Raw genomic sequence first — 226,383 nt, forward strand, 5'->3', positions numbered from 1 at the left:
CAAGTGGCGGTGAGTGACAGTGGCATTGGCATCAGCGCCGAACACCTGCAGGTGATTTTCGAAGGTTTCCGTCAGGCCGAGGCGTCAACCACCCGGCGTTTTGGCGGCACCGGCCTGGGGCTGGCGATCTGCAAGCACCTGGTACAGCTGATGGGCGGGGAATTGCAGGTGCACAGCCAGCTCGGTAGCGGCAGTTGTTTCAGCTTCGAACTGGAACTGGGGCTGGACGGCGCCTGTGTCGCCGAAGCCCTGCCTCTGGGAGGCAAGGCCTTGCGGGTGCTGGTGGTGGATGACCACCCTCAGGCGCTGGCGCTGAATGTGCGCACCTTGCGCAGTTTTGGCTGGCGCGTCGAACACGCCGCCAGTGGCGGCCAGGCCCTGTTGGCCGTGGACACCGCCGTGGCCCGGGGCGAGGCGTTCGACCTGGTCTTGCTGGATTGGCTGATGCCGGGCATGGACGGCCTGCACGCCGCCCAACTGATCAAGGACATGGGGCTTGCAACGCCGCCGACGGTGGTGATGTTGAGTCATCACGACGCCATTGCGCTGTTGGCCAGGCTGGACAGCGCCGAGGCACCTTTCGCGCGCTACCTGAGCAAGCCCTTTACCCCTCGGCAACTGGCGCAGCTGCTGCTGGCCGAAGGCTCCGCTGCCGTTCAGCGCCCGCCGTCCACGCCGTCCACGCCGCCTGCGCGGCTCACGGCGCTCACCGGCCTGCGGCTGCTGGTGGTGGAGGACAACGCCCTGAACCGCCAGATCGCCCGCGAACTGCTGACGCTGGAAGGGGCCCAGGTGCAGCTGGCAGAGGGCGGGCTGCAGGGGGTGAACATGACCCTCGAAGCCGAGGAACCCTTTGCCGCGGTGCTGATGGACATCCAGATGCCCGATATCGACGGCTATGAAGCCACTCGGCGCATCCGTGCCGATCCCCGTTTTGCCCGCCTGCCGATCATTGCCATGACCGCCAACGCCTCCCAGGCCGACCGCCAGAGCTGCCTGGAAGCGGGCATGGACGACCATGTCGGCAAACCGATCAACCTGCCGGAGCTGATCAACAGCCTGTTGTTCTGGACCGCTGCTGGTACGCGGGAGCCGGAGCGGGCCAGCGCGCCCCTGGAGGGCGGCTTGATCGAGGACCCGGCACGGATCGTCGAGCGTTTCGGCGGCAACCGCGACCTGCTCAATCAGGTGCTCCAGGGCTCGGAGTCGGCGCTGGGGGAGCTGCTTGAACGCCTGCGTCAGAGCCTGGCAGAGAACAACCCGAAGGAGGCCTGCTATGTGCTGCACACCCTCAAAGGCGCGGCGGGCAACCTTGGCGGCAGCGCTTTTGCGCTGCGCTGCGACGAGCTGGAGCAGGCCCTGCGCAACGGCGCCGCGCTGGTGCAAACCCTCGCCCCGGGTGAGCTGGATGAACTGCAGCAGTTGCTGGCCAGGACCGTGGCCAGCCTGCAGCTGGAGCTGGCCACTGCCGGGGTGGAGCCGACCCACGCCTTTCAGGAAACCCTGGATCTGGACGGTTTCCACAGCGCCTTGCAGGAGATTCTGCCGCTGTTGCGCCAGAGCAATCTGCAAGCCTTGAACCTCACCGATGCCTTGGCACAAAAGCGCTTGCCTTGCCCAGCGCAAGACTTCGACGAGTTTGTCCGTCATGTGCGGAAGATGGAGTTTTCGGCGGCGTTGGAAGTTTTGCAAAGAATGCTTCTCAACAACTAGTAAGCAAGCTTTCTATCCTGGCTTCAATTGTTGATGTACATCAGAAAATCTTTGATTTTTTGCCGTTCAAGTTGAATGGCTTGATGAAATTTTCACACTTTTTTTGACGCCGGAATCTAGACTTGCGTCGACTGGATCGATAATGGCCATTTGCAATAATTCACTTGGCTCAGAAAAGTTCTGCACGTTAGCAGAGGAAGTCTTCGAGTCATCGCAGGATGCGGAAATCTTTATTTGATACCGAATGGAAAATGAACACTTTCCTGCGAGGCGCTCTAGATGAGAAACAACCTTCCTGTAACCCAGCGCGAACTGGTGTTTCCCGCAGAACAACGGCTTATTTCCGCCACCGATGTTCACGGCAAGATTACTTACTGCAATGACGAATTTGTCGCGGTCAGTGGTTTCAGCCGCGAACAACTGATTGGCAGCCCGCACAACATCGTGCGCCATCCGGACATGCCCGAAGCGGTGTTCGCGCACATGTGGTCCTACCTCAAGGACGGCAAGAGCTGGATGGGCATCGTCAAGAACCGCAGCAGCAACGGCGACCACTACTGGGTCAACGCCTACGTCACGCCGATCTTCAACAAGGGTGTGATTGCCGGCTACGAGTCGGTGCGGGTCAAGCCCGAGCGTGAACAGGTGGAACGCGCCAGCGGCCTCTATCAACGCATGCGCAGCGATAACCTGGCCTTGCCCTGGCGCTACCGGGTGGCCAGCGCCTGCGCTTTCGCCTTGCCGCCACTGCTGGCCCTGGCGGCCACGGTTGGCGCCTACTCGCTGGGTGGCGCCTGGGCCGGGCTGGGAGCGGCGGTTCCCGGGTATTTCGCGGTGCAGGGCTATGCCCTGTATCGCGCGCGGCAGATGCTCGGGCGTATCAGCGCGGTGTCGCTGGGCAGCTTCGACAGTGAGCTGATCGCCCGCACCTACACCGACGAACACGGCCCGGTGGCGCAGTTGCAGATGATCCTGATCAGCGAGTCGGCGAAAATCCGCACCGCCCTCAGCCGGCTTGGCGACTACGCCAACCAGGCGGCGTCCCTGGCCTCGACCAGCCAGAGCCTGTCCAAGCAGGCGGAAGCGGCGCTGGGCAAGCAGCGCGACGAAGCCGACATGGCGGCCACCGCGATGAACCAGATGGCTTCGTCGATTTCCGAGGTCTCGGTGCATATCCATGACACCGCCTCGGCCGCCGACCAGGTCAACAACCTGACCCAGGTGGGTTCCCAGGAAGCGCAGAAGACCCGGGTGGTGATCGAGAAGCTGGCCGACACCGTGGACGCGGTCAGCCAGTCCGTGGAAGGCCTGGCCGAGGAAACCCAATCCATCCAGCAGGCGGCGAACATGATCCGCTCCATTGCCGAGCAGACCAACCTGCTGGCCCTCAACGCGGCGATCGAGGCGGCTCGGGCGGGCGAGCAGGGCCGTGGTTTCGCGGTGGTGGCCGACGAGGTACGGGCCCTGGCGTCGAAGACCCAGGAGTCGACCCAGAGCATCCAGCGCATCATCGTCACCTTGCAGGAAGTCGCCACCCAGGCGGTGGAGGTGGCGCGCCAGGGCAGCCTTGAGGCGCGCTCCGGGGTGGCCCAGGTGATCAGCACCCAGGAAGCCCTGAATGGCATCAACTCGGCAGTGGAGCGGATTCACCAGATGAGCCAGCAAATGGCTGCCGCCTCGGAGCAACAAGCCCATGTGGCCGAGGAAATATCCGAGCAGATCACCAGTATTGCGAGGGTTTCGGACCAGAACGCCGACATTGCCGTGCACTCTTCGACGGTGGGTGGCGACCTGGAGTCCACCGCTCATGAACTAAACGCCTTGGTTACCCGTTTCAATAGTTGATCGCCAGCGGCCTTAGGAAACGTTCATCTAATCGCTCATTGATCAAGTTGATCAGGGCAAGGGGTTGTTATGTCCAGTGTGATGGAAGCGGTTAACAGCCGGACTCAGTTGGCCGGGCAGAATCGTCTGGAATTACTGTTATTTCGTTTTAATCAGTCGCAGTTGTATGGCATCAACGTTTTTAAAGTAAGAGAAGTTCTCAAGTGCCCGAAGTTGAATGTATTGCCCTTGTCACATTCGGTGGTGTGTGGTGTGGCCAATATTCGCGGTGTATCAATTCCGATACTTGATCTGGCACTGGCCACTGGCTTGCCCGGGGTCGAGGACATTGATAACGCCTACGTGATCATTACCGAGTACAACAACAAGACCCAGGGCTTTCTGGTGAGCGCGGTGGAACACATCGTCAACCTGAACTGGGAAGAAATTCATCCGCCGCCCCAAGGCAGTGGCCTGGACAACTACCTGACGGCGGTGACCCGGGTTGGCCAGCAGTTGGTGGAGATCATCGATGTGGAGAAGGTCCTGGCCGAGGTGTCGCCGGTCTGCGAGGACATCTCCCAGGGCGTGATCCCGCCCCAGACCCAGGCTGCCGCGGCGCACTGGCGGGTGCTGACGGTGGATGACTCGTCGGTGGCGCGCAAGCAGGTGACCCGCTGCCTGGAGAGTGTCGGGGTGGAAGTGGTGTCCTTGAAGGACGGCCGTGAAGCGCTGGAGTACCTGCACCATCTGCTCGACGCCGGCAAGCGCCCCGACGAGGAGTTCCTGATGATGATTTCGGACATCGAGATGCCGGAAATGGACGGCTACACCCTCACCGCGCAAGTGCGCAACGACCCACGGATGCGGCAACTGTACATCGTGCTCCATACCTCGCTGTCCGGGGCCTTCAACCAGGCCATGGTGAAGAAGGTGGGGGCCGACGACTTCCTTGCCAAGTTCCGCCCGGACGATCTGGCCGGGCGCGTGGTGGATCGCATCGCCAGCCTGATGCCGGCATGACTTGAGCAACGCGCAGGCCCAGCACGCCAGCCGCGTGCTTGACGAAGAGCCCCGGTTGCGGGGCCCGGGAGCTGGCGCCGTATGGCGCGTTGAATCATTTGCACTGCTAGCCGGGCACGAGGGCAGTTTTCTTCAATACCCGCTGTGTGCCTTGGCCTAACTTGTCCGGCGATTGTTCCCACCCAGACAAGAGAGGCCGGTAATGAGCTTAGTGTTTTCCATGGCGGCGTTTGCCCTGGCCGCATCCATCACCCCGGGGCCGGTGAATATCGTCGCCCTGGGCAGCGGCGCGCAGTTCGGTTTCAGGGCCAGCCTGCGGCATGTGGCCGGGGCGACCCTGGGGTTTGTCCTGTTGCTGGTGCTGATCGGCCTGGGCCTGCATGAGCTGCTGCGCCAGTGGCCAGTGCTGACCCAGGGCATTCGCCTGTTTGGCGTGGCCTTCCTGTTGTACATGGCCTGGAAACTGGCCAGCGACGATGGCCGGCTGAACACCCAGGGCCAGGCGCGCGCGCCTTCGGCCTGGTATGGCGCGCTGATGCAGTGGCTCAACCCCAAGGCCTGGCTGGCCTGCGTGGCCGGCATGGGGGCCTTTGCCGCCGACGGCGAGGCGCGCCTGGTGTGGCTGTTCGCCGCGGTGTACCTGGTGATCTGTTACCTGTCGATTGCCTGTTGGGCCTACGCCGGGAGCTTTCTGCGGCACTACCTGGGCAACCCGGCACGCATGCGCCTGTTCAATCGCAGCATGGCGGCCTTGCTGGCCGCCAGCGCGGCTTACCTGCTGCTTTAGCGCTGGCCGCGATATTGGCCGGGAGTGGCCGCCAGGTGCTGTTTGAAGGCGCGCTGGAAATGCGCCTGATCGGCAAAGCCGGCCTCCAGCGCCACCTCGGCGAGCGGCGCGCCATGGCGCAGGCGGGCCTGGGCAAACTGCACCCGCTGGTTCACCAGGTACGCGTGAGGCGGCATGCCGAATTGCTGCTTGAAGGCACGGATCAGGTAGGACGGTGAAAGCTGCGCCGCCTGGCAGATGTCCTCCAGGCTCAGGCCCTGGGTGCAGTGTTCGCGGATGTAGTCGGCGGCTTCCTGCAGTTTCCGGTTGTCGCCCCGGGGCGGCGTTTCGGCGGGGTTCAGGCGCTGCTGCAGGTCGCTGAAAAAACTCACCACGGCGCTGTGCTTGAGCAGGGGCTCGGCCTCGGCGGCGACCAGGGTCCGGTACACCTGCTCCAGCTCGGCGAACAGCTGCGGGTCGTGGCTGTGAGTCTCGCGAAACGGACGAAAGCCCAGCTCGGCGCAAAAGCCCAGGTCGTGCTGCAAGGCGGTCAGCCAGGGCGTGTCGACATACAGCATGCGATAGGACCAGGGCTGATCGTCGATCGGGTTGCAGGCATGCACCACCCCCGGGTTCATCAGCACCACGGTGCCGCGGCTGACCCGCCATTGCGAATGCCCACTGAGGTAGGTGCTGACGCCCGCGGTGATGCTGCCGATGGAGAACTGGGCATGGGCATGGCGGCTGTAGCAGACCTTGCGGCCATCGGCGATGGAACGGGCCTCGATGAACGGCAGGGCAGGGTCGCGCCAGAACTGCGGTTCCTGATCGGAGGTGAGGGCAGGCTTCATTGCGGTTGTCCGTCGGCGAAAGCTGGCGCGATTGTATTAGCTCTGGCGGTCGAAGGCGCGCTGCAGCGTCGCGATATCGAGTTTTTTCATTCCCAGCAGGGCCTGCATCACCCGTTGCGAACGGGCCGGATCGGGGTCGCAGATCATCGGCGTGAGGCACTGCGGCACGATCTGCCAGGACAGCCCGAAGCGGTCCTTGAGCCAGCCGCACTGCTGCGCCTCTGGCGGGCCGCCAAAGCCCAGGGCGTTCCAGTAGTGATCCAGCTCGGCCTGCCCCCGGCAATGCACTTGCAGGGAGACGGCTTCATTGAAGGTGAACAGCGGGCCACCGTTGAGGGCGGTGAAACCCTGGCCGTCGAGCTCGAACACCACGCTCATCACCGAGCCCTCGGGGCGCCCGTGAATGTCGAAGCCGGCCTTGCCGTAGTGGCTGACGTGGGTGATGTGCGACTGCTCGAAGACCGAACAGTAGAACTGCGCCGCCTCGTGCGCCTGATGGTCGAACCACAGGCACGGGGTGATGGTCTGGATGCGGGGCATGGCGTCGCTCCTGTGCGGGTTGATCACGCTTGCTCAAGCGTAGCCAACCCGCCGCCGGGCAACGCGACCGTGGATCGGCGCGTGCCTAGAAGTCCCAGCGGGTCGCCAGTTGCAGGCGGCGCGGGCGCGGCTCGCCGCAATGGCCGTCAAGTCTGGCGCGGGCAGGGCGATATAAAGTCTTGAAACCGAGCCATTCAGTGCTTGCTGAATGGGGTTTCTTCAATGGTATCTTCGCGACTATCCGCGGGTGATGGCGTGTCTGCATGACGCCGTGGCCACACACCGAGCGGCCATGTCCGCGGGGTGGGCGGGGCGCGCGAAGGCAGAGAGGCGGCTCTTATGCGGCAACTGGGGTTCAAGCTGTTCTTCACCCATCGCCTGGCGCTCCTGGCGGGCGCCGAGTCGTTACGTTCCATTCGCGAAGGCCTGCTCTGGCTGCTGCCGTGCCTTCTGGTCTCGGCGATGCTGCTGATTCTCGGGCAATGCGCCCAGGCCCTGGGCGCGCCCCCGGAGCTGGTGCAATTGCTGACCGGCCTGCACGCGCGGATCAGCTCGATCATTCCCCTGCTGGTGGCGGCGTCGATCGGCTACATGCTGGCGATCAAGTACCGCTTGCCGCAGTTGCCGGTGGCGTTCCTGTGCCTGTCGCATGTGGTGATCGCCATCTACCTGCTGCGCGACTACCCGCTGGCGGCGGCGACCTTCGTACTGTTCATCGCCATCGCCTCGCCGCTGGTCAATGTGCCGTTGATGGCGCGCTTGCACCGCCTGCGCTGGACCCGGCTGGTGGACGAGGGGCTGGTGGGCCACAACCTCAAGGGCACCATCAACATGGTGCTGCCGGGCATGCTGACATCGCTGGTGCTGGTGGGGGTGTTGCAACTGCTGCTGCACGTGCATGACTTTGCGTCCATCGCGCAGCCGATCGCCATCGACCGCCTGGACAACCCCTACGTCAACGCGATCCTGTTGACCTCGACCAATTCGCTGCTGTGGTTCTTCGGCATCCATGGCACCTATGCCATGCAACCGCTGATGGACCTGATGGACCAGGCGGTGACGCTCAATGCCGCCGACCTGGCCGCCGGGCGCCCGCTGCGTTATGCCCTCAACAGCGGCCTGCTGGGCTGCTTCGCCTTTATCGGTGGCTCCGGCGGCTCGCTGGCGCTGGTGCTGGCGATCCTCGGGTTCTCGCGCAATCGCTCGATGCGCCTGCTGGCGCTGGCGAGCCTGGCGCTGTCGTTGTTCAACGTCAACGAACTGCTGCTGTTCGGCCTGCCGATCATCCTCAACCCACGCCTGCTGGTGCCGTTCATGCTGGTGCCGATGGTCAATGTCAGCCTGGCGCTGGCAACTGTGCAGTTGGGCTGGGTCAGCCCGGCGGTGGTCAGCCTGCCCTTTACTTCGCCGGTGCTGCTCAACGCCTACCTGAGCACCCAGGGTGACTGGGGCGCGGTGTTCCTGCAGGTGCTGCTGCTGGGCGTCGGCACCCTGATCTACCTGCCGTACGTGCGCAGCATCCAGCGCCAGAGCGAGCAGCACGCACAGGTCTACCTGAAAACCTTCGACGCCACCTTTCATGGCCTGGAGGAACGTGGCCGGCTGTTTGAGCTGGACCCCATGGTGGCGTCCTACCAGCAGGCGGCCCGGAACGCCTTGCAGCTGGCGCGCATCCAGCAGTTGAGCGATTACGAGTTCCACCTCGAGTACCAGCCGCAGATCGCCAAGGGCAGCGGCCTGTGCAGCGGTTGCGAGGCGTTGATCCGGGCCCGTGACCGCGAGGGCAAGGTGCGCGCGCCCTGGGAGCTGTTGCAGTGGCTGGGGCAAGCCAAGCTGATGCCCGAGGTGGACTTCTGGGTCGCCTCCCAGGCGGTGCGCCAGCATCTGGCGTGGCGCAAGGTCGGCTTCGAGTTGCCGATCACCATCAATATTTCCAGCGCCACCCTGGCCTCGCGCGAACATGGCCAGCGCCTGCTGGAGATCCTGGCCCGGGCCGAGGGCAAGGTCTCGGTGGAGATCACCGAGGACGCCCTGGTCGGCGATGCGCTGCTGACCCAGCAGTGGATCGGCCAACTGCATGCGCTGGGTGCCCAGGTGTATATCGACGACTTCGGCACTGGCTTTTCCGCCCTGAGTTACCTGCACCAGTTCCCGGTGGACGGGATCAAGATCGACCGCAGCTTTGTCCTCGCCCAGCGCGAGCCCAAGGGCGCCCAGGTGTTGAATGGCCTGCTGCGCTTTTGCGAGACCCTCAAGCTCAAGGTGGTGGTCGAAGGCGTGGAAACCCGCGAGCAGCTGGATTTCCTGCAATCGAGTTCGGAGCTGATCATCCAGGGCTGGTACTACAGCAAATCCCTGCCGGGGGAGCAGATCCCCGGTTTTGTCAGCCAGCGCGCCAGGGAGGCGCGGGTGGTCAGCCGCGACTGATCCGGCGTTTGGGCTGAGCGTTAAGGGGTAAGTGCTAAGGGCTGAAGGCCGGGTGATCGGGGCGGCGCAGCGCCTGCCAGGCCTGGGCCTGAGGCCAGTCGGCGGCGCTCAGCCACAGCCCCTGGTATTCACGCAGCGGTTCCCCGGGCAGGCGCAGCAGGTCAACCAGCGCCAGGTCCAGGCGCTGCCCCGGGTCGGGGTCGTCCGGCGCCTGCCAATCGCGCTCGAACAGCCGTACCCCAAGGCCTTGGGTATCGAAATGCTCGAACAGCGGGCGATGCCGCAGCCCATCGGGGGCGATGCGCAGCGTGCGTTCCTGCACATCGAGCAACAGCAGTTGCCAGGCGCGGTAGCCGTGCTGTGGGGTATCGGCGCCGAGCCGGAGCCGGGTCAGGGCGAGGTAGCGGGCATCGGCGGACCAGATCATCGACGGCGCCAGATCGCTGAGCGCACACCCGGACCCGGTGAGCAGGTGGCCGGCGCAGCGGGGGCTGGATTCGCGCAGCCAGCTGTCGGCGTATTCGGTCTCGCTGCCGAACAGCCAGGCGGCGTCGCGGCCGACGGGGGCGGGCTGAATGAAGTCGCCCTCGGCCACTGCGGCCTGGGGCTGGTCAACCAGGCGCCAGGGCGCCACGGGCTGCAACCGCGTCTCCAGCACCTGCCAGGTCTGGCGTTGGTAGCAGGGTTGCGAGGCCTCGTCCCGGGCGCAGAAAGCCGCCGCCTGTTCAGGTGCGGGGGCAGGGCGGTTGAAGCGTTGCAAGGGGCTGCTGGCGTGGCCCTGGTCGAGGCGCCCGACCAGCACCGTCAGGCTCAGGCAGCCCTGGCGAAAGTCCAGCAGGCGCGCCGCCAGCAACGGTGGGCTGTGCAGCAGGCGCTGCTGTTGCAGGTCGGCCACCACCACCTGGTTGGCCAGGTTCAGGGTTTCGCAGAACGGCAGCAGCGCCAGGTAGCGCTGGCAGTCGGAAACCCGGTGATCCAGCAGCCAGCGCCCGGGCAGTTGCCAGGCGCCAATCTGGCAGCTGTAGGCGCCCAGGCCCTGGGCGTTGTCCGCGAGCCAGCTGAACAGCGCAGGTTGCTGCCCCAGCAGCGGCTGGGACTGGATCCGGCTTGCGCCGCGCGCGCTTTGGCCGTCCAGGGGTTGCAGCAGGCGGGTGCGGGTCAGGCGTAGCGGGGCCACGCGCAGGTGTCCCTGACGGTCGTGGCCGAGTGCGGTTTCGCTGTCGCTGTGGGTGCTGTGCAAGCGATAGCCGTAGCTGCCGTGGTCGGCCTCGGCCAGGTCCAGATAGGCGTCGTAGCCCAGCCAGTGGTGGTCCAGGCTCAGCAGCGGGCCTGGGTAGAAAGACGGCTCCGCGTGGCTGGCGACCCAGGGCGCCGGCAACGCCCGCCAGCCCTGGTCGGCTTGCCACAGCCAGCAGGATTCGGCCTGTGGCTGGGTTGGCTCGCGGGCGATGCAGGCCAGGGCCCGGCCGTCTTCACGCCAGACCCTGGATGCATCGGCCCGCACCAGCAAGCCGCTGGGCTGGCCGTCAATGCTCAGGCGGTACGGCGGGGCTCGCAAGGGTTCCAGGGGCTGGTCCAGTCCCCTGAGGCTGGTCGGCAGCGCCAGGCTGGCGTGCAACCGGTGCGCGCCCTGCGGCGCGGCTTCCTCGAATGCCTGCCGGGCCAGGGCGTGCAGCCACTCGCCGGGCTCCAGCCAGAGATCGGCCACGGCCACCAGCTCGACGCTGTGGGCGTCCTGCAACAGGTCCGCCAGGTTGGCCTGGCGCTGGCCGTTGTCCACCAACGGGCTGTAGCGGCCGCTGAGGGTGTCGGGGGTAAAGGCATCCAGCTCCCAGAACTGGCCCGAGTCACAGCGGTACAGGCGCCGCTGGGTACGGTCGAGAATGGCCAGCCCCCAGTCTTGCCTTGAGGGCAGTGGCGCGGCGAAGTAACGCCCGTCGCTGGAGAACCGCGCCGAGGCGCCCAACCCTTGCAGCAGCACGCCATCGGGGAACAGGTAGTCGCAATAGGTCGGCCCGCCCATGGCGATCTCGCCGTGGTTGAACACGCGGATCGGCAGGCCTTCCGGCGTCTCTTGCGGTTCGTTGCCTCCCCAGGCACTGACCGGCGCCTGGGCGGGCGGCACCAGGCCCAGGCGGCGTTCCAGGTGGCTGACCGCTGCCAGCCCGGCAACGATGCTGATGAAGGCGGCGGCCATGTCCCAGTACGCCGGCAGCGCCCGGCCAAGGCTGAAGCCCAGGCCGAACGCGGCGCTGATCATCAGTCGGGCCAGGCCGCGGGCGGTGCCTGGCCAGCCCAGGCGCGCCGTCAGGGCCATGGCCGCCGCGCAGCCCAGCAACACCGTCAGCGCGGCCAGGGGTGGCAGCAGGGTGATGAAGAACATCGGCAGCAACAGCGCGGCCAGTTGCCAGAGCAACTCCAGCAGCAGGCGCGACAGGCTTTTTTCGGGCGCGGGGGAAGAGGCTTCGGGCACCGACGGCATCCTTGTGTGGGAGCGGGCAAGGGGTGCCAATCTACCCTTGGCGAAGGAAAAACGCAGCTTGAAAATGTGTAGTCATATTGACTTTAAAGAGGGTCTTTATGACTGCTTGTTGTTGTGGTCATAAAGACTCTTGAGGGCTCAGGGCCGCGGTTTTTCGGGGCCTGCGGGCTGGCATGAAAAATGAAAGGTCAGTCCTGCCATTGTGTGTTCGAGGAGTCACCGGAATGAGCCGTTATTTCGATTCGCCGCTGCAGGTGCTGCAGATTGGCTATGTCATGCGCTTGCTGGCCCAGCGCCGGGTGGCGGTTTGCAAGGGGAGGGCTGCCTATGTCTTTGCCTGATGCGTGGCAACGCTGGGCCGGCCAGCCTTTGTGGAGCCTGGGGTTTCGTCCGTTCTTCCTCGCGGGGGCCGGCTTTGCCTGCCTCGCCCTGGTGGGCTGGGGCCTGTGGCTGCACGGCGCCCTGAGCGGCTTGCAACCGGTGGCCGGGATGCTGGCATGGCACCGTCACGAAATGCTTTTCGGCTTTGCCGTGGCGATCGTTGCCGGGTTCCTGCTGACCGCGGTGGCCAACTGGACCGGCCGGCCGGGCCTGAGCCGCACGCCGCTGCTGCTGTTGTGGCTGGTGTGGCTGGCGGGGCGCCTGGCCTGGTGGTTGCCGCTGCCGAGCCCGGTGTTCCTGGGGGTGCAGCTGGCCTTCATGCCCCTGCTGGCCGCGCTCATCGGGCGCGAATTGTGGTGTGCCGGCAAGCGCGAGAACTACCCCATGGTTCTGGTGCTCGGGCTGCTGGCGCTGTTCCAGGGGCTGACCCTGTGGGGGTTGCTGGAGCACCAGGACAGTTGGCAGCGCCGGGGCGAGCTGGGGGCGCTGTGGCTGGTGGCGACCCTGATGACGGTGATCGGCGGCCGGGTCATCCCGTTCTTCATCCAGCGCGGCCTGCAACTGGCGCCCACGGCGCCGGGCTCGCCCTGGCCGACCCGGGTGCTGCTGGTGGGCAGCCTGCTGGTGGCGTTGTCCATGGCGCTGGGCGGTGGCGAGGCCCCGCGTGTCTGGCTGGCCCCCTTGTTCGCCCTGCTGGCGGGGTTGCAGGGCTGGCGGTTGTGGCGTTGGCACCGGCCGGGCCTGTGGCGCGTGCCGTTGCTCTGGTCGCTGTACCTGGCCTACCTGTGGCTGGCCCTGGCGACCCTGGGCATGGCGCTCTGGCACCTGGGCTGGGCGGTGCCGCAGAGCCTGGTGACCCATGCCCTGGCGGTAGGCGGCCTGGGCGGGCTGGTGCTGGGCATGGTGGCGCGGGTCAGCCTCGGTCACAGCGGTCGGCCGCTGCAGGTCTCGCGGGCCATGGCCGGTGGCTTTGCGCTGCTGTTCCTGGCGGCCGTGTGCCGGGTCCTGCTGGTGCCGTTCAACAGCCTGGGGCTGGGCCTGTCGGCGCTGTTGGCGGGGCTGGCATTTGCCGTATTCGTGGTCGGTTACGGGCGGATTCTGCTGACCCCCCGGCGCTGAGTCGCCGCCAGCCGCCAGTCGCGGGCTCCTGCCGCGCGGTTTTAGAGGATAAGTGGTTGTCAGTCTGGACTACGCTTTGATTCTTAACCGCGAATGGAGTCAGCGATGTTGTACCCGAGCAAGCCCAACAACGAGGCCCTGAGAGTTCAGACTCTGCATGAACTGAATGTTCTCGATACGTCGCCGGAGGAGCGCTTCGACCGCCTGACCCGGTTGGCCAAGCGCCTGTTCAATGTGCCCATTGCCCTGGTCAGCCTGGTGGACAGCGACCGGCAATGGTTCAAGTCCTGCGTGGGGCTGAGCGTCAGTGAAACCCCACGGGACATTTCCTTCTGCGGTCACGCGATCCTCGGCGACCAGATTCTCACCGTGCGCGACGCCGGGCTCGACGAGCGTTTCCACGATAATCCGCTGGTGGTGGGGGAGCCGGGCATCCGTTTCTACGCCGGTTGCCCGTTGGCGGTGGCCAATGGCAGCAGGCTCGGCACCTTGTGCCTGATCGATATCAAGCCCCGTGACCTGGACGACGAGGACCGCGCCCTGCTGCGCGACCTGGCGCGCATGGCCGAGCAGGAGCTGGCGGCGGTGCAGATGGCCAGCATGGACGAGCTGACCCTGCTGTCCAACCGCCGTGGTTTCGAGGCCCTGGCGCGGCATGCCCTGGAGGCCTGCAAGCGCCTGGAAAAACCGGCGACCCTGTTGTTCTTCGACCTCAACGACTTCAAGCAGGTCAACGACACCTACGGCCATGCCGAAGGCGACAGCGCCTTGAAAACCTTCGCGGATGTGCTGCGTATCGCCTTTCGCGAGAGCGATGTGATCGGCCGCCTGGGGGGCGATGAGTTCGTGGCGCTGCTGACGGCTGCCGATCATGTCGAGACCTCGGCGATCATGGCGCGCCTGCGGGAGATCCTCGATGAGCGCAATGCCAGCTTGAAGCGGGGTTATGACATCCGTTTCAGCGTCGGCCAGATCGAATATGACCCCGAGCGCCACCCCGATATCGAGGCGTTGCTGGCGGACGCCGACAAGGCCATGTATGTGCACAAGCAGGCGGGCAAGCGGGCCCACTGAGGGCCGGCTCGATCCGTGGAGCGCGGCGGTGCCATGCCGTTATGGGCGGCGCTCCATGAGCGGTGGGGTATACCCTTGCTCGATGTTCACCCCGGCGGCCCTGGCTCGGGTTTCCGCTTGCGAGCGACGTTGCCGCAGCTCTTGCAACTGAGCCGGCAGCCGGGCTTTCCAGTGTGCTCTTTGTTTCTCGGCAAAATGGCTGGCCCAGAATGTGTCCAGCGACATGAGGTTGATGCTGATCAGGTAGACACCGGTTTCCAGGGGGGCGTCTTTTGAGTCGTGGCGCAGGGCTCGAACATGCGCAATATAGTCGCCGTGGTAGAGATACCAGTCATAGAACGTAGGGATGCCGAGCCATTCTTCAAGGCTCATTTCGCGGTTGGCATCGAACAGCGGGTGGCTGAGCGGGGTCACGCCAAAGAGGCTCTGTTGCCCGTCCAGCTTGTTCAATTCGGTGCCGGGTATTCGTGGGTCCGAAGGGAAGTAGTACTTTTGCCACCCCGCCTTCTTCAGGTCGCTGATAAGGCGATAGATGAGCGCCTTGTTTTGCTTGTGCGTGCTGTTGTCCGGCAGGCCGCGAAGGTCGATGTTCAATGCCTGGATGCTTCTCGATGCATGGCCGTCAACGGTCATCGTCAGCCCGGCCACCTGATCGAGCTCAAGGCCGCCCTCAGGCTGGGAGAGGCTCAGGTCGAGCAAGGCTCCTTGCCGATTCGCCTCATACCAGCACAGGTCGACCGCCTCCAGGCAGTCGGCGCTAAAGCGCACCGGGCTGTTTTCAAGGAAGTCATCAACCGGTGCACCGAGTGGGATGTGAAGGCTGGCGACCTTGCCCTGGGTTGTGGCCGGGGCTTGATCGTGAGCGTTGTCGCAGCCGGCCAGAAAGAGCAGTGGCAACAGATAGCGCCACTTCATGTTGTGCTTTGCCAACGGGCGAACGTGCTGATGTCATTGTCCATATGAATGGCTGATCGATCCTGGGTGAGGGGGCGGTTGCTGCGCCGCTGTGGCGAGTGCGTGCGGGCCCTCGCCACAACCAGCGGTCATTCGTCGAGGTTGCCCATGGCGGTGGTGTTGAAGCCGCCGTCGACGTACATGATCTCGCCGCTGATGCCTGAGGCCAGGTCCGAGCAGAGGAAGGCGCCGGCATTGCCGACTTCCTCGATGGTGACGTTGCGCCGCAACGGGGTCTGGGCTTCGTTGGCCGCCAGCATCTTGCGGAAGTTCTTGATGCCCGAGGCGGCCAGGGTGCGGATCGGTCCGGCGGAGACCGCGTTGACCCGGGTGCCTTCCGGGCCCAGGGAACCGGCCAGGTAGCGCACGCCGGCTTCCAGCGAGGCCTTGGCCATGCCCATCACGTTGTAGTTGGGCATGGTGCGCTCGGCGCCCAGGTAGGACAGGGTCAGCAGGCTGCCGTTGCGGCCCTTCATCATGTCGCGGCCAGCCTTGGCCAGGGCCACGAAGCTGTAGGCGCTGATGTCGTGGGCGATGCGAAAGCCCTCGCGGGTGGTGGCGTCGGTGAAGTCGCCTTCGAGCTGGTCGCCGGGGGCGAAGCCCACGGAGTGGACGATGCAGTCCAGGCCGTCCCAGTGCTTGCCCAGCTCGCTGAACACCTGGGCGATCTGCTCGTCACTGGCCACGTCGCAGGGGAAGCACAGCTCGGCGCTGGAACCCCAGCCGGCGGCGAACTCCTCGACCCGGCCCTTGAGTTTTTCATTCTGATACGTGAAGGCCAGCTCGGCGCCTTCACGGTGCATGGCGGCGGCAATGCCGGAGGCGATCGACAACTTGCTGGCGACACCGACGATCAGGACACGCTTCCCAGCGAGAAAACCCATAAATTGCTACTCCTGTTGCAGGTTATTCGGCGCTTGCCGGAGCCAGGAAGGCGGCTTCCAGCAATTGCCGTGTGTAAGGGTGTTGCGGGGCGCCGAAGATTGCCTGGGCGTCCCCTTGTTCCACCACCTGGCCGTGCTTGATCACCATCAGCTGGTGGCTCAGGGCCTTGACCACCGCCAGGTCGTGGCTGATGAACAGGTAGGTCAGGTTGTACTTGCTTTGCAGGTTGCGCAGCAGCTCCACCACCTGGCGCTGCACGGTGCGGTCCAGGGCCGAGGTCGGCTCGTCCAGCAGGATCAGCCGCGGCTTGAGCACCAGGGCCCGGGCGATGGCGATGCGCTGGCGTTGCCCGCCGGAAAACTCATGGGGGTAGCGGTGCCGGGTGTCCGGGTCCAGGCCCACTTCCTTGAGCGCTTCGATGATCGCCTGTTCCTGCTCCTGCTCGCTGCCGATCTTGTGGATGCGCAAGCCTTCGCCAACGATCTGGCTCACGCTCATGCGCGGGCTGAGGCTGCCGAAGGGGTCCTGGAACACCACCTGCATTTCCCGCCGCAGCGGCCGTACCTGTTGCTGGCTCAGGGCGTCGAGCTGCTGGCCTTCGAAACGAATGCCGCCCTGGCTGGCGATCAACCGCAGGATCGCCAGGCCCAGGGTCGACTTGCCCGAGCCGCTCTCGCCGACGATGCCCAGGGTCTGGCCCTGGGGCAGGCTGAAGTGGATGCCGTCCACCGCCTTGACGTGATCCACGGTGCGGCGCAGCAGGCCCTTCTTGATCGGGAACCAGACCTTGAGGTTGTCCACTTGCAGCAGCGGCGGACCGATTTCATTGCTCGCCGGCAGGCCGCTGGGCTCCGCGGCCAGCAGTTCCCGGGTGTAGGGATGCTGCGGCGCGCGGAACAGCTCCTCGCAGGACGCCTGCTCGACGATGCACCCCTTCTGCATGACACAGACCCGGTGGGCAATGCGCCGCACCAGGTTCAAGTCGTGGCTGATCAGCAGCAGCGCCATGCCCAGGCGCGCCTGCAATTCCTTGAGCAGTTCGAGGATCTTCAACTGCACGGTGACGTCGAGCGCGGTGGTCGGCTCGTCGGCGATCAGCAATTCCGGCTCGTTGGCCAGGGCCATGGCGATCATCACCCGTTGCCGCTGGCCGCCGGACAGTTCGTGGGGCAGGGCCTTGAGGCGCTTGTGCGGTTCGGGAATGCCCACCAGCTCCAGCAGCTCCAGGGTGCGCCGGGTGGCGACCTTGCCGGTCAGGCCCTTGTGGATGCCCAGCACTTCGTTGATCTGCTTCTCGATCGAGTGCAGTGGGTTCAGCGAGGTCATGGGTTCCTGGAAGATCATCGCGATGCGGTTGCCGCGAATGTGGCGAATGGTCTTTTCCTTCAGGGTCAGCAGGTCGTGCCCGGAGTACTGGATGCTGCCGGACGGGTGCTGGGCCAGGGGGTAGGGCAGCAGCCGCAGGATCGAATGGGCGGTGACCGATTTGCCCGAGCCGCTTTCACCCACCAGGGCCAGGGTTTCGCCGCGCTTGATGTCGAAGCTGACCCCTTGCACCACGCGCTGGCACTGTTGGCCGGCGACGAATTCCACCGCTAGGTCGCGAACTTCGATCAGGTTGTCCTGGGTCATGTCATTTCCTCGGGTCGAAGGCGTCGCGGGCGGATTCACCGATAAACACCAGCAGGCTGAGCATGATTGCCAGCACGGCAAAGGCGCTGATGCCCAACCAGGGCGCTTGCAGGTTGGACTTGCCCTGGGCCACCAGCTCGCCGAGCGACGGCGCGCCCGGCGGCAGGCCGAAGCCGAGGAAGTCCAGGGCGGTGAGGGTGCCGATGGCGCCCGTGAGGATGAAGGGCATGAAGGTCATGGTGGAGACCATGGCGTTGGGCAGGATGTGACGGAACATGATCGCGCCGTTCTGCATGCCCAGGGCCCGGGCCGCGCGCACGTACTCCAGGTTGCGCCCGCGCAGGAACTCGGCGCGCACCACGTCCACCAGGCTCATCCAGGAGAACAGCAGCATGATCCCCAGCAGCCACCAGAAGTTCGGTTGCACGAAGCTGGCGAGGATGATCAGCAGGTAGAGCACCGGCAGCCCGGACCAGATTTCCAGGAAGCGCTGGCCGATCAGGTCCACCCAGCCGCCGTAGAAGCCCTGTAGCGCACCGGCGATGACCCCGATGATGGAACTGAGGACGGTCAGGGTCAGGGCGAACAGCACCGAGACCCGAAAGCCATAGATGACCCGGGCCAGCACGTCGCGGCCCTGGTCGTCGGTGCCCAGCAGGTTGTCCGCCGACGGTGGCGCTGGCGCCGGCACACGCAGGTCGTAGTTGATGCTCTGGTAGCTGAAGGGGATCGGCGCCCACAGCACCCAGGCGTCTTTCTGCGCCAGCAGCTCGCGGATGTACGGGCTCTTGTAGTTGGCTTCCAGCGGGAATTCGCCGCCGAAGGTGGTTTCCGGGTAGCGCTTGAGCGCCGGGAAGTACCAGCCGCCTTCGTAGTGCACCACCAGCGGCTTGTCGTTGGCGATCAGCTCGGCGCCCAGGCTGAGGATGAACAGCACCAGGAACAGCCACAGCGACCACCAGCCGCGCTTGTTGGCCTTGAAACGCTCGAAACGCCGGCGATTGAGGGGGGACAGGTTCATCTCAATGCTCCCGGCTGTCGAAGTCGATGCGTGGGTCGACCAGGGTGTAGGTCAGGTCGCCGATCAGTTTCACCACCAGCCCCAGCAGGGTGAAGATGAACAGGGTGCCGAACACCACCGGGTAGTCACGGTTGATCGCCGCCTCGAAGCTCATCAGGCCCAGGCCGTCGAGGGAGAAGATCACTTCCACCAGCAAGGAGCCGGTGAAGAAGATACCGATGAAGGCCGACGGGAAGCCGGCGATCACCAGCAGCATGGCGTTGCGGAACACGTGGCCGTAGATCACTCGGCGCTGGGTCAGGCCCTTGGCCTTGGCGGTGACCACGTACTGCTTGTTGATCTCGTCGAGGAAGCTGTTCTTGGTCAGCAGGGTCATGGTGGCGAAGTGGCCGATCACCAGCGCGGTGACCGGCAGCGCCAGGTGCCAGAAGTAGTCGAGGACCTTGCCGCCCCAGCTCAGTTGGTCGAAGTCGTTGGAGGTCAGGCCGCGCAACGGGAACCAGTTGAAGTAGCTGCCGCCGGCAAACACCACGATCAGCAGGATGGCGAACAGGAAGGCCGGGATGGCGTAGCCGACGATGATCGCCGAGCTGGTCCAGACATCGAAGTGGCTGCCGTGGCGGGTGGCCTTGGCGATCCCCAGGGGGATCGACACCAGGTACATGATCAGGGTGCTCCACAGCCCGAGGGAGATGGACACCGGCATCTTTTCCTTGATCAGGTCCACCACCTTGGCATCGCGGAAGAAGCTGTTGCCGAAATCCAGGGTGGCGTAGTTCTTGATCATGATCCACAAGCGTTCCGGCGCCGATTTGTCGAAGCCGTACATGTGCTCGATTTCCTTGATCAGCGCCGGGTCCAGGCCCTGGGCGCCGCGGTAGCTGGAACCGGCCACCGAGACCTCGGCACCGCCGCCGGCGATGCGGCTGGTGGCGCCGTCGAAGCCTTCGAGCTTGGCGATCATCTGCTCCACCGGGCCGCCGGGCGCGGCCTGGATGATCACGAAGTTGATCAGCAGGATGCCCAGCAGGGTCGGGATGATCAGCAGCAGGCGGCGAAAGATATAGGCCAGCATCGTCAGTGCACCGCTTCGGCCGCAGCCGCCTGGTTGTCCGGGGTCGGTTCAACGGCCGGCTTGGCGCCGGGCTTGATCCACCAGGTGTTGATGCCGATGTCGTACTTGGGCGCGACTTTCGGGTGGCCGATGTGATCCCAGTAGGCCACGCGCCAGGTCTTGATGTGCCAGTTGGGAATCACGTAGTAGCCCCATTGCAGGACCCGGTCCAGGGCCTTGGCGTGAGCCACCAGGCTGGCACGCGAGTCGGCGTTGATCAGGCTTTCGACCAGGCTGTCGATGGCCGGGTCCTTGAGGCCGATGTAGTTGCGGCTGCCGGGCTTGTCGGCGCTGGAGGACATCCAGAACTCGCGCTGCTCGTTACCCGGGGAGTTGGACTGGGGGAAGCTGCCGACGATCATGTCGAAGTCCCGCGAGCGCACCCGGGTGATGTACTGGGACACGTCGACCCGGCGGATCACCAGGTCGATGCCCAGGTCGGCCAGGTTGCGCTTGAACGGCAGCAGCACCCGTTCGAACTCGGTCTGGGCCAGCAGGAACTCGATCACCACCGGCTTGCCCTGGGCGTCGACCATCTTGTCGTCGACGATGCGCCAGCCGGCCTCCTGCAGCAGTTGGTAGGCCTGGCGCTGCTGGGCGCGGATCATGCCGCTGCCGTCGCACACCGAAGGCGAGAAGGCCTGGTCGAACACCTGCGGCGGGATTTTGCCCCGCAGCGGTTCGAGAATCGTCAGTTCCTCCGGGCCCGGCAGGCCGGTGGCGGCCATTTCCGAGTTTTCGAAGTAGCTGCGGGTGCGGGTGTAGGCACCGTTGAACAGCTGCTTGTTGCTCCACTCGAAGTCCAGCAGCAGGCTCAGCGCGTGACGCACCCGCACATCCTGGAACATCGGCCGGCGGGTGTTGAAGACAAAGCCCTGCATGCCGGTGGGGTTGCCGTTGGCGATCTGTTCCTTGATCAGCCGGCCCTGGGCCACGGCCGGGATGTTGTAGGCGTTGGCCCAGTTCTTCGCGCTCATTTCCAGCCAGTAGTCGAACTGCCCGGCCTTGAGCGCTTCCAGGGCCACGGTGTTGTCGCGGTAGTAGTCGCTGGTGATCACGTCGAAGTTGTAGAAACCGCGGTTGAGCGGCAGGTCCTTGCCCCAGTAGTCCTTGACCCGCTCATAGCGGATCGAGCGCCCGGCCTTGACCTCGGCGACCCGGTAGGGGCCGCTGCCCAGGGGGATCTCCAGGTTGCTCTTGGCAAAGTCGCGGTGTTCCCACCAGTGCTTGGGCAGGATCGTCAGCTGGCCGAGGATCAGCGGCAGTTCGCGGTTGTTGTTGTGCTTGAACTTGAACAGCACCCGTTGCGGGTCTTCGGCGAGCACCTGGTCGACATCGGCGTAGTAGCCGCGGTACAGCGGCGAGCCGGCGCTCATCAGGGTCTGGAAGCTGAACACCACGTCTTCGGCGTGGATCGGCTGGCCGTCGTTGAAGCGTGCCTCGGGGCGCAGGTAGAAACGCACCCAGCTGTTGTCCGGGGCTTTTTCGATCTTGCTGGCCACCAGGCCGTACTCGGTGAAGGGCTCGTCCAGGCTCTGGGCCATCAGGGTGTCGTAGATCAGGCCGATGTTCTGCTCGGGCACGCCCTTGCTGATGAACGGGTTGAGGCTGTCGAAGCTGCCGAAGCCGGCCATGCGGAAGGTGCCGCCCTTGGGCGCGTCGGGGTTGACGAAGTCGAAGTGCTGGAAGTTCGCCGGGTATTTCGGTGCTTCGTTGTACAGGGTCACGGCATGTTGCGGCGCAGCCTGGGCATAGCAGGCGATGGCGCTGAACAGCAGGCCGCTGGTGCGCAGGAGCAGGGCTCGCAGGGGCATCATTGGGCGTTCTCCATGGACTTCAGCCACCAGGCGCCAAGGCCCAGGGTGTAGGGCGGCGTGGTGACGAAGGCGAACCGGTTGCGGTAGGCCAGGCGGTGATAGTTCAGGTACCAGTTGGGAATCATGTAGTGCTGCCACAGCAGCACCCGGTCCAGGGCCCGGCCCGCGGCCAACTGGTCGTCGCGGGTCTGGGCGGCCAGCAGCTGTTCCAGCAGGTGATCGACAACCGGGTTGTTGATGCCTGCGTAGTTCTTGCTGCCCTTGACCGAAACCTGGCTGGAGTGGAAGTACTGCCATTGCTCCAGGCCCGGGCTCAGGGTCTGGTTGAGGGTCATGAGGATCATGTCGTAGTCGAACTGGTCCAGGCGCTGTTTGTATTGCGCGCGGTCCACGGTGCGCAGGCGCGCCTCGACGCCGATGCTCGCCAGGTTCTCCACGTAGGGCTGGAGAATCCGTTCCAGGTTGGGGTTGACCAGCATCAGTTCGAAGCGCAGCGGCTGCCCGGCGTTGTTCTGCAGGCGTTGGCCGTTGAGCTTCCAGCCGGCCTCGCCGAGCAGCCCCAGGGCGCGGCGCAGGGTTTCGCGGGGTATGCCGCGGCCTTCGGTGCGCGGCAGGCTGAAAGCCTGGCTGAACAGGCTGGCGGGCAACTGCTCGCGGTAGGGCGAGAGCAGCAGCCATTCATGGCCCTGGGGCACCCCGGTGGCGGAGAACTCGCTGTTGGGGTAGTAGCTCAGGGCGCGCTGGTAGGCGCCGCTGAACAGGGTGCGGTTGGTCCACTCGAAGTCGAACATCATGCCTAGCGCCTCGCGCACCCGCACATCGGCGAACGCCGCGCGACGGGTGTTCATGAACAGGCCTTGGGTCTGGGTCGGGATCTGGTGCGCCACCTGGGCCTTGATCACCTCGCCGCGGTTGACCGCGGGAAAGTCGTAGCCGTTGGCCCAGTTCTTCGCCTGGTGCTCGATGTAGATATCGAACTCGCCGGCCTTGAAGGCTTCGAAGGCCACGTCGCTGTCGCGGTAGAACTCCACCTCGACCCGGTCGAAGTTGTTGAAGCCGCGGTTGACCGCCAGGTCCTTGCCCCAATAGTCGTTGACCCGTTCGAACACCAGCTGGCGCCCCGGCTGCACTTGAGTGACGCGGTACGGGCCGCTGCCCAGCGGCGGGGTGAAGGTGGTGGCCTTGAAGTCGCGGTCCTTCCAGTAGTGCTGGGGCAGCACCGGCAGCTCGCCCAGGCGCAGGATCAGCAGGGGATTGCCGGCACGCTTGAACACGAAGCGGATGCGCTGCGGGCCGAGGATGTCCACGCGCTGCACTTCCTGCAGGTTGGTGCGGTATTGCGGATGGCCTTCCTTGAGCAACAGGCGGTAGGAAAACGCCACATCGTAGGCGGTGATCGGTCTGCCATCGTGAAAGCGCGCTTCGGGGCGCAGGTTGAACACCACCCAGCTGCGGTCCTCGCTGTATTCCACGGAGCGGGCGATCAGGCCGTAGCTGGAGGTCGGTTCATCGCCGGACGGCGCATACAGGCCGGTGCCGACCATCAGCGGTTCGTTGAGCTCGTTGACCCCGTATTGCAGGAAGTTCGGCGTGGCGACCGGGCTGGTGCCCTTGAAGGTGTAGGGGTTGAGCGTATCGAAGGTGCCAAAGGCCATGACCCGCAAGGTGCCGCCTTTGGGCGCCGCGGGGTTGACCCAGTCGAAGTGGGTGAACTTTGCCGGGTACTTGAGCGTGCCAAACTGCGCATAACCATGACTTTCGGTGATCGTCGCGCTTGCGGGAAAGCTCAAGGCCAGGCTGATGAAGAGCAGAAGGAGGGGACGCATCGAGGCAGAGATCCGATCCAGGCGGCTTGGGCTTTGTGCTCCGTACAGTAACAGCTTGTATCAGCAGGAAAAAGTACGCTGGTGCAAGCGTTGTGCAATTGAAATCTCCTGTAGGAGCCGGCTCCTACAGGGGAGATTTTAGTGCGGCAGGTAGACCGTCAGCATCTGGCCGGGCTTGAGCGCCTGGGCCGCGCGTGGGTTCCAGCGCTTGAGGTGCTGCATCTCGACGTTGAAGCGCTTGGCCACCATGTACAGCGAGTCGCCTTGCTTGACCTTGTACTGGGTCGACTTCTTCTTGTCGCTGCTGGCGACGCTGGTTTTCTTGCTGGCCACCTTGCGGGTGTCCTGCATCACCAGGGTCTGGCCGACCTTGAGGTTCTTGCCGCTGAGTTTGTTCCAGCGTTGCAGGTCCTCGACGTCGACCTTGTTGGCCTTGGCGATCAGGGTCAGGTTGTCGCCATTCTTGACCCGGTACAGGCGCTTGGAGCGCAGCGAGTCGCGCCCTTCATCGCGGTCGAAGACCGGCTTGAGGGAGCGCTTGCTGATCAGCTCTTCGGGTTTCATGGTCGACAGGCTGGTGGTCAGCAACTGCGCCTTGGATGTCGGCACCAGCAGGTGCTGCGGGCCGTCGATGGTGGTGCGCTGCTTGAACGCCGGGTTGAGCTGGAACAGCTCGTCCTCGTCGATGTTGGCCACCGCCGCGACCTTGGACAGGTCCATGCGCTGGTTGATCTCGACCACCTGGAAGTAGGGTTCGTTGGCGATCGGGTTGAGGTTCACGCCGTAGGCCTGCGGGGCCAGTACCACTTGGGACAGGGCCAGCAGCTTGGGTACATAGGCCTGGGTCTCGGCCGGCAGTGGCAGGTTCCAGTAGTCGGTGGGCAGGCCGAGCTTTTCATTGCGCTCGATGGCCCGGCTGACCGTGCCTTCGCCGGCGTTGTAGGCGGCCAGTGCCAGCAGCCAGTCACCGTTGAACATGTCGTGCAGACGGGTCAGGTAGTCCATGGCCGCGGTGGTGGAGGCGGTGATGTCGCGGCGGCCATCGTAGAAGCGGGTCTGGCGCAGGTTGAAGTAACGCCCGGTGGCCGGAACGAACTGCCACAGCCCCACCGCATCGGCCCGGGAATAGGCCAGCGGGTTGTAGGCGCTTTCGATGACCGGCAGCAGCGCCAGTTCCAGCGGCATGTTGCGCTCTTCGAGACGCTCGACGATGTAGTGGATATAGAGGCTGCCGCGCTCGCCGGCATTTTCCAGGAAGGAAGGGTTGCTGGCGAACCACAGGCGCTGTTGTTCAATACGCGGGTTGACGCCCAGGCCTTCTTGCAATTGGAACCCCTGACGCATGCGTTCCCAGACGTCCTGGGGCACTTGCGGGCTGGGCTGGTTGCTCAGCCAGATGGGTTTCTGCTTGATGCGGGCGTTGAAATTCTGAGTGTGCGTCGCGTCGCTCTGCGGGGCATGGCCGGTGCTTTGGCAGCCCGCAAGAGTCGCTGACACAGCTACCGCGATGGCCTGGGCCAAGCGCGTCAATGCGTCTGAACTGATGGAATAACGAATAGATGACGACATTGGCTGGAAGTAAGTTCCGGGCAAAAATGTCGGGCGATTCTAGAAAGCACCCGGGGTGCGGTCAACCATTCAGAATTTTTGTACCAATCGATAACCTGCTTAGAACTTATCTTTCCATGCCCTCAGGGCCGCAAAGACCGCACTCTGCGACGGGTTATCCTGCCCGGCCCGTTCGTCCGCTTTTTGTTTAACGGATGTTTCACCGGTACGCAGGAACGGGTTGGTCAGCTTCTCCAGGGCCAGGGTCGAAGGCAGGGTCATGCGCCCGTGCTCGCGCAGTTGCGTGACCTTTTCCAGGCGCTCGGCGATGTCCGGGTTGGCCGGTTCTACCGCCTGGGCGAAGCGCAGGTTGCTCAGGGTGTATTCGTGGGTGCAGTAGACCAGGGTGTCGTCCGGCAATGCGGCGAGGCGGCCGAGGGAATGATGCATCTGTTCCGGGGTGCCTTCGAACAGCCGGCCACAACCGGCGGCGAACAGGGTGTCGCCACAGAACAGCAGGCCGTGGTGGTAGTAGGCGATGTGCCCCAGGGTATGGCCGGGAACGGCGAGCACTTCGAACTCGCAGCCCAGGATGCTGACGCGCTGGTGGTCGTCGAGGGCGATATCGCGGGCCGGGATCTTCTCCCGCGCCGGGCCGTAGACCGTGGCGCCACTGTGCTGCTTCAGGCGTTCGACGCCGCCGACGTGATCGTGGTGGTGATGGGTGATCAGGATGTCGCCGAGCACCCAGCCCGGGTGCTGTTCCAGCCAGGCCAGTACCGGCGCCGCATCCCCTGGATCGACGACTGCACAGCGCTGGCTGCGATGGTCTTGTAACAACCAGATGTAGTTATCGGTGAAGGCGGGCAGGGCACTGATCTGTATCATCTTCGGATTCGCCAAGCGGAAAACAATGGCGCATCTTAGAGCTTCTTGGCGTGTTGGAGAATGCAATGACCGATAAAGCCTTCGCTCAGGCAGATCCCGACTGGCTGGCCCTGATCAGTGCGGCGCGGGACTGGTTGTCCGGCCCCCTGGGGCAATTTCTGCTGGATGAAGAACGGCGCATGCTCGAAGAGGAACTGGGGCGTTTCTTCGGCGGCTACCTGGTGCATTACGGGCCCTCGGCGCAAACCCCGCCGGTGGCGCCGCAGGTGCAGCGCAACGTGCGCCTTGGCGCGCCCTTGCCGGGGGTGGAGATCGTCTGTGAAGAACAGGCCTGGCCGCTGAGCGAGCACGCCGCCGACGTGGTGGTGCTGCAACATGGCCTGGATTTCTGCCTGTCGCCCCATGGCCTGTTGCGCGAGGCGGCCAGCAGCGTGCGCCCTGGCGGGCATCTGCTGATTGTCGGCATCAACCCCTGGAGCACCTGGGGCTTGCGCCATGTGTTCGCCCATGACGCCCTGCGCCTGGCCCGCTGCATCTCTCCGTCGCGAGTCGGCGACTGGCTCAACCTGCTGGGCTTCGCGCTGGAGAAACGCCGCTTCGGGTGCTATCGTCCGCCGCTTGCTTCAACGGCATGGCAGGCTCGACTCGCCGGCTGGGAGCGCAGGGCCGGGCGCTGGCAACTGTCCGGCGGCGGCTTCTATCTATTGGTGGCACGCAAGATCGCCGTGGGCCTGCGTCCGGTGCGCCAGGTGCGGCGCGAGCCGATGGGCAAGCTGGTGCCGCTGCCCATGGCCAAGGTCAATCGCCGTAACAGCGAACCTTGATGACCTGTTGAAACCTTCTTTTTATACACTCCCGGCCGGCATAGCCCGGCCTTGGGCCTCGCCGATCGCGGTCGGCGGGCCAATGGCAATTTTCTGATGGAAGGCGTGGATGAGCGATAGCGTAGAAATCTTTACCGACGGTGCCTGCAAGGGCAATCCCGGCCCGGGCGGCTGGGGCGCGTTGCTGGTGTGCAAGGGGGTCGAGAAGGAGCTCTGGGGCGGCGAAGCCAACACCACCAACAACCGCATGGAACTGATGGCGGCCATTCGCGGCCTGGAAGAGCTCAAGCGCCAGTGCGAGGTGCTGCTGGTCACCGACTCGCAGTACGTGATGAAGGGCATCAACGAGTGGATGGCCAACTGGAAGAAGCGTGGCTGGAAGACCGCCGCCAAGGAACCGGTGAAGAACGCCGACCTGTGGCAGCAGCTCGACGAGCAGGTCAACCGGCACAACGTCACCTGGAAATGGGTGCGCGGCCATACCGGTCACCACGGCAACGAGCGCGCCGACCAGTTGGCCAACCGTGGCGTGGATGAGGTTCGCGGCTACAAGGGCTGAGGGCGTTACAGGGTGAGAATCGCCGCTGCCAGTTGTTCGTCGCTGTAGGGCGGGTTGTGCAGCGTTCGGCGAATGTACTGCAACGCCGATTCCAGTCGCGCCCCGCGAATCGCGCCGTCGCTGGCGACAAAGGCTGCGGCGTCGCTGCGGGCCTCCAGGACAAGCTTGTCATCCTTGAACGAACTGCTGATCTTGGCCGTGCCTTCGCTGCTGGTCAGCAGCCCGCTCATGCTCAGGTCGGTGCTGATCACCAGGCTGGTGGCATGGCTGGAACTGCTGAACATTGCGATGAACAGGGCGATGAACAGCAGGCTTTGCAGACGGCGCCGGAGAGTCTTCATGACCGCGAGTTTCCCTGGAAAAGATCGGCGGCACCCTAGCAGCCGGGCCTTGGGCGAACCTCATCAGCTTTGCGAATAACTGTAAAAAAGTGCGTGGCAGCGGCCTGTTCCCTGCGGCGCGCAGACCCTGGGCCGGGCATGCTAAAATCCCGCCCTTTGCCAGATTGAGAACGGACCACTGATGGCCAACAGATCTGTTGTACTCGATACCGAAACCACCGGTATGCCGGTGACCGACGGCCACCGGATCATTGAAATCGGTTGCGTCGAGTTGATCGGTCGGCGCCTGACCGGGCGGCATTTTCACGTTTACCTGCAACCTGATCGCGAAAGCGATGAGGGCGCGATTGGCGTCCACGGCATCACCAACGAATTCCTGGTGGGCAAGCCGCGTTTCGCCGAAGTTGCCGACGAGTTCTTCGACTTCATCCAGGGCGCGCAGCTGATCATCCACAACGCGGCGTTCGACGTTGGCTTCATCAACAACGAATTCGCCTTGATGGGCCAGCATGAGCGGGCCGACATCACCCAGCACTGCACCATCCTCGACACCCTGATGATGGCCCGTGAGCGGCACCCCGGGCAGCGCAACAGCCTCGACGCACTGTGCAAACGCTACGGTGTCGACAACTCCGGCCGTGAACTGCACGGCGCCTTGCTCGACTCGGAGATTCTCGCCGACGTCTACCTGACCATGACCGGCGGCCAGACCAGCCTGTCCCTGGCGGGCAACGCCTCGGACGGCAACGGCTCCGGCGAGGGGGCGGGGCGGGCCTCGGAAATCCGTCGGCTGTCGGCCGATCGTCCGCGTGGGCGGATCATCCAGGCCAGCGAAGCCGAACTGGCCGAGCACCAGGCACGCCTGGAAATCATCGCCAAGTCCGCCGGCGCCCCGGCGCTCTGGACCCAGCTGCTCGAAGCCCAGCAGTAAGCCTTTGTTACCTGCGGCCCTGTAGCCGCTGCCGCAGGCTGCGAACGGCTCCGTAGGAGACGTAGCGATTTAGCGGGCGGCAGAGCTCTCCAGGCAAGGCCCTGCGGGCCTTTTCGCAGCTTCGCGGGCTCAGCGGCGGCTACAGGCGTGGTTGGGTGTGGCTGTGAATGAGCCGGCAATTGTTCCAGTGCGACGTTTTGTTACACCCGGTTCCTGCCCGGGGTGACACAAGGCGCCCGGAGCTTCTACCCTGAGTTGATTGGCGGGGCCGGCCCGCCGTCTCAGGACATCCAGCCTCCATGTACAAAGACCTGCAGTTTCCGATCCTGATTGTGCATCGCGATATCAAGGCCGATACGGTCGCGGGGGACCGGGTAAGAGGCATCGCCCGGGAGTTGGAAAAGGACGGGTTCAGTATCTTTTCCGCGGTGGATTACGCGGAAGGGCGGCTGGTGGCCTCGACTCATCATGGCCTGGCCTGCATGTTGATCGCTGCCGAAGGCGCCGGGGAAAACAAGCACCTGCTGCAGAACATGGTGGACCTGATTCGCCTGGCGCGAGTGCGTGCGCCGCTGTTGCCGATCTTCGCCCTGGGCGAGCAGGTGACCCTGGAAAACGCTCCCGCCGACGCCATGAGCGAGCTCAACCAATTGCGCGGCATTCTCTACCTGTTCGAGGACACGGTGCCGTTTCTGGCCCGGCAAGTGGCCCGGGCCGCGCGCGGCTACCTCGACGGCCTGCTGCCGCCCTTCTTCAAAGCCCTGGTACAGCACACCGCCGATTCCAACTATTCCTGGCACACCCCGGGGCACGGCGGTGGCGTGGCCTATCGCAAGAGCCCGGTGGGGCAGGCGTTCCACCAGTTCTTTGGCGAGAACACCTTGCGCTCGGACCTGTCGGTGTCGGTTCCGGAGCTGGGTTCGCTGCTGGATCACACCGGGCCGCTGGCGGAAGCCGAGGCTCGCGCCGCGCGCAATTTCGGCGCCGATCACACATTTTTCGTGATCAATGGCACCTCCACCGCCAACAAGATCGTCTGGCATTCGATGGTCGGCCGCGACGACCTGGTGCTGGTCGACCGCAACTGCCACAAGTCGGTCTTGCACTCGATCATCATGACCGGGGCCATTCCCCTGTACCTGTGCCCGGAGCGCAATGAGCTGGGGATCATCGGACCGATTCCCCTGAGCGAGTTCAGCCCCGAGTCGATCCAGGCCAAGATCGACGCCAGCCCACTGACCCGTGGCCGCCCGCCCAGGGTCAAGTTGGCGGTGATCACTAACTCCACCTATGACGGGCTGTGCTACAACGCCGAGCTGATCAAGCAGCGCCTGGGCAACAGTGTCGAGGTGCTGCACTTCGACGAGGCCTGGTACGCCTACGCTGCTTTCCACGAATTCTTTGCCGGGCGTTATGGCATGGGCACGTCGCGCAGTGCCGACAGCCCGCTGGTGTTCACCACCCACTCGACCCACAAACTGCTGGCGGCCTTTAGCCAGGCATCGATGATCCACGTGCAGGACGGTGGTGCCCGGCAGTTGGACCGCGACCGTTTCAATGAAGCCTTCATGATGCACATCTCCACCTCGCCGCAGTACAGCATCATCGCTTCGCTGGATGTGGCGTCGGCGATGATGGAAGGGCCGGCGGGGCGCTCGTTGTTGCAGGAAATGTTCGATGAGGCCCTGAGTTTTCGCCGGGCCCTGGCCAATCTGCGGCAGAACATCGCCGCTGATGACTGGTGGTTTTCGGTGTGGCAGCCGGAGCGGGTCGAGGGCATCGACCAGGTACGCACCGAAGATTGGCTGCTGGAGCCGGAAGGCGAATGGCATGGTTTTGCCGGGGTGACCGACGACTATGTGCTGCTTGACCCGATCAAGGTCACCCTGGTGATGCCCGGGCTGACCGCCGGCGGCGCCCTGAGCGAGCACGGGATTCCGGCGGCGGTGGTCAGCAAGTTTCTCTGGGAGCGTGGGCTGGTGGTGGAGAAGACCGGGCTCTATTCGTTCCTGGTGCTGTTCTCCATGGGCATTACCAAGGGCAAATGGAGCACGCTGCTCACCGAGTTGCTGGAGTTCAAGCGCAGCTACGATGCCAATATCAGCCTGGCCAACTGCCTGCCCAGTGTCGCCAGCCAGGATCCGCAGCGCTATCAGGGCATGGGCCTGCAGGACCTGTGCGACCAGTTGCACGCCTGCTACCGCAGCAACGCCACCGCCAAGCACCTCAAGCGCATGTACACGGTGCTGCCGGAGGTGGCGATGAAACCCGCCGATGCCTACGACCAACTGGTGCGGGGCGAGGTCGAGGCGGTCTCCATCGATCAGCTGCAGGGGCGTATCGCCGCGGTGATGCTGGTGCCGTACCCGCCGGGCATTCCGTTGATCATGCCCGGTGAGCGCTTCACCGAATCCACGCGCTCGATCATCGACTACCTGGCTTTCGCCCGGGCCTTCGACAGCAGCTTCCCGGGATTTGTCGCCGATGTGCACGGCTTGCAGCATGACGATCTGGGCGACGGGCGCCAGTACACCGTCGATTGCATCAAGGCATGAGGAGTTATCCGGCCATGCAGCCTGTTGTGAACCCCCGTTATCCGGGCCTGGCCATTCGGGTTGCCGATGAGGGCTTTGCCGCCTACATCTGGGGCAGCGACTTCAGCTTCGAGGTCAGCGCCTATGCGCAGGCCGAGCGCGAGGTGCCGGTGGCCGAGTGGGCCTTGCGCAAGATCGTGCCCTATCGCAAATGCTATGGCATCGACCCGGAGGAGTTCAGCAGCTACCGCAACGCCGCGGACAGCGAGATCTTCATGGCCTTCCTGGATGACCAGCCGGTGGGTCATATCGTGGTCAGTACCAACTGGAACGGTTACGGCCACATCGACGAGCTGGCAGTGCATGCGCCCGCGCGCCGCCATGGGGTGGCCAGGGCCTTGCTGGACGTGGCGCAGTTCTGGAGCCGCAAGAAGGGCCTGCCGGGGGTGATGCTGGAAACCCAGAACAACAACCTGGGAGCCTGTCGCCTCTACGAGCGTTGCGGCTATGTGGTGGGGGGCGTGGATCACCTGCGCTACCGCGGCATCGACCCGCAGACCGCCGAGGTGGCGATCTTCTGGTATCGATTGTTTGCCAGTGAGCTTGGGGGCGAGCCGCTTTAACCCGCCAGCAGGGCTTCGGCCTGTTCCGTCAGCAGCTCCAGCAAGGCAGTGACCCAGGGGGAGTTGTCGCTGCCGTGGCGGCGCAAGGCGTACAGCGTCACGCTGATGGGGGGCGACAGCGGGCACACGTCGAGCCCGGCGCTGCGGGCTCCGACGGCGGTGAAGGGGTCGACGATGGCCAGGCCTTCGCCGGCTTCCACCAGGCTGCGCATCATCTGATAGGTCTGCACCCGAGTCTGGATCACCGGGCTGGGGCGCAGGTTCTGCAACTTGCTGGCGAGCATCACGCTCAGTGGGTCCTGGCCCTCCAGGCCCACCATGGCCTGGCCGGCCAGGTCCTGCAGGGCCACGTATTTCTGCTTGGCCTGCAGCCAGCCGTGGGGCGCCAGGAGGAACAGCTTGCCCTGCGCCAGGGCCTGGCTATGGATATCCGGGTGCTCGGGGTCATGCAGGCTCAGGCCCAGGTCGCAGTCACGCAGCAACAGGCTGTCGACCATGTCCCGGGTGCCCTGGCTGAGCAGGCTGCAAGGGGTGTCGGCGAAGCGTCGGCGCAGGGCGGCGATGCAGTGTGGCAGCAGTTGTTGCACCAGCGGCGGGGTGCCGACGATGCGCAGTGGCGGCGCCTGGTGGAACCTCAGGCTGTCGGCCAGGCGCTGCAGCGGTTCGAAGGCGTCATACACCCGGGTGATTGCCGGTTGCAGTTCGCGGGCTTCACGGGTGGCCTGCAAGCGTCCGCGGACGCTGGCGAACAGCATGAAGCCCAACTGGCTTTCGGCATCACGCAGCAGGGCCTCGACCTCGGCCACCGAGAGTTGCAGCAGCTCGGCGGCGGTGCCCAGGTGCGCGGTTTGCAGGAGCGCCTGAATCACTTCGATATGACGTAAACGCATGCTTGAAGTCCATCTCCAGCCGTCGAGGGGGCAAGCATCGAATCCTAACCCAAGTGTGGCGACACAACAGCTGGCGATGATGCTCGCGCAGAATCACTGAGCTACATATGTCTCGGGCTCGCGCACGATGGTGACATCCGACTGCACCAGCAGGAACTGGTTGTCGTCGAGCTTCTTGACCCGGTCGCCGATCGCCAGGCGGTAGGTGGTCACGGGCTCCGCGCCGGCTGCGCCGTCCTCCGGGGGCATGGATTCCTGGAACTCGTGCACTGAGTACACCCGTCCCTCGGCATCTCTTGCATGGAATTGTCCGACAAGTACTGCTGCCATTCTTTAGAGCCTCTGGAGATAAAACACGCAAATTCGCTGGTGTAGACCCGGTGTCCCCTGGGGAAGTTTTACCCCGGGGAAAAAATAATCCGTTGCGGGTGCCGGTGCTGCCTTGGCGACCACCGGCCGCCCGCGGCTGTGTTGGGAAATATCTGAATGGGGTAGCAGATATCACCTCGGGTCATCTATAACTAACACCTTCTTCACGCCGATGGTTGGAAACTCCAATGAGCAATGTCTACAAGGTCGCAGTACTGGTCGGTAGCCTGAGAAAGCAATCCCTGAACCGCAAGGTCGCGTTGGCGTTGGCCGAGCTGGCGCCTGCCAGCCTGCAGCTGAATATCGTCGAGATTGGCGATTTGCCGCTGTACAACGAAGATATCGACGTCGCGCCGCCGGCCGCCTACACGCGCTTTCGCGAGCAGATCAGTGGTGCCGACGCGGTGCTGTTCGTCACCCCGGAATACAACCGTTCGGTACCGGCGCCGCTGAAAAACGCCATCGACGTCGGCTCGCGTCCTTACGGCAAGAGCGCCTGGAGCGGCAAGCCGGGGGCGGTAATCAGCGTGTCCCCGGGGGCCATTGGCGGCTTTGGCGCCAACCACCACCTGCGCCAATCCCTGGTGTTTCTCAATGTGCCGTGCATGCAGCAGCCCGAAGCCTACCTGGGCGGCGCCGGCTCGGCGTTCGACGAAGCCGGCAAGCTGACGGATGCTACCCGGCCATTCCTGCAAGGCTTTATCACCGCCTACGGGCAGTGGGTCGAGCAGCAAAGCAAAGCCTGATTCCCCCAACATCCCCCGCTGTCGTAGGAGCCGGCTTGCCGGCGAAGAGCCCCTCGAGCCTTGGCGCCCGGTAGGGCGCCTTTGCCCGCAAGCCGGCTCCTGCATTACCCAAGACCCATTCTCATGTTGATTGCCGTATCGATTTTCCTGCTGACCATTACCCTGGTGATCTGGCAGCCCAGAGGCCTGGGCGTTGGCTGGAGCGCTGTATTCGGGGCCGTCCTGGCCCTGTTGTGCAATGTGGTGCACCTGACGGACATCCCGGTGGTCTGGCAGATCATCTGGAACGCCACCGGGACCTTCGTCGCCCTGATCATCATCAGCCTGCTGCTGGACGAGGCCGGGTTCTTCGCCTGGGCCGCGCTGCATGTGGCGCGTTGGGGCCGCGGGCGTGGCCGGCGGCTGTTTGCCTTCATGGTGCTGCTGGGGGCCCTGGTCTCGGCGCTGTTCGCCAATGACGGCGCGGCGCTGATCCTCACGCCCATTGTCATTTCCATGCTCCTGGCCCTGCGTTTCTCGCCGGCAACCACCCTGGCCTTCGTCATGGGCGCGGGGTTCATTGCCGACACCGCCAGCCTGCCGCTGGTGGTCTCGAACCTGGTGAACATCGTTTCCGCGGATTTTTTCAAGATCGGTTTCAACCGCTACGCGGCGGTGATGCTGCCGGTCAACCTGGTCAGCGTGGCCGCGACCCTGGCGGTGCTGCTGTGGTTTTTCCGCCGTGACATCCCCGAGGCATACGACCCGCGGCAGCTGGCCGAACCCGCCAGTGCCATCCATGACCGGGCGACCTTCATGGCTGGCTGGTGGGTGTTGCTGATCCTGTTGCTGGGCTGCTTCGCCCTGGAACCACTGGGCATTCCCATCAGCGCGATCTCCGCCGTGTGCGCGGCGCTGTTGCTGGCGATTGCCGCCCGTGGGCACAAGATCTCCACGCGCAAGGTGCTCAAGGAAGCGCCGTGGCAGATCGTGATTTTCTCCCTGGGCATGTACCTGGTGGTGTACGGCTTGCGCAATGCCGGGCTGACCGCGCACCTGGCCGGCTGGCTCGACGCCTTTGCCAGTGCCGGGATCTGGGGCGCGGCCCTGGGCACCGGGCTGCTCACGGCGGGGCTGTCGTCGTTGATGAACAATCTGCCGACGGTGCTGATCGGCGCCTTGTCCATTGATGCCAGCCAGGCCACGGGGGCGGTCAAGGAAGCGATGATCTACGCCAACGTCATCGGCAGCGACCTGGGGCCCAAGATCACCCCGATCGGCAGCCTGGCGACCCTGCTCTGGTTGCATGTGCTGGAGCGCAAGGGCATTCACATCGGCTGGGGTTACTACTTCCGGGTCGGCATCGTGCTGACGCTACCGGTGCTGCTGGTGACCCTCGCGGCGCTGGCGCTGCGCTTGTCCCTGTAGCGACCGGCTTGCCGGCGAACGGGCTCCTCAGTCGTGTGCTGCCCTTAAGCGGCGCCTGCGCTGGCAAGCCGGCTGCCGCGGTCGGTTGTCAGGGCTGCTGCGCGGGGACATGGGGCCAGAGATCGGCCACCAGGAACAGCCGCTCGGCTTCTTCCCAGGCACCTTCGGCGCTCTGCTCAAGCCGAACCAGCAGTTGCGCCGGGGCGTGAGGGTCAAGCTCGGCCAGCCATTGCTGCAACTGCGCGGTGGTCCAGGCTTGTTCGGCCGGGTAGTGCGCCGGCGCCAGCCAGGCTTGGCGGGGCAGGGGCTGCCAGCGCCCCGCGGCGCTCTGGGCGATAAAGGCCGGCCAGTCGCGCTGGTGCAGCCAACGGCCGCGCAGGTGTTGCGGGTGCGCGCCGTGGGGCGGTTCGGCGCGACCCGGCCAGGGATACAGCAGGTAGCCGCCCAGCCACAGGTGGGCGCTGAACTGGTCGATATCCAGCGCCGCCAGCGCTTCGCGGCTTTCATCCCGGGCGGAAATCGGCAGTTGGTGCTCATCCAGGTGCGCCAGCTTGCGGTCCAGGCGGTCATGGCAGCCGGGGCCCAGCCATTGTGCGGTGTCCGCGCCATTGCCAGCTTGCGGGCCGAGGTACAGCTTGATCGCCAGTTCCAGGTGATGCACGCCATCGCGGTCGCGCAGCAGCATGTCCAGTTCGCCCAGGGTGTGGCCGCCGCGGCGGATCGGCAGGTTGGCCGCCAGCAACTCGACCCCGGGGGCGTGGCGTACGGCAAATTGCCAGAGCCGTTCGTAGTACAGGCCCAGGCGCCGGGTCGGTCCCTGGGTCAGCCACAGGCGCAGGGCGCGGCTGTCCAGGTCCAGGCAGCGCAGCCAGTGGGCCAGCAGTTGCGGCGCCTGTACCCAGTCGCTGGCGGCGAGCGGGTGGCGCTGGGGCCAGGGCGTATGGCTGAGCATCGGCGGCGCGAGGATGACCCAGGCGAGGTCGCGGACTTCAGGTTGACGCAACTGGCGAGGAAGGCCGAGCAGATCGGGGAACAGGAGCATCTTGCGAGCATAGACGCAAACCCGGAGCGATCGCGATAAATGCGTGCCACTCGCAGTTGTGGCAAGGCTGGCTAAGCCCGTGTGGCTGAAAGGATTTTGTCTAACGCCGGGTTTCGCCCATAATCCTCCGTTTCGCCCGTACCCGAACCCCGCAGGAGCCCCATGGAGCAGTTTCGCAATATCGGCATTATCGGTCGCCTGGGCAGTTCCCAGGTGCTGGACACAGTTCGCCGACTGAAAAAGTTTCTGCTGGCGCGCCATCTGCATGTGATCCTCGAAGACACCATCGCCGAAGTGCTGCCGGGCCACGGCCTGCAGACGTCTTCGCGCAAGCTCCTGGGCGAGGTCTGCGACATGGTCATCGTGGTCGGCGGCGACGGCAGCCTGCTGGGCGCCGCCCGGGCCCTGGCGCGGCATAACATCCCGGTGCTGGGGATCAACCGTGGCAGCCTGGGTTTTCTCACCGACATCCGTCCCGATGAACTGGAGGTCAAGGTCGCCGAGGTGCTCGACGGCCACTACCTGGTGGAAAACCGCTTCCTGTTGCAGGCCGAGGTTCGCCGCCATGCCGAGGCCATTGGCCAGGGCGACGCGCTGAACGATGTGGTGCTGCACCCGGGCAAGTCGACGCGGATGATCGAGTTCGAGATCTACATCGACGGCCAGTTCGTCTGCAGCCAGAAGGCCGACGGCCTGATCGTCGCCACGCCCACCGGTTCCACGGCCTACGCGCTGTCCGCCGGCGGGCCGATCATGCACCCCAAGCTGGATGCCATTGTGATCGTGCCGATGTACCCCCATACCTTGTCCGGAAGGCCGATCGTGGTCGATGGCAACAGTGAGCTGAAAATCGTCGTGTCCAAAGATATGCAGATCTATCCGCAAGTCTCCTGTGACGGGCAGAACCATTTCACCTGCGCGCCGGGCGACACCATCACGGTCAGCAAGAAGGCCCAGAAGCTGCGGCTGATCCACCCGCTGGACCACAATTATTACGAAGTCTGCAGGACCAAACTCGGCTGGGGCAGCCGGCTGGGCGGTGGAGGCGACTGATGCTCGATCCCGCGCGTAGCTACGACCTGATCGGTGACGTGCACGGTTGCGCCCTGACCCTGGAGCACTTGCTGGATCGGCTCGGTTATCACAAGCAGGGCGGCGTCTGGCGGCACCCGTCGCGCATGGCGGTGTTCCTTGGCGATATCATCGACCGCGGTCCGCGCATCCGTGAATCCCTGCACATCGTCCACGACATGGTCGAGGCCGGCCAGGCGCTGTGCATCATGGGCAACCATGAGTTCAACGCCCTGGGCTGGAGCACCCCGGCGGCCGAAGGCAGTGGCAAGCAGTTCGTGCGCGAACACACGCCACGCCACGCCCGGCTGATCCAGGAAACCCTGACCCAGTTCGAACACCACCCGGGCGACTGGCACGACTTCCTCGAGTGGTTCTATGAGCTGCCGCTGTTTGTCGACGCTGGGCGCTTTCGCGTGGTGCACGCCTGCTGGGATGCCGGCCTGATCGCGCCGTTGCGCCAGCAGTACCCCAACGGCTGCATCGACCGCCAATTCCTCCAGGCCGCGGCCGTCCCCGACAGCTTTGCCTGCACCGCCTTCGACCGCCTGCTGCGCGGCACCGACATGCGCCTGCCCCACGGCCTGACCATGACCAGCGGTGACGGCCTGACCCGCGCGTTCTTCCGCACCAAGTTCTGGGAAGACGACCCGCAGACCTACGGCGACATCGTCTTCCAGCCTGATGCCTTGCCCGATCCGGTGGCGCGCACGCCGCTGTCCCCGGCGGAGAAGAACAGCCTGCTGCGCTATGGCGCCGAGGAACCGATGCTGTTCGTCGGGCACTACTGGCGCAGCGGCAAACCGGCGCCGATCCGTCCCAACCTGGCGTGCCTGGACTACAGCGCGGTGCTCTACGGCAAGCTTGCCGCCTATCGCCTGGACCAGGAAACCCGCCTGGATCCGAATAAATTTGTCTGGGTCGACGTTGAGCGGCCGGAGGTGGTGCGATGAGTGCGGTAGCGGTGTTGCGCCTGCCCCTGGCGACGGACCTGAGCGGCTTCGTCAAGCTGCTGCAGCGCATGCAGGTGCCTCACCGGGTCAGCGAGGAGGCGGGCGAGCAGGTGCTCTGGGTGCCGGAGTCGATCAGCGAGGACGTGCGCGGGCTGTACCAGCGGTTTCCCCTGGGCGATCCCGATCAGCAGCTGGACATCCCGCAAGCCGCGGCGCCGGCGCGCGCCGGCCTGTTCGAGCAGTTGCGCCGCAGCCCGGTCACCGCGCTGATCCTGCTGTTGAGCCTGGCGGTGTGCGGCATCACCTTGCTCGGTGACAACCTGCAGACCCTCGGCTGGTTCACCTTCCTCGAGTTCCGCGTGGTGGGCGACTACATCCAGTTCAGCTCCCTGGCCGACAGCCTGGCGGCGGGGCAGTGGTGGCGCCTAGTAACCCCGATGCTGATTCACTTCGGCATCCTGCACATTGCCATGAACGGCATGTGGTACTGGGAACTGGGGCGGCGCATCGAATTGCGCCAGGGCAGCATCAACTTGCTGGGCCTGACCCTGCTGTTCAGCCTGGTTTCCAACTACGCGCAATACTATTTCAGCGGCCCGACCCTGTTCGGCGGCCTGTCCGGGGTGCTCTACGGCCTGCTCGGGCATTGCTGGATCTATCAATGGCTGGACCCCAACCCCATCTACCGCCTGCCCCGGGGCGTGCTGGTGATGATGCTGGTGTGGCTGCTGCTGTGCCTGTCCGGGCTGGTCTCGATGATCGGCTTCGGTGAAATCGCCAACGCCGCCCACGTCGGCGGGTTGCTTATCGGATGCCTCACCGGCTTGTTGGGCGGCTTGTACAGCCGCCGCAAACGTGCCCTTTAAACGCTGGAGTCATGTATGTCGTCCTTTGTCGAAATGATCGAAAACATCACCCCCGAGATCTACCAGAGCCTGAAGCTGGCGGTAGAGATCGGCAAATGGTCCGATGGTCGCAAGCTCACCGCCGAGCAGCGTGAACTGTCCCTGCAGGCGGTCATCGCCTGGGAAATGCAGAACCTGCCCGAGGAGCAGCGCACTGGCTACATGGGCCCGCAGGAATGCGCCTCGAAGTCGGCGCCGGTGCCGAACATCCTGTTCAAGTCGGATGCCATCCATTGATCGAGATTGGCCGCGGCTCCATCAGTAAAATGTCGGCGCGCCTTGACGGGCCGAACGTTCAGTACGCTTTTCGCCTGGGCGACAGCGAGGTGCCGGTCAACCCGTTGATTGGCAAGACGCTGCGCCTGGAATACCTGGGGGCGATCCACTGCAGCCATTGCGGGCGCAAGACCAAGACCAGCTTCAGCCAGGGCTACTGTTATCCGTGCATGACCAAGCTGGCCCAGTGCGATATCTGCATCATGAGCCCGGAACGCTGCCACTACGATGCCGGCACCTGCCGCGAGCCGTCCTGGGGCGAACAGTTCTGCATGACCGATCACGTGGTCTACCTGGCCAACTCGTCGGGGATCAAGGTCGGCATCACCCGTGCCACCCAGCTGCCGACCCGCTGGCTGGACCAGGGTGCCAGCCAGGCGCTGCCGATCATGCGCGTGGCGACCCGCCAGCAGTCGGGTTTCGTCGAGGACCTGTTCCGTTCCCAGGTGGCCGACAAGACCAACTGGCGCGCGCTGCTCAAGGGCGATGCCGAGGCCGTGGACCTGGTGGCGGTGCGCGAGCAGTTGTTCGAGTCCTGCGCCGAGGGCCTGCTCGGCCTGCAACAGCGTTTCGGCCTGCAGGCGATCCAGCCGGTGAGCGGTATCGAGCCCCTGGAAATCCGTTATCCGGTCGAGCAGTACCCGACCAAGATCGTCAGTTTCAACCTGGACAAGAATCCGATCGCCGAAGGCACGCTGCTGGGCATCAAGGGCCAGTACCTGATCTTTGATACCGGCGTGATCAACATTCGCAAATACACGGCCTATCAGCTCGCCGTGCATCAGTAGAAGGAATTCGCCATGCGCACCGAACAACCGAAGATGATCTACCTGAAGGACTATCAGGCCCCCGAGTACCTGATCGACGAGACCCACCTGACCTTCGAGTTGTTCGAGGACCACAGCCTGGTCCATGCGCAGCTGGTGATGCGTCGCAACCCCGCGCGCGGCGCCGGCCTGCCACCTTTGGTGCTGGACGGCCAGCAGCTGGAGCTGTTGTCGGTCAGCCTGTCCGACCAGTTGCTGAGCGCCAGCGACTACCAGCTCGATGACAGCCACCTGACCCTGCACCCGGCCAGCGCCAGCTTCACCGTGGACACCAGCGTGAAGATCCACCCGGAAAGCAACACCGCCCTGGAAGGCCTGTACAAGTCCAGCGGCATGTTCTGCACCCAGTGCGAGGCCGAGGGCTTTCGCAAGATCACCTATTACCTCGATCGCCCGGATGTGATGAGCAGGTTCACCACCACCGTGGTGGCCGAGCAGCACCGCTACCCGGTATTGCTCTCCAACGGCAACCCGATCGCCAGTGGTCCTGGTGAAGACGGCCGGCACTGGGCGACCTGGGAAGACCCGTTCATGAAGCCGGCCTACCTGTTCGCCCTGGTAGCGGGGGATCTGTGGTGCGTGGAAGACAGCTTCCGCACCCAGAGCGGTCGCGACGTGGCGCTGCGCATCTATGTCGAGCCGGAAAACATCGACAAGTGCCAGCACGCGATGAACAGCCTGAAGAAGTCCATGCGCTGGGACGAAGAAACCTACGGCCGTGAGTACGACCTGGACATCTTCATGATCGTCGCGGTCAACGACTTCAACATGGGCGCCATGGAAAACAAGGGCCTGAACATCTTCAACTCCAGCGCGGTGCTGGCCCGCGCCGAAACCGCCACCGACGCCGCGCACCAGCGGGTCGAGGCGATCGTCGCCCACGAATACTTCCACAACTGGTCGGGCAACCGGGTGACCTGCCGCGACTGGTTCCAGCTGTCGCTCAAGGAAGGCTTCACGGTGTTTCGCGACGCCGGTTTCTCCGCGGACATGAACTCGCGCACCGTCAAGCGCATCCAGGACGTGGCTTACCTGCGCACCCATCAGTTCGCCGAAGACGCCGGTCCGATGGCCCACGCCGTGCGCCCGGAAAGCTTTATCGAGATTTCCAACTTCTACACCTTGACCGTGTACGAAAAGGGCTCGGAAGTGGTGGGCATGATCCACACCTTGCTCGGTGCCGAAGGCTTCCGTAAGGGCAGCGACCTGTACTTCGAACGCCATGACGGCCAGGCCGTGACCTGCGACGACTTCGTCAAGGCCATGGAAGACGCCAACGGCGTCGACCTGAGCCAGTTCAAGCGCTGGTACAGCCAGGCCGGTACGCCACGGCTGGCGGTCAGCGCGGCCTATGACGCGGCGGCGAAAACCTACAGCCTGACCTTCCGCCAGAGCTGCCCGCAAACCCCGGACAAGGTGGAAAAACTGCCGTTCGTGATCCCGGTGGAACTGGGCCTGCTGGATTCCAAAGGGGCGGACATGGCCTTGCGCCTGTCCGGCGAAAGCGCTGCCCAGGGCGCTTCCCGGGTGATTTCGGTGACCGAGGCCGAGCAGACCTTCACCTTCGTCGACATCGCCGAACAGCCGCTGCCCTCGCTGCTGCGGGGTTTCTCGGCGCCAGTGAAGCTGAGCTTCCCCTACAACCGCGACCAGCTGATGTTCCTCATGCAGCACGACAGCGACGGCTTCAACCGTTGGGATGCCGGCCAGCAGTTGGCGGTGCAGGTGTTGCAGGAGCTGATCGCCCAGCACCAGCAGGGCCAGGCCCTGGTACTGGATCAGCGCCTGGTCAGCGCCCTGGGCACCGTGCTGGCGGATGACCGCCTGGACCCGGCCATGGTCGCCGAAATGCTCTCCCTGCCGGGCGAGGCCTACCTCACCGAAATCAGTGAAGTGGCGGATGTCGAGGCGATCCACGTGGCTCGCGAGTTTGCCCGCCAGCAACTGTCTGAGCACCTGTTCGACGCGCTGTGGAAGCGTTATCAGGCCAACCGTGCGCTGTCCAAGGCCACCGCCTATGTGGCCGAGTCCGAGCATTTCGCCCGTCGCGCACTGCAGAACATTGCCCTGTCGTACCTGATGCTGACCCGCAAACCCGAGGTGCTGGCCGCGGCCATCGAGCAGTTCGACAGCGCCGACAACATGACCGAGCGCCTGACCGCCCTGGCGGTGCTGGTCAACTCGCCGTTCGAGGCCGAGAAGGCCAAGGCCCTGGCGGTGTTTGCCGAGCACTTCAAGGACAACGCCCTGGTCATGGACCAGTGGTTCAGCGTGCAGGCCGGCAGCCCGTTGCCGGGCGGCCTGGAGCGGGTCAAGACGCTGATGCAGCACCCGGCGTTCAACCTCAAGAACCCGAACAAGGTGCGGGCGTTGGTGGGGGCTTTTGCCGGGCAGAACCTGATCAACTTCCACGCGGCCGACGGTTCCGGTTATCGCTTCCTCGCGGACCTGGTGATCGAGCTCAACGCCTTCAACCCGCAGATCGCCTCGCGCCAGCTGGCGCCACTGACCCGCTGGCGCAAGTACGACAGCGCTCGCCAGGCGCTGATGAAAGGCGAGCTGGAACGCATCCGCGCTTCCGGCGAGCTGTCCAGCGACGTATTCGAGGTGGTGAGCAAAAGCCTCGCCTGAGTGCTGTAGCCGCTGCCGCGCCTGCGGCCGCGGCTACAGGGTGGTTGTCAGTGCGGCGCTGAGGTCGTGGTGGTAGTTCTGCATGCCGATGGCATGCAGGATGCCGACCCGCTCCAGCTTGCCGTGCACCTTGAGGTTGGCCTCGCACAGCTTCACCACAATCCCGCGTTTTTGTAGCTGGCCGATCACTTCCTCCAGGGTCTGCAGGCCCGTAATGTCCATGAACGGCACATGCTTGAGGCGGATGATCAGCACCTGCGGGTCGCTGTGAGTCTGCGCCAGGGCCCGTTCGAAGGTCTCGGCTGCGCCAAAGAACAACGGCCCTTCGATGGTGTAGATCAGCACGCCCGGCGGCAGGCACAGCTGGCCACTGGCATGCAGCTCCTGTTGCAGGTCCTGTTCCACGACCTGTTGCACCTCCACCGAGGAGGCCATGCGCCGCAGAAAATGCAGCATCGCCAGGACCACGCCGATGTTCACCGCAATCACCAGGTCGCTGAACACCGTGAGCACGAAGGTGCACAACAGGATCGCCACATCGGCCCGCGGTGCCCGTTGCAGCATGCGCTTGAAGTGGTGCAGTTCGCTCATGTTGTAGGCCACGACGAACAGGATCGCCGCCAGCGCGCACAGGGGGATGTTCGCCGCCAGTGGCGCCAGAAACAGGATGATCAATACCAGCAGCAAGGCATGGGTAATGCCCGCCAGCGGGCTGCTGCCGCCATTGCGGATATTGGTGGCGGTACGGGCGATGGCGCCGGTGGCGGCGAATCCGCCGAACAGCGGTGTCGCCAGATTGGCGATGCCCTGGCCGATCAGTTCCTGGTTGGAGTCGTGGCGGGTGCCGGCCATGCCGTCGGCCACCACCGCCGACAGCAGCGACTCGATGGCGCCAAGCATGGCGATGGCAAAGGCCGGGCCGATCAGGTCCAGTATCCGCGGCAGGCTGATCTGTGGCAGTTGCAGGCTCGGCAGCCCCTGGGGAATACCGCCAAAGGCGCTGCCGATGGTGGCCACGCCGTCGAACTGGAACAGCGCCTGCAGGGCGGTGGCCAGGGTCATGGCGACCAGTGGCGCGGGCAGGCGCTTGAGCCGGGCAACCCGTGGTACGCCCAACAGCAGCGCCAGGCTGAACAGGGCCAGCAGGGTGGTTGCCAGGTGCAGTTGGGGCAGGGCTTGCAGCAGGTGCCAGAGCTTTTGATGAAAGTGTTCGCCGCTGACCGCCGGCAGGCCAAAGAAGTCTTTCCACTGGCTGACCCAGATGATCACCCCGATGCCCGCGGTGAAGCCGAGGATCACCGGGTCCGGGATGAACTTGATCAGCGCGCCCAGGCGGCTGATGCCCAGCAGGAACAGCATCAGCCCGGCCATCATGGTCGCCAGTTGCAGGCCGTCGACCCCGTACTGGGCGGTGACCCCGGCCAGAATCACGATAAAGGCCCCGGTAGGCCCGGCGATCTGTACCCGGCTGCCGCCAAACAGCGACACCAGCACGCCGCCGACGATGGCGGTGTAGATCCCCTGTTCGGGCTTGACCCCGGAGGCAATGGCGAAGGCCATGGCCAGGGGCAGCGCCACCACGCCGACGATTACCCCGGACAGCAGATTGCGGGTCCAGTGCGCGCGGCCCAACAACCCGGCTTTCCATGCTTCGCGTATGGCAATCATGCTGCACTCCTCAAGGTCTTCTGGCGGGTGACCCATGCCGCTCATCATAGCCAACAGTGGGTTGAGGGGATTGATGCCGTGGATCAATCTTTGGTCGCATCTGTGTCGTACGGCTGCACAGCCAGCGGTGTCTGGCGACTTGCCGGGCGCCCTCCAGGGGGACCGATCAACCCAGCGAATGCCCGAGTATTCAGGGGCGCGGTCAGGCGGGGTGGTTAACAAAAGATAACGTGGCGTCGATTGTCAGACCTTTCCAAAGCCCGATAGGATAGCCCGCAGCCGAAGGGGCTCTAGATTGCAGGTTTCAGGACGATTGTCATGATCGGCCCGACCTTCGCAGACCCTGGAAGGCGCCCTGAGAGGTTGAATGACCTGACAATAATAATGGGGGAATGGTCTATGAGTGAGCCTGTCATGGGTGTGGTTGTTGGCCGCCCGCCGGCGCTGCGCACGTTCGCACTGCTGGCTACAGCGCTCTCGCTGTTGGGTGTCGTGACGCTGTCGACACCGGCCCTGGCCGCTGCCACTGCAGCGGATACTGTCTATTCCATCGAATCGCCCAAGGCGGCGAAAAGCCTGATGCTCGATGTGGTCCACGCCGGCAAGCGCCTGGTCGCGGTGGGCGATCGCGGGCACATTCTCTATTCCGACGACCAGGGCGTGACCTGGGTTCAGGCTAAGGTGCCGACCCGGCAGTTGCTCACGGCGGTGTATTTCGTCGATGACCAGCACGGCTGGGCGGTGGGCCACGATGCCCAGGTCCTGGCCAGCGTCGATGGCGGTGCCACCTGGACTCAGCAGTTCCAGGACCTCAAGCGTGAGGCGCCGTTGCTCGATGTGTGGTTCAAGGACACCCAGACCGGCTACGCCGTCGGCGCCTACGGGGCCTTGCTGGAAACCAGTGATGGCGGCCAGCACTGGGAAGACGTCAGCGACCGCTTGGACAACGAGGATCAGTACCACCTCAACGCCATTGCCGAGGTCAAGGAGGCCGGGCTGTTCATTGTCGGCGAGCAGGGCAGCATGTTCCGCTCCGCCGATGGCGGGCAGACCTGGGAACGCCTCGAAGGCCCCTATGAAGGCTCGCTGTTCGGCGTGATCGGCACCGGCCAGCCGGCCACTCTGCTGGTCTACGGCCTGCGCGGCAACCTCTACCGCTCCACGGATTTTGGCAGCACCTGGGAGCAGGTGGAGTTGAACGCCGCCCGTGGCGCCCTGGAGTTCGGGCTCTCGGGCGCGACCCTCTTGGACGACGGCTCCCTGGTCATCGTCGGCAACGGTGGCAGCGTGATCCGCAGCACCGACCACGGCCAGACCTTCAGCGTGTTCAACCGTGCGGACCGCATTTCGCTGTCGGCGGTCACCGCCGCCGGCAGCGGCAACCTGATTCTGGCCGGGCAGGGCGGTGTACGGGTTTCTACAGCAACGGGCGCTGAACTCGGCCAGTAAGCCGGGCACATAATAAGAAGGTGGGGAATTCCATGAGCAGTCATCACCAGGACAAGGCGAACTTTCTTGAGCGCCTGATTTTCAACAACCGCCCGGCAGTGATCTTCATCTGCTTGCTGGTCAGCGCTTTCCTGTTCTGGCAAGCGACCCTGATCCGGCCGTCCACCAGTTTCGAGAAGATGATTCCGCTCAAGCACCCGTTCATCGAACGGATGATGGAGCACCGCAACGACCTGGCCAACCTGGGCAACACCGTGCGCATCTCGGTGGAAGCCCGCGATGGCGACATCTTCACCAAGGACTACATGGAGACGTTGCGGCAGATCCACGACGAGGTGTTCTACATCTCTGGTGTCGACCGCTCCGGGCTCAAGTCGCTGTGGAGCCCCAGCGTGCGCTGGACTGAAGTGACCGAGGAAGGTTTTGCCGGCGGCGAGGTGATTCCCCAGAGCTACAACGGTTCGGCCGACAGCCTCGAACAACTGCGCAACAACGTGCTCAAGTCCGGCCAGGTCGGGCGCCTGGTGGCCAACGACTTCAAGTCCAGCATCGTCGACATTCCGCTGCTGGAGTCCTACCCCGACCCGCAGGACCAGGGCAAGCTGCTGGCCCTGGACTACCAGAAGTTCTCCCACCAGCTGGAAGAAAAGATCCGCGACAAGTTCGAGGCGCAGAACCCCAATGTGAAGATCCACATCGTCGGCTTCGCCAAGAAGGTCGGTGACCTGATCGACGGCCTGATCATGGTGGTGATGTTCTTCGGCGTGGCCTTCATCATCACCCTGGTGCTGCTGTACTGGTTCACCTGGTGCATCCGCAGCACCATCGCGGTGTTGATCACCACCCTGGTGGCGGTGGTCTGGCAACTGGGCCTGATGCACGCTTTCGGCTTCGGCCTGGACCCGTACTCGATGCTGGTGCCGTTCCTGATCTTCGCCATTGGCATTTCCCACGGGGTGCAGAAGATCAACGGCATCGCCCTGCAGTCCAGTGATGCCGACAACGCCCTGACCGCCGCGCGGCGCACCTTCCGCCAGCTGTTCCTGCCGGGAATGATCGCGATCCTCGCCGATGCCGTGGGCTTCATCACCCTGTTGATCATCGACATCGGGGTGATCCGCGAGCTGGCCATCGGCGCCTCCATCGGTGTGGCGGTGATCGTGTTCACCAACCTGATCCTGTTGCCGGTGGCGATTTCCTACGTCGGCATCAGCAAGCGTGCCATCGAACGCAGCAAGAAGGACGCCTCCCGCGAGCACCCGTTCTGGCGCCTGCTGTCGAATTTCGCCAGCCCGAAAGTCGCGCCGATCTCGGTCGCCCTGGCCCTGGTGGCCTTCGGCGGCGGCCTCTGGTACAGCCAGAACCTGAAGATCGGCGACCTCGACCAAGGCGCTCCGGAGCTGCGTCCAGACTCGCGCTACAACAAGGACAACAACTTCATCATCAGCAACTACTCCACCAGTTCCGACGTGCTGGTGGTGATGGTCAAGACCGCGGCCGAAGGCTGTTCGCGCTATGAGGCCATGGCGCCGATCGACGAGCTGATGTGGAAGATGCAGAACACCGAGGGCGTGCAGTCGGCGATCTCCCTGGTGACCGTGTCCAAGCAGATGATCAAGGGCATGAACGAGGGCAACCTGAAATGGGAAACCCTGTCGCGCAACCCTGACGTGCTGAACAACTCCATTGCCCGGGCCGATGGCCTGTACAACAACAACTGCTCCCTGGCGCCGGTGCTGGTGTTCCTCAACGACCACAAGGCCGCGACCCTGGACCGCGCCGTGCATGCGGTGCAGGCGTTTGCCGCGGAGCACAACAAGGACGGCCTGGAGTTCATCCTCGCCGCCGGCAACGCCGGGATCGAGGCCGCCACCAACGAAGTGATCAAGGAATCCGAGCTGACCATCCTGATCCTGGTGTACATCTGCGTGGCCGGCATGTGCATGATCACCTTCCGCTCCTGGGCGGCGACCCTGTGCATCGTCCTGCCGCTGGTGTTGACCTCGGTGCTGGGCAACGCGCTGATGGCCTTTATGGGCATCGGGGTCAAGGTGGCGACCCTGCCGGTGGTGGCGCTCGGAGTGGGCATTGGCGTGGACTACGGGATCTATATCTACAGCCGCCTGGAAAGCTTCCTGCGCGCCGGCCTGCCATTGCAGGAGGCCTACTACCAGACCCTGCGTTCCACCGGCAAGGCGGTGCTGTTCACCGGCCTGTGCCTGGCCATCGGCGTGTGCACCTGGATCTTCTCGGCCATCAAGTTCCAGGCCGACATGGGCTTGATGCTGACCTTCATGCTGCTGTGGAACATGTTCGGCGCCCTGTGGCTGCTGCCGGCCCTGGCGCGGTTCCTGATCAAGCCGGAAAAGCTCGCCGGGCAGAAGGGCAACTCGCTGTTCGCTCACTGACCCAGGCGTTTTGAACAGCAAGCCGCACCCTCGGGTGCGGCTTTTTCATGCCTGTTCTCCAGCGTGAAATCCTCGGCGCGGCAAGGCATTGCGAGGTTCCTTGGGCGGCGCGCGTAGGCCGCATCGGCGGCGGGTGATGACAGGGCGCAATACTGGCCCGATCCTTGGGCGCCGATCAGCTATGATTGCGCCTTTCCATCTGATGATTGATCGCTATGACCGCTGCTACCGACACCTTGCTCACCGCCCTTGAAGCCTGCGACATGCTGGAAATCGACGGCTTGCATGCCTTCGACTTCACGCTCGATGAGCAGCGCCTGCTGATCGAGTGCATGGACGGCCGCGCCGCCAAGCGCTGGAGCTTCACCCTGGCCCAGATACAGGCCGCGACGTTCGACCAGGGCCTGCAGAGCTGGACCCTGGCCGGCGACTCCGGTGAGCACCGGCTGGTGTGCATGAGCGCGTTCAGTGCCCGTGACGAAGAGGAGGGTGAACATGAAGATGCGTAATTTCTGGCCCCTGTTGATGGCCGGCAGCGTCGGCGCCATGGCGGTCCAGGCCGCGCCGGCCAACGACATTCATGAGTTGCTGGTGGGGTCCTACACCCAGGGGCAGAGCCAGGGCCTGTATCGCCTGCATTTCAACGAGCGCACCGGGCAGATCGACCCCAAGCCGCTGCAAGTGGTCAAGAGCAGCAACCCGTCCTGGCTGACCCTGTCCAAGGACTTGAAGTTCGTCTTCGCGGTGAATGAGAACAGCCCGGGGCAGGCCGACCCCATCGGTCGTGTCAGCAGCTACAGCCTGGCGCCGAAAACCCATCAGCTGAGCCTGATCAACCAGGTGCAGAGCCAGGGCAACGAGCCGACCCATTCCAGCCTGAGCGCCGACGGCAGCTATCTGTTTGTCAGCAACTACTCGGTGGATGTGGACCCGGGCGGCAGCCTGGCGGTGATCCCGGTCAGCGCCGACGGTCACCTGTCGCCGGTGGTGCAGCTCACCAGCCATCCGGCCAGCCGGGTCGACCCCGAGCGCCAGCAGTCGGCCCACGTGCATTCCTCGGTGTCATCCCCGGATGGCCAGTTTGTGTTCGCCAACGACCTTGGCGCGGACAAAATCTTCGTCTACCGCTACGACCCCAAGGCCAACCCCGAGCATCCACTGAGCCCGGCCACCCCGGCCTTCGTCCAGCTGCCACCGGGCAGCGGCCCGCGCCATCTGCTGTTCAGCGCTGATGGCAAGCACGCCTACCTGACCATGGAAATGAGTGCCCAACTGGCGGTGTTCGACTACCAGGATGGCAAGCTGACCCAGCGCCAGATACTCGATCTGGCGGCCAGTGGTTCCAAGGAGAAGAAGGCCGCCGCGGCCTTGCACGCCTCCAAGGATGGCCAGTACCTGTATGTCAGCAACCGTGGCACCGCCAACCAGCTGCTGGTGTTCGCCATCGACCCGAGCAATGGTCAGCTCAAGGAAATCCAGCGGCGTTCGGTGGAGGGCGATCACCCACGGGAGTTCAGCCTCGATCCAAGCAACCGCTACGTGCTGATCGGCAACCAGAAGAGCAACGAGATTGTCGTGATCGAGCGTGACGCCAAGACCGGTTTCCTGGGCAAGACCGTGCAGAAACTGCCGTTCGATGCACCCAGCGATATCAAGTTCCTGGTGCGTCAATAGGCCGCAGGCCCCGGTATCCGGGGCCTGACTCCTTCTATTAATGACGCTGATAGTGGCTACTGCCGCAAAGAATTTTTTCCCGCCAACCCTCGGGAGTAAGTTTGCTTCACCGCCCACACGGGCAAGCAAGCCAACTGAATCCGAGGGTTACCAGCATGAACTTCAACCTCTTCTCCGTGATTGCAGCGTCCGCCATTTCCGCCACCGTGGCCCTGCCTGCCAGCGCCAGCGTGGAAATCAGCCAGAAGAAATCCAGCACCAACACCTACACCCAGAAGTACCTGCAACAAAGCGCCAACTTCTACGCCGCCCTGGATCACAAGGTGCAGAACTGAGCGTTGCCTTGCCACCCCCCACCGTTCGATCCCAGGTATGCAGGAGCGAAGTCACTGAAGCAGTGATGTCGCTCCTGCATCATCTGTTTGCGACTCATTCCACACGCCAGGCAAATTTTGCTTGGTAGTATCACATAGCCATATGTTTAAATTTGACGCTGAATTATTGACTCTTTCCCGAGCAAGGATCGATAGCATGGTAATGCGTCTGGCCGTGGTTCTGCTGTTGCTCTATTCCACCCCCATCCTGTCCTCCGCGCAGCCTGTCGAAGGCGAGCCGGAGACGTCCCGCGAACGTCTCAACAGCCTGTTGCAGGACTGACGCGCCGCGTTTTAGTTATCAAGAAAACTGATGATGGCTATGGATATAAACGTCTTTTTATCGGCGTTTTATTGATGGATCCTCTGGGCACGCAATCGCCTCAGGAGATCACCATGGCCCGTTCAATCCTCAGTTCCGCCAAGCATGGCGCCTATCTGGCGCTGGGTCTGTACCTGCTCGTGGTGCTCTGGGCCAGCCTTGCTTCGGGCTTGCCAAGCGCGGCGGCGCCACGGCAGGGCGGGGGCGGCAGCCCGGCGCTTCAAGCCGAGGCGGCGGTGCACTCATGAAAGGACACCGGCTGCTGATCACCGCCTTCCTGGCAGTGTTCACCAATGGCGCCAGCCTGCTGGGCGTCGGCCAGGGCTCCGCTGGAGCCTTGGCGCGCACGATCGAATGCAATCACCTGATCGCCCATCACAGCCAGGCGGCGAAGCCCCCGGCCTTGTTGGCGGGTAATCCGCCGATGAAGTCCCGGGCAGCCTTTCCCGGGCCTTTCGCGCTGGATTGCCCGCCGCCACGGGCGTGCCCGGCCATGGTGGCCTGAGAGGGGCGGGCGACAAAGAGAAGACGGGCCCCGGAACCGGGGCCCGTGTAACGGCGGATCAGTCCTTGGACGGACTGCGCTTGACCAGTTTCATCACCACCACGAAGAACACCGGCACGAAGATCACTGCCAGGGTCGCGGTGATCATGCCGCCGATCACCCCGGTGCCGATGGCCTGCTGGCTGGCCGAGCTGGCACCGGTGGCGATGGCCAGAGGCACCACGCCGAGGATGAAGGCCAGGGACGTCATGACGATCGGCCGCAGGCGCAGGCGCGCAGCCTGCACCGTGGCGTCGATCAGGTCATGGCCTTCGTCGTACAGGCTCTTGGCGAACTCGATGATCAGGATCGCGTTCTTCGCCGACAGGCCGATGATGGTGATCAGGCCCACCTTGAAGAACACGTCGTTGGGCATCCCGCGCAAGCTCACCGCCAGCACCGCACCCAGCACCCCAAGGGGCACCACCAGCAGCACCGAGGTGGGAATCGACCAGCTCTCGTAGAGCGCCGCCAGGCACAGGAACACGATCAGCAGCGACAACCCCAGGAGCATCGGTGCCTGGCTGCCGGACAGCCGTTCCTGCAGCGACAGGCCGGTCCACTCCAGGCCCAGCCCGGTGGGCAGTTGCGCCACCAGGCGTTCGATTTCCTGCATGGCCTCACCGGTACTGTGGCCAGGCGCCGGTTCGCCGGAGACGGCAATGGCCGGGTAGCCGTTGTAGCGGGTCAGCTGCGCCGGGCCCAGGGTCCAGCTGGCGCGGACGAAGGCCGACAGCGGCACCATCTTGCCGGCGCTGTTGCGCACGTTCAGGCGCAGCAGGTCTTCGACCTGGCTGCGCTGGTCGCCTTCGGCCTGGATCACCACCCGCTGCATCCGCCCCTGGTTGGGGAAGTCGTTGATGTAGGACGACCCCAGGGCGGTGGACAGCAGGCTGCCGATATCGGCGAAGGACACGCCGAGGGCGTTGGCCTGCTTGCGATCGACCTCCAGTTGCACCTGCGGGGCTTCGGCCAGGGCGCTTTCCCGGACGTTGGCCAGGATCGGGCTCTTTTCCGTGGCCTTGAGCAACTCGTCGCGGGCCTTCATCAGCGCGCCATGGCCGACACCACCACGGTCCTGCAGGCGGAACTCGAAGCCGCTGGAGGTGCCCAGGCCGTCGATCGGCGGCGGCAGCACGGCATACACCACGGCATCCTTGATTCCGCTGAGGGCGGCGTTGGCACGGTCGGCGATGGCCATCGCCGAGTCCTTGCCGCTGCGTTGCGACCAGTCCTTGAGCGTGGTGAAGGCCAGCGCCGCGTTCTGCCCGTTACCCGAGAAGCTGAAGCCGAGAATGATGGTGCTGTCGCCGACTCCGGGTTCGCCGGCGTTATGCGCTTCGATCTGTTCCACCACCTTGACCGTACGGTTCTGGCTGGCGCCGGGCGGCAGCTGGATGTCGGTGATGGTGTAGCCCTGGTCTTCCACTGGCAGGAACGAGGAGGGCAGGCGGCTGAACAGCAGCGCCATGATCGCCAGCAGCGCCAGGTAGATCAGCAGGTAGCGACCGGTGCGCTTGAGCGCATAGCTCACGCCGCCCTGATAGCGGTCGCTGAGGCGTTCGAAGCGCCGGTTGAACCAGCCGAAGAACCCCGTGCGCTCGTGGTGCTCGCCAGCGGCAATCGGCTTGAGCAGGGTCGCGCATAGGGCTGGGGTCAGGGTCAGGGCGAGGAATGCCGAGAACAGGATCGAGGTGGCCATGGACAACGAGAACTGCTGGTAGATCACCCCCACCGAGCCGGGCATGAAGGCCATGGGAATGAACACCGCCACCAGCACCAGGGTGATGCCGATGATTGCCCCGGTGATCTGCTTCATGGCCTTGCGCGTGGCTTCCTTGGGCGACAGGCCCTCGCTGGCCATGATCCGCTCGACGTTCTCCACCACCACGATGGCGTCATCCACCAGGATGCCGATCGCCAGCACCATGCCGAACATGGTCAGCACGTTGATCGAGAAACCCAGGGCCAGCATGGTGGCGAAGGTGCCCATCAGCGCCACTGGCACCACCAGCGTCGGGATCAGCGTGTAGCGGATGTTCTGCAGGAACAGGAACATCACCAGGAACACCAGCACCATGGCCTCGGCCAGGGTGTAGAGCACCTTGGTGATCGAGACCTTGACGAAAGGCGAGGTGTCGTAGGGGATCTTGTATTCCACGCCGGCCGGGAAGTAGCGCGACAGCTCGTCCATCTTGGCGCGGATCAGGGTCGCGGTATTCAACGCGTTGGCCCCGGGGGACAGCTGCACGCCAACCGCGGTGGACGGCTTGCCGTTCAGGCGGGTGCCGTACTGGTACTCCTGGCTGCCGACTTCGACCCGCGCCACATCGCCGATGCGCACCGTGGACCCGTCGGGGTTGGCGCGCAGGACGATATCGGCAAATTCTTCGGGGCTGGACAGCTGGCCCTTGACCAGAATGGTCGCAGTGATTTCCTGGCTGCCGGGGTTGGGCAGGTCGCCGATGCTGCCGGCCGGGACCTGGGCGTTCTGCGCCGCCACCGCGGCGTTGACGTCGGCCGGGGTCAGGTTGAAGCCGATCAGCTTCTGCGGGTCGAGCCAGATCCGCATGGCCCGCTCGGCGCCGTACAGCTGGGCCTTGCCGACACCGTCGACGCGGCGGATCTCGTTCATCACGTTGCGCGCCAGGTAGTCGCTGAGGGCGACATCGTTGAGGCGGCCGTCATTGGAGGTCAGGGTGATCAGCAGCAGGAAGCCGGCGGAGACTTTTTCCACCTGCAGGCCCTGCTGGGTCACTGCCTGGGGCAGGCGCGGTTCCACCGCCTTGAGGCGGTTCTGCACGTCCACCTGAGCCAACTCCGGGTTGGTGCCCGGCTGGAAGGTGGCAGTGATGGTGGCGCTGCCAAGGCTGCTCTGGGAGGAGAAGTACAGCAGGTGGTCGGCACCGTTGAGCTCCTGCTCGATCAGGCTGACCACCGACTCGTCCAGGGTCTGTGCCGAGGCGCCAGGGTAGGCCGCGTAGATCTCGATCTGCGGCGGCGCCACCGTGGGGTATTGCGCCACTGGCAACTGGGGGATCGCCAGGGCGCCGGCCAACAGGATGAAAAAAGCGACCACCCAGGCGAATACCGGACGGTCAATAAAGAATTGCGGCATGGGTACTACCTACTGGCCAGGGTTCTGGACGTGCGCAAGGGGGCTGGCGTCGATTTCCACCGGCTCGCCGGGACGGGCGTGTTGCAGGCCTTCGACAATCACTTGGTCACCGGGCTTGAGGCCGTCGGTGACGATCCACCGGTCGTTCTGTACTCCGCCCAGCTGTACCGGGTGTTGCACCACGCGGCTTTCGGTATCCACCAGCAGCACCTGGGCAATACCGGCGCTGTCACGCTGGATGGCCCGCTGCGGCACGCTGATGCCTTGCTGGTTGACCGCCTGTTCCAGGCGCACACGCACAAAGCTGCCGGGCAGCAGGTCGAGGTCCGGGTTGGGGAACTCGCTGCGCAGGATGATCTGCCCGGTGCCCGGGTCGACGCTGATATCGGCGAACAGCAACTTGCCCGGCAACGGGTAGAGGCTGCCGTCATCCTGAATCAGGGTGGCCTTGGCCTGGTCCTTGCCCACTTGCTGCAACTGACCGGCACGAAATGCCCGGCGCAGCTCGTTGAGTTCGCGGGTGGACTGGGTCAGGTCGGCGTGGATCGGGTCCAGCTGCTGGATCAGTGCCAGCGGCGTGGTTTCGTTCTGGCCGACAAGGGCGCCCTCGGTGACCAGGGCCCGGCCGACCCGGCCGGAGATCGGCGCGGTGACGGTGGCATAGCCGAGGTTGAGCTTGGCCCGCTGCACCGCGGCCTGGTTGGCGGCAACTTCGGCTGCGGCCTGGCGCGCGGTGGCCCGGGCATTGTCGTATTCCTGGCCGCTGATGGCCTGGTCGGCGATCAGCTTGGAATAACGCTGCTCCTGCAACTGCGCCTGGAAGGCCGTGGCCTCGGCCTTGCGCAGGCTGGCCTGGGCACTGTCCAGGTCGGCCTTGAACGGGGCCGGGTCGATGCGGAACAACACCTCGCCCTGCTTGACATCGGAGCCTTCGCGGAAGGTCCGTTGCAGCACCACCCCGGCGACTCGCGCGCGGACTTCGGCGATGCGCGGCGCGGCGATGCGCCCGCTGAGCTCGCTGGTGATGGACAGGGCCTGGCTCTGGACCGTCTCGACTCGCACCTTGGCCGGTGGTGGCGTTTGCTCGCCTTCGGTCTTGCCACACGCGCTCAGCGCCGCTGCCAGAACGACCAGGCAGAACGGCGCAAAGAGTTTATTCGACATGCTGATACCCCAATAATGACCTCGGCATGCTAAGGGCATGGGTCAAGGCCCGCTGTGAAGCTGTGTAGGTGCTGTGTGAAAAAGTGTGAAGCGGGCGCACTGGCGTGGCCCGGGTTGTATATCCTTGGCGCCTTGCTGGTTTTGCCCGGTGCCTTATAAAGAACGCCGGTATTCTGTACTTCTTCAATAAAGATCGCTCTCCATGCCCAATATTCTTCTTGTCGAAGACGACACCGCGCTGTCCGAACTGATCGCCAGCTACCTGGAACGCAATGGCTATCAGGTCAGCGTGATCAGCCGCGGCGATCAGGTGCGGGAGCGGGCCAAGGCCAGCCCGCCGGACCTGGTGATTCTCGACCTGATGCTGCCGGGCCTGGATGGCCTGCAAGTCTGCCGCTTGTTGCGCGCCGATTCAGCCACCTTGCCGATCCTGATGCTGACGGCTCGCGATGATAGCCATGACCAGGTGCTGGGTCTGGAAATGGGCGCCGACGACTATGTGACAAAACCTTGCGAACCACGGGTGCTGCTGGCCCGGGTTCGTACCCTGTTGCGCCGCAGCAGCCTCAGCGAGCCGCAGACCGCCAGCGACCAGATCCTCATGGGCAACCTGTGCATCGACCTGTCGGAGCGCACCGTGACCTGGCGCGAGCAGTTGGTGGAGCTGTCCAGTGGCGAGTACAACCTGCTGGTGGTGCTGGCCCGGCATGCCGGCGAAGTGCTGAGCCGCGACCAGATCCTGCAGCGGTTGCGGGGCATCGAATTCAACGGCACCGACCGTTCGGTGGACGTGGCGATCTCCAAGCTGCGCCGCAAGTTCGACGACCACGCCGGCGAGGCGCGCAAGATCAAGACCGTGTGGGGCAAGGGCTACCTGTTCAGCCGTTCCGAGTGGGAATGCTGATTCCATGCTGCGTATCCTGGTTCGCCTGTACCTGATCACCATCGTCGCCTTCAGCGCGGCGATCTACCTGATCCCGGACCTGGTGATCAAGGTCTTCCACGAGCGTTTCCTGGACTACAACCTGGAGCAGTCCCGGGGCCTGCAGGGCCTGATCGTCAAACAGTTCCGCGCGCTGCCGGCGGAGCAGTGGCCGACCCTGGTCAAGGAGATGGACGAGGAATTCCATCCGCTGCAGGTGGCCCTGGTGCGCATCGACGACCCGGACTTCAGCGACTACGAACGCGAGCGCCTGCAGCGCGGCGAGAAGGTGGTGCGCCTGGGCGACTGGGGCTGGCGGACCCTGGCGGTGTCGCCGCTCAATGAGCAATTGGCGGTGAAACTGGTGGTGCCGCCGGACCCGCTGGACGTCAACCTGCTGTACTGGAGCATCAACGTCCTGATCGTCGCCGTGCTGCTGGCCTGCCTGCTGCTCTGGGTGCGCCCGCACTGGCGCGACCTGGAACGCCTCAAGCGCACCGCCGAGCGTTTCGGCAAGGGCCACCTGGGCGAGCGCACGCAATTGCCTGCCAGCTCCAACATCGGCAGCCTGGCGAATGTCTTCGACACCATGGCCGGGGACATCGAAAAGCTCCTGAATCAGCAGCGTGATCTGCTCAACGCGGTGTCCCACGAGCTGCGCACGCCCCTGACCCGGCTGGACTTCGGCCTGGCCCTGGTGCTCTCCGACGACCTGCCGGCGGCCAGTCGCGAGCGCCTGCAAGGGCTGGTGGCGCACATCCGCGAGCTGGACGAGCTGGTGCTGGAGTTGCTGTCCTACAGCCGCCTGCAGAACCCCGCGAGTTTGCCGGAGCAGATCGAGGTGTCGCTGGACGAGTTCATCGACAGCATCCTCGGCAGCGTCGATGACGAGCTGGAATCGGACATCGTCATCGACGTCCTGCTGCACGGTGCCCTGGAGCGTTTCACCCTGGACCCGCGGCTGACCGCCCGCGCCTTGCAGAACCTGCTGCGCAACGCCACGCGCTATTGCGAGAAGCGTATCCAGGTGGGTGTGCTGGTCAGCGACGAGGGTTGCGAGATCTGGGTCGACGACGACGGCATCGGCATTCCCGACGACGAGCGCGAACGGGTGTTCGAACCCTTCTACCGCCTGGACCGCAGCCGCGATCGCGCCACCGGCGGTTTTGGCCTGGGCCTGGCCATCAGCCGCCGGGCCCTGGAAGCCCAGGACGGCACCCTGACCGTTGAAGCCTCGCCCCTGGGGGGCGCGCGTTTTCGCCTGAGCCTGCCACCTCCGAGCCTCCGCTGAAGGCCGCCATTACCCCACGTCGTGGAAGCGTTCGTGGCCCTGTAGCCGTTGCCGCAGGCTGCGAACACCGCGACTGCGGCGCGGCTCTGCAGTCACCCGCGCACTTCAAGAAAACGCACCAGCCCGGAGCCAGTCCCGTTTTTGGCCAATGCGCTGCCTTACGGCCCGTCACCGTCGCTTGCTATAGTTCGGCCCTCATTTTCCGCCCAGTAAAGGATCACTGCCATGTCCGAATACCAAGCCTTTCGCGTCGAACTCGCTGACAACATCGCCCATGTGCAGATCAATCGTCCGGAAAAGATCAACGCCATGAACGCCGCGTTCTGGAGCGAGATCGTCGAGATCTTCCGTTGGATCGACGACACCGACGCGGTGCGCGTGGTGGTGCTCAGCGGCGCCGGCAAGCACTTCTCCTCGGGCATCGACCTGATGCTGCTGGCCGGGGTGGCCAACGAGCTGGGCAAGGACGTGGGGCGCAATGCGCGCTTGCTGCGACGCAAGATTCTCCAGCTGCAAGGCTCCTTCAACGCCGTGGACAACTGCCGCAAGCCAGTGCTGGCTGCAATCCAGGGTTACTGCCTGGGCGGCGCGATCGACCTGATCAGCGCCTGCGACATGCGTTACGCCGCCGAGGATGCGCAGTTCTCGATCAAGGAAATCGACATTGGCATGGCCGCGGATGTCGGCACACTGCAACGTTTGCCGCGTATCATCGGCGACGGCATGCTGCGCGAGCTGGCCTACACTGGGCGCACCTTCGGTGCCGAGGAAGCGCGCCGCATCGGCCTGGTCAACCGCACCTACAGCGATGCCGCAAGCCTGCTGGACGGGGTCATGGAGATTGCCCGGGAGATTGCCGCCAAGTCGCCGATCGCGGTCAGCGGTACCAAGGAAATGCTCAGCTACATGCGTGACCACCGGATCGATGACGGCCTGGAATACGTCGCCACCTGGAACGCCGCGATGTTGCAGTCCAACGACTTGCGTGTGGCCATTGCCGCCCACATGAGCAAACAGAAACCCGAATTTCTGGATTGATTGACGATGATTGAACGCTGGACCACCGCAGTACTCGACACCGACCTTCCTGGCGGCTGGGCCGTGGCCCGCGGCCCGGAAGGCTTTCTTTATGACGACAACGGCGCGCTGTTCCCGCGGCACTGGCTCAAGGGCCAGGACCTGCCGCTGCTGGCGGAACACGGCATCGGCCACCTCGATGGCGAGCCGGTGTACCTGCTGGAGCTCAGTGGCCGCGCCGAGGTGCCGGGCTGCGGCTGGAAAAGCCTGCGAGCCTTCATGCTGGAAGGCGACCACACCCTGTACAAGGTCCTGGGCTATGCTGCGCAGATCGGCACCTGGGCTCGCGAGCATCGTTTCTGCGGCAGTTGCGGGCGGCCCAAGGTGCAGGTCCCCGGGGAGCGGGCGATGTATTGCCAGCCCTGCGATCTGCGGGCTTATCCGCGCATTTCACCGAGCATGATCGTGCTGATCACCCGCGGCGACGAGATTCTCCTGGCTCGCTCGCCACGCTTCGTCACCGGGGTCTACAGCACCCTGGCGGGCTTTGCCGAGCCCGGCGAGTCGGCGGAGGACTGCCTGATCCGCGAGGTGCGCGAAGAGGTGAGCATCGAGGTCAGGAACATCCAGTACGTGGGCAGCCAGTGCTGGCCGTTCCCGCATTCGATGATGCTGGGGTTTCACGCCGAATACGCTGGCGGCGACATCATCCCCCAGGAAGATGAGATCGAGGACGCCCAGTGGTTCAACGTCCATGCGTTGCCGCCGTTACCGGCCTCGCGCTCGATTGCCCGCTACCTGATCGACCTCTATGTGGCGCGTCGCCTAGGCCACGCTGAACCAGTGCTGCCAGGCTAGGCGCACGGTCAGCCCGAGGACCACGGTGATGAACACCGGGCGAATGAACTTGGCACCACCGCTGATCGCGGTGCGTGCCCCGAAGAAGGCCCCGACCATCACCGACAGGCCCATGCACAGGCCGATGATCCAGTCCACTTGCCCGGAAAACACGAACACCGACAGCGCCGCAATGTTGCTGACGAAGTTCATGCTGCGGGCCACGCCGCTGGCCTTGACCAGGTCGATGGGGTAGAGCAGCAGGCTGCTCACGGTCCAGAACGCCCCGGTGCCGGGCCCGGCCACGCCGTCATAGAAGCCCAGGCTGAAGCCCTGGCTCGATTGCCACTTCTTCTTGATCGGTGCGTCGCTGTCCAGCGGCGCCTTGGGCGTGCCGCCGAACAGCAGGTACAGGCCGCAGGCGAAGACGATCACTGGCAGCATCTTGTTCAGCCACTCGGCCGGCAGGTAATGGGCGACGATGGCCCCGGTCAGCGCGCCGACCAGGGTGCCGACAATGGCGTGCACCCACTGCCGGGGGTGGAACAGCTTGCGCCGATAGAAGGTGAAGCTCGCGGTCGCTGAACCGAACGTCGAACTGAGCTTGTTGGTGCCCAGCACCAGGTGCGGCGGCAAGCCCGCGGTGAGCAGGGCGGGCGTGGTCAGCAGGCCACCACCGCCGGCAATGGCGTCGATGAAGCCGGCGATGAAGGCCACAAGGGCGAGAATGGCGAGGGTGGTCAGGTCTACGCTGAGTTCGAAGGGCATGGGCTCGGCTTATTTCGGCGAGAAGCGCAAAGGGGGCTGCGCGAAAGTCCGCCATCTTAAAGCTGCAAGCCGTCAGCTCCAAGCACCAAGTGGCAGAGCACGGCGGCGATGGAAAATATCGCCGCCAGCGCCGAAGCCTGCTTGCCGCTTGCTACTTGCTGCTGCTCTTCTTCGGGCCGTTGCCGATCTGCCAGACAAAGGGCGGCTCGTTGCCGTTGATCTGCCAGTCGCCGACGATCCGCGCCTTGTAGATCACCGGGTTGTGCGAGGACACGGTGCGCGCATTGCGCCAGTGCCGGTCCAGGGCCTTGCCCTGGCGAATGTCCGAGGCGCCCAGGGCATTGAACAGTTCGCTGGTGGCGCGCTGGATCAGTTCGGTGACCACCACCTGGGCGGTGGCCGATTCGATTTCCGCCGCCACGTTGGCCTCGCGTTCCTCGTCCGGGTTGCCGGCAAAGCGTGCCAGGTAAGCCCGTTGCGCCGGTGCCGAGGCGCGCAGGGCGGCGGCTTCGGCGGCGTAGACCAGGGCCGCGATCTCGCCGACCACCTGCTGCACCTGGGCGTCGGCGCTGACCTGAGGGGCGTTGCCGTGGCTGTAGATGCGCTTGCGCAGCCGCACTTCATGGGCCACGTCACGCAGCGCTGCGCGGCCGATACCGGCCAGCGTGGCCAGCAGCACCAGTTGGTAGAAGGCGGTCTGGTATTTGAAGCGGGTGGCGAAGTCGATGATGTTCTCGGGGTCCACCTCGGCGTCCTGGAAACGTGACGTGCCGCTGCCGGTGGTGCGCTGGCCGAAGCCGTCCCAGTCGTCGCTCTGCTGGATGCCCGGCTGGCGGGTGCGCACCGCGGCGATCACATCGCCGCCGGTGTCCGTGCGCTGGGCGTAGACATCGATCCAGTCGGAGAAAATGCTTCCGGTGCTGTAGAACTTTTCGCCGTTGAGGCGCCATTTTTCGCCCGCCGGGGAAACCTTGGTGATGACCTGGCCGATCTCCACGGCACCGATTTCGGTCCAGGCGCAGCCGACGATGTCGCCCTCGACAAAGCGTTTGAACCACAGGTCCCGCGCCGGCCCGGGCGTGGCGTTGAGCCGGTCCTCGACAAAGGCAAAGTGCCCGCGCAATGCCTGGGGCACATTGGCATCAGCCTCGGCCAACTCGATCAGCAGCTGGAACAGCTGGGGCAGGGAAGCACCACCGCCGCCGTACTCCAGCGGCACCCGTACCGCGCCGAAGCCGGACTCCTTGAGCCATTGGATCGGCTCATAGGGCAGGCTGCGCTGCTGTTCACGCTGCACCGCGCCGCTGGCGATGCGCTGGAAGATCGGGCGAAAGCCCGCGGCCAGGGTCTCGTAGTCGACCCCCACGGACAGCGGATTGATTACCTGGTGTTCAGTCATGGTCTAGCTCCTGGGTTCGGCAGAACAAGCGCTGCATGGCCGAAGCCGATTGCACACTTCATGCCGAAGGCAAAGGTGCCGATTTGCCTGGGCCCAGCCGCAAGCGGCCCTTCGACAGCTGTTGCCCTGGCAACAGTTGATCAACAAAACCGCCCATTTCTCTGCCCCGGCCAGCCGCTGCAGCGGCGGCTGCAGGCTACGACCGGCGGCGCCGCAGTCAAGGCCGCGCAAGGCTTTCACGCCCCCGGCCAGCGCCCCCGCGAGCGCTGGCACGCTTGCTGCTCTATTGCCGTTACCTTCCCAAGTCCCGAGGACCGAACCATGAGTCAGCAAGCCGTGAAATTTGCCTACTGGGTGCCCAACGTCAGCGGTGGGCTGGTGGTGAGCAAGATCGAGCAACGCACCCACTGGGGCATCGACTACAACCGTAAGCTGGCGCAGATCGCCGAGCAGGCCGGTTTCGAATACGCCTTGACCCAGATCCGCTTCACCGCCGGCTACGGCGCCGAATACCAGCACGAGTCAGTGGCTTTCAGCCACGCGCTGCTGGCCGCCACCGACAAGCTCAAGGTGATCGCCGCGATCCTCCCCGGGCCCTGGCAGCCGGCGCTGGCGGCCAAGCAGCTGGCCACCATCGATCAGCTGACCAACGGCCGGATCGCGGTGAACATCGTCAGCGGCTGGTTCAAGGGCGAGTTCCAGGCGATTGGCGAGCACTGGCTGGAGCACGACGAGCGCTATCGCCGGTCCGAAGAGTTCATTCGTTCCTTGCGCGGCATCTGGAGCCAGGATTCCTTCACGTTCAGGGGCGACTTCTACCGTTTCGACAACTACAGCCTCAAGCCCAAGCCCCTGGGCCATCCGGAAATCTTCCAGGGGGGCAGCTCGCGGGCCGCGCGGGACATGGCCGCGCGGGTTTCGGACTGGTATTTCACCAATGGCAACAGCGTCGAGGGGATCAAGGCCCAGGTCGACGACATCCGCGCCAAGGCCGCGGCCAACCAGCACTCGGTGAAGATCGGAGTCAACGCCTTCGTGATCGCCCGGGATACCGAACAGGAAGCGCAGGCGGTGTTGCAGGCGATCATCGACCAGGCCGACCCCGAGGCGGTGAATGCCTTCGGCGACGCTGCGAAGCAGGCGGGCAAGGCTTCGCCCGAAGGCGAGGGTAACTGGGCCAAGTCGAGCTTCGAGGACCTGGTGCAGTACAACGACGGTTTCAAGACCAACCTGATTGGCACACCGCAGCAGATAGCCCAGCGCATCGTCGCCTTGAAGGCGGTGGGCGTGGACCTGGTGCTGGCGGGGTTCCTGCATTTTCAGGAGGAAGTGGAGTATTTCGGCAAGCGCGTCCTGCCGCTGGTGCGCGAGCTGGAGGCCCAGGCACTGCTCAAGCAACAAGAAGCCGCCGCCTGATCCGGCGGCCTTGAACCGTGCGCCCGGTTGGCTGACGCCTTCGCTGGCCGGCCAGCGAAGGTCAGGGGAGGGGCGCTGGCTGGGGGGTTACAGGCCCAGTTCACTGAGGCCCGGGTGATCGTCGGGGCGCCGGCCCAGGGGCCAGTGGAACTTGCGTTCGCTGGCCTTGATCGGCAGGTCATTGATGCAGGCGAAGCGCCGGGCCATCAGGCCTTGTTCGTCGAATTCCCAGTTCTCGTTGCCGTAGGAACGGAACCAGTTGCCCGAGTCGTCGCGCCATTCATAGGCGTAGCGCACGGCAATGCGGTTGTCGGTAAAGGCCCAGAGCTCCTTGATCAGGCGGTATTCCAGCTCTTTGGCCCATTTGCGGCTGAGGAAGGCCTTGGCTTGCTCGCGGTTGTGGGCGAACTCGGCGCGGTTGCGCCATTGGGTATCCAGGGTATAGGCCAGGGCCACGCGTTCCGGATCGCGGGAGTTCCAGCCGTCTTCGGCCAAGCGGATCTTTTCAATGGCCGATTCGCGGGTGAACGGCGGCAGGGGCGGGCGCGGTTGAGGGGTAGATGACATGACCGGTCTCCAAGCTAAGTTGCTGTTCAGACAAACGAGTTGCTCCGGGTCTGCGTTATCAGAGGCCCAATAACTGGCGTGCGATGCACTGCGCATTATCAGCGGCCCGCTGATTGCCCATGACCAGGGCAACGGTGATGGCGCCATCGATCAGGATCAGCAGTTGCGCTGCCAGTTCCTGCGGATGTTGCGCGCCATGTTCCTGGCAAAGCTCGGCCACGTAGTCGAGCAGGTTCTGTTTGTGCCGTTTTGCCACTTGGCGCACCGGGTCTTGTGCATCGCCGGTCTCGCCGCTGGTGTTGATGAAGGCGCAGCCGCGAAAGCCCGGGGAGCCGAACCATTCCTTGAGCACGTCGAACAGGGCCAGCAGGCGCAGGGCCGGGGTGGCGGCCTGGTTCACCGCGCTTTTGTACCACTGCATCCAGCGCTGGTCGCGGCGCTCCAGCGCGGCCACCACCAAGTCGTCCTTGTTGGTGAAATAGCGATAGACGCTCTTGCGCGAGACGCCGGCGGTTTTCACCAGAAGGTCCATGCCGGTGGCGGCAATGCCGTTCTTGTAGATCAGTTTCTCGGCGACATCGAGGATGATGTCGCGAGTTTCGCAAGCAGTGATTTCATTCATGTTGCGCACAGTAGAACGATCGTTCTCCTTGGTCAAATGCTTTTTCTTTTTTTCATCGATGTTCTCCTGGCGATGTAGAAACTGGCTTGCCCGCGAAGGCGTCAGCGGGTCTTGTGCAGCATCCGAGGGCTCCTTCGCCGTACAGGGCGAGGGAATGGCCTTGTACATGTCTGGCAGGGGACTCAGCCTGTTGCATGGTGTAAGCTCTTGCGCTCTTTGGATTTGAGCCACTGCGAGCCCTATGCCGTCGCTTTTCAAACGTTCCCTGCTGCCCAAGCTGCGCAGCTTTCCGCTGGCTGCCGAGGCCTTCACCACGCTCACCGGTGCTGCACAATTTCGTTGCACGCTGCTGGAGCAAATCGCCCAGGCCCGACGGCGCATCTATATCGTCGCGCTGTACCTGCAACAGGACGAAGCCGGCCAGGAAATCCTCGATGCCCTGCACGCCGCCAAGGCCGCCCGCCCAGAGCTGGAAGTGGTGGTTGTGGTGGACTGGCTGCGGGCCCAGCGCGGCCTGATCGGTGCCGGCAAGCAGCCGGGCAACTCGGCCTGGTACCAGCAGATGACCCGCACCCATGCCAGCGAAGTGCCGATCTACGGCGTGCCGGTGCAGACCCGGGAGCTGTTCGGGGTGCTGCACCTCAAGGGTTTCATCATCGATGATTGCGTGCTCTACAGCGGCGCCAGCCTGAACAACGTGTACCTGCACAAGTTCGACAAGTACCGCTTCGACCGTTACCACCTGCTGCACAACCCCGCCCTGGCCGACTCCATGCACCATCTGGTGCAGCACGGCCTGGTGGAGTCGCGGGCGGTCCACCGTCTGGACCTGCCGAACCTGCCGACCACGCGCAGCCTGCGCAACGATATCGGTGATTTGCGCAGCCGCCTCAAGCACGCGACCTACGACACCGCCGCCGGTGGCCTGGACAAGAGCGGGCTCACGGTCAGCCCGCTGCTCGGGGTCGGCAAGGGCAACCCGCTGAACCGGGTGATTTGCGAGCTGATTGCCGGTGCCCAGCGCCAGCTGACCATCTGCACCCCGTATTTCAACCTGCCGCTGCCGGTGACCCGGGAAATCAACCGGGCCCTGGAGCGCGGGGTGAAGATCGACATCATCGTCGGCGACAAGACCGCCAACGACTTCTATATCCCGCCCAGCGAGCCGTTCAAGGTCATCGCGGCGCTGCCTTATCTGTACGAGATCAGCCTGCGACGCTTCGCCAAGCGGCATCAGAAAGTGATCGACAGTGGCCAGTTGAACCTGCACCTGTGGCGTGACGGCGACAACACCTACCACCTCAAGGGCATGTGGGTCGATGAGCGCTACACCTTGCTCACCGGCAACAACCTCAATCCGCGAGCGTTTCGCCTGGACCTGGAAAACGCCCTGTTGCTGGATGACCCCAAGGGCGAATTGCTGGAGGCGCGCGGCGCCGAGCAGGCGCAGATCTATCGCCACACAACGCGCATCGAGCATTTCCAGTACCTGGACAGCCTGGTGGACTACCCCGAGGCCGTGGGCAAGTTTCTGCGCCGGGTCAGCCGTGTGCGCATCGAGCGCTTGCTCTACCGCATGCTGTAGCTTGTCGCCACCGCCGAGCCTGCGCAACGCTGCGCAGGACCTTCAGCGGTCTCAAGAACGGCGCATCCTGCGGGCCGTTCGCAGCCTGCGGCAGCGGCTACAGGGATCGGGGTTGTGGCCAGATGGCGATCAGCACCAGCAGGATCGCCGCCAACAGGTAGGGCAGGCGCGGCTCGACGGCGTAGCTCAGGCTACCGGCCAGCGGCCCGATGACCACGCCCAGGCCCTGGGCCGCGCCGATGCTGCCAGCGGTCGCGCCCTGTTCCGAGGCCTCCACGGCATTCGCCGCCAGGGCCGAGAACGACGGAAACACCCCGCCCATGCCCGCCGCCGAAACAAAGAACGCCAGCCACAGGCCCCAGGCACTGTCCACCAGCATGCTGCCGGCATACCCCAGCGCCGACAGCAGCGCGCCGTAGCGGATCATCCGCAATGGCGGCCATTCCAGCTTGCGCACCACCAGCTGCGCGCAGATCAACGCCACGCCGACCATGGCCAGGGCCACCCCGGCGGTCTGCGCCGCATCGGCCGGGCTCATGTGCAGTCGATCCAGGGCATAGAAGCTGACGGTGATCTGGGCGATGGACACGCACAGCATGGCGACAAAGGCCACGGTCATCGGCCGCAGCAGCCGTGGGTCATTCAACCGGACCCGGGTCGGTGCATGCTTGAGGTGCAGTTCCTGGCGCGGCAGCTTGTAGCGCAGCACCAGGAGCGCCAGCAACGGCAACACCGCCATGGCGTAGAACGGCAGGCTCAGGCTGTAGCGCGCCAGCAGCGCGGCGACTGCCGGGCCGACCACCAGGCCCACGGCGTTGGCCGCGCCGAGGGTGGCCATGGCCCGGGCACGATGCTCGGGTTCGACGTTGTCGGCGATCAGGGCGAAGCCGCCCACCGGAATCGCCGCGTAGAAGGCACCGATCAGGCCGCGCCCGAGCATCAGGCCGACAAAGGCCATGGCGACGCTGGGCAGGCTTTGCAGCGACAGGTCGATGAACAGGCATAGGCCCCAGTAGGCGAGGGTGAAGCCGGCGGTGCCCAGCAGCAGTATCCGGCGCCGGCCAAAGCGGTCGCTGGCCTGGCCCCAGGGGCGCGCCAGGAGCATCCAGATCACTCCGGAAACGGTCACCGCGGCGCCGGCATGCCAGGTCTCCAGGCGCAGCGCCCGGGAGATTGGGCCGATCAGCGAGACGAACGCCATCATCGACATGGTGCAGGCCATGTAGGCGGCCATCAGCGGCAGCAGTGAGAAGGGGGTAGCGGTCAGTGGCGGGCTGGTGGCCGTGGAGCGGGACATGCAGGGTCTTCCATGAAAACGATGGGCCGTGAACGTTAACGGGATAACGCGTCACCGCCCAGCCTTATCTGCATCGGTGATGATGCCGTTGGCGCGGGCTGGCTGGCGAAGAGGGCCTTGAGGCGGGTGTTGAACTCAAGGTCGCCTTCGCTGGCAAGCCAAGCTCCTGCAAGGGCGGCGCGGGGCGACCGGTGTAGGAGCCTGGGCGTCGGGCTCAGTTCAGGCCCAGTTTGCCGCGCAGGGTCGAGAGGTCTTCGGCCAGGGTGTTGACCGGGCCCACCAGGGCCTTGCGGTCGTTGTCCTTGACCTTGTCGTAGGTCATGAAGCCGCCGTCGGCGGTTTTGTACTTGGCGAGGATGCTGTTCACCGTGGCGAAGTTCTTGTCCACCTTGGCGACAAACGCCTTGTCCTGTTTCTCGATCTGGCCGCGGAACAGGTCGACGATTTTCTTCGCGCCGTCGATGTTGCCCTGGAAGTCGTAGAGGTCGGTGTGGCTGTAGCGGTCTTCCTCGCCGGAGATCTTGGTCGCGGCCACTTCTTCCAGCAGCGCGGCGGCGCCTCCCACGACTTTTTCCGGCGGGAAGGTCAGGCCGGCAACGCGGGTCTGCAGGTCCTTGACGTCCTTGTTCAGGCGCTCGGCCAGCTCACCCAGGCCTGTGGTGCTGTTTTCCGAGAACAGCGAGTATTCCAGGCGGTGGAAGCCGGTGAAGTCTTCGGCCTTGACACCTTGCTCGTGGTCGTTGACCCGCGAGTCGATGGACGCGTCGAGGTCGCTGAAGAGTTCAGCGATCGGTTCGATCGACTCGTAGTAGACCCGGGTCGGCGCGTAGAGCTTCCTGGCGGTGGCCAGGTCGCCCTGTTTCACCGCGTCGGTGAACTGCTGGGTATGGCTGGCCAGTTCGTCAAGCTGTTCGGTGACGTAGATCTTGTAGTCGGAGATCGGCCCCACCAGTTCCAGGGGCGCGGTGGCGGCGAACGCCGACAGTGGAGCGTGGAGCAGGCCAAGGGTCAGCAACACAGCGAGAGGCGACTTTTTCATGGGGCGTTTCCGTGGGGGTTGTTGTGTGGGGGTCAAGCCGTGGTTTTCGTTCGGGTGGCGGCAAGCAGCGAGCGGCCGATGAAATCTTCTGCGCCGGTGACCCCCGGCAAGGTGAAGAAGTAACCGCCGCCAGTGGGCTTGAGGTATTCCTCCAGGGGTTCGCCGTTGAGGCGGGTCTGTACCGCGATGAAGCCTTTTTCCAGGTCGGCCTGGTAGCAGATGAACAGCAAGCCCATGTCCAGCTGGCCGTTCTTGTTGACGCCGTTGGAGTAGTTGAACGGCCGGCGCAGGATCAGGTTCTGCTGGCTCTGGGCAGTGCGCGGGTTGGCCAGGCGGATGTGGGCGTCGAGCTTGGTCAGCTTGCCGTGGGGGTCCTTGCTGTAGTCGGGAACCTGGGTTTCCTTCTGGCCATCCATGGGCGCGCCGCTGGTCTTGACCCGGCCGATGATGCTCTGCTGCTCTTGCAGTGGGGTGCGGTCCCAGCGTTCGACGAAGTTGCGGATGATCCGCACCGCCTGGTAGCTGCCGTGCGCCGCCCAGGCCGGTTCGTCGCTGCCGGGCTGGACCCAGACGATCTGCTGCATGGCTTTCTGGTCATTGGAGTCGGGGTTGGCCGAACCATCGCGAAAGCCCAGGAAGTTGCGCGCGCTCTGCGCCGGTTCGCCGGGCTTGGCCGGGGCCTGGGGTGGTACGCTGCCTTCCTGTTTCCAGCGCACCAGCAGCAGGTCGGGCAGGTTCTTCACGATGTCGCGCAGGGCGTGGATGTTGGTGTCGGCGGTGTTGGCGCAGAATTGCAGGCTCAGGTCGCCGTGGCAGCAGGCAGGCTCCAGGGCGTCATTGGGGAAACCCACCATGCGCATCAGGCGCTTGGGCTTGGCGGCGGCCAGGCCGAAGCGTTCGTCGAACAACGATTCGCCCACCGAGACGGTGATGGTCAGGTTGTCCGGGGTCACCACCGGGCCGAGGATGCCGGAGTCCAGCGGCGGCAGTTTCGGGTCGACCTGGGTGACCGGGCCGCCACTCATGAGAAAGGCGATGCGCTCGTTGAGGGTGCGGAACAGCCGCTCCAGGTCGTCGCGGTCGCTGGCCAGCACATCGAAGGACACCAGCATGCCCGAGGTCGGGCGCGGGGTGACGATGCCGCTCTGGTGCTGGCCGTGGAAGTCGTGACGGTCCTGAGTCTTGTCGCTGCTCGGGGCCTCGGTGACCTGGGCCGGAGCGGCGGCCATGGCCGGACCGCCCAGGCTGCTGCCGGCCAGCGCCACGCCGGCGGCGCCCATGCCCAGCAGCACGCGCCGGCGTTGGGCGCTGAAAGACGGATTGGATTGATCTGAATCGTTCATGGAAGGCTCGTCGGGTTACAGGCCGGAAAGGCCGAGTGCGGGATCAATACCGTCGAGGGCGTCGGCCAGGGCCTTGGCCTTGTCGGCGATTTCTGTGCGTTGTTCGGCGCTGACCTTGTCGTAGCTCACATAGCCGAAGCCGTCGCGCAGGCTGTCCAGGCGCGCCGCCAGGGCCTGGGCCGCGCTGTCCACCTGGGGCAGCAGCGGGGCGGCGGACTTGGCCAGCAACGGCCGCAGCAGGTCGATGACCTTGCGCGTGGTTTCCAGGTTGGCGGCAAAACCGTTGAGGTCGCTGTGGCTGTAGCGTTCCTCTTCACCGCTGTTGGCCCGCTGCTCGGCCAGGCTGCGGATGTTGCGCGCCACCACGCTGACCAGCTGTTCCGGCGCCAGGGTCTGGGCCAGCAACTGTTGCTTGAGGCTGGCCACGTCGCTGGACAAGCGTTGCGCCACCGGGGCCAGGCCGCTCAGGTCGCGTTGCTCGAACAGGCCGTACTCCAGGCGATGGAAGCCGGCAAAGCCCGGGTCCTGTTCGCGTTGCTCGAAGTAGTCGGCGCGGGCATTGATGCCGTTGTCCAGCTCGGCCAGGCGCTGGGCCGCCGGGGCCAGGCGCTGATAGGCGGCGCGGGCCGGCAGGTACAGGGCCTGGGCCTGTTTCAGGTCGCCGGCTTCAACCGCTTGCTGCAAGTTGGCCACGGCCTTGATCAGGGCGCTGCCCTGGGTGCTCAGGTAGACCCGGAACTCCGACAGCGGGCCGATAAAGGCCACCATCGAGGGCCGCGCCTTGGCCTGGGCATCGGACTGTGCGGTGGGGGTCACGTGCAGGGTGCCGCGCGGGTTGCTCAACAGCCCGCAGGTAATGGCGTAGTCGCCCGGTTGCAGGTTGGCGTTGATCACCTGGCTCAGGCCCGGGGCGATGTTCTCCCGTTCCTCGACCACCAGCACGCCGTCGAGGATTTCCCATTCCACGGCGCGATCGGAGCGGTTGACGATGCGAAAGCTGGCGTGCCCGGCCGCGACGGTCAGCGCATTGGGCTCGCAGCGCTTGGGGTGGATGGTCACGGTGATCTCGCCCTGGTGGGCCTGGCGCTTGCTGGCGGCCAGTTGCGAGGCGTAGTAGAACAGCCCGCCGGCGGCGATCATCACGATCACCGAGCCGGCCACCGCCCAGCGCAAGGCGCGGGGCGGCGAGGCCTGGGGAGAGGCTTGCTGGGTCATGGGGAGCCTTACTGACTGGAAACGGAAGACGTTGAGCCGGGGGCCTTGGCGGGGGCGCCTCCGGGCAGGAAGAACAGCACCAGGGTCACCGCCAGGTACAACCCATAGGCGCCGAGGGTGCTGAGGGTGGGCGCGTCCTGGTAGCCGAACATGCCGGCCAGCACCGAGCCCAGCGGGCCGTCCATGGGCAGGCTGGCGCTGAAGTCGAAGAGCACCGTCTGCCAGTGGTTCCAGATCCCGGCTTCATGCAGGGCCTGTACCGAGTTGGCGAGGATGCCGGCGGCCACCACCAGGATGAACAGCCCGGTCCAGCGGAAGAACGCCCCGAGGTTCAGGCGCATGCTGCCGGTGTAGATCAGGAAACCGACGACGATTGCCACGCTCAGGCCGAGCAGGGCGCCGATGGGCGCGCCGGGGCCTTCGCTCTGCTGAAACACCGCCAGCAGGAAGAACACGGTTTCCAGGCCTTCCCGGGCAACGGCGAAGAACACCATGGCGATCAGCGCGATGAGCTGGTGCCGGGAGCCTGCCAGGGCGTGGTCCAGCGACTGGTGCAGGGAGTGCTTGATCGAACGCGCCACCTTGCGCATCCAGAACACCATGGAGCTGAGGATGCCCACGGCCACCAGGCCGACGATGCCTTCGAACAGCTCCTGTTGTTTCTGCGGGAACTCGGCGCTCATCAGTTCCAGGCCGCCGCCGACCAGCAGGGCCAGGGCCGCCGCCAGGAACACGCCGATCCATACGGCGGGCATCCACTGGCCACGGCCCGTCTGTTTCAGGTAGCTGGCGATGATGCCAACGATGAGCGCGGCTTCAATCCCTTCGCGCAACATGATCAGAAATGGAACGAGCATTCAGCACCGGTGGGGTCAATTTGGCTGGGAAGCAATTTGTAACATAATGATACTCATTGCCAAATGAAGATTATTGACAACGGCTGAACGTAAGCTGAACGGGATTCGTTTACCGTTGCGAACGGTTCCGGCGCCCTGAGCAACCCTGGTGGAGCCGGCTTGCCGGCAAGGGGATTCGAGAGGCATGTGGCTAAGGGCCCCGAACGGCCAGCTGCCAACCTGCGGGAAGCTGGCGCATGGACCCGGCTCAGCCGCGGTTCTGTCCGGTCAGCCGTTGCACCGCCAGGCGGCGGTAATGGGAGGGGGGCATGCCCTTGAGCGGCTGGCAGCCTGGTTCAAAGCATAGGTCGGTCGCCGGTTCGTCGCCGGCAAGCCGATTGTTCCTACGGGGAGGGGGGCGGGGTCAGGGGGCCGGGCGGTTCTTCGCCTCGATCCACTGCGCCATGTATTGGGTGCTCTTGTGATGGTGGTGGCGCAGCATGGCGCCGGTGAAGTTGTCGCGGCGCAGTTGCTCCAGGTGCTGGCGGCAGTGGTGCAGGCGCTGGATCAGCGCCGGGCCGTGGACCTGCTGGCGGTAGCGGGCTTCCAGCAGGCGGGCGCCATCGGCCTGGGCCTGGCTCCACAGCGCTTGATCCTGATACAGGCGCACCGCGGCCGCCGCCAGGGCGCTGGCGGATTCAGCCACCGCGCCCGGCCACGGCAGGTCGTCCTGGGACATGGATTCGCTGCCCACCGGGGTGGTCACGCTCGGCGTGCCGCAGAGCATGGCATCGAGCAGCTTGCCCTTGATACCAGCGCCGAAACGCAAGGGCGCCAGGCAGACCCGCGCCGCGCTCATGACCTGCAGCGCGTCTTCGGCCCAGTTCATGATGTGAAAGCCCTGGGCCGGGTTGTGCAGCGCCGCGGCCTTGGGCGGGGTGTAGGCGCCGTACAGGTGCAGTTGCGCGCCGGGCAGTTGCTGGCGGATCAGCGGCCACACGCGGTTCTTCATCCACAGCACGGCGTCCCAGTTCGGCGCGTGGCGAAAATTGCCGATGCTGAGGAAATGCGCCCGTTGCTCGAAGGGTGGGAATTCGTCCGGCAAGTGGTCCAGCATCAGTGGGCACCAGTGCAGCAGCGCCGGCGGCAGGCGGAACTGCTGCTCCAGCAGCTGGATTTCCACCTCGGAGATCATCAGGCTCAGGTCGCAGCGATAGATGGCGGCAATTTCGCGCTTGGCCAGGTCGGTCTCGGCCATGTGCTGGAACTCTTGCGCTGGTGCCTGGGCGAACAGCGGGCTGAAGTCGTCCTCGTCGGTGTCGCCCTTGAGAAAATCCTTGAGGCGCTGGTGCCGGGCATGGCGCAGGCATTGCAGGTCCGAGGTTTCCAGGACTCGCAGGGCGTTCGGGCAGTGCTGTTCCACGCGCCAGCCGAATTGCTCTTCCATCATGAACTGGTCGAACAGCACGATATCCGGCGCCAGCTCGGCGACGAAGCGGTCAAAGCTGCTGTTGTTCAGTTCGATCGGGCATTCGCGGATGCCCAGGGCGGCCAGGTCTTCCTTGTGCTCGCCCTCGTTGGCCGGGCTGCTGAAGGTCAGGTCCCAGCCCTGGTCGAGAAAGCTCTGGAGGATCTGCATCATGTGCCCGCCGGCGGCGGAGGAGCGGGGTTCGGGCCAGACGTAACCAATGATCAGGACTTTGGTTGCGGCGGTGGGACTCATGAGCGGGCATTCCTGGCAGGCGGGGGCAAAAAAAGGTCGCCATTAAACCACAGCCCGCCCGTGCCCGAGCAGGCCGCCGGCGGGGTCAGCCGAGAATGCCGCGGACCTTGTCGCGCAACTGGTCGATGGAGAAGGGCTTGCCGATCACCGCCATGCCCGCCGGCACGTCGATGGATTCGGCATAGCCGCTGGCGAACAGCACCGGCAGCTGTGGGCGCAGTTGCCGGGCACGCTCGGCCAGTTCACGGCCGTTCATGCCGGGCAGGCCGACATCGGTCATCAACAGGTCGATGGTTTGCCCCAGGTCTTCCAGCAGGTTCAGCGCGGCGTCACTGCTATCCGCCTCCAGGACGCTGAATTCGAGCTCTTCGAGAACATCGACAATCAACATGCGCACGATGGCATCGTCTTCGACGACTAAGATGGTGGAAGCGCTGGCGGGCATAGGAACTCTCTCAAGAAATGAAGGGTGCGGGGCGCTGCGACAGGCGGCCCTGTGCATCAGTAAGTGGCGGTTGGCCACAAGTTCCCGAAGCTGTACAAAAAAAAGCGGTTGTACAAGCGCCAGCAAGAATAACCGCTTCCTTTGCCCTGGGGCAGGTCAAATCGCAGTTGTGAATCCGTGGGTTATAAAAAATAGCTGCGATGGCTGAATGTGGGGCAAACTTCGTTTTTTTCACCAGCGCCAAGGTCCATCAAATGATCCGTCCGTCCTCGGTTGATGAACAGAGTTTCCGCAAGCTGCTGACCCGCAACGTCAGCCTGCCGCTAGGTGTCGGCGTGCTCAGCGCGGTTTTTTTCGTGTCCCTGATCACCTACCTGCTCTCGGTTATCCAGTGGGTGCAGCACACTGACCGGGTGATCAACAATCTCAACGAGGCGGCGCGCCTGACCATCGACCTGGAAACCGGCATGCGCGGTTTCCTGATCACCGGCGACGAGCACTTCCTGGACCCCTATGAAGTGGCCAAGCCGCGGATCGTCAGTGAATTGCGCGGCCTGCAGGAACTGGTGGCGGACAACCCGCAGCAGGTCGACCGGCTCAAGCGCCTGGAAGCCCTGCAAGTGGAATGGAACACCTTTGCCCAGGGCATGATCGAGTTGCGCCGGCAGAGTGGCGACTACCGCGCCGCGGTGCAGGCCGGACGGGGCAAGCGCCTGACTGACGAGATCCGCAAGGAATACGACGACGCGGTGAGCCTGGAGCAGCAGTTGCGCCTGGAGCGCAGCGAGAGTGTCACCCGCAGCACCCTGTTCAGCGTGGCGCTGTACCTGCTGTTCGTGGTGGGCATCAGCGGGTTGTTGGCGTACGTCGGGCGCCGTGACCTGCTGACCCTGTCCAAGAGCTACAGCGACAACCTCGAGGCCCAGCAAAAGAGTGCCCAGCGCCTGGAACAGCAGGCCTGGTTGCGCAATGGGCAGACCGAGCTGGCCGAACAGATGCTCGGCCAGCTCAGCCTGAACCTGCTGGGGCGCAATATCCTGCAGTTCTGCGCCCAGTACCTGGGGACGCCGGTGGCGGCGCTGTATGTGCGCGAGGAGCACGGCGGCCTCAAGCGCGTGGCCTCCTATGGCTTCTCTCGGGAGCAGGAAGCCCAGGATCAGTCGCTGTACGGTGACGAAGGGCTGGTGGGGCAGGCTGCGCAGCACCAGCGCCTGATCCGCCTGGACGAGGTGCCGGCGGATTATTTCAAGGTCAGTTCCGGCCTGGGCGATGGCTCGCCACGCAGCGTGCTGGTGGTGCCGACCCGTGACGATGAACGGGTCAACGGGGTAATCGAGCTGGGTTTCCTGCGCGCCCTGAGCGATCGCGACGTCGAGTTGCTGGAGCTGATCGCCGGCAATATCGGCACGTCCATCGAGGCCGCGCGCTACCGCCAGCGCCTGCAGGAAGTGCTGGCCGAAACCCAGCAGCTCAATGAAGAGCTGCAAGTGCAGCAGGAAGAGCTCAAGACCGCCAACGAAGAGTTGGAAGAGCAGTCGCGCATCCTCAAGGAATCCCAGGTGCACCTGGAAACCCAGCAGGTGGAACTGGAGCAGACCAACGAACAATTGGCCGAGCAGGCGCAGATACTGGCCGAGCAGCGCGACGCCATGGACCGCAAGAACAGCGAGCTCAACGACGCGCAGACCCAGCTCGAGGAGCGTGCCGAAGAGTTGCAGCGCTCCAGCAAGTACAAGTCCGAGTTCCTCGCCAACATGTCCCACGAGCTGCGCACGCCGCTCAACAGTTCGCTGATCCTGGCCAAGCTGCTGGCGGAAAACCCCCAGGACAACCTCAGCGCCGAGCAGGTCAAGTTCGCCGAGTCGATCTATTCCGCCGGCAATGACCTGCTGAACCTGATCAACGACATCCTGGACATTTCCAAGGTCGAGGCCGGCAAACTCGAGGTGCGCCCGGAGAGCGCCAGCGTGCCGCGCCTGGTGGATGGCCTGCGCAGCCTGTTCCAGCCGCTGACCCAGGACAAGGGCCTGCAATTCCAGGTGGAGCTGCAACCGGGAGCGCCGCAGAAGCTGTTCACCGATCGCCAGCGGGTCGAGCAGATTCTCAAGAACCTGCTGTCCAACGCGGTCAAGTTCACCGAGAAGGGCCAGGTCAGCCTGACCGTTTCCGCCCAGCCGGGGGCCGGCATTGCCTTCGCCGTGCAGGATTCGGGGATCGGCATCGCCGAGGACCAGCAGGAAAGCATTTTCGAGGCTTTCCGCCAGGCTGACGGCACCACCAACCGGCGCTATGGCGGCACCGGCCTGGGCTTGTCGATCTCGCGCGATCTGGCGACCCTGCTCGGTGGCTCCATCAGCGTCAGCAGCGAGCCGGGGCGCGGCAGCATCTTCACCCTGGTGCTGCCGGAACACTATCAAGAGGCGGCCGAGCCGCTGATCATCGCCGCAGCCCCGGCAATGCCAGCGGCCAAGCCGCAGTTGCCGAGCCCGGAACAACCGGTGGTCGAAGCCGCGGTGGCGCAGATTCCGCGTTTCGCCGATGACCGCGACAAGGCGCCGTTCAGCGGCCGCTGCATCCTGGTGGTGGAAGACGAGGCGAACTTTGCGCGCATCCTCTTCGATCTGGCCCACGAGCTGGGTTACCACTGCCTGGTGGCCCACGGCGCCGATGAGGGCTACAGCCTGGCGGAGCAGTTCATCCCCGATGCGATCCTGCTGGACATGCGCCTGCCCGATCACTCCGGCCTGACCGTGTTGCAGCGGCTCAAGGAGCTGCCGCAGACCCGGCACATTCCGGTGCACGTGATCTCGGTCGAAGACCGGGTGGAGGCGGCGATGCACATGGGCGCGGTGGGTTACGCGGTCAAGCCCACCACCCGCGAGGAGCTCAAGGATGTCTTCGCGCGCCTGGAAGCCAAGCTGACGCAGAAGGTCAAGCGCGTGCTGCTGGTGGAGGACGACGACCTGCAACGCGACAGCATCGCCCGGCTGATCGGCGACGACGACATCGAGATCACCGCCGTGGGCCTGGCCCAGGATGCCCTGGACCTGCTGCGCGAGAACGTCTACGACTGCATGATCATCGACCTCAAGCTGCCGGACATGCTCGGCAACGACCTGCTCAAGCGCATGTCCACCGAAGACATCTGTTCCTTCCCGCCGGTCATCGTCTACACCGGGCGCAACCTGACCCGCGACGAAGAGGCCGAACTGCGCAAGTACTCCCGTTCGATCATCATCAAGGGCGCGCGCTCGCCGGAGCGCCTGCTGGACGAAGTGACACTTTTTCTGCACAAAGTCGAATCCCAGCTGTCCCATGAGCGGCAGAAGATGCTCAAGACCGCCCGCAGCCGCGACAAGGTCTTCGAGGGCCGCAAGATCCTCCTGGTGGATGACGATGTGCGCAACATCTTCGCCCTGACCAGCGCCCTGGAACACAAGGGCGCGGTGGTGGTGATCGGGCGTAACGGCCATGAAGCGATTGCCAGGCTCAATGAAGTGGAAGACATCGACCTGGTGCTGATGGACGTGATGATGCCGGAGATGGACGGTTTCGAAGCCACGGTGCAGATCCGCAAGGACCCGCGCTGGCGCAAGCTGCCGATCATTGCGGTCACCGCCAAGGCCATGAAGGACGACCAGGAGCGCTGCCTGCAGGCCGGCTCCAACGACTACCTGGCCAAGCCGATCGATCTGGACCGGCTGTTTTCCCTTATCCGTGTGTGGCTACCGAAGATGGAAAGAATTTAGTGGAGCGTAATACCGAGATCGAACTGCGTTTGCTGATCGAAGCGATCTACCTGAAATACAGCTACGACTTCCGTGACTACTCCGGCGCTTCGATCAAGCGCCGGGTCAACCACGCCTTGCGCCAGTTCGAATGCAAGACCATTTCCGCGCTGCAGGAGCGGGTGCTGTACGACCCGACCGCGTTCATGCAACTGCTGCAGTTCCTGACCATTCCCGTGAGCGAGATGTTTCGCGACCCGTCGCATTTCCTGGCGATCCGCCAGGAGGTGGTACCGCTGCTCAAGACCTACCCGTCGATCAAGATCTGGATCGCCGGCTGCAGCACCGGCGAGGAGGTCTATTCCATGGCCATCCTGCTGCGCGAAGAGGGGCTGCTGGAACGCACCATCATCTACGCCACCGACATCAACCCCAGTTCCCTGGAAAAGGCCAAGCAAGGCATCTTTTCCCTGGAGAACGTGCGGGCCTACACCCATAACTATCAGCAGGCCGGCGGCCAGCGCTCGTTTGCCGACTACTACACCGCGGCCTACGACTACGCGATCTTCGACAAGAGCCTGCGAGAGAACGTGACGTTTGCCGATCACAGCCTGGCCACCGACAGCGTATTCTCCGAAACACAATTAATATCCTGTCGTAACGTATTGATTTACTTCAATAAAAAATTGCAGGATCGGGCCTTTGGGCTGTTTCATGAGTCCCTCTGCCATCGTGGTTTCCTGGTGCTGGGCAGCAAGGAAACCCTGGATTTCTCCGCTTATGGCAAGCACTTCGAGCCCTTGGTCAAACAAGAACGGATCTATCGCAAGACATGAACCAGGAGATTGTCAGCCGGGGTCCCTGGTCGCGGGTCGAGGCCGTCGTGGTGGGGGCTTCCGCCGGTGGCGTCGAGGCCTTGCTGAACCTGTTCGGCGGCTTTCCCCGGGGGTTCGGCCTGCCGGTGATCGTGGTCCTGCACTTGCCCGACGAGCGACGCAGCCAGCTGGCCGAGGTCTTCGACCGGCGCCTGGCGCTGTCGGTGAAGGAAGCCGACGACAAGGAACCGATCGTGCCCGGCACGGTGTATTTCGCCGCGCCCGGTTATCACCTGTCGGTGGAGCAGGACCGTAGCCTGTCGCTGAGCCAGGAGGAGCGACTGCATCATTCGCGTCCGGCCATCGACTACCTGTTCGAGTCCGCCGCCGATGCCTATGGCGAAAACCTTGCCGCCGTGCTGTTGACCGGGGCCAACCACGACGGAGCCCGCGGTTTGGCCGAGGTCAAGCGCCAGGGTGGCCTGACCATCGTCCAGGACCCCCGCGAGGCGCATGTCTCGACCATGCCGGAGGCGGCCCTGGCCCTGCATCAACCGGACTACATTCTCCCCTTGCGCGGCATCAGCCGTCTGCTTGTCGAGCTGGAAGGAACCCATGTTAAGTAAGATTCAAGCCAAGCTGCTGATCGTCGACGATCTGCCGGAGAACCTGCTGGCCCTGGAGGCGCTGATCAAGCGCGAGGACCGTCTGGTGTACAAGGCGCTGTCGGCCGACGAAGCCTTGTCGCTGCTGCTCCAGCATGAGTTCGCCATGGCCATCCTCGATGTGCAGATGCCCGGCATGAACGGCTTCGAACTGGCCGAGCTGATGCGCGGCACCGAGAAGACCAAGAACATCCCCATCGTCTTCGTCAGCGCTGCTGGCCGCGAGCTCAACTACGCCTTCAAGGGCTACGAGAGCGGGGCGGTGGACTTTTTGCACAAGCCGCTGGATATCCACGCGGTGAAGAGCAAGGTCAACGTGTTCGTCGACCTGTATCGCCAGAGCAAGGCGATGAAACAGCAGGTCGAGGCCCTGGAACAGAGCCGACGCGAGCAGGAGGCGCTGCTGAAAAAGCTCCAGGCCACCCAGAACGAGCTGGAGCAGGCGGTGCGCATGCGCGATGACTTCATGTCGATCGTCGCCCACGAGGTACGCACGCCGCTCAACGGCCTGATCCTGGAGACCCAACTGCGCAAGATGCACCTGGCCCGGGAGAACGCTGCGGCCTTCAGCCTGGACAAGATGCACGCCATGGTCGACCGCGATGAGCGGCAGATCAAAAGCCTGATCCGCCTGATCGAGGACATGCTGGACATCTCGCGGATTCGTACCGGCAAGCTGTCGATCCGGCCCACCCGCTTCGACCTGGCGCAACTGGTGCGCGGGCTGGTGGAAAATTTCGCCCCCCAGGTGGAGGCGGCGCAGTCGTCCCTGACGCTGCAGGCCGAGCAGCCCCTGGAAGGCCAATGGGATGAGTTCCGTATCGAGCAGGTGATTTCCAACCTGCTGACCAACGCCCTGCGCTACGGGGCCAAGAGCCCCATCGAGGTCAGGGTCTATGCTGAGGGCGGCGAGGCCTGGGTCGAGGTGCAGGACCATGGCATTGGCATCAGTGAAGACAACCAGAAACGCATTTTTCAGCAGTTCGAGCGGGTCAGCGCCAGCCATGTGGCGGCGGGGCTTGGGCTTGGGCTGTTCATTTCCGAACAGATCGTCACCGCCCACGGCGGCAGCATCAGTGTTGAAAGCCGGATCGGCGAGGGCGCGCTGTTTCGCGTCAGCCTGCCCCTGTGAGGCCTGTTGGCCGGTGAATCATTAAAAGCGTCACGCAGACGCAACCTCTGCGTGACCCAATGGTCGTAACAGCAGCAATTGGCTTAGCAAAGGTTTTCCATGAGTGAAGATGCACAAGACGTCGTACTGATCGTCGAAGATGAACCGGTGATCCTGATGCTTCTGGCCGACTACCTGTCGGGCCTGGGCTATCGGGTGCTGCAGGCCGAGAATGGCGAGCAGGCGTTCGAGATCCTGGCCAGCAAGCCGCACCTGGACGTGATGATCACCGATTACCGCCTGCCGGGCGGGATTACCGGGGTGATGATCGCCGAGCCGGCGGTGAAGCTGCGCCCCGACCTCAAGGTGATCTTCATCAGTGGCTACCCCAACGAGATCCTCGAATGCGGCAGCCCCATCACCCGCAAGGCGCCGATCCTGGCCAAGCCCTTCGACCTCAATAGCCTGCAGGAACAGATCCAGAAGCTGCTGGCTTGATCCGCGCCCTCAGTCGCGGATCATTTCCCGCACCTTGGCGGTCAGCAGGTCGAAGGTGAATGGCTTGGTGATCAGCTGCATGCCGGGCTCGAGAAAACCGCCACGGGCCGCTGCGTGCTCGGCGTAGCCGGTGATGAACAGGACTTTCAGTTGCGGGCGGATCTGCCGCCCGATCTCCGCCAGTTGCCGGCCGTTCATGCCCGGCAGCCCGACGTCGCTGATCAGCAGGTCGATGCGTTGCGCCGAGTCGAGGATCGGCATGGCGCTGCGGGCGTCGCCCGCTTCGAGAAAGGCGTAGCCCAGTTCGCCGAGCACCGCGCTGACCAGCACCCGCACGGCCGGGTCGTCCTCGACGATCAGCACGGTTTCACCGTTTTGCGCGCTGGGCGGCTGATGCGCCAGGGGCTGTTCGGCCTGTTCCAGGTCCCCGGCAAAACGCGGCAGGTACAGGCTGACTTCGGTGCCCCGGCCCAGGGTGCTGCTGAGGTTCACATGGCCACGGGACTGCTTGCTGAAGCCATAGATCATCGATAACCCGAGCCCGGTGCCCTGGCCGATGGGCTTGGTGGTGAAGAACGGGTCGAACACCCGGTTGATGATCGCCTCGGGCATGCCGCAGCCATTGTCACTGACCCGCAACAGCACGTAGTCGCCAGGCACGAGGTTGTCGTGGGCCTGGACGAACGCCGGCTCCAGGCGCTGGTTGAGGGTTTCCACCAGCAGCCGGCCGCCATTGGGCATGGCATCGCGGGCGTTGAGCACCAGGTTGAGCAGGGCGCTTTCCAGTTGGTTGGGGTCGGCTTCGGCCACCCACAGCTGCGGGTCCAGGCGCATGTCCAGCTGGATGCTTTCGCTCAGGCTGCGTTGCAGCAATTCGCCCATGGACGTCACCAGGGCATTCATCTCCACGGGCTTGGAATCCAGCGACTGGCGCCGGGAAAAGGCCAGCAGGCGGTGGGTCAGGCCGGCGGCCCGGTTGGCCGAGGTCACCCCGAGGTCGATCAGGCTGTCCAGGTCTTCGGTGCGGCCCCGGGCCAGGCGTCGGCGCAGCAGCTCCAGGCTGCCGATGATGCCGGTGAGCATGTTGTTGAAGTCGTGGGCGATACCGCCGGTGAGCTGGCCCACGGCCTCCATTTTCTGCGACTGGCGCAGCGCCTCTTCGTTGTGCCTCAACTGTGCGGTGCGCTCTTCCACCTGCTGCTCCAGGGTTTCCAGGGTGCGTTGCAGGCGCAGTTCGCTCTGGCTCAGGTCGATCAGGCGGTCGCGGGCGTCGTATTGCCGGCGCCGGCCGCGCAGGGCGGCGCTGACCAGGCTGATCAGGGTCGCCGGGTGGAACGGTCGTTCGAGAAAGCTGACGTTGCCCAGCGGGTTGCTGAAGCGCGACGCCGGGTTCTGCTCGGGGCCGCCGTGTTGGGTCAGCAGCACGATGGGCAGGTCCGACCAGGCCGGTTGCTGCTCCAGATGCCGCAGCAGGGGGGCCAGGTCGACCCCGCGCAGGGCCTCGGCGGCGATGATCGCCAGCCCGGCGCCGTGCTCCAGTTCGGCGCACAGTGCCGGCAGGTGCGGGGTGATCAGGCTGCTGAAACCGGCTTCCTTGAGCATCATCTGCGCCAGTTGGCTGTCACGGCCGTGGGGCGTGAGCAGCAGCGCTCGCTCGGAAAATTCCAGCTCGGGGCTCATGGCCCCTCGTCCCGCAGCAATGGTTTGCTCTCGCCCAGGTAGGTGGGCACGCCGCGCAAGACGCCCTGGAAGGCTTCCAGCGGTGCGCCGATGGTCAGGCCACGGCTGCTGATGCGGTACTCGCGAATGGTCGACTCGTGGCTGCCGGTGCGCTTCTTGATGATCGAGATGGCCCGGCGCACCTTGCCCAGGGCCTCGAAGTAGCGCAGCAGGACCACGGTATCGGCCAGGTAGGTGATGTCCACCGGGGCCTGCATGTCGCCCACCAGGCCGTGCTGGGCCACGGTCATGAAGGTCGCGGCGCCCTTGCGGTTGAGGTACAGCAGCAGCTCGTGCATGTGCAGCACCAGGGCGTTTTCCTCGGGCATCGCGGCCTGGTAGCCGTTGATGCTGTCGATCACCACGGTCTTGATCCGCCCCTGGTCGACGCAGCGCCGCACCCGGTAGGACAGTTCCCCCGGCGACAGCTCGGCGGCGTCCACCTGTTCGATCACCAGGTTGCCGCTGGCCTGCAGGGCCGCCAGGTCGATGCCCATGTGGCGCATGCGTTCGAACAGCAGGCCCAGTTCTTCATCGAAGATGAACAGCGCGGCCTTCTCGCCCCGGGCCACCGCGGCGGCGGCGAAGATCATCGAGATCAGCGACTTGCCGGTCCCGGCGGGGCCGAGGATCAGGGTGCTGGAACCGCTTTCGATGCCGCCGCCGAGCAACGCGTCCATCTCGCTGATGCCGCTGGTCAGCGTCAGGCGCTCGTACTGGCCACGGTGCTCGGCCGCCACCAGGCGCGGGAACACCTGCACCCCGTCGCCCATGATGGTGAAGTCATGGAAGCCGCCGCGGTACTTCTGGCCACGGTATTTCACCACGCGGATGCGCCGCCGCTCGGCGCCGTAGCTGGGGGTCAGCTCTTCCAGGCGGACCACGCCGTGGGCCACGCTGTGCACGGTCTTGTCCAGGGATTCGGTGGTCAGGTCGTCGAGCAGCAGGACGGTGGCGTCGTAGCGCACGAAGTAGTGCTTGATCGCCAGGATCTGCCGCCGGTAGCGCAGGGAGCTTTGCGCCAGCAGGCGGATTTCCGAAAGGCTGTCGAGCACCACCCGGGTCGGCTTGACCCGTTCCACCACTTCGAAGATCTGCCGCGTGGCTTCCCCCAGCTCCAGGTCCGAGGAATACAGCAGGCTCTGCTGATGCTCGGCGTTGAGCAGGCTTTCCGGCGGGATCAGCTCGAAGATATGGATGTTGTGGTCCAGCTGCCAACCATGGGACTGGGCGCCCTGGCGCAGCTCGCGCTCGGTTTCCGAGAGGGTGATGTACAGGCAGCGCTCACCGGCGGCCGCGCCGGCACGCAGGAAATGCAAGGCCACGGTGGTCTTGCCGGTGCCGGGTTCGCCTTCCAGCAGGAATACGTGGCCGCGTGACAATCCGCCAGAGAGGATGTCGTCCAGGCCTTCGACGCCAGTGGCGGCTTTTTCGCTGAGCAACGCAGATGAGGTCGACAAACAATGCCCTCGCACAATTGGTCCAGGTGATCGGCGATGGCGACGGGCGCCTTGATATCGCTGATAAGTCACTTGACCGCCTGCTACTGGCGCGGTTCAACCTTTTTGTGTGGCCGCTGCCGCGGGCTGCGAACGGCTGCGCAGGAGACGCCGCGAGCTCAGGGGCGCCAGAGGGGTGTTGGGCGATCGCCAAGCAAGGCCCTGCGGGCTTTTTCGCAGCTTCGCCCAGGTGGAGGGTTACAGGCCTTGCTGCAGGGCCGGGTCGTCGGGGTTCTGCTGTTCCAGCTGGGCCAGCAGGACCTGGACGTTCTGCAACTGGCCGCTCTCTTTCCAGTAGCTGATCAGCAGCACCCGGGCTTTGCGGTTGTAGGGCTGGCGCTGGACGATTTCTTCCAGTTGCTTTTGCGCCGCCTCCAGCTCCTGCTCGCTGTGCAGGGTGGTGGCCAGGTCGTAGCGGTAGGCGGCGTTGTTGGGTTCCAGTTCCACCGCCCGGGACAGGCCGAGCAGGGCGAATTCACCCTGGCCGTGGTGCAGCAGCCAGAGCCCCAGGGCATGTTGCAGGTAGGCCGAATCCTGTTGTGCCTGCAGTTGCTTGGCGAGCAATTGCCGGGCGGCGTCGCTTTGCCCCTGCTTGTCCAGCACCTCGATCTGCAGCACCACCGCCTGCAGATTGTCCGGGGCCAGGCGCAGGGCCTGTTCCAGGGTTTGCTGGGCCTTGGGCAGATCGGCGTTGTGCAGGTACAGGCGGGCCAGCTGGTACTGCGCCTCGACGTCGTCGCCCCGGGTCTTGAGCACCTGGGTGTATTCGTCGATCACCTGTTGCAGCGGCCCGAAGTACAGGCCCTGGTCATCCGGGCTCAGGCCCAGCAGGGCGTCCACGGCGGCAAAACGCACGCTTTGCTCGTGGTCGTCGAGCAACGGCCCCAGCAGCAGGCTGCGCTGGCCGCTGGGCACCAGGCCGAGGACGCTCTTGATCGCGGCTTTGCGCACCTCGGCGGAGGGGTGGTAGAGGTCGGCGTCCGCCAGTTTCAGCGCCTGCGGGCTGGGGTAGTTGGCCAGCACCGCCAGCAGGCGAATGCGTTGCTGATCGTTGAGGTCGGGCCGTCCCAGTTGCTGGTAAAGCACCCGCGCCGCGCCGGGCTGGCCATTGCGGGCCTTTTCCAGGGCCGCGCCGTAGCCATGCTTGATGGCTTCGGGCACCGCCGGCGGGCTGCTGCGCAGAAAGCTCCAGGCCAGGGCCAGAACGATGACGATGAGCAGGCTGATCAGCAGGTAGCGACGGGGCAGGGGCATGCAGGAATCCGGAAGCTGGCGACTTTGGGAAGGCGCAAGCTTCGGTCAGGAACCGGCTTGAGTCAAACCTGGGTTCAGGTCAGCACGTATTCCCGGGGTTCCAGCAGCGGCGGCAGCTCGGTTTGCCCCAGCGCTGCCAGGACTTCACGTTCCAGGCCGCGTAATAGAGCGCTGCAGGGCAGGTCGTTGTCGTCATAGCCGAAGGGGTCTTCGAGGTCGTCGCCGATCTCGTCGAGGCCGAGGAAGGTGTAGCTGACGATGGCGGTGAAGATCGGCGTCAGCCAGCCCAGTGGTTCGGCCATGGCGAACGGCAGCAGGATGCAGAACAGGTAGATGGTGCGGTGCAGCAGCAAGGTGTAGGGGAAGGGCAGCGGGGTGTTCTGGATCCGCTCGCAGGCGGCTTGCACCAGGCTCAGGCTGACCAGCCGGGTTTCCATCTGGGTGTAGCGCCACTCGCTGATCAACCCCGCTTGGGCCCACTGCGAGCAGCGCTGGCCAATGCGTTGCAACTGCGCGTCGGTGAGGTTCGGATGCCTTGAGTCGACAGGGGCCTGGGCCCAGGGTTGCAGGGCGGCGGCTTCGTCTTCATGGCGCAGGCGGGCGATCAGGCTGTGGGCGAAGCCGCACAGGTCGCGCAGCAGGCCCTCGCGCTCGGGATTACCGTCGATGACCAGGCTTTCGCGGATCAGCGAGCGCACCTCGATGATCAACTGGCCCAACTGCTTGCGGCCTTCCCACCAGCGGTCGTAGCAGGCGTTGTTGCGAAAGCTCATGAAGATCGACAGCGACAGCCCCAGCAGGGTGAAGGGGGTGGCGTTGACCTTGGAAAAGTAGGTCGGTTGCAGGGTTTCCACCAGCACGATGACCGAAGCCAGCAGGGTGATCAGCATGCAGCGCAAGGCAATGCGCTTGGCGATCGAGCCCTTGAGGGCGAAGAGGATGCTGATCAGGTTCGGCTTGGGGCGGACAATCATGGGCTTGAGGCCAGGGCGACTACGCGGCGAGTGAAGAGTAGGAGCGTGCCGTTGGGCTGTCCAATCGCTATCGCCGACTGCGTGATCGACGGCCTCTATCACGGTGCTTCAGGCCGTGCGACGTTCCTGCGAGGTGGTGCGCGGACTGTTACAGGAGCCGGCGTGCCGGCGAAGGGGCGTTGTGCCAGGCAAAAAAAAAGCCCCGCGACCGAATGATCCACGGGGCCAAACATTGGTTGGTTGCGGCCAACCAAAGGAGCTCGTTGCAAATCCTTACTTGCTGGCTACCGTCTCCGGTTGCCAGCCACCGCCGAGGGCCTTGTAGATAGCGACGATGCCGCGGTACAGGTCGACTTCGGCCTGGGCCTGGGCATCTTCGGCCGCCAGGCGTTCACGCTGGGCGTCCAGCAGCACCAAAAAATCCACGGTGCCTTCGCGGTAGCGGATGTCGGCCAGGTCCGCGGCGGCGCGGCTGGACTCGCTCTGGCGGATCAAGGAGATCAGCCGTTGCTGGCGCTTGCCGTAATCGCTGAAGGCGTTTTCCGATTCTTCCAGGGCCAGCAGCACCTGCTGTTCGTAATTGGCCAGGGCGCCATCGGCGTTGGCATTGGCACCCCGCAGCCGGGCGCGCACGCTGCCCAGGTCAAAGGCGGCCCAGGTGATGCTCGGGCCCAGGGCCCAGGCGTTGGCCGCCGAGGAGCCGATCTGCGAGCCGCGCCCGGCGGTGAAGCCGAGGAAGCCGCTGAGGCTGACCTTGGGAAACAGGTCGGCCTTGGCCACGCCGATGCGCGCGGTGGCCGCCGCCAGTTGGCGTTCGGCGCTGAGAATGTCCGGACGGCGCTGCAGCAGCTCGCCCGGGTCGCCAATCGGCAGGGCCTTGGCAATGGCTGGCAGTTGTGCCGGCGACAGGTCGACGCTGAGCTTGTCCGGCCGTTCCCCCAGCAGGGTGGCGATGCGGTTGCGCTGGCGGGTCTGCTCGGCCTGCAGTTGCGGCACGCTGGCTTCCACCGAGGCCAGGCGGGCATCGGCACGGACCACGTCGAGCTGGTCGCCGACCCCGGCGTCGCGCAGGCTTTCGGTGATCTTGCGCGAGGTCTGCTGGTTGTCCAGGTTGGCCAGGGCGATCTTTTCCCGCAGTTGCGCGCCGCGCAGCTGGCCGTAGGCGTCCACCAGCTCGGCGACCAGGGTCACCTGCAGTTGGTAGAGGTCGGCCTCGGCGGCCTGCTGGTCGGCGTCGGTGGCTTCCAGGTTGCGCTGGATGCGCCCGAACAGGTCCAGCTCCCAGGCCATGTCCAGGCCCAGGTCGTAGCGCTCGCTCTTGACCCGTTTGGTGGTCTGGCCGGGGATCTGGCCCTTGCCCAGGTCGCTGCTGGCGCGGCTGGTGATGGTCGGCATGGCGTCATTGCTGGCGTCATCGCGGATCGCCCGGGCGGCCCGCAAGCGGGCGAAGGCCACCCGCAGCTCACGGTTGCCCTGCAAGGATTGGCTCACCAACTGGTTGAGGGTCGGGTCATCGAACTGCTGCCACCAGATGCCTTCGAAGCGTGCGCGGTCGAAGTTCTTCTGGCCCGCGGCGCCATCGGTGGCGGCGCTGATGTGCGCCGCCTCGGTGGTTGGAGTCTGGTAGTCCGGGCCGACGGCGCAGGCACTCAGGGCCAGTACCAGCAGGCTCGGCAGGAAGACTTTGGCACTCATTGTTGCGCCTCCAGTTGCAGCGCGCGGGCGGCCTTGCGCGCCTCGCTGCGCTCCACGTAATTGCGGATCAGGACATAGAACACCGGGGTCAGCAGCAGGCCGAAGAAGGTCACCCCGAGCATCCCGGAGAACACCGCGACACCCATGGCATGACGCATTTCCGCACCGGCACCGCTGGAGATCACCAGGGGCACCACGCCCATGATGAAGGCGAAGGAGGTCATCAGGATCGGCCGCAGACGCAGGCGGCAGGCTTCCAGCACCGCGGCCAGCGGGTCGAGGCCTTCCTCTTGCTTGTCCTTGGCGAACTCGACGATCAGGATCGCGTTCTTGCAGGCCAGGCCCACCAGTACGATCAGGCCGATCTGGGTGAAGATGTTGTTGTCGCCACCGGAGACGATCACCCCGGTAATCGCCGACAGCAGGGTCATGGGCACGATCAGGATCACCGCCAGCGGCAGGCTCCAGCTCTCGTATTGCGCGGCCAGCACCAGGAAGGCCAGCAGCACGCAGAGCGGGAAGACGAACAGCGCGGTGTTACCAGCCAGGATCTGCTGGTAGGTCAGCTCGGTCCATTCGTAGGTCATGCCGTTGGGCAGTTCTTCCTTGAGCAGTTTCTCGATCGCCGCTTCCGCCTGCCCGGAGCTGTAGCCCGGGGCCGCTGCGCCGTTGATTTCCGCGGTGACGAAGCCGTTGTAGTGCATCACGCGGTCGGGACCGGCGGTGTCGCTGACCTTGATGAAGGTCGCCAGGGGGATCATCTCGCCCTTGTTGTTGCGCACTTTCAGCTGGCCGATCTGCTCGGGCTCGAGACGGAACTGCTGCTCGGCCTGGACGTTGACCTGGTAGGTGCGGCCAAAGCGGTTGAAGTCGTTGGCATACAGCGAACCCAGGTAGATCTGCAGGGTGTCGAAGATGTCGGAGATCGCCACGCCGTGGGTCTTGGCCTTTTCCCGGTCGATGGCGGCATCGACCTGGGGCACGTTGACCTGGTAGCTGGTGAACAGCCCGGCCAGTTCCGGCACGCTGCGGCTCTTGGTGATGACGTTCTGCACTTCTTTATACAGCTCGTCGTAACCCAGCCCGCTGCGGTCCTCCACCTGCAGGCGGAACCCGCCAATGGTGCCCAGGCCCTGTACCGGCGGCGGTGGGAAGATCGCCATGTAGGCGTCCTGGATGTCCGCGTACTTGCCGTTCAGGGCCCCGGCGATGGCGCCGGCGGACATGCTCGGGTCCTTGCGCTCATCGAAGGGCTTCAAGGTGACGAAGACGATGCCGTTGTTCGGGCTGTTGGTGAAGCCGTTGATCGACAGGCCAGGGAAGGCCACCGCGCTTTCCACGCCGGGCTGCTTGAGGGCGATGTCGGACATGCGCTTGATCACGTCTTCGGTGCGGTCCAGGCTGGCGGCGTCCGGCAGTTGGGCGAAGGCCACCAGGTACTGCTTGTCCTGGGCCGGAACGAAACCGGTCGGGGTGTGGGCGAAGCCGAACCAGGTCAGCACCATCAGGCCCGCATAGAGGAACAGGGCGATGCCGCTGCCGCGGATGACCCGGCGCACGGTGCCGACGTAGCCGTGGCTGGCACGATCGAAGAAGCGGTTGAACGGCTTGAACAGCCAGCCCCCCAGCAGCGTGTCGAGGATCTTCGAGAAGCGGTCCTTGGGTGCATGGTGTTCCTTGAGCAGTACCGCGGCCAGGGCCGGCGACAGGGTCAGGGAGTTGAAGGCCGAGATCACAGTGGAAATGGCGATGGTCAGGGCGAACTGCTTATAGAACTGCCCGGTCAGGCCGCTGATGAAGGCCGCCGGTACGAACACCGCGCACAGCACCAGGGCGGTGGCGATGATCGGGCCGGTCACTTCACGCATGGCGCGCTTGGTGGCTTCCACCGGGTTCAGGCCCAGGCCAATGTTACGTTCGACGTTCTCCACCACCACGATGGCGTCGTCCACTACGATGCCGATGGCCAGCACCAGGCCGAACAGCGACAGGGCGTTGAGCGAGAAGCCGAACAGGTGCATCACCGCGAAGGTGCCGATCAGCGACACCGGTACCGCGACCAGCGGGATGATCGAGGCGCGCCAGGTCTGCAGGAACAGGATCACCACCAGCACCACCAGGATCAGCGCTTCGAACAGGGTGTGCACCACCGCTTCGATGGAGCCGCGGACGAAGATGGTCGGGTCGTAGACGATGCTGAAGTCCATGCCCTGCGGGAAGCTCTGCTTGAGTTCGGCCATCTTGGCCCGCACTTCGTTGGAGATCTCGATGGCGTTGGAGCCCGGGCGCTGGAAGATCGGGATCGCCACCGCCGGCTGGTTGTTGAGCAGCGAACGCAGGGCGTACTGGCTCGACCCCAGCTCGATGCGGGCGATGTCCTTCAGGCGAGTGATTTCACCGTCACTACCGGAACGAATGATGATGTTCTCGAACTCTTCCTCGGTGACCAGGCGGCCCTGGGTGTTGACCGACAGCTGGAAGCTGGTGGCGGTCGGCGCAGGCGGCGCGCCCAGGGCACCGGCGGCGACCTGGCGGTTCTGTTCACGGATGGCGGTGACCACGTCGGTGGCGGTCAGGTTGCGCGAGGCAGTCTTGTTCGGATCCAGCCATACCCGCAGCGAGTAGTCGCCCATGCCGAACAGCTGCACATCGCCCACGCCGCCCAGGCGCGCCAGCTCATCCTTGATGTTGAGCAGGGCGTAGTTGGACAGGTAGAGCATGTCGTAGCGTTTGTCCGGCGAGGTCAGGTGGACCACCATGGTCAGGTCGGGGGAGGCCTTGTCCACGGTGATGCCGATGCGCGTCACTTCTTCCGGCAGCTTGGGCTGGGTGCGGGTCACGCGGTTCTGCACCTGCACCTGGGCGTTGTCCAGGTCGGTGCCCAGGGCGAAGGTGATGGTCAGGGTGATCTTGCCGTCAGCGGTGGATTGCGAGGACATGTAGAGCATGTTCTCGACCCCGGTGATCGCCTGTTCCAGTGGCGCGGCCACGGTTTCACCGATGACTTTCGGGTTGGCCCCCGGGAAGTTGGCGCGCACCACCACGGTCGGCGGCACCACTTCCGGGTATTCGCTGATGGGCAGCTGGAACAGCGAGATGGCGCCGGCGATCAGGATCAGCAGCGACAGCACCGCGGCGAAGATCGGCCTTGAAATAAAGAACTGGGAAAAATTCATCTTGAGAGTCGTCCCTTAACCGCGCGGAGTCGCAGCGGCGAGTTTCACAGCCGGAGCCGCCTTGGCAGGGGTGACCTGCGGCAGGTTGCTGGCTTCCAGTGCTTGGCGTTGTTGGGCCAGGGCGGCGAGGGTTTCCTGGCTGGCCATGGGGATCACTTCAGGCGTGACCGGTGCACCGGGACGCGCCCGCTGCAAGCCCTTGACGATGATCGTGTCGTCCTTGCTCAGGCCGTTGCGCACAATGCGCAGGCCTTCGATCTTCGGCCCCAGTTCCACGGCGCGGTAAGCCGGCTTGTTGTCGGCGTCCATCACCAGCACGAACTTCTTGCCCAGGTCGGTGCCCACGGCCTCGTCGTTGATCAGCATCGCCGAGTAGGTGCCGCTGCCCACCAGTTTCAGGCGCGCATACAGGCCCGGGGTGTAGCTGCCGTCACGGTTGTCGAACACCGCGCGGCCGCGGATGGTGCCGGTCTTGGGGTTGACCTGGTTGTCGACGAAGTTCATCTGGCCCAGGTGCGGGTGGCCTTCTTCATTGGACAGGCCCAGGTACACCGGGGTGGCCTGGCCGCGCTGGCCCTGGCGAGCGAGCTGGGTGTACTTGAGGTAGACGCGCTCGTCGGCGTCGAAGTAGGCGTAGACCTTGTCGGTGGAGACCAGGCTGGTGAGCGGGGTGACATCGGCGGTCACCAGGTTGCCGGCGGTGATCTGCGCGCGGCTGACGCGACCGCTGATGGGCGCCACCACCCGGGTGAAGCTCAGGTTGAGCTTGGCCACGTCCAACTGGGCCTGGATCGCATCGACCCCGGCCCGGGCTTCCTGGGCGGCGCTGGTGCGGGTATCGGCCAGCTCGGCGGAAATCGCATTGCTGGTCAACAGGCGCTGGCCACGCTGGGCTTCGTTGGCGCTGCGGGTGGCGGTGGCGCGGGCTTGCTGCAGTTGGGCTTCGAGGCGCCGCACTTCAGCCTGGAACGGGCGCGGGTCGATCTGGAACAGCAGGTCGCCTTTCTTCACCAGGGCGCCTTCGGTGAAGGCCACCTGATCGATCTGGCCCGAGACCCGTGGACGGATCTCCACGGTTTCCGGGGCTTCCAGGCGCCCGGTGAATTCGTCCCATTCGTTGACCGGCTGTTCCAGCACCTTGGCCACGCTGACTTTGGCGGCGGGTGGCGCGGAGGCGGTTTCCGGGGCCTTGCCGCAGGCGCTCATGACCAGTACGGCGAGGGCGGCTAAGGGGTAACGCAAGAATTTGACTGACTGGTCCATGGTTCATCCGCCAAGGTAATTTGAGATGGGCGGATGATGCTCGGCAGGGTGGTATCTCACGAATCGAATGAAGCGAAGGTAACTATCATTCGGAATGATATAAGCAGCAGGCAAGCCCTCTAGCCTGCGCCTTTCGTTAGGCTGCTATCAATCCCCGTGGGGGTAATGAGTCATTGCAGCTGACGCAACATTCACGGGTGCTGCAGGAGCCGGCTTGCCGGCGAAAAGGGCGTTGAGTCCTGGATGCGGCTGGAGGGCGCTTTCGCTGGCAAGCCAGTTCCTACAAGGCGTGCGGGGGCAGGCTGGTTTCGCCGGCTTCTTCCTGCAGCAAGGCCAGGGCGCCCACGATCAGCGCGCGCATGCCTTGAATCAGTTCGGCCTCCATCTCGGCTTCTTCCGCCGCGCGATCGGCGTCCAGCAGCGGCTCCCGGCCGGTCACCGAATACACCGTGTCGGCCACGGCGATGCCGTGAAAGGCCACCGTCGCCAGCAGCCAGCGTGCCTGTTCCTTGGTAATGCCATAGGCCTGGGCGATATGGCTCTGGTGTTCGTCGATCTTGATGAGCATGGGCTGGGTCGCCGCCAGCCGGCGGATGACGTAGGGCGTGAGCCCGGGGTGGGCCTTGACGAACACCCGTACCGATGTGGCGAACTCGGTCATGTACTCCCTCAAACCGCCACGCTGGCCGGCCTCGGCCCGGGGTATCTGCCAGCGGGTGAAGATTTCCTCGGCGACCATGCTTTTCAGCGCCTCCAGGTTGGCCACGTGCTTGTACAGCGCCATGTGGCTGATCCCCAGCGCAGCGGCAACGCCGACGAAAGTGATGTTCGGCAGGCCGATCTCGATGCCGGCATCGACGATGCGTTCGCGGGTAATGGTCCGTGGGCGCCCGCGGGTCGCCGGCTGTTGTGGCGCTTTCATGGTGGTTCCTTGAACGGTGGTGACAGCCTTTTAGCTGTGTTGTCAGCATTTCGCAAATTAGTTTATATTCATGCAACTAATTGAGATTCTGATTTCCAAGGCCGCTTCATGTTGATCCTGCGTTCCTTTGCACCCCCCGCAGAAAGACTCAATCACCGTTACCCAAGCCCTTGCGGCCAGTGCCTGCGCTAGCCACTCCATCCTTCTGAATGTGCGGATGTTCGATTCCCATGGACGCTCAACCCTCGGCCTCGGCCAAACCCGCGGTGCCCGGCTCGATCAGCCAGGTGCTGCAACCTGTTCGCGGGCGGCTGATCGCCGCTGCCTTGCTGGCCGCCGCCGGGGCCATGCTGACGCTGGTGCCGCTGGCCGGCATTGCCCATGTCGCCAGGAGCGCGCTGGTCGAGGGCGGGGTCGCACCGGCCGATCTGTGCTGGGCGCTGGGCATTGGGGTGGCTTGCCTGTTTGCCGGGATGCTGCTGATTTCCGCGGGCGAGTTGCTGGCGCACCTGGCCGACAACCGCATCACCCATCATCTGCGGGTGGCGATCGTCCAGCGGCTGAGCCGGGTGCCCCTGGGCTGGTTCAGCAGCCGGGCCTCGGGCGAGGTCAAGCAGGCGATCCAGGACGACATCAACACCCTGCACAGCCTGACCGCGCATTTCTACACCACGCTGGGGCGGGCGGGCGGGGCGATCCTGATCTCGCTGATCTACCTGTTCGCCATGGACTGGCGCATGGCAATCGTTTCGCTGCTGCCATTCCCCGGGTTCTTCCTGTTCTTCGCCCGGGCCATGAAGGCCAGCGAGACCAACATGCAGGCGTTTGCCGCCGGGATGGGGCGCATCGATAACGCCGTGGTCGAGTTCGTCAACGGCATCGCCGTGGTCAAGGCCTTCGGCAGCAGCGGCCAGGCCCACAGCCGCTACCGCCAGGCGATCGACGAGTTCGCCCAGGCGTTCATCGGCTTCACCCGGCCGCTGGTGGCCTCGATGGCCAATGCCAACGCGATGATCGCTCCGGTCGCGGTGCTGGGGGTGGTGCTGCTGTTTGGCACCTTGTTCGTGGCGCTGGGCTGGATCGCCGCGCCGGATGTGCTGCCGTTTGTCCTGGTCACCCCGGGCCTGTGCGGCCCCTTGCTGCTGTTGCACTACATCACGCATGACCTGCACCACGCGACCGGCGCCGCCCGGCGCGTGCAGGCTTTGCTCGAAACACCGGTGCTGGAGCCGCCGGCGCCCGGTACGCAGCAGGTGCCCAAGGGAGGGGCGATCCGTTTCGAGGGCGTCGGTTTTGCCTATGACGCCGAGCGCCAGGTGCTCGCGGATGTCAGCTTCAGCCTGGAACCTGGCACCACCACGGCGATTGTCGGCCGCTCCGGGGCCGGCAAGTCGACCCTGGCCCGGCTGCTGCTGCGTTTCTTCGACCCGAGCACAGGACGCATCACCCTGGGCGGCGCGGACCTGCGCCAGATCGAAAGCGCCAACCTGTACCGGCACATCGGCTTCGTGTTGCAGGACGTGCGCCTGATCCACGCCAGCGTGCGCGACAACATTGCCCTGGGCCGGCCCTCGGCCAGCCAGCAGCAGATCGAGGCGGCGGCCCAGGCCGCGAACATTCACCAGCGCATTCTGGCGCTGCCGCGGGGCTACGACTCGGTGATCGGCGAGGACGCGCAGTTGTCCGGTGGCGAGCAGCAACGGCTGAGCATTGCCCGCGCCGTGCTGCTCGATCCGCCAGTGCTGGTGCTCGATGAAGCCACGGCGGCGGCCGACGCCGAAAGCGAAGTGGCGATCCAGGATGCGCTGTCGCGCTTTGCCGAAGGCCGCACGCTGATGGTCATTGCGCATCGGCTGGACACGGTGATGCACGCCGACCGGATCATCGTGATCGATCAGGGCGGCATTCATGAACAGGGCAGCCACGCCGAGTTGCTGGCCCGTCGCGGCCTCTATGCGCAGCTGTGGGCGCAAGGTGGCTATCCGCAATCCGTAGAACAGGCGGTGCCGTCATGCTGAAGCCCTTTGTGCAACTTCTTGGCCCGGATGTGCCGGTGTTGCGTCGCTACCTGTGGCAGGCGGTGGCGTATGGCCTGCTCAGCGGCCTGACCCTGGTCAGCCTGGTGCCGGTGCTGAGCCGCTTGCTGGGCAACGATGCGCGCGCTGCGGCGCCATGGCTGGTGCTGACCCTGGCCGGCATGCTTGCCTGCTGGGTGGCCCGGCGCCAGGTGGAAAGGGCCGGAGTGGCCGTGGGCGTGGCCATTTTGCAGGGCGCGCGCCAACGCATCGGCGACCACGTGACGCGCTTGCCGCTGGGCTGGTTCAGCGCGGACAACACCAGCCGCCTGGGGCATGTGATCACCCAGGGCATGATGGCGGTGGCGCAGTTGCCGGCCCACGTGTTCACCCCGGTGATCAGCGGTGCGGTGACGCCGCTGGTGATCGTCGTCGCGCTGTTTTTCCTGCAGGGCTCGATGGGCCTGATCGCACTGCTGGCGCTGCCGGTTCTGGGTGTTGGGCTGTGGCTGACCGCGCGCCTGGGGCGCCGCGCCGACCAGGCCTTCCAGCGCCACTTTGCCGACGCCAGCCAGCGCATGCTCGAATTTGCCCAGGCCCAGTCGGTGCTGCGGGCTTTCAACGGCGAGGGCGGCGGCACTCAACGGCTGGAGCAGGCCATCGGCCGGCAGCGTTCGGCGGGCACCCGGCTGATCTACCAGACCTCGCTGTCGGTGGTGCTCAATGCCTGGCTGGTGCAGGCGATCTTCGCCGCCTTGCTGATTGCCGCGGCCCTGTGGCTCAACACTTACCTGGACCGCGCTGTGGCGCCGGGCTCGGTGGTGGCGGTGATCGTCGCGCTGTCGTTGGCCAGTCGCTACATCGATTCATTGCTGGATGTGGCCAGCTACGCCGAGATCCTGCGGGGCGCCTACGGTCAGCTCGAAACCGTGCAGGCCATCTTCGCGGTCAAGCCCCTGGCCGAACCCGAGCGGCCCCAGGCGCCGCTGGACGGTTCGATCCAGTTGCGCGACGTGAGCCTGCGCTATGGGCCCGAGCAGCCCGATGTGCTGCGCGAGGTGAGCCTGCACATTGCCCCCGGCAGCATGACCGCGTTGATCGGCGCCTCGGGCTCGGGCAAGACCACGCTGCTAAGGCTGATCGCGCGGTTCTTCGAGGCGAGCCGGGGCAGCGTGCTGGTGGGCGGGGTGGATGTGCGGCAGATGTCCAGCGAGCAACTGGCCGGGCAGATCAGCCAGATCTTCCAGGGCAGCTACCTGTTCCAGGGCAGCATTGCCGACAACATTCGCATCGGTAAACCCGAGGCCAGCGATGCTCAGGTGCTGGATGCGGCGCAGCAGGCCGGCGTCGGCGAGTTGCTCCAGCGCTTGCCCCAGGGTTTGCAGACGTCGGTGGGCGAGGGGGGGGCGCGGCTGTCGGGGGGCGAACGCCAGCGCATCGCCATTGCCCGGGCACTGATCAAGGACGCACCGATCCTGCTGGTGGATGAAGCCACCGCGGCCCTGGATGCGGAAAACCAGCAGATCATCGCCCAGACGCTGGCCAGGCTGCGTGGCCGGCGCACGCTGGTGGTGATTGCGCACCAGCTGTCCACGGTCGCCATGGCTGACCAGATCCTGGTGCTGGAGGATGGCCAACTGGTCGAGCAGGGCACGCCGCAGGCATTGCGCGCCAGCGCCGGTCGCTATGCGCATTTTCTGCAGCAGCGCCGTACCGCCAAGGGCTGGCGGATCAACGCGCCCTCCAGCAGTGAAGACGCCTGATGCGGGGTCCATGGTGTGCCTTGCTGCTGGTGCTGTGCGTTGCCTCGTTGTCGGTGGGGGCCCGGCAGTTGGCCTGGTCGCAGCTGTTCTCGCTGTCGGGGGATGCCTGGCTGACCTTGACCGCCAGCCGCCTGCCGCGCCTGGCGGCGCTGGTGCTGACCGGGGTTGGCCTGTCGGTGTGCGGGGTGATTTTGCAGCACATCGTGCGCAACAAGTTCGTCGAGCCCGGCACCACGGGCGGGCTCGACGCGGCCAAGCTCGGCATCCTGGTGTCGCTGGCCGTGGCGCCCGCCGCCGGGAACCTGGCGCGGATGCTGTTCGCGCTGGTGTTCTGCTTTGCCGCGGGCCTGCTGTTCGTGCTGGTGATCCGGCGCATCCGCTTCAAGGGCTCGGTGCTGGTGCCGGTCATCGGCCTGATGTACGGCGGCGTGCTGAGCGCCATCGCCGAGTTCTACGCCTATCGCCACAACATCATGCAAAGCATGCAGGGTTGGCTGCTGGGTGATTTTTCCAGGGTGGTCCAGGGCAACTACGAAATCATCTACCTGATTCTGCCGATCGTTGCGCTGACCTACCTGTATGCGCAGCGGTTCACCGTGGTGGGCATGGGCGAGGGCATGGCCACCAGCCTGGGCCTGAACTATGGGGCGACAGTGACGTTGGGCCTGCTGCTGGTGGCGGTGACCGTGGCGGCCACGGTGATCACTGTCGGCTCGATTCCCTTCGTCGGCCTGGTCATTCCCAACCTGGTGGCGCTGCGCTATGGCGACAACCTGAGCCGCACGCTGCCCATCGTGGCCCTGGGCGGTGCCTCGCTGCTGTTGGCCTGCGACATTCTCGGGCGCCTGCTGATCTACCCGTTCGAAGTGCCCATCGGCCTGACGGCCGGCAGTGTGGGCGGGGTGCTGTTCCTGGCGCTGATCTGCTGGAGGCAGCGATGAGGCGCCTGCATTCGCGCGCCCTGGCGTGGGGCCTGGTGCTGGTGCTGGCACTGGTCTTCGTGTTGGCCGGTTCGGGGCTGGATTTCGCCTACGTGATCCCCAAGCGGCTCGCCAGGTTGACCGCGATGCTGATCGGCGGGGTCTGTATCGCCTGGTCATCGATCGCCTTCCAGACCCTCACCGGCAACCGGATTCTGACCCCGGCGATCATGGGCTACGAGGCGGTCTACCTGCTGTTGCAGGCCTTGCTGATGCTGTTTCTGGGCACCTACAGCCTGGTGCTGCTGGGCATCAACGGCAACTTCCTGTTGTCGGTGCTGGTGATGTTGGCCTATTCGTGGCTGATCCACCGCTGGCTGTTCCAGAACGGCAAGAACAACCTGTATTTCCTGCTGTTGCTCGGGCTGGTGCTGAGCATGGTGATCGGCACCTTCACCCAGTTTGTCCAGCTCAAGGTCAGCCCGGGCGAGTTTTCCGTGCTGCTGGGCTACAGCCAGGCCTCATTCAATCGAGTGCAACCGCAGCAGTTGCTGTACTCGGGGCTGCTGGTCACGGCGGTGTGCCTGGTGGGGCTCAAGACCCTGCCGACCCTGGACGTGTTGTCCCTGGGCCGCGACCAGGCGATTTCCCTGGGGGTCGACTACCGCCGCAGCGTACGCCTGCACCTGGCGCTGATCGCCGCCCTGGTGGCGGTTTCCACCAGCCTGTTGGGCCCCACGGCCTTCATGGGCGTGTTCGTGGCGAACATCACCTATGCGCTGGCCCGGACCTTTCGTCACCGGGTCACGCTGCCCCTGGCCAGCGCGGTGGCCATTGGCATGTTCATCGTCGGCCAGCTGCTGGTCGAGCATGTTTTCAACTACAAGACCACCGTCGGCATTCTCGTCAACCTGGTGTGCGGCGGGTATTTCCTGGTGCTGATGGTGCGTACCCGAGGAGCTCCATGATCACTGTCCACGACCTGCACAAGGCCTACGGCGCCAAGACCGTTGTCGGCGGCGTTGACGCCTGCTTTCCGGCGCAGCGGCTGACCTCGCTGATCGGCCCCAACGGCGCCGGCAAGACCACGCTGCTGATGATGATCGCGCGGTTGATGGCGCCCACCCGGGGCGAGATCCGCATCGAAGGGCGTTCGGTGGCGGGCATTGCGGTGGGCGAATACGCCAGGCGTGTCGCGACCTTGCGCCAGGCACCGGATTTCAACCTGCGCCTGACGGTCGACGAGCTGGTGGCTTTCGGGCGCTTCCCCTACAGCCGTGGCGTGCTGACCGGAGAAGACCTGCGGGTGATCGACGAGGCCATTGCCTTTCTGTCCCTGGAGCCCTTGCGCCACGCCTACCTCGACGAACTCAGCGGCGGCCAGCGGCAGATGGCGTTCCTGGCCATGACCATCGCCCAGCAGACCGACTACCTGCTGCTGGACGAGCCGCTGAACAACCTCGATATCAAGCACGCGGTGCAGATCATGCGCGCGCTGCGCCGCCTGTGCGACGAGCACGGGCGCACGGTGATCCTGGTGGTGCACGACATCAACTTCGCTGCCAGTTACTCCGACCACATCGTGGCGATGAAGGCCGGGGCGGTGCATTGCGCCGGCAGCGTCGAGGAGGTGGTGACCGAGGCCCGGCTGGGCGAGCTGTACGGCCTGGATTTCGAGATCAGCCATGGCCAGCGCGGGCGCCTGTGCAATTACTTCAACCCGTAGAGAGAGCAGCAATGACCTTCAATCACACATACCGGCGCTGGCCTCTGGCCTTGCTGATCGCTGCGGCTGTCGCGGTGCAGGGGTGCAACGAGAAACCTGCCGGACCACCCGCGGCGGCTGCGTCGCAACCGGCACCGGCGGCCCAGGCCGCGATCACCGTGCAGCACCAGTTGGGTTCCACATTGATCGAGCAGGTGCCCCGGCGCGTGGTGGCGCTGGACATGAACGAGGTCGATTTCCTCGACCTGCTGGGCGTGCCCGTGGTGGGCATGCCGAAGGATTTCGTCCCGCACTTTCTCGCCCGCTACCAGGACGCGGCGAACGTCGAGGACCTGGGGGCGATTGTCCAGCCCAACCTGGAGCGGATCCACGGGCTCAAGCCGGACCTGATACTGATCACCTCGCTGCAGGCCAACCACTACCGGGAGCTGAGCGAGCTGGCCCCGACCCTGCATTTCGACGTCGACTACCGCGACAGCGAGACCCGGCACATCGAGGTCATCAGGGATCACTTGCTGACCCTGGGGCAGATCTTCGGCAAGCAGGCGCTGGCCCGCGAGCAGGCCGCGGCGCTCGAGGCCAAGGTGGAGGAGGTCCGGCGCACCACCCAGGGACGCCCGGAGAAGGCCCTGGTGGTGCTGCACAACAACGGCGCCTTCAGTTCGTTCGGCGTGCAGTCGCGCTACGGCTTCATCTTCAACGCCCTGGGGGTGAAACCCGCCAGCCCGACGGCCGAGGCCGGCCTGCACGGCCAGCCGATTTCCAGCGAGTTCATCCAGCAGGCCAACCCCGACATCATCTATGTGGTGGACCGCACGGCGGTCATGGAGCGTCGCCCGGTGATGGATGCCCAGGGCATGGGCAACCCGTTGCTGCGCCAGACCACTGCCTGGAAAAACGGCCGGGTGATCTTTGTCGACGCCCAGGCCTGGTACGTCACCGGTGCCAGCCCGACGTCGCTCAAGCTGATGATCGATGACGTGCTCAAGGGCTACCGCAGCTGATCGCCGCAGGGCTTGCCCCGGCTTGTTTGGCGTAATGAGTGATTCTCATTAAATCCATTTCTTAGATTCAGATTAAAAACATAACAACCACTGCCCACTTACCCGCAAGGAGTTAAAGCGTGAGTAAACGCCAGTACCACACCCGCAATACGCCATCCTCAACCGCCGCCTTTGCCCTCAAGCCCAGCGTTGCTGCCGTGCAGCGAGTCCTGCTGGGCCTGGGCCTGGCGGTGATCGGCTTGCCGGCACAGGCCGAGGGCCAGAGTGCCGAGGAGCAAGCGCGTGCCATGACGCTGCCGGTGGCCACGGTGCAGGGGCAAATGCAGGGGCCCGCCGAGCTGCCGCCGAGCTACGCCGGGGGGCAGGTGGCCACGGGTAGCCGGGTTGGCCTGCTGGGCAACAAGGACTTCATGGACACCCCGTTCAGCACCATCAGCTACACGGAAAAATACATTGCCGACCGCCAGGCCAAGAACATCACCCAGGTGATTGCCGCCACCGACCCCGCGGTGTTCAGCAACGGCCTGACCGGCACCTTCAGCGAGAATTACTCGATTCGCGGCTTTGCCAGCAGCATCAGCGATGTGACCGTCGGCGGCCTGTACGGCATGGCGCCGTTCTATCGGATCTCGCCGGAAATGTACGAGCGCATCGAAGTGCTCAAGGGCCCGTCGGCGCTGCTCAATGGCATGCCGCCGGGCGGCTCGGTGGGGGGCACCGTCAACCTGGTGCCCAAGCGTGCCGGGGAGCAGCCCCTGACCCGGCTGACGGGTACTTACATGTCCGATGCGCAGTTCGGCGGGCACCTGGATCTGGGGCGGCGCTTTGGCCAGGAGCAGCAGTTCGGCGTGCGTTTCAACAGTGTCTACCGCGATGGCGATAGCGCCATCAACCATCAGCAGCAGAAGGCCCAGCTCAACTCCCTGGGGCTGGACTGGCGCGGCGAGCGGCTGCGGCTCTCCGCCGATCTGTATGAGAGCGAAGACCGGGTGCGCGGGCAGAACCGTGGCATCAGCCTGGCTTCCGGGGTGGCGGTGCCCAAGCCGCCAAAGTCCGACACCTTGCTCAACCCCGGCTGGGGCCATGTGCAGACCAAGGACCAGGGGGCGATCCTGCGGGGTGAGTTCGACCTCAGCGACAGCCTGACGGCCTATGCCGCCTATGGCGCCAGCCAGACCCGCTACACCTACAACGGCACCATGATGGCCTACGTGTTCAATGCCGCGGGCGACATGCGCACCAGCATGGGGCAACTGAAACAGGACCTGGACAAGACCTCCGGCGAGGCGGGCCTGCGGGGCGAGTTCCGGACCGCGGCGATCCAGCATAAATGGACGCTGAACGGCACCCACTACGGCGACAAGGAAAAGGACTATGGACGCCGCTCGGTGCCCGGGGCGGACTGGGTCACCAACATCTACCACCCGGCCTGGGGCCCGGCCGCGCCCACCAGCTGGCCGCAGATTTCCCACGTTGAAAACCGCATCAGCAGCTATGGCCTGGCCGATACCCTGTCGATCCTCGATGAGCGGGTGCAACTGACCCTGGGCGTGCGCCGCCAGCAGGTGATCACCAACCCCTTCGATGTCAAAACCGGCGAGCGTGGCCAGGGCTACAACGAAAGCGCCACCACCCCGGCAGCGGCCTTGCTGGTCAAGGTCACTGACGATGTGTCGCTGTATGCCAACTACATCGAGGGCCTGAGCAAGGGGGCCACCGCGCCGGCCGACTCGAGCAATCCGAACGATGTGTTCGCACCCTACAAGTCCAAGCAGAAGGAAGTGGGGGTCAAGCTCGACCTCGGCGATTTCACCCACACCCTGAGCCTGTACGAGATCACCCGGCCCAGCAGCTACCTCGACCCTGATACGCGGATCTTTTCCTTTGGTGGCGAGCAACGTAACCGTGGCATCGAGTGGGGCTTCTTCGGCGCGCCGCTGGCCAATGTGCGCCTGATGGGCGGCGTGGCCCATGTCGACCCGAAGATCACCAAGACCGATGAAGCGGGCATCGAGGGCAAGACCGCCACCGGCCTGCCCAAGCTGCAAGGCAAGCTGGGGGTGGAATGGGACACGCCGTTGGTCGAAGGCCTGACCCTGACCGCCAATGCGACCTCGGTGTCCAAGCAATACATCAGCGAGGACAACACACAGTCGATTCCCGGCCACACGATCTTCGATGTGGGCAGCCGCTACGCCTTGCAGGTGGCCAGCCGTCCGGTGACCTTGCGCGGCAGCGTCACCAACCTCACCAACAAGGCCTATTGGGGCACGCCGTTGCTGTCCAGCCTGGGGCTGGGGGCGCCGCGGACCTTTGAGCTGTCGGCCACGGTGGATTTCTAAGGGCGCTGCAACGCTGGCGGCGCAGGCCGCCAGACGTCATGCCTGGCCGGGAAACAGGAAGGGGCTGATGCTGCTGCGCGCGAAGCCTTCCGCCTCAAGCCCGGCATCCAGGGCCAACGACGCAAGGTCGTCGGCCACCGGCTCCAGCCCCTGATCGTGTGGGTAATAGAACACCTTCAGGTAGCTCTGGCAGTCTCCACAACTCTCGGCCTTGACCGCGCTGTCCTGGTGCTCCAGCGACCAGTAGTGCAACTGGCCGGTGCCTTCGCAGTTGCTGCATTTGGCCCGCACCATGTGCCAGCGGCTTTCGCACAATCCGCAGTGCAGGTAACGCAGGCCGGCGCGCTTGCCGCTGAGAATCACGCTGGCCACCGGCGCGCTGCAGCACACCGGGCAATGCTGGCGCTGTTCTCCCACCTGGGCCCGGGCGCTTACCGGCAGCGCACTGGCCAGTTGGCTGAAATACAGGCTCAGGGCCGCCCAGAAAAACAGCGCCTGGCCGCTGTCGACCTGAAGGTAGTGCCCCAGTAGCAACTGCTCGGCACAGGCTTCACGCTGCTCGGCGGGCATGCCGCTGATGGCGTCCAGGGCCGTGGCCAGCGGGGCGCTGGCGTCCGTGCGCAGCTGCTCGATCAGTTGCTCAAGGGCCGCTTGCCAATAGGCCGAGCGCGGCAGGCGCTGCACATCCAGCGGCGCGCCATCACCGACCCGCGCCGCCAGAGCCTGCAACTCCTCGGCCGCCACCGGCGAACGCTCGAGTATCGCCTGCTGCGCCTCGGCCACCCGCGCGGCAAACCTCAGGTAGTCGGCCTGCTCGTGACCTTCGGCCAGCTGGCGCAGGCGCGCTGCGCGCTGGCTGAAGTGCTGGCGCAGGCCCGGCAGCAACAAGGCGCTGATTTCTTCCACGCCGCCACTGGTGGGCTCCAGCGGGGTTAGCTTGATGCTGCTCATTTCTTCTCACTCTTGGAAATCTGCTGGTACCAGCGGTCATGGTGTGAGCGGGCCCAACTGCGCGATACGTAGCCGGTGACCATGCCACGGATCGAACCCTTGACCCAGAACGCCAGGTAGGCGTGACCGATGATCAGCAGCATCAGCGAGATCCCGGCCAGGGCATGGGTGAGCAGGGCGATGCGAATCAGGGGAATGCTGAAGTACTGGGCGAACCACGGCCGCCAGATCACCACGCCGCTGAGCAGCAACAGGCTGATCAGGCCCATGATTCCCCAGAACAGGATCTTCTGCCCGGCGTTGTACTTGCCAATTTGCAGCGGTTGGCGGTGGTCCCCCGAGAGCACCGTCTTGAGGTTGCGAAACCAGATCGCGTCCTGGCGTTCCGGCAGGTTGTACTTCACAAAACGCACGAACAGGAACATCAGTAGCAGGAACACCACCGTTCCCAGAAACGGGTGCAGGATGCGCGCCAGCTGCGGCGTGCCGAACACGCCGTTGAGCCAGTTCAGCGACGGGAAGAACCACGACAGCCCGGACAACGCCACCATGAAGAAGCAGATGACCATGAACCAGTGGCTGGCGCGTTCGATAAAGCGGGTCCGCAGGATCAGCTTGTCCTTGTTCATCATGGGTTCTCCTTGAGGTCTTCTTCGACTTCGTTGGGGCCGACGCCGATGTAGTGGAATACCGTACCGGCCAGGGTGGCGAAGAAGGCGGCGGCGGCCACCGGCTTGAGCCAGCCTTTCCAGCCTTCGATCGCGCTGCTGATGCGCGGGTCGGGGTTGAGCTTGTGGTACAGCTGCGGCTGGTCGGCGTGTTGCAGCACGTAGAACACATGGGTGCCGCCCACCGCTTGCGGGTCGTAGATCCCGGCACCGGCAAAGCCACGGCCCTGCAGTTCGGTAACCCGGTCCGCGGCCTGCACCAGCATGTCGGCCTTGCTGCCGAAGTTGATCGCCCCGGTCGGGCAGGTCTTCACGCAGGCCGGCTCCTGGCCGACCGTGACCCGGTCGACGCACAGGGTGCACTTGTAGGCCTTGTTGTCCTTCTTGCTGATGCGCGGCACGTCGAACGGGCAGCCGGCGACGCAGTAGCCGCAGCCGATGCAATGCTCGGACTGGAAGTCGACGATGCCGTTGGCGTACTGGATGATCGCCCCCGGTTGCGGGCAGGCTTTTAGGCAGCCAGGGTCGGCGCAGTGCATGCAGCCGTCCTTGCGGATCAGCCATTCGAGCTTGCCGGCTTCGTTCTCATGCTCGTCGAAACGCATCAGGGTCCAGGTGTCGGCGCTGAGGTCGGCGGGGTTGTCGTAGACGCCGACGTTGTGGCCGACCTCGTCGCGCAGGTCGTTCCATTCGTTGCACGCCACCTGGCACGCCTTGCAGCCGATGCAGATGCTGACGTCGATCAGCTTGGCCACTTCGGCCTGGTGATCGCGGGCCCGCGGTGCCGGGGTGAAGGCGTTGGTGGCCGAACGGCGGATGATGTCTTGGGATTGCATGGACATGTCAGTTGCTCCGTCAGGCCTTTTCCACGTTCACCAGGAACGCTTTGTATTCCGGGGTATTGGTGTTGGAATCACCGATGCCCGGGGTCAGGGTGTTGGCCAGGAAGCCCTTGCGGGTGGCGCCTTCGTAGCCCCAGTGGCAAGGGATGCCGATGGTGTCGACCGGTTGGCCGTCGACCTCCAGGCGACGGATGCGCTTGGTCACCACCGCCTTGGCCTTGATGTAGCCGCGCTTGGTGCTGACGCGCACCAGGTCGCCCTGGACGATGCCCTTTTCCTTGGCCAGCACTTCGCCGATCTCGATGAACTGTTCCGGCTGGATAATCGCGTTGAGCCTGGAGTGCTTGGTCCAGTGGCGGAACAGTTCAGTGATCGAATAGGTGGTGGCCACGTAGGGGAATTCCTCGCGGCTGCCCATGCGCGCCCGGTCACTGTCGTACAGTCGCGCCGTGGGGCTCTTGCTGACGTTGGGGTGCAGCGGGTTGTGCGCCAGCGGGCTTTCGGTGGGCTCGTAGTGCTCGGGAAACGGGCCGTCGTTCATGGCGCCCACCGAGAACAGCCGGCCCAGGCCCTCGGGCAGCATGATGAACGGGTTGGCCTGGGTGCCCGGCGCCAGGTTGACCGGGAAGTCCGGCACATCGATGCCGCTCCAGCGATTGCCGTCCCAGCCGATGATCTTGCGTTGCGCATCCCAGGGTTTGCCCTGCGGGTCGGCCGAGGCGCGGTTGTAGAGAATCCGCCGGTTCTGCGGCCAGGCCCAGGCCCAGCCCGGGGTGCAGCCCAGGCCACTGTCGGCGTTGTCGCGACGGGCCATCTGGTTACCGGCCTCGGTCCAGGAGCCGGCGAATATCCAGTTGAAGCAGGCGGTGCTGCCGTCGTCGCGCAGTTGGCCGAAGTTGTCCAGCAACTGGCCCTTGCGCAGGATCAGGTTGCCCTGGTCATCACGCACGTCGGCCAGGGCGTAGCCGTTGGATTCCTTGGCCACTTCCTCGGGCTCGGGGTCGTAGGGGTTGCGGTAGTCCCAGGCCATGTTCAGCACCTGCTCGGGGCAGGCGCCGCCTTCGTTGCGGTACAGCTCGCGCAGTTTCATGAACAGGTGGCCGAGGATCTTGCCGTCATGCCAGGCCTCGCCGGGCGGCGCGGCGCCTGCCCAGTGCCATTGCAGCCAGCGCCCGGAGTTGACGATCGAACCGTTTTCCTCGGCAAAGCAGCTTGAGGGCAGGCGGAACACTTCGGTCTGGATCTGCGCCGGGTCGACATCGTTGGATTCGCCGTGGTTCTGCCAGAAGCTCGAGGTCTCGGTGGCCAGCGGGTCGATGATCACCAGGAACTTGAGCTTGGCCAGCGCCGCGGCAGCCTTGTTCTTGTCCGGGAACGCGGCAATCGGGTTGAAGCCCTGGGCGATGTAGCCGTTGACCTTGCCTTCATACATGCGGTTGGAGAAGTTCAGTACGTCGTAGCTCTCGTCCCACTTGGGCAGCCAGTCGAAGCCCCACTGGTTGTCGCGGGTGGCCTTGTCGCCGTACAGGCTCTTCATCAGGCTGATGAAGAACTTGGGGGTGTTCTGGTAGTAGTTGACCTGGCCGGGCAGCTGGGCGCTTGGGGTCGTTTCCTTGAGGTAGGTGGCCAGGCTGTCCTGATTATCGGACGGCAGGTTCATGTAGCCCGGCAGGCGTTGCGAGAGCAGGCCAAGGTCGGTGTAGCCCTGGATATTGGAGTGCCCGCGCAGGGCATTGACGCCGCCGCCGGCCATGCCGATGTTGCCCAGCAGCAGTTGGATCATCCCCGAGCCGCGGATCATCTGCGCGCCGGTGGTGTGGTGGGTCCAGCCCAGGGCATAGAGGAAGGTTGCGGTCTTGTCCGGCACGCTGGTGCTGGCCATGATCTCGCAGATCTCCAGGAAGTCGGCCTGGGGCGTGCCGCAGATCTGGCTGACCCGCTCCGGGGTGTAGCGGCTGACATGCTGCTTGAGCAGGTTGAGCACGCAGCGCGGGTGGCTCAGGCTCGGGTCGCGGCGGGCGTGGCCTTGCTCGTCCAGCTCATAGGCCCAGGAGCTGCGGTCGTAGCGCCGGGTCTTGGCGTCGTAGCCGCTGAACAAGCCGTCATCGAAGCGGTAGTCGCTGCGCACGATCAACGAGGCGTTGGTGTAGGCGCGCACGTATTCATGCTGGATGCGGTCGTTGCTGAGCAGGTAGTTGACCATGCCCATCAGGAAGGTCACGTCGGAACCGGCGCGTACCGGCGAGTAGATATCTGCCACCGCTGCGCTGCGGTTGAAGCGCGGGTCGACCACTATGACCTTGGCGCCATTGCGGATCTTGGCCTCGATCACCCACTTGAACCCCACCGGATGCGCCTCGGCCGGGTTACCGCCCATGATCAGCACCACGTTGGCGTTCTTGATGTCGACCCAGTTATTGGTCATGGCGCCACGGCCGAAGGTCGGGGCCAGCGCCGAGACCGTCGGCGCGTGGCAGACCCGGGCCTGGCTGTCGGTGCCGAGGATGCCCAGGGCGCGGGTGAAGCGCTGGTCCAGCGAGCCGGTCTCGCTGCTGGCGGCCGAAGAGCAGAGCATGCCGGTGGACAACCAGCGATTGACCGTGACGCCCTTGGCGTTTTTCTCGATGAAGTTGGCGTCGCGGTCGTCCTTCATCAACCGCGCGATGCGTTCGATGGCGTAATCCCAGCTGACCCGCTGCCATTTATCCGAGCCCGCGGCGCGGTACTCGGGGTACAGCAGGCGCTGTTCACTGTGGATGTAGTCCACCAGCCCGGCGCCCTTGGGGCACAACGAACCGCGGCTGACCGGATGGTCCGGGTCGCCTTCGATATGGAAGATCCGCGCCTTGGCGTTCTTCGCGCCATCGCCCAGGCTGTACATCAGGATGCCGCAACCGACCGAGCAGTAGGTGCAGTTGTTGCGGGTTTCCCTGGCGCGCAGCAGTTTGTACTGGCGCGACTGGCTGGCGTTGGCCGTGGTGGGAGCAAAGCCCAGGGAAACGGCGGTGGTGGCCACGGCACCGGCTGTGCAAAGTTTAAAGAACTGTCTTCTGCCAAGTGTCATGACGCACTCCTTATGCAGGCATCTTTCAATCACGGGTGATCAGGCAAGGTGGCAAGGGCCACTCTTCTAATGGGGGGGCACAACGCGTGTGGAATGGATCGGCAGTGGCCGGGGTCCGCGCGGCGGCGATAAGTCTTGTGCGGGTGCTGCTGTGTGCCGGCGATTTTATGGGCCGCTTGCGCAGGCGGCTAATAGGCTGGGTCGATGGTCCGATAAGCCTTGTCGATGAAGGTGCTGAACGCTTCGAATAACCCGTCGAAGTATTGATCTGGATCAAGAAATGGCCGCCAAAACAGACTGTTGGCGTTACGCAATACGACCAAAGTCACTGCCGGGCACGACTAAAGTTTTCTCGGGGCGGGTGGCGAAAGGGCTCAAGGCGTGGGGTGGGGTTGGCCGTCTGCTCGACGGGGTCGCCGGCAGGCCGCTTGAGGGGCAGGGCAGGTGCGGTCATGACCCTGCTGGGCAGGACAGTGCAATGGCTGAGCATCTGTCCAAAGGTTTCCTATGTGGTATAGGGCCTGGCCGGATTGAGCGCGGAGTCTGGGGGGCGTTTCGGTAGATCAGTGAGCCGTTGGGGAAGGCTCAGAGGCTGTCGGGGTCGCCAAAGAACATCTGAATCCGCGAACGCAACCAGCGTTCCCCTGGATCGTTGTCCTGTGAACCACGCCAGGCCATGTGCAATTCGAAGCTGCGCACCGGCAATGGCGGGTCTTCGGCGCGTACGCCACCGGCGGCAGTCAGGGCCTCGGCGGTGTAGTCCGGAACGGTGGCGAGAATGTCGGTGCCGGCCAGCAGGGTGCTCAGGCCGTTGAACTGCGGTACGGCGAGCACTACGTGGCGTTTGCGTCCGAGTTTTTCCAGTTCTTCATCGATAAAGCCGCTCAGGTCCCCGGCGAACGACACCAGGGCGTGGGGACGGGCGCAGAAGTCGTCCAGGCTGAGGGCGCCGGGCACGGTGTCGGCCCGCAGCAGTTTCGGCAGGCTGCGGCGCAGGACCTTGCGCTTGGCGTTGGCCGGCAGGTCGGCGGTGTAGCTGACGCCGATGGAGATTTCGCCGGAGGCCAGCAGCGACGGCATCAACAGGTAGTTGGCCCGGCGCACCACCAGCACGATGCCCGGGGCTTCGGCGCGCAAGCGCTTGAGCAGCATCGGCAGCAGGGCAAATTCCACGTCGTCGGAAAGGCCGATGCGAAATACGGTGGTGCTGGTGGCTGGGTCGAACTCGGCGGCGCGGCTGACAGCGGTGGAGATCGAATCCAGGGCCGGCGAGAGCAAGGCGAAGATTTCCACCGCGCGGGCGGAGGGTTCCATGCTGCGTCCAGTGCGCACGAACAGCGGGTCGTCGAACAGGTTGCGCAGGCGCGACAGGGCCGCGCTGATGGCCGGCTGGCCGAGAAACAGCTTCTCGGCGGCGCGGGTCACGCTGCGTTCGTGCATCAGTGTTTCGAACACGATCAACAGATTCAGGTCGACACGACGCAGGTCATTACGATTCATCTGGAGTCCTGGCAGAGTCAGCGAACTTGACGGGAGCGACCCTCGGGGTAAAAAGGTCGGCGTGAATCTTACGGGTAAAGGCTGGTACTCTGCATCGGCTAAATGTTGTTTGTTTGTAGCCGGGCGGCGTTCAGGCATGCTGTACGCCCTGATTTACAAGGGCACGAAATCAATGACAGACATGTCGACTATTAATAGGCACTGATAGTCTTGCTTTCAAAGCCCGGATAAAGTTCGCGGCATTAGAGGTTAATTTGACGAGGTTTGCGATGTCCCGCACGATTCGTTTTCACAAGTTTGGACCGGCCGAGGTGCTCAAATGCGAAGAGCATGCGGCCTCGTTGCCTGCGCCAGGCGAAGTGCAGGTACGAGTCGAAGCCATTGGTATCAGTTGGTACGACGTGCTCTGGCGGCAGAACCTGGCGTCGTCCCATGCGCGCCTGCCTTCTGGCCTCGGGCATGAGATGGCCGGTGTGGTCACGGCGCTGGGCGAGGGCGTCGACGACTTGGCGGTCGGGGACAAGGTGGCGAGCTTTCCCGCTGAAAGCCCCAATGACTACCCGGTGTATGGCGAGCAGATCGTTCTGCCGCGTTCGGCCCTGACCCGTTATCCCGAAGTGCTCAGCCCGATCGAGGCCGCGGTGCATTACACCCCGCTGTTGATCGCTTATTTCGCCTACGCCGACCTGGCGCGGGTCAAGCCCGGGCAGTTTGCCCTGGTCACCGATGCCAGCCACTGCGCCGGGCCGTCCTTTGTGCAGTTGGGCAAGGCCCTGGGCGTGCGGGTGATTGCCGCCACCAAGACCGCTGAAGAGCGTGAATACCTGCTGTCTCTTGGCGCCGAGAAGGTGATTGTCACCGAGGAGCAGGACCTGCTGATGCAGATCAACAAGCTCACCGACAACCGTGGCGTCGATGTGGTGTTCGACGGCCTGGGCGGCCCGCAGATGTCGATGCTCGGTGATGTCCTGGCGCCCCGTGGCAGCCTGGTGCTGTATGGCCTGCAAGGCGGTAACCAGACGCCGTTCCCGGCTTGCGCGGCGTTCCAGAAGAACATCCAGTTCTTCGTCCACTGCATTGGCAACTTCACCGGCAAGCCTGAACTGGGGATCCTCCAGGATCAGGTGGCACTGCAGCGTGCGCTGCGTGACATCAACCAGCTGACCGCCGACCGGGTGCTGGTGCCCTTGAAGACCCGGGTGTTTCCTTTCAGCGAGTTTGTCGAAGCGCACCGTTACATGGACGAATGTCCGTGTCGCGAGCGGGTTGCACTCCAGGTCGAACCGGCCTGATGACTCCAACGCCAGGCCTAGCCTGGCGTTTTTGTATCTGTGCTTTCAGCTGCCGGTAGGCGAAGGCGTTCTCAATCATGTGCACAGGGCTCGCGGGCTCTTTCACCGGCACGCCGGCTCCTGCAGAAAAGCGATGTGGGCGGGGATAGATTCCATCGCCTTGTGGTCAAACTGCCAGTAAACTGCGGCCCATTTCCGAACCATCCTTTTCCAGAGGTTTTGCATGACTCTCAGTCCTTTTGCGGGCAAACCGGCACCGGCTGAATTGTTGGTCGACATCCCGCGACTGGTTACGGCTTATTACACCGGTCAGCCTGATGCATCGGTGCCTACCCAGCGTGTGGCCTTCGGTACTTCCGGGCACCGTGGCAGCTCGTTCGATCTGAGTTTCAACGAATGGCACGTTCTGGCAATCAGCCAGGCCATCTGCCTGTACCGCGAATCCCAGGGTATCGACGGCCCACTGTTTGTCGGCATCGACACCCACGCCCTGTCGACCCCGGCCGGGGCCAGCGCCCTGGAAGTGCTGGCGGCCAACGGCGTGACCGTGATGATCGCCGCCGGCGACGAATACACCCCCACACCTGCGGTGTCTCACGCCATCCTCTGCTACAACCGTGGGCGCACCTCGGGCCTGGCGGATGGCATCGTCATTACACCGTCCCACAACCCGCCACAGAGCGGCGGCTACAAGTACAACCCCACCAATGGCGGCCCGGCCGACACCCACATCACCAAGTGGATCGAAGCCAAGGCCAACGAACTGCTGGCGGCCAAGCTGGCCGGGGTCAAGCGCATCAGCTATGAGCAGGCGTTGAAGGCCGACACCACTCATCGCCACGACTACCTCAACACCTACGTCGCCGACCTGATCAACGTCATCGACCTGGATGCCATCCGCAACGCCAAGCTGCGCCTGGGTGTGGACCCGCTGGGTGGAGCAGGGGTGCGCTACTGGTCGGCGATCGCCGAGCACTATCGCCTGGACCTGGATGTGGTGAACAAGCAAGTGGACCCCACGTTCCGCTTCATGTCGGTGGACTGGGACGGGCAGATCCGCATGGACCCGTCCTCCAGCCATGCCATGCAAGGGCTGATCGGCCTGAAGGAGCGTTTTGACGTGGCCTTCGCCTGCGACCCCGATCACGATCGTCACGGCATCGTCACGCCGAGCGGCGGCCTGTTGGCGCCGAACAACTACCTGGCAGTGTCCATCGACTACCTGTTCCAGAACCGCCCGCAATGGCGCGCCGATGCCGCGGTGGGCAAAACCGTGGTCAGCAGCGGCCTGATCGATCGGGTGGCAGCACGCCTGGGCCGTCGTCTGTATGAAGTGCCAGTCGGTTTCAAATGGTTTGCCGACGGTCTGTTCGATGGCTCGCTGGGCTTTGGCGGCGAAGAAAGCGCCGGCGCCTCGTTCCTGCGCCGCGACGGTGGTGTCTGGAGCACCGACAAGGATGGCCTGATCCCGTCCTTGTTGGCCGCGGAAATGACCGCTCGCACCGGTCGCGACCCAAGCCAGGCCTATCGTGCGCTGTGCGATGAGCTGGGCGAACCGTTCTCGGTCCGCGTCGATGCCAAGGCCAACCCGCAGCAGAAGGCCTTGCTCAGCAAGCTGTCGCCACAACAGGTGACTTCGACCCAGCTGGCGGGCGAGCCGATCCAGCAGATCCTCAGCCACGCCCCGGGCAACGACCAGGCCATTGGCGGCCTGAAGGTCATGACCGAGAACGGCTGGTTCGCCGCGCGTCCGTCCGGCACCGAGGACATCTACAAGATCTACGCCGAAAGCTTCATCGGCGACGATCACCTCAAGCAACTGGTGCAGGAAGCGCAAACCCTGGTGGACACCGCCATCAGCGGCAACTGACCGGCGCTGCTGGCCTGTCAGGCAAATAAAGAAGGGGCGACCATCACGGTCGCCCCTTTTCGTTGGTGGCCGCGCTTCAGGCCAGATCCACCAGTACGATCTCGCTGTCCTGCAACGCGGTGACCTGCAGCACCTGCTCATCTTCCACTGCAATGCCGTCTCGAGCGTTGGCGCGCAAGCCGTTGACTTCAATCGCTCCCGTTGCGGGTACCAGGTACGCCCGGCGCCCACTGTCCAAGCGATACTCGGCGGTTTCACCGGCCTTCAGGTTGGCCGCCACCAGTCGCGCATCGGCACGAATCCGCAGGCTTTCCTCGTCGCCATCCTTGCCACTGGCCAGGGTCACGAAGCCCTCGCGCAGGCCTTTGGGAAAAGGCTTGGCGCCCCAGGAAGGCGCGGAGCCGGCCTGGTTGGGGATGATCCAGATCTGGAAGATCTTGGTTGGCGTGGCTTCCAGGTTGTACTCGCTGTGGGCGATCCCGGTGCCGGCGCTCATCACCTGTACATCGCCGGCTTCGGTGCGGCCCTTGTTGCCCAGGTTGTCCTGGTGGCTGATGGCACCCTCGCGAACGTAGGTGATGATTTCCATGTCGCGGTGCGGGTGCTGGGGGAAGCCGGTGCCGGGAGCGATCACGTCGTCGTTCCAGACCCGCAGGTTGCCCCAGTGCATGCGCTTGGGGTCGTAGTACTCGGCGAAGGAAAAGTGATGATGGGCATCCAGCCAGCCGTGGTGAGCGCCGCCCAGGGAGCTGAAAGGTCTGAGTTCAAGCATGATCTTCTCCTCATTAAGGGCTCGTCATGGCTCGTGGTAGCCGGGCCAGAAAACGATAACCGTTGGTTGATGGCGTGCATCTTCTATCAGTTATAGATCGATAAAAAGCGCAAAAAATGCCGTAATTCAATCGTAAAATTAGATAATTATTTTGCCGCAAAGCTGGTGTTAAACCTTCGGTTCATCGCTTAAGTTAATGACCTGCAAGCAATTGGCTGGATACCGTGAAAAAATCCGGCGACCATTACCGCTCAGCCTCATACCCTGGAGTCCGCGTGTCGCAACACACCCCCGATCTGCCCCCCGAGCTTTTGCCCCTGGCCCAGATGCCGCTGCTGAAACGCCTGGCGGCGCGCTTCTTCGGCCATGGCCTGAATCGCCTGCGGGCCCAGCATCGGGCGTCCTGGCTGCATGGCCAGGCCGATGGCTTTCGCAGTGGTCACACCGCAGGCGTGGAATACGGCTATCAGGAAGGCCGGCTTGAGGGGCTTGAGGAAGGTCGCCAGGTGTTGTTGATTCGCGACAGCCGCAACACCGAGCACCGCCCACCCGGGGTGGACGACCGTCTGTTCGATGACTGGCGCCTGCCGTTGAGTGGCGAGCTGAAGAAGCGCTTCAAGGCGGATGTTGCCCGCCTGCTGCCTGCCGGGGCGCAACCCAGCGCCGCGCAGTGGAAGATGATTTTCAGCGAAACCCCGGCCACCGCGGTGATTGCCGGGGCGGGCGCCGGCAAGTCGACCTCGCTGGTGCTGCGCCTGTTGCTGCTGCACCACTATCTGGGTTTCGAGCTGGATGCCATGACCGTGGTGACCTTCACCCGGGAGTCGCGCAAGGATTTCATCGGCAAGTTGACCCAGGTGTTTGCCTTGTGGGGGCGGCAGCTCGGCGCCAGGGAAGCCCGGGAGCTGGTGCGGACCTTTCACTCGCGGATCCTGCCGATGGTACGCAGCCTGCCGGGGTTCGAGCGCTTGCAGGCCTTTGAAAACCTCAGTGATCGGCTCCAGGGGGCCGAGGACGAGGTGGACAGCAACCCGTTCGACTTGCGCATCAATGATGCCCAGCGCAAGCACCTGAATGCCTGTTACCAGGCGTTGTATCGCAGTGACGAGCGTTTTCGCCTGGCCTTGCAGCCTTTGCTGCGCCACGCCCTGCAACTCAAGGAACTGGAGCGCGACCACCCGGACGTGCAGAAGCGCATGGCGGTGACGGAGCTGGCGGCTAAGCGCGATGAAGAACTGTGCGACACCGTGGAAGACCTGTGGTTGCGTGCTGGCGCCTGGCCGATCAAGGGCGTCGAGCCTCAGCGCCAGCGCTTCGAAATCAACGGCTCGACCTTTTACAGTCACGGCTACTGCGCGGAGCTGGATGCCTGGGTGGTGCTGGGCTTCGATCCACGCGAGAGCCCGCAGCTCAGCCGGCCAGGGGCCAAGCTTTCGGTGCGCGCGGAGTGGGCTGTAAAACGCACCCTGTTTCAAGCTTTCTGCCGTAAGCCATTGATATGGCTAGATAGTTATGAGTCATCGAAACGTTCTGCTGGTGCCTTTTCGGCCCAGGTCAGTGCCGGCCCGGGCTTCGATTACAAGGTCAAGGGCGAACTGGCGTCGGCACCGCTGCTCGATTGTTTTGTCGCCGCCGCCGGCTTTATCGAGAACCTGGGGCTGGACGTGGGCGATGCGGTCGGGCGCATGAGCTTTGCCCAGGACGACCCCGATCGGTTTTTCTTCGAGGCCCTGAGCCTGTTCTGGCGAGCCCTGGAAGACCACTTGCTGGACCAGTCGCCGCCGATCATGAGCTACAACCGCATGTTCGCCTTGTTCAGCGAGCGCTCGCCGGAGAACTTCAAATTGCTGAGCGACGCCTGCCTGAGGCCGATGTCGCACCTGATGATCGACGAGTTCCAGGATGTTTCGCCGCAGATCGTCTCCTGGATCAGGGCCAGCCTCGCCGCGATCCGCAGCCGTGGTGCCGCCATGCACATCGGGCGCGCGGCCCAGCATTCCTCGCTGCTCTGCGTCGGCGATGATTGGCAATCGATCTACGGCTGGCGGGGCAGTTCGCCCCAGTACTTCATCGAGTTCAACAAGGAGTTCCCGTCTCCGGGCACCACCCGGGTCATGCTCAGCGAGAACTACCGCAGCCATCAGCATGTGATCGATGCGGCGGAGCATATTGTCCGGGCCGCGCCGGCCATTGCCGGGAAGAAGGCCAAGGCCGCCGGCGAGCCGGGGGCGCTGTGGCCGGTGCAGGTGCTGGATCGTGATGACCAGGGCTTGGCCCAGCGTCTGGCAGAGCACTACAGGCAGGGTGATTCAATCTTGATGTTGTTTCGAAAAAGTAGCGATAAGTTATTGATAGAAGAGAGTATTTCGCAAATAGTTAATGTTGATTCTAGCTTGCCGCCCGCGGCGCGCAGGCTGAAGCAGCTGACCTATCACAGTGCCAAGGGCCTGCAGGCGGATGCGGTATTCCTGCTGGGCGATTGTCAGCACCTGAGCAGTTCACCCTATAAAAACCAGGTCTATCGCATGGCCGGGCTGGGCAAGGACGGTGACGCCGAACCCTACGACAGCGCGCAGAAGGACGAGATCCTGCGGCTGGCCTATGTCGGCATCACCCGGGCGGCCAAGCATTGCTACTGGTATGTCGACCGCCAGGAAGGGGCTTCGGGCAATGCACCCAAGGCCTCGGACCGGGTGCCGCGGGACAAGCCGTATTTTCAGGACTTGCGCCAGGCCACCTGAAAAAAAGCCCGCTGGCGAGGCGGGCTTCACATGGCTGGCCGGTGTTTCAGGCCTTGAATGCCAGGGATGGAGCAAAGGCTTCCAGCTCATCTTCCACGGCTTCGATTATTCGCTCGACATCCGCGGCGCTCATCACCGTGGCGCAGGGAATGCCGGCGATGGCGATCATGGTTTCGCCGCTGGCACGGTCGAAGAGTCGGGCGATCATGCTGCCCGGCGCATCCATGCTGGCTTCGAAGCCCATGGGGTGAAAATGCCAGCGCATCAACTGGCAGGCGTTGGGAAAGGTGACTTTACTGGCCCAGGCTCTGTTCATCGGTGGCCCACCTTGATTCATTGAGCGCTTCCTTGTGCTCGCGGTAGGAACGACCGGATCGTCAATGACCCGATCGGTTGAGGTTTTAAAAATAGCACCGGCGTGTGACGGTTCGCAGTTTTTTTGCCGCCGTCCGGCGGTTCACTGGTCGGTTATTGATGCCGCTCATGCCATCCGGGCGGCTGCCTCCCAAACCGTTCGAGCCAGCTTCGCGGCCGATCGTTGAAGCGTTGGGCGAAGTTCGGCAAGCTGCGCTTTTTCCTGTTCGAGAAGCTTATGTCTGCCGCCGATGACGGGCCCCTGCACACCCAGGCCACCGGTGAAACCGTGATGCGCTACCACCTGTGCTGGAAGCACCGGGACCTGGATGGCGTCATGGCGCTGTACCACCCGGACATCCAGTACAACGATTTTTTCCAGAACCGCACCCTGGGGCTGGACGAGTTGCGCGACTATGTGCAGGCCAGCATGCCCCGGGCCCCCGACGAGGCCCTGGAGCACTGCGACCGTATCCGCCTGGACGGCAACACCGCCTTCATCCAGTACCAGGTGACCCTGCGCGGCGGCCAGGGCCTGGTGTCGTTTCGTTCCAGTGAAGCGATTACCGTGCGCGACGGGCTGATCTGGCGGGTCAATGAGTACGCTTCCCTGGTGCGCGAACCCGCGCCGAGCAAGTCCTGCGCCAGCCTGCGCCCGGCCGCCAGCCGCCTGGGGTTGTCGCCGCGCCAGTTGAGTTTCATGGCCGAGGACCTGCAGCAGTATTTCCAGCGCCATCAACCGTACCTGGACCCGGAGCTGGACCTGCAGCGGGTGGCCCGGGAATGCGGCTACAGCCGCAACCAGATTTCCTACCTGCTCAACCAGGTGCTGGGGCAGAGCTTCTACCGCTACGTCAACCAGGCGCGCCTGCAGCATCTGCTGGCCGCGCTGGACCAGGCCACGCCCCCACTGCGCATTGACGAACTGGCATTTGCCGCCGGGTTCAACTCACTGTCGGCGTTCTACAGCTGTTTCCGCCAGCACACCGGGCAATCGCCCAAGGCCTACGCCAAGCAAATTTCTTTGCGTGCACGCGCGCAAGACAGCCCCTGAGGCCAGGCACTAGGATCGCCGCATTCGAAATTCGGGTTGCGGAGTGCTTGCATGCCGGCGTGGCGCAGTATCAGTTTGTGGATGGACCAACTCGACGAGCCGCTATTGCCGCGGCCGTCGCTTGCGCAGGATCTGGATCTGGACGTGGCGATCATTGGCGCCGGTTATACCGGGCTGTGGACCGCCTATTACCTCAAGCGCCAGGCGCCGCAGCTGAATATCGCGCTGATCGAGGCGCAGACTGCCGGTTTTGGCGCCTCGGGTCGCAACGGCGGCTGGCTGATGGGCAACCTGCTGGGCGAGGACCGGCTGCTGGCCGGTCTTTCGCCAGAGCAGCGCCGCGCCAGCTTCGACCTGTTGCACGGCATTCCCGATGAAGTGGCCCAGGTCCTCGAACGGGAAGGCATCGACTGTGATTATCGCAAGGGCGGGGTGCTGTACTGCGCCGCGCGCTACCCCGAGCAGGAAGCCAACCTGCGCCAGTACCTGGACAAACTCTATGCCCAGGGCCTGAACCAGGACGACTACCGCTGGCTCGACCCTGCGCAACTGGCCCAGCAGATCCGCTTGGCCAGGCCCTATGGCGGAATCTACGCGCCGCATTGCGCCACCATCCAGCCTGCCAAGCTGGTCCGCGGGCTGGCCCGGGCCGTCGAGCGCCTGGGGGTGCCCATCTATGAAAACAGCCCGGTGAGCCATTGGCAGTCCGGCAGCCTGCAGACCGCCAAGGCCTCGGTGCGCAGCCGCTGGATCGTGCCGGCGGTGGAGGGCTACTCGGTGACCCTGCCGCCGTTGGGGCGTTACCAGTTGCCGGTACAAAGCCTGTTGGTGGCCACTGAGCCGCTGGCGGAATCCACCTGGGATGAAATCGGCCTGAGCCAGGGCCAGGCGTTCAGTGAGAGCAGCCGGCAAGTCACCTACGGCCAGCGCTCGATGGACAACCGACTGGTGTTCGGCGCCCGCGGCGGCTATCAGTTCGCCAGCAAATTGCGCCATGACTTCGACCTGACCCGGGACGAGGTGGAGCTGCGCCGCTACCTGTTCGGCGAGCTGTTCCCGCAACTCAAGAACGTGCGCATCAGCCACTCCTGGGGCGGCAACCTGGGCATGTCCCGGCACTTCAAGCCGCACATGCTCTGCGACCGACGCAAGGGCATTGCCCTGTCCGGCGGCTACGGCGGCGAGGGGGTCGGGGCCAGCAACCTCGGCGGCCGGACCCTGGCCGACCTGATCCTGGAGCGCGACACCCCCTTGGTGCACCAGCCCTGGGTGCTGTCCGAACGCGGCCTGGAAGCGCTGCGCGCCTGGGAGCCCGAACCGTGCCGCTGGCTGGGCTACAACGCGATCATTCGCAGCTTCGTCCACGAAGACCAGACCCTGGCCAACCCGGCCTCGGCCCCATGGCGGCGCAGGATGGCCAGCCGTATCGCCGGCTTCATGGAAGGTTTCATGCACTGAGCCGGCTCTATGAACCGAACACCGTCCGTTCGGATTTTCCGTCGAAAGGTAGAACCATGAGCATCACCCAATTCAAGCAAACCGCGACGCTCACCCTGGCCGAGTCGGCCCCAGTGGCGGTGCCCCTGGGCACCCCGGTGGCCGTGACCTCGGTGACCGCCGTCGAGCGCAGCGACGGGGTCGAGACCGGCATCTGGGAATGCACCCCCGGGCGCTGGCGGCGCCAGATCGTCGCCCAGGAGTTCTGCCACTTCATCCAGGGGCGTTGCACCTTCACCCCGGACAGCGGCGAAACCCTGCACATCGAAGCCGGTGACGCACTGATGTTGCCGGCCAACAGCACCGGGACCTGGGATATCCAGGAGACGGTGCGCAAGACCTACGTATTGATTTTCTGATCCCTTGATTGCCTGCCAACAACAAAACCAGCCACAGGTATCGACTCATGATCCGCAAGACTTGCGCGTTGCTATTGCTCAGCCCGCTGTTCCTGGCCGCGTCCCTGGCCCAGGCCGCCGACACGGTGAAAATCTACAACTGGTCGGATTACATTGCCCCGGACACCACCAAGGCGTTCCAGAAGGACACCGGGATCGGCTTCACCTACGACGTCTATGACAGCAACGAGACCCTGGACGGCAAGCTGATGACCGGCAAATCCGGTTACGACATTGTGTTTCCCTCCAACCACTTCATGGCCCGGCAGATCCAGGGCGGGGCGCTGAAGAAACTCGACAAGCGCCAGTTGCCCAACTGGAAGAACCTCAACCCGGTGCTGCTCAAGGCCCTGGAAGTCAACGACCCGGGCAACCAGCACGGCTTTCCCTACCTGTGGGGCAGCACCGGCATCGGCTACAACGTGGCCAAGATCAAGGAAGTGCTGGGCAACGATGCGCCGCTGGATTCCTGGGACCTGATCTTCAAGCCCGAATACATGCAGAAGCTGCAGAAATGCGGCGTGGCGATCCTCGACAACGGCCCGGAGCTGATTCCCACGGCGCTCAACTACCTGGGCTTGCCACACCACAGCAAGAACCCGGCCGACTACAAGCAGGCCGAGGCCCTGCTGATGAAGGTCCGGCCTTATGTCAGCTACTTCCATTCGTCGAAGTACACCAGCGACCTGGCCAACGGCAATATCTGCGTGGCGGTGGGTTTCTCCGGCGACATCCTGCAAGCGGAAAGCCGTGCCAGGGAAGCGAAGAACGGGGTAGAGATCGGCTACTCGATACCCCGGGAAGGTTCGCCGATCTGGTTCGACATGGTGGCCATGCCGGTGGACGCGCCGGATGAGCAGGCCGGCTATGCCTTCATGAACTACCTGCTGCGCCCCGAGGTGATGGCCGGTGTCAGCAACTACGTGCACTACGCCAACGGCAACCTGCAGGCCGACAGCCTGATCGATCCGGCCATCAAGCAGGACACCAAGGTCTACCCGAGCCCGGAGATGATGAGCCAGCTGTTTGCCCTGGAAGCCATGCCGCTGGACATCGACCGCATCCGCACCCGCCTGTGGAACAAGATCCGCAGCGGCAACTGACCCGACAACCCGCTGTAGGGGCGAGCGTGTTCGCGATGGCCGTTACGCCGCGTTCACTGGGGGCGCGCGGCGTTCTTGAGTGCATCGCGAGCACGCTCGCTCCCACGGTGTGAGGTTCTGCGATCAAATGGGCCTCAACCGATCCAGCCCAGGGTCAGCCACACCAGCACGGCGTAGCGCGCGCCCTTGGCCAGGGTGACCAGCAGCAGGAAGCGCTTCAGGGGTTCGCCCATGACGCCTGCCACCAGGGTCAGCGGGTCGCCGATCAGCGGCATCCAGCTCAGCAGCAGCGCCCCGTGGCCATAACGCTGGTAATGCACTCGCGCGCGCTCCAGGTGGCGCGGGCCGACCGGGAACCAGCGGCGGTCTCTGTAGTGCTCAAGGCGCCGGCCCAGCCACCAGTTGAGCAGTGAGCCCAGGACGTTGCCCAGGGTCGCCACCAGCCACAGCCCGAGCACGGCCAGCTGGTTGTTGTGCAACAGGCCGACCAGCAGGGCTTCCGATTGCAGGGGCAGCAACGTGGCGGCGGCGAACGCCGCCAGGAACAGGCCCAGGTAAGCGCCGAAGATCAACGGGCCGGGTAGTCCGCAACCACCACGTCCTTGCCCTCGCGGGTCAGGCCGATGACCTGGAAGGCCTCGGCCCCCATGCCGTCCATTTCCATTCCCGGGGAGCCCATGGGCATGCCCGGGGCGGCGATGCCCAGCAGGTCGTCACGTTTGCGCAGGGCCAGCACCTGTTCGGCCGGTACGTGGCCTTCGACGAACTTGCCGTCGATCACCGCGGTATGGCAGGAACCCAGGCGCGGAGCGACGCCAAGCCGCTGCTTGACCGCGCTCATGTTGCTTTCCACGTGGTCGTTCACGGCAAAGCCGTTGTCTTGCAGGTGCTCGATCCACTTCTTGCAGCAGCCGCAGTTGGCGTCGCGGTGCACGTCGATGGGAATCAGTTCGCCAGCCTGGGCCAGGGAGCTGATCAACAGGGCGCAGAGGGCCGCCAGACGCAGTGAAGTTTTCATTGAAAGTCTCTTTGTCGCCGGTGAATAGGGAAGGGTGGCAAGGCCGGCCACCTGCGGTGCACGCTCGGGGTGGTGCATTTTGCGGTTTTTTTGCGTTTTCGCTGCCGGCTTTTGTTTCAAGGTGATACCGAAGTCGCGCGTCGATGGCGACCTTCAGAACCACAGGCGCAGCCCCAGCACCAGGCGCGGCTGGTGCTCCGGCGCGTCTGCCTCGCGGGCGTAGTCGGCGCTGCGGCCATAGCTGCGGCTCCAGGTCACCCCTATATAAGGTGCGAACTCCCGGCGTAGCTCGTAGCGCAGGCGCAAGCCCAGCTCGCTGTCCGCCAGCCCGGCGCCCTGGTCTCGCTCGCGGTCGTTGCGGCTGTACAGGTTGACCTCGGCGGAAGGCTGGAGGATCAGGCGCTGGGTCAGCAGCAGGTCGTAGTCGCCCTTGAGGCGCAAGGCGGCCTGGCCGCCTTCTCCCAGGTAGGCGGTGACCTGGCTCTCGAAGTTGTACAGGGCCATGCCTTGCACGCCCAGGGCGGCCCAGGTCTGCGGCGCACCGGGCTTGAAGTCCTGGCGCACACCGCCCACCAGGTCCCACCAGGGGCTGATGGCGTGGCCCCACAAGGCTTGCAGTTCGGCGTGCTCGGTCACGCCCCGGGTGCGCTGGCCTTCGCTGCGCAGCCAGAGCCGGTCGCGATCGCCGCCGACCCAGCCTTCGAGCTCCCAGGCGAGGCTGGCGCCGCGCTCGGCGTCTTGCCATTCCAGCTGGTCCACCAGCAGGAAGCTGTTCAGCGACGGGCCATGGATATGGCCGCTGGGCCCCTGGTAGACGGCCGCCCGGTCGGCTTCGCTGAGCACCGGGATCGGTGTCCGGCTTTGTGTCGGCGCTGGCGCCTGCATGCCGGGCTTCTGTGAGGGCGGCATGGCGTCCATGCTGTGCCCGGGCATGGCCGAATGGTCCATTCCCGGCATCGATTGGCCCTGTGCCGGGGCCCAGGGCCAGGCCAGCAGGAGCATGCCCAGGCCGCCGATCCCGGCGCGCAACGCCAATGGCGAGTATTCAAGCTTCATCGTGGCGCTCCTCCTCGACCCGGACTTCACGGAACATACCGCTCTCCATGTGGTACAGCAGGTGGCAGTGATAGGCCCAGCGCCCCAGGGCATCAGCGGTCACCCGGTAGCTGCGGCGGGTGCCCGGTGGCATGTCGATGGTGTGCTTGCGCACCTGGAAACGCCCGTGCTGGTCCTCCAGGTCACTCCACAGGCCGTGCAGGTGAATGGGGTGGGCCATCATGCTGTCGTTCACCAGTTCGATACGCAGCCGCTCGCCGTAGCGCAGGCGCAAGGGCTCGGCCTCGGCGAAGGGCAGGCCGTCGAAGGACCAGGCGAATTTTTCCATGTGCCCGGTCAGGTGCAGGGTCAGGGTGCGGCTCGGCTCACGGCCGTCGGGGTCGGCGAAGGTGCTTTTCAGGTCGGCGTAGCTCAGTACCCGGCGGCCATTGCCGCGCAGGCCAATGCCCGGGTCGTCCAGCCGCGGGCTGGGGTTGACGGCCTGCATGTCCACCAGTGGGTTGCCGCGTTCGCTGGCCGGATGGCTGATTGGCGCGCCCTGCGCCTGGTGTTCCATGCCGGGCATGGCCTGGGCGCCGTGGTCCATGCCCGGCATCGCCGCGTGATCCATGCCGCCCATGGCCATGTCGGCCATGCCCAGCAGGGGGCGCGGGTCCAGGCTCGGCACCGCGGACCTGAGCCCCGGGGCGCTGGCCAGGGTGCCCAGGGCATAGCCACTGCGATCCATGGCCTGGGCGAACAGGCTGTGGGCACCGGCAGCGGGCTGTACCAGCACGTCGTAAGTCTCCGCCACGGCGATGCGCAGCTCATCCACGGTCACCGGCACCACGTGCTGGCCGTCAGCGGCAACCACGGTCATCTGCACACCGGGGATGCGCAGGTCGAAGTAGCTCATGGCCGAGGCATTGATCAGCCGCAGGCGCAGGCGTTCCCCGGGCTGAAACAGCCCGCACCAGGGCTGGCCGGGAGGCTGGCCGTTGAGCAGGAAGGTGTAGGTGGCGCCGCTGACATCGGCGAGGTCGGTGGGGGTCATGTTCATCTGCGCCCACATCTTGCGCTCGGCCACCGTGGCCGCCCAGCCGTCGCGGCTGACGTCCTCGATGAAGTCGCCCAGGGTGCGCTTGTGCTGGTTGTAGTAGTCGGACTGTTTCTTCAGGGTGCGCAGGATCTGTTCCGGGGCCTGGTCGCTCCAGTCCGAGAGCAGCACCACGTAGTCGCGTTCGTAGCTGAAGGGCTCCGGCTCGCGAGCGTCGATCACCAGCGGGCCGTAGACCCCCAGCTGTTCCTGGAGCCCGGAATGGCTGTGGTACCAGTAGGTGCCGTGCTGCTTGACCGGGAATGAATAGCGGTACAGGCCGCCGGGCTCGATGCCTTCGAAGCTCAGGCCGGGGACGCCGTCCATGTTCGCCGGCAGGATGATCCCGTGCCAGTGAATCGAGGTGGGGTGCTCCAGGCGGTTGCGCACCCGCAAGGTCACTCGGTCACCTTCGCGCCAGCGCAGCAAGGGCCCGGGCAGGCTGCCGTTGATGGCCATGGCCTGGCGTGGGCGGCCGCTGAAGTTCACCGCCAATGGCTCGATGCACAGGTCGAAATCGTTGCCGGCCAGGACCTCGGGCTGGCCCGGGCTGCTGACGGCCCAGGCCGGGCTGCGCCACAGGCCGAAACCGGCCAGGACGCTGCCGGCGGCCAGGGCCTTGACGAAGGTGCGTCGGGAGGAGCTATGCAGTGCGAAGGGGTGGGGCATCGGCGGCTTCCAGTCAGTCAGCGGATTGGAGCGGACTCTAATCGGCACTGGCTGTCAGGAAACTGAGGCGGGCATTACAGATTTGTCAGTCGTGGGGGTGTTCCAGGCGCCGCTTGAGGTTGCCCAGGGCCTGGTTCGACAGCTGCTCCATGCGCGTGCGCAAACCGCCCAGTTGCAGGTCGGTGGCGTACTCCAGGGTGCGCCGGAACAGCGTGCCGTCGCCTTGCTTGCTCAACTGGTAGCGGATCGAACCGTCCAGCGCCGCAGAGCTGAACAGGGCCTTGAACTCCTTGGGAAACACCGCCACCAGCACCCGGTAGCTCATGGGCATCTGCACCCCCAGCAAGTCCATGATTTCACTGAAACGGTGGCCGGCGGGCAACGAGCCGCAAAGCCCGGTGTCGGCGCGCAGGCTGCAAGGGTGCCACTCCGGCCAGCGGTCCGGTTGGGTCACGTAGTAGTAGACGGTGTCGATGCTGGCCTGGATAAACAGTTCCTGGCAGATCTGTTCATGCAACAGGTGTGTCTGGCGCTGCCCCATGAGGCACCCCACTTCCTTGTGACCGGAGCCTGCAATATAGCCCCGCCATGGCGTGTCGCCAGCGGCGGGGGCTGACCGTTCAGCGGACTTTGAAGCGGCTCATCAACTGGCTGACCCGGGCATTGGCCAGCAGCAGGCTCTGGGTGTTGCTTTCCCCGGCCCGGGCGCTGTCCACCAGTTCCTCGACCATGTGTCGGATGCTCACCATGCTGCGGTTGATCTCCTCGGTCACCGCGCTCTGTTGCTCGGCTGCGGTAGCGATCTGGGTGCTCAGGCTGTTGATCTGGCCCACCGAGTCGGCCATTTCATCCAGCCCGCTGTTGACCCGCGCCGTGGCGTCCGCGGCCGACTGGCAGCTGGCCTGGGTGTTTTCCATGGCGCTGACCGAAGAACTCACGCCCTGGGTCAGGCGCGTGAGCATTTCATTGATCTGCGACGTGCTGTCCTGGGTGCGTGCCGCCAGGGCCCGCACTTCATCGGCGACCACGGCGAAGCCTCGGCCCTGTTCCCCGGCGCGGGCGGCCTCGATGGCGGCGTTCAGGGCCAGCAGGTTGGTCTGCCCGGCAATCGCGCCGATCACCCCGAGGATTTCAGTGATGCGCTGTGCGTCGGCCTGCATGGCTTCGACCTTGTGCGTGGCGTCGGCGACCTCGTCGATCAGCGCGATGACGCTGCCGGAGGCTTGGCCGACCACCACCCGCGAGCGCTCCGCGTGTTCGTTGGCGCGGCGGGTAAAGTCCGCGGTCTGCGCGGCGTTGGCGGCGACGCTGTCGGCGGTGCTGCTCATTTCGGTGATCGCGGTCACGGTCTGGTCGGTTTCCGAGGCATGACGCAGCAGGATCTGCTGGCTGTGGGCCGAGCTCTGCTGCAACTGCCCCAGGCTGCCGGCCATGGCCTCGGTGGCCTGGGTGACTTCGCCGATCATGTTCTGCAGGTACTGGATGAAGTGGTTGACCGAGTGGCCGATGGCCCCCAGCTCATCCTCGGCACGGATCACGATGCGCCGGGTCAGGTCGGCGTCACCGGTGGCCAGGGCGTCGATATTGCCCTTGAGGATCTTCATCCGCTGCACCAGTTGGCGGATCGCATAGATCTGCAGCAGCACCAGCAGGATCACCATGGGGATCTGCAACAGGCTCAGGGTGCTCAGCACGTCATCGCGCTGGGCGGTAATCAGCTGGGTCGGCAGGGCGCTGGCGAGGAACCACGGAGTGCCTTCGATGGCGCGCATGAAGAAGGTGCTGGGCACCCCGGCGTTATCGAACTCGACCCGCCGCGCCCCCTGGTCGCGTTGCTGCAGGGCGGCCTGGACCTGGGCGGCGAAGGGCGAGCCGGCACTCAGGTCGCGAATGTTCTTGAGCACGATCTGGCCGTTGATCCGCGAGCTGTTGCTGATGATCTTGCCGTCGGCCTCGACGATCAGCATCTCGGCCTTGAGCGCCTGCTCCTGGCGCGCCACCAGGTCATTGAAGAAGCCCAGGGTCACGTCGATGGTGGCCACGCCCCACGGCTGCCCGTCGCGGCGGATGGCCATGGCGCAGTTGGTCCGTGGTTCGGCACTGGCGTCGTCCTTGTAGGCTGCGGCCCAGGCGCACTGGCCGGGCGCGGTCTGCATGCCGCCCTTGTACCAGGGCTGCTCGTAGTAGTTGGGCGCCGGGTCGCTGTTCCAGAAGGTATTGACCACCAGCGTGCCGGAGGCGTCGCGGTGCCAGAAGGTGCTGTGCTTGTTGCGCCCCGGGGTGCGCTGGCCGGGCAGCGGCCAGATGCCACCGCCAAAGACTTTCTGTTCCCCGTACTGGTCCACCAGGCCCGGCAGGACCTTGTCGATGCTGTCGCTGTCGAGCAGGGGAATGGTCTGGGTGATGCTGCGTTGCTGGGCCTGGACCTTGTTCAGCTCGCCCTGGATGCGTTGCGCGACCTCGGCGATGCGGTTGAGGGCCACCTGTTCTTCGGTATGGCGCAGCTTGGGCGCCACCAGTTGGCTGATGCCCACCACCGTGAGTACCAGCATCAAGACAATGAACAGGACCAGAAACAGCGTGTAGCGGGCTTGAATCGTGCGCAAAGCGGGCATGGGACCTGTCCTTACCGGGCGATTTTTATTGTTCGGGAATGCGCTGTGTTGTCAGGGCATCCACAGGATGTCGGCGCGGCTCAAGGGCTCTTTAGTACGATCGTGCAAAAAAGTCCTGTGGCTGCCGGGAAAAATCCGATGAGGGGCTGGAACGCTGGAAAAGGAGGCGAGGAAGGGGCCGAATCAGGCACAAAAAGATGACGTCTTGAGGGGCATGAAAAGCGCCGGCGCCCTTTAAACAAAGGCTCTGCGGCAATTGTGTCGAGTTTGTACAAAAATTGTAAATTGTGGAAATAAAGCGTTGTTGCTGGCTGGCTCGGCGTTGATACTTGCGCCCAATCAGATGTTTCAACACGGCTTACATCCTTTTCCAGATGCATCGTCAGATCATTCATGACGCTGAAAAGGAGCGTGGAAGGTCGGACTACAGGAGTTTTAGCATGGCAATCGGATACGTTGGCGGCTGGACCAGCAAGGCAGGCCTGCTGGTGCAGGAAAACGGCGGCAGCTCGGCCAAACCGGTTTCGCAGAGCGCCAAGGTGCGGCAGATGTTGAGCCTGGTGGGAAGCAACCCCACGGTGCTGGATATCCGCAAGATGGACCAGTTGAAGCTGCACAAGCAGATCAAGGGCTTCGATCCAACCAACGTCACCGCCAAGTCCCTGGGTGGCATGAGCACCTTTCTGAAGAACAATGGCCTGATTTCTGACGTCACCGCCTTGAACCTGATCAACGCGGGCGACCAGTTCGACCGTTTCGGCATTCCGAAGAACCCTGAGCAGCCGTTCAATGCCCTCGAATACTTCGCGATGAAGCTCGATGACATCCAGAACAACAACCTCAAGGGCAACAAGTACGCCAACTACCTGATCCCCGAGTACAAGAAAGCCATCTATGTACTCCAGGGCTTGCAGAACTACGGCAAGGGCAACGGCACCACGGTGACCGACAAGAACGTCTCCACCAAGGCCTGACCCGCTTGCACCCGCGCCCCCACAGCGGGGCGCGGTGCAGGTCGTGCTTCAACGATCCAGCATGGCCATGACGGCCTCGTCATAGCGTGTTCCAGCGGTGGTCTGCGGGCTGAAGATCTGCTCCAGTGACGCCAGCTCCTCGGCGCTCAGTTTCACCTCCAGCGCCGCCACGTTCTCTTCCAGATAACGCCGTTGCTTGGTTCCGGGAATCGGAATCAGGTAGTCGCCCTGTGCCAGCACCCAAGCCAGGGCCAGTTGCCCAGCGCTGACGCCTTTATCCGCCGCCAGTTGTTGCACCTGTTCCACTAGGCGCAGGTTGCGCTGGAAGTTCTCCCCCTTAAAACGCGGATTGAAACGCCGGTAGTCATCGGCGGCAAAGTCGTCCGGGCTTTTCAGGGCACCGGTGAGAAAGCCCCGGCCCAGCGGGCTGTAGGGCACGAAGGCGATGCCCAGGCGCTGGCAGGCGGCAAGGCAGCCGTTGTGCTCCTGGTCACGACTCCACAGCGAATACTCACTTTGCAGGGCGCTGATCGGATGCACCTTGTGCGCGCGCTCCAGGGTTGCCGCCGACGCTTCGCTGAGGCCCAGGTAACGAACCTTGCCCGCCTTGACCAGCTCGGCCATGGCACCGACGGTTTCCTCGATGGCCACGTCCGGGTCGACCCGGTGCTGGTAGTACAGGTCCAGGGTTTCGACCCCCAGGCGGCGCAGGCTGCCGTCGATGGCGGCGCGGATGTATTCCGGCCGGCCGTCGACCCCGCGTGCCGTCGGGTTGGCCGAGTCGCGGACAATGCCGAACTTGCTGGCCAGGAACACCTGCTCACGCTTGCCGCGAATCGCCTGGCCGATCAGTTCCTCGTTGCTGTGGGGGCCGTAGATGTCGGCGGTATCGAGCAGGTTGATCCCCAGTTCCAGGGCCCGGTGCAGGGTGGCGACGGATTCCCGGGGATCGCTGCCGGTGGTGTAGAAATCGCTCATGCCCATGCAGCCAAGGCCAATGGCGGAAACCTGCGGACCGTTGTGACCCAGTTGTCGTGTGTGCATCGATGAAGACTCCGGTAAGGGGAAAGAGGGGCCATTGTGCTGCTCGACAAAACACCGATAAACAGGCTAAAAGCGCTATCACTATTATGATTTTCTAAATAATTGGCGAAATTTTCATGGACCGTTTCAATGCCATGCGGGTCTTCACCCGGATCGTCGAGCTGGGCGGCTTTGCCCGCGCGGCCGAGAGCCTGCAGATGCCGCCAGCCTCGGTGACCATCCTGATCAAGCAACTGGAGGCCCACCTGGGGGTGCAGTTGCTGCACCGCACCACGCGCCAGGTCAGCCCGACCCTGGACGGCGCCGCCTATTACCAGCGGTGCGTGCGCCTGCTGGCGGACCTGGAGGAAAGCGAGGCGGCGTTCTCCCTGGCCCGGCTCAACCCCCGGGGAATGCTGCGGGTGGACATGCCGGTGGGCATCGGCCGCTTGATCGTGATTCCGGCGCTGCCGGAGTTTTCCGCGCGCTATCCGCTGATCGAGCTGGAGATCGGCCTCAACGACCGCCCGGTGGACCTGATCCGCGAAGGCGTGGACTGTGCCTTGCGCGGCGGCCCGGCGCTGGACGAGAGCCTGGTGGCGCGGCCGCTGGCGCAGTTGCAGCAGGTCACCTGCGCCAGCCCCGGCTACCTGCGCCAGCGCGGGGTGCCCGATACCCCGGAAGACCTGCAGGGGCATCAGATGGTCGAGTATTTCTCCAACGTCAGCGGCAAGCGCTATGGCCTGGAATTCTTCTTCGCCGGGCAACTGCGGCCGGTGCAGTTGCCCAAGCAGGTGGCGGTCAACAGCGCCGACGGTTACCTGGCGGCCTGCGAGGCCGGCTACGGGCTGATACAGACGCCGTACTACCACGTTGCCCGGCAGCTGCAGGAGGGCAGCTTGCAGCGGGTGCTGGAGGCGTTTGCTTTGCCGGCGTTGCCGTTGACCGCGCTGTACCCGCCCCAGCGGCACCTGTCGACCCGCCTGCGGGTATTCGTCGATTGGCTGGTGGAGCTGTTTGCTCGCCCGGGCAATCACATTGCCTGCCCCTAGGGGCCCAGGGCCAGGCAGCAAAACGCCCGCGACAGGGCGGGCGTTGTGGAGGGGTGGGGCAGTGGCCGATGGATTGGCCGGATGACTCAGCGGCGATAGTGGTAGTAGCCCGGGCCGCCGCCATCATAGTAACGGTGGTGCCCGCCGTCACGGGGCATGATGATGCAGCCCGACAGGGTCAGCAGGGCCAGCAGGGGAATCAGCAGTGTGATTCGACGAAACATGGATCAATCCTCAAAGGGCTCGGGGAACACGGCAGGACGACAAGGAAGAAAAAACTCCTTCGCGCCTGTACCATGTGACCCCGATTTGCCCCGTCCATCCCCGAATCCGGGTATGAGCTTGGCATCGGCCTTGATACACAGTGGATACAATTACAGCTTCAGGACCCGGCAATGACTCAGAAACAACGCTTGATCTATTCGATTCTGATTTCCCTGGTGGTACTGGGAATCATGCTTGGCCTTTCCTACCTGCAGAACAACGGCACCATCAGCGAAAAACTGTTCCAGTACATCGCCATCGGCGTGGCGGTGGTCGTGGTGGTGATCAACGGGGTGATGCGCCGCAAGGTCAAGCCCTGAGCCAGGGCTCGACGGTCTCAGGCGAGACCGTCGAGGACCTCGGCGGCCTGCTGGTGCAGGCTGTAGCTCTTGTCTGCATTGAGGGTCAGCACGCCCTCGCTGCACAGCCGCTTGAGCACTTCCCGCACACTGAGAAACGACAGCGGAATGTCCAGCTCCAGCAGCTGGCTGTGGATGCCGCGCACCCCCAGGGAGCGATCGCTCTGGGCGGCGGTGAGCAGCGCATCGATGACTTTCAGGCGAATCAGGCTGGTGCGCAGGCCGAAGCTTTTCAGCAGGTGCTTGATCCGTTCGTTGCTGTTGCGCTCGGCGTTCTTGCCGAAGACACCGGCACCGGCGTTCAGGGAAGGCGTGCTATTCACGGTGTTGCCGTCCATTGGCAGTTGCGGGTTGTACATGCAAAAACTCCTTTTCAGAGCCTGATCAGGAAAAGAATGATGGGCGCTCTAGTCACTAGACGAACGAGCCCGACAAATCATGAAGTCTTCAATGTAGAAAATTTGTCGGTATCAAGTCGCTGACATGTCATGGCGACGCCTGGATCGCATCAGGATTAAATTTTTCTCGGCCATTTCGTCTCTATCGGCAGGCAGGCGTCGGTTGAACCGTGCGCGGCTGGATTTCCAGACTGGCGGCGTTGCCTTTGCTTCCTGCACTCCAGTCCTGGTTCTGAATGTTTGCATCAGGAGTCGGCGTGATCATTTCCAGGCAGTTACCGAATTTTTGCCTTGCAGCCCTGTTTCTCAGCCTCAGCTGTGGCGCTCATGCGCTGGCACAGCCCGAGCAGACCCGCGCCGAAATTCGCCGCACCAGCTTTGGCGTGCCGCATATCCGCGCCGACGACGAACGTGGCCTGGGTTACGGCATCGGCTACGCCTACGCCCAGGACAACCTGTGCCTGATGGCCAATGAAGTGTTGACGGTCAACGCCGAGCGCTCGAAGTATTTCGGCGCCCAGGCACAGACCCTGGAACAGCGCGACAACCTCACCAGCGATGTGTTTTTCAGCTGGCTGAACACGCCCCAGGCCGTGGCCGCTTTCTGGCAGGCGCAGACCCCGGCGGTGCGCGAGCGCATGCAGGGGTACGTCGAGGGTTACAACCGCCAACTGGCGGAGCGCAAGAACCAGGGCCTGCCCGAGCAATGCCGGGGCGATTGGGTGCGGCCGCTGGCCACCTCGGACCTGGTGAAACTGACCCGGCGCTTGCTGGTGGAAGGTGGCGCCGGGCAGTTCGCCGAGGCCCTGGCCGGCGCCACGCCACCCGGCGCTACGGCCCAGGCCGCGGTAGCCGGCGCCGCGTGGCAGCTGGCCGCTGCCCGTCAGCAGCGGTTCGCCCTGGACCGTGGCAGCAACGCCGTGGCCATCGGCAGCGAGCGCTCGTTCAACGGTCGCGGGCTGTTGCTGGCCAACCCGCACTTTCCCTGGGTCGGCGCGATGCGCTTCTACCAGATGCACCTGACCATTCCCGGGCAGTTGGATGTGATGGGCGCGGCCTTGCCCGGCCTGCCGCTGATCAACATCGGTTTCAACCAGCACCTGGCCTGGACCCACACCGTGGATGCCTCCAAGCACTTCACCCTGTACCGCTTGCAACTGGACCCCAAGGACCCGACCCGATACCTGCTGGACGGCCGTTCATTGCCGTTGCAGCGCCAGACAGTCACGGTGCAGGACAAAGGACCGGACGGCCAGTTGCAGGCGCGTTCGCGCACCCTCTACAGCTCGGTCTTCGGCCCGATCGTGCAGTGGCCGGGGGAGCTGGACTGGGACCGTGGCCATGCCTACAGCCTGCGCGATGCCAACCTGGACAACACCCGGGTGCTGGCTCAGTGGTACGCCATGAACCAGGCCAGCAGCGTGGCAGGGCTGCAAGACAGCGTGCACCGGTTGCAGGGCATTCCCTGGGTCAACACCGTGGCGGTGGATGATCAGGGGCGCGCGCTGTACATGAACCAGTCGGTGGTGCCCAACGTCACCGAGGCCAAGCTGGCGCAGTGCAGCGACCCGCGGATCGGCACCCGGGTCATCGTTCTCGACGGCTCGCGCAGTGCCTGCGCCTGGGACATCGATCCGGCGGCCGCGCAGCCGGGGATCTTCGCCGCGAGCCGGCTGCCGCAGCTGGCGCGCAACGACTACCTGCAGCACTCCAACGACTCGGCCTGGATGGTCAACCCGGCGGCGCCACTGCAGGGGTTCTCGCCCGTGATCAGCCAACAGGACGTGCCGTTGAAGATGCGCGCGCGTTTCGCCCTGGAACGCCTGAGCCGGATGCACAAGGCCCAGGTCAGCGACCTGCAGCACATGGTCACGGATGACCAGGTGTACCTGGCCGGCCAGGTGATGCCGGACCTGCTGCAGTTCTGCGAGCAGGACCTGGGCGCGGATGTCCAGCGGCTTGCTCCCCTGTGTGCCAGCCTGAAAGCCTGGGACCGTAGCGCGGGGCTGCAGGCGGGCCTGGGCTTCGTGCACTTCCAGGGCATCATGCAGCCGCTGCTGCAGGACCCCGGGGTATGGCGCGTGGCGTTTGATCCCAAGGACCCCCAGCACACTCCGCGCGGCCTGGCGATCTCCCGTGCACCAGTGGCCCAGGCACTGCGCGAGGCGATGCTGGCTTCGGCGCAACAGGTGGCCGCAGCCGGGTTGGGCGAGGCGGTTCGCTGGGGCGATATCCAGCAAGTGAGCCAGGGCGGGCAGCCGACCCCGGTGCCCGGCGGCCCGGAAAGCCTGGGGGTGTACAACGCGATCCAGAGCGTGCCGGCGGCCGCTGGCAAGCGTGAGGTGGTGAGCGGCACCAGCTACCTGAACGTGGTCAGTTTCGATGAGCAGGGGCCGCGCGCCCTGGGGCTGCTGGCGTTCTCCCTGTCCAGTGACCCGGCGTCGGCGCACTTTCGCGATCAGACCGCCGCCTTTGCCCGCAACCAGTGGAGTGTGCTGCCCTTTACCGAAGCGCAGATCCGCGCCGACGGCCAGTACTCGTTGCAGGTCATTCAGCAGCCGCGCCAGGAGGCCGTCCTGGCGCGTCAGTGATGGTGGGTGTTGAGCGAGGGAAGGAGGCCGCCCCGGCAAGGGGGCGGCTTTCAGCTTTCGGGTGGGGACTGTGGCAGGGAGTTGATCACCGGGTTGCCATCGCGATTGCGGGTCAGGTAGACCGGCAGCACCTTGGGCAGCGAGGTCAGCAGGCTCTTGATTTCCCGGGTGTTGTAGATGCCGCCGACGCGGATCTTGCCGGTGCTGCTGTCGGCGACCTGCACCGGGCTGTCCAGGTAGCGGTTGATCAGCGGCAAGGCGTCGCTCAACGCCAGGTTGTTCAGCACCAGCTTGCCGTTGCGCCAGGCCAGGGAGCTGTCCTGGCTGTAGGTCTGGCTGATCTGCGGCTGGAAATCGCCGCCCTTGTAGCTGGCCTGCATGCCAGGCTCCAGGCGGAAACCCTCGCCGGGCAGCGCGGTGTTGCTGCTGACCAGCACCGAGCCCTGGAGCAGGGTGACGCGGACCTGGTCTTCATACATCCACACATTGAACTGGGTGCCGGTGACCTTGACCTGGCCGTCGGCGGCCTTGACCACAAATGGATGGCTGGCGTCGTGGCTGACCTTGAAGAAGGCCTCGCCTTTTTTCAGGTTGACCCGACGCTGGTCCTTGTAGTCGCTGTAGCTCAGGGCGCTGCCCAGGTTCAGCTCCACCTCGGTGCCGTCGGCCAGGGTGACCTTGCGCAGGCTGTCGCTGGCTTCGAAGCGCTGGTAGGAGGACGGCAGCCAGCCCAGTTCCCAACCGCTGTAGGCCGCCAGGGGCAGGGCGCACAAGGCGATGGCTGCCGCCATGCCGTACTGCTGCCAGCCACGCCGGGGCACCGGCTTGACCGGGGCAGGGGCAGGCGCAGGCGCCGGTGCGGTAGTGAGCGCGGAGTGGGGCAGATGATCGGCCACTTCCCATATCTCCCGCATCGCCTCGTACTCGAAGGCGTGCAGGGGGTCGGCATCATGCCATTGCTGAAAGGCCAGACGCTCCGCGTCGCTGCAGTCGGGTTCATGCAGGCGCATGCACCACTGGGCTGCCGCTTGGGTAATGGCGTCGTATTCGGCTTCTGAGAGGATCTGTTCGCTCATTGACTCTTCCTGATTTCGCGCATTCTACCCTCCGCGGCAAGCCTTGTAGAACAGCCGTCATGGCGAATGAGTATCAAAGTGAACTTATTTTCACCGAAGGCGCCCTGAAAACAGGTTTTGTATCGAGCTGATGCACAGCCTTCAACCCAGGCTTCGGCAACGGTTGGGGGCTTGCTTCACCGGCATTTCTGGCACCTTGCCTGCAAGCCTCCGGGAGTGGTTGACAGGGCTGGCGTATGGCGTTGTTTAATCGCCAGGTTCACACGCTGTCGCCCCCTCCAATAATGATTCTGGAGCTTCAGATGTCTGCATCGTCCCTGGTCGTCGAAACACCCCCCCAATACCTCTCTTTACCAGCCCTGGTGCAGTTGCTGGAGACGATTTTCCAGCGTCACGGCTGCCGCGCCGAAGTGGCCCGCTGCCTGGCCGAGAACTGCGCCGGCGCCGAGCGCGACGGCGCCCACAGCCACGGCGTGTTCCGCATACCCGGTTATGTTTCTACCCTGGCCAGTGGCTGGGTCGACGGCCAGGCCGTGCCGCGGGTGGAAGACGTGGCGGCGGCCTTTGTCCGGGTCGATGCCGCCAACGGCTTCGCCCAGCCGGCCCTGGCCGCCGCCCGTGAATTGCTGGTGAGCAAGGCCCGCAACGCCGGTATTGCGCTGCTGGCGATCCGCAATTCGCACCATTTCGCGGCGCTCTGGCCAGATGTTGAACCCTTTGCCGAAGAGGGGCTGGTGGCCCTGAGTGTGGTCAACAGCATGACCTGCGTGGTGCCCCATGGTGCCGACCGGCCCTTGTTCGGCACCAACCCGATCGCCTTTGCCGCCCCCCAGGCCCAGGGCCAGCCGATTGTCTTCGACCTGGCCACCAGCGCCATTGCCCATGGCGATGTGCAGATTGCTGCGCGCAAGGGCGAGCGCCTGCCCCTGGGCATTGGTGTCGACAGCCTGGGCCAGCCGACCCAGGACCCCAAGGCGATTCTCGAAGGCGGCGCCTTGCTGCCGTTTGGCGGGCACAAGGGCTCGGCGCTGTCGATGATGGTGGAATTGCTGGCCGCGGCGCTGACCGGGGGCAACTTCTCGTTCGAGTTCGACTGGTCCAACCATCCCGGGGCCAAGACCCCCTGGACCGGCCAGTTGCTGATCGTCATCGATCCGAGCAAGGGCGCCGGGCAGAGTTTTGCCGAGCGCAGCCAGGAACTGGTGCGGCAGATGCACGCGGTGGGGCTCAAGCGCCTGCCGGGCGATCGCCGGCATCAGCAGCGTGATCGTTCACAACAGCAGGGCATTGCCATCGCCGCCGAGCAGTTGCAGCAGCTGCGGGCGCTGGCGCAAGGCTGAAAGCATGAAAAAGGCCAGGTCGCGGTGCGCGTACCTGGCCGGGGAAGGGCTGTCGCCGCTTACGAGCGACGGCCCAGCAACAGGCCCACCACCAGGCCCAAACCGGCGGAAATCGCCACGGTCTGCCACGGGTGGCCACCGATGTATTGCTCGGTGGCGTCCACCACCGGCTTGCTGCGCTCGCGCACATGGCTCACCGAATCCAGCGCCTGCTTGAGCTTGAGGCTGACTTGCCGGCGCAGGCTTTCGCCTTCTTCGCCCACCAGGCTGGCGCTGCCCTTGAGCAGTTTTTCCGATTCTTCGATCAGCGCCTGCAGTTCGCTGAAAGCCTGGTCCTTGATTTGATCGTTTTCCGCTTGCGCGGCAGATTTACGAGCCATGAAGTTTTTCCTTGGAAAGATCGCCGCTGGTGCCAGAGCAGCTTCTGCTGCTGCGCTGATTGCTGCCCGCGCCAGCGGCTACAGGTGAATGGATGGCAAGCAATGGAGTCTGCGAGGAGGGCAAAAGTTGCAGCTGTTTTGCGCCTGGTTCACGACCCCGGGGTAAAACCCTCAGCCCCTACAGTGTAAGATGGCGCCTATTTTACGCAGCAGGAATTTCCCATGAGCTTCAATCTGGCTAACAAGACCCTGGCCGAGCGCGCCGCCATCGAGGACGAGAAGTCCCGTCTCTTCGACTTGTGGCAGAGCAACCTGGGCAAGGCCAAGGGCGAGGCGGCGCGGCTGTTCGGCGAGCGCGGCAAGCGCAAGGGCAAATGGGCCGAGTGGGTCCGCGCCGAGCTCGACGGCATGTCGCCGCCGGAGTACTCGAACATGGTGCGCAGTGAAGTCAATCGCCTGATGGCGGCGAACAAGTAAGGGCAAAACTCTCGACAATCGCCTCGCGCACCTTCACCAGCAGCGGGTCGGTCTGCGGGCTGGTCCGCCAGCCCAGCTCGATCGGATAACGCGGCAGTACAAGGGGGCAGGGCAGCAGCCGCAGGCCGGTGAACTCGGCGATCCGCCGCGCGGCATGCGCTGGAATGGTCGCCACCGCCTGGCTGCCCTTGAGCAGAAACGGCAAGGCGGCAAAGTGCGTGGTCGAGGCGCAGACCTGACGGCTCAGGCCCAGGTTGGCCAGGCCTTCATCGGTAATCCCGATAAACCCCTGGGACGACACCAGCAGGTGTTCGCGCTCGACGAACTCTTCAAGGCTGATCTGTTGCTGCCCTGGGGCCAGGCTGGCGGGGTCGGCCAGGCACAGGTAGTGGCCTTCCCCCAGCACCTGACGGCTGAGCAGGCGCTCGGCAAACCCTCCTGCACTGATGGCCAGGTCGACGCTGCGCTGCAACAGCGCCTCGGCGACGATCTGGCTGTGGCTCTGGCGGAAAATCAGCCGCAGCTTCGGCGCGCGCCGGGCCACGGCCTCGATCATCTGCCGGCCGTAGGCAATCTCGAAATCATCCGACAGCCCGAGCGTCACCGAACGGCCCTGATAGTCGGCGGCGTCCGGGGCGACCATGGCCAGGCTCTGGCGGCATTTGTTCAGGGCTTCGCTGACCACTGGCTTCAACTGATTGGCCTTGAGGGTGGGGGCCAGCCCGCGTCCGGTGCGCACGAACAGCGGGTCGCCATACAGTTCCCGCAGCCGGCGCAAGGCCGCGCTCATGGCCGACTGGGTGACGCCCAGGCGCAGCGCGGCATGGCTGGCACTGGACTCGTCATGCAGGGCTTCGAAGGCCTTGAGCAGGTTGAGGTCGACACTGGCGATATTCATCTGGTTCATATCATTAAGCACTGGCATGGGGTTTATCGATGATCAGGGGCCGCTGCAAAATGGGCAACACCTGATTGCCACGGAGACATCCCATGCCCAAGTCCGTTGTCGCTGCCCTGCAGATCGGTGCCTTGCCCGAAGGCAAGGCCGCCACCCTGGAACAGATCCTGTCCTACGAAACCGCGATCATCGAAGCCGGCGCGCAGTTGGTGGTGATGCCCGAAGCGCTGCTGGGGGGCTACCCCAAGGGCGAAGGCTTCGGCACCCAGCTGGGGTATCGCCTGCCGGAGGGGCGCGAGGCCTTCGCCCGCTATTTCGCCAATGCCATCGATGTCCCCGGGGTGGAAACCGAAGCCCTGGCCGGGCTGTCGGCGCGTACCGGGGCCAACCTGGTGCTGGGGGTGATCGAGCGCAGCGGCAGCACCCTGTATTGCACGGCGCTGTACTTCGACCCGCAGCAGGGGCTCACGGGCAAGCACCGCAAACTGATGCCCACCGGCACTGAGCGGCTGATCTGGGGCAAGGGCGATGGCTCGACCCTGCCGGTGCTGGACACCCAGGTCGGCCGGGTCGGCGCGGTGATCTGCTGGGAGAACATGATGCCGCTGCTGCGCACCGCGATGTATGCCCAGGGCATCGAGGTCTGGTGCGCGCCGACGGTGGACGAGCGGGAAATGTGGCAAGTGAGCATGCGCCATATCGCCCACGAGGGGCGCTGCTTCGTGGTCAGCGCCTGCCAGGTGCAGGCTTCCCCCGAAGAGCTGGGCCTGGAGATTGCCCATTGGCCGGCGCAACGGCCGCTGATTGCCGGCGGCAGCGTGATTGTCGGGCCGATGGGCGATGTCCTGGCCGGGCCGCTGGTGGGGCGCGCCGGGCTGATCAGCGCGCAGATCGATACCGCTGACCTGGTGCGGGCGCGCTATGACTACGACGTGGTTGGCCACTACGCGCGCCCGGATGTATTCGAACTGACGGTGGACCAGCGCGCCCGCCCCGGGGTGCGCTTTACCTGAGCTGGCGCCATTCCTCGCGGGTGATTTCCCAGAGGTCCACGGGAAACCGCCCGCTGACGAACTCGCCTTCCTCGGAACGGATCAAGCGCATGCCGCCGCGCTCGGAAATCCGCCGCGAAGCCTGGTTCGGCGCCGCCTTGGGCACGCGCATCAACGGCCGTTGCAGCACCTCGAACCAGTAGTGGTCCGCCGCCTCGCAGGCCTCGCTCATGTAGCCCTGGCCCTGCCATGGCGGGGCCAGCCAGAAGCCGCGGTTGTCGTCAGCCTGGTCCATCAGGCTGATGCAGCCGATCATCTGCCCCGGGTCGCTGCGCAGGCGCAGGGTCCAGTGCCATTCCGCGCCCCGGGCCATGGCCGGCAGGGCCAGGTCGCGCACGTAGCGCAAGGCGCCGTCGGCCGGGTAGGGCCAGGGCACCAGGGCGTTGAGGTAGCGCACCACCTGCCACTGCGGGAACAACTGCTGGATGGCGTCGGCATCCGCCAGCTCCAGAGGCTGCAGGAGCAATCGCGAGGTGGACAGCGGCGTTAGGTTGCCGTTCATGGCCTGGGTTCCTTGTGGGGGTTGCCGAGCATCAGTCGCTGGCTGAGAAAATCGACGAAGACTCGCAATTTTGGCAGCAGGTGTCGACTGCTGGGCCAGAGAATGGAGAATTTGCCGCGTTCCTGCTGGTAGTCGTCCAGCACCGACACCAGGCTGCCATCGGCCAGGGCACCACACACCACGAACTCTGGCACGTAGGCAATGCCCAGGCCCTGGGTCGCGGCATGAATCAGCGATTCCAGGTTGTTGCTGGTCAGGGCACTGCCCAGCTCCAGCGGCGGCGCGCCGCTGGCCTGGCGCAGGTTCCACTGCTGCAGCACGCTGCCGCCGGGGAACTTGTAGCGCAGGCAGGCATGCCGCTCCAGGTCCTGGGGCGTCTGCGGAGTGCCGCGCCGGGCAAAATAGCCGGGTGCGCCGATCAGCACGAAGCCGAAGGGCCCCAGGTTTCTCGACTTGAGCTGCGAGTCCGGCAGCTCGCCGCTGCGGATCACCGCGTCCACCCCTTCGGCGATCACGTCGATCAGCCGGTCGTTGAAATCCAGGTCCAGCTCGATGTCCGGGTAGCGCGCGGAAAACTCCGGGAGGATCGGCAGCAGCATGCGGTAGCCGATGGCCGGCAGGCTGACCCGCAGCCGGCCCCGGGGCGTGTCGCTGAGCCGCGCCAGTTCGGCCTCGGCTTCCTGGACCTGATCGACGATGCGCTGGCCGCGCTCGTAGAACAGCGCGCCTTCGTCGGTCAGGCTGATGCGCCGGGTACTGCGGTTCAGCAGGCGCACGCCGAGGCGCTGCTCCAGGCGCGCCAAGGCTTTGCCCACCGCCGAGGCGGACAGCCCCAGGCGCTCGCCGGCACCCACCAGGCTGCCGCTCTGGACCACGCAGACAAACACCTGCAGGCCGTTAAGGTTGTCCATCGTTCACCTCGATTGCAGCGTTTTTGTCCGTAAAGAGCGGAAGAATGCCCTGTTTTTTGCCGATTGCGGCCTGCCTACCATGGTTTTTCTTTAAACGGACCCTGGCTAGCAGGGCTGAGAGGTGTGTGTGAACCCTGAACTCGAACTATCCCTCGGGCAGTCGGCCCGGAGTCGCCCGCAGTCCGCCTCTGGCGTGCTCGCCGCGGTGTGCCTGGCGGCCCTGATGCTGCCGCTGACCTTTGTCGGGGTGGCCGTGGCGACCCCGGCCATTGGTCATGAACTGGGTGGCAGCCCGCTGGCCCTGAGCTGGACCACCAATGCCTTCATGCTGACCTTTGGCAGTGTGCTGATGGCAGCCGGCACCCTGGCCGACGAATTTGGCCGCAAGCGCCTGTTCAGCCTGGGCGTGGCGCTGTTCGGCCTGAGCTCCCTGGCCCTGGTGTTCGTGCCGACGCTGCTGTGGCTGAACCTGTTGCGCGGGGTCCAGGGGCTGGCCGGCGCCGCAGCCCTGGCCGGTGGTTCGGCGGCCTTGGCCCAGGCGTTCGAGGGGCCGGCGCGCACGCGGGCCTTCAGCCTGCTGGGCACCACCTTTGGCGTCGGCCTGGCCTTCGGCCCGATCCTCGCCGGAGCACTGGTGGAGCACGTCGGCTGGCGCGGGATCTTTGTCTCCGGGGCGCTGATCGGCGGCCTGTCCCTGGGGTTTGGCGTGCCACGCATGGCAGAGTCCCGGGACCCCGAAGCCCAGGGCGTGGACTGGCCCGGCACCTTGAGTTTCACCCTGGCCCTGGTGCTGCTCACCTGGGGCATCCTGCAGGCCCCGCAAAGCGGCTGGAGCAGCCCCTGGGTCCTGTCGTTGCTGGCGGGGTCGATGCTGGCGCTGTGGCTGTTCATTGTCGTCGAGGGGCGGGCGGCGCGGCCGATGCTGGACCTGTCGTTGTTCCGTTACCCGCGCTTTGTCGGGGTGCAGGTACTGCCCATCGCCACCTGTTACTGCTATGTGGTGCTGCTGATTTTGCTGCCGATCCGCTTTATCGGCGTTGAAGGCTACAGCGCCATCGATGCCGGGCTGCTGATGCTTGCGTTGTCGGCGCCGATGCTGGTGGTGCCGTTCGCGGCGGGCTGGCTCAGCCGCTGGTTCAGCGCCGGCAACCTGTCGAGCCTGGGCCTGCTGGTGGCCGCCGCCGGTTTGTGCTGGCTGAGCCTGGTCGGCCCGGCACAGGCGCCAATCGAACGGGTCTGGCCGTTGCTGCTGATCGGCCTGGGCAGCGGGCTGCCCTGGGGATTGATGGACGGGTTGTCGGTGAGCGTGGTGCCCAAGGAGCGCGCGGGCATGGCCAGCGGCATTTTCAGCACCACTCGGGTGGCCGGCGAGGGCATTGCCCTGGCTCTGGTGGTGGCGCTGCTGGCGGGGCTGTTGCAGCAGTCCCTGGCCGGCCGGGCATTGCCCGGCGAGACGCTGATGCTGGCGGCTCGGCAACTGGCCGGAGGCGACCTGCCCGGTACGCTGGCGACCGTGCCGGAGCTGGGCCGGGAAGCGTGGCTGACGCTGTATGGGCAAGCGTTCAGCCGGCTGTTGCAGGTGCTGGCGCTGATTACCCTGCTGGCGGCGCTGGTGGTGCGAGTGACGCTGCATGAGCCGCGCCACCCGAGGCCGGCGACGGCCTGATCAGCGGAACTCGAAGAACTCGTAGTGCAGATTGCTTTCGGGAATCTCGCACTCGTTCATCAACTGGCGAACCTGACCGAGCAGGCCCTTGGGGCCACAGAAGCTGACCTGGATCTGCTGCGGGTCGGTTTCTGCCGCCGTGCGTCTCAGGGTCTGCGCCAGGGGTTCGCTGCCGCCGCTGTTGGCGACGAAATTCACCCCGCGAGCCTGGGCCATGCCTTGCAGGGTGTCGGCGCTGGGGAACGCCCGCGACGGGTTGTAGCAATACACCAGGGTGGCCTTGTCGAATTGCCCGGCGGCGTCATCCTGCAGCCAGGAAATGAACGGCGAGATGCCCACGCCGCCACCGATCCAGATCTCCCGGGCGGCTGCCTGCGGTCGCTTGAAGCGCCCGTAAGGCGCGTAGATGTCGGCGCGCATGCCAACCTTGACCCGCTGGCGCAGGCGCTGGGTGTAGTCGCCCAGGGCCCGGATCACGAACTCGATGCGCCCGTCATGCTGGTGGGCACTGGCGATAGTGAACGGGTGCGGTTCGCGCAGGCCCTTTTCCTGCATCGCCAGAAAAGCGAACTGCCCGGCCTTGAAGGGGAACCCCTTGCCCAGGGGAATCAGTTCCAGGTGCAGGGAGTTCTTCTCCACCTTGACCGCCGTCACCTGGTATTCACCGGCCTTGGCCAGTAGCGGGTAGAGCAGCAGCTTGTACAGGGCACCAAGCACCCCGAGCACGCAGAGCAGGCCCAGCCAGATGCCCGAGGGCGAGTCGAGGGTGATCGGCGACTTGAAGCTCAACCCGTGCAGGATGACGATCAGGAACAGCGGGCCGGAGAGCTTGTGCCACCAGCGCCACTGGCTGTAGGGAATGTTGCGGTTCAGTGCCAGGAGCACGATCAGGCCCAGGGCCACGTAGCTCAACTGGCGCACCAGGCGCGTCCAGTACTTGGACAGTTCGAGGATCGGCACACTGTTCCATTCATCCAGGTTGGCCTTGAACACCAGGTGATAACTGGCGAACGCCAGCGCCCAGATGCCCAGCCATTTGTGCGCCTCGTAGACCCGGTCAAGGCCACCGAACAGCCGCTCGACCCAGCCCCATCGGCTGGCCAGCAGGCAGGACAGGGCCATGTAGGCCAAGGCGGTGCTGCCGAGAATCATGCTCAGGGTGGCCGAGGTCAGCCAGGTGGCGGAAGGAATCTCCAGCAGGAGGGTGAAGGTGGTGATCAGCAGAGTGCCGACAAGCGTGTGCCAGGTTTTCAAAAGTGCATGACTCCAATGAGGAAATGCCGTCATGGCGCGGCAAAGGGCGCGAAGCATAAAGCGGTTATGACAGGCTTTTTGCCGCCAAAACCTCGGGGATTTTAACCGATTGGCCAGTGGGTGCAGTGATCTGAATCATCGATCTTTGGTCTATAAAGTGTTGAAAATGATCGAATATCACTCGCATTCCGATTCCGTGCAGGAACGCTGTCCGGGCAGGCGCGGGCGGGTGTTTGTGTGTCGATTGTGCTGCACCGGTGTTCGCGTGCGTCTAGCAGCCATAGCCCCGCCCATAGCCCCGCAGCCGTATTGGTAATGAGTCAGAACATGCAAGACCTGTTGAACCAGATTCTCGATGAAGTCCGCCCCCTGATCGGCCAAGGCCGGGTGGCCAATTACATTCCGGCCCTGGCGGATGTGCCGGCCAACCAGTTGGGCATTGCCGTGTATGGCAACGACGGCCAGGTGTTCAGTGCCGGGGACGCCGACACGCCGTTTTCGGTGCAGAGCATTTCCAAGGTCTTCAGCCTGGTGCAAGCCATTGGCCATTCCGGCGAGGCGATCTGGCAGCGCCTGGGCCACGAGCCCTCGGGGCAGCCCTTCAACTCCCTGGTGCAGTTGGAATTCGAGCGCGGCCGGCCGCGCAATCCGTTCATCAACGCCGGGGCGCTGGTGATCTGCGACATCAACCAGTCACGCTTCGCCGCGCCGGCCTTGTCGATGCGCGACTTTGTCCGGCGCCTGTCGGGCAACAGTCAGGTGATGGTGGATGGCCGGGTGGCGGAGTCGGAATACCAGCACCGCGCCCGTAACGCGGCCATGGCCTACCTGATGCAGTCCTTCGGCAACTTCCATAACGATGTCGAGGCGGTGCTGCGCAGCTACTTCAGCCATTGCGCCTTGCGCATGAGTTGCGTCGACCTGGCCCGGGCTTTCTGTTTCCTGGCCAACGACGGTTTCTGCAAGCACAGCGGCGAGCAGATGCTCAGCCGGCGCCAGACCCAACAGGTCAACTCGATCATGGCCACCAGCGGCCTGTACGACGAAGCCGGCAACTTCGCCTATCGGGTCGGCCTGCCGGGCAAGAGTGGCGTGGGCGGGGGGATTGTCGCGGTGGTGCCGGGGCAGTTCACGGTGTGCGTGTGGTCGCCGGAACTCAACGGCGCCGGCAACTCGCTGGTGGGCATGGCGGCCCTGGAACTGCTCAGCCAGCGCATCGGCTGGTCAGTGTTCTAGTGCTTACCAGGCGTCCGGGTTGCTCAGGCTGAGCTGCCCGCGCTCGATGAAGCGCTGGGTGCCGAACACGCCGCCGGCCAGCTTGCCGCGCAGCACGTAGGGCAGGTTGTCGAGGCTTTGGGTCTGGCCCAGGCCCAGGGTCTGGCGCAGCACCGAGAAGGCCGAGACGCTGACCGGAATCACCAGGATGTCTTCCGAGTAACGGCCGATATGCCCTTGCTGGTCGCTGACCCCGGAGGCCAGCGGGCGGCCGTTGACTTCCAGGTCCAGGGCCACGCCGTTGTAGTCGATGGGGCTTTCGTTGGGGTTCTGCAGGCGCAGTTTCACCGCAAAGCGCATTTCCAGGTCCTGGCTCGGCAGCGGCTCGATACCCACCACGTTGATCGCCAGCGGGTCGCGGTTGGGCATCAGCGCGCAGGCGCTCAGGCTCAGGAACACCAGGGTCAGTACGATGAATCTGCGCATGGAAAACCTGCTGGCAAGGAATGGACACAGTGGCGAACGATGGGCGCCGCGCACGCAGCATAGACGCCCGCGAGCCTCAGGAGTTCGCTTGGCCGCTCATGTCCGGGTCCTGCATGACCTTGAGGGTTGCCGCTTCCGGATCGAACTCGTCCTCTTCCAGCTCAAGGAACTCCTCCGGCAGGAAGATGTTGAGGAAGATCGCGCAGAAGGCGCCCACGGTGATCGGCGACTCGAAGATGTTGTGCAGCGCCTTGGGCAGCTCGCGCAGCACTTCCGGCACCGCCGCCACGCCCAGGCCCATGCCTAGGGAAATGGCCACGATCAGCACGTTGCGCCGGTGCAGCCCGGCTTCGGCGAGGATCTTGATCCCGGCCACGGCCACGGTGCCGAACATGATCAGGGTGGCGCCGCCCAGCACCGGCTTGGGCATCAGTTGCAGCACCGCGCCGATCACCGGGAACAACCCCAGCAGCACCAGCAGCCCGGCAATGAAGTAGGCCACGTAGCGGCTGGCCACGCCGGTCAGCTGGATCACCCCGTTGTTCTGGGCAAAGGTCACCATCGGCAGGCTGTTGAACACTGCTGCCACCGCCGAGTTGAAGCCATCCGCCAGCAGCCCGGACTTGATGCGCTTGATGTACAGCGGGCCCTTGACCGGCTGCTGGGAAATCATCGAGTTGGCGGTCAGGTCGCCGGCCGCTTCCAGGGGCGAGATCAGGAAGATCACCGCCAGCGGAATGAAGGCGATCAGGTCGAAGGAGAAGCCGTACTTGAACGGCACCGGCACGCTCACCAGCGGCACCTCGGGCAGGGCCGCCATGTCCACCCGGCCGAGCATCCAGGCCACCACGAAGCCCAGGGTCAGGCCGATGACGATCGAGCCCAGGCGCAGCATCGGGTGGTTGAAGCGGTTGAGTATCACGATGGTCAGCAGCACCAATGCCGCCAGGCCCAGGTTGCTCGCCGCGCCCAGGTCGCTGGCGCCGTAGCCGCCGGCCATGTCGGTGACCGCCACCTTGATCAGCGACAGGCCCATCAGGGTGATGATGGTGCCGGTCACCACCGGGGTGATCAGCTTGCGCAGCTTGCCGATGAACTGGCTGAGGAACATCTCGATAAAGGCCGCGACAAAACAGATGCCGAAGATGGTGGAGAGGATGTCGTCGGTGCTGCCGCCCCGGCCCTTGACCATGAAGCCTGCGCTGAGCAGCACGCTGATAAAGGAAAAGCTGGTGCCCTGCACGCACAGCAGGCCGGAACCGATCGGCCCCAGGCGCCGGGCCTGGACGAAGGTGCCCAGGCCGGAGACGAACAGCGCCATGCTGATCAGGTACGGCAGCTCGCTTTCCAGGCCCAGCACGCCGCCGAAGATCAGGGTCGGGCTGATGATGCCGACGAAGCTGGCCAGCACGTGCTGCAGGGCGGCGAAGATGGCCGCGCTGAAATGCGGACGGTCGTTCAGGCCGTAGATCAGGTCTGACTTGTAGCGGGGAGGGGAGCGATCAGGTGCGGTCATGGGAGAAGGCCTGCCAGTGGCGTGTGAAAACAGCGGGGGCACACGTCGGAAAGTGGACGGGACTTGGGTCGCACAGCCATGGCATGGACAAGGCGTGCGCACCCGGTCAGAAAAAAGGAGGCGCAGGATGCCAGAAAGGCGCCGCTGTCAGAAGGGCAGGCCGGTGGAAAAAGCCAATTTGCAAAGGATACGAAAGATACTGTTTCTCATTTGCCTTTATGGAATAATCCGCCTCCCCGATCCGCGGACCGCCTTCCGATGCTGCCCACCCCCAGCCTGCTGCGCAGCTTTCAAGAGCATTACGACGACCTGCTGAAGTTTCTCACCCGGCGCATGAGCGATCGCCAGCGGGCGGCGGACGTGGCCCAGGAGACCTACCTCAAGCTGCTCAAGGTCGACCAGCAGACGCTGGAGGTGCATGACGATCGCCGCTTCATCTTCCGCGTGGCCGGCAACCTGGCCATCGACACCCTGCGCCGCGAGCAGCGCCTGGCGGCCAACCACAGCGACGGCGAGCAACACAACGAAGCGGTGGACCCGGCCCCGGCGCCGGAAACGGTGCTGTTGGCCAAGGAGCGCCTGGCGGTGCTCGACCAGGCCCTGGCGCAGCTGTCGGACAACGCCCGCCAGGCCTTGCTGCTCAATCGCCTGGAAGGCCTGACCCAGGCGCAGATCGCCGCGCGCCTGGGTGTTTCCGAAAGCATGGTGGCAAAATACATCGGCCAGGCCCTGCGCCACTGCCGCGACTGGCTGAAGGTCCACCATGAATAACTCCTTGCCGCCTGCTGCCGACGCCATGACCGACCACCCCGAAAACCTTGAAGACGCCGCCATCGACTGGCTGGTGCTGCTGCATTCCGGCCACGCCACGCCGGCCCAGCGCATGGCGTTCCAGCAATGGCGCCAGCGCAGCCCGGCGCATGCCGCGGCCGCCGCCGAGGCCCAGCAGTTGTGGGGCGATCTGGGGCACACCGAGGCCGCGCAGCAGCATCAGGCGCCGGTGGCGCTCCGGCCGCGGCGCTTCTGGCCGGCCCTGGCGGCTTCACTGCTGCTGGCAGTGGGTGCTGGCATCGGTTGGCAGCAGTGGCCGGCCTTGAGCTCGGACTACCACACCGGGGTCGGCCAGCAACAGCGCCTGACCCTGGCGGATGGCTCCCGGGTCACCCTCAACAGTGGCAGCGCGTTGTCGGTGGCCTATTCGGCGCACGAGCGCCGGGTGATCCTGCGCGCTGGCGAGGCGCTGTTCGAACCGCTGGCCGACCCGCAGCGGCCGTTCGTGGTCCAGGCCCAGGCCCAGCAACTGCAAAGCGCCGCCAGTGCCTTCAGCGTGCGCCGTGATGGCGAGCAACTGACGGTGGTGGTGCGCGAGGGCCAGGTGCAGTTCAGCGGCGACCACGCGCCGGTGCTGCTCCAGGCCGACCAGCGCCTGCAATACCAGCCCGGCCAGCCGCTGCTGGCCCAGCAGAGCGTGGACGCTGCCAGCCTGACCGCCTGGCAGCGCGGCAAGCTGATCTTCAACGGCCGCCCGCTGGGCGAGGTGATCGCTGAACTGGAGCGCTACCAGCACGGGCGCATCCTGATTTCCGACACTCAATTGGCGGCGCTGGCGATCAGCGGGGTGTTCGACCTGCACGACCCGCAAGGCTCGCTCAACGCCTTGCAGCAGCGCTATCCGCTGCAAGTGACCTACCTGCCCTGGCTGGCGCTGTTGCACTGAGGCGAATTTTTTTGCCCGACGCACTGCAAGTTCCTTTGCGGGAAATCGTCGTAGTGAGGCTGAGAAGAAAATCATTCTCATTGACGTCATTTCAACCGGCTGGGAAGGAACACGTGAAAGCAATGTTCAAGCTGTCGACACTGGGGCGCGGTCAACACATCATGCGCCGCACATTACTGGCCCAGGCGCTGTTCGCCGGGGCCTTGAGCCCGGTCCTGGTGCTGGCCGACGAGGCCGCGACGCTTACGCAGGCCGGCGCTGCCGAGGCGCGCCGGGTCTCGCTGAACCTGCCGGCCCAGCCACTGGATCAGGCGCTGACCCGCTTCGCCGACCAGGCCGACGTGCGCCTGCTGTACACCACCAGTGATGTCGCGGGCCTGCAATCCACCGCGCTCAACGGTGAGCTCACCCTGGCCCAGGCCCTGCACCGCCTGCTGGCCGGCAGCGGCATGAGCTGGTCGTTCAGCGATGGCCGCACGGTGATCCTGCGCCGCGCCGCGGCCCCGGCCGCAAGCTTCAACCTCAAGCCGACCCAGGTCACCGTGGCGTCGCGCACCAGTGCCGCCATCAGCGAGATCCCCGGCACGGTGTGGGTGGTGGAACAGCGCCAGCTGCGCGAACAGTTGAGCACCGGGGTCAGCCTCAAGGAAGCCATCGGCAAGCTGGTGCCGGGCCTCGACCTGGCGCCGGAAGGCCGCACCAACTATGGCCAGAACATGCGTGGGCGCAACGTCCTGGTGATGATCGACGGGGTCAGCCAGAACAGCTCCCGGGGCCTGTCCCGACAGTTCGACAGCATCTCGCCGTTCAACGTCGAGCGGGTTGAAGTGCTGTCCGGGGCCAGCGCCATCTACGGCGGCGGCGCCACCGGCGGCATCATCAACATCGTCACCAAGAAAGGCGAGCCGGGCCCGGCGCGTTTCGAGACCCAGCTGGGCGCCAGCAGCGGCTTCAACAACAGCGACGACCTGACCACCCGCATCGCCCAGTCGGTGAGCGGCGGCAACGACGCCATCAGCGGCCGGCTGGCGGTGGCGGGGGAGCAGAACCAGGCGTTCTATGACGGCGCCGGCCAGCAGATCTTCATCGACAACACCCAGACCGACCTGCAGTACAACCGCACCCTGGACCTGATGGGCAGCCTGGCCCTGCAGTTCAACGAGGAGCAGAGCCTGGACCTGCTAGCCCAGTACTACGACTCGGGCAACCACGGCAGCACCGGGATCTACTTCCCCAACCTCAAGTACAAGGCGCCGTCCAACCTGGAGGATGCCCAGCTGCGCGGCGGCTATTCCACGGACCTGGAACCGCGCACCAAGCGCCTGCTGCTCAACGCCAACTACCACCACAGCGACGTGCTGGGCCAGGACTTCTACCTGCAGGCCTCGTACCGCAAGGAAGACGACAACTTCTTCCCGTTTCCCTACTACAACAGCGGCAGCCCGGCAGGCTCCAAGGGCGTGTACTTCGCCGCTTCGCAGCAGAACTTCGAGGTCACCAGCCTCAAGGCGCTGTTCGCCAGGGAGTTTTCCGCGTTCAAGCTGACTTACGGCGTGGACCTGGACCGCGAGCGTTTCAACGCCGAGCAGAGCACCTTCGACCAGGGCCTCTCCTCGGGCAGCGGCGGCCTCGACCTGGTGACCCAGAGCAAGGCGCCGCGCTATCCCAGCTACCGGGTCGATGGCCTGTCCGGCTACGCCCAGCTGGACTGGCACGCCACCGACAACCTGACGGTGTCCGGCGGCTACCGGCGCCAGCAGATGGACGTGGATGTCGGCCAGTTCAAGAACGTGCCTGGCGGCAGCAACGACTATGCGGTCAACCTCTACAACCTGGGCAGCATCTACGACTTCAAGAACGGCCACCAGTTGTGGGTCAACTACGGCGAGGGCTTCGATCTGCCGGACCCGGCCAAGTTCTACGGCAAGCCGGGGCTGAGCGTCGACGACAACCCCCTGGCCGGGATCAAGAGCCGCCAGGTGGAAACCGGCTGGCGTTTTTCTGACAGCGACTGGGATGCCCAGGCGGCGCTGTACTACATCTGGTCGGACAAGGTGATCACCACCGACCAGGCCACCCTGACCATCGATGTCAAGGACCAGAAGAGCCGCGACTACGGCTTCGAGAGCGCCCTGACCCGGCATTTGCAGAACGGCTGGGAGCTGGGTGGCACCCTGCACGCGGTGCGTTCCGAGGAGGAGGGCAAGAACGGCGGCTGGAAAAAGCGTGATGCACGTTATGCATCCCTGTCCAAACTCACGGCCTTCGTCGGCTGGAAGGATGACAGCAGCAGCGTGCGCCTGCAGGGCAACCACGCCTTCAACCTCAAGGACGACGCGGTCAAGCAGGTCGACGCCACCCACAGCATCGATGCGCCCAACACCATCGACGGCTACACCACCTTCGACCTGCTGGGCAGCCACGACACGGCGTTCGGCACCTTCAGCGGTGGCATCCAGAACCTTCTGGACAAGCAGTACAGCACCGTCTGGGGCCAGCGCGCCAAGCTGTTCTATTCACCGACCTACGGCCCGGATTACCTCTACGACTACCAGGGCCGTGGCCGCACCTACACCCTGACCTGGACCATGGCCTACTGACGCTCCTGCAGCCGCTGCCGAGCCCCTGCGGGCCGTTCGCAGCCTGCGACAGCGGCTACACAATCCCCCGCCTGCACTCAGCCTCCTGACAGAAACTGTCAGGAGGCTCTGGTAATCTGCGCCGGTGTTTTTTCCGGAGTGCACCTGCGTGTCGCGAGCCAGTCGTTTACTCACCTTGTTGCAGATGCTGCGGGGCAAGAGCCGTCCCGTCACCGCGGCCAGCCTGGCGGCGGAGCTGGAGGTGTCCGAGCGCACCCTGTACCGCGATATCGCCGAACTGACGTCCCTCGGTGCGCCGATCTACGGCGAGGCCGGCATCGGCTACGTGTTGCGCAGTGGGCTGTTCCTGCCGCCGTTGATGCTCAATGCCGATGAAACCGAGGCCGTGGTGCTGGGCCTGCGTTACGTTGATCAGCGCGGCGACGAGGTGCTGAGCAAGGTCGCCGCCGACGCCATGGCCAAGATCGCCGCGGTGCTGGCCCCGGCGGCCCAGGATGCCTTGCGCAACCCGACCCTGCTGCCGGGCCCGGCGGGCTGGGGCTTTCCGGACAACCCGGTGTCGCTGAACGTGTTCCGCCAGGCGATCCGCCATCAGGCCAAGCTGTTGATCGACTATGCCGACGTCAACCGCACCCCCAGCCAGCGGCTGATCTGGCCCCTGGCCCTGGGCTTTCTCAACGAGGCCCGGGTGATCGTGGCCTGGTGTGAACTGCGCGAGGATTACCGGACCTTTCGCACCGACCGCATTGCCGCCGCCCAGGAGCAGGGCGAGCTGTATCCGGGGCGGCGCAGCGACTGGTTGCGAGCCTGGCGCAAACGCCTGCAGAGCGATGAGCAGGGCCGATTCACTGCTGACAGGAAATGACGCAAGGGGGCTTTAGCATGGCTCCCTCATTCAACAGCAAGGAGCTTTTGTCATGTCGGCCACCGACCCTTCCCTGGCCCCGGCCATCGTTGCGTATGTCACCGCGGTCAACAGCGGCGACAGCACCGTGGTGGCGTCGATCTTCGCTGCCCGGGCCCAGGTCTTCGATGAGCGTGAGCACTGCGTGGGGCCCCAGCAGATTGCCCGCTGGATGGGCGCAGGCGCGCGCCGCCTGGAAGTCCTCGGGGTGCAGCAGCGGACCGGCAAGATCTTGCTGGACAGCCGGGTGTGCGGTGATTTTCCCGGCAGCCCCCAGGCCTTGCGCCACACCTTCCGTCTGGACGACCAGGGCCGGATCGAGCGCCTGGACATCTCGCGCTGATGTAGCCGCTTGCGCAGGCCCGCAGCCTCGGCAGCGGCCACACATCAGGCCGGGAGCCGCTCGTGGTGGCATACTGCGGCTCTTTGCCAGGAGGCCAGCGGCCCATGCCATTCGATTCCCCCATGAGTGCTTATCGACAGGCCCTTGAGCAGGACGGCTTTGTCGCCGATGCCGCCCAGGCGCGGGCGGTGCAGGCTTTGCAGCAATGCCATGAAGCGCTGCATCAAGGGCGCAGGCACGTCTCAGGGGTGTATCTGTGGGGGGCGGTAGGCCGGGGCAAGACGTGGCTGATGGACCAGTTCTACCAGAGCCTGCGGGTGCCGGCGCGGCGCCAGCACTTTCACCATTTCATGGGCTGGGTGCATCAGCGCTCGTTCCAATTGACTGGTATCGCCGACCCGTTGCAGGCCCTGGCCCGAGAGCTTGCCGAAGAGGTGCGGGTGCTGTGTTTCGACGAGTTGTTCGTCAATGACATCGGCGATGCGATCATTCTCGGGCGCCTGTTCCAGGTGATGTTCGACCAGGGCGTGGTGCTGGTCTGCACCTCCAACCAGCCCCCCGAGCAGTTGTATGCCGACGGCTTCAACCGCGAGCGCTTCGTTCCAGCCATCAGCGCCATTCGCCAGCACATGCAGGTGCTGGCGGTGGACGGCGAGCAGGACCATCGGCTGCACCCGGGCGCCGCTGAACAACGCTACTGGCTCGCCGCCGCCGGGCAGCCCAGCGCCCTGGAGCCGGTGTTCGAGCGCTTGAGCGCGGGGCAAGCGGTGTCCACTGAAGCGCTGCTGCTCGGCTACCGGCCGGTAACCGTGGTCAAGGTCGCCCAGAAGGTGATCTGGTGTCGCTTCCCGGAGCTCTGCGAGCAGCCGTTTTCAGCGATGGACTTCATGGCCCTGTGCGACCGCTTTCAGGCCATTCTGCTGAGCCAGGTGCCCAACCTCAGTGCTTGCCAACGCCCCGGTCGCATTGCCCGGGGCACCGAGGATGGCGCCGAACGCGTGGCGGCGGGTGACCGCGAGTTGCCGCAACTGTCGGTGCATGACGACGCGGTGCGGCGCTTCATCGCCCTGGTGGACGAGTGCTATGACCGCAAGGTGCCGTTGTATCTGGAAGCCCAGGTGCCCATGGAGCAGCTCTACACCGAGGGCTATCTGGAGTTCGCCTTCCGCCGCACCCTCAGCCGCCTGCGGGAAATGCAGTTGCAACGGTTTGCCAGCGCGCCGCAGGCGTGAAGGGAAGCATTTCAGGCTGTGTAGGAGCCTGCTCGAGGCATAGAGTTTTCGCAGCTCAGGGGCTTAAAAATCTTCGTTCGGTCAAAAACCTCAGCCTACAATCGAGGCTGTCTGAGCCGTGAGCGCTCACTTTCAACGTGTTGATCGAGGATGAACATGGACGTTGCCGATGTCGTGGTGCTGCAAGCCAGTTTCAGCAACCCGGTGCATGCCGAAGCCATAGGCGTGTTGCTCAACCACTATGCCGAGGACGTGATGGGGGGAGGCCAGTCCCTGGATGCGGACCGGCTTCGGCAGTTGCCGGAGGAACTGGCCAAGCGGCCCCAGGCGTTCAGTGTGCTGGCCTTTGCCGGCGGCCAGCCGGTGGGCCTGGTGAACTGCTTCGAGGGCTTCTCGACCTTTGCCTGCCGCCCGCTGGTGAATGTGCATGACGTGGTGGTGCTCGACAGCTACCGCGGGCAGGGCCTGAGCAAGCGCATGCTGCAGAAGGTCGAGGATATCGCCCGGCAACGCGGCTGCTGCAAGATCACCCTGGAAGTACTGGAGGGCAATGCCCAGGCTCAGGCGGCCTATCAGGCCTGCGGTTTCGCCCATGCCATGCTCGACCCGGCCCAGGGGCGCATGCTGTTCTGGAGCAAAGCCTTGTAATGCACGACCTCAAGCCCACGGTGCAGCCCCCGGTAGAGACGCTCTGGGGGATCTTCCTGGTGTTTCTGCGCCTGGGCTTGAGCTCGTTCGGCGGGCCGCTGGCGCACCTGGGCTACTTTCGCCAGGAGTTCGTCCAGCGCCGGCGCTGGCTGGGGGAGCACGCTTATGCCGAGCTGGTGGCCCTGTGTCAGTTTCTTCCCGGGCCGGCCAGCAGTCAGGTGGGCATGGCCTTGGGGCTGTCTCGCCGCGGAGTGCCCGGCGCCCTGTGTGCCTGGGCCGGTTTTACCCTGCCTTCAGCCCTGGCCCTGACGCTGCTGGCCCTGGGCCTGGGCGCCGGGGTTCCGGCCGGGGTGCTCAAGGGCCTGCAACTGGTGGCTGTGGCGGTGGTGGCACACGCCTTGTGGGGCATGGCCCGCAGCCTGTGTCGGGGGCCCTTGCGGATGAGCATCGCGTTGCTGGCGGCGCTGCTGGTGCTGCGCTGGCCGGGCCTGGCGGCGCAGTTGCTGGTGATGCTACTGGCGGCCCTGGTGGGCCGGGGCTTGATCAAGCCGGTGTTCCAGGCGCAGGTCGACGCTTACGCCGCAGGCTCCAGCCGCCGCCTCGGGCTTTTCTGCCTGGGGCTGGCGTTGTTGCTACTGCTGCTGTTGCCGGGGCTGGCAATGCTTTGGCCAAGCCGCCTGCTGAGCCTGTTCGACGGTTTCTACCGGGTCGGCGCCCTGGTGTTCGGCGGCGGCCACGTGGTGTTGCCGCTGTTGCAGGCACAGGTGGTGGAGCCCGGCTGGATCAGCAGCCAACTGTTTCTTGCCGGTTATGCCAGTGCCCAGGCCATGCCCGGCCCACTGTTCAGCGTCGCGGCTTTTCTTGGCGCGGCCATCGACGGCTGGAGCGGGGCAGTGGTGTGCCTGCTGGCGATCTTCCTGCCAGGGCTGTTGCTGGTGATCGGCGTGGTGCCTTTCTGGCAACGGTTGCGCCACCGCCAGGGGATCCAGGCCGCATTGGCCGGGGTCAACGCGGCGGTGGTGGGCCTGCTGGCGGCGGCGTTGTATCAACCCTTGTGGAGCAGCAGCGTGACCGGCCCGCTGCCATTGGCGGCGGTGCTGGTGGCGCTGGCGCTGTTGTCCAGCGGCCGGGTGCCGCCCTGGGCGCTGGTGCTGGCAGGGGGCGCGGTGGGTGCCTGGTTGTTCTAGGCGCTGGCGTGGCCTGGCTTGGCAGCGCACAGGGGTAGCCACTGGCCGCCACTAGAGGTCGTGCTGCGCCGGGTCGAGCTTGGGAAACACCAGGCGGAACTCGGTCAGGTGCTCGGGAAGGCTGCTGGCTTCGGTGCGCCCCTGATGCAGGTTCATGATCGAACGCACGATCGCCAGGCCCAGCCCGGTGCCGCCTTCGGCGCGAGTGCGGCTGCTGTCGACCCGGTAGAAACGCTCGAACAGATGGGGCAGGTGGCAAGCGGCGATGCCGGGCCCCGGGTTGCTCACGCACAGGCTCACGGCGTCCACCGTCTGTTCCACGCGCAGGCTGATCTGCTCCTGGGGCGGGCTGTGGCGGATGGCGTTGGACAGCAGGTTGGAGATCGCCCGCTGGATCATCAGGCGGTCCCCCAGGACCCAGGCGTCGCCGCTCAGTTGCAGTTGCAGTTGCTTGTCCTCGGCGCTCAGGGCGAACAGGTCGACCACCCGGCGCGCTTCTTCGCCCAGGGCGACCCGGGTGAACCGGGCCTGGGATGCTGGCTGGCTGACCTGGGCCAGGAACAGCATGTCGGCGACGATCCGCGTGACTCGCTCCAGCTCTTCGATACTGGCTTCCAGCACCGCCTTGTATTCTTCCGGCGGGCGCTCCCGGGACAGGGTCACCTGGGCCTTGCCCATGAGGTTGCTGATGGGGGAACGCAGCTCGTGGGCCAGGTCGTCGGAGAATTGCGACAGGCGCTGCACGCCGCCGTCCAGGCGTTGCAGCATGACGTTGATGCCCTGGCCCAGCTCCGCCAGTTCCCGGGGCAGGCCTTGCAGGGGCAGGCGGTGGGTCAGGTCCTGGGTGGTCACGCGCGCGGCAACCCGGCTGAATTGTTGCAGGGGCAGCAGGCCCCGCTGTACCAGCCACCAGGCGCCGAAGCCGATCAGCAGCAGCAACAGCGGCAGGGCGATCACGGTGGAGCGCAGGTAAGCGCTGAGCAGCGCCTGATCGTTGCTGCGGTCCAGGCTCAGCACCACTTGCACCTGTTCGCCGTTGCACAGGCTCATTTGCCGGCTGGCGCTGAGCACCGGGTTGCCGCGGCTGTCGCGCCAGTCCAGGTAGCTGTCGCTGCCCGTTTCGCCCAGGGCCTTGGGCAAGGGCTCTTGGGCGAGGCCGCCGACTGTCAGCAAGGGCTTGGCCAGCGGATCGTCGCCAAGGACGCTCAATTGCAGGTTGTCGTGCCCCATCACCAGGTCCAGCAGGGAGTGGGGGCGGGCCGCCAGGTCGCTGCTTTTCAGGTCGCTGGTGAGGCTGTGCTGGATCTGCTCCAGCTTGCCGTCCAGGCCCTTGCGCGCCAGGTTGCCGAGTTCATGGCTCAAGGCCAGGTAGGCCAGGGTGGCCAGCAGCACCACCAGCGCCGCGCCCATCAGGCTGACGGTCAGCCCCAGGCGCATGGACAGGCTGCTGTTGGCCGCCGCCGCGGGTGCGGCCTTCATGGGCGCACTTCCAGTACATAACCGACACCGCGCAGGGTGTGGATCAGCTTGACCTCGCTGGCGTCGTCGATCTTGCCCCGCAGGCGGCTGATGGAGACTTCCACCACATTGGTGTCGCAATCGAAGTTCATGTCCCAGACCAGGGAAATGATCTGGGTGCGGGTCAATACTTCTCCGCTGTGGCGCATCAATACATGCAAGAGGGTGAATTCCTTGGTGGTCAGGTCGATACGGCGATTGCCGCGATAGGCCCGATGACGGCGCGGATCAAGTTGCAGGTCGGCAACTTGCAGCACTTCCGGCTGAACAATGACTTCGCTGCGGCGCATCAGTGTGCGAACCCGGGCCAGCAACTCGGGAAACTGAAATGGCTTGACCAGATAATCATCGGCGCCCATGTCCAGGCCCTTGACCTTATCTTCCAGTCGGCCTCTTGCCGTTAACATCATGACCCGCGCCGGATACTGCCCCTGTAACTGTTCGAGTACTTGCCAGCCATCTTTGCCGGGCAGGTTTATATCCAGGATCACCAGTTCATAAGGCTGTTGCTGAATCAAATACAGACCGTCCACGCCATTGTGCGCACGGTCGACAACATAGCCACTTTCACTCAGGCCCTGATGCAGGTAGTCGGCTGTTTTAGGCTCGTCCTCAATCACCAGAATGCGCATTGCAATATCCTCATCAAATCTTTCGGGTGCTATCGAATGGGCGCAGGTTAAAGGCTGTAGTAGCTACAGGGTCAATGAATTAACCCAGTCAATTCAAATAATTAGCCGGGCTTTCCGATCGGTGGTGAGTGGCTGGGCGCGGCGATGTTAATTGAATCGCTGTGGCGTGGGCGACAAATGACAGGGTTGTAATTCACCGGTCATCCAGCAGCAAGAAAGTTGCCTGAAGCTATTATAAAAAAGGCGCCCACAAGGGCGCCAAACATCCATCTGCGACAAAGGAGCGGCTTGCCCAGAGTGGGTATTGCTTTAAGTCGATATCAAGCGTCGGGCTGTTGTTGCTTGGCGTCCGAAGCGGAATAGTTGGGGGCGGCTTTTTGCTTGTCGGCTTTCGCGGTGTTTTCAGTCTTGTCACCGTGAAGCTGTTGCTGACTGACACGGAAGTTCTCGTAGAAGCGCTGCATATGTTCCGCGCCGCCTTCGGCAAAGGCTGCACTGGAACCAGCCAGAATCAGGCCGCTTAATACCAAAGTTGAAATTTTCATGCTGTGTTTCCTACTTAAGAGTGTTCGGTACTTGTTTCATCCCTGCACAAGAAGTGATGGGGGAAGTTTCACCGAAGTGTATTAAGTGAGGGTTAACGTCAGCCTGAGGCGCCGGTCAGGTTTTCGACATGATGTGTCAATGCGCTTTTCAAACGGCGCTTGCACCTACAAAAACGCCCCGAGGACCATCTGGTTCTCGGGGCGCGGGCACAGCAGGGATGGGGCCTTACTGCTGGACGACGGCCGCCTCGGTGGGGGCCTTGGGTTTCATCAGGCTGAAGTCGATCAGCGGCTTGCTCTGGCGCGAGTAGGGGTCGCCGATCAGCAGCGGCCGTGGCTTGAAGCTGTCACTCACCAGGCTGCGGCTGCGGTCCAGCTCATCGAAGCTCAGGCCCGCGAGGTCCGCCCAGGTGTGAATCAGCTGGGAGCTCATGTAAGGACGACTGAGGTCGGAAGCAAAGTTCCAGTCATGGGTCTCCCGCCATTTCGGCGAGGCCCAGGCCATGAACGGAATGGTGTACATCGGTGCGGTCGGCCGGGCTTCGTTACGCCCCAGGGTGTCGTGGCCGGCAGAGTCGAAGACGTCTTCGCCGTGGTCCGAGAGGTACAGCAGGAAACCGTTAGGGTCGGTCTTGGCGTAATTCTTGATCAGGTTCGAGACCACGAAGTCGTTGTACAGCACCGCGTTGTCGTAACTGTTGTAGGTGGGCAACTGGTCGTCACGCACACCGTCCGGCACGCCCTGGCGATCGTTGAACTTGTCGAAGCTCGGCGGGTAGCGGTACTGGTAGCTCATGTGGGTGCCCAACAGGTGGACCACGATGAACTTGCGCGGTGCGCTGTCGGCCAGGGCCTTGGAGAACGGCTCCAGCACGTCGCCGTCGTACTGGCGGGCGTTCTGGTTGCGGTTGTTGTTGAGGTACACCTGCTCGTCCGCCTGCTCGGAGAAGGTGGTGAGCATGGTGTTGCGCTTGGTCATGGTCTGCTGGTTGGTGATCCAGTAGGTCTTGTAGCCGGCCTGCTTCATCACGCTGACCAGCGACGGGCTCTTGAGGTACAGGTCTGGGTTTTCTTCGTTGGCGAAGGTCAGCACCTGTTGCAGCGCCTCAATGGTGTAGGGGCGCGGGGTGATGACGTTGTTGAACACGGCCAGTTGGTCCTTGAGCTTGTCCAGCTCCGGGGTGGTCTGGCGCGGGTAGCCGTAGAGGCTCATGCGCTGGCGGTTGGTGGATTCGCCGATCACCAGTACCAGGGTCGCCGGCTGGTTGGCCATGCTGTCCTTGAGGTTGGTCAGGGGCGGGATCTTGCTGACGCTGTCGAGCATGCCTTGCATGCCGTCCAGCTGCTCGCGGTAGCGGCGATAGGCAATCAGCATCTGCCAAGGCACCGCGGGCTCGATGCGGGTTTCGAATTTTTCCAGGCCGGCGGCCAGGGTATCGGCGCGGGAGATCTGCTTGACCAGCGGGTAGCCGACAATCGCCACGAGGATCGCCGCGGCTGCCACCAGGGCCTGGGTGCGAGGCAGGTAGACCGGGCGCAGGCGGGTCCAGAGGAAGAAGGCGAAGGCGGTGTGGGCAAGGAACGCCAGGACCATCCACCAGGCAAAGTACTGAGTCAGGTATTCAGCCGCTTCCGAGGGGTTGGACTCGAACATGATGAAGATGACGCTTTGCGAGAACTCCTGCTGATAGACGAAGAAGTAGCCCAGGCTGGCCATGGAGCAGGCCCAGAGCACCACGCCGATCACCGCCGCCATGACTTTGGTGCGTGCCGGGAACAGCAGCATCGGCGCCAGCCAGATCGCGCTCATGAAGAACGCCTGGCGGAAACCGGTGAAGCCGGAGGTGTCGGTCAGCTGGATCAGCAGTTGGGTGATGCCGGAGAAATACCAGAAGAACAGGAACAGCCAGAGCAGCCCCATCCAGTCAAAACCTTTCGCAGACGTATCACTGCGTTTGAACAATGCCATTCAGCGCTCCCCCAGGAATCCAAGATCATTACGCGCCCCAAGGGCCGCGCGAATGAGCGCCGTCTTGTCACAAGACGGCCACAATGGCCGGGAGTATCAATTGGCAAGTGTGAAAAGTTTGTCAGCGTAACGTCGGTGTTTTGTCGGTTGCACCAGGGTGGTGCATTGGCTTGGCGATGGCTGGCGCTTGGTCGACCAGCGGCGCGATCGAGGGAGGGGGCCACAGTGTGCAACGCTGAACGCCGGCCGCAACCCGCGTTCAGCAGGCGAGGTTCAGCCCGCGCAGGAGAGGTGGGGCGGTACCGGTTGGCCCTGGTCTTTGAGCAGCAGGCGCAATTGTGCGAGCTCCTGTTGCAGTTGGTCGCGTTGCTCTTTGAGCTGGCGCAATTCGTCACGACGGATAGTGACGTACAGGGTTTGTGCGGGTCGTGCCGGTAGTACTGTGCCCATTGCTTCACCTCGCAAATGGCGTGTCTCAACTATGCTTCGCTGGCCGCATCCCTTGCGCAAAGCACTATCGGCGGCGATTTTATTTCTTTTTCGGCCAAAGGGAACTTTTTTATTTTCAATGGTCGCTGTGTCTTCGCGAAGATTTGCAGCGTTATCCACCCAGGGCTCGGGAAACTTCGCAGGCTGGCATGGGACTAATTCTTCGTTAATTGGCATGCCCGGCAGAGGAACGGGTAGGGGCGGGCAGTGCGAGTTGCACGCCGTTAGCGCTAAAAACTCGGAATCGACTTAAAGATTGCGCTGTCTTGGGGCTTCTTGCCTTGTATAGTTGCGCCCCTCGGGATTCTGACCCGGCCCACTGGGCTATAACTTTTTTGATTTGAATTTTTGCAGTAGGAGCATCAGCACATGCAACTGGGGATTATTGGACTGGGCCGCATGGGCGGCAACATTGCACGGCGCCTGATGCTCAATGGGCACGAGACCGTAGTCTTTGACCGCAATACCGATTTCGTCAGCACCCTGGCCGCCGAAGGCGCCAAGGGCGTCGCCGACCTGCCAGCCCTGGTGGCCGGCCTGGAAGCCCCTCGCGCGGTCTGGGTGATGCTGCCCGCCGGTGCGCCCACCGAAGAGACCATCGACACCCTCAGCCAGTTGCTGGAGCCGGGCGATGTGATCATCGATGGCGGCAACACCTACTATAAGGACGACATTCGCCGTGCCCGTGACCTGGCGGAAAAAGGCCTGAAGTACATCGACGTCGGCACCTCCGGCGGCGTCTGGGGCCTGGAGCGGGGCTACTGCATGATGATCGGTGGCGATGCCGCCGAAGTGCTGCGCCTGGATCCGCTCTTTGCCGCCCTGGCCCCGGGCCTGGGCACCATCGCGCGGACCAAGGATCGGGTTGCCGAGGATGATCGTGCCGAGCGTGGCTACATCCACGCTGGCCCGGCCGGTTCCGGGCACTTCGTCAAGATGATCCACAACGGTATCGAGTACGGGATGATGCAGGCCTTTGCCGAAGGCTTCGACATCCTCAAGACCAAGAACTCGGAAAGCCTGCCGCAAGACCAGCGCTTCGACCTCAATGTGGCGGACATCGCTGAAGTCTGGCGGCGCGGCAGCGTGGTTTCCTCCTGGCTGCTGGACCTGACTGCCGATGCCCTGGCCGGTGATCCCAAGCTCGAGGGCTTCTCCGGCTCGGTGGCCGACAGTGGCGAAGGGCGCTGGACCATCGAAGCGGCCATGGAGCAAGCGGTGCCGGTGCCGGTGCTGTCCAACTCGCTGTTCTCCCGCTACCGCTCGCGCGGCCAGGGCACCTACGGTGACAAGCTGCTGTCGGCCATGCGCTTCGGCTTTGGCGGGCACGTGGAGACCGGGAAAAAATGACCGCGACGCGAAAGAAGTCCAAGGCGTTGCCAGCGCCGCCGACCACGCTGTTCCTGTTTGGCGCCCGCGGTGATCTGGTCAAGCGCCTGTTGATGCCGGCGCTGTACAACCTCAGCCGTGACGGTTTGCTGGATGCGGGGCTGCGGATTGTCGGCGTTGACCACAACGCGGTGAGCGACGCCGAGTTCGCCACCTTGCTGGAAGACTTCCTTCGCGATGAAGTGCTCAACAAGCAGGGGCAGGGGGCGGCCGTGGATGCCGCCGTCTGGGCCCGGCTGACCCGGGGCATCCGTTATGTCCAGGGCGATTTCCTTGACGATTCCACCTACACCGAACTGGCGGCGCAGATCGCCGCCAGCGGCACCGGCAACGCGGTGTTCTACCTGGCCACCGCGCCGCGCTTCTTCAGTGAAGTGGTGCGCCGCCTGGGCAGCGCCGGGTTGCTGGAGGAGGGCCCGGAGGCCTTTCGCCGGGTGGTGATCGAAAAACCCTTCGGCTCCGACCTGCAGACCGCGCAAGCCTTGAACAGCTGCCTGCTCAGGGTCATGAGCGAGAAACAGATCTATCGCATCGACCATTACCTGGGCAAGGAAACGGTGCAGAACATTCTGGTCAGCCGTTTCTCCAACAGCCTGTTCGAGGCGTTCTGGAACAATCACTACATCGACCACGTGCAGATCACCGCGGCGGAAACCGTCGGGGTGCAAACCCGTGGCAGCTTTTATGAACACACCGGCGCCCTGCGGGACATGGTGCCCAACCACCTGTTCCAGTTGCTGGCGATGGTGGCCATGGAACCGCCCGCGGCCTTTGGCGCCGATGCCGTGCGTGGCGAGAAGGCCAAGGTGGTGGGGGCCATCCGCCCCTGGTCCGTGGAAGAGGCCCGCGCCAACTCGGTGCGCGGCCAGTACGGCGCCGGCGAAGTGGACGGCAAGGCCCTGCTCGGCTACCGCGAGGAAGCCAACGTGGCGCCCGACAGCAGTACCGAGACCTACGTCGCGCTGAAGGTGATGATCGACAACTGGCGCTGGGTGGGCGTGCCGTTCTACCTGCGCACCGGCAAGCGCATGAGTGTGCGCGACACCGAGATCGTCATCTGTTTCAAGCCGGCGCCCTATGCGCAGTTTCGCGATACCGAGGTCGAGCGCCTGCAGCCGACCTACCTGCGGATCCAGATCCAGCCCAACGAAGGCATGTGGTTCGACCTGCTGGCGAAAAAGCCCGGGCCGAGCCTGGACATGGCCAATATCGAACTGGGTTTCGCCTACCGCGACTTCTTCGAGATGCAACCTTCCACCGGCTACGAAACCCTGATCTATGACTGCCTGATCGGCGACCAGACGCTGTTCCAGCGTGCCGACAACATCGAGAACGGCTGGCGTGCGGTGCAACCCTTCATTGATGCCTGGCAACAGGACGCCAGCCTGCAGAGCTACCCGGCGGGCGTGGATGGTCCGGCCGCCGGGGATGAACTGCTGGCCCGGGATGGCCGCGTGTGGCGCCCGCTCGGATGAGCCCGGTGCAGGCGCGCCGCATTTCCAGGCCCTACAGCCAGTAGCTCACCGCATACCAGCCCAGCAGGCCCATCACCACGGTGTAGGGCAGGGCCATCCACACCATCCGTCCATAGGACAGGCGCACCAGCGGTGCGATCGCCGAGGTCAGCAGGAACAGGAACGCCGCCTGGCCGTTGGGCGTGGCCACGCTCGGCAGGTTGGTGCCGGTGTTGATGGCGATGGCCAGGGTCTCGAAGTGTTCGCGGCTCATCTGCCCGGACACGAAGGCGTGCTTGACCTCGGTGATGTAGATGGTGGCGACGAACACGTTGTCACTGATGGCCGACAGCAGGCCGTTGGCGATGAACAGCATGCCCGGCTGCTGGTTCGCCGGCAGGGCCAGCACCCACTGGATCAGCGGGGTGAACAGCTGCTGCTGGTGAATCACCGCGACCACGGCGAAGAACACCACCAGCAAGGCGGTGAAGGGCATGGCGTCCTTGAAGGCGTTGCCCAGGCGATGTTCGTCGGTGATCCCGGTGAAGGCGGTGATCAGCACGATCACCAGCAGGCCGATCAGGCCGACCTCGGCCACATGCAGGGCCAGGCCGACGATCAGGATCAATGCCGCCAGCCCCTGGACCAGCAGCGCCGCACGCTGACGCGAGGTGCGCTGGGCATCGTCCTCGGCGGCGTAGTTGGCCAGCACCCGGCGCACGTTGTCCGGCAACAGGGTGCCGTAGCCGAACCAGCGCAGTTTCTCCAGCAGCACGCAGGTCACCAGGCCGGCGGCCAGCACTGGCATCGAAACCGGCGCGACCTTGCGGAAAAAGTCGGCGAAGTGCCAACCCATTTCATGACCGATCAGCAGGTTCTGCGGTTCCCCCACCAGGGTGCAAACGCCACCCAGGGCGGTGCCCACCGCGCCGTGCATCAGCAGGCTGCGCAGGAACGCGCGAAACTGCTCCAGGTCGTCGTGGTGCAGGGTCGGCAACTGTTGGTCGTCAGCAAAGGCGCTGTCCTGGCGCGGGTCATTGCCGGACGCGACCCGGTGATACACCGAATAGAAGCCCACCGCGGCGCTGATGATCACGGCGGTGACGGTCAGGGCATCGAGAAAGGCCGAGAGAAAGGCTGAAAGAAAGCAGAACATCAACCCCAGCAGCGCCTTGGAGCGCACGCCCAGCAGCAGCCGGGAGAACAGGTACAGCAGCAATTCCTTCATGAAATAGATGCCCGCCACCATGAACATCAGCAGCAGGATCACCGGGAAGTTGTGCACCAGTTCGTCGTACAGCGCCTGGGGCGTGGCCATGCCCAGCAGCAAGGCTTCCACCAGCAGCAGGCCGCCGGGCATCAAGGGGTAGCACTTGAGGGCCATGGCCAGGGTGAAGATGAACTCGATGACCAGGCACCAGCCGGCCGCGGCCGGGCTGACCGCAAAGAACAGCAGCGGATTGAGCAGCAGGAACGCGACAATGCTTGCCTTGTACCAGCGCGGTGATTGGCCGAGAAAATTATGGGCGAACGCCTGGGCCATTGAGCCGGACATGGGCTGCTCCTAGTAGTGAGAAGCGCGCAACTTGCCGCATGGCGAATTGAGAATCAAGAATTGATGAAATCTTTTGCGACAATCTTCCCCCCCACCAAGCGATCTGCCACGAACCTGTGTAGGAGTCTGTGTAAGGAGTCTATGCAGGAGCCGGCTGGCCGGCGAAGAGGCCCTCAGGCCTTGCGCAGTGTTCAGGGGCGCCTGCGCTGGCCAGCCAGCACCTACATGGGGACGGGTTTCAGTCGGAGCGCTTGGCTACCAGGGTCAGGATGTCGTAACTGGCAACCACTTCACCCAGCTGGTTGCTGACCTCCACGTCCCAGGCCACCACGCCCTGCGGGGTGCCCTGGGGGCTGTGTTTGCCCTGGTCGATCTTGCGCTTGCAGGTCAGGCGCGCTTGCAGGGTGTCGCCAATGCCCACCGGGGCAATGAAGCGCAGGGTGTCCAGGCCATAGTTGGCCAGCACCGGGCCGGGGCCCGGGGAGACGAACAGCCCGGCCGCCGCCGACAGCACAAAGTAACCGTGGGCGATGCGCTTGCCGAACTGCGACGCCTTCGCGGCAATCTCGTCGAAGTGCATGTAGAAGTGGTCGCCCGACAGGCAACCGAAGTTCACCAGATCGGCCTCGGTCACGGTGCGCCGGTGGGTCAACAGCGACTCGCCGATCCGCAGGTCCTGGAAATGGCGGCGGAAGGGGTGGACCTCGGTCTCGATCACCTTGGCGCCGCGCACGTATTCACCGGTCACCGCCGCCAGCATGCTCGGCGAGCCCTGGATCGCCGCCCGTTGCAGGTAATGCTTGACCGCCCGCAGGCCACCCAGCTCTTCACCGCCGCCGGCGCGGCCCGGACCGCCGTGCTTGAGTTGCGGCAGCGGCGAGCCGTGGCCGGTGGATTCGGCGGCACACTCGCGGTCCAGCACCAGCAGGCGACCGTGCCAGGCCGCCGCCCGGGGAGTGACCTGCGCGGCAATCGCCGGGTCCCGGGTCACCAGGCTGGCCACCAGGCTGCCCTTGCCGCGGGCGGCCAGTTCCAGCGCCTGGTCCAGGTCGTCGTAGGCCATCAGGGTGCTGACCGGGCCAAAGGCCTCGATATCGTGGGCGCCGCCCTCGGCCAGGGGGTCGCGCGCCAGCAGCAGGGTCGGAGCGAAGAATGCGCCCTGGCTGACGTTGTCGCCCCGGGGCTCGAAGCCGTCCCGGGCGCCGAACAGCAGGTCGCAGCTGTGCAACAGGCTCTCCAGGCGCTCGGCCACGTCCCGCTGTTGTTCATGGGAGGCCAGGGCGCCCATGCGCACGCCTTCCACCGACGGGTCGCCCACCACCACCTTTGACAGGCGTTCTTGCAGGCGGCTGGCCACCGCATCCAGCTGCTTGGCGGGGACGATGGCGCGGCGGATAGCGGTGCATTTCTGCCCGGCCTTGACCGTCATTTCCCGGGCCACTTCCTTGATGAACAGCTCGAACTCCTCGTCGTCCGGGCTCACGTCCGGGGCCAGGATCGCGCAGTTCAGCGAGTCGGCCTCGGCATTGAACGGCACCGAGTGGCGGATCAGGTTGGAGTTGGCCCGCAGCTTGCCGGCCGTGCCGGCAGAGCCGGTGAAGGTCACCAGGTCCTGGCCCTGCAGGCGGTCCAGCAGGTCGCCGGTGCTACCTATCACCAGTTGCAGGCTGCCTTCGGGCAGCAGCCCGGATACCTGCATCAGGCGCACCGCGGCTTCGGTCAGGTAACTGGTGGCGCTGGCGGGCTTGACGATGCACGGCATGCCGGCCAGGAAGCACGGGGCGAACTTTTCCAGCATGCCCCAGATCGGGAAGTTGAACGCGTTGATGTGCACCGCCACGCCACCCCGGGGCACGAGGATGTGGCTGCCGGCGAAGCTGCCCAGCTTGCTCAGGGACTGCGCCGGGCCTTCATGCAGCAGGTTGCCCGAGGGTAATTCCCGGGCGCCGAGGCCGGCGTAGCTGAACAGGGTGCTGTTGCCGCCCTCGATGTCGATCCAGCTGTCGGCCCGGGTCGCGCCGCTGTGATGGGACAGGGCATAGAGCTGTTCCTTGCGTTCGGCCAGGTACAGCGCCAGGGCCTTGAGGCGCTGGGCCCGTTGCTGGAAGTCCAGGGCCAGCAGGGCCTTGCCGCCTTGCTGGCGACCAAAGGCCAGGGCCTCGGCGAAGTCCGTCGGCTCTTCGTGGGTGCGCGCTACTTCATGGCCGTCGATGGCGCTGCGCAGTGATTGGGCCGGATGCTGGCCGAGCCAGCGGCCGGCGATAAAGCTTTGCAGGATGGGAGCCTGTGGCATGGGGATTCCTCCGGTAAATGAGTTGAGGTCGAGCGCGGTCGCCCGCGCTCGTGGGGTGAGTCAATGCTGACTGGCGCTGGACGCACCAATGCCGGTCATGGAGCGAATGAACTGCGCCAGGTAGCGTCCGCGCTCCAGTTCGGCCCGGGGCGAGCGGTCGCTGACGGAAAAGGCCCAGGCGCAGAAGAACGCCAGGCTCATGGAGAACAACGCCGGGTTGGCGTAGGGGAACAGCGCCTCGGGGTGATGCAGCACATTGACCCAGACCGCCGGGCTGAGAATCAGCAAGACGACCGCCGACAGCAGGCCGGCCAGGCTGCCACCCACGGCGCCACGGGTGGTCAGGCCTTTCCAGAACATGGAAAGAAACAGCACCGGGAAATTCACCGAAGCAGCGATCGCCAGTACCAGCCCCGAGAGAAAGGCGATGTTCTGCGATTCGAACAACAGCCCCAGCAGCACCGCCAGCACGCCGATGCACAGGGTGGCGATCCGCGAGACGCGCATTTCCTGAAGGGTGCTGGCCTGGCCCTTGCGCATCACGCAGGCATACAGATCGTGGGACACCGCCGAGGCACCGGACAGCGCCAGCCCGGCCACCACGGCGAGAATGGTGGCGAAGGCCACCGCCGAGATGAAGCCCAGGAACAGGTTGCCGCCCACCGCCTGGGCCAGGTGCACGGCGATCATGTTGGCGCCGCCGATGATCGCGCCGCTGGCATCGCGGTAGTCGGGCTCGGTGCCGACCATGACGATGGCGCCGAAGCCGACAATGATCAGCAGCAGGTAGAAGTAGCCAATGAACCCGGTGGCGTAGAACACGCTCTTGCGCGCTTCCCGGGCGTCGCTGACGGTGAAGAAGCGCATGAGGATATGCGGCAGCCCGGCGGTGCCGAACATCATCCCCAACCCCAGGGAAATGGCGTCGATGGGGTTCGACAGCAGCCCGCCCGGGGCCATGATCGAGCTGCCTTTGGCGTGCACCGCGCTGGCCTGGGCGAACAGTGCCTCAGTGCTGAAGCCGAAGTGCTTGAGCACCATGAAGGCCATGAAGCTGGTGCCCGAAAGCAGCATCACCGCCTTGATGATCTGCACCCAGGTGGTGGCCAGCATGCCGCCGAAGGTGACATAGCAGACCATCAGCAGGCCCACCAGCATCACCGCATAGAGGTAGCTGATGCCGAACAGCAGCTCGATCAGCTTGCCGGCCCCGACCATCTGCGCCACCAGGTACATCAACGCCACGGTCAGGGTGCCAAAGGCTGAGGTCAGGCGGACCGGCGTTTGCGCCAGGCGGTAGGAAACCACGTCGGCGAAGGTGTACTTGCCAAGGTTGCGCAAGCGTTCGGCGATCAGGAACAGGATGATCGGCCAGCCGGCCAGCACCCCAAGGGCATACAGCAGGCCGTCGTAGCCGTTGAGGAACATCATTGCCGAGATGCCGAGGAAGGACGCCGCGGAAATCATGTCGCCGGCAATCGCCAGGCCGTTCTGCATGCCCGTCATGCCGCCGCCGGCGGTGTAGAAGTCACTGGCTGAGCGAGTGCGCTGGGCGGCCCAGCGGGTGATCCCGAGGGTCATCAGGACAAACACCAGGAACATGCCGATGGCGTTCCAGTTCAGCGGGCGCGCCGGGGCATCGGCGGCCAGGGCGAGGTCGGTGGCCAGCAGGCAGGGCAGCAGGAATAAACCGAGCAGGCGCTTCATGGCTGGCACTCGCGCTTGAGCTTGTCGTTCAGCGGGTCCAGCAGGCGGTTGCTGCGATAGACATAGAAGCCGGTGAGGGCAAAAGCCAGGAAAATCATCGCCACGCCCACCGGCATGCCGACGCTGGTGACCCCGCCGGACAGTGAGCGGCCCAACAGCGTGGGGTGGAAGGCCACCAACAGCACGAAGCCGTAGTAGGCCAGGAGCATGATCAGGGTCAGTGACCAGTAGAGGCGCTGCTTGCGCCGCACCAGCTGGATGAAATCCGGGTGGTGGATGATGTGGTCTAGCTGTTGTGGGGTCATGGCGTTTTCTCTTGTTTTTGTTGTTGTGGAGATGTGGGGGTGCCTTGAAGGCGCTGTGCGCCTTGTCGCCGCTTCGCTATGGCTCGGCAGCGGCTACAGGCGGCTACCGGCGTACGCGGCGGATTTCAGAGCTGGTCGAAGTCCAGCACCACCTTGTCGCTGAGCGGGAACGACTGGCAGGACAGCACATAGCCGGCGGCCACTTCGTAGTCTTCCAGGGCGTGGTTGCTGTCCATTTCCACTTCGCCCTCGATGACCTTGCATTTGCAGGTGGAGCAGACGCCGGCCTTGCACGAGTAAGGCAGTTCGGCGCCCTGGGCGTTGCCGGCATCAAGAATGCTCAGGCTGTTGCGTGGCAGGTCGAAGGCCAGGGCGCGGCCATCGTTGATCACGGTGACCCGGCTGTGCTGGGCGTCCAGCGTGCGCGCGGTTTCGCGGGCCTGGCGCTTGTGCCCGTCGCTGCTGGCGTGGAACAGCTCGAAGTGGATGCGCTCGGCGTTCATTCCCGCCGCCTTGAGGCTGTCGCGCACGGTCTCGGTCATGGCCTGAGGCCCGCAGATAAACGCGGCGTCGAGCTGCGTGACGTCGAGCCAGCGGGAAAACAGCTGCTGGCACTTGTCCTGGTCGATGTGCCCGTTGTACAGGTCGATGTCCTGTTGTTCACGGCTGAACACGAACATCAGGTTGAGGCGCTGCAGGTAGCGGTTCTTCAGGTCTTCGAGCTGTTCGCGAAACAGCGCCGAGTTACTCGAACGGTTGCCGTAGAGCAGGGTGACCTGGCTCAGCGGTTCGGTTTCCAGGGTGCTCTTGATGATCGACAGGATCGGCGTAATGCCGCTGCCGGCCGCCACCGCCAGGTAGCGGCCACGGCGCGCCGGGTCCAGCGGCACATGGAAGCGTCCGGCAGGGGGCATCACGTCCAGGCTGTGGCCGGGCTGCAGCCGTTCATTGGCGAAGGCGGAAAACAGCCCGCCGGCCACGCGTTTTACCGCAATCCGCAGTTCGCCGTCGTTGACGCCGGCGCAAATGGAGTACGAGCGGCGCACTTCTTCGCCCTCAAGCTGGGTGCGCAGGACCAGGTGCTGGCCCTGGGTGAAGTGAAACTGCTGTTGCAGGTGCGCGGGCACCTCGAAGGCGATGGATACCGCGTCGCGGGTTTCGTTGCGCAGGTCCCTGATGGTCAGGCGGTGGAACTGGCTCATGGTGGTTCTCCACTGCGGCGGCGGGCCGCTCAGATGCACTTGAAGTAGTCGAAGGGTTCCAGGCAGTCGCGGCAGCGATACAGGGCTTTGCAGGCGGTGGAACCGAACTCGCTGAGGCGTTCGCTGTGGGCGCTGCCGCATTGCGGGCAGAGCACCTGCGGCGTCTCTCCCAGCAGGCTGCGCTTGCTGCTGCCCGAGGGCGGAGCAATGCCGTAGTCCCGCAGGCGCTGGCGACCGCGCTCGGTGATCCAGTCGGTGGTCCAGGCCGGGGTCAGCTGGCGCAGCAGCCTGGGGGCCTTGAAGCCGGCCTGTTCCAGGGCTTGGCGAATATCGTTCTCGATCACTTCGGTGGCCGGGCAGCCGGAGTAGGTCGGCGTGACCGCCACCTGCAGGTGCCCCTGTTGCCAGTCGAGGTGGCGCACGATACCCAGGTCGAGCACGCTGACCACTGGCACTTCCGGGTCCATGACCCGATCGAGGGTGGCCCAGGCGGTGTCCAGGTCCCCGGGCAGCGGGTCGCGTGCCCCCAGGTCGCTGCCGATCAGCTCACCAGACCGCATCGGGATAAGCTCGCGGCAGTGATTGCATCTGCGCCAACAGCAGGCCCAGGTGTTCGGTGTGCAGGCCTTTTCGCGCATCCAGGTAGAAGTGGCTTGGCGCCTCGGGCAGGGGCAGGGTGGCGTGGCTGAATACCGTCGCCACCGTGGCCTGCCAGGCATCGGCGACCTGCGCCGGATCAGCCAGCAGCCCAGCCTGGTGCAAGCGGCTTTCGGCGGCATCAGGGGCTGTCAGCTCTCGGGTAAAGCGCCACAGCCGTGGGATGGCCAGGAGCATGCGCTGGTGGCTTTCCTCGGTGCCATCCCCCAGGCGTTCGACCCATTCGCTGGAACGGCGCAGGTGATAGGTGACCTCCTTGAGCGCCTTGGCGGCGATCCCGGCAAGGCGCGGGTCGCTGGACTGGCACAGGCCCTTGAGGGTTTCCAGGTGCCAGGCGTCATAGAAGAACTGCTTGAGCATGGTCACCGCGAAATCGCCATTGGGCTGTTCCACCAGCAGCAGGTTGCGGTAGGCACGCTCGTCGCGACGGAACGCCAGGTGGTCGGCGTCCCGGCCGTCGGCCAGCCGTTCGGCGGCATAGTCCAGCCAGTTGCGGGCCTGGCCCACCAGGTCGAGGCCGACGTTCATCAGCGCCAGCTCTTCTTCCAGGGCCGGCGCCCGGCCGCACCATTCGCACAGGCGCTGGCCCTGGACCAGGGCGCTGTCGCCCAGGCGCAGCAGGTGGTCGAGCAGATCGTTCGCAGGGTTCATGGCAGGCCTCACATATGTCCGACTTCAGGGGGCAGCTGGTAGAAGCTGGCGTGCCGGTAGACTTTGTCGTCGGCCGGGTCGAACAGCGGCTCCTTGTCATCAGGGGAGGAGGCGACGATCTGCGCCGAGGGCACCACCCACAGGCTCACGCCTTCGCTGCGCCGGGTGTAGAGGTCGCGGGCGTTGGCGATGGCCATTTCATCGTCGGCGGCATGCACGCTGCCAACATGCTTGTGGTTGAGGCCGTGCTTGCTGCGCACGAAGACTTCGTAAAGGGTCCATTCAGACATTGCATTGACTCCACATCAGGGCTGGAGGGCCGTTGCCTCTGGGGGCAAGCGGCCGGGCGTTCTCAGGCGGCGTTGCTGCGGGTTTTCCTGGCGGCTTTCTTGGCGGCGTGGGCCACCGCGGCGGCGCGCACCCAGGCGCCGTCCGCCATGGCCTGGCGGCGGGTATCCAGGCGTTCCTGGTTGCACGGGCCGTTACCCCTGAGCACTTCGTAGAATTCGTCCCACTGGATCTCGCCAAAGTCGTAATGACCGCGCTCGGCGTTCCACTTCAGGTCCGGGTCGGGGCAGGTGCAGCCCAGCAGTTGCAGTTGCGGGATGGTCTGGTCGATGAAGCGCTGGCGCAGTTCGTCGTTGCTCTGGCGCTTGATCTTCCAGGCCATGGACTGGGCGCTGTTGGGCGAGTGTTCGTCGCTGGGGCCAAACATCATCAGCGCCGGCCACCAGAGACGATTGATGGCGTCCTGGACCATCTCGCGCTGCGCCTGGTTGCCCTCGCGCATCATCGTCAGGAGGATTTCGTAGCCCTGGCGCTGGTGGAAGCTCTCTTCCTTGCAGATGCGCACCATGGCCCGGGAGTAGGGACCGTAGGAGGTGCGTTGCAGCACCACCTGGTTGACGATGGCGGCACCGTCCACCAGCCAGCCGACGGCCCCCATGTCGGCCCAGTTCAGGGTCGGGTAGTTGAAGATGCTCGAATACTTGGCCTTGCCGCTGTGCAGCTTGGCGACTTCCTCGTCGCGATCGGCGCCCAGGGTTTCCATCGCGCTGTACAGGTACAGGCCGTGGCCGGCCTCATCCTGGATCTTGGCCATCAGTTGCAGTTTGCGCTTGAGGGTCGGGGCGCGAGTGACCCAGTTGCCCTCGGGCAGCATGCCGACGATTTCCGAATGGGCGTGCTGGGAGATCTGCCGGATCAACGTCTGGCGGTAGGCCTCGGGCATCCAGTTCTTGGCCTCGATCTTGATTTCGCCATCGATCTTTTCCTGGAAGCTGCGTTCCTGCTCGGACATCTCGGCGAGCGGCTTGATGCGCTTGACCCCCGTTTCTACCAGCTGTGCGTACATGCGGTGTTTCCCCCGATTCAAGGTGTGGCTAGGCATGGCAATGTTTATATGTGATACACAAATAAATATCAAACACAAAATAACGTGTCGTAATTTGTTTCTGTATCGGATCGCTGGCCAGAGCCTTCGCCGGGGCAAAAAAAAGCCCCGCGTGTGCGGGGCTGGAAAAATGGCCCGGGTTACGGGCGGCGGTTGTCTATCACTCGGCAGGCCTTGCCTTCGGAGCGCTTGATGCTGAAGGCAGGCTGCAAAACGATACGTGAACTGATGCCGATATGGGTCTTTATGTGGCGGCTAAGGTCGCCGCAGATGGCCCGCTGTTGCTCGTCACCCAGTTGCAGGTACTCCTGCTTGAGCTCGACGTGGATGTCGACGCTGTCGAGATTGCCGTGGCGATACAGGTGGATTTCGTAGCAGGGAGCCAGTTGCCCGACCTTGAGCACTTGCTCCTCGACCTGGGTGGGAAACACGTTGACCCCGCGGATGATCAGCATGTCGTCGCTGCGCCCGGTGATCTTGTCGATGCGCCGCATGGGGCGTGCCGTGCCCGGTAGCAGGCGGGTCAGGTCGCGGGTGCGATAGCGGATCATCGGCAGTGCCTCCTTGGTCAGGGAGGTGAGCACCAGTTCGCCCATTTCGCCGTCGGCCAGCACCTGGCCGGTGACCGGGTCGATGATCTCCGGGTAGAAGTGGTCCTCCCAGAGGGTCGGGCCGTCGCGGGTTTGCGCGCATTCCATGGCTACCCCGGGGCCGATGATCTCCGACAGCCCGTAGATGTCCAGGGCGCTGATGCCCAGGCGTTGCTCGATGGCGCTGCGCAGCTCCTGGGTCCAGGGTTCGGCGCCGAAGATCCCCAGGCGCAAGGCCAGCTTGTGCGGGTCGAGGCCCTGGCGTTCGATCTCGTCGGCAATGTTGAGCATGTAGGACGGGGTGACCATGATGATGTCCGGCTGGAAATCCTTGATCAGCTGCACCTGCTTCTCGGTCTGGCCGCCGGACATGGGGATCACCGTGCAACCCAGGCGCTCGGCGCCGTAGTGCGCGCCCAGGCCACCGGTGAACAGGCCGTAGCCGTAGGAGATATGCACCTTGTCTCCGGGGCGGCCGCCGCCGGCGCGGATCGAGCGCGCCACCACCTGGGCCCAGGTGTCGATGTCGTTGCGGGTGTAGCCGACCACCGTCGGCTTGCCGGTGGTGCCGCTGGAGGCGTGCAGGCGCACCACCTGGTCCATGGGGACGGCGAACATGCCGTAGGGGTAGTGGTCTCGCAGGTCGGACTTGGTGGTGAAGGGCAGGTGCGCGAGGTCCTCCAGGCGCTTGATGTCCTGGGGGTGCACGCCCAGCTGGTCGAAACGCTGGCGATACAGCGGCACCTTGTCGTAGGCGTGGTTCAGGCTCCAGCGCAGGCGCTCCAGTTGATGTTGGCGCAACTGATCGATGCTGGCGGTTTCCATCGGGTCCAGCGGTGGTTCGGGCACGGTTACGGCGATCGGCATGTTCATGGTGTCACTCGAATTGTTGTTGTCTTGTCACCCGTTCGCGGGCGGGTTCTGAGTGCATGCCCCGGGGCGCAGGCTGATCCCCGGGCGAGTCTTTCCTGGGTTCAGAGTCTTTCGATGATCAGCGCGATGCCCTGGCCGACACCAATGCACATGGTGCACAGCGCATAGCGGCCTTGGCGTTGCTCCAGTTCGTGCAGGGCAGTGGTCACCAGGCGCGCGCCGCTCATGCCCAGGGGATGGCCGAGGGCGATGGCGCCGCCGTTGGGGTTGACCCGCGGGTCGTCGTCCGCCAGCCCCAGTTCGCGCAGTACCGCCAGGCCCTGGGCGGCAAAGGCTTCATTGAGCTCGATGACATCCATGTCCGCCAGCCCCAGGTTGGCCAGCTCCAGCACTTTGCGCGTGGCCGGCACCGGGCCGATCCCCATGATGCGTGGTTCGACCCCGGCGGTGGCCATGGCCACCACCCGGCCCCGAGCCCGTAGGTCGTGGCGCCGGGCCAGGGCCGGGCTGGCCAGCAGCAGGGCGCAGGCACCGTCGTTGAGCCCGGAGGCGTTGCCGGCGGTGACGCTGCCGTCGCGGCGAAAGGGCGTCGGCAGTTTCTGTAACTGTTCCAGGGTGGTGTCGCCCCGTGGATGTTCGTCCGCGCTGATTTCGAGAGGCGGGCCCTTGCGTTGGGCAATGCTCACCGCGACGATCTCCCGGGCCAGACGGCCGCTGGCCTGGGCCGCCGCCGCACGCTGCTGGCTGCGCAGGGCAAACGCGTCCTGGTCGGCGCGGGAGATCTTGAACTGCTCGGCGACGTTTTCCGCGGTTTCCGGCATCGAGTCGATGCCGTACTGGCGCTGCATCAGCGGGTTGACGAAACGCCAGCCAAGGGTCGTGTCATACAGCTCGGCCTGACGCGAGAAGGCACTCTCGGCCTTGCCCATCACCAGCGGTGCCCGCGACATGGATTCCACGCCGCCGACCAGCATCAGCCCGGTTTCGCCACTGCGGATGGCACGGGCGGCACTGCCAATGGCGTCGAGCCCCGAGCCGCACAGGCGGTTGAGGGTGCTGCCCGGCACGCTCACCGGCAGCCCGGCCAGCAGCGCCGCCATGCGTGCCACGTTGCGGTTGTCCTCGCCGGCCTGGTTGGCGCAGCCCAGGAGCACATCGTCGACTTCGTTCCAGTCCACCTGAGGATGGCGGCGCATCAACTCCCGCAGGGGAATGGCGGCCAGGTCGTCGGCGCGCACGCCGCTCAGGGCGCCGGCATAGCGGCCAATGGGAGTACGTACGGCGTCGATGATCAGCGCGTCATTCATGGCAGGTCTCCGGTGTCAGCACTGGGCCGCGCACTTGGTAGGATTTTCCGTGGAACAGGGCAATCAGCCGGCCCTGCTGGTTTTCGATGCGCACCGCGTAGTGCCCGGTGCGGCCGCCGCGGTGCTGTTCAAGGCAGTCGGCGGTCAGGGTGTCTCCCAGGTGCGCCGGGGCGATGTAGTCGATGTTGCAACCCATGGCGACCGTCGCCAGGTCATGGCTGTTGCAGGCCAGGGCGAAGGCCGAGTCGGCCAGGGCGAAGATGAAGCCGCCGTGGCACGTGCCATGGCCTTGCAGCATGTCGGCCCGCACGCTCATGCCCAGGCGCGCGGCGCCGGGGGCCACCGACAGCAGGCGCATGCCCAGGCCATTGCTGGCCTGGTCGCGTTCGAACAGGGTCTGGGCGCAGCGTCGGGCCAGTTCCATGGCGTCATGTTCGGTCATGCAGAAGCCTCCCTTTCAGGCTGTGGGTACGCCCATGTTCAGCAGCCCTTGAACCGCGGGCTGCGTTTTTCCATGAAGGCGCTGACGCCCTCGCGGTAGTCTTCGCTGCGCCCGGCCAGGCGCTGCAGGTCGCGCTCCAGGTCCAGTTGCTCATCGAAGCTGTTGTGCAGGCTGGCATTCAGGCTGCGCTTGATCAGGGCCAGCCCGTAGGTGGGCTGGGTGGCCAGGTGTCGGGCCAGGCTCAGGGCCTGGTCGCGCAATTGCGCGTCGTCCACGCACTGATAGATCAACCCCCATTGCTCGGCCTGTTCGGCGCTCAGGCGGTTGCCCAGCAGGGCCAGCGCCTTGGCTCGGGCCATGCCCACCAGGCGCGGCAACAGCCAGGTGCCGCCGGAATCGGGAATCAGCCCGAGTTTGCAGAACGCCTGGATAAAGCTCGCGGAACGTGCAGCCAGCACCAGGTCGCAGGCCAGCGGCAGGTTGGCCCCGGCGCCGGCGGCCACGCCGTTGACCGCGCAGATCACCGGCAGCGGCAAGTCCCGCAGTGCGCGCACCAGCGGGTTGTAGAACGCTTCGATGGACGCTCCCAGGTCCGGCGCGGCGCCGCCGGGCGCGACCGTTCGTTCGCCCAGGTCCTGCCCGGCGCAGAAAGCGCGGCCTTCGCCTGTCAGTAGCAGGACCCGGACCTGCGGATTGTTGCGCACCAGGCCCAGGGCCGCCTGGACCTCGCCATGCATCTGCGGGTTGAAGCTGTTGAGCTGTTCGGGGCGGTTGAGGCTGAGGAGCGCCACGCCCTCGCTGATGGAGAACAGGATGGTGCTGAAGTTCATGGTCGAGGCGCTCCGGGCTGGGGGATCGGCCGGATACCAGCGGCGGGCGTTGGCGCGGCAAGGAAGTGAGGCATGGTGCATGTCCTCGGGGTGGCCGGTTCTCGGCTCGATTATTGGAATGGCGGGTGGCCGGTTTTCGTCGAGTATATCGCCAACGTGATACGTAAAATCAATAGCTATGCATCATTAATGTGTCTTAATATTTTGTTTTTGCCGATGTATTCCCCCTGGCCGAAAGGCGGAGGGAAGCCGATATTTCGCTTGAAACGCCGCTGTGGCGTCGCGTGGCAAGCACCTGCAGTGAGCCTTGGCGGGCCGCGGGCGGATCCATCTGCCTTGTGTCTGGCGAATAATCTGATACAGAATGCTGTCGAAGTTCACCTCATTGTTCGCCGCCCAGGTGTCGGGCTCTTCAAGGAACCTCCCCATGACCTGTTACAGCCTCGATGGATTGACCCCCGTGGTCGACCCCAGTGCCTATGTGCATCCTTCAGCGGTGCTGATCGGTGACGTGATTGTCGGCGCCCATTGTTATGTCGGGCCCCTGGCCAGCCTGCGGGGCGATTTCGGGCGGATTGTCCTGGAAGAGGGGGCGAACCTGCAGGATACGTGCGTCATGCATGGTTTTCCCGACAGCGATACAGTGGTCGAGCGCAATGGCCACATAGGTCATGGCGCCGTGCTGCATGGCTGCCGGATCGGCGCCGATGCATTGGTGGGCATGAATGCGGTGGTGATGGACAACGCCCACATTGCGCCCCGCTGCATCGTTTCCGCCGCGGCGTTCGTCAAGGCCGGCTTCGAGTGCGCTGCGCAATCGCTGGTCATGGGCGCGCCAGCGCGGGTCACTCGCCAGCTCAGTGATGCTGAAGTGGCCTGGAAGCAGGCCGGCACCCGCGAGTATCAACAGCTGACCAGGCGTTGCCTGGAGCAGATGCAGGCCTGTGAGCCGCTGCGGGAGGTGGGGCCCGAGCGGCCACGGATCGGCCACAGCTCATTTCGCCCCAAGACTCGGCAATCACCCGGCCCGCTATGAACACCTGAAACCCGTTATATTCCTTCCTTTTCTACCGGTACATCCATGTCGTCCCTAGCGCCACTGAACCACCTGATCAAACGCTTCCAGGAACAGACCCCGATTCGCGCCAGTTCGCTGATCATTACCCTGTACGGCGATGCCATCGAACCCCACGGCGGCACGGTGTGGCTGGGCAGCCTGATTCAGTTGCTGGAGCCGATGGGGATCAATGAACGCTTGATCCGTACGTCGATTTTCCGCTTGAGCAAAGAGGGTTGGCTGAGTGCGGAAAAGGTCGGTCGGCGCAGCTACTACAGCCTGACCCTGACCGGGCGCCGGCGTTTCGACAAAGCCTTCAAGCGGGTGTACAGCGCCGGGGTGCCAGCCTGGGACGGTTCCTGGTGCCTGGTGATGCTCTCGCAGTTGCCCGTGGAGCTGCGCAAGCAGGTGCGCGAGGAGCTGGAGTGGCAGGGGTTTGGCGCGATGTCGCCGGTGTTGCTGGCCTGCCCGCGCAGCGATCGTGCCGACATTACCGCGACGCTGGTGGAGCTTGGCGCCCTGGAAGACACCATTGTCTTCCAGACCACGCCCGAAGATGTGCTGGGCTCCAGGGCCCTGCGCCTGCAGGTACGCGAAAGCTGGAACATCGATGAGCTGGCGGCCCACTACAGCGAGTTCATCCAACTGTTCCGCCCGCTCTGGCAGGCGCTGCGCGAGCAGGAGCAACTGCAACCGGAGGATTGCTTCCTGGCCCGGCTGCTGCTGATTCATGAGTACCGCAAATTGTTGCTGCGCGACCCGCAACTGCCCGATGAGCTGCTGCCCGGAGACTGGGAAGGGCGTGCGGCGCGCCAGTTGTGCCGCAATATCTACCGCTTGATCCAGGTGCGGGCCGAAGAATGGCTGGCGACGGCCCTGGAAAACGCCGACGGCCCGTTGCCGGATGCCGGTGAAAGCTACTACCGGCGCTTTGGCGGGCTGGTTTAGCCGGCGGTCGATGAGGGTTGGCTCGCCACTGGTGTGGCCCCGGGCGCTGAGACGCGTGCCGGGCATTTACCCGGCTGCCAAATAATCATTGACCTGCCAATTTGGCCTGATTAGGGTCGTGACGGTCATTTGTGCAACTAAGCCGGCAGTGTTTCAGCCTTGTTGCAGTTGAATGGTCGGCGCTTGAAGTTTGCATGTTGCACGATACAGGGAGCATGGCCAGGCACAGGTATTCGGTCTTGCAGGGAAAGCGGACAGATAAAGGAATTATCAATGAAGCGGATACGCAGTCTGGCTGCGAAGTTATGCCTGGGTTTTATCTTTGTTACTGGCGGCGGCTTGGCCATGGCTTCGCAACTGGTCCCCGCGCTGGGGCTGGCGAATGATCAATATGCCAAGTCTCCCGGGCCTTATGCAGTCAGTACCAATGCGGTTCTGAGTGATTGTCGTGGCCTGTTGGGGGTATTGGCCAGGGTCATGTTGCTGGACAACAGCATTCAATGTAATCAGTCGTTCCCCTATGGTTTTTCCAACCCGATTTCAACCAGCGTCTATTACCCCACCTCTATAAAACAGTTGGACAAGCTGCCGGTGGTCAACTTCGTGGGCGGCATTCTTTCCAACCAGGGGCAATACACCGAGTTGTTACGGTTGTGGGCGAGCTACGGTTTCATCGTGATTATTTCCGCCGACTTCATCAATACCGCGCCCACCATGCATGTGCTGGGGGCGCTGGAGCTGAGCAAACTCAATCAGGACCCGAGTTCGCCCTTGTTCGGCAAGGTCGATCTGTCGCGCACCATTGTGGCGGGGCATTCGGCGGGCGGCGGGGCGTCGATCCTGTCGGCCAGCTTGCTGCCGGAAACCTTGCAGGCGATTGACCCGCAACTGCGCTACATCGGTGCGTTGCCGATCGAGCCCGGGCCGATCGGGCTGGGATCCACGGTGAAGACGCCAACCCTGGTGCTCACTGGAGCGGCCGATGTGGTGGTCCCGGCCTGGGCCTGGCCGCGGTTGTGGCAGGGTGGGCTGATCAAGACGGTACCCGGCTGGAGCGCCACCGCCCACAACGCCACGCATTTCAGCCCGGTCAGAAGTATCAGGGAAAACGAGTTTGCCGGTATTACCACGGCCTGGCTGTTATATATCGGCAGGAATGATCCGGCTGCCAAGGAGTACTTTGTCGGCGAAGACTACAAGTTGGCACGAGACCCACAGTTCATTCGCCTGTTATTCAACCCGCTTCGGGTGCAGCGCAATGAGGTGGCCGATAGCCTTGAATAATGCGGTGGCGTGCTGCGTTATTGACGTGGCCATGGGCTAGCCATGAAGTCACTGCAATAACAATGTCACTGCATTGTTATGAAATGAATACCGTGCTTAGAGCGTTATGTTTCGCGCGGCAACCACAAGGACTCAATCATCCATGCCCAGCCTTTCACGCAGGAAGCTATTGCAGGCAGCTGCTATCGGTTCTTTCTTCTCATCCTTGCCGGCCTCCATTCGCCAAGCCCTGGCGATACCGGCGAACAACCGCACCGGGACGATCAAGGACGTAGAGCACGTGGTGATCCTGATGCAGGAAAATCGCTCGTTCGATCACTACTTCGGCACTTTTCCCGGGGTTCGCGGTTTCAGCGACCGCTTTACCATTCCCTTGAGCGGTCAGCGGGACATCTGGGAGCAGCAAGGCAAGGGCCGGCTGGTCATGCCTTATCACCTGGACAGCAGCAAGGGTAATGCCCAGCGGGTCAGCGGAACTCCGCATACCTGGGCGGATGCGCACTTGGCCTGGGGCGAGGGGCGCATGAACGCCTGGCCGACCCACAAGACCAACACCTCCATGGGCTACTACCGCGAGCAGGAGCTGCCATTCCAGTTCGCCCTGGCCAACACCTTTACCCTGTGCGATGCCTATCACTGTTCGGTACACGCCGGCACCAACCCCAACCGGCTGTTTCTCTGGACCGGCAGCAATGGCGCGAGTGCCGACCAGGTGGCGGCGGTGGTCAACGAGTGGGATGGCCCGGGGCCGGCGAATGTCGGTTACAACTGGAAGACCTATCCCGAGCGCCTGGAAGAGCAGGGCGTCAGCTGGAAGGTCTATCAACACCTGCCGGACAACTTTGGCGACAACCCGCTGGCGGGCTTCCGCCGCTTCCGTGCTGCCAGCGTGCAAGTAGGCAATCCGGCCCAGCCGCCGAAGGATTTCAACGCCTTCGTCCCCTACAGTGATGCGCTGAATGCGCTGGCGCCTCTGTACAAGGGCAATGGCAACACCTTGCCGGCCAGCACTGGCAGCAACCTGGAGGCGATCATTGGCGGCTTTCGCAACGATGTGCAGGCTGGCAAGTTGCCCCAGGTCAGTTGGATCGTTGCGCCGGCGGCCTATTCCGAGCACCCGGGGCCTTCGAGCCCGGTGCAGGGCGGCTGGTTCGCCCAGGAGATTCTCCTGGCGCTGACCAGCAATCCCGAGGTCTGGAGCAAGACCGTGTTGCTGCTGACCTACGATGAGAACGACGGTTTCTTCGACCATGTGCCGTCGCCATCCGCGCCTTCGCGGCGCAAGGACGGCAGCTTTGCCGGCAAGTCCACCCTGGGCTTTGACAACGAGTTGTTCACCCATCCGGCGCCCGCCGGTTCGACCCAGCAGCCCTTGCCCGACGGCGGGGTGTACGGGCCGGGGCCGCGCGTACCCATGCTGGTGCTGTCGCCCTGGAGTCGTGGCGGCTGGGTCAACTCGCAGGTGTTCGATCACACCTCGGTGCTGCAATTTCTGGAAAAGCGTTTTGGCGTGCGGGAACCGAACATCAGTGCCTGGCGTCGAGCGGTCTGCGGTGACCTGACCTCGGCCTTCAACTTTGTCGATCCCAACCACGAGACCCTTCCGGCGTTGCAGACCACCACTCGGCAGGCCGCTGACAGCCTGCGCCAACGCCAGGAAAAGCTGCTGCCGGTGCCATTGCCTGCCGCCGGCCAGCAATGGGCGCCGGAACAGAACCGCCTGGCCCGGCCTTCGCGGGCGTTGCCCTATCGCTTGCATGTCGACAGCCGGGTCGACTCCAGGGCGCGCACCCTGTCGCTGAGCCTGCAAAACACCGGAGAGCAGGGCGCGGTGCTGCATGTCTATGACGCCTTGCACCTGAGCGAAATTCCCCGTCGCTATACCGTGGAGGCCGGCAAGGCGTTGCAGGACAGCTGGTCGGTGCTGGAGCGCTATCAGCTCTGGGTGCTCGGCCCCAACGGTTATCACCGCAGTTTTCATGGCGATCTGAAAGTGCTGCAGCCTGAACTGCTGGTGACCACCGCCAGCCATCAGTTGCAGCTGAGCTTGAGCAATCCGAGCGAGCACGCGGTGTCGATCAGCATCGATCGTTGCCCTTATACCCAGCAGGGGCCCTGGACCTTGTCGGTGCCAGCCAGGGGAGAAGTGCGTCAGGTATTTGCCTGCCAGAGCAGCGGCGGCTGGTATGACCTGACGCTGCGCAGTGACGGTGGCTGGTTGCGCCGGGTTGCCGGGCGCCTGGAAAATGGCCAGCACAGTATCAGTGACCCGTTGATGGGCCGGGCATAAGGCCGTCGGTGTCAGTGCGGGTATTGCAATCGTCAGGAAGGGTAACGACAAAGGCAACTAATACCGGGAAGGTAAAGTTGTGGGGGAAGACTAAGTAGATAGCGTGCTTAGTTGTTTCTTTAAATAACGGATCACCCGTCCGGGTGATCCGTTAACAGCATCGCTTACTTGGGCATTGCCCAGGACTGCAAGGTGTAACCTTCCTGGCTCAGTTCGGCGCGGGCCTGTTTGAGCAGGTCTTCCAGCTGGGCTGGATCGGAGTAGGCACTGCTGGGAATCTGGGTGTGGCCAATACGGGTGCTGGTGCGGTCGATGACGGTCAGGCTGAGTTCGCCGTTACCGTCCTGTGGAGCCCAGGCCACGCATTGGAAAGGCTGGAATGCGCGGTCGGCGATCAAAAGTGCTTCGTTGATACGGAGCGGGGCGTTCATGGGGTCTTCTCTCTGTGTGCCCAATCAAATGATGTGCCGTCGGTTGGGCTTACCGTTCGGCTGGTTACTTGTACTGATGCATCGAGGTAGCACCCGGGTCACACGGAAAAACAAGTTTTTACAACTTTCGCGCATGAGCCTTGTGGCAGAGCCCTTAGTTGCGGGGCTTGGGGTAAAACACTGCGACAATCAGTCGCTCGGGCGGCTGATTAAAGTCCCGTGTTAGTTCTGTTGGCAATCGACACTATAAGCAATTGATACATAGCAGCGTCAAGTTCTTGCTAATGTTACAGCCAGGTTTTCCAAACCACTGTTTCTAATAACTTTTCCTATTTCTGGCGCCAAGGAACAGTCATGCTTGAAGCCCCCGTGCAGCGCCGTTTGCTGGTGGTCGATCCTTGTGACGACTGCCATCGGTTGTTACCCGGATTGCGCACCATAGGCTGGGATGTCGATAGCTGTGACTTGGAGTCCGCCCGCGAACGCAGCTGCGATGTCGGCCTGCTGCGCCTGCAACCTTTCCACCTGGAACGCCCGGAAGCGGTCAAGGACCTGATCAGCCGCAGCGGCACCGAGTGGATCGCGGTCTTGAGCCAGGAAGTGCTGCGCCTGCAAAAGGTCGGTGACTTCGTCTGCGAGTGGTTTTTCGATTTCCATACCTTGCCGTTCGATGTATCCCGGGTCCAGGTGACCCTGGGGCGGGCTTTTGGCATGGCGCGCCTGCGCGGCCAGGGCTCGATCCATGTGGACCAGCCCGAGCATGAATTGCTTGGCGACAGCCGGCCGATCCGCGATTTGCGCAAGCTGCTGGGCAAACTGGCCCCCACCGAGTCGCCGGTGCTGATCCGCGGTGAAAGCGGCACCGGCAAGGAATTGGTGGCGCGCACCCTGCATCGCCAGTCCCAGCGTCACGACAAGCCGTTTGTGGCGATCAACTGTGGGGCGATTCCCGAGCATCTGATCCAGTCCGAGCTGTTCGGGCATGAGAAGGGGGCGTTTACCGGCGCCCATCAACGCAAGATCGGGCGTATCGAGGCGGCCCATGGCGGCACCTTGTTTCTTGATGAAATCGGCGACCTGCCCCTGGAACTGCAAGCCAATCTGCTGCGCTTTCTCCAGGAGAAACACATCGAGCGCGTCGGTGGCAGTCAGCCGATTCCCGTGGATGTCCGGGTCCTGGCCGCGACCCACGTGGACCTGGAGGCGGCGATTATCAGCGGTCGTTTCCGTGAGGACCTGTACTACCGCCTGAATGTGCTGCAGGTGATCACTGCGCCGCTGCGCGAACGCCATGGCGACCTGGGCATGCTGGCCAGCCACTTTGCGCATTTATACAGCCAGGAAACCGGACGCCGGCCACGCAGTTTCAGCGAGGACGCGCTGATGGCCATGGGCAAGCATGAATGGCCGGGCAATGTCCGCGAACTGGCCAACCGGGTCCGGCGCGGCCTGGTGCTGGCCGAGGGCCGGCAGATCCAGGCCAGCGACCTCGGGCTGCTCGGCCTGCCCGCCCATGACGCCCCCATGGGCACCCTCGAAGACTACAAACACCGGGCCGAACACCAGGCGTTGTGTGATGTGCTGAACCGGCACAGCGACAACCTCAGCGTTGCGGCGAGGGTGCTGGGGGTTTCGCGCCCGACCTTCTACCGTTTGCTGCACAAGCACCAGATCCGCTAGGGCGGGGAGAAACGCCAAGGCCCGAGACGATTGGGGAATCGCCGCGGGCCTTGGCGTTTTCAGCCACTGGATCAGAAGTAGTACGGGAACTTCAGGCTGAAGGTAAAGTCCGGCGCGTCCTGGGTCATGCCCAGGGACAGGTTGGGCACGATGGTCAGGTGGTCGGTGGCGGCAATGGTCATGCCGACGTTGAAGTAGGCGGCGTTGGCATCGCTGGAGGTCACCGATTGCCAATCCTGACCGCTGTACTTGAGCTTGCTCTTCTTCTGTATCTGGTCAGACACAGAGAACGCCATGCTCATCTTTTCGTTGAGGGCGAAGGCTACCCCGGCGCCAATCTGGAAGCTGTCTCCCAGTTGCACCTTGCCCGGGACTTTCTCGCCGGCGTTGGAACTGATATCGCCGAACGACTCCTCCAGGTTGTGGGTGTAGGACAGGCTGCCGAACAGCACCGCCGGGTCGAACGTCTTGACCAGGGAGATGCCTGGGGTAATAGACCAGACACCATTACCGGTCGGCAGGCTTTCAGGCACCACCAGATTGTTGTTGCTGGGGTCCGGCTTGATGAACTTGATACCGAATGGGTCCTTGCCGGTGGGCGCCTTGACCCGCAGGCTGACCACGGCGTCAGGCAGGGAGTCGGATTCGTCGAGGAACTTGTAGGCGACCCCGACGTTGACATCACCCAGCGTCGGGTCGCGAGTGACGGTATTTTCCGATGTGGATTGGCCACTGCCGCCGTTGGCGCCCCCTGACTGGTACGTCGACTCGCGATAGATCACTGGCGCGTTTATATCGAACTGCCAGCGGTTGTTGAGGTTGTAGCGGGCGGTCAGGTCCAGGGTCCAGGTGTCGGACTTGATCCGGTCCAGGTTGATATTGCCCAGCAGGATCGAGTCCAGGGCCAGAAAGCCGTTGAGGGTCAATTGGCGGGTGTCGTAGCGGGCATAGGTGATGCCTGTCTCGACACTGAACTTGCCGCCGCCGAAGAAGCCACTGGCTTCGTCGTAGAGGTTGGTCACACTTTGCGCCGGCGTCGAATCATCCTTGAGCGACTGGCCGTAGCTGGCCCCGCCACCCGCAGCGCCCCCTGACGCTGCTGCGGCCCCTCTGCCGGCAACCTGTTGATTGCCCTTCAGGTCGGCGGGTGATTTTGCCAAGCGCTTGGGAGCAGGCGCCGCGGGTTGGTCTTCGACTTGCCGTACCCGTTGCTCCAACACTGCCAGCGCCTTCTGCTGCACTTCGTAACGTTGCTTCAGCTCCAGAAGTTCTTGTTTCAGGGTCTCTACGTCCGCCTCAGGCGCCGCTTGCAAGGCCGCCGCCGGAAATAGAGTGCTCAAACATACAACTGCGCGCAGTGAAACCGATCGATACATGAAATAAACCGTCCCTTGTGAACCCCAATGGTCGAAAAAAGCGTAGCTCAGAATTTCAAACTGCGTAGTCCGTTGAGTGTGGTCAGGTTGCAGTCCAGTGCCCCCTTGCTGGGGCCGTTGTTTTGCAGGACTACGTTGAGTTGGGTCAGGTTGCTGACCAGGTTGCTGTTACCCAGCAGCCGGGTGTTTTGCAGGACGTTGCCCTGGGCCACTTGCTGCAAGGTGCCGCCCTGGTTGGCACTGGCCAGAATGGCCATCTGGATCCCACCGTTGATCGCCGACACCGAGACACTGCCGGCGGCGTTGCTGCCGGTGATGGTCTGCCCATTGAGCAGGGCCTGGCCGGGGTTGTTGCTCAGGCCGGGCGCCTGGTTGGCTTCGCTGACATTGATGCTGACGTTGTTATAGGCGCTGTTGCCGTCACCGGCGGCGCGCACCACCTGGGTCACGCCCTGGCCGGTGCCCAGGCCAGCGCCACCGATCACGTTGCCAGTGCCTTGCGCGGGAGTACTACCGTTGCCCGTCTGGTTGATGGTGGTGACATAGAATTGCGGGGTGACGGTGGACTGCTGAATCTGCAGGGTGCTGGTGGCGCCAATCAGGTCGCCGCTGGCATTGCGCCAGGTACTGCTCATGACGATGCCGAAACTGATAATCCGTCCCGGCATCACATAACGCCCGCGCATCTGCGAGAGTTCCTGGTCCTGAACTTCGATGGGTTTGAAACCAGCATGGGCTGGAAGCGCTGCTGCCAGACAGGCCGCCGCCAGCCAGTATGAAGTCTTCATCTGCTGCTCCCGGAGCGTCCTGCCCCCCTTTATCGTTACGCGCTCCTACTAGAAGAAGTCGCTCTGGATGAAACCGAAATCCATCAGTTCCGCGTCTTTGACCGGGTAGAAGGTGTCGAGCTTGTTTTTCGCGGTCAGCGGGGCGGGCGGGTCGAGCAAGGCATTGGCCTTGTCATAGCCCGGGCCGATGATGGCAAAGACGATACCGTTCCAGCCTTTGACGAAGTCTTCATGGGTGTAGCGTTTGTGACCCAGAACCGGATCACCGATGTAGACCCAGTCTTTCTGGGCCCGCTGCATCACCACGAAGTGCTTGTAGCCGCGAATTTCCATCAGGACGACCACCGGAATGGTCACTGCCTCGAGCTTTTCCGGAGGAATCCGGTAGCCCCTGGCGCGCATGCCGATGCTTTCCGCGTAGCGTTTCATGTCAAGCATCGAGAAGCCCTGAGTCTGAACCAGCTTCTGGTCCGAATTCATCAGCATGCCCTTGATCACTTGTTCCTCGTTGACATCCAGCCAGTAGGCCTGGCGCAGGATGGTTGCCAGCGCCGCGGCGCCGCAACTGAAGTCGGTTTTCTGTTCGACGATGTCGCTGAATTTGCGCTCACGCACACTCTGGACTTTCTTGAAGATCAAGCCGCCGCCCGCCAGTCCGGCCACGGCCATCTCAGCCGCGTACACGGGGCCGCAAAGGCTCAACAGTAGAATGATGATCGCAGTACGCATGATCGTTACGCCTGATGAGACTGTGGAAAAGCCCCGTTTCCGGGGCTTTCGTTACGATTGCGACTACATGCAGGCTTTGCAGCCGGCGGCAATGGACAGCGAGTTGCTTTGTTGGTTGCCGACGCCGGCCGAGACGTTGGCGCCACCGTTGCCGGAGAAGCCGTTCATCGAGTTGGTCATGCTGGCGTTGTTGATCACTGGGTTTTTCCAGCCGTCTTTGGTCAGCACTTGCTGGGTCCAGTAGCCAGCCAGTTCGATGGTGCCTTGTTCCTTGAAGGTGAGTTTTTGATCGTCGTTGCCGTGGCCTTTGTTGTCGCCATAGCCATGACCGCTGTGATCGTCGCCGCCTTCGATCTTGCCGCTGCCGGTGCCTTTGTAGGTGCCGGAGGCTACGAAGCCGCCAGTGAGGGTGTCTTTTTTGTAGGCCTGGACACCTTTGTTATCCACCACCAGGTTGGTGGAGGTTTGGTTGGCCGAGGCGGCGGCGGTGGCTACACGACCACCGGACACGGCGATCGCCAGGTTGTTTTTCTGTTGGTTGAAGTCGCCGGCGGTGACGTTGACGCCGATGTTGCCGGAGCCGTTGTTGCCGGAGTTGTTCATCGTCGCGTTGTTTTGGGTCGACGAGTTTTTCACGTAGTTGTTGTTGTTGACCTGGGTGGCGCTGGAAGCGGCCACGGCGCTGCCGAAGATGAAGCTTTCGTCAGCGGTTGCCAGGGCGGCGGCGTTGTCTTGTTGGTTGCCGTCGCCGGCGGCGACGTTGGCGCCCATGTTGCCGTTGGAGCTGTTCAGGGAGTTGTCCATCTTGGCGTTGTTGTTGGTGCCCTGGTTTTTCACCACGTTGGTGTTGCTGTTCTGCACGTCGATCACTGCAGCACCGGCCCCGGCGGTGATTTGCAGCAGGGTGTTGAGGTCTGGGCCCTGATTGCCATGGTCATGGTCATGACCGCCGTTGTGACCGTTGTTGTTACCACCTGCCTGAGCAGCCATTGCCATGATGGCGGCCAGTGCGAAAACCAGTGGTTTGAGAGCCATTGTGGGTTTCATGGTGTTTCTCCGGTGCTTATTAGTTGGTTAAGTGTTGGTACTTTCTAATTGCACTGCGAGGGGTCAGTCTGCGACCCGTATGCTCAGGGTGTTAGCCATGCGGTTCCCCACCCCGGCACTCTGGTTCACCTGAATCACCCCACGGCTGCCGGTGAAGGCCTGGTCGCTGGTAACGACCTGGCGGCTGCCTTGCTGAGGGTCAGATGCGCCCGAGCTTGGTAACAGCGCGACGTTCTGCTGTGAGAGCGCGCTGTCGTCGATGCTCTGCGGATTGGCGCTGATGCTGATCCGCAAGGCATTGACCATCTGGTTGTTGGCCCCGGACGACTGGTTGACACCCAGTGCGCCGTTGCCATTGCTGAAAGAGTGGCCGCCGATGGTGCTGCTGGCATTGACCGAGCGATCGGCTGGCGTGGTGATTTTCTGGGTCACGCTGGTACTGGCCTTGGCGTTGGTACCGATGGCGATGGCCCGCACGTTGGTTTGCTGTTGCTGGTCGCCGGCGGCCTGGTTGATGTTGAGGTTGCCGGTGTAGCCCGAGCCGGAATTGTTCAGGGTCGCGGTGTCCTGAACCTGAGTGGCGCTATCGGCCATGGCTGAGGTGCAGGCCAGCACGGCGAGAAAGAGCAGTGAGCGCTTCATCTTAGTGGCCTCCGATGTTACTCAACGGCGCCATGCCGGAACTGATGGAGCGGTTGATCGACCCGGAGATCGACGCGCCCGAGCCGCCACCGTGGCCAGCGCTCATGCCGGGCAGGCCATTGGGATTGGTGACCACGTTGAGGCCGGCGACGCCGGTGCCATCGGGCATCACGGCGCCGCGAACCAGCGACCCGCTGTTGACCCCGGCGAACTCGCTGTCGCTCATTTCGCTGTTGAGCGTGCCGGCGACAAACCCCGACGGGTTGGCATTGACTGTGGTGGGGTTGGGGTCGCGGTTCAGGGGGCGACCGATAGGGGTGGGGTGCACTTGGCGTTCAAGAACGATTTCGCCATTGCCTGCCGCCAGAACCGGAAGGCTGTACACCGCGCTGATGGTGCAACCGATCAGCAGTAGGCGGGTGAAACGAATGTTCAGAGTCCCCACGGCGGTCTTCCTTCTTCTCAGTGCTGGCCCTAGTCAGCGTTGCGAGGAAGAGAGCAGAAGCCGTGCCGCTTTTGATTTTCTGTTTGGATTCAATGGTTTGCCAGGGCATTGGGGCCGCCTCTGGCCTGACTGTTTCAAGGTTGAGACAGTTCGCCATGCCGGCCAATCGCCACAGCCTTGGTAATGCTCTGGAACAAGGGTTGCTGAGGGGCTGTATCAGTGGCGTAACAGTTTTTCCGGGGCAGGGCGCAGGCCCCGCAAATGACGGCCTGATCGCCGCAAGAGTGTTTCAGGAATGGACACTTTGCGCTCGGGCCGCCTCGTCGCATCAGTCCTGCAGCAGCTCCTGGACCAGGGTGAATGCCTGTTGCCGCCGCGCCTGCCAATCACCGCGAATCACTCGGTAGGTTTGCCGGTGACGTTCCAGCCAGTGCCGGGTGTCGGCAAAGAACGCCTGGCGTTGCGCCAGTTGCGGCTGACAGCGCTGGCCGTCATCCGTCCAGGCCACATCCTCCGGCGACAGCAGCAGGTGCAGGTCGTAATGGCGGGCCAGCAGCTGCGGTTCCAGCCAGGGTGGGCAATCGCCGAACAGGGTCTGGCTCCAGAGCAGGTTGCTCAACAGGTGAGTATCGAGAATCAGCAGCTCGGGCTGTTGCGCGCGAGCCTGGTCTTCCCAGGCCAGTTGGCCACGGGCGATTTGCGGGATGTCCGCCAGGCAGGTGTCGCGGCAGTGTTGCTCGATAAAGTGGCGCACGTACTCGCCGACCTGGAGGCCGCCGAAGTGCGCTTGCAGCTCGGCCGCCAGCCAGCTCTTGCCACTGGACTCGGGGCCGGTGAGAACCAGGACCTTCACGATTGCAGGGCCGGGTCGGCGCGCCAGGTGCGCCAGCCCTGGACCGCCAGCAGGGTGAACAGGGCGTACAGCGCTGCGGTCAGGTAGAGCTCCTTGTAGACGAACAGGCCGACGAAGATCACGTCCACGGCAATCCACAGTGGCCAGCACTGCACGCGCTTCTGTGCCATCCACCACTGGGCCACCAGGCTGAAGGCGGTCAGTGCCGCGTCCAGCCAGGGCTGCGCGGCGTCGGTCCAGTGGGCCATGGCCGCGCCCAGCAACAGGCTGCCGAGTGCGCCCAAGGCCAGGCCCTGGAGCAGCCCCGCGGACTGCAACTGGCTGACCGGGCGCCCCTGGTGCTGCTCGCCACCGCGGGTCCACTGCCACCAGCCGTAGAGCTGCAGCACCGCGTAGACCACCTGCAGGAGCATGTCGGAATAGAGTTTGACCTCGTAGAAGATCCAGCTGTACAGCAGCACCATGACCAGGCCGATGGGCCAGCACCAGGGGTTCTGTTTGACCGTCAGCCAGACGGCGATCACGCCGAGCGCGGCGGCAAACAGTTCAAGCCCGGACATGACGGTTCCTTGGGGAAGTGGAGAAGGGGGCGGATTGTACCCAGAGTCGGCCCCGGGCGTTAGCCCGGGGCCTTGGGTTCAGGCGTGACTCAGACGCGAAATTGCCGCAGCAGGCCGTTGAGCTGTTCCGACAGTTCCTTGAGGTGCCGGCTGGCGGCGCTGGAGTGCTGGGCCGCCAGGGCGGTGCCCTGGGACAGCCCGGCCGCCTGGCCGACGTTATGGTTGATGTCTTCCACCACATGCGCCTGTTGCAGGGTGGCGCTGGCAATCGAGGCGTTCAGGCCGTTGAGGGTGCGCAGCGCCTGGCCGATGGCGTTGAGGCTGGTACCGGCCAACCCGGCCTGCTCGATGGTCAGCTGTGAAGCCCGGCTGCTGTCGCCGATGACCTTGACCGCCGCTTCCGAGTGATTCTGCAGGCGTTCGATCATGCCCTGGATTTCCGCAGTGGACTGCTGGGTGCGCTGGGCCAGCAGGCGCACCTCGTCGGCCACCACGGCGAAGCCGCGCCCTTGTTCCCCGGCCCGGGCCGCCTCGATGGCGGCGTTCAGGGCCAGCAGGTTGGTCTGTTCGGCAATCGAGCGGATCACCTCCAGCACCGTGCCGATCTGGGTGCTTTCCGCTGCCAGGGTACGAATCACTTCCACGGCCTGGTCGATGGTGCCCGAGAGCTGGTCGATCTGCTGCAGGCTGCCATCGATGTTGATCTGGCCCTGCTGGGCCTGGGCCTCGGCCTCGCGCACCTCGGTGGCGGCGTGTTCGGCGTTGCGCGCCACGTCCTGGACGCCGCTGGTGACCTGACTGATGGCGGCTGCCACCTGTTCCATCTGCTGGGACTGCTGCTGGCTGCGCTCCTGGGCTTCGCTGGCGTTGCTGCCCAGCTCGCTAGAGGACTGCTCCAGCGCCGCGGCGCTGGATTGCAACTGCATCACCACGCCGCGCAACTTGGCGGTAAACCCGTTGAAGTGCCTGGCCAGCTCGGTGACCTCGTCCTGGCCATGGGTGTCGAGGCTGCGGGTCAGGTCGCTTTCGCCGCTGGCGATGTTGGCCATGGCGTGCACGGTTTCGCGAAGCGGGCTGACAATGCTGCGCACAATCAGCACCACCAGGGCGGCCATCAGCAGGGCGATCACCAGGCCAATGGACGAGGCGCGCAGGACCTGAGCGTAGAACTCGTCCTGCAGGTCATCGATATAGACGCCAGAACCGATGATCCAGCCCCAAGGCTGGAACAGCTGTATATAGGAGGTTTTCTGGACCGGCTGCTGGGCTCCGGGCTTGGGCCAGCGATAGTCCACCATGCCGCCGCCCTTGGCCTTGGCCAGGGCGACCATTTCGTTGAACACCTCGAAGCCGTCCGGGTCCTTGACTGCGGCGAGGTTTTGCCCGTCCAGCTTGGGGTTGGCCGGGTGCATGATCATCACCGGCGTCAGGTCATTGATCCAGAAATAGTCGTTCTGGTTGTAGCGCAGCCCGCGAATCGCTTGCAGCGCTTGTTTCTGCGCCTGATCGCGGCTCAGGCTGCCGGCGGCTTCCAGGCCCTGGTAATAATCCAGCACGCCCGCGGCGGTCTGCACCACATGCTGGGTTTTCTGCGCCTTGGCCAAGTACAGGTCCCCATGAATCTGCTTGAGCATCATCACGCCCAGGGTCACCAGGGTCAGCACCGCCACGATCAGGATCAGCCACAAACGCTGACTGATGGACATCTTGCGTAAGCTATTCATCATCCGGTCACTCCAGATTCTTGTTCTTGTCATAAAAGGCCGAGAGCATCGAAGCATGCTGGCCTTCCAGCGCCAACCCTACGGAAGTCCAATAACATCGCGACGCGTTTTGCGCCTGTCTGTTAGGATTTCGGCGCTTTGCCCGAAAACCTGAACCCATGTCGAAATTTCACAGAATTTTCATTGGTTTATGTTGATCTTACGGGCGCCGAATTCTCGGCTAGGCTCGATGCGACAAACGTTTTGACCACTTAAAAAAGAGGCATGCCACGAGCATCGCCTTATGGGGGATTGATGGATCTTTGGACCGCCGCACAGGCACTGATACTCGGGATCGTAGAAGGCCTGACCGAGTTTTTGCCCATCAGCAGTACCGGGCACCAGATTATTGTGGCTGACCTGCTCGACTTCGGTGGCGAGCGGGCCATGGCCTTCAACATCATTATCCAGCTGGGGGCGATTCTCGCGGTTGTCTGGGAATTCCGGCGCAAGATCATCGATGTGGTGATCGGCCTGCCCAGCCAGCCCAAGGCCCAGCGCTTCACGGTCAACCTGCTGATCGCGTTCTTCCCGGCCGTGGTATTGGGGGTGATCTTCGCGGACCTGATCCACGCCTACCTGTTCAACCCCATCACGGTGGCCACGGCGCTGGTGGTTGGCGGCGTCATCATGCTGTGGGCCGAGCGTCGGCAGCACCAGGTGCACGCCGAGACGGTCGATGAAATCACCTGGAAGGACGCACTGAAGGTCGGTTGTGCCCAGTGCCTGGCGATGATCCCGGGCACTTCGCGTTCCGGCTCGACCATTATCGGTGGCCTGCTGTTCGGCCTGTCGCGCAAGACCGCCACCGAGTTTTCGTTCTTCCTGGCCATGCCCACCATGGTTGGGGCCGCGGTGTATTCCGGCTACAAGTACCGCCATCTGTTCCAGCCCGATGATTTCCCGGTGTTCGCCATCGGTTTCGTCACGGCCTTCATCTTCGCCATGATCGCGGTCAAGGGCCTGCTGAAGTTCATTGCCAGCCACAGCTACGCGGCCTTTGCCTGGTATCGCATCGCTTTTGGCCTGCTGATCCTGGCGACCTGGCAGTTCGGCTGGGTCGACTGGGCGGCGGCCAAGTCGTGAGTGCGGGCCGTCGTGGGCAGGGCGCCGTTGGCGGCACAAGGCTCGAGTATGCGCGGGCCAAGCTGCTGCTATTGATGCTGCTCTGCGCGTTGCCGCTGTTCGGGTCGCTGTCGTTGTGGTGGAAGGGGATATCGGTCATTCCCCTGGTCGCCTACGGCGCGGTCAGCCTGCTGACGTTTCTGCTGTACTGGCACGACAAGCGCCGGGCTCGGGCCGAAGGCCGGCGCATTCCGGAAAACGTCCTGCATGCCCTGGAGCTGGCCGGCGGCTGGCCAGGGGCCTTGCTGGCCCAGCAACTGCTGCGCCACAAGACCCGCAAGGTCTCCTACCAGACGCTGTTCTGGCTGATCGTGGCCCTGCACCAGGTCTACTGGATTGACCGGCTGTTCCTGGAAAACAGCCCGCTGAGCCTGTTCTAGAGCAACAGGCCGACCTGGGCCCGCTTGGGCAGCTTACCCACCACCAGTTGGTGGGAGCGCTGCAGCAGCGCTTCGAGTTCCGCGGCGCCCAGCGGGTAGGGCGTACTCATGATGATCCAGTGCGCGCGGGCCAGGTAGGGCGCCGGGGCGATGCCGGGACGGTCGACGTGGCCGAGAAACAGTTCCTGGTCGACCTTGAAGGCCAGGGAGCTGCCCCGCAGGTTCTGCAGCGCGAACATCTTGCTGCCGGCAATCGAGAACACCCGCACGCCGCCCCATTTATAGTCTTCGCGCGCGCCCGGCAGGCCCAGGCAGAACTGCGCCACTTGTTGTTCGTTCAGGGTTGGGTTTTTCACAGCAGTCGTTCTCCGCAGCCTTCGAAGGATTCACTCAGGTGTTCGATCCAGGCGCGCACGGCCGGCATCACACCCCGGCGGTGAGGATACACGGCCTGCAGCCAGCCGCCGGGCAATGACCATTGCGGCAGCATCTGTACCAGTTGGCCGCTGGCCAGTTCCTCCTCGCAATACAGCATCGGCAGCACGGTACAGCCCAGGCCGGCGAGGGCACAGGCGCGGCGGACGATGAAGTCGTCGATGCCCAGGCGCGCTTCCAGTGCCAGGTCGCAAGCCTGGCCTTGCTGGTCCAGCAGGCGCAGGTGCACCAGCCGGTCAGCCTCCAGGGCACCGAGAATCGGCAGGCGCCGCAAGTCTTCCGGGTGTTCCACCGGGTGCTCGCGGAGGAAGGCCGGCGTGGCCACGATTGCGGTCTGCGCGCGGCGCAGGCGCCGGGTGACCAGCAGCGGGTCCTCGTCACCCTGTTCGCGTACCCGCAGGGCCACGTCGACGCCCTCGTTGATCAGGTCGACACGGCGGTTGAGCAGGAGCATTTCCAACTGCACCTGGGGGTATTTCTGCAAAAAGGTGCTGACCAGGGGCGTCATCAGTTCGTGGGCCAGGCCCACCGGGCTCGATACCCGCAGGCGACCCCGCGGTTCGCTGGCCATGCTGGCCACGGCTTCGTCGGCCATTTCCGCTTCCAGCAGCATGGCCTGGCAGTGGCGCAGGTAACGCTCGCCCACGGTGGTCAGGCTCAATTGCCGGGTGGTGCGTTGCAGCAACCGGGCGTTCAGGCGCTCTTCAAGCTCGGCGATACGCCGCGACAGGCGCGATTTGGGAATGCCCAGCAAACGCCCGGCGGCGGCGAAGCCTCCGGCTTCCACCACCTTGGCAAAGTAATAAAGGTCGTTGAGGTCTTGCATGATGGCTTGGCTCGACTGTCCTGTTGATGGGACGAACTATCGCATTTATGCCGACTAATCAGCTATTGGTTTCATGTGTAGGATTGCCCACATCCGATCGCCCAGTGGCGGTCCTCACTAGGAGATCCCAGATGAAACTCTTGCATATCGATTCCAGCATCCTTGGTGACAACTCGGCCTCCCGTCAGCTCAGCCACAGTGTGGTCGAGGCCTGGAAAGCGGCTCATCCGGACACCGTGGTGACCTACCGCGACCTGGCCAATGACGCCATCAGCCACTTTTCCGCGGCAACCCTGGTCGCCGCCGGCACCGCCGCTGAGCTGCGTGACGCCGCCCAGAAACACGAAGCCGAGCTCAGCGCCCAGGCCCTGGCTGAATTCAAGGCCGCCGACACCGTGGTGGTGGCGGCGCCGATGTACAACTTCACCATCCCGACCCAGCTCAAGGCGTGGATCGACCGCATCGCCGTGGCCGGTGAGACTTTCCGCTACACCGAAGCCGGGCCTGAAGGCCTGTGCGGGGGCAAGAAAGTGATTGTGGTGTCCACTTCCGGTGGCCTGCATGTCGGCCAAGCCAGCGGTGTGGCTCACGAGGATTACCTGAAAGTGATGTTCGGATTTTTCGGCATCAGCGATATCGAATTCGTCCGCGCCCATGGCCTGGCCTACGGTGAAGAGGTGCGCAGCAAAGCCATGAATGATGCCCAGGCACACATCAGCCAGCAGTTGTTCGCCGCCGCGTAAGGCTTGTGTAAAGAGCCGTTGCTGCACCGCAAGGGCCACTAAACTCTGTATTCTGCTCGCCACTTGGCGCGGGCAGGGTACGGAGTTTTTTTATTGTGCTGTTCAGAGGTTCTGGCCCGGGTTATGCAGTGCAAGGAGCAATGCTCCCTTGTTGTGCATCCGTGGTAACGGCATGCTCCAGCCGCAATGCCTTGACGGCAAGGGATGACAGGGGAGAGCGGTGTTCTCGATCCAGCGGTAGAGGTGGGCGAGCGATGAAACGTCTTAGTGCAATGTTACTGATCTGCCTGCTCAGCAGCCTGCTTTCGGTGCAGGCCGCCCCCGCGCCCCATCCGCATTGGAGCGTGGGGTTCCATGAGATGACGTTTCTCGACCCCCTGGACCTGCACCCGATGCGCGCCATCGCCTTTTACCCGTCCACCGGCATCGAGCACGACAGCCAGCTTGAGGGCTATCGGATTGCCGCTTCGCGGGACGCGAAAATCGCCATCGGCCGCTTTCCGATGCTGATGCTGTCCCACGGCAACACCGGCACCCCGCTGGCGCTGCACGATCTGGCCACCTCCCTGGCGCGCAAGGGCTTTGTGGTGGTGGCGGTGATCCATCCCGGCGACAACTCCAAGGACCACAGCCGTCTCGGCACCCTGAGCAACCTCTACGGGCGGCCGATCCAGATTTCCGAAGCCATTACCGCGACCCTGGGCGACCCGATGCTGTCGCCCTTCGTCAATGCCGACCAAGTGGGGGTGATCGGTTATTCCGCCGGTGGCGAGACCGCGTTGATTCTGTCCGGAGCCACGCCGGACCTGGATCGCCTGCGGCGTTACTGCCAGGAGCGCCCCGATGACCGCGATGCTTGCAACACCCAAGGCGAGCTGATTGTCGATCGCGACGACCTGCAACCGGTGGCCGATCCGCGGGTGCATGCCCTGATGCTGCTGGCGCCGCTGAGCCTCAAGTTCGGTCGTCAAACCCTGGCCGGGGTGCATGTACCGGTGCTGCTCTACAGTGGCGATGGCGACAAACTGGTGGCCCTGGACAAGAACGCCGCCGCGCTGGCCCGCAAGCTGCCGGTGGCGCCGGACTTCAAGCTGCTGGCCGGCGCCGGGCACTTCGTGTTCATGGCGCCTTGCACCGCCGAGCAACTGGCGGCAATGCCGGCGCTGTGCACCGATGCCGACGGCGTCGACCGCGAGGACATCCACCGCAACCTGATTTTCGAAGCCGGCAACTTCTTCGCCCACACCCTGGGCCGGCCAAGCCGGGCCGGGATGCAGACTGCCGACCAGTGACTCAGGCGCCGGCCCGGCGCTTGAGCATCAGGGTCAGGCCCAGGCCGGTCAGCGCGAGCAGGGCGGCGCAGAAGAAGATCCACGAGTACCCCAGGTTCAACGCCACCGCACCCATCAGCGGCCCGGCGATGGCCAGCGCCAGGTCAAAAAACACCGCATAGGCACTCAGGCCCGCGCCGCGGCTGCTGTTGGGCACCTGCTTGATGGCTTCCACGCCCAGGGCCGGGTAGACCAGCGACAGGCCGAACCCGGTCAGCCCGGCGCCCACCAGGGCCCAGCCGGTGGAAGGCGCCAGCCATAGCAGCGCCAGGCCCAGGGTTTCGACGCACATGCAGGCGATCGCCGAGCGGAAACCGCCAAAACGGCTGATGCAGGAGATGAACAGCAGGCGCGAAAAGATAAAGCACACGCCGAACACCGTCAGGCAATAGGCCGCGCCGGTCCAGCCGCGGCTCAAGTAGAACAGGGTAATAAAGGTGGTCAGGGTGCCGTAGCCGATGGAGGCCAGGCTGAGGCTTGCGCCAAACGGCGCAATGCGCCCGAACACGGCCCAGAACGGCAGGCGCTCACCGCGAATCACCGGCACCGAGGGTTTGTTGCGGATCAGCAGCAACGCCAGGATCGCCAGGCTCGATAGCGCAAGGCCGAGGCTGGCGAAACCGTATTGCTGGACCATCACCACCCCCAGCGGAGCGCCGATGGCAATTGCACCGTAGGAGGCAATGCCGTTCCAGGAAATCGACCGCGCGGTGTGCTCCGCGCCGACCTGGCCCATGCACCAACTGATGGTGCCCACGCCGATCAGGCCTTGAGCCACCCCCAGCAGCAAGCGCCCACCCAGCAGCACGGCAAGGCTCAGTGACGGCCACTGGACGAGCAACACTGAAACCAGGGTCAGCAGCCCGCTGAGGAGAATCCCCAGCAAGCCGTAGATGATCGAACGCTTGGTGCCCACATTGTCCGACATGCGGCCGGCCATGGGCCGACTGAGCAGCGTGGCCAGGTACTGCGCGCCAATGGTCAGCCCGGCGACCACCGCACTGAAGCCCAACTGTTCGTGGACATAGCCTGGCAACACCGCGATCGGCAGGCCGATGCACAAGAAGGCGATAAAGGTATAGAAGACGATGGAGACGATCTGCAGGGTGATCGCCATGGAGCTTTGAGCGGGCGTTTGTGGCTCGGGCATGAAGGCTCGTTCGCGGGCGGCGGTTAGAGGCCTGCATCATCGCGTGCCGCGAAAATAAAAGAAAGCAGGCTAACTATCTGCACAAAAAAAGCCCCGTCACGCTGGACGTAATGCTGTTCACTTAAGCGGCCGAACGAAGAATTTCGCAGGCAGGGGGGCTTGTTGTGGTGACAAGGCTTGTTGTGGCGAGGGAGCTTGCTCCCGCTCGGCCGCGTAGCGGTCGTAAACCTACCGGCGCGGTTTATCAGGCTCACCGCATAGACGCTACTGGGGGCGCTGCGCACCCCAGCGGGAGCAAGCTCCCTCGCCACAGGGTAATGCTGTGCACTTGAGTGGCAGAACGAAGGATGTCTCTTTTGGGGCGGCAGCGAAGCCCAAAAAAACGGCGCTTGCTCATCTTGAGGAAGCGCCGTTTTTTGTTAAGTGAACAGCATTACGTCTCGCTGGACGGGGCATTTTTCTTGCCGCTTGAAGCGTGCCGCGGCTTTTAGAACATCACACCCTGGCTGCGCAGGTAGTCGTCGTAGGTGCCGCTGAAGTCGGTCACGCCGCTTGGGCTCAACTCGATGATGCGGGTGGCCAGGGACGATACGAACTCACGGTCGTGGCTGACGAAGATCAGGGTACCCGGGTAGTTTTCCAGGGCCAGGTTCAGCGCCTCGATGGATTCCATGTCCAGGTGGTTGGTCGGTTCATCCATCACCAGCACGTTGGGCTTTTGCAGGATCAGCTTGCCGAACAGCATGCGGCCTTGCTCACCACCGGAAATCACCTTCACCGACTTGAGGATCTCGTCGTTGGAGAACAGCATGCGGCCCAGCGTGCCGCGGATCATCTGCTCGCCCTGGGTCCACTGGCCCATCCAGTCGAACAGGCTGACGTCGTCTTCGAAGTCATGCGCGTGGTCTTGAGCGTAGTAGCCCAGTTCGGCGCTTTCGGTCCACTTGACGGTACCCGCATCCGGCGTCAGCTCGCCCACCAGGGTACGCAACAGGGTGGTCTTGCCGATGCCGTTGGGGCCGATGATCGCGACGCGCTCGCCGGCTTCGACGGTGAAACTGAAGTTCTGGAACAGGGTCTTGCCATCGAAGCCCTTGGACATGCGCTCCAGGGTCACCGCCTGGCGGTGCAGCTTCTTGGTCTGTTCGAAGCGGATGAACGGGCTGACGCGGCTCGATGGCTTGACTTCGGCCAGTTGGATCTTGTCGATTTGCTTGGCCCGGGAAGTGGCCTGCTTGGCTTTCGAGGCGTTGGCCGAGAAGCGGCTGACGAAGGTCTGCAGCTCGGCGATCTGGGCTTTCTTCTTGGCGTTGTCCGACAGCAGCTGCTCGCGGGATTGGGTCGCGGCGATCATGTACTCGTCGTAGTTGCCCGGGAACAGGCGCAGCTCGCCGTAGTCCAGGTCGGCCATGTGGGTGCAGACACTGTTAAGGAAGTGCCGGTCGTGGGAAATGATGATCATGGTGCTGTTACGCGCCGTGAGAATGTTTTCCAGCCAGCGGATGGTGTTGATGTCCAGGTGGTTGGTCGGCTCGTCCAGCAGCAGTACTTCCGGATCGGAGAACAGCGCCTGGGCCAGCAGCACTCGCAGTTTCCAGCCTGGAGCGACTTCGGTCATCGGGCCGAAATGCTGTTCCAGGGGAATGCCCAGGCCCAGCAGCAATTCACCGGCGCGGGATTCGGCGGTGTAGCCGTCCATTTCGGCGAATTCGGTTTCCAGCTCGGCCACGGCCATGCCGTCTTCTTCGGTCATTTCCGGCAGCGAGTAGATGCGATCGCGCTCGGCCTTGACCTTCCACAGCTCCTCGTGGCCCATGATCACGGTGTCGATCACGGTGAATTCTTCGTAGGCGAACTGGTCCTGGCGCAGTTTACCCAGGCGCACGTTGGGCTCCAGCATGACCTGGCCGCCGGATGGCTCGAGGTCGCCACCGAGGATTTTCATGAAGGTCGACTTGCCGCAACCGTTGGCGCCGATCAGACCGTAACGGTTGCCACCGTTGAACTTGACCGAAACGTTCTCGAACAGTGGCTTGGCGCCGAACTGCATGGTGATGTTAGCTGTGGAGATCAATTACTTACCTACCAGTGATTTAGCGCCGACCTGAATCCACAGAGCGTGACCTGGAGTTTTCCAGGTCGGACCGGTCTGGATGTGGAACTGAGCCAGCGGGCGTACGTCGAGCGCAACATTCCGGCCGCGAGGCCAGGTTGCTGAGCAAAGAGTGCGGGGTGCATGTTGGAATTTGTGCGCATTGTCGCATATGTAAACGAGCAGTTGTATGACGCACGGACAGGGATTTTAGCTCGGGTGGCCGATGTTCAAGCGCCGTTGGCCACGACATCCACCTCCAGCACGCTTTCCATGAATTGTTGCAAGTGCGCTGCCGCTTCCGCCGGCGCGGCCTGGAGCAGGCAATGGGGCGCCTCGATTTCGGCCAGTCGTGCATCGCTGCGCCACTGCAAGACCAGCGCTGAAGCTGATTGCGGTACGAGCCGATCGCGTCGAGCACGCAGATACAGCAGTGGCACTCGGGTGCTCGCCAGCGCCTGGCACAGGTCCACGCTGATCACCGCTTGCAGGCGCGCCTGCAACACGGGGGGCGTCACCTGGGCAATGGCTGCCGCCACGGCCTGACGCAGCGACGGCGTGGAAAAACCGCCCAGCAGCAGGGCATCCAGCGGCCAGAAGGGCAAGCGCTGCACGGGGAGTACCTTGAGCAGCGGCTGCAAGGGCGCCAGGCGAGGGCGTGGATTGCGCACAAAGCTGCTGCACAGCACCAGGCCGATCAGCCCCCGCGGCTGCCGGGCCGCCACGCTTACCGCCACCGGGCCGGAAAAGGATTCACCCAGCAGAATGAAACGCCGCGCGGTCGGCAACTGCGCTATCACGCGTTCCACCAGGGCCGGATAGTCCAGAGGCTGATCGCCGGGATAGCGCAGCACCTGTACCGGCCACCGCGGGTCCAGGGCCTGGAGCAGCGGATCGAACAGGGTGCCGGTGCCGTCCATGCCCGGCAGCAGGACCAGGGTTGGCGCAAGAGTGGGGTCGATCAAGTCAGCGATCCTTGCCGGGAAGAAGAGGGGCAGCGGCGCGCAGAATACCTCGGCCAAGCGCCACTACACAGTCGCCTGAAAGCACGCAATGGCTCTGGCCAGCATTTATTGAGCTGAATCAACAGGCCGCGCAATACCCACATATTCCAACGAAAGCACCGCAGCTTTTAACAAATATGAGTTAACCATTGGTTACAAACTGTGGCTAAAATGCCAGCCGACGGCCAGATGCCGAGGCTCGGACCTGCGACGAAGGGTGTCGCCGGTTACGCTTTTTTCAACTCAGACGCTGCCACTTGCCTTTGGCCTTCCGGGCTTTCAGAGGCGCAGCATGTTCTCTTCTGAAGTGTGACGATTTCCGTGAAACTCATCATTGCCGCTGTATACGTTTTATCCATTGCGTACGTACACCTGCGGGGGCGCGTGCGCCATAAACTGGGGCGCCAACTCAGTGATCACTCGACCTTCCTGGCGCCCATCAACTGCTTCCTCTACCTGTTCTCCAAGTACCCCAACCGGCCGTACCTGGATCCGGCCGACTTCCCGGAAATGAACAAGCTGCAGGAACACTGGGAAGAAATCCGTGCCGAAGGCCAGAATCTGCTGCAGGCTGGTGAGATCAAGCGTTCGGACCAGTACAACGATGTCGGTTTCAACTCGTTCTTCAAGACCGGTTGGAAGCGCTTCTACCTGAAGTGGTACGGCGACAGCCATCCTTCGGCGATGAAGCTGTGCCCGCGCACCACCGAACTGGTGCAGAGCATCGGCTCGATCAAGGCGGCGATGTTCGCCGAACTGCCACCCGGTTCGCGCCTAGTCCGCCACCGCGACCCCTATGCCGGTTCCTACCGCTATCACCTGGGGCTGTCGACGCCGAACAACGAAGGCTGCTTCATCGAGGTCGACGGCGAGCGCTATCACTGGCGCGACGGCGAAGCGGTGATGTTCGACGAGACCTACATTCACTACGCGGAAAACACCACCGAGCAGAACCGCATCATTCTGTTCTGCGACGTCGAGCGGCCGATGAAGTATCGCTGGGCCGCGGCGTTCAATGGCTGGTTCAGCCGCACCGTGATGTCTGCCGCCGGGTCGCCCAATGACGCGGGCGACAAGACCGGTGGCCTCAACCGCGCCTTCAACAAGCTGTACAAGATCCGCCTGCGGGGCAAGGAGCTGAAAAAGCGCAACCGCACGCGTTACTACCTGGAAAAATGGGCGATCTTCGCTGCATTGCTGCTGCTGTTCATCTACATCTGATCTGCCCATTCCGCACTTGGCCTGCACCGGCGTCCGGTTGCGGGCAGGTGTGGGAGCTGGCTTGCCAGCGAACGCCCCTCAAGCCCGAGGCCAGGATCGGCGGCCTCTTCACCGGCAAGCCGGCTCCTGCGGATGGCGCGAGCGCGGAGACCGGGTGTTACATGTTCTGAAGGATTATTTAATTAACAAAGCCGAACCCTGGGCGTAGCGTGGAATCGTATTCGATACCTTGTCGCTTCTCAGGAGGCTTGTGATGAACAGTCTGGCTCGCGGCTTTGCCGCATTTATCGCGCTGGCTTGAGCCAGCGGCGCCGCCTGGGCCGCCAGCCCTGAAACACCTCCTTCCAATGCGCTGCAAGGTCCCTTGCAACTGGCGCAGAACCTGCCCAACAGCGGCAACAACACCCCCTACAGCAACCCGATCCGCCGGGCCAACCCCAACAGCATGCAGGGCACCCAGCCCAGCAGTCCGCCGGTACGCGGCCCCAGCACGGTGCCCAGCGTTCGCCCGCCAACCCTGGAAAACGGTGGTATCGGCAATGGCTACCCGCGTGGCGGGGCGCAGCCGCCGAACCCTGATCCCCGTGTGCAGAATCCTCGTGATAACGACCCCAGCCACCGGCGCTGAAGCGTGCGGCTGACAAACCGGTGGCCAACTGCTGGCCGCCCAGGACTCCCTTGACCCCTAGAAGGAAGCGAGCATGTTGCGTAAAACCCTTATCGCCACCTGGTGTTCCAGTGTCTTGCTGGCCTGTGCCTTACCGGTGATGGCCGCCGCGCCCCAGGCATTTCCCAGTGAGCAGGGCACCTTGCAGCTGACCCCGCTTGCTCAAGGCCTTGAGCACCCCTGGGCCTTGGCGTTCTTGCCCGATCGCCAAGGCATCCTGGTCACCGAGCGCCCGGGCCACCTGCGGCTTGTCAGCGCGGACGGCAAGCTCTCGGCGCCCTTGAGCGGGGTGCCCAAGGTCTGGGCCCAGGGCCAGGGTGGCCTGCTGGATGTGGCGCTGTCGCCGGACTTCAGGCAGGACCGCATGGTGTATCTGTCCTACGCCGAAGGCGGTGGCGAGGGCGGGACTGCCGGCACTGCCGTGGGCCGTGGACGCTTGAGCGATGACCTGAGCGGGCTCAAGGATTTCCAGGTGATCTTCCGTCAGGAGCCCAAGCTGTCCACCGGCAATCACTTCGGTTCGCGGTTGGTGTTCGACCGTGACGGCTACCTGTTCGTCACCCTGGGGGAAAACAACGACCGGCCCACCGCCCAGGACCTGGACAAGCTCCAGGGCAAGATCGTGCGCCTGTACCCCGACGGCCGGGTTCCGGACGACAACCCCTTTGTCGGCCAGGCCGGAGTACGCCCGGAAATCTGGAGTTACGGCCATCGCAATCCCCAGGGCGCGGCGCTCAACCCCTGGAGCGGCACCTTGTGGGAGAACGAACACGGGCCCAAGGGCGGCGACGAGATCAATATCATCGAGCGCGGCAAGAACTATGGCTGGCCCCTGGCGACCCACGGCATCAACTATTCCGGCCAGCCGATTCCCGAGTCTGGCGGCCAGACCGCATCCGGCACCGTGGCACCTCATCATGTCTGGGAGAAATCCCCCGGCATCAGTGGCATGGCCTTCTACGACAGTGATCGCTTCAAGCCCTGGCAGCACAACGTGTTCATAGGCGCCCTGGCCAGCCAGGAGCTGATCCGCCTGCAATTCAACGGCGACCGCATCGAGCATGAAGAGCGCATGCTGGGCGGGCTCAAGGCGCGTATCCGTGATGTGCGCCAGGGGCCGGACGGCTACCTCTATATCCTCACCGACGAGGACCAGGGCACGCTGTACAAAGTGGGCCTGCAATAGCCCCGGACTCGTTTGCAGGAGCCAACTGCGATGCTCGTTACGGGCGGGGAAACAGCACCACCGCGGCGCGCAACTTGCTGCTGCCGAAGCTGCACATCTTGTCGAACTCGCCATGGCTCACCGGCAGGTGCTGGCAATCCATTGGCTGACGGTGCTGGCTGTGGTCGACATCCGGGTCGTGCAGGTAGACGAAGTCCTGGTCGCAGTCGGTGACTATCACCCAGTGCGGCGCCTTGGAGCGGGTCAGGCGGTAGCTGCTGATCAGCACCAGGGGCTGACCGCCTTGGCGCAACAGGCCGGGCAAGTCCAGTGGCCCGCCGAGCACTTGCTGCACCGGGCTGGCATCCAGCTCCTTGCAGAACTCGTCGTGGACCAGGCGCATGACGTCCTTTTTATGCTCGTCACGCACGCCATTGAGAAACAACGGCCCGGCGCTGTTGACCTGCAAGCGCACCGCAAAGCCCCGGCGCCAGGCAGCCAGCGCCAGCCCCTGGGGGCTGCAGCCGCCGTGGCCAGCGGTCATGAATACGGTGGTGGCTTCGCGCCAGATCTGCAATTCCTCGCGCCGCTCCAGGGGCCGCGCCGGTTGCAGCGCGGCCATGGCCATCAGCAGGCAAGCGGGGCCACAGGTGAAGTCGGTGGTCTGCTGGTAGTAGGGCACGCAGATGCTGCGGGTCTCCCGGTGCTGGAGAATGCGTTTCTCCAGGCGCAGGGCATCGGCGTGGTCTTCGTAGTAGTCGTGCAGGCGGGCAAAGCGCCGGTAGCCATGGCCTTCATACAAGGCCAGCGCCACCGGGTTGTCGGTACGCACCTCAAGGCGCAGATAGGCGCAATCGTGGGCCAGGGCGCAGGCCTCGATCCGTTGCAGCAGGCGCTTGCCCAGGCCCAGGCCGCGAGCCTCCTGGGCGATGGCCAGGGAATACAGGCGGGCCAGCGAGGTGCCGCGATGAAACAGCACCAGCGCATAACCCAGCAGTTGCGCCTGCTGTTCGGCCACCAGCAGTTGCCCGTTGGCGCGGCTGATCATCCACTGGAAGCTGCGCGGGGTCAGCCGGTCACTGGTGAAACATTGCTGCTCCAGCGCCACCAGCGCCGGCAGGTCCTCGGGGGTTGCAGTGCGAAAGACAAGATCCATATGACCGCCGTAAAAGTTGCGTAATGAAACGAGACTTCAAAAAAAGTTCGTGCTTAATAGAAAGGGTCAGGTTCTTCAGCGAGAGCGAACTTTATGTCAGCGGTACAAGGTCATTGGCGAGAAGTATCCGGGCAAAGTTTGCCGGCGACAATCACTTCCTCAACTAATATTTCCCGCCTGGATAAAACGTCCAGCCAGGTGATTATTATTGTCGAACGCAAGGAAGACTGGGCCTCCTACTTTCCCAGCGAAGACATTCTCACAGCCCAGGAGTACCTCGAACACAGCCGCGAAAGCGCGCCCGGCAAGCGCGTCCAGGTGATCAACCTGTGCCGCAGCTACAAGTACCTGGGGCATGGCTACTACTGCTCGCTATTGGCTGAAGCCCGCGGCCACCGGGTGATTCCCTCGGTCAGGACGATCAGCGAATTGACCCGCAAGGCGCTTTACGGGCTGGCCCTGGACGATCTCGACAAGAGCCTGGAAAAGGCCCTGAGCAATCATCTCTACCGCGACACCGAAGGCTTTACCCTGACCCTGTATTTCGGTCGCACGCATATCGAGCCGTTGCAGGATCTGGCCCGACAATTGTTTGAACTGTTCCCTTGTCCGATCTTGTTAGTTGATTTCAAGCGAACTAACAGTTGGCACATCGAAGGCGTCAAGTCGGGGGCGTTGCATAAGTTGCGCGAAGATCAGGAAGATCAGTTCGCCAACTCCCTGGACAGTTTCAGCCGCAAGGTCTGGCGGGTTCCGCGCTCGCGGCAAGTGGCCCGTTATGACCTGGCGATTCTCCACGATCCGCAGGAACTCCTGCCGCCTTCCAACCCTCGGGCGCTGGAGAGTTTCATCCGCGTCGGCAAGGGCCTGGGCATCGATGTCGAGCTGATCGAGAAAAAGGATTACTCGCGCCTGGCCGAGTACGACGCGCTGCTGATCCGCGAAACCACCAGCGTCGACAACCACACCTACCGTTTTGCCAAGAAGGCCGAGAGCGAAGGGCTGGTGGTGATGGACGACCCGGCCTCGATCCTGCGCTGCACCAACAAGGTCTATCTCAGCGACCTGCTCAAGGGCCATCAACTGGGCATGCCCGCCACCGAGATTCTCTACAAGGAGCGACCGCAGGACTTCGAGCGGGTCGGCGAGCGCCTGGGCTTTCCCCTGGTGCTGAAGATTCCCGACGGCTGTTTCTCCCGCGGGGTGATCAAGGTCGAGAGCCAGCAAGCCTTGCTGGAAGCCACCGCCGAGCTGTTCGAGCACTCGGTGTTGCTGCTGGCGCAGGAATTCTTCTACACCGAATACGACTGGCGCATCGGCGTGCTCAACCGCAAGCCGATCTTTGCCTGCCAGTACTTCATGTCCAAGGGCCACTGGCAGATCTACAACCACAAGGCCAAGGGCCAGGACATCAACGGCGAATGCCGCACCCTGGCGATCCACGAAGTGCCACGGGCGGTGGTGGAGCTGGCGGTGAAGACCGCCAACCTGATCGGTGATGGCCTGTACGGCGTCGATCTCAAGCAGTCCGGCGACAAGGTGGTGGTGATCGAGGTCAACGACAACCCCAACCTCGACGCCGGTATCGAAGACGCCTATCTGCAGGACGACCTGTATGCCCTGGTGCTGGAGGAATTCGTCCGCCGCCTGGAGCTCAAGCGCCGCGGCCAGGCCTGGTAGGAAGGGGCCTTCACTGCGGCTGCAGGGTCAGCACCTCGAAGCCGTCGCGGGTCACCGCCACCGTGTGTTCCCACTGGGCCGAGAGGCCGTTGTCGCGGGTCACCACGGTCCAGCCATCCTTGAGCCCGCGCACCCGGGCGCTGCCCTGGTTGAGCATCGGCTCGATGGTGAAGACCATGCCTTCGCGCAGCTCCAGGCCCGTGCCGGGGCGGCCGAAGTGGAGGACCTGCGGCTCTTCGTGCATCTGCCGGCCGATGCCGTGGCCACAGTACTCGCGTACCACGCTGTAGCCCTTGGCCTCGGCATGGGCCTGGATGGCGTGGCCGATATCGCCCAGCCGGGCTCCCGGGCGCACCACCTTGATCGCCGCCCACATGGCCTCGAACGTAGTGTCCACCAGGCGCCGGGCCTTGGGCCCGACGCTGCCGATCAGGTACATCTTGCTGGAGTCGGCGATGTAGCCGTTCTTCTCCAGGGTGATGTCGATATTGACGATGTCACCGTCCTTGAGCACGGCCTTGGCATGCGGCATGCCGTGGCACACCACTTCGTTGATCGAGGTGTTGATGCAATAGGGGTAGTTGTACTGGCCCTTGCTGGCGGGGCGCGCCTTGAGCTCCTGGCGGATCATGTGTTCCACCGCGGCGTCCAGTTCCAGGGTGGACAGGCCCGCGGCGACAAAACCGTCGAGGAAGGTGAATACCTGGGCCAGCAGGCGCCCGGATTCGCGCATCAGCGCCAGTTGCTCCGGGGTCTTGATCAGCGCTTGAGTCATGCACGGCCCCTGAGCAGGTCGGGTTTGTTCAGCAACAGTTTGTTGATCAGGTCGTTGTAGGCCAGGTGCGGATTGAGTTCGGCCAGCAGGCCGATCTTCATCCAGAACTCGGCCTGGGCGTTGATCGAGCGGTCCATGGCGGCGCTGGCCACGCGGATCTGCTCGTGCAGTTCATCGGAGATCTTGACGATGCCCATGTCGGGGGCTCCCTTGAGGAAATATACGAATCATATATGTTTCGTATATTCAGCTTCAAGCTTCAAGCTTCAAGCTTCAAGCTTCAAGCTTCAAGCGCGGAGAAAAGCGTTGACCGGAACTGGCTGGCGCGGTTAATTTCCAGCCCATGACTTTTTCTGCCTATCGTTCCCAGCCAAGCATTATTACCGCCATTACCGATTGGCGGGCTTGCTGACGACTGCACCCAACCCGCCCTGGAGGCGGGTTTTTTCTCTCTGTCTCCCGGGCTTCGAACACCGCCAGGAGATCCATCATGAGTCGCCCCAGTCGCTCTGCCACCCCCCAGCCCCGCGCCGACATGGCGTTGCTGGAACACTATGTGAAGATGATCCTCGCCGCGCCGGTCTATGACCTGGCGATCTGCACGCCGTTGCAGGCGGCGCCGGCGCTGTCGCAGCGGCTGGGCAATCAGATCCTGCTCAAGCGCGAGGACCTGCAACCGACCTTTTCCTTCAAGATCCGCGGGGCCTACAACCGTCTGGCGCAACTTGGCCCGGAGCAGAAGCGGCGCGGGGTGATCACCGCCTCCGCCGGCAATCATGCTCAGGGCGTGGCCCTGGCTGCGCGGGAACTGGGGATCAAGGCGACCATCGTGATGCCCGCCAGCACCCCGGAGCTCAAGGTGCTGGGGGTGCGCAGCCGCGACGCCGAGGCCATCCTGCATGGCGAGAGCTTTCCGTTTGCCCTGGCCCATGCCTTGAGCCTGGCGCAGAGCAGCGGCAGCACCTTTGTCTCGCCGTTCGATGATCCCCATGTGATTGCCGGGCAGGGCACCGTGGCCATGGAGATCCTGCGCCAGCAGCAAGGCGCGCTGGATGCGATCTTTGTCCCGGTCGGCGGTGGGGGGCTGATCGCCGGGATCGCCGCCTACGTCAAATACCTGCGGCCGGAAATCCGCATCGTCGGGGTTGAGTCGGAACATTCCAATTGCCTGCAGCAGGCCTTGGCGGCGGGGGAGCGGGTGGTGTTGCCTGCGGTGGGAACCTTTGCCGACGGCGTCGCGGTGGCGCAGATCGGCGAGTACGGTTTCCAGATCTGCCGGCATCACGTGGACCAGGTGATCAGCGTCAGCAACGATCAGCTGTGCGCCGCCATCAAGGACATCTACGACGACACCCGCTCGATCACTGAGCCCTCGGGCGCCCTGGCAGTGGCGGGGATCAAGGAATACGTGGCGCAAAGCGCGGTCAGCGGCCAGACCCTGGTGGCGATCGATTCCGGGGCCAACATCAACTTCGACAGCCTGCGCCACGTCGCCGAACGCGCCGCCCTGAGCAACTAGACCCCGGTTGCGGGAGCAGGCAAGCGGGCCCCTACGACAGCAGCGGGCGCAGGAAACTGCGCTCATAGCTGAGGATGAATTTCTTCTCGACCACCGACGCCACCAGGTCCACGCTTTCCGGGTCACTCAGGGCGCTCTGGCGGTAGGCTTCGTAATCGGCCAGGGACGGAAAGCTGAACAGGCAATAGGCGATGTTGCTGGCACCTTCCGAAGGCAGGAAGTAACCGTGGTGGGTGCCGCCCAAGCGCTTGACCACCGCGATCCAGGCTTTGGAATAGGCTTCGAAGTCGGCCAATTGGTAGGGATCAATCACGTATCTGACATGGCAGGTAATCAACGGTGGCACTCCGGCTAAAGGGGGGAGGGAAGGATCAGGTTTTTCTTGCTGCGCGTTTTCGACGCGGTCCGCACGGGCGGCCAGTGGCTCAGGCGAAAAAGTCAGTGGCTCAGAGCCAAATCGAATTTAGCAGCCTTGGCAAAGCGGCATAGTCTTTATCTTGGCTCCGTCTGCATGGACTACCCGGACCGGGCCCGGATCATCAGCGAGCGCCCCGTCACGGCGGTCAGTGTGCCTGCCCGTCGATTGGCCGTCTCGAATATAAGGAGAGCCTTGTCATGTTCTTGTCTGCCCTGGAGCTGCGCAACATCATTGAAAGCAGCTTTCTGCCCAAGCGTTGCCAATGCACCCTCGGCCCCGATCTGTCGATGACGGTCAAGGTCTTCGGTGATCATCAAACCGATCGGGTCGACCTGCTGGTCACGGGCATCGATGCCGCGCAGCTCAACGGCTGCCGGGAAATCAACGAGTTGATCGCCGAGTTGCGCTACGACCTGGCCAACCCTCCCAGGGACCTCAGCGTCCACCGGCGCAGGGCCCATTAGCCCGGCCGGCGAGACCCTTGGCGACAGCGTTCGGCAACGCCCTGGCGCGGTGTCAGTTCTGGAACATGCAGGCTTGTGCATGTTTCTGATAGGAAATTTCCGCCTGCTCCCCGGAGTGGGTGATGTAGCGCATGTTGGCGGTCACCACTTCGCAGTCGCGGGTTGGCGGCTCGGTCATTGACAAGACCTTGGCGATGTCCAGGCGCATGCCGTACTGATACGGCACCGCTTCCACGGTGTTGACGTCCGAAGCCTGGGCCAGCCCGGCGACCCCGCACAGGGCCAAGACGCCAAGGAACAGCTGGGTACGAGTTTTCATGGTGGTTCTCCGCTACAGATAAAGACCGTTCAGTTTTCCCCTGAACCTGTCGCACCGGGCGCCAGAAGCGTTCCGCGCCAGTGCTGCGCGAAGCAGAGTTGTTTTTTAGGATTAAGCTATCGTTAAAGCTGTATCGATAGATTTTGTAATTAAATCTTTCATCTAAGGGCGCGGCGCGGCGGCCCGCAGCGTCGCGGGACGATGCAACGGGCCTTGCGCGTGGGGGCTGTCAGTTCTGGTTGGCGCAGGCGTCCGACAGTTTGCGGTAGGTGATTTCCTCGGGCTTGCCGAGGTTATCGATGAACTTCATGTCGGCCGTGATCACCTTGCAATCCTGGGTCGCAGGCTCACTCATCGAGATCACTTTGCTCACATGCAGCGGCATTCCATAGTGATAGGGCACAGCGGTGCTGTTGTCCGCCTGGGCCAAGCCGCTGAGGGCACTCAACAGCAGGGCGGCAGGCAAAGCTATACGCAGGGTCATGGCTAATCTCCGATGCAGACTGAACGTCAGTTCCGCGCCATACAGGGCTCAGAACTTGCCGCGCAGCGCCTCGGATTTATCTTGGCCAGCGCGGTCATCGTCACTTTTATCCCGGCGGATTAACGGCCCATTAAATTGCATAGGGAGCTAAGTTTTTTACAGCTCGCTGTAGGCAATTCGCTGATGCCCGGGCAGCGTCTGCTTCAGCAGCCGCTCCAGCGACTGCTGCGGCGGCAGGTAATCGTCACCGAAATCACCGTCGGCCAGTTGCGTCGGGTGGGCTACCACTTCAATCACCCCGGCAGGCCGAAAGCCATCGAGCAAGTCCTTCGGCGTGCACACGCGGTTCGCCGCCGCGCCGCACAACCAGCGGATACGCAGGTTCAGCGCGCTTTTGAACAGCCACTTCAGCGGCCCGATATTGCCCCCGACATTGCGCGCCAGGCGCACCGGCACGCCTTGCTGCGCGGCAAAACGGGCGACGATGGCCGCCACCGGCCATAAGTTGTGCACGTGCTGGTGCGAGTCGATGTGGCTCGGGCGCAAGCCCTGGTCGAGGCAGCGTTGCCACTGCGCCTGCAGCTCCTGCGCCACCGCCTGCGCGGCGCTGGCCGGCAAGCGCAGGGCCGAACGCGAAAGGTGCAGGTCGAACTGGCCCTGGGCGTTGCAGAACGCCGGCTGGCCGAGAATGGCCGGGCTCAGCGGCGCGCCATGGGTGAGGTTGAAATGCAGGCCGATGCGCCCCAGCAAGGCGTGTTCGTGGCTCAGGCGACAGGCATCTTCGAAGGCCGGCATGTTGGCCATCAGGGTCGCCGAGCTGATCACCCCGCACTGGAAGGCGCGCAGGGTCAACTGGTTGTAGTCCGGGTCGAGGCCGAAATCGTCGGCGTTGACGATGAGCCGATTCGCCCGGGGGACCGTCAGGGTCTGTTTCATGGCCGTGTTCCTTGTGCGGTGTTGGCCTGGCGCCGTTCGCGCCAGGCCTTGAGGCGCGGTTTGAGCCGCTGCCAGAGACGTTCGGCGGTGCCCGCCAGCAGGCCCCGGGGACGCCAGGAGTAGAAACTCCAGCGCTGCTGCTCGATCACGCCGCTCATGCGCTCATGCAACTGATGACTGGAGCGGCTGAGGCTGACCCGCGAGGCATCGACCCACTGCCAACCCTCGTCCAGGCCCCAGCGAATCCACTCGTCCAGCAGCAAGCGGCCACTGCCGAGGTTTTTGTAGTCCGCGAGAAAAGCGATGTTGTAGTCGTACAGGCGGCCGCGCTCCAGCAAGCCGAGGCGATAGCTGATGCAGCGCCCCTGATGCTCCAGCATCACCACCCGCACGCAGCCTTCGGCGGCCAGGCCGCGCAGGGCGTCCCGCATCCAGTGCCAACGCCGCTCCCCGGAAAAGATCCCCAGCCCGTCGGTGCCTTTCCAGCTGGCCTGTTCGACCTCGCGCAGCCTTTCCAGCAGCGCATCGATGCCGTCGGCCGGGGGTGCCACGCGGATCACCCGGGCGTCGATTTCGGCGCAACGCTTGTTGGCCCGGCGCAGTTCGTAACGCAAGGTGCCGACGGCTTCCTCGCGGTCGAGTTCGACAATCAGGTGCTCCGGCACCCGGCACGTCAGCGACTGTTCGCTGTATGAACAGGCCCGGCGCCAGGGTTCGAGCAGGTCGGCGGCGTTCACCAGTTCATGCAGTTGCAGCAGATCGTGGGGCAGATGCCGACGAATGTGCGCCAGCGCCGCGGGCATGGCGCTGCGGGCCTCGTGCGCCACCAGCAGCGCCAGCCGATCGCTCAGCGGGTGCCCCAGGTGGCGCAGCACCTGCAGGCTGAGGCCGGCGCGGGGCTCGCGCCCCAGGGTCAAGGGCAGGCACAGCAGCAGGCGCTGGCCGTGCCAGCCGAGCAGCACCCGCAGTTGCCGGTTGTCCAGCGCACGTTCGGCGCCGCGCAGCCAGCTCAGGCGGTTGAACGGCGTGGCCTGTACGAGGCCCTGACGCAGTTGCTCATAGGCGTCCACGGGAAAATCTTCGGTGCCAAGGCTGGTGCACCATTGCCAACGCAAGTTCACGAGCGTTCCTTGTCGATCTGGTTGGAACGGTTCGGCTGCTGCGCCAGGCGCCCGCGACGCAAGTGGTGCAGGCGGGTCTGGTGGTAGGGCTGGCGGCGGTGGAAGTGCAGGCAGCGCAACAGGCAATAGACGTGCAGGGATTCACCGACCTCCTGGAAACCCAGGCGCATGTGCATTTTCAAGGCCGGCTCGTTGCGCACGTTGACCAGGGCCCGGGTGGCCTTGAAGCCGCGTTCGCGGTATTCGTCCCAGAGCATCTTCTGCGCCAGGATCACCACCCCCGAGCCGCGAAACGGCACCGCGCATTCGCCGGCGAACTGGTACAGGCAGCCGGGCGGGATGCGCATCCAGCAGCGGTACAACTGGTCGTCGTAGTAATCGCGCTCGCTGATCCACACCATCATCATCACGTTGCCGTCTTCATCCAGGTGCGCGCTGCCGCGGCTGCCCTTGTCCAGCAGGCCGCAAATGGCCGGCACCTGGGCCTTGAAGTATTTGTCGAAGGCCGGCAGCAGTTCACGGGTGATCGGCACCTGGGGCCAGCGACTGGGGTTGATCGGGCAGGGCACCGGCAGCGCCAGCGAGCGTTCCAGGGTCAGCAGTTCCCAGTGGTAGTAGAAGAAGCGTTCACGCAGCACCCGCAGGCTGCCGCGCAGGCCCTTGCGGCGGATTCTGGCCAACAGGCCGGTCAAGCGACTCATAGGGTTTTCCAAGTCAAGGCAAACAGGGTTTCACCGGGCACGTGCAGCTGTGCCCGACCAGCGCTGCACAGCACCGCCACCTGGCGGCTGCGGCCATCGGCGCCCAGCAGCGCAAGGCTCGGGTTGGCCTGGCAGATCTGCTCGGCGCCACTCAGTTCGATGGTGTGTGCACGGGGGGTCTTGGTCACGCCCAGCAGGCTGTGGCGCGGGCCGTCGCGCAAGGCCAGGGCGTCCACTTCGAAGGCCGGGTTGTCCAGCGCCTGGACCTGCCCCAGCCAATGCTGCTGGATGAATTGCTGCGCCACGGCCACCGGTTTCAGGCTGAAGCGCTGGGCATCCTGCTGGGCCAGCATGCCCTTGGGGTATTCGGGCTCGTCGGCGGCCTGGAACCAGTTGAGCATGTCCAGCAGGCCGTCCTGGGACGCGTTGGCCACCACCGACATCCACCACAGCGCGGCGTAGTGGCTGTCTTGCTGGTAGGGGCTGAGGTCCGGGCCGCTGGAGATATTGGTCTGGCTCAGCAGCAGCGCCTTGCGCGGCCGGCCCTGGTCATCCAGGCCCACCAGATCGGCGGCGGCGCGCACGCTGGCGCGGTATCGGCGGGTGGCCAGCAGGTCGCGGACCATCCATTCGTGCCAGGCCAGGGCGTCGATATCGGCGCCGTGGGCCTCCAGCAACTGGCGCGCCCAATCAATGCCCCGGCGCTGCCCGGCGCCCACGCGAAACGGCCCGTCGAGCAGCCGCGAACTCACCGGCATGGCGATCCGCACCCCGGCGGCCCGCGCCTCGGGGTTGGCCTTGGTGTGCTCCAGCATGCGCGCGAAGTACGTGGCGAATTCCGCGTAGCTGGGGTAGTTGAGGTTGGGCTCGTCAGCGAATGCCAGGTAATGCAGGCCCTGGTTGCCCAGGTGCACGCTGTCCGCCAGCCAGGCGTCGAGCCCGGCGAAACTCTGGCTGTCGGCCTGCAGGACCGCACGGCGCAAGGTGCCGGCGAGCAAGGTGATGTCGCGGTCGATGTTGAAGGTTTCGCGGTACACGCGGCGAAAGCCCAGCTCCCGCTTAGGGTCCTGCGTGATCACATCGACGAAGCTGTAGAAGTTGGCGGCGCGCGGCCCCAGGGCTCGCAGCAGTTCGAACGTCGACGGCGGCGGTTCGGCATAGGGCAGGGCGATCCCCAGGCGCGGGCTGGGGCCACGCATCTGCGGCTTGAGGTTCAGCTCGACCCGGCCCGGCGTCCATTGCAGCGGGTGCAACTGGCGCAGGTCCTGGGCAAACAGGTTGGCCGTGCCGTCGAGCCAGAACGCCACCTTGCCCGAGCCGCCCAGGGACAGGCGCCAGACTTCGTCCTGCGGGGCCGAAGGCAGGGCGATCTGGTCGAACTGGCCGTACTGCGGGTGCTCCATCAGCTTCAGGCGCAGCAGCTGGTTGTCGCTCAGGCGCGTGGCCTGGAGCACGCTGACGCCGCCGTAATACTTGCCGGCCAGCACCGCCTGCTCCCCGGCGGCGACGCGAAAATACAGCTCCACGCCGCTCGGCACGTCGGCGCTGAAATGCACCTTGGCCGGCTCGAACTGCGCCTGGGTGGCGCTGTCGTGGCTGACCTTGAAGTTGCGAAAGCTGTAGCCCGGCACCTGCAGGCGATAGTCGCCCTGGGCCGCCGGCAGCTGGATGTCCCGCTGGCCGTAGGGCTGGTCGGCGCGGATCTCCAGCTGTTGCAGCAACTGGCCGTCCGGGCGCAGCAGGTACAGCTGCTCCTGGTTGGCGTCGCTTTGCCAGGCCGGGCTCCAGCGCACCTGCAGGGTGTCGTCGGCAGCGGCTTGCAGGTACAGGCTGCCATCGCGGATGTCCGCCCATTGCAAGGGCGCCGCGTGCAGCGAACTGGCCGCCGAGATCAGCATCAGGGCGAGCAGGGAACAGGGTTTCATTGGACCTTTTCCTTAGGGCGCAATAACTGGCGCATGTGGACGATGTCTCCAGGTAACAGGATCAGGGTGCGGTACCAGGCCACACCGCTGAGGTGGCAATACAGGCCGAGCATGGCCAGGCTCACCGCCAGGTAGGCGATGGACGAGGCCAGGCCAGCGCCGACGATGCCCAGTGGCGGAATCAGCAGCGCGTTGAGGGCCAGGTTCAGCAGAGCGCCGCCGGCCAGTAGCAGCGACAGCGCGCCGGGGCGCTGCTTGCCCAGCAGGTCCAGGCGCAGGATGCTCGCGTAGCACAGGCCGAACAGCCCAGGCAGCAGGGCCAGCAAGGCACCGTAGGCCGGGGCGTAGGCGGCGCCGAACAGGCTGACGATCAGCCACTGGCCGATCAGCGCCATGCACAGGCACGCCGCGAGCATCACCGTGGCGGTCAGGCGCAGGGCCAGCGCGGTCAGTTGTTCGATGCCGGTGCCCTGTTGCAGCAGGCGTTTCATCAGCGGCGTGGTCACCGCCTCGGGAATGATCAGCAACAGTTCGGCGGCCGCGCTGGCCATGGCGTACCAGCCCAGGGCGGCGGGGTCGAGCAGGGCACCGATGAACAGGTAGTCCGAGCGCAGCATCAGTTGTTGCGACAGCACCCCGGGGTGGCTCTGGGCGCTGTAGCGCAATAGCTGGCCCTGTTCCCCGGCCTGCCAGCGCAGGCGCAGGTCATGCCAGCGGCGCAGCCAGTACCCGCCCACCAGCACCACCAGCAAGGTGCCGCCCAGCCAACTGACCAGGGCCGCCGACAGCGGCTGGTCGCGCCACACCCACCACAGGCCGACGAACAACAGCAGCGGCACCAGGGATTCCAGCAGGCGCAGGGCATTGAAGGCCTCGACCCGGCCGTCGGCGTTGTGCAGGGTCAGCAGGCCGCTCTTGAGCACGGTGATCGGCACCGCCAACAGCAACAACCAGGCCAGGTCGCCCAGTTGCAGGCTCAGCGACCACTGGCTGCCCAGGGTGTTCATCAGGACCAGCCCGGCCAGGGTCAACAGGCTGGCCAGCAGGCAGCCATAGATCAGCACCTGGGTCAGCAACAGGCCCATGGGCCGCTGGCGCGCGGCCTCATAGCCGACGGCGGTGTTCAAGCCACCGCTGGTGAGGGCGGCAATCAGGTCCGGCAGGGTGCTGAGCAGGGCGAACAGGCCGCGGTCCGCCGGCCCCAGCAGGCGCGCCAGCAATACGTTGCGCAGCAGCCGCAGGCCGATCATCGCCAGCCGTGTGCCCAGGCTCAGGGCCAGGTGCCAGAGGTAGCCGCCACGCTTCATGCCCGGGCCCCCTGCAGCAGCCGCCAGGCCAGCAGCCCCGGGTGCGCGGCGCTGGCGTGGCTGACATCGATGCGCGGCAAGGCCAGCAGCGGGTTGCCGCCGGCTTCGATCAGCCCCGGGCGGGTGCTCAGGGCGTAGCGATAACCCAGCTCGGCGACGGCGGCACGCACCTCGGGGTTGTGGTCGCCATTGGGGTAGCAATAGACCCCCAGCGGCGCCTGGCAGTGCTCCTGCAAGGCCTGCCGGGAACGTTGCAGGTCGGCCTTCAGGCAGGTTTCGTCGAGGCCGGTGAGAATGCTGTGGCTGGCGCCGTGCGGGCCGAAACGCACCAGCGCCGAACGCTCCAGGCGCTGCACCTGGGCCCAGTCCAGGCTGTGCGGGCCGTGCTCGTTGGGGCAGCTGTCGGCCAGGGCCTGCAGGGTTGGCCCGGGCAGCGTCTTCAAGCGTTGCAGGTAGCCGCCCAGGAGCCGGCTGCGGGCATCGCTGCTGCCGGGCTGCAGCAGCGGCGCCGGTGGCGCCAGTTGCAGCGCCCGCAGTTGTTCCAGCAGCGGCCGGGCCGCCGTGCTGTCGGGCTGGCGCCAGAGGGTTTCGCCGATCGACTCCCACCAGAAGCCCTGGGAACTGCCGATGAAGTCGGTGGACAGGAAGATGCTCGCCGGCACCTCGTAGCGCTCCAGCAGCGGATAGGCCACCTCGGCGTTGTCGCGCCAGCCGTCGTCGAAGGTCAGGGCCAGGCGCGGCCGGTCGCTGCCGGGGTATTCCAGCAGCTGATGCAGCGGCACACAGTCAAAATGCCGCCGCAGCCAGCGCAGCAGATGCTCGAACTGGCCCTGGCCGACGCACAGTGGCGCCCGGTGCGGCCGGCTGGCCGCGTGCTCGTCGGCCAGCACCCGGTGCAGCATCAGCACCACCCCGGCTTCGCTCAGGCGCGCCCGGCCGACACTGTGCAGGTAAGCGCTGCCCAGCAGGCGCTTGAAGTTGCGTTTGAAGGTCATGTCAGCGGTTCTGTTGTGGGTTCCACAGGGCATAGCGCTGCCCGCGGAGAAATTGCCAGAGGCCCATGCTCATGCCGGCCATTGTCACCAGCACGAAACCGGCCAGGCGAAACACCTTGGGCAAGCGCCCGCGGCGGTCCAGCAGGCCGATCACCCCGGCGCCGTAACCCAGCACCTGGGCCAGCAGCGCCAGGCTGTAAAAGGCTCCGGCATTCCACAGCAGCAGGCTGCTGAGCAGCAGCGGCAGCAACAGCACCGGGGCCAGGCGGCGGATCAGCTTGTGGCTGATCAGGGCGATGGCGTAGGCGCCGTGGCGCAGCGGGTTCATCAATTCACGGCGCTGCGCCAGGCTCTGCAGGCCACCCACGGTGACCCGCAGGCGCCGGCGGTACTGCTTGCCGGGCTCGTCCACGCCCTGGTCGAGCACCTGGGCGTCTTCCACATAGACAATCCGCTTGCCCGCCACCGGGGCGCAGGTGCTGATGAAGAAGTCGTCATTGACCTCGGCCGGGATGCGCTGGAACAGCTCGCGACGCAGGGCCAGCAGCGCGCCGTCGGCGGAGACCATGCAGCCGGTGCGGTTTTCCGCCTGGCGCAACCAGGCCTCGTAGTGGCGGTACAGGCTGTCGCCCAGACTCAGGTTGTGCCCGGGGTTGGGGATGATCATGTGCCCGCCGCAGGCGCCAACCTGAGGGTCGGCCAGGGGCGCCAGGAGCTTGCCCAAGGTGTCGTCGGACCACTGGTTGTCGGCGTCGGTGAACACCAGGATGTCGTTGCGCGCCAGCTCCACCGCGGCGTTCAGCGCGCCGGCCTTGCCCACCCGGGGCAGGTCGAGGACCACGATCCGCGAATCGCGCACGCTCAACGCGGTCGCCACGGTGGCGTCGCTGGAGCCGTCGCTGGCGAGGATGATCTGCAGGTCGCTGGCCGGGTAGTCCTGCTGCAACAGGGTGCGCAGTTTGTGCTCGATGTGCGGGCCTTCGTTGTGGGCGGCAATGATTACGCTGACCGACAACGGCGAGCCTTCGGGCACCACTCGCGGCTTGACCAGCCGGCTGAGCAGGGCCAGCAGCAACGGGTAGCCGACCCAGGCATAGAACGGCAACAGCAGGCACAGCCAGAAAAGTGTTTTAGCCACGGTCGGGTCTCCCGGCACAGCGGTTGAACAGGGCCTGCACCAGGGCCACGGCCCCCAGGTGCAAGCGCACCCAGTGCAGCAGCCAGAGTTGCAGGACAAACAGCGGGTCGCGCTGGCGCAGCCCCTGGCGCAAGGCCAGGGCCAGCGGCGCCAGCGCACCCAGTAGCAGATAGCCGGCGGCGCTGGCGGGCTGGCCGGCGAGCAGCCCCAACAGCGCCGCCAGGCTGAGCAGGGCGCAGGCCAGGCACAGCAGGGGAAAGCGCAACAGACGCAGGTTGAGGCCGCCGCTCTTGAGCAACTGCACATGGCTGCCCTGGCGCCAGCGTTCCTTGCCGGCCCATTCGCGCCAACTGCCTTCGAAGCCCCAGTGCAGCACCTGCGGGCGGGACAGGCTGATCTGCCGGGCGCCGGCGGCATGCAGGCGCAGGCCGAAATCCTTGTCTTCGCCGGTGCGCAGGCGCTCGTCGAAACCGCCAACGCGGTCGAACCAGGCCCGTGGCAGGCACAGGTTGGGGCTGGGCATCCACTGCAACTGTCGAACCTGTTGGCCAGCGGCCAGGCTGCGCCGTTGCCAGGCCCGGGCGAACCAGGGCGCGCAGCGCGGCGCGGCGCAGTCCAGGGCGAAGACGTCGGCCCGCTGCTCGGCCTGGGTCTGTTGCCAGAGTTGCAGCCAGTTGCCGGGCACCTCGATGTCGGCGTCGAGAAACGCCAGGCAATCGCCGGTGGCCACGGCGGCGCCGCGGTTGCGCAGGGCCCCGATGCCGATCCCCGGGCACAGCAGTACCCGCGCGCCCAGCTCTCGGGCGCGTTGCGGCCCCTGGTCGGTGGAGCCGTTGTCGACCACGATCAACTCGTAGTCGACGGCCGCGACCCTGGCCGCGAGGATCACGCTGTCCAGGGTGCGGGTGATGTGACGTGCCTCGTTGTACATGGGCACGATCACGCTGATCCTTTGCATCTTTGCCTCCCTAGGCAGATGGCGGGGTGGTCATGGGCGCCGGGTGAGGGCGCGGTGTTGCTGTTCTGTCGGTCACGCGGCGTTGTCAGCTTGGGGCCGGGCGCGGCACGGGGGCTTCCTCGGCCTGCAGGCGCAGGACGCTGGACAGGGCCAGGAAGATCCACAGGTACTTGTGGTTCGGCGCGCTGAGAAACAGCAGGAACACCGCCATGGCCAACAGGCTCAGGCCCAGGTGGGTGGCAATGTCGGCCTGCTCGCGCTGACCCCGGGCGAGAAAACCCAGGCGCGCCCGCTCGAAGTTGCGCAGGCCCATCAGCATCAGCGCCACGAAGCTCAGGCCGCCGGGAATGCCCAGCTCGCTGAACAGCTCCAGGTAGGTGTTGTGGGCCCGGCGGAACAGGTCCGGCTCGTTCATGTTTTCCGAGAAACTGCTGGCGAAGCCGGTCTGCGCGTAGTGGATCGGGAAGGTGCCCAGGCCCGAGCCCAGCAGCGGGTTCTGACGGATCATCTGGCCGCCCACCACCAGGTAGGAGGTGCGTCGGCCCAGGGAGGTGTCCGCCGAGTGCGAACCGGACTTGAGCATGCTCAGCGACTGGATCCGCTCCACGTATTGCGCCGGCAGCACGGCGATCCCCAGGGGAATGACGATGGCCACGGCGAACATGGCGAACCCCAGGTGCTTGGGCCGCAGGCCCTTGAGCCGGTCGCGGTAGTGCCAGACGCCGATGGCGATGGTGAACAGCACCACCAACAGGCCCGAGCGCGAGTCGGTCTTGGTCATCCCGGCCATCAGGGTCAGGCTGATGCCGACCCAGAACAGCCGCACCGGCCAGTGGGGCGAACGCAGGGCGAGGAAAATCGCCGGCGGCACCGCCATGGCGATCAGCAGGGCGAAGTAGTTGGCGTCCTGCAGCAGGCCGATGGCCCGGCCGCCCACCTGGTACTTGGCCGAGACCAGGGCGATCACGCAGGTGATCGCCACGCTCACCGCCAGCAGGCGACAGAGCATCAGCAGGTTGACTTCGCGGGCAATCAGCAGGGTGACAAAAAACAGCACCAGGCCCACCGCCAGCTCCCGCAGGCTGTCCAGCGACACCAGCAGGTTTTCGCTGTACAGCAGGCTCAGCAACAGGCACAGCAGGAACGGCCCCAGCGCCCGCCACAGGTTGCTGCGCAGGCGGGTGTCGGGGATCTGCCGCAGCAACAGCTTGAACAGCATGATCAGGATCAGCGAGGCGCCCAGTAGCTTGGCCCCGGAAAACGCACTGTCCTTGAACAGGCCTTCGAACGGCACCAGGGCGCAGATGCCCAGCAGGCCCCAGCCCGGGCGCCGGTACAGCAGGGCCAGGGCAAACAGCCCGACCACCACCAGCGGGGCGAGAAACGGCCAGGGGCTGGCCAGCAGCAACAGCGCGGCCAGGCCCAGCAGCAAACCGAGAAATGGAGCGGCGATCATACTGGGGTGCTCTCTCTGGCAACGCGATACAGCTCATCCCAACGGCGCGCCAGGGTCGGCAAGTGGAAGTGCTTGCGCTGGGTGACCCGGGCGGCGCCGGCCAGCGCCTCGGCGAGGATCGGGTCATCGAGCAATTGGCTGATGCAGCGCTCCAGGTCGCGGCTGTCCAGGGGCTTGGCCAACAGGCCGTTGTGCCGGTGCTGCAAGACATCGGGAATCCCGCCGACGGCAAATGCCACCACGGGCGTTCCGGCCTGCATGGCTTCCAGGAGGATCATCGGCGTGCCTTCGGTGCGCGAGCTGAGCACCAGCACATTCAGGCGCTTGAGCCAGGGCTGCATGTCGTTCTGATAGCCCGGCAGGAGGATCCGCGAAGTCAGCCCGGCCTCGTCGATGCGCTGGCGCAGGGCCAGGTTCTGCTCGCCGTCGCCCAGCAGCACCGCCTTGAGTGTCGGGCGCTGCCGGCACAGGCCGATCAGCGCATCGAGAAACAGGTCCGGGCCTTTTTCCGCGCTCAGGCGGCCGACGAAGCCCACCAGCGGCTCCATCTCGTTGCGGCGCACGGGCGGCTCGCACGGCGGCGGCCCGTCCAGGCTGGCCGGCAGCTCCAGGGCCGGTTCCGGCAACCCGTTGGGAATCACCCGCAGCTTGTTTTCCGCCACCCCGGCCTTGAGGTGCAGCAGGGCAATGCTTTGGGCCACGCACGCCACCCGGCGCACCTGGCGGCTGCGGCACAAGCGCAGGCTGAGCCAGGTGTAGAGCTGCTGCTTGAGGCTGCGCGGGGTGAACCCATGCTGGGTCATGACCAGCGGCAGGCGCAGGCGCCGGGCACAGACCCAGGCAAACACCTGGGCCTTGAAATTGTGCGCGTTGAGCAGCCCGGGCTGTTGCCGCAGGTGCGCCAGCAACTGCCGCAGGCAGTGGCAGTTGTGGCTGGGCACACCGGCTTCGGCGAAGCGTCGCAGCAGCGCCTCGGGGGCGTTGATGAACACCACCCGGTGGCGCCCCGGCGTGACCAGGCAATGATCCAGCAGCATGCGCTCGGCGCCATAGAAGCCGCCGCTGTGGATCAGGTGCACGATCGGCTGTGCGGCCATGCTCAGGTCACTCACTGTTTGGCCCAATGCCAGGCCCAGCGCCAGGTCCAGCGCGGGTAGGGGTTGACCGGCTGTTCCTGTGGCGCGTTGAGCACCATCAGCACCGGCAGGCCGAGGTGGTCGCTGACCTGGGCCGGGTGCTTGAAGCGATGGTCGAAGAACTCGTAGACGTAACCCAGGGCAATCGCCAGCAGCAGGCCGGTCAGCAGGCCCAGGGGAATGATCAGCATGGGCTTGGGGAACGCCGCTTCGCTGGGTTCGTAAGGCTGGCTGAGCACCCGCGCGTTGGACAGCTCGCCGCTGATCAGGCGCTCGCCACGGCTTTCTTCATAGCGCTGGGTGTAGGTGAAGAAGGCCTTGTGCAAGGCGTCGATTTCGGTGTCCAGCTGGCGCAGTTTGCTCAGCACTTCTTGCAGGTCGCGCACCCGCGCCTTGTAGTCGTTGATCCGCGCGGTCTTCTGGGCAATCACCGACTGGGTGATCTGCAAGTCGCTGCTGCGCTCGCGCACGCGGTTTTCCACGACCTTGAGGAACTGCGCCCGGGCCCGCACGATCTGCTCGCGCTGCTGCTGCATCGGCACGCTGTCGGCGCGGTAGGTGTCGGCGGTGGTGCCATACTGGCTCACCAGGTTGGTCAGTTGTTCGCCCAGCTGTTTGATCTCGCGGTCTTCGTAGGCCACGTTGTCCACGGTGTTGGCGAAGGCGAAGGGGAAGGTGTAGTCGGTGATGCCGGCCTTGCGCGCGGCGGCCAGGTTCTTCTGCAGGTAGTCCAGGCGCCGCTGGTTCTCCAGGGCCTGGTCGCGGTAGCCGTTGAGCGATTGCTCCTCGGTGTTGATGGCGTTCAGGCGGAAGGTGATCTCCTCCTTGGGGTCGGAGGCGTGGGCCGCTTCCAGCAGGGCCTGGCGCTTGCCTTCCAGGTCATCCAGGCGCGACTGGTACTGGGCCTTCTTCTGTTCGTAGAAGGCTTCGGGCAGTTCGTTGGATTGCAGGTCCTGGCGGTTCTTCAGGTAGTTGGCCAGCAGGCGCTCGACAAAGCGCGTGCCCTCGGCGGCATTCGGGCTGGCGTAGACGATGGAGATCACGTTGGAGCCGGGCAGGGTGCCGATCTTCAGGTCCTTGACCGCCTGGTCGGTGAAGGCATCCAGGCTGGTGTCGCGCACCGGGTCCACGGCCAGGCCGAAGAAGCCGCGCACCGGGTTGATCACGTGGTTGCGCAGCGGGTCGATCAGGCCATTGCGGATCGGCTTGACGATCAGCCGGGTCAACAGGCCTTCGCTGCCGCCGAACTGACCTTCGCGGCGCAGCTGGTCGATGGTGTCGCGGATCAGGGTCGGCGAACGCAGGATATTGCTCTCGGTCTCCATGTCCGCCAGGGACGGCGGAATGAACTTGTCGGAGTCCGGGGCGAGCACGGTGTTGGCATCGGTCTGCGACAGTTTCTTGGACTGCACGATGACTTCGGCGGTGATCTCGAAGCTCTGCTTGAGCACCAGCGGCAGCAGCAGGGCGATCACCGCGAAGCCGAGGAACACCCGCTTGATCAGGCGCCGATTGACAAAGAACACGAGCAGGAACTCGTGCAGGTAGTTTTCGATCTTGGTCATCAAGAGGGAACTCAGTTGTTGTTCGTTTCTTTGTTGTCGACGCGGTAGCCGAAGCTGAACCCGACACCCTGGAACATGATCACGTCCGCCAGCTGCTTGCTCAGCGCCCCGGCCTTGGCCAGGCGGGTCTTGGGCACATAGAGCATGTCGTCGGGCTGCAGGTAGGCGAATTGCAGGGCCTTGCCGTCCAGCGCCGCATCGGCGTCATACACCCGCGCTTCGACCTGATTGCCCTTGCGCCGCATGATCACCACCGAATCCAGGCGCGCGGTAGGGCCGGCGCCCTTGGCCAGGGTCAGGGCTTCGAGCACCGAGATCGGCCGGCGGACCGGGTAGGCCCCGGGCTGGCCGACCTCGCCCATGACGAACACTTCGTTGGCCGCGGTGGTCTTGAGCAGCACGTCGACGCTCACCTGTCCCACTTCCTTGGCGTAGCGCTGGTTGACCAGGGTCTGCAGCTCGCTGAGGCTCTTGCCCTGCAACGACAGGCTGCCCAGCAGCGGGAAGCTGGCACGGCCGTCGGAGCCCACCACGATCTCGCGGCTCAGGCCGGTGGCCGGGTTGGTCAGGCTGGTGCGCAGGTTGTCCAGCTGGGCCATGGCGTGGGAGATCGAGAAGGTGATCTGCGGCTTTTTCAGCACCTTGGCGTACTGCGCTTCCAGGGCCTGGCGCGCCTGTTCGGCGGACAGCCCGGCGACTTGAATGTTGCCCACATAGGGCATGTCGATGCTGCCGTCGGGCAGCACCAGCTTGCTGCCGCCCAGCTCCGGCGCGGTGAGGAAGCTCACGTCCACCTGATCGCCGGGCTGCACGAGGTAGCGCTGCTGGCTGGTGGTGCCGATATGGAAGATCACGTCCAGCACGTCCTGCGGGCGCAGCACCTGCTCGATGGGCATGACCTCGGTGAGCTGGGCCTGGTCGGCCGGGGCGCTGAGGATCTGCACCGG

Annotated in this window: 198 protein-coding genes and 5 pseudogenes (2 of these 203 running past the window's edge); 88 read left to right on the forward strand and 115 right to left on the reverse strand. The window is 64.5% G+C overall.

Translation table 11 applies throughout. The features are described 5' to 3' along the window. The 5 genes and pseudogenes from LXM55_RS01760 to LXM55_RS01775 all read left to right on the forward strand — a co-directional run. Positions 1-1,713, forward strand: the end of a protein-coding gene (locus tag LXM55_RS01760; RefSeq protein WP_442799732.1) for a PAS domain S-box protein. It extends 2,595 nt beyond the left edge of the window; 1,713 of the gene's 4,308 nt are visible here — the last part of the coding sequence; the start codon falls outside the window, past its left edge; its stop codon occupies positions 1,711-1,713. A gap of 279 nt (positions 1,714-1,992) precedes the next feature. Beyond that, positions 1,993-2,310, forward strand: a pseudogene (locus LXM55_RS32585) (PAS domain-containing protein); the annotation flags it as partial. 78 nt (positions 2,311-2,388) lie between these two features. Further along, positions 2,389-3,558, forward strand: a complete 1,170-nt coding sequence (locus tag LXM55_RS01765; protein ID WP_442799733.1) for a methyl-accepting chemotaxis protein — start codon at positions 2,389-2,391, stop codon at positions 3,556-3,558. Positions 3,559-3,627: 69 nt separating this feature from the next. Beyond that, positions 3,628-4,560 carry a chemotaxis protein CheV gene (locus LXM55_RS01770; RefSeq protein ID WP_233318059.1) on the forward strand — a complete coding sequence of 311 codons (933 nt, stop codon included), beginning with the start codon at positions 3,628-3,630 and terminating at the stop codon, positions 4,558-4,560. Between the two features lie 202 nt (positions 4,561-4,762). Further along, positions 4,763-5,347 (forward strand): LysE family translocator, encoded by a 585-nt coding sequence (locus LXM55_RS01775; protein ID WP_233318063.1) that lies wholly within the window; start codon positions 4,763-4,765, stop codon positions 5,345-5,347. On the opposite strand, the gene LXM55_RS01780 is transcribed toward LXM55_RS01775, so the two are convergent. Together LXM55_RS01780 and LXM55_RS01785 are read right to left on the reverse strand one after the other, a co-directional pair. After that, complete coding sequence (locus tag LXM55_RS01780) at positions 5,344-6,177, reverse strand: AraC family transcriptional regulator (RefSeq protein WP_233318065.1); 834 nt, start codon at positions 6,175-6,177, stop codon at positions 5,344-5,346. The two genes, LXM55_RS01775 and LXM55_RS01780, sit on opposite strands and share 4 nt — an antisense overlap. A 36-nt stretch (positions 6,178-6,213) precedes the next feature. Beyond that, positions 6,214-6,717: a VOC family protein gene (locus LXM55_RS01785; RefSeq protein ID WP_233318067.1), complete on the reverse strand. Its 504-nt coding sequence runs from the start codon at positions 6,715-6,717 to the stop codon at positions 6,214-6,216. Positions 6,718-7,056: 339 nt separating this feature from the next. Here LXM55_RS01785 and LXM55_RS01790 point away from each other — a divergent pair, with 339 nt between their 5' ends. Then, the gene (locus LXM55_RS01790) at positions 7,057-9,144 is read left to right on the forward strand and encodes an EAL domain-containing protein (RefSeq protein ID WP_233318071.1); all 2,088 of its coding nucleotides are present in this window, start codon (positions 7,057-7,059) and stop codon (positions 9,142-9,144) included. Positions 9,145-9,178: 34 nt separating this feature from the next. On the opposite strand, the gene LXM55_RS01795 is transcribed toward LXM55_RS01790, so the two are convergent. Continuing rightward, positions 9,179-11,617 (reverse strand): hypothetical protein, encoded by a 2,439-nt coding sequence (locus tag LXM55_RS01795; RefSeq protein WP_233318073.1) that lies wholly within the window; start codon positions 11,615-11,617, stop codon positions 9,179-9,181. Between the two features lie 336 nt (positions 11,618-11,953). On the opposite strand from LXM55_RS01795, the gene LXM55_RS01800 reads away from it, so the two are divergent. Both LXM55_RS01800 and LXM55_RS01805 read left to right on the forward strand, forming a co-directional pair. Then, the gene (locus LXM55_RS01800; RefSeq protein ID WP_233318074.1) at positions 11,954-13,126 is read left to right on the forward strand and encodes an NnrS family protein; all 1,173 of its coding nucleotides are present in this window, start codon (positions 11,954-11,956) and stop codon (positions 13,124-13,126) included. Positions 13,127-13,231: 105 nt separating this feature from the next. Beyond that, positions 13,232-14,200 carry a GGDEF domain-containing protein gene (locus LXM55_RS01805; RefSeq protein WP_233318077.1) on the forward strand — a complete coding sequence of 323 codons (969 nt, stop codon included), beginning with the start codon at positions 13,232-13,234 and terminating at the stop codon, positions 14,198-14,200. Between the two features lie 39 nt (positions 14,201-14,239). On the opposite strand, the gene LXM55_RS01810 is transcribed toward LXM55_RS01805, so the two are convergent. The 9 genes from LXM55_RS01810 to gloB all read right to left on the reverse strand — a co-directional run bounded on the left by LXM55_RS01810 (position 14,240) and on the right by gloB (position 25,885). Further along, positions 14,240-15,115, reverse strand: a complete 876-nt coding sequence (locus tag LXM55_RS01810; protein ID WP_233318078.1) for a hypothetical protein — start codon at positions 15,113-15,115, stop codon at positions 14,240-14,242. 128 nt (positions 15,116-15,243) lie between these two features. Next, complete coding sequence (fabI, locus tag LXM55_RS01815) at positions 15,244-16,038, reverse strand: enoyl-ACP reductase FabI (RefSeq protein ID WP_060839053.1); 795 nt, start codon at positions 16,036-16,038, stop codon at positions 15,244-15,246. Positions 16,039-16,060: 22 nt separating this feature from the next. Beyond that, the gene (locus LXM55_RS01820; protein ID WP_233318080.1) at positions 16,061-17,671 is read right to left on the reverse strand and encodes an ABC transporter ATP-binding protein; all 1,611 of its coding nucleotides are present in this window, start codon (positions 17,669-17,671) and stop codon (positions 16,061-16,063) included. Position 17,672: 1 nt separating this feature from the next. Continuing rightward, positions 17,673-18,692, reverse strand: a complete 1,020-nt coding sequence (locus tag LXM55_RS01825) for an ABC transporter permease (protein ID WP_233318081.1) — start codon at positions 18,690-18,692, stop codon at positions 17,673-17,675. Between the two features lies 1 nt (position 18,693). Then, complete coding sequence (locus LXM55_RS01830) at positions 18,694-19,767, reverse strand: microcin C ABC transporter permease YejB (RefSeq protein WP_233318083.1); 1,074 nt, start codon at positions 19,765-19,767, stop codon at positions 18,694-18,696. Positions 19,768-19,769: 2 nt separating this feature from the next. Then, complete coding sequence (locus LXM55_RS01835) at positions 19,770-21,623, reverse strand: extracellular solute-binding protein (protein ID WP_233318084.1); 1,854 nt, start codon at positions 21,621-21,623, stop codon at positions 19,770-19,772. After that, positions 21,620-23,449 carry an extracellular solute-binding protein gene (locus LXM55_RS01840; protein WP_233318085.1) on the reverse strand — a complete coding sequence of 610 codons (1,830 nt, stop codon included), beginning with the start codon at positions 23,447-23,449 and terminating at the stop codon, positions 21,620-21,622. Before LXM55_RS01840 ends, LXM55_RS01835 begins: the two co-directional genes overlap by 4 nt. 138 nt (positions 23,450-23,587) lie before the next feature. Beyond that, positions 23,588-25,018, reverse strand: a complete 1,431-nt coding sequence (locus LXM55_RS01845) for a LysM peptidoglycan-binding domain-containing protein (RefSeq protein ID WP_233318086.1) — start codon at positions 25,016-25,018, stop codon at positions 23,588-23,590. Positions 25,019-25,117: 99 nt separating this feature from the next. Next, positions 25,118-25,885 (reverse strand): hydroxyacylglutathione hydrolase, encoded by a 768-nt coding sequence (gene gloB / locus LXM55_RS01850; protein ID WP_233318087.1) that lies wholly within the window; start codon positions 25,883-25,885, stop codon positions 25,118-25,120. A 65-nt stretch (positions 25,886-25,950) separates the two neighbouring features. Between gloB and LXM55_RS01855 the strand changes: the two genes are divergently transcribed. Both LXM55_RS01855 and rnhA read left to right on the forward strand, forming a co-directional pair. Continuing rightward, positions 25,951-26,709 (forward strand): methyltransferase domain-containing protein, encoded by a 759-nt coding sequence (locus LXM55_RS01855; protein ID WP_233318088.1) that lies wholly within the window; start codon positions 25,951-25,953, stop codon positions 26,707-26,709. A 109-nt stretch (positions 26,710-26,818) separates the two neighbouring features. After that, positions 26,819-27,268, forward strand: coding sequence for a ribonuclease HI (rnhA, locus tag LXM55_RS01860; protein WP_233318089.1), 450 nt, complete (start codon positions 26,819-26,821; stop codon positions 27,266-27,268). Positions 27,269-27,273: 5 nt separating this feature from the next. Here the strand turns inward: rnhA and LXM55_RS01865 are convergent, their stop codons facing one another. After that, entirely contained in the window at positions 27,274-27,609 is a 336-nt protein-coding gene (locus LXM55_RS01865) for a DUF2388 domain-containing protein (RefSeq protein WP_267924089.1), read from the reverse strand. Positions 27,610-27,790: 181 nt separating this feature from the next. Between LXM55_RS01865 and dnaQ the strand changes: the two genes are divergently transcribed. The 3 genes from dnaQ (at position 27,791) to LXM55_RS01880 (ending at position 31,697) form a co-directional block, all read left to right on the forward strand. After that, the gene (dnaQ, locus tag LXM55_RS01870; RefSeq protein ID WP_233318090.1) at positions 27,791-28,540 is read left to right on the forward strand and encodes a DNA polymerase III subunit epsilon; all 750 of its coding nucleotides are present in this window, start codon (positions 27,791-27,793) and stop codon (positions 28,538-28,540) included. 299 nt (positions 28,541-28,839) lie between these two features. Continuing rightward, complete coding sequence (locus LXM55_RS01875; RefSeq protein ID WP_233318091.1) at positions 28,840-31,095, forward strand: Orn/Lys/Arg decarboxylase N-terminal domain-containing protein; 2,256 nt, start codon at positions 28,840-28,842, stop codon at positions 31,093-31,095. Between the two features lie 14 nt (positions 31,096-31,109). Next, positions 31,110-31,697: a GNAT family N-acetyltransferase gene (locus LXM55_RS01880; RefSeq protein ID WP_233318092.1), complete on the forward strand. Its 588-nt coding sequence runs from the start codon at positions 31,110-31,112 to the stop codon at positions 31,695-31,697. Here LXM55_RS01880 and LXM55_RS01885 read toward each other — a convergent pair. Beyond that, positions 31,694-32,587, reverse strand: a complete 894-nt coding sequence (locus LXM55_RS01885; protein WP_233318093.1) for a LysR family transcriptional regulator — start codon at positions 32,585-32,587, stop codon at positions 31,694-31,696. The two genes, LXM55_RS01880 and LXM55_RS01885, sit on opposite strands and share 4 nt — an antisense overlap. Positions 32,588-32,680: 93 nt before the next feature. Then, complete coding sequence (locus LXM55_RS01890) at positions 32,681-32,917, reverse strand: hypothetical protein (protein ID WP_233318094.1); 237 nt, start codon at positions 32,915-32,917, stop codon at positions 32,681-32,683. Between the two features lie 227 nt (positions 32,918-33,144). On the opposite strand from LXM55_RS01890, the gene LXM55_RS01895 reads away from it, so the two are divergent. Both LXM55_RS01895 and LXM55_RS01900 read left to right on the forward strand, forming a co-directional pair. Beyond that, positions 33,145-33,702, forward strand: coding sequence for an NADPH-dependent FMN reductase (locus LXM55_RS01895; protein WP_233318095.1), 558 nt, complete (start codon positions 33,145-33,147; stop codon positions 33,700-33,702). Between the two features lie 123 nt (positions 33,703-33,825). Further along, positions 33,826-35,109, forward strand: coding sequence for an arsenic transporter (locus tag LXM55_RS01900; RefSeq protein ID WP_233318096.1), 1,284 nt, complete (start codon positions 33,826-33,828; stop codon positions 35,107-35,109). An 88-nt stretch (positions 35,110-35,197) separates the two neighbouring features. Here the strand turns inward: LXM55_RS01900 and LXM55_RS01905 are convergent, their stop codons facing one another. Then, entirely contained in the window at positions 35,198-36,151 is a 954-nt protein-coding gene (locus LXM55_RS01905) for a DUF1853 family protein (RefSeq protein WP_233318097.1), read from the reverse strand. A gap of 162 nt (positions 36,152-36,313) precedes the next feature. Between LXM55_RS01905 and LXM55_RS01910 the strand changes: the two genes are divergently transcribed. From LXM55_RS01910 to pepN, 6 genes are read left to right on the forward strand one after another with little or no spacing between them, the layout of a single operon-like run. Continuing rightward, entirely contained in the window at positions 36,314-37,204 is an 891-nt protein-coding gene (locus LXM55_RS01910) for an NAD(+) kinase (RefSeq protein WP_007920913.1), read from the forward strand. Next, positions 37,201-38,175, forward strand: coding sequence for a metallophosphoesterase (locus LXM55_RS01915; protein WP_233319014.1), 975 nt, complete (start codon positions 37,201-37,203; stop codon positions 38,173-38,175). Before LXM55_RS01910 ends, LXM55_RS01915 begins: the two co-directional genes overlap by 4 nt. Then, a complete protein-coding gene (locus LXM55_RS01920; RefSeq protein WP_233318098.1) occupies positions 38,172-39,041 on the forward strand; it encodes a rhomboid family intramembrane serine protease in 870 nt (289 codons plus the stop codon). Before LXM55_RS01915 ends, LXM55_RS01920 begins: the two co-directional genes overlap by 4 nt. Positions 39,042-39,056: 15 nt before the next feature. Next, entirely contained in the window at positions 39,057-39,317 is a 261-nt protein-coding gene (locus tag LXM55_RS01925) for a YeaC family protein (RefSeq protein ID WP_233318099.1), read from the forward strand. After that, on the forward strand, positions 39,314-40,144 hold the full coding sequence (locus tag LXM55_RS01930) for a DUF2797 domain-containing protein (RefSeq protein WP_233318100.1): 831 nt from the start codon (positions 39,314-39,316) through the stop codon (positions 40,142-40,144). Before LXM55_RS01925 ends, LXM55_RS01930 begins: the two co-directional genes overlap by 4 nt. Positions 40,145-40,156: 12 nt before the next feature. After that, complete coding sequence (gene pepN / locus LXM55_RS01935) at positions 40,157-42,814, forward strand: aminopeptidase N (protein WP_233318101.1); 2,658 nt, start codon at positions 40,157-40,159, stop codon at positions 42,812-42,814. Positions 42,815-42,847: 33 nt separating this feature from the next. Here the strand turns inward: pepN and LXM55_RS01940 are convergent, their stop codons facing one another. Further along, the gene (locus tag LXM55_RS01940; RefSeq protein ID WP_233318102.1) at positions 42,848-44,482 is read right to left on the reverse strand and encodes a SulP family inorganic anion transporter; all 1,635 of its coding nucleotides are present in this window, start codon (positions 44,480-44,482) and stop codon (positions 42,848-42,850) included. Positions 44,483-44,881: 399 nt separating this feature from the next. Between LXM55_RS01940 and LXM55_RS01945 the strand changes: the two genes are divergently transcribed. From LXM55_RS01945 to LXM55_RS01975, 8 genes are all read left to right on the forward strand, one after another. Then, positions 44,882-45,931 carry a WD40/YVTN/BNR-like repeat-containing protein gene (locus LXM55_RS01945; protein WP_233318103.1) on the forward strand — a complete coding sequence of 350 codons (1,050 nt, stop codon included), beginning with the start codon at positions 44,882-44,884 and terminating at the stop codon, positions 45,929-45,931. Between the two features lie 32 nt (positions 45,932-45,963). Further along, positions 45,964-48,339: an efflux RND transporter permease subunit gene (locus LXM55_RS01950; protein ID WP_233318104.1), complete on the forward strand. Its 2,376-nt coding sequence runs from the start codon at positions 45,964-45,966 to the stop codon at positions 48,337-48,339. A 215-nt stretch (positions 48,340-48,554) separates the two neighbouring features. Then, complete coding sequence (locus tag LXM55_RS01955) at positions 48,555-48,848, forward strand: DUF5629 family protein (RefSeq protein ID WP_233318105.1); 294 nt, start codon at positions 48,555-48,557, stop codon at positions 48,846-48,848. Next, positions 48,835-50,013, forward strand: a complete 1,179-nt coding sequence (locus LXM55_RS01960) for a lactonase family protein (RefSeq protein ID WP_233318106.1) — start codon at positions 48,835-48,837, stop codon at positions 50,011-50,013. The genes LXM55_RS01955 and LXM55_RS01960 overlap by 14 nt, the downstream gene beginning before the upstream one ends. 155 nt (positions 50,014-50,168) lie before the next feature. Continuing rightward, on the forward strand, positions 50,169-50,348 hold the full coding sequence (locus LXM55_RS01965; RefSeq protein WP_233318107.1) for a hypothetical protein: 180 nt from the start codon (positions 50,169-50,171) through the stop codon (positions 50,346-50,348). A 196-nt stretch (positions 50,349-50,544) separates the two neighbouring features. Further along, a complete protein-coding gene (locus LXM55_RS32390) occupies positions 50,545-50,670 on the forward strand; it encodes a hypothetical protein (RefSeq protein WP_267924090.1) in 126 nt (41 codons plus the stop codon). Between the two features lie 113 nt (positions 50,671-50,783). Further along, on the forward strand, positions 50,784-50,957 hold the full coding sequence (locus tag LXM55_RS01970; RefSeq protein WP_233318109.1) for a hypothetical protein: 174 nt from the start codon (positions 50,784-50,786) through the stop codon (positions 50,955-50,957). Then, complete coding sequence (locus LXM55_RS01975) at positions 50,954-51,214, forward strand: hypothetical protein (RefSeq protein ID WP_233318112.1); 261 nt, start codon at positions 50,954-50,956, stop codon at positions 51,212-51,214. The genes LXM55_RS01970 and LXM55_RS01975 overlap by 4 nt, the downstream gene beginning before the upstream one ends. 58 nt (positions 51,215-51,272) lie before the next feature. On the opposite strand, the gene LXM55_RS01980 is transcribed toward LXM55_RS01975, so the two are convergent. Together LXM55_RS01980 and LXM55_RS01985 are read right to left on the reverse strand one after the other, a co-directional pair. Then, positions 51,273-54,371 carry an efflux RND transporter permease subunit gene (locus LXM55_RS01980; RefSeq protein ID WP_233318113.1) on the reverse strand — a complete coding sequence of 1,033 codons (3,099 nt, stop codon included), beginning with the start codon at positions 54,369-54,371 and terminating at the stop codon, positions 51,273-51,275. A 9-nt stretch (positions 54,372-54,380) separates the two neighbouring features. Then, complete coding sequence (locus LXM55_RS01985; protein ID WP_233318115.1) at positions 54,381-55,535, reverse strand: efflux RND transporter periplasmic adaptor subunit; 1,155 nt, start codon at positions 55,533-55,535, stop codon at positions 54,381-54,383. 202 nt (positions 55,536-55,737) lie between these two features. On the opposite strand from LXM55_RS01985, the gene LXM55_RS01990 reads away from it, so the two are divergent. From LXM55_RS01990 to nudC, 4 genes are all read left to right on the forward strand, one after another. Continuing rightward, positions 55,738-56,439: a response regulator transcription factor gene (locus LXM55_RS01990; RefSeq protein ID WP_233318117.1), complete on the forward strand. Its 702-nt coding sequence runs from the start codon at positions 55,738-55,740 to the stop codon at positions 56,437-56,439. A gap of 4 nt (positions 56,440-56,443) precedes the next feature. After that, positions 56,444-57,748, forward strand: coding sequence for an ATP-binding protein (locus LXM55_RS01995; protein WP_233318118.1), 1,305 nt, complete (start codon positions 56,444-56,446; stop codon positions 57,746-57,748). A gap of 225 nt (positions 57,749-57,973) precedes the next feature. Then, entirely contained in the window at positions 57,974-58,786 is an 813-nt protein-coding gene (locus tag LXM55_RS02000; RefSeq protein WP_233318120.1) for a crotonase/enoyl-CoA hydratase family protein, read from the forward strand. A 6-nt stretch (positions 58,787-58,792) separates the two neighbouring features. Next, positions 58,793-59,623, forward strand: coding sequence for an NAD(+) diphosphatase (gene nudC / locus LXM55_RS02005; protein ID WP_233318122.1), 831 nt, complete (start codon positions 58,793-58,795; stop codon positions 59,621-59,623). Here the strand turns inward: nudC and LXM55_RS02010 are convergent. Beyond that, positions 59,591-60,370 carry a TSUP family transporter gene (locus LXM55_RS02010; protein WP_233318124.1) on the reverse strand — a complete coding sequence of 260 codons (780 nt, stop codon included), beginning with the start codon at positions 60,368-60,370 and terminating at the stop codon, positions 59,591-59,593. The genes nudC and LXM55_RS02010 overlap by 33 nt on opposite strands. Before the next feature lie 151 nt (positions 60,371-60,521). Beyond that, positions 60,522-61,769 carry an acyl-CoA dehydrogenase family protein gene (locus LXM55_RS02015; RefSeq protein ID WP_233318126.1) on the reverse strand — a complete coding sequence of 416 codons (1,248 nt, stop codon included), beginning with the start codon at positions 61,767-61,769 and terminating at the stop codon, positions 60,522-60,524. A 321-nt stretch (positions 61,770-62,090) separates the two neighbouring features. Here LXM55_RS02015 and sfnG point away from each other — a divergent pair, with 321 nt between their 5' ends. After that, entirely contained in the window at positions 62,091-63,185 is a 1,095-nt protein-coding gene (sfnG, locus tag LXM55_RS02020; protein ID WP_233318128.1) for a dimethylsulfone monooxygenase SfnG, read from the forward strand. An 87-nt stretch (positions 63,186-63,272) separates the two neighbouring features. On the opposite strand, the gene LXM55_RS02025 is transcribed toward sfnG, so the two are convergent. Both LXM55_RS02025 and LXM55_RS02030 read right to left on the reverse strand, forming a co-directional pair. After that, complete coding sequence (locus LXM55_RS02025) at positions 63,273-63,752, reverse strand: nuclear transport factor 2 family protein (RefSeq protein WP_233318129.1); 480 nt, start codon at positions 63,750-63,752, stop codon at positions 63,273-63,275. A gap of 58 nt (positions 63,753-63,810) precedes the next feature. After that, entirely contained in the window at positions 63,811-64,374 is a 564-nt protein-coding gene (locus LXM55_RS02030; RefSeq protein WP_233318131.1) for a TetR/AcrR family transcriptional regulator, read from the reverse strand. A gap of 241 nt (positions 64,375-64,615) precedes the next feature. Here LXM55_RS02030 and pssA point away from each other — a divergent pair, with 241 nt between their 5' ends. After that, positions 64,616-65,959, forward strand: a complete 1,344-nt coding sequence (gene pssA, locus LXM55_RS02035) for a CDP-diacylglycerol--serine O-phosphatidyltransferase (protein WP_233318133.1) — start codon at positions 64,616-64,618, stop codon at positions 65,957-65,959. Between the two features lie 97 nt (positions 65,960-66,056). On the opposite strand, the gene LXM55_RS02040 is transcribed toward pssA, so the two are convergent. The 8 genes and pseudogenes from LXM55_RS02040 to LXM55_RS02070 form a co-directional block, all read right to left on the reverse strand. Continuing rightward, entirely contained in the window at positions 66,057-67,256 is a 1,200-nt protein-coding gene (locus tag LXM55_RS02040) for an MFS transporter (protein WP_233318135.1), read from the reverse strand. A 214-nt stretch (positions 67,257-67,470) separates the two neighbouring features. Continuing rightward, complete coding sequence (gene efeO, locus LXM55_RS02045) at positions 67,471-68,295, reverse strand: iron uptake system protein EfeO (RefSeq protein WP_233318137.1); 825 nt, start codon at positions 68,293-68,295, stop codon at positions 67,471-67,473. A gap of 32 nt (positions 68,296-68,327) precedes the next feature. Further along, the gene (gene efeB / locus LXM55_RS02050) at positions 68,328-69,638 is read right to left on the reverse strand and encodes an iron uptake transporter deferrochelatase/peroxidase subunit (RefSeq protein ID WP_233318139.1); all 1,311 of its coding nucleotides are present in this window, start codon (positions 69,636-69,638) and stop codon (positions 68,328-68,330) included. 15 nt (positions 69,639-69,653) lie between these two features. After that, positions 69,654-70,853 (reverse strand): iron uptake system protein EfeO, encoded by a 1,200-nt coding sequence (gene efeO, locus LXM55_RS02055; RefSeq protein ID WP_233318141.1) that lies wholly within the window; start codon positions 70,851-70,853, stop codon positions 69,654-69,656. Positions 70,854-70,861: 8 nt separating this feature from the next. After that, positions 70,862-71,710 (reverse strand): iron uptake transporter permease EfeU, encoded by an 849-nt coding sequence (efeU, locus tag LXM55_RS02060; protein WP_233318143.1) that lies wholly within the window; start codon positions 71,708-71,710, stop codon positions 70,862-70,864. Between the two features lie 247 nt (positions 71,711-71,957). After that, a pseudogene (locus LXM55_RS32590) lies at positions 71,958-72,077 on the reverse strand (AraC family transcriptional regulator); the annotation flags it as partial. A gap of 36 nt (positions 72,078-72,113) precedes the next feature. Further along, positions 72,114-73,412, reverse strand: coding sequence for a glycosyltransferase (locus LXM55_RS02065; protein ID WP_233318146.1), 1,299 nt, complete (start codon positions 73,410-73,412; stop codon positions 72,114-72,116). An 85-nt stretch (positions 73,413-73,497) separates the two neighbouring features. Continuing rightward, a complete protein-coding gene (locus LXM55_RS02070; protein WP_233318147.1) occupies positions 73,498-73,857 on the reverse strand; it encodes a response regulator in 360 nt (119 codons plus the stop codon). A 200-nt stretch (positions 73,858-74,057) separates the two neighbouring features. On the opposite strand from LXM55_RS02070, the gene LXM55_RS02075 reads away from it, so the two are divergent. The 5 genes from LXM55_RS02075 (at position 74,058) to LXM55_RS02095 (ending at position 80,674) form a co-directional block, all read left to right on the forward strand. Then, entirely contained in the window at positions 74,058-77,606 is a 3,549-nt protein-coding gene (locus LXM55_RS02075) for a response regulator (protein WP_442799720.1), read from the forward strand. Next, complete coding sequence (locus tag LXM55_RS02080; RefSeq protein WP_233318151.1) at positions 77,606-78,421, forward strand: CheR family methyltransferase; 816 nt, start codon at positions 77,606-77,608, stop codon at positions 78,419-78,421. Before LXM55_RS02075 ends, LXM55_RS02080 begins: the two co-directional genes overlap by 1 nt. After that, complete coding sequence (locus LXM55_RS02085) at positions 78,418-79,026, forward strand: chemotaxis protein CheB (protein ID WP_233318153.1); 609 nt, start codon at positions 78,418-78,420, stop codon at positions 79,024-79,026. Before LXM55_RS02080 ends, LXM55_RS02085 begins: the two co-directional genes overlap by 4 nt. Next, on the forward strand, positions 79,016-80,197 hold the full coding sequence (locus LXM55_RS02090; protein ID WP_233318155.1) for a hybrid sensor histidine kinase/response regulator: 1,182 nt from the start codon (positions 79,016-79,018) through the stop codon (positions 80,195-80,197). Before LXM55_RS02085 ends, LXM55_RS02090 begins: the two co-directional genes overlap by 11 nt. 99 nt (positions 80,198-80,296) lie before the next feature. After that, complete coding sequence (locus LXM55_RS02095; protein ID WP_159890641.1) at positions 80,297-80,674, forward strand: response regulator; 378 nt, start codon at positions 80,297-80,299, stop codon at positions 80,672-80,674. 9 nt (positions 80,675-80,683) lie between these two features. Here the strand turns inward: LXM55_RS02095 and LXM55_RS02100 are convergent, their stop codons facing one another. From LXM55_RS02100 to LXM55_RS02135, 8 genes are all read right to left on the reverse strand, one after another. Next, the gene (locus LXM55_RS02100) at positions 80,684-82,354 is read right to left on the reverse strand and encodes an ATP-binding protein (RefSeq protein ID WP_233318157.1); all 1,671 of its coding nucleotides are present in this window, start codon (positions 82,352-82,354) and stop codon (positions 80,684-80,686) included. After that, positions 82,351-83,853, reverse strand: coding sequence for an ATPase domain-containing protein (locus tag LXM55_RS02105; RefSeq protein ID WP_233318159.1), 1,503 nt, complete (start codon positions 83,851-83,853; stop codon positions 82,351-82,353). Before LXM55_RS02105 ends, LXM55_RS02100 begins: the two co-directional genes overlap by 4 nt. Positions 83,854-84,090: 237 nt before the next feature. Beyond that, positions 84,091-85,146, reverse strand: a complete 1,056-nt coding sequence (locus LXM55_RS02110; protein ID WP_233318160.1) for a tetratricopeptide repeat protein — start codon at positions 85,144-85,146, stop codon at positions 84,091-84,093. A gap of 74 nt (positions 85,147-85,220) precedes the next feature. Next, a complete protein-coding gene (locus LXM55_RS02115) occupies positions 85,221-86,120 on the reverse strand; it encodes a bestrophin family protein (RefSeq protein WP_233318163.1) in 900 nt (299 codons plus the stop codon). 273 nt (positions 86,121-86,393) lie between these two features. Further along, positions 86,394-87,815 carry an efflux transporter outer membrane subunit gene (locus LXM55_RS02120; RefSeq protein WP_233318165.1) on the reverse strand — a complete coding sequence of 474 codons (1,422 nt, stop codon included), beginning with the start codon at positions 87,813-87,815 and terminating at the stop codon, positions 86,394-86,396. Next, on the reverse strand, positions 87,812-90,991 hold the full coding sequence (locus LXM55_RS02125; RefSeq protein WP_233318167.1) for an efflux RND transporter permease subunit: 3,180 nt from the start codon (positions 90,989-90,991) through the stop codon (positions 87,812-87,814). Before LXM55_RS02125 ends, LXM55_RS02120 begins: the two co-directional genes overlap by 4 nt. 15 nt (positions 90,992-91,006) lie before the next feature. After that, complete coding sequence (gene mexE, locus LXM55_RS02130) at positions 91,007-92,254, reverse strand: multidrug efflux RND transporter periplasmic adaptor subunit MexE (protein ID WP_233318169.1); 1,248 nt, start codon at positions 92,252-92,254, stop codon at positions 91,007-91,009. Positions 92,255-92,534: 280 nt separating this feature from the next. Continuing rightward, on the reverse strand, positions 92,535-93,176 hold the full coding sequence (locus LXM55_RS02135; RefSeq protein WP_233318170.1) for a TetR/AcrR family transcriptional regulator: 642 nt from the start codon (positions 93,174-93,176) through the stop codon (positions 92,535-92,537). A gap of 230 nt (positions 93,177-93,406) precedes the next feature. Between LXM55_RS02135 and LXM55_RS02140 the strand changes: the two genes are divergently transcribed. The 7 genes from LXM55_RS02140 to LXM55_RS02170 all read left to right on the forward strand — a co-directional run bounded on the left by LXM55_RS02140 (position 93,407) and on the right by LXM55_RS02170 (position 102,946). Beyond that, complete coding sequence (locus tag LXM55_RS02140) at positions 93,407-95,194, forward strand: ABC transporter ATP-binding protein (protein WP_233318173.1); 1,788 nt, start codon at positions 93,407-93,409, stop codon at positions 95,192-95,194. After that, positions 95,188-96,954: an ABC transporter ATP-binding protein gene (locus tag LXM55_RS02145; RefSeq protein ID WP_233318175.1), complete on the forward strand. Its 1,767-nt coding sequence runs from the start codon at positions 95,188-95,190 to the stop codon at positions 96,952-96,954. The genes LXM55_RS02140 and LXM55_RS02145 overlap by 7 nt, the downstream gene beginning before the upstream one ends. After that, positions 96,954-97,895: an ABC transporter permease gene (locus LXM55_RS02150; protein WP_233318177.1), complete on the forward strand. Its 942-nt coding sequence runs from the start codon at positions 96,954-96,956 to the stop codon at positions 97,893-97,895. Before LXM55_RS02145 ends, LXM55_RS02150 begins: the two co-directional genes overlap by 1 nt. Continuing rightward, entirely contained in the window at positions 97,892-98,842 is a 951-nt protein-coding gene (locus LXM55_RS02155; RefSeq protein ID WP_233318180.1) for an iron chelate uptake ABC transporter family permease subunit, read from the forward strand. Before LXM55_RS02150 ends, LXM55_RS02155 begins: the two co-directional genes overlap by 4 nt. Continuing rightward, complete coding sequence (locus tag LXM55_RS02160) at positions 98,839-99,600, forward strand: iron ABC transporter ATP-binding protein (RefSeq protein ID WP_233318182.1); 762 nt, start codon at positions 98,839-98,841, stop codon at positions 99,598-99,600. Before LXM55_RS02155 ends, LXM55_RS02160 begins: the two co-directional genes overlap by 4 nt. 11 nt (positions 99,601-99,611) lie before the next feature. Next, entirely contained in the window at positions 99,612-100,604 is a 993-nt protein-coding gene (locus tag LXM55_RS02165; protein ID WP_233318184.1) for a siderophore ABC transporter substrate-binding protein, read from the forward strand. A 119-nt stretch (positions 100,605-100,723) separates the two neighbouring features. Next, complete coding sequence (locus LXM55_RS02170) at positions 100,724-102,946, forward strand: TonB-dependent receptor (RefSeq protein ID WP_233318186.1); 2,223 nt, start codon at positions 100,724-100,726, stop codon at positions 102,944-102,946. A 36-nt stretch (positions 102,947-102,982) separates the two neighbouring features. Here LXM55_RS02170 and fdhE read toward each other — a convergent pair whose 3' ends face one another. From fdhE to LXM55_RS02195, 5 genes are all read right to left on the reverse strand, one after another. Continuing rightward, a complete protein-coding gene (gene fdhE / locus LXM55_RS02175) occupies positions 102,983-103,897 on the reverse strand; it encodes a formate dehydrogenase accessory protein FdhE (protein ID WP_233318188.1) in 915 nt (304 codons plus the stop codon). Continuing rightward, on the reverse strand, positions 103,894-104,526 hold the full coding sequence (locus tag LXM55_RS02180) for a formate dehydrogenase subunit gamma (protein WP_233318191.1): 633 nt from the start codon (positions 104,524-104,526) through the stop codon (positions 103,894-103,896). The genes fdhE and LXM55_RS02180 overlap by 4 nt, the downstream gene beginning before the upstream one ends. After that, positions 104,526-105,407, reverse strand: coding sequence for a formate dehydrogenase subunit beta (gene fdxH, locus LXM55_RS02185; protein ID WP_233318193.1), 882 nt, complete (start codon positions 105,405-105,407; stop codon positions 104,526-104,528). Before fdxH ends, LXM55_RS02180 begins: the two co-directional genes overlap by 1 nt. A gap of 13 nt (positions 105,408-105,420) precedes the next feature. Further along, positions 105,421-108,471 carry a formate dehydrogenase-N subunit alpha gene (fdnG, locus tag LXM55_RS02190; RefSeq protein WP_233318196.1) on the reverse strand — a complete coding sequence of 1,017 codons (3,051 nt, stop codon included), beginning with the start codon at positions 108,469-108,471 and terminating at the stop codon, positions 105,421-105,423. A 585-nt stretch (positions 108,472-109,056) separates the two neighbouring features. Next, a complete protein-coding gene (locus LXM55_RS02195) occupies positions 109,057-109,971 on the reverse strand; it encodes a LysR family transcriptional regulator (RefSeq protein WP_060839124.1) in 915 nt (304 codons plus the stop codon). Between the two features lie 269 nt (positions 109,972-110,240). On the opposite strand from LXM55_RS02195, the gene LXM55_RS02200 reads away from it, so the two are divergent. Then, a complete protein-coding gene (locus LXM55_RS02200) occupies positions 110,241-111,263 on the forward strand; it encodes a zinc-dependent alcohol dehydrogenase family protein (RefSeq protein WP_233318198.1) in 1,023 nt (340 codons plus the stop codon). A 223-nt stretch (positions 111,264-111,486) separates the two neighbouring features. Continuing rightward, positions 111,487-113,133, forward strand: a complete 1,647-nt coding sequence (gene pgm / locus LXM55_RS02205) for a phosphoglucomutase (alpha-D-glucose-1,6-bisphosphate-dependent) (protein WP_233318199.1) — start codon at positions 111,487-111,489, stop codon at positions 113,131-113,133. A 76-nt stretch (positions 113,134-113,209) separates the two neighbouring features. Here the strand turns inward: pgm and LXM55_RS02210 are convergent, their stop codons facing one another. Then, positions 113,210-113,905, reverse strand: a complete 696-nt coding sequence (locus LXM55_RS02210; protein ID WP_233318201.1) for a pirin family protein — start codon at positions 113,903-113,905, stop codon at positions 113,210-113,212. Between the two features lie 275 nt (positions 113,906-114,180). Here LXM55_RS02210 and LXM55_RS02215 point away from each other — a divergent pair, with 275 nt between their 5' ends. Then, on the forward strand, positions 114,181-116,646 hold the full coding sequence (locus LXM55_RS02215; RefSeq protein ID WP_233318202.1) for a UvrD-helicase domain-containing protein: 2,466 nt from the start codon (positions 114,181-114,183) through the stop codon (positions 116,644-116,646). Between the two features lie 46 nt (positions 116,647-116,692). On the opposite strand, the gene LXM55_RS02220 is transcribed toward LXM55_RS02215, so the two are convergent. Next, positions 116,693-116,962 (reverse strand): DUF1652 domain-containing protein, encoded by a 270-nt coding sequence (locus tag LXM55_RS02220; protein WP_233318205.1) that lies wholly within the window; start codon positions 116,960-116,962, stop codon positions 116,693-116,695. A 276-nt stretch (positions 116,963-117,238) separates the two neighbouring features. On the opposite strand from LXM55_RS02220, the gene LXM55_RS02225 reads away from it, so the two are divergent. Genes LXM55_RS02225 through LXM55_RS02240 form a run of 4 tightly spaced genes read left to right on the forward strand, consistent with a single transcriptional unit; the run spans position 117,239 to position 121,052 of the window. Next, entirely contained in the window at positions 117,239-118,054 is an 816-nt protein-coding gene (locus LXM55_RS02225) for a helix-turn-helix domain-containing protein (protein WP_233318206.1), read from the forward strand. Between the two features lie 51 nt (positions 118,055-118,105). Further along, entirely contained in the window at positions 118,106-119,512 is a 1,407-nt protein-coding gene (locus LXM55_RS02230; RefSeq protein ID WP_233318209.1) for an NAD(P)/FAD-dependent oxidoreductase, read from the forward strand. A 56-nt stretch (positions 119,513-119,568) separates the two neighbouring features. Then, positions 119,569-119,910, forward strand: a complete 342-nt coding sequence (locus LXM55_RS02235) for a cupin domain-containing protein (RefSeq protein ID WP_233318211.1) — start codon at positions 119,569-119,571, stop codon at positions 119,908-119,910. Positions 119,911-119,957: 47 nt separating this feature from the next. After that, a complete protein-coding gene (locus LXM55_RS02240; protein WP_233318213.1) occupies positions 119,958-121,052 on the forward strand; it encodes a polyamine ABC transporter substrate-binding protein in 1,095 nt (364 codons plus the stop codon). A gap of 134 nt (positions 121,053-121,186) precedes the next feature. Here the strand turns inward: LXM55_RS02240 and LXM55_RS02245 are convergent, their stop codons facing one another. From LXM55_RS02245 to LXM55_RS32600, 7 genes and pseudogenes are all read right to left on the reverse strand, one after another. Further along, entirely contained in the window at positions 121,187-121,624 is a 438-nt protein-coding gene (locus LXM55_RS02245; RefSeq protein WP_233318214.1) for a YqaA family protein, read from the reverse strand. After that, the gene (locus LXM55_RS02250; protein WP_233318216.1) at positions 121,621-122,070 is read right to left on the reverse strand and encodes a DUF411 domain-containing protein; all 450 of its coding nucleotides are present in this window, start codon (positions 122,068-122,070) and stop codon (positions 121,621-121,623) included. The genes LXM55_RS02245 and LXM55_RS02250 overlap by 4 nt, the downstream gene beginning before the upstream one ends. Positions 122,071-122,223: 153 nt before the next feature. Next, positions 122,224-123,126, reverse strand: a complete 903-nt coding sequence (locus tag LXM55_RS02255) for a copper resistance protein B (RefSeq protein ID WP_233318217.1) — start codon at positions 123,124-123,126, stop codon at positions 122,224-122,226. After that, entirely contained in the window at positions 123,116-124,852 is a 1,737-nt protein-coding gene (locus LXM55_RS02260; protein WP_233319016.1) for a copper resistance system multicopper oxidase, read from the reverse strand. Before LXM55_RS02260 ends, LXM55_RS02255 begins: the two co-directional genes overlap by 11 nt. A gap of 103 nt (positions 124,853-124,955) precedes the next feature. Continuing rightward, on the reverse strand, positions 124,956-125,411 hold the full coding sequence (locus LXM55_RS02265; protein ID WP_233318219.1) for an SRPBCC family protein: 456 nt from the start codon (positions 125,409-125,411) through the stop codon (positions 124,956-124,958). A gap of 79 nt (positions 125,412-125,490) precedes the next feature. Further along, positions 125,491-126,012, reverse strand: a pseudogene (locus tag LXM55_RS32595) (methyl-accepting chemotaxis protein); the annotation flags it as partial. A 339-nt stretch (positions 126,013-126,351) separates the two neighbouring features. Further along, positions 126,352-127,485, reverse strand: a pseudogene (locus LXM55_RS32600) (cache domain-containing protein); the annotation flags it as partial. Between the two features lie 440 nt (positions 127,486-127,925). Between LXM55_RS32600 and LXM55_RS02275 the strand changes: the two are divergent. Next, positions 127,926-128,459 (forward strand): hypothetical protein, encoded by a 534-nt coding sequence (locus LXM55_RS02275; protein ID WP_233318222.1) that lies wholly within the window; start codon positions 127,926-127,928, stop codon positions 128,457-128,459. A gap of 48 nt (positions 128,460-128,507) precedes the next feature. On the opposite strand, the gene LXM55_RS02280 is transcribed toward LXM55_RS02275, so the two are convergent. After that, positions 128,508-129,503 (reverse strand): aldo/keto reductase, encoded by a 996-nt coding sequence (locus LXM55_RS02280; RefSeq protein ID WP_233318224.1) that lies wholly within the window; start codon positions 129,501-129,503, stop codon positions 128,508-128,510. A 116-nt stretch (positions 129,504-129,619) separates the two neighbouring features. Here LXM55_RS02280 and LXM55_RS02285 point away from each other — a divergent pair, with 116 nt between their 5' ends. Next, a complete protein-coding gene (locus tag LXM55_RS02285; RefSeq protein ID WP_233318227.1) occupies positions 129,620-130,534 on the forward strand; it encodes a LysR family transcriptional regulator in 915 nt (304 codons plus the stop codon). A gap of 86 nt (positions 130,535-130,620) precedes the next feature. Here LXM55_RS02285 and LXM55_RS02290 read toward each other — a convergent pair whose 3' ends face one another. Then, on the reverse strand, positions 130,621-130,758 hold the full coding sequence (locus LXM55_RS02290) for a hypothetical protein (RefSeq protein ID WP_233318229.1): 138 nt from the start codon (positions 130,756-130,758) through the stop codon (positions 130,621-130,623). A gap of 171 nt (positions 130,759-130,929) precedes the next feature. On the opposite strand from LXM55_RS02290, the gene LXM55_RS02295 reads away from it, so the two are divergent. Next, positions 130,930-131,118 carry a hypothetical protein gene (locus tag LXM55_RS02295; RefSeq protein ID WP_233318231.1) on the forward strand — a complete coding sequence of 63 codons (189 nt, stop codon included), beginning with the start codon at positions 130,930-130,932 and terminating at the stop codon, positions 131,116-131,118. A 17-nt stretch (positions 131,119-131,135) separates the two neighbouring features. On the opposite strand, the gene LXM55_RS02300 is transcribed toward LXM55_RS02295, so the two are convergent. Beyond that, complete coding sequence (locus LXM55_RS02300) at positions 131,136-131,516, reverse strand: fe2+ zn2+ uptake regulation protein (protein WP_233318233.1); 381 nt, start codon at positions 131,514-131,516, stop codon at positions 131,136-131,138. Positions 131,517-131,812: 296 nt separating this feature from the next. Here LXM55_RS02300 and pvdQ point away from each other — a divergent pair, with 296 nt between their 5' ends. Further along, positions 131,813-134,146, forward strand: coding sequence for a bifunctional acylase PvdQ (gene pvdQ / locus LXM55_RS02305; RefSeq protein ID WP_233318236.1), 2,334 nt, complete (start codon positions 131,813-131,815; stop codon positions 134,144-134,146). 50 nt (positions 134,147-134,196) lie between these two features. On the opposite strand, the gene LXM55_RS02310 is transcribed toward pvdQ, so the two are convergent. After that, entirely contained in the window at positions 134,197-135,222 is a 1,026-nt protein-coding gene (locus LXM55_RS02310) for a FecR family protein (protein WP_233318238.1), read from the reverse strand. A 302-nt stretch (positions 135,223-135,524) separates the two neighbouring features. Here LXM55_RS02310 and LXM55_RS02315 point away from each other — a divergent pair, with 302 nt between their 5' ends. Beyond that, positions 135,525-136,562 carry an Ldh family oxidoreductase gene (locus tag LXM55_RS02315; protein WP_233318240.1) on the forward strand — a complete coding sequence of 346 codons (1,038 nt, stop codon included), beginning with the start codon at positions 135,525-135,527 and terminating at the stop codon, positions 136,560-136,562. A gap of 59 nt (positions 136,563-136,621) precedes the next feature. Here LXM55_RS02315 and LXM55_RS02320 read toward each other — a convergent pair whose 3' ends face one another. After that, positions 136,622-136,942 (reverse strand): DUF883 family protein, encoded by a 321-nt coding sequence (locus LXM55_RS02320; RefSeq protein WP_233318241.1) that lies wholly within the window; start codon positions 136,940-136,942, stop codon positions 136,622-136,624. 222 nt (positions 136,943-137,164) lie between these two features. Between LXM55_RS02320 and LXM55_RS02325 the strand changes: the two genes are divergently transcribed. Continuing rightward, complete coding sequence (locus LXM55_RS02325; protein ID WP_011061196.1) at positions 137,165-137,419, forward strand: hypothetical protein; 255 nt, start codon at positions 137,165-137,167, stop codon at positions 137,417-137,419. Here LXM55_RS02325 and LXM55_RS02330 read toward each other — a convergent pair. Next, positions 137,391-138,326, reverse strand: coding sequence for a LysR family transcriptional regulator (locus LXM55_RS02330; RefSeq protein ID WP_233319017.1), 936 nt, complete (start codon positions 138,324-138,326; stop codon positions 137,391-137,393). The genes LXM55_RS02325 and LXM55_RS02330 overlap by 29 nt on opposite strands. 83 nt (positions 138,327-138,409) lie before the next feature. Here LXM55_RS02330 and LXM55_RS02335 point away from each other — a divergent pair, with 83 nt between their 5' ends. Continuing rightward, positions 138,410-139,330 (forward strand): carbon-nitrogen hydrolase family protein, encoded by a 921-nt coding sequence (locus LXM55_RS02335; RefSeq protein WP_233318244.1) that lies wholly within the window; start codon positions 138,410-138,412, stop codon positions 139,328-139,330. Here LXM55_RS02335 and LXM55_RS02340 read toward each other — a convergent pair. Both LXM55_RS02340 and LXM55_RS02345 read right to left on the reverse strand, forming a co-directional pair. Continuing rightward, positions 139,323-139,871: a GNAT family N-acetyltransferase gene (locus LXM55_RS02340; RefSeq protein WP_233318246.1), complete on the reverse strand. Its 549-nt coding sequence runs from the start codon at positions 139,869-139,871 to the stop codon at positions 139,323-139,325. The genes LXM55_RS02335 and LXM55_RS02340 overlap by 8 nt on opposite strands. Further along, positions 139,868-140,782 carry a LysR family transcriptional regulator gene (locus LXM55_RS02345; RefSeq protein WP_233318248.1) on the reverse strand — a complete coding sequence of 305 codons (915 nt, stop codon included), beginning with the start codon at positions 140,780-140,782 and terminating at the stop codon, positions 139,868-139,870. Before LXM55_RS02345 ends, LXM55_RS02340 begins: the two co-directional genes overlap by 4 nt. A gap of 127 nt (positions 140,783-140,909) precedes the next feature. Between LXM55_RS02345 and LXM55_RS02350 the strand changes: the two genes are divergently transcribed. Continuing rightward, entirely contained in the window at positions 140,910-142,448 is a 1,539-nt protein-coding gene (locus LXM55_RS02350) for an MFS transporter (protein ID WP_233318250.1), read from the forward strand. Here LXM55_RS02350 and LXM55_RS02355 read toward each other — a convergent pair whose 3' ends face one another. Beyond that, positions 142,449-143,702, reverse strand: coding sequence for a ferredoxin reductase family protein (locus tag LXM55_RS02355; RefSeq protein WP_233318252.1), 1,254 nt, complete (start codon positions 143,700-143,702; stop codon positions 142,449-142,451). Between the two features lie 327 nt (positions 143,703-144,029). Between LXM55_RS02355 and glsB the strand changes: the two genes are divergently transcribed. Next, the gene (gene glsB, locus LXM55_RS02360) at positions 144,030-144,938 is read left to right on the forward strand and encodes a glutaminase B (RefSeq protein WP_233318254.1); all 909 of its coding nucleotides are present in this window, start codon (positions 144,030-144,032) and stop codon (positions 144,936-144,938) included. 3 nt (positions 144,939-144,941) lie between these two features. Here the strand turns inward: glsB and LXM55_RS02365 are convergent, their stop codons facing one another. Continuing rightward, positions 144,942-145,403 carry an LEA type 2 family protein gene (locus LXM55_RS02365; protein WP_233318257.1) on the reverse strand — a complete coding sequence of 154 codons (462 nt, stop codon included), beginning with the start codon at positions 145,401-145,403 and terminating at the stop codon, positions 144,942-144,944. Positions 145,404-145,479: 76 nt separating this feature from the next. Further along, complete coding sequence (locus LXM55_RS02370) at positions 145,480-146,919, reverse strand: nucleobase:cation symporter-2 family protein (protein WP_233318259.1); 1,440 nt, start codon at positions 146,917-146,919, stop codon at positions 145,480-145,482. A gap of 258 nt (positions 146,920-147,177) precedes the next feature. Here LXM55_RS02370 and LXM55_RS02375 point away from each other — a divergent pair, with 258 nt between their 5' ends. From LXM55_RS02375 to chrA, 8 genes are all read left to right on the forward strand, one after another. After that, positions 147,178-147,690 carry an RNA polymerase sigma factor gene (locus tag LXM55_RS02375; protein WP_233318260.1) on the forward strand — a complete coding sequence of 171 codons (513 nt, stop codon included), beginning with the start codon at positions 147,178-147,180 and terminating at the stop codon, positions 147,688-147,690. Beyond that, complete coding sequence (locus LXM55_RS02380) at positions 147,683-148,636, forward strand: FecR family protein (protein ID WP_233318262.1); 954 nt, start codon at positions 147,683-147,685, stop codon at positions 148,634-148,636. The genes LXM55_RS02375 and LXM55_RS02380 overlap by 8 nt, the downstream gene beginning before the upstream one ends. Before the next feature lie 122 nt (positions 148,637-148,758). Continuing rightward, a complete protein-coding gene (locus tag LXM55_RS02385; protein ID WP_233318264.1) occupies positions 148,759-151,236 on the forward strand; it encodes a TonB-dependent siderophore receptor in 2,478 nt (825 codons plus the stop codon). A 148-nt stretch (positions 151,237-151,384) separates the two neighbouring features. Next, a complete protein-coding gene (locus LXM55_RS02390; protein WP_233318265.1) occupies positions 151,385-152,101 on the forward strand; it encodes a helix-turn-helix transcriptional regulator in 717 nt (238 codons plus the stop codon). Positions 152,102-152,153: 52 nt separating this feature from the next. Beyond that, positions 152,154-152,483 carry a nuclear transport factor 2 family protein gene (locus LXM55_RS02395; RefSeq protein ID WP_233318267.1) on the forward strand — a complete coding sequence of 110 codons (330 nt, stop codon included), beginning with the start codon at positions 152,154-152,156 and terminating at the stop codon, positions 152,481-152,483. Between the two features lie 104 nt (positions 152,484-152,587). Further along, entirely contained in the window at positions 152,588-153,715 is a 1,128-nt protein-coding gene (gene zapE, locus LXM55_RS02400) for a cell division protein ZapE (protein WP_233318268.1), read from the forward strand. 156 nt (positions 153,716-153,871) lie between these two features. Continuing rightward, positions 153,872-154,363 (forward strand): GNAT family N-acetyltransferase, encoded by a 492-nt coding sequence (locus LXM55_RS02405; RefSeq protein ID WP_233318270.1) that lies wholly within the window; start codon positions 153,872-153,874, stop codon positions 154,361-154,363. Next, a complete protein-coding gene (chrA, locus tag LXM55_RS02410; protein ID WP_233318272.1) occupies positions 154,363-155,550 on the forward strand; it encodes a chromate efflux transporter in 1,188 nt (395 codons plus the stop codon). The genes LXM55_RS02405 and chrA overlap by 1 nt, the downstream gene beginning before the upstream one ends. A gap of 51 nt (positions 155,551-155,601) precedes the next feature. Here chrA and LXM55_RS02415 read toward each other — a convergent pair whose 3' ends face one another. The 5 genes from LXM55_RS02415 to LXM55_RS02435 form a co-directional block, all read right to left on the reverse strand. Next, a complete protein-coding gene (locus LXM55_RS02415; protein ID WP_233318274.1) occupies positions 155,602-157,029 on the reverse strand; it encodes a heavy metal sensor histidine kinase in 1,428 nt (475 codons plus the stop codon). Beyond that, positions 157,026-157,700 carry a heavy metal response regulator transcription factor gene (locus LXM55_RS02420; protein WP_233318276.1) on the reverse strand — a complete coding sequence of 225 codons (675 nt, stop codon included), beginning with the start codon at positions 157,698-157,700 and terminating at the stop codon, positions 157,026-157,028. The genes LXM55_RS02415 and LXM55_RS02420 overlap by 4 nt, the downstream gene beginning before the upstream one ends. Positions 157,701-158,020: 320 nt before the next feature. After that, entirely contained in the window at positions 158,021-158,245 is a 225-nt protein-coding gene (locus LXM55_RS02425) for a hypothetical protein (RefSeq protein ID WP_233318278.1), read from the reverse strand. 226 nt (positions 158,246-158,471) lie between these two features. Further along, positions 158,472-160,214, reverse strand: a complete 1,743-nt coding sequence (locus LXM55_RS02430; RefSeq protein WP_233318280.1) for a phosphoethanolamine transferase CptA — start codon at positions 160,212-160,214, stop codon at positions 158,472-158,474. 273 nt (positions 160,215-160,487) lie between these two features. After that, positions 160,488-160,664, reverse strand: coding sequence for a DUF6026 family protein (locus LXM55_RS02435; protein ID WP_233318282.1), 177 nt, complete (start codon positions 160,662-160,664; stop codon positions 160,488-160,490). Between the two features lie 408 nt (positions 160,665-161,072). On the opposite strand from LXM55_RS02435, the gene gnd reads away from it, so the two are divergent. Next, the gene (gnd, locus tag LXM55_RS02440) at positions 161,073-162,053 is read left to right on the forward strand and encodes a phosphogluconate dehydrogenase (NAD(+)-dependent, decarboxylating) (RefSeq protein ID WP_233318285.1); all 981 of its coding nucleotides are present in this window, start codon (positions 161,073-161,075) and stop codon (positions 162,051-162,053) included. Further along, on the forward strand, positions 162,050-163,567 hold the full coding sequence (gene zwf / locus LXM55_RS02445) for a glucose-6-phosphate dehydrogenase (RefSeq protein WP_233318287.1): 1,518 nt from the start codon (positions 162,050-162,052) through the stop codon (positions 163,565-163,567). Before gnd ends, zwf begins: the two co-directional genes overlap by 4 nt. A gap of 31 nt (positions 163,568-163,598) precedes the next feature. On the opposite strand, the gene nhaB is transcribed toward zwf, so the two are convergent. The 13 genes from nhaB to paaG form a co-directional block, all read right to left on the reverse strand. Further along, positions 163,599-165,101, reverse strand: coding sequence for a sodium/proton antiporter NhaB (nhaB, locus tag LXM55_RS02450; RefSeq protein WP_233318289.1), 1,503 nt, complete (start codon positions 165,099-165,101; stop codon positions 163,599-163,601). Between the two features lie 238 nt (positions 165,102-165,339). After that, positions 165,340-167,394, reverse strand: a complete 2,055-nt coding sequence (gene paaZ / locus LXM55_RS02455; protein WP_233318291.1) for a phenylacetic acid degradation bifunctional protein PaaZ — start codon at positions 167,392-167,394, stop codon at positions 165,340-165,342. A gap of 60 nt (positions 167,395-167,454) precedes the next feature. Next, on the reverse strand, positions 167,455-169,101 hold the full coding sequence (locus tag LXM55_RS02460) for a cation acetate symporter (protein WP_233318293.1): 1,647 nt from the start codon (positions 169,099-169,101) through the stop codon (positions 167,455-167,457). After that, a complete protein-coding gene (locus LXM55_RS02465) occupies positions 169,098-169,406 on the reverse strand; it encodes a DUF485 domain-containing protein (RefSeq protein WP_233318294.1) in 309 nt (102 codons plus the stop codon). Before LXM55_RS02465 ends, LXM55_RS02460 begins: the two co-directional genes overlap by 4 nt. A gap of 125 nt (positions 169,407-169,531) precedes the next feature. Then, positions 169,532-170,608: a 1,2-phenylacetyl-CoA epoxidase subunit PaaE gene (gene paaE, locus LXM55_RS02470; RefSeq protein ID WP_233318296.1), complete on the reverse strand. Its 1,077-nt coding sequence runs from the start codon at positions 170,606-170,608 to the stop codon at positions 169,532-169,534. A gap of 29 nt (positions 170,609-170,637) precedes the next feature. After that, the gene (gene paaD / locus LXM55_RS02475; protein WP_233318298.1) at positions 170,638-171,168 is read right to left on the reverse strand and encodes a 1,2-phenylacetyl-CoA epoxidase subunit PaaD; all 531 of its coding nucleotides are present in this window, start codon (positions 171,166-171,168) and stop codon (positions 170,638-170,640) included. Beyond that, complete coding sequence (gene paaC, locus LXM55_RS02480; protein WP_233318301.1) at positions 171,155-171,916, reverse strand: 1,2-phenylacetyl-CoA epoxidase subunit PaaC; 762 nt, start codon at positions 171,914-171,916, stop codon at positions 171,155-171,157. The genes paaD and paaC overlap by 14 nt, the downstream gene beginning before the upstream one ends. An 8-nt stretch (positions 171,917-171,924) precedes the next feature. Beyond that, the gene (gene paaB, locus LXM55_RS02485) at positions 171,925-172,206 is read right to left on the reverse strand and encodes a 1,2-phenylacetyl-CoA epoxidase subunit PaaB (protein ID WP_233318303.1); all 282 of its coding nucleotides are present in this window, start codon (positions 172,204-172,206) and stop codon (positions 171,925-171,927) included. A 62-nt stretch (positions 172,207-172,268) separates the two neighbouring features. Further along, positions 172,269-173,270, reverse strand: a complete 1,002-nt coding sequence (gene paaA / locus LXM55_RS02490; RefSeq protein ID WP_233318304.1) for a 1,2-phenylacetyl-CoA epoxidase subunit PaaA — start codon at positions 173,268-173,270, stop codon at positions 172,269-172,271. 179 nt (positions 173,271-173,449) lie between these two features. Beyond that, positions 173,450-174,772 carry a phenylacetate--CoA ligase PaaK gene (gene paaK, locus LXM55_RS02495; RefSeq protein WP_233318305.1) on the reverse strand — a complete coding sequence of 441 codons (1,323 nt, stop codon included), beginning with the start codon at positions 174,770-174,772 and terminating at the stop codon, positions 173,450-173,452. Between the two features lie 101 nt (positions 174,773-174,873). Further along, positions 174,874-176,079, reverse strand: coding sequence for a 3-oxoadipyl-CoA thiolase (gene pcaF / locus LXM55_RS02500; protein WP_233318306.1), 1,206 nt, complete (start codon positions 176,077-176,079; stop codon positions 174,874-174,876). Beyond that, positions 176,072-176,521, reverse strand: coding sequence for a hydroxyphenylacetyl-CoA thioesterase PaaI (paaI, locus tag LXM55_RS02505; protein ID WP_233318307.1), 450 nt, complete (start codon positions 176,519-176,521; stop codon positions 176,072-176,074). The genes pcaF and paaI overlap by 8 nt, the downstream gene beginning before the upstream one ends. Positions 176,522-176,559: 38 nt before the next feature. After that, positions 176,560-177,351, reverse strand: coding sequence for a 2-(1,2-epoxy-1,2-dihydrophenyl)acetyl-CoA isomerase PaaG (gene paaG / locus LXM55_RS02510; RefSeq protein ID WP_233318308.1), 792 nt, complete (start codon positions 177,349-177,351; stop codon positions 176,560-176,562). A gap of 427 nt (positions 177,352-177,778) precedes the next feature. On the opposite strand from paaG, the gene paaY reads away from it, so the two are divergent. The 4 genes from paaY (at position 177,779) to LXM55_RS02530 (ending at position 182,930) form a co-directional block, all read left to right on the forward strand. Further along, complete coding sequence (gene paaY, locus LXM55_RS02515; RefSeq protein WP_233318309.1) at positions 177,779-178,387, forward strand: phenylacetic acid degradation protein PaaY; 609 nt, start codon at positions 177,779-177,781, stop codon at positions 178,385-178,387. A gap of 45 nt (positions 178,388-178,432) precedes the next feature. Next, positions 178,433-179,356: a phenylacetic acid degradation operon negative regulatory protein PaaX gene (gene paaX / locus LXM55_RS02520; protein WP_233318310.1), complete on the forward strand. Its 924-nt coding sequence runs from the start codon at positions 178,433-178,435 to the stop codon at positions 179,354-179,356. A gap of 273 nt (positions 179,357-179,629) precedes the next feature. Further along, the gene (locus LXM55_RS02525) at positions 179,630-180,640 is read left to right on the forward strand and encodes a poly(ethylene terephthalate) hydrolase family protein (protein WP_233319018.1); all 1,011 of its coding nucleotides are present in this window, start codon (positions 179,630-179,632) and stop codon (positions 180,638-180,640) included. 142 nt (positions 180,641-180,782) lie between these two features. Further along, on the forward strand, positions 180,783-182,930 hold the full coding sequence (locus LXM55_RS02530; RefSeq protein ID WP_233318312.1) for a phosphocholine-specific phospholipase C: 2,148 nt from the start codon (positions 180,783-180,785) through the stop codon (positions 182,928-182,930). Positions 182,931-183,094: 164 nt separating this feature from the next. Here LXM55_RS02530 and LXM55_RS02535 read toward each other — a convergent pair whose 3' ends face one another. After that, complete coding sequence (locus tag LXM55_RS02535; RefSeq protein ID WP_233318314.1) at positions 183,095-183,361, reverse strand: hypothetical protein; 267 nt, start codon at positions 183,359-183,361, stop codon at positions 183,095-183,097. A 354-nt stretch (positions 183,362-183,715) separates the two neighbouring features. On the opposite strand from LXM55_RS02535, the gene LXM55_RS02540 reads away from it, so the two are divergent. Next, on the forward strand, positions 183,716-185,041 hold the full coding sequence (locus tag LXM55_RS02540) for a sigma-54 dependent transcriptional regulator (RefSeq protein ID WP_233318316.1): 1,326 nt from the start codon (positions 183,716-183,718) through the stop codon (positions 185,039-185,041). A 71-nt stretch (positions 185,042-185,112) separates the two neighbouring features. Here the strand turns inward: LXM55_RS02540 and LXM55_RS02545 are convergent, their stop codons facing one another. The 9 genes from LXM55_RS02545 to LXM55_RS02585 form a co-directional block, all read right to left on the reverse strand. After that, positions 185,113-186,417 carry a hypothetical protein gene (locus LXM55_RS02545; protein WP_233318318.1) on the reverse strand — a complete coding sequence of 435 codons (1,305 nt, stop codon included), beginning with the start codon at positions 186,415-186,417 and terminating at the stop codon, positions 185,113-185,115. Positions 186,418-186,464: 47 nt separating this feature from the next. Then, entirely contained in the window at positions 186,465-187,205 is a 741-nt protein-coding gene (locus tag LXM55_RS02550; RefSeq protein ID WP_233318320.1) for a hypothetical protein, read from the reverse strand. A 48-nt stretch (positions 187,206-187,253) separates the two neighbouring features. Beyond that, positions 187,254-187,934: a C39 family peptidase gene (locus LXM55_RS02555; RefSeq protein ID WP_233318322.1), complete on the reverse strand. Its 681-nt coding sequence runs from the start codon at positions 187,932-187,934 to the stop codon at positions 187,254-187,256. Between the two features lie 63 nt (positions 187,935-187,997). Continuing rightward, positions 187,998-188,981, reverse strand: coding sequence for a heme utilization protein (locus tag LXM55_RS02560; RefSeq protein ID WP_233318324.1), 984 nt, complete (start codon positions 188,979-188,981; stop codon positions 187,998-188,000). A gap of 63 nt (positions 188,982-189,044) precedes the next feature. Further along, on the reverse strand, positions 189,045-189,623 hold the full coding sequence (locus tag LXM55_RS02565) for an adhesin (RefSeq protein WP_233318326.1): 579 nt from the start codon (positions 189,621-189,623) through the stop codon (positions 189,045-189,047). 1 nt (position 189,624) lies between these two features. Then, entirely contained in the window at positions 189,625-190,068 is a 444-nt protein-coding gene (locus LXM55_RS02570; protein ID WP_233318328.1) for a hypothetical protein, read from the reverse strand. 328 nt (positions 190,069-190,396) lie between these two features. After that, positions 190,397-190,921, reverse strand: a complete 525-nt coding sequence (locus tag LXM55_RS02575) for an AAA family ATPase (RefSeq protein WP_233318330.1) — start codon at positions 190,919-190,921, stop codon at positions 190,397-190,399. Next, a complete protein-coding gene (pnuC, locus tag LXM55_RS02580) occupies positions 190,918-191,481 on the reverse strand; it encodes a nicotinamide riboside transporter PnuC (protein WP_233318332.1) in 564 nt (187 codons plus the stop codon). Before pnuC ends, LXM55_RS02575 begins: the two co-directional genes overlap by 4 nt. Positions 191,482-191,570: 89 nt before the next feature. Further along, positions 191,571-193,205 carry a methyl-accepting chemotaxis protein gene (locus LXM55_RS02585; protein WP_233319020.1) on the reverse strand — a complete coding sequence of 545 codons (1,635 nt, stop codon included), beginning with the start codon at positions 193,203-193,205 and terminating at the stop codon, positions 191,571-191,573. A gap of 294 nt (positions 193,206-193,499) precedes the next feature. Here LXM55_RS02585 and LXM55_RS02590 point away from each other — a divergent pair, with 294 nt between their 5' ends. Beyond that, complete coding sequence (locus LXM55_RS02590) at positions 193,500-194,330, forward strand: undecaprenyl-diphosphate phosphatase (protein WP_233318333.1); 831 nt, start codon at positions 193,500-193,502, stop codon at positions 194,328-194,330. Then, entirely contained in the window at positions 194,327-194,749 is a 423-nt protein-coding gene (locus LXM55_RS02595; protein WP_233318335.1) for a DUF1294 domain-containing protein, read from the forward strand. Before LXM55_RS02590 ends, LXM55_RS02595 begins: the two co-directional genes overlap by 4 nt. On the opposite strand, the gene LXM55_RS02600 is transcribed toward LXM55_RS02595, so the two are convergent. Both LXM55_RS02600 and LXM55_RS02605 read right to left on the reverse strand, forming a co-directional pair. Beyond that, positions 194,746-195,090, reverse strand: coding sequence for an MmcQ/YjbR family DNA-binding protein (locus LXM55_RS02600; protein WP_233319022.1), 345 nt, complete (start codon positions 195,088-195,090; stop codon positions 194,746-194,748). The two genes, LXM55_RS02595 and LXM55_RS02600, sit on opposite strands and share 4 nt — an antisense overlap. Positions 195,091-195,101: 11 nt before the next feature. Beyond that, a complete protein-coding gene (locus LXM55_RS02605) occupies positions 195,102-196,010 on the reverse strand; it encodes a LysR substrate-binding domain-containing protein (protein WP_233318337.1) in 909 nt (302 codons plus the stop codon). A 131-nt stretch (positions 196,011-196,141) separates the two neighbouring features. Between LXM55_RS02605 and LXM55_RS02610 the strand changes: the two genes are divergently transcribed. Further along, on the forward strand, positions 196,142-196,753 hold the full coding sequence (locus tag LXM55_RS02610) for an FMN-dependent NADH-azoreductase (RefSeq protein ID WP_233318340.1): 612 nt from the start codon (positions 196,142-196,144) through the stop codon (positions 196,751-196,753). Positions 196,754-197,007: 254 nt separating this feature from the next. Continuing rightward, the gene (locus tag LXM55_RS02615; protein WP_233318342.1) at positions 197,008-198,045 is read left to right on the forward strand and encodes an alpha/beta hydrolase family protein; all 1,038 of its coding nucleotides are present in this window, start codon (positions 197,008-197,010) and stop codon (positions 198,043-198,045) included. A gap of 1 nt (position 198,046) precedes the next feature. Here LXM55_RS02615 and LXM55_RS02620 read toward each other — a convergent pair whose 3' ends face one another. The 3 genes from LXM55_RS02620 to LXM55_RS02630 form a co-directional block, all read right to left on the reverse strand. Beyond that, complete coding sequence (locus tag LXM55_RS02620; protein WP_233318343.1) at positions 198,047-199,234, reverse strand: MFS transporter; 1,188 nt, start codon at positions 199,232-199,234, stop codon at positions 198,047-198,049. A 487-nt stretch (positions 199,235-199,721) separates the two neighbouring features. After that, positions 199,722-201,308, reverse strand: coding sequence for an ABC-F family ATPase (locus tag LXM55_RS02625; protein WP_011061394.1), 1,587 nt, complete (start codon positions 201,306-201,308; stop codon positions 199,722-199,724). Between the two features lie 248 nt (positions 201,309-201,556). Next, on the reverse strand, positions 201,557-202,291 hold the full coding sequence (locus LXM55_RS02630) for an alpha/beta fold hydrolase (protein WP_233318345.1): 735 nt from the start codon (positions 202,289-202,291) through the stop codon (positions 201,557-201,559). A 360-nt stretch (positions 202,292-202,651) separates the two neighbouring features. Between LXM55_RS02630 and lpxO the strand changes: the two genes are divergently transcribed. The 3 genes from lpxO to LXM55_RS02645 all read left to right on the forward strand — a co-directional run bounded on the left by lpxO (position 202,652) and on the right by LXM55_RS02645 (position 205,404). Then, entirely contained in the window at positions 202,652-203,551 is a 900-nt protein-coding gene (gene lpxO / locus LXM55_RS02635) for a lipid A hydroxylase LpxO (RefSeq protein WP_233318347.1), read from the forward strand. Between the two features lie 352 nt (positions 203,552-203,903). Continuing rightward, positions 203,904-204,179 (forward strand): hypothetical protein, encoded by a 276-nt coding sequence (locus LXM55_RS02640; protein WP_233319024.1) that lies wholly within the window; start codon positions 203,904-203,906, stop codon positions 204,177-204,179. 73 nt (positions 204,180-204,252) lie between these two features. Beyond that, complete coding sequence (locus tag LXM55_RS02645) at positions 204,253-205,404, forward strand: PQQ-dependent sugar dehydrogenase (RefSeq protein WP_233318348.1); 1,152 nt, start codon at positions 204,253-204,255, stop codon at positions 205,402-205,404. Positions 205,405-205,441: 37 nt separating this feature from the next. Here the strand turns inward: LXM55_RS02645 and LXM55_RS02650 are convergent, their stop codons facing one another. Beyond that, positions 205,442-206,539 carry a GNAT family N-acetyltransferase/peptidase C39 family protein gene (locus tag LXM55_RS02650; protein WP_233318349.1) on the reverse strand — a complete coding sequence of 366 codons (1,098 nt, stop codon included), beginning with the start codon at positions 206,537-206,539 and terminating at the stop codon, positions 205,442-205,444. Between the two features lie 93 nt (positions 206,540-206,632). On the opposite strand from LXM55_RS02650, the gene LXM55_RS02655 reads away from it, so the two are divergent. Next, a complete protein-coding gene (locus LXM55_RS02655; protein ID WP_233318350.1) occupies positions 206,633-208,219 on the forward strand; it encodes a RimK family protein in 1,587 nt (528 codons plus the stop codon). A 10-nt stretch (positions 208,220-208,229) separates the two neighbouring features. Here LXM55_RS02655 and map read toward each other — a convergent pair whose 3' ends face one another. After that, entirely contained in the window at positions 208,230-208,994 is a 765-nt protein-coding gene (gene map / locus LXM55_RS02660) for a type I methionyl aminopeptidase (RefSeq protein WP_233318351.1), read from the reverse strand. Beyond that, positions 208,991-209,191 carry a ParD-like family protein gene (locus LXM55_RS02665; protein ID WP_011061386.1) on the reverse strand — a complete coding sequence of 67 codons (201 nt, stop codon included), beginning with the start codon at positions 209,189-209,191 and terminating at the stop codon, positions 208,991-208,993. Before LXM55_RS02665 ends, map begins: the two co-directional genes overlap by 4 nt. Positions 209,192-209,529: 338 nt before the next feature. Between LXM55_RS02665 and ilvA the strand changes: the two are divergent. Beyond that, a pseudogene (gene ilvA, locus LXM55_RS02670) lies at positions 209,530-210,504 on the forward strand (threonine ammonia-lyase, biosynthetic); the annotation flags it as partial. Between the two features lie 40 nt (positions 210,505-210,544). Here the strand turns inward: ilvA and LXM55_RS02675 are convergent. Beyond that, positions 210,545-210,850, reverse strand: a complete 306-nt coding sequence (locus LXM55_RS02675) for an NIPSNAP family protein (RefSeq protein ID WP_233318353.1) — start codon at positions 210,848-210,850, stop codon at positions 210,545-210,547. A 278-nt stretch (positions 210,851-211,128) separates the two neighbouring features. Between LXM55_RS02675 and LXM55_RS02680 the strand changes: the two genes are divergently transcribed. Then, complete coding sequence (locus tag LXM55_RS02680; protein WP_233318354.1) at positions 211,129-211,395, forward strand: DUF1652 domain-containing protein; 267 nt, start codon at positions 211,129-211,131, stop codon at positions 211,393-211,395. A 52-nt stretch (positions 211,396-211,447) separates the two neighbouring features. Here the strand turns inward: LXM55_RS02680 and LXM55_RS02685 are convergent, their stop codons facing one another. The 14 genes from LXM55_RS02685 to LXM55_RS02750 all read right to left on the reverse strand — a co-directional run. Beyond that, positions 211,448-211,714: a DUF2790 domain-containing protein gene (locus LXM55_RS02685; RefSeq protein ID WP_233318355.1), complete on the reverse strand. Its 267-nt coding sequence runs from the start codon at positions 211,712-211,714 to the stop codon at positions 211,448-211,450. A 229-nt stretch (positions 211,715-211,943) separates the two neighbouring features. Continuing rightward, positions 211,944-212,198 carry a DUF2790 domain-containing protein gene (locus LXM55_RS02690; RefSeq protein ID WP_233318358.1) on the reverse strand — a complete coding sequence of 85 codons (255 nt, stop codon included), beginning with the start codon at positions 212,196-212,198 and terminating at the stop codon, positions 211,944-211,946. 156 nt (positions 212,199-212,354) lie between these two features. Next, on the reverse strand, positions 212,355-213,134 hold the full coding sequence (locus tag LXM55_RS02695; RefSeq protein WP_233318359.1) for a carbohydrate deacetylase: 780 nt from the start codon (positions 213,132-213,134) through the stop codon (positions 212,355-212,357). Next, positions 213,131-214,255, reverse strand: coding sequence for a GNAT family N-acetyltransferase (locus tag LXM55_RS02700; RefSeq protein ID WP_233318360.1), 1,125 nt, complete (start codon positions 214,253-214,255; stop codon positions 213,131-213,133). The genes LXM55_RS02695 and LXM55_RS02700 overlap by 4 nt, the downstream gene beginning before the upstream one ends. Continuing rightward, entirely contained in the window at positions 214,252-214,956 is a 705-nt protein-coding gene (locus LXM55_RS02705; protein ID WP_233318361.1) for an N-acetyltransferase, read from the reverse strand. Before LXM55_RS02705 ends, LXM55_RS02700 begins: the two co-directional genes overlap by 4 nt. Next, complete coding sequence (locus LXM55_RS02710; RefSeq protein ID WP_233318362.1) at positions 214,953-216,881, reverse strand: hypothetical protein; 1,929 nt, start codon at positions 216,879-216,881, stop codon at positions 214,953-214,955. Before LXM55_RS02710 ends, LXM55_RS02705 begins: the two co-directional genes overlap by 4 nt. Further along, positions 216,878-218,188: a lipopolysaccharide biosynthesis protein gene (locus LXM55_RS02715; protein WP_233318363.1), complete on the reverse strand. Its 1,311-nt coding sequence runs from the start codon at positions 218,186-218,188 to the stop codon at positions 216,878-216,880. Before LXM55_RS02715 ends, LXM55_RS02710 begins: the two co-directional genes overlap by 4 nt. Next, positions 218,185-219,183: a polysaccharide deacetylase family protein gene (locus LXM55_RS02720; protein WP_233318364.1), complete on the reverse strand. Its 999-nt coding sequence runs from the start codon at positions 219,181-219,183 to the stop codon at positions 218,185-218,187. Before LXM55_RS02720 ends, LXM55_RS02715 begins: the two co-directional genes overlap by 4 nt. 1 nt (position 219,184) lies before the next feature. Continuing rightward, positions 219,185-220,321 (reverse strand): glycosyltransferase, encoded by a 1,137-nt coding sequence (locus LXM55_RS02725; protein WP_233318365.1) that lies wholly within the window; start codon positions 220,319-220,321, stop codon positions 219,185-219,187. Then, positions 220,314-221,279 (reverse strand): glycosyltransferase, encoded by a 966-nt coding sequence (locus tag LXM55_RS02730; protein WP_233318367.1) that lies wholly within the window; start codon positions 221,277-221,279, stop codon positions 220,314-220,316. Before LXM55_RS02730 ends, LXM55_RS02725 begins: the two co-directional genes overlap by 8 nt. 85 nt (positions 221,280-221,364) lie before the next feature. After that, positions 221,365-222,735 carry an O-antigen ligase family protein gene (locus tag LXM55_RS02735; RefSeq protein WP_233318369.1) on the reverse strand — a complete coding sequence of 457 codons (1,371 nt, stop codon included), beginning with the start codon at positions 222,733-222,735 and terminating at the stop codon, positions 221,365-221,367. Then, entirely contained in the window at positions 222,732-223,832 is a 1,101-nt protein-coding gene (locus tag LXM55_RS02740) for a glycosyltransferase family 4 protein (protein WP_233318371.1), read from the reverse strand. The genes LXM55_RS02735 and LXM55_RS02740 overlap by 4 nt, the downstream gene beginning before the upstream one ends. Positions 223,833-223,843: 11 nt before the next feature. Continuing rightward, positions 223,844-225,436, reverse strand: a complete 1,593-nt coding sequence (locus tag LXM55_RS02745) for a GumC family protein (protein ID WP_233318373.1) — start codon at positions 225,434-225,436, stop codon at positions 223,844-223,846. Positions 225,437-225,447: 11 nt separating this feature from the next. Next, a protein-coding gene (locus LXM55_RS02750) for a polysaccharide biosynthesis/export family protein (protein WP_233318375.1) crosses the window boundary here: on the reverse strand, positions 225,448-226,383 show its 3' portion. Its footprint extends 84 nt past the window's final position; only the last 936 of its 1,020 coding nucleotides appear in the window; its start codon lies off the right edge, out of view — the gene reads right to left on this strand; it ends in the stop codon at positions 225,448-225,450.

This window comes from Pseudomonas sp. Au-Pse12 (assembly GCF_021341665.1).
In the GTDB taxonomy this organism is placed as follows: Bacteria; Pseudomonadota; Gammaproteobacteria; order Pseudomonadales; family Pseudomonadaceae; genus Aquipseudomonas.

What these genes read in the sequence shown, in the direction of transcription:
- LXM55_RS02730 (WP_233318367.1), bottom strand. Translation starts at nt 221,279, where the DNA reads ATGCAAAGGATCAGCGTGATCGTGCCCATGTACAACGAGGCACGTCAC.
- LXM55_RS01880 (WP_233318092.1), top strand. Translation starts at nt 31,110, where the DNA reads ATGCAGCCTGTTGTGAACCCCCGTTATCCGGGCCTGGCCATTCGGGTT.
- LXM55_RS01995 (WP_233318118.1), top strand. Translation starts at nt 56,444, where the DNA reads ATGCTGCGTATCCTGGTTCGCCTGTACCTGATCACCATCGTCGCCTTC.
- LXM55_RS02375 (WP_233318260.1), top strand. Translation starts at nt 147,178, where the DNA reads ATGCTGCCCACCCCCAGCCTGCTGCGCAGCTTTCAAGAGCATTACGAC.
- LXM55_RS01775 (WP_233318063.1), top strand. Translation starts at nt 4,763, where the DNA reads ATGAGCTTAGTGTTTTCCATGGCGGCGTTTGCCCTGGCCGCATCCATC.
- LXM55_RS02220 (WP_233318205.1), bottom strand. Translation starts at nt 116,962, where the DNA reads ATGAACAGAGCCTGGGCCAGTAAAGTCACCTTTCCCAACGCCTGCCAG.
- LXM55_RS02560 (WP_233318324.1), bottom strand. Translation starts at nt 188,981, where the DNA reads ATGAAACCCACAATGGCTCTCAAACCACTGGTTTTCGCACTGGCCGCC.
- LXM55_RS02095 (WP_159890641.1), top strand. Translation starts at nt 80,297, where the DNA reads ATGAGTGAAGATGCACAAGACGTCGTACTGATCGTCGAAGATGAACCG.
- LXM55_RS01810 (WP_233318078.1), bottom strand. Translation starts at nt 15,115, where the DNA reads ATGAAGTGGCGCTATCTGTTGCCACTGCTCTTTCTGGCCGGCTGCGAC.
- LXM55_RS02745 (WP_233318373.1), bottom strand. Translation starts at nt 225,436, where the DNA reads ATGACCAAGATCGAAAACTACCTGCACGAGTTCCTGCTCGTGTTCTTT.
- LXM55_RS01985 (WP_233318115.1), bottom strand. Translation starts at nt 55,535, where the DNA reads ATGTCGAATAAACTCTTTGCGCCGTTCTGCCTGGTCGTTCTGGCAGCG.
- fdhE (WP_233318188.1), bottom strand. Translation starts at nt 103,897, where the DNA reads ATGAGCAGCATCAAGCTAACCCCGCTGGAGCCCACCAGTGGCGGCGTG.
- LXM55_RS02200 (WP_233318198.1), top strand. Translation starts at nt 110,241, where the DNA reads ATGTCCCGCACGATTCGTTTTCACAAGTTTGGACCGGCCGAGGTGCTC.
- map (WP_233318351.1), bottom strand. Translation starts at nt 208,994, where the DNA reads ATGACTCAAGCGCTGATCAAGACCCCGGAGCAACTGGCGCTGATGCGC.
- pgm (WP_233318199.1), top strand. Translation starts at nt 111,487, where the DNA reads ATGACTCTCAGTCCTTTTGCGGGCAAACCGGCACCGGCTGAATTGTTG.
- LXM55_RS02325 (WP_011061196.1), top strand. Translation starts at nt 137,165, where the DNA reads ATGAGCTTCAATCTGGCTAACAAGACCCTGGCCGAGCGCGCCGCCATC.
- LXM55_RS02330 (WP_233319017.1), bottom strand. Translation starts at nt 138,326, where the DNA reads ATGAACCAGATGAATATCGCCAGTGTCGACCTCAACCTGCTCAAGGCC.
- LXM55_RS01770 (WP_233318059.1), top strand. Translation starts at nt 3,628, where the DNA reads ATGTCCAGTGTGATGGAAGCGGTTAACAGCCGGACTCAGTTGGCCGGG.
- LXM55_RS02250 (WP_233318216.1), bottom strand. Translation starts at nt 122,070, where the DNA reads ATGAAAACTTCACTGCGTCTGGCGGCCCTCTGCGCCCTGTTGATCAGC.
- efeU (WP_233318143.1), bottom strand. Translation starts at nt 71,710, where the DNA reads ATGCTCGTTCCATTTCTGATCATGTTGCGCGAAGGGATTGAAGCCGCG.
- LXM55_RS02230 (WP_233318209.1), top strand. Translation starts at nt 118,106, where the DNA reads ATGCCGGCGTGGCGCAGTATCAGTTTGTGGATGGACCAACTCGACGAG.
- paaX (WP_233318310.1), top strand. Translation starts at nt 178,433, where the DNA reads ATGTCGTCCCTAGCGCCACTGAACCACCTGATCAAACGCTTCCAGGAA.
- LXM55_RS02705 (WP_233318361.1), bottom strand. Translation starts at nt 214,956, where the DNA reads ATGAGTCGCTTGACCGGCCTGTTGGCCAGAATCCGCCGCAAGGGCCTG.
- LXM55_RS02460 (WP_233318293.1), bottom strand. Translation starts at nt 169,101, where the DNA reads ATGAAGCGCCTGCTCGGTTTATTCCTGCTGCCCTGCCTGCTGGCCACC.
- LXM55_RS01840 (WP_233318085.1), bottom strand. Translation starts at nt 23,449, where the DNA reads ATGCGTCCCCTCCTTCTGCTCTTCATCAGCCTGGCCTTGAGCTTTCCC.
- LXM55_RS01845 (WP_233318086.1), bottom strand. Translation starts at nt 25,018, where the DNA reads ATGTCGTCATCTATTCGTTATTCCATCAGTTCAGACGCATTGACGCGC.
- LXM55_RS02255 (WP_233318217.1), bottom strand. Translation starts at nt 123,126, where the DNA reads ATGAAGCTTGAATACTCGCCATTGGCGTTGCGCGCCGGGATCGGCGGC.
- LXM55_RS02430 (WP_233318280.1), bottom strand. Translation starts at nt 160,214, where the DNA reads ATGGCATTGTTCAAACGCAGTGATACGTCTGCGAAAGGTTTTGACTGG.
- LXM55_RS02065 (WP_233318146.1), bottom strand. Translation starts at nt 73,412, where the DNA reads ATGAGTCCCACCGCCGCAACCAAAGTCCTGATCATTGGTTACGTCTGG.
- LXM55_RS02025 (WP_233318129.1), bottom strand. Translation starts at nt 63,752, where the DNA reads ATGTCATCTACCCCTCAACCGCGCCCGCCCCTGCCGCCGTTCACCCGC.
- LXM55_RS01765 (WP_442799733.1), top strand. Translation starts at nt 2,389, where the DNA reads ATGCGCAGCGATAACCTGGCCTTGCCCTGGCGCTACCGGGTGGCCAGC.
- LXM55_RS02010 (WP_233318124.1), bottom strand. Translation starts at nt 60,370, where the DNA reads ATGCCCTTCGAACTCAGCGTAGACCTGACCACCCTCGCCATTCTCGCC.
- LXM55_RS01790 (WP_233318071.1), top strand. Translation starts at nt 7,057, where the DNA reads ATGCGGCAACTGGGGTTCAAGCTGTTCTTCACCCATCGCCTGGCGCTC.
- LXM55_RS02195 (WP_060839124.1), bottom strand. Translation starts at nt 109,971, where the DNA reads ATGAATCGTAATGACCTGCGTCGTGTCGACCTGAATCTGTTGATCGTG.
- paaI (WP_233318307.1), bottom strand. Translation starts at nt 176,521, where the DNA reads ATGACCGAACATGACGCCATGGAACTGGCCCGACGCTGCGCCCAGACC.
- LXM55_RS02425 (WP_233318278.1), bottom strand. Translation starts at nt 158,245, where the DNA reads ATGAAAATTTCAACTTTGGTATTAAGCGGCCTGATTCTGGCTGGTTCC.
- LXM55_RS01780 (WP_233318065.1), bottom strand. Translation starts at nt 6,177, where the DNA reads ATGAAGCCTGCCCTCACCTCCGATCAGGAACCGCAGTTCTGGCGCGAC.
- LXM55_RS01885 (WP_233318093.1), bottom strand. Translation starts at nt 32,587, where the DNA reads ATGCGTTTACGTCATATCGAAGTGATTCAGGCGCTCCTGCAAACCGCG.
- LXM55_RS01910 (WP_007920913.1), top strand. Translation starts at nt 36,314, where the DNA reads ATGGAGCAGTTTCGCAATATCGGCATTATCGGTCGCCTGGGCAGTTCC.
- LXM55_RS02110 (WP_233318160.1), bottom strand. Translation starts at nt 85,146, where the DNA reads ATGCCCCTGCCCCGTCGCTACCTGCTGATCAGCCTGCTCATCGTCATC.
- LXM55_RS01820 (WP_233318080.1), bottom strand. Translation starts at nt 17,671, where the DNA reads ATGACCCAGGACAACCTGATCGAAGTTCGCGACCTAGCGGTGGAATTC.
- sfnG (WP_233318128.1), top strand. Translation starts at nt 62,091, where the DNA reads ATGAGTCAGCAAGCCGTGAAATTTGCCTACTGGGTGCCCAACGTCAGC.
- LXM55_RS02210 (WP_233318201.1), bottom strand. Translation starts at nt 113,905, where the DNA reads ATGCTTGAACTCAGACCTTTCAGCTCCCTGGGCGGCGCTCACCACGGC.
- LXM55_RS02715 (WP_233318363.1), bottom strand. Translation starts at nt 218,188, where the DNA reads ATGAAGCGTGGCGGCTACCTCTGGCACCTGGCCCTGAGCCTGGGCACA.
- LXM55_RS02290 (WP_233318229.1), bottom strand. Translation starts at nt 130,758, where the DNA reads ATGTTTCGTCGAATCACACTGCTGATTCCCCTGCTGGCCCTGCTGACC.
- LXM55_RS01800 (WP_233318074.1), top strand. Translation starts at nt 11,954, where the DNA reads ATGTCTTTGCCTGATGCGTGGCAACGCTGGGCCGGCCAGCCTTTGTGG.
- LXM55_RS02680 (WP_233318354.1), top strand. Translation starts at nt 211,129, where the DNA reads ATGTTCTTGTCTGCCCTGGAGCTGCGCAACATCATTGAAAGCAGCTTT.
- LXM55_RS02465 (WP_233318294.1), bottom strand. Translation starts at nt 169,406, where the DNA reads ATGACCCCACAACAGCTAGACCACATCATCCACCACCCGGATTTCATC.
- LXM55_RS01945 (WP_233318103.1), top strand. Translation starts at nt 44,882, where the DNA reads ATGAGTGAGCCTGTCATGGGTGTGGTTGTTGGCCGCCCGCCGGCGCTG.
- LXM55_RS02720 (WP_233318364.1), bottom strand. Translation starts at nt 219,183, where the DNA reads ATGACCTTCAAACGCAACTTCAAGCGCCTGCTGGGCAGCGCTTACCTG.
- LXM55_RS02435 (WP_233318282.1), bottom strand. Translation starts at nt 160,664, where the DNA reads ATGGGCACAGTACTACCGGCACGACCCGCACAAACCCTGTACGTCACT.
- LXM55_RS02555 (WP_233318322.1), bottom strand. Translation starts at nt 187,934, where the DNA reads ATGCGTACTGCGATCATCATTCTACTGTTGAGCCTTTGCGGCCCCGTG.
- LXM55_RS02525 (WP_233319018.1), top strand. Translation starts at nt 179,630, where the DNA reads ATGAAGCGGATACGCAGTCTGGCTGCGAAGTTATGCCTGGGTTTTATC.
- paaC (WP_233318301.1), bottom strand. Translation starts at nt 171,916, where the DNA reads ATGAACCCTGCGAACGATCTGCTCGACCACCTGCTGCGCCTGGGCGAC.
- LXM55_RS02145 (WP_233318175.1), top strand. Translation starts at nt 95,188, where the DNA reads ATGCTGAAGCCCTTTGTGCAACTTCTTGGCCCGGATGTGCCGGTGTTG.
- LXM55_RS02395 (WP_233318267.1), top strand. Translation starts at nt 152,154, where the DNA reads ATGTCGGCCACCGACCCTTCCCTGGCCCCGGCCATCGTTGCGTATGTC.
- paaK (WP_233318305.1), bottom strand. Translation starts at nt 174,772, where the DNA reads ATGAACATGCCGATCGCCGTAACCGTGCCCGAACCACCGCTGGACCCG.
- LXM55_RS02540 (WP_233318316.1), top strand. Translation starts at nt 183,716, where the DNA reads ATGCTTGAAGCCCCCGTGCAGCGCCGTTTGCTGGTGGTCGATCCTTGT.
- LXM55_RS02735 (WP_233318369.1), bottom strand. Translation starts at nt 222,735, where the DNA reads ATGATCGCCGCTCCATTTCTCGGTTTGCTGCTGGGCCTGGCCGCGCTG.
- LXM55_RS02380 (WP_233318262.1), top strand. Translation starts at nt 147,683, where the DNA reads ATGAATAACTCCTTGCCGCCTGCTGCCGACGCCATGACCGACCACCCC.
- LXM55_RS02320 (WP_233318241.1), bottom strand. Translation starts at nt 136,942, where the DNA reads ATGGCTCGTAAATCTGCCGCGCAAGCGGAAAACGATCAAATCAAGGAC.
- LXM55_RS02535 (WP_233318314.1), bottom strand. Translation starts at nt 183,361, where the DNA reads ATGAACGCCCCGCTCCGTATCAACGAAGCACTTTTGATCGCCGACCGC.
- gnd (WP_233318285.1), top strand. Translation starts at nt 161,073, where the DNA reads ATGCAACTGGGGATTATTGGACTGGGCCGCATGGGCGGCAACATTGCA.
- LXM55_RS02665 (WP_011061386.1), bottom strand. Translation starts at nt 209,191, where the DNA reads ATGGGCATCGTCAAGATCTCCGATGAACTGCACGAGCAGATCCGCGTG.
- zwf (WP_233318287.1), top strand. Translation starts at nt 162,050, where the DNA reads ATGACCGCGACGCGAAAGAAGTCCAAGGCGTTGCCAGCGCCGCCGACC.
- LXM55_RS02740 (WP_233318371.1), bottom strand. Translation starts at nt 223,832, where the DNA reads ATGGCCGCACAGCCGATCGTGCACCTGATCCACAGCGGCGGCTTCTAT.
- LXM55_RS02030 (WP_233318131.1), bottom strand. Translation starts at nt 64,374, where the DNA reads ATGAATGAAATCACTGCTTGCGAAACTCGCGACATCATCCTCGATGTC.
- LXM55_RS02365 (WP_233318257.1), bottom strand. Translation starts at nt 145,403, where the DNA reads ATGCGCAGATTCATCGTACTGACCCTGGTGTTCCTGAGCCTGAGCGCC.
- LXM55_RS01855 (WP_233318088.1), top strand. Translation starts at nt 25,951, where the DNA reads ATGACCGATAAAGCCTTCGCTCAGGCAGATCCCGACTGGCTGGCCCTG.
- efeO (WP_233318137.1), bottom strand. Translation starts at nt 68,295, where the DNA reads ATGAAAAAGTCGCCTCTCGCTGTGTTGCTGACCCTTGGCCTGCTCCAC.
- dnaQ (WP_233318090.1), top strand. Translation starts at nt 27,791, where the DNA reads ATGGCCAACAGATCTGTTGTACTCGATACCGAAACCACCGGTATGCCG.
- LXM55_RS02655 (WP_233318350.1), top strand. Translation starts at nt 206,633, where the DNA reads ATGTCAGCGGTACAAGGTCATTGGCGAGAAGTATCCGGGCAAAGTTTG.
- LXM55_RS02415 (WP_233318274.1), bottom strand. Translation starts at nt 157,029, where the DNA reads ATGAAGGCCGCACCCGCGGCGGCGGCCAACAGCAGCCTGTCCATGCGC.
- LXM55_RS01970 (WP_233318109.1), top strand. Translation starts at nt 50,784, where the DNA reads ATGGCCCGTTCAATCCTCAGTTCCGCCAAGCATGGCGCCTATCTGGCG.
- paaD (WP_233318298.1), bottom strand. Translation starts at nt 171,168, where the DNA reads ATGCGGTCTGGTGAGCTGATCGGCAGCGACCTGGGGGCACGCGACCCG.
- LXM55_RS01965 (WP_233318107.1), top strand. Translation starts at nt 50,169, where the DNA reads ATGAACTTCAACCTCTTCTCCGTGATTGCAGCGTCCGCCATTTCCGCC.
- LXM55_RS01875 (WP_233318091.1), top strand. Translation starts at nt 28,840, where the DNA reads ATGTACAAAGACCTGCAGTTTCCGATCCTGATTGTGCATCGCGATATC.
- paaE (WP_233318296.1), bottom strand. Translation starts at nt 170,608, where the DNA reads ATGAGCCAGTTCCACCGCCTGACCATCAGGGACCTGCGCAACGAAACC.
- LXM55_RS02235 (WP_233318211.1), top strand. Translation starts at nt 119,569, where the DNA reads ATGAGCATCACCCAATTCAAGCAAACCGCGACGCTCACCCTGGCCGAG.
- LXM55_RS01890 (WP_233318094.1), bottom strand. Translation starts at nt 32,917, where the DNA reads ATGGCAGCAGTACTTGTCGGACAATTCCATGCAAGAGATGCCGAGGGA.
- paaB (WP_233318303.1), bottom strand. Translation starts at nt 172,206, where the DNA reads ATGTCTGAATGGACCCTTTACGAAGTCTTCGTGCGCAGCAAGCACGGC.
- LXM55_RS02710 (WP_233318362.1), bottom strand. Translation starts at nt 216,881, where the DNA reads ATGAAACCCTGTTCCCTGCTCGCCCTGATGCTGATCTCGGCGGCCAGT.
- LXM55_RS02420 (WP_233318276.1), bottom strand. Translation starts at nt 157,700, where the DNA reads ATGCGCATTCTGGTGATTGAGGACGAGCCTAAAACAGCCGACTACCTG.
- paaA (WP_233318304.1), bottom strand. Translation starts at nt 173,270, where the DNA reads ATGTACGCACAGCTGGTAGAAACGGGGGTCAAGCGCATCAAGCCGCTC.
- LXM55_RS02280 (WP_233318224.1), bottom strand. Translation starts at nt 129,503, where the DNA reads ATGCACACACGACAACTGGGTCACAACGGTCCGCAGGTTTCCGCCATT.
- pcaF (WP_233318306.1), bottom strand. Translation starts at nt 176,079, where the DNA reads ATGAATGACGCGCTGATCATCGACGCCGTACGTACTCCCATTGGCCGC.
- LXM55_RS02040 (WP_233318135.1), bottom strand. Translation starts at nt 67,256, where the DNA reads ATGTCCCGCTCCACGGCCACCAGCCCGCCACTGACCGCTACCCCCTTC.
- LXM55_RS02335 (WP_233318244.1), top strand. Translation starts at nt 138,410, where the DNA reads ATGCCCAAGTCCGTTGTCGCTGCCCTGCAGATCGGTGCCTTGCCCGAA.
- LXM55_RS02615 (WP_233318342.1), top strand. Translation starts at nt 197,008, where the DNA reads ATGAAACGTCTTAGTGCAATGTTACTGATCTGCCTGCTCAGCAGCCTG.
- LXM55_RS02550 (WP_233318320.1), bottom strand. Translation starts at nt 187,205, where the DNA reads ATGAAGACTTCATACTGGCTGGCGGCGGCCTGTCTGGCAGCAGCGCTT.
- LXM55_RS02370 (WP_233318259.1), bottom strand. Translation starts at nt 146,919, where the DNA reads ATGACCGCACCTGATCGCTCCCCTCCCCGCTACAAGTCAGACCTGATC.
- LXM55_RS02610 (WP_233318340.1), top strand. Translation starts at nt 196,142, where the DNA reads ATGAAACTCTTGCATATCGATTCCAGCATCCTTGGTGACAACTCGGCC.
- efeB (WP_233318139.1), bottom strand. Translation starts at nt 69,638, where the DNA reads ATGAACGATTCAGATCAATCCAATCCGTCTTTCAGCGCCCAACGCCGG.
- LXM55_RS01980 (WP_233318113.1), bottom strand. Translation starts at nt 54,371, where the DNA reads ATGCCGCAATTCTTTATTGACCGTCCGGTATTCGCCTGGGTGGTCGCT.
- LXM55_RS02545 (WP_233318318.1), bottom strand. Translation starts at nt 186,417, where the DNA reads ATGTATCGATCGGTTTCACTGCGCGCAGTTGTATGTTTGAGCACTCTA.
- LXM55_RS02695 (WP_233318359.1), bottom strand. Translation starts at nt 213,134, where the DNA reads ATGAAACAGACCCTGACGGTCCCCCGGGCGAATCGGCTCATCGTCAAC.
- LXM55_RS02340 (WP_233318246.1), bottom strand. Translation starts at nt 139,871, where the DNA reads ATGAACGGCAACCTAACGCCGCTGTCCACCTCGCGATTGCTCCTGCAG.
- LXM55_RS02690 (WP_233318358.1), bottom strand. Translation starts at nt 212,198, where the DNA reads ATGACCCTGCGTATAGCTTTGCCTGCCGCCCTGCTGTTGAGTGCCCTC.
- LXM55_RS02120 (WP_233318165.1), bottom strand. Translation starts at nt 87,815, where the DNA reads ATGAGTGCCAAAGTCTTCCTGCCGAGCCTGCTGGTACTGGCCCTGAGT.
- LXM55_RS02075 (WP_442799720.1), top strand. Translation starts at nt 74,058, where the DNA reads ATGGCTGAATGTGGGGCAAACTTCGTTTTTTTCACCAGCGCCAAGGTC.
- LXM55_RS01905 (WP_233318097.1), bottom strand. Translation starts at nt 36,151, where the DNA reads ATGCTCCTGTTCCCCGATCTGCTCGGCCTTCCTCGCCAGTTGCGTCAA.
- LXM55_RS01865 (WP_267924089.1), bottom strand. Translation starts at nt 27,609, where the DNA reads ATGAAGACTCTCCGGCGCCGTCTGCAAAGCCTGCTGTTCATCGCCCTG.
- LXM55_RS02585 (WP_233319020.1), bottom strand. Translation starts at nt 193,205, where the DNA reads ATGAATAGCTTACGCAAGATGTCCATCAGTCAGCGTTTGTGGCTGATC.
- LXM55_RS02115 (WP_233318163.1), bottom strand. Translation starts at nt 86,120, where the DNA reads ATGATTGTCCGCCCCAAGCCGAACCTGATCAGCATCCTCTTCGCCCTC.
- LXM55_RS02225 (WP_233318206.1), top strand. Translation starts at nt 117,239, where the DNA reads ATGTCTGCCGCCGATGACGGGCCCCTGCACACCCAGGCCACCGGTGAA.
- mexE (WP_233318169.1), bottom strand. Translation starts at nt 92,254, where the DNA reads ATGGACCAGTCAGTCAAATTCTTGCGTTACCCCTTAGCCGCCCTCGCC.
- LXM55_RS02385 (WP_233318264.1), top strand. Translation starts at nt 148,759, where the DNA reads ATGTTCAAGCTGTCGACACTGGGGCGCGGTCAACACATCATGCGCCGC.
- LXM55_RS01920 (WP_233318098.1), top strand. Translation starts at nt 38,172, where the DNA reads ATGAGTGCGGTAGCGGTGTTGCGCCTGCCCCTGGCGACGGACCTGAGC.
- paaG (WP_233318308.1), bottom strand. Translation starts at nt 177,351, where the DNA reads ATGAACTTCAGCACCATCCTGTTCTCCATCAGCGAGGGCGTGGCGCTC.
- LXM55_RS02070 (WP_233318147.1), bottom strand. Translation starts at nt 73,857, where the DNA reads ATGCCCGCCAGCGCTTCCACCATCTTAGTCGTCGAAGACGATGCCATC.
- LXM55_RS02685 (WP_233318355.1), bottom strand. Translation starts at nt 211,714, where the DNA reads ATGAAAACTCGTACCCAGCTGTTCCTTGGCGTCTTGGCCCTGTGCGGG.
- efeO (WP_233318141.1), bottom strand. Translation starts at nt 70,853, where the DNA reads ATGACCCAGCAAGCCTCTCCCCAGGCCTCGCCGCCCCGCGCCTTGCGC.
- LXM55_RS02140 (WP_233318173.1), top strand. Translation starts at nt 93,407, where the DNA reads ATGGACGCTCAACCCTCGGCCTCGGCCAAACCCGCGGTGCCCGGCTCG.
- pepN (WP_233318101.1), top strand. Translation starts at nt 40,157, where the DNA reads ATGCGCACCGAACAACCGAAGATGATCTACCTGAAGGACTATCAGGCC.
- LXM55_RS02405 (WP_233318270.1), top strand. Translation starts at nt 153,872, where the DNA reads ATGGACGTTGCCGATGTCGTGGTGCTGCAAGCCAGTTTCAGCAACCCG.
- LXM55_RS01940 (WP_233318102.1), bottom strand. Translation starts at nt 44,482, where the DNA reads ATGATTGCCATACGCGAAGCATGGAAAGCCGGGTTGTTGGGCCGCGCG.
- LXM55_RS02530 (WP_233318312.1), top strand. Translation starts at nt 180,783, where the DNA reads ATGCCCAGCCTTTCACGCAGGAAGCTATTGCAGGCAGCTGCTATCGGT.
- LXM55_RS02090 (WP_233318155.1), top strand. Translation starts at nt 79,016, where the DNA reads ATGTTAAGTAAGATTCAAGCCAAGCTGCTGATCGTCGACGATCTGCCG.
- fabI (WP_060839053.1), bottom strand. Translation starts at nt 16,038, where the DNA reads ATGGGTTTTCTCGCTGGGAAGCGTGTCCTGATCGTCGGTGTCGCCAGC.
- LXM55_RS02265 (WP_233318219.1), bottom strand. Translation starts at nt 125,411, where the DNA reads ATGGGGCAGCGCCAGACACACCTGTTGCATGAACAGATCTGCCAGGAA.
- LXM55_RS01955 (WP_233318105.1), top strand. Translation starts at nt 48,555, where the DNA reads ATGACCGCTGCTACCGACACCTTGCTCACCGCCCTTGAAGCCTGCGAC.
- LXM55_RS02155 (WP_233318180.1), top strand. Translation starts at nt 97,892, where the DNA reads ATGAGGCGCCTGCATTCGCGCGCCCTGGCGTGGGGCCTGGTGCTGGTG.
- LXM55_RS02565 (WP_233318326.1), bottom strand. Translation starts at nt 189,623, where the DNA reads ATGAAGCGCTCACTGCTCTTTCTCGCCGTGCTGGCCTGCACCTCAGCC.
- zapE (WP_233318268.1), top strand. Translation starts at nt 152,588, where the DNA reads ATGCCATTCGATTCCCCCATGAGTGCTTATCGACAGGCCCTTGAGCAG.
- paaY (WP_233318309.1), top strand. Translation starts at nt 177,779, where the DNA reads ATGACCTGTTACAGCCTCGATGGATTGACCCCCGTGGTCGACCCCAGT.
- LXM55_RS02125 (WP_233318167.1), bottom strand. Translation starts at nt 90,991, where the DNA reads ATGAATTTTTCCCAGTTCTTTATTTCAAGGCCGATCTTCGCCGCGGTG.
- LXM55_RS01805 (WP_233318077.1), top strand. Translation starts at nt 13,232, where the DNA reads ATGTTGTACCCGAGCAAGCCCAACAACGAGGCCCTGAGAGTTCAGACT.
- LXM55_RS02650 (WP_233318349.1), bottom strand. Translation starts at nt 206,539, where the DNA reads ATGGATCTTGTCTTTCGCACTGCAACCCCCGAGGACCTGCCGGCGCTG.
- LXM55_RS02015 (WP_233318126.1), bottom strand. Translation starts at nt 61,769, where the DNA reads ATGACTGAACACCAGGTAATCAATCCGCTGTCCGTGGGGGTCGACTAC.
- LXM55_RS01950 (WP_233318104.1), top strand. Translation starts at nt 45,964, where the DNA reads ATGAGCAGTCATCACCAGGACAAGGCGAACTTTCTTGAGCGCCTGATT.
- LXM55_RS02180 (WP_233318191.1), bottom strand. Translation starts at nt 104,526, where the DNA reads ATGAACAAGGACAAGCTGATCCTGCGGACCCGCTTTATCGAACGCGCC.
- LXM55_RS02310 (WP_233318238.1), bottom strand. Translation starts at nt 135,222, where the DNA reads ATGAGCGAACAGATCCTCTCAGAAGCCGAATACGACGCCATTACCCAA.
- LXM55_RS02135 (WP_233318170.1), bottom strand. Translation starts at nt 93,176, where the DNA reads ATGAAAGCGCCACAACAGCCGGCGACCCGCGGGCGCCCACGGACCATT.
- LXM55_RS01895 (WP_233318095.1), top strand. Translation starts at nt 33,145, where the DNA reads ATGAGCAATGTCTACAAGGTCGCAGTACTGGTCGGTAGCCTGAGAAAG.
- LXM55_RS02240 (WP_233318213.1), top strand. Translation starts at nt 119,958, where the DNA reads ATGATCCGCAAGACTTGCGCGTTGCTATTGCTCAGCCCGCTGTTCCTG.
- pnuC (WP_233318332.1), bottom strand. Translation starts at nt 191,481, where the DNA reads ATGTCCGGGCTTGAACTGTTTGCCGCCGCGCTCGGCGTGATCGCCGTC.
- LXM55_RS02165 (WP_233318184.1), top strand. Translation starts at nt 99,612, where the DNA reads ATGACCTTCAATCACACATACCGGCGCTGGCCTCTGGCCTTGCTGATC.
- LXM55_RS02605 (WP_233318337.1), bottom strand. Translation starts at nt 196,010, where the DNA reads ATGCAAGACCTCAACGACCTTTATTACTTTGCCAAGGTGGTGGAAGCC.
- LXM55_RS02345 (WP_233318248.1), bottom strand. Translation starts at nt 140,782, where the DNA reads ATGGACAACCTTAACGGCCTGCAGGTGTTTGTCTGCGTGGTCCAGAGC.
- nudC (WP_233318122.1), top strand. Translation starts at nt 58,793, where the DNA reads ATGATTGAACGCTGGACCACCGCAGTACTCGACACCGACCTTCCTGGC.
- LXM55_RS02100 (WP_233318157.1), bottom strand. Translation starts at nt 82,354, where the DNA reads ATGAGCCCCGAGCTGGAATTTTCCGAGCGAGCGCTGCTGCTCACGCCC.
- LXM55_RS02295 (WP_233318231.1), top strand. Translation starts at nt 130,930, where the DNA reads ATGACTCAGAAACAACGCTTGATCTATTCGATTCTGATTTCCCTGGTG.
- rnhA (WP_233318089.1), top strand. Translation starts at nt 26,819, where the DNA reads ATGAGCGATAGCGTAGAAATCTTTACCGACGGTGCCTGCAAGGGCAAT.
- glsB (WP_233318254.1), top strand. Translation starts at nt 144,030, where the DNA reads ATGCAAGACCTGTTGAACCAGATTCTCGATGAAGTCCGCCCCCTGATC.
- LXM55_RS02285 (WP_233318227.1), top strand. Translation starts at nt 129,620, where the DNA reads ATGGACCGTTTCAATGCCATGCGGGTCTTCACCCGGATCGTCGAGCTG.
- gloB (WP_233318087.1), bottom strand. Translation starts at nt 25,885, where the DNA reads ATGATACAGATCAGTGCCCTGCCCGCCTTCACCGATAACTACATCTGG.
- LXM55_RS02645 (WP_233318348.1), top strand. Translation starts at nt 204,253, where the DNA reads ATGTTGCGTAAAACCCTTATCGCCACCTGGTGTTCCAGTGTCTTGCTG.
- paaZ (WP_233318291.1), bottom strand. Translation starts at nt 167,394, where the DNA reads ATGCCACAGGCTCCCATCCTGCAAAGCTTTATCGCCGGCCGCTGGCTC.
- fdxH (WP_233318193.1), bottom strand. Translation starts at nt 105,407, where the DNA reads ATGTCCATGCAATCCCAAGACATCATCCGCCGTTCGGCCACCAACGCC.
- LXM55_RS01835 (WP_233318084.1), bottom strand. Translation starts at nt 21,623, where the DNA reads ATGATGCCCCTGCGAGCCCTGCTCCTGCGCACCAGCGGCCTGCTGTTC.
- LXM55_RS02275 (WP_233318222.1), top strand. Translation starts at nt 127,926, where the DNA reads ATGGCAATCGGATACGTTGGCGGCTGGACCAGCAAGGCAGGCCTGCTG.
- LXM55_RS01900 (WP_233318096.1), top strand. Translation starts at nt 33,826, where the DNA reads ATGTTGATTGCCGTATCGATTTTCCTGCTGACCATTACCCTGGTGATC.
- LXM55_RS02620 (WP_233318343.1), bottom strand. Translation starts at nt 199,234, where the DNA reads ATGCCCGAGCCACAAACGCCCGCTCAAAGCTCCATGGCGATCACCCTG.
- LXM55_RS01990 (WP_233318117.1), top strand. Translation starts at nt 55,738, where the DNA reads ATGCCCAATATTCTTCTTGTCGAAGACGACACCGCGCTGTCCGAACTG.
- LXM55_RS02150 (WP_233318177.1), top strand. Translation starts at nt 96,954, where the DNA reads ATGCGGGGTCCATGGTGTGCCTTGCTGCTGGTGCTGTGCGTTGCCTCG.
- LXM55_RS02000 (WP_233318120.1), top strand. Translation starts at nt 57,974, where the DNA reads ATGTCCGAATACCAAGCCTTTCGCGTCGAACTCGCTGACAACATCGCC.
- LXM55_RS01830 (WP_233318083.1), bottom strand. Translation starts at nt 19,767, where the DNA reads ATGCTGGCCTATATCTTTCGCCGCCTGCTGCTGATCATCCCGACCCTG.
- nhaB (WP_233318289.1), bottom strand. Translation starts at nt 165,101, where the DNA reads ATGTCCGGCTCAATGGCCCAGGCGTTCGCCCATAATTTTCTCGGCCAA.
- LXM55_RS02315 (WP_233318240.1), top strand. Translation starts at nt 135,525, where the DNA reads ATGTCTGCATCGTCCCTGGTCGTCGAAACACCCCCCCAATACCTCTCT.
- LXM55_RS01925 (WP_233318099.1), top strand. Translation starts at nt 39,057, where the DNA reads ATGTCGTCCTTTGTCGAAATGATCGAAAACATCACCCCCGAGATCTAC.
- LXM55_RS01825 (WP_233318081.1), bottom strand. Translation starts at nt 18,692, where the DNA reads ATGAACCTGTCCCCCCTCAATCGCCGGCGTTTCGAGCGTTTCAAGGCC.
- chrA (WP_233318272.1), top strand. Translation starts at nt 154,363, where the DNA reads ATGCACGACCTCAAGCCCACGGTGCAGCCCCCGGTAGAGACGCTCTGG.
- LXM55_RS02085 (WP_233318153.1), top strand. Translation starts at nt 78,418, where the DNA reads ATGAACCAGGAGATTGTCAGCCGGGGTCCCTGGTCGCGGGTCGAGGCC.
- LXM55_RS01785 (WP_233318067.1), bottom strand. Translation starts at nt 6,717, where the DNA reads ATGCCCCGCATCCAGACCATCACCCCGTGCCTGTGGTTCGACCATCAG.
- LXM55_RS02300 (WP_233318233.1), bottom strand. Translation starts at nt 131,516, where the DNA reads ATGTACAACCCGCAACTGCCAATGGACGGCAACACCGTGAATAGCACG.
- fdnG (WP_233318196.1), bottom strand. Translation starts at nt 108,471, where the DNA reads ATGACACTTGGCAGAAGACAGTTCTTTAAACTTTGCACAGCCGGTGCC.
- LXM55_RS02160 (WP_233318182.1), top strand. Translation starts at nt 98,839, where the DNA reads ATGATCACTGTCCACGACCTGCACAAGGCCTACGGCGCCAAGACCGTT.
- LXM55_RS32390 (WP_267924090.1), top strand. Translation starts at nt 50,545, where the DNA reads ATGGTAATGCGTCTGGCCGTGGTTCTGCTGTTGCTCTATTCCACCCCC.
- LXM55_RS01975 (WP_233318112.1), top strand. Translation starts at nt 50,954, where the DNA reads ATGAAAGGACACCGGCTGCTGATCACCGCCTTCCTGGCAGTGTTCACC.
- pssA (WP_233318133.1), top strand. Translation starts at nt 64,616, where the DNA reads ATGCCGTCGCTTTTCAAACGTTCCCTGCTGCCCAAGCTGCGCAGCTTT.
- LXM55_RS02590 (WP_233318333.1), top strand. Translation starts at nt 193,500, where the DNA reads ATGGATCTTTGGACCGCCGCACAGGCACTGATACTCGGGATCGTAGAA.
- LXM55_RS01960 (WP_233318106.1), top strand. Translation starts at nt 48,835, where the DNA reads ATGAAGATGCGTAATTTCTGGCCCCTGTTGATGGCCGGCAGCGTCGGC.